Raw genomic sequence first — 221,157 nt, forward strand, 5'->3', positions numbered from 1 at the left:
CGGGTGATAGCTGGGATTCGATGCCGGCTCTGCCGGGCATTGCCACATGACAAACGCCGGCGCGTCGGCCCCGAAAAGTCTGAATCGGATTTTCGACGGCGCGATCGCGGCGGCTGTAACGGCAGCGCCGGTCTATTTCTGTGCGCCGCGTTTCAAGTGCTCGTCCAGGCGCGGCATGATCTCCACGAAGTTGCACGGTACGCTGCGATAATCGAGCTGTGCTTTCAGTATGCCGTCCCAGGCGTCCCGGCAGGCGCCGGGCGAGCCGGGCAGGGCGAAGATGAAGGTCGAGTTGGCAACGCCCGCAGTGGCGCGCGACTGGATCGTCGCCGTGCCGATCTTATCATAGGAAATACGGTGGAAGACGGCGGAAAAGCCGTCCATGCGCTTTTCGAACAGCGGTTCCAGCGCCTCGGGCGTCACGTCTCGGCCGGTAAAGCCAGTGCCGCCTGTGGTGATGACGACGTCGATCTCATCCCGCTCGGTCCAGGTCTTGACCTGGGCGGCGATTTTCTCCCGGTCGTCGGGCACGATCGCCCGCTCGACCAACCTGTGGCCAGCCTCGGCAATCCGCGCCGCCAGCGTATCGCCCGACTTGTCCGTCTCCGGGGTGCGCGTATCCGAAACGGTAAGAACCGCAATGCCGACGGCGATGAAGGGCCGTTTTTCGTCCAAGCCTGCCATCACATGCCTCCCGAAACCGTTTCCGTCGCCTGGAAATACCAGTCGGGCCGCGCCTCGTGAAGAGCCGCTGCCGCCTCTCGCGCGGCGGCCATGTCGGCAAAGATCCCGAAGCAGGTGGCGCCGGAGCCGGACATGCGGGTCAGCAAGGCGCCCTCAGCCTGCAGCATCGCCGAGATCGCCGTAATTTCGGGCACGGCTTGGCGCGCCGGCGGCTCCAGGTCGTTGCGGGCCGCGCCGATTGCCGCAAGCCAGCCGGCCGGCCGGGAGAGGTTCAGGGGTGAATTGTTCTTTGCCTCGAGCCGGCGGAAAACCTCCGGCGTCGAAACTCCCTTCAATGGGTTGGCAAGCACCATGGCGAAGGACGGCAGATCGGGCACGGCTTCGATCTCCTCGCCGATGCCGCGGGCAATCAGCGGCCGGCTCTCGAGGCACATGGGCACGTCGGCGCCAAGCTTCAGCGCCAGCGCAGCCAGCGTCTCTATCGGCAATCCAGTGCCCCAGAGGCGCATCAGCCCCCGCAGTGTCGCCGCCGCGTCGGCCGAGCCGCCGCCGATGCCGGAGGCAACAGGCAGGTTCTTCTGGAGGTGGATGTGAACGGGGAACGCAAGGGCGCCCACGACCTCGCGCAGGAGGTCGCGCGCTCTGATCGCCAGGTTGATGCCGCCGTCGTCGGCAAGCGTCTCGCCGAAGCGGCCAGACAGGGTGAAGGTGTCGGCCTGCGCCGGCAGGAAGCCCAGCCGGTCGCCGCAATCTGCGAAGGTCACCAGCATATCGAGCAGATGATAGCCGTCCGGCCGCTGGCCCGTTACATGCAGGGCGAGATTGATCTTCGCGCGCGCCTCTTCGGTGACGCCGAAAGCGTTGGCCAAGCCCTGCTCAGGCATCGGTGGCGCCCGTCAGGACTTCTTGTCGATCGGCGGCGGCGTGACAGGCGCCGGATCCGGCTGCTTCTTGTCGGCCGCCTTGGCATCGTCGTTGGCGGGCAGGCCGTTTGCGACCTTTTCCTTGATCTTCGGAATTTCGGCTGCTTCAGGCTCGGAGGCGAGCGCCCGGTTCCACTGGTAGACGGCTTCGAGCTTGCGCCCGACGCGCCAGTAGGCATCGCCGAGATGGTCGTTGATCGTCGCGTCACCGGCCTTGATCTGCGCCGCCCGCTCCAACTCGTCGACGGCGTCGTCGAAGCGGTTGAGGCGGAAATAGGCCCAGCCAAGCGAATCGATGATGTAACCGTCGTCAGGGCGAAGATCGACGGCCTTCTTGATCATGGCAAGGCCTTCGTCGAGGTTCCGGTTCATGTCGATCCAGGAATAGCCGAGATAGTTCAGTACCTGCGGCTGATCGGGATTGAGTTCCAGGGCCTTGCGGAAATTCGGTTCGGCCTGGTCCCACTTCTTCAGCCGCTCATAGGCGATGCCGCGCTGGAAGAAGACGCTCCAGTTGGCGCGGCCGGGGATCGGCCCGATCGCTTCGACCGCCTTGTCGTAATTGGCGGCCATCGCCTCGTAGTCTTTGGCGTCGGAGAGCACGCTGCCATAGGCGAGGTAGCTGCGGATGTCCTTCGGGTCGGAGGCGATCAGCGCCTGCAGGTGCTTGCGCGCCTCGTCGACCTTGCCGCCCTGGGCAAGGGCAAGGCCGAGCTGCAGCTCGGAAATGCGCCGCATCGGCGAATCTTCCGGCACCTTCTTATAGAGGGAGATGGCGCGATCCATCTGGTTCTGCTTTTCGGCGATGCCGCCGAGCAGCACCAGCGTATCGGCGCTGTTGGGGTCGAGCGCGTTGGCGGTCTGCAGGTAGAGCGAGACGATGTCTTCGGCACCGTCGCGGTTCAGCGCGCCGCCGACGGAGAAGAGCACGCCGGCGGCGCCTTCTTCGGCGGTCTTGACCTGCTGCTCCTGCTTCTCGCCCTTTTCGATGCTGTCGCGCAGCGCATTCAGCGGCGCATAGTTCGGCAGCAGGTTATCGCCGACCGAAACGGCGTCGAGCGCCTTCTGCTTGTTGCCCTGCATCGCCTCGAGGCGGGCAAGCGCCATCACAGCGCGCATGAAGGTGTCGGGCGCCGTCGCCCCGCCTTCCTTGTCGAGCACGGCGTCGTTGAGATGCTGGCGGGCCGACTTCACGTCGCCGGTAACGACGGCAATGGCGCCGGCATTGTAGTTCTGGAAGATGCGGAACCAGTCCGGCCCCTTCATCTTCTCGACCATGGCGAGCGCTTCCTTGCCGCGGCCGGCGCCCACCCGGGCCCAGGCGAGCAGCAGGTCGTTCATCATCCGGTCGAGATCGTTCGGCCCCTTATATTTCAGGATCGACTCGGCGGTCTTGTAGTCGTCGCGGCGCACGGCATCCATGCCGCGCACGATCGTGGTGATGCGCTCGACCGAGGGATCGCCCTTCAGATCATTGGCGTATTTGACGCCTTCCTTGATGTCGCCGTTGAGCAGCAGCGAGATCATCAGCCGCTGGCGAATCTCGGGATTGCCGGGCTCGATCTGCAGCGCCTTCTTGTAGAGCGCGATTGCGGTCTCGTAATCGTGATCGACATCGGCAGTGCGCGCGGCGAGGAAGGCGCCGGAGAAAGTGGTGACGCTATCGGCATCGAAGAAGCTCTCGGCCTTGCCGGCATCGCCCGCCTTGGCCACATCTTCGGCACTCGCGCCGGCGATGCCGCCGAGCGAAAGGACAGCCGTCAGCGCTGCGCTCGTAAGAAGACGGATGGCAATTCTCTGCCGCATTAGAAAACCTTTCTTCGAGAGCGTCCGGCCGCTGCCGGTCGCAAATCAGTCGTCATCACTGATTCATAACAGGATGGCTTTTTTGGAGCGGCGCTGCAAGAAAATCAGCCTCGATCGCGGCGTTCGATCAATTGACGCGTTCGATGCAGAAGTCGATCACTTCCATCAGGGCGGATTTCCATACCGTATCGGGAAGCGGCGCCAGCGCGTCCCGCGCGATCGTGCCGTAATGGACCGCCCGGCCGATCGTGTCGCTGAGTGTGCCGTATTTGGTGATCAGCCCGAGCGCTTTTTCCAGGTTGGCGTCGCTGCTGTTGCCGGCCTCGATCGCATCACGCCAGAAGGCGCGCTCCTCCGTGGTGCCGCGGCGATAGGCGAGGATGACGGGAAGGGTGATCTTGCCTTCGCGGAAATCGTCGCCGACATTCTTGCCGAGATCGGCGGCCTTGCCGCCGTAGTCAAGCGCATCGTCGACGAGCTGGAAGGCGAGCCCGAGATTCATACCGTAGGATTTCAGCGCGTTGCGGCCGGAGCGGCCGGCGTCGGCGACGATCGGCCCGACTTCGGCGGCAGCCGCAAAGAGGGCGGCCGTCTTGGCGCGGATGACGGAGAGGTAATCATCCTCCGTCGTCTCCATGTTCTTGGCGACGGAAAGCTGCAGCACTTCGCCTTCGGCGATCACGCAGGCGGCGGAAGACAGCACGTCGAGCGCGTCGAGCGAGCCGACATCGACCATCATGCGGAAGGCCTGGCCGAGCAGGAAGTCGCCAACCAGCACGCTTGCCTGGTTGCCCCAGATCATCCGCGCCGTCGACTTGCCGCGGCGCAGGTCGCTTTCGTCGACGACGTCGTCATGCAGCAGTGTCGCCGTATGCATGAATTCGACCGAAGTGGCGAGCTTGACGTGGTTTTCGCCGCGGTAGTCGAACAGCGAGGCCGCCGCCAGCGTCAGCATCGGGCGCAGCCGCTTGCCGCCGGACGAGATCAGATGGTTGGCCACTTCGGGGATCATCTGCACGTCGGAGCCGGCCTTGGACAGAATAAGCTGGTTCACCCGCTCCATATCGGCCCTGGTGAGATCGACCAGCGGCTTGATGGATGCCAGTTTGTTTTTGCTTTCTTCAAGCGGTATGACCACGCCCAACGACCCGGACTCCTGTTCATTCATTAGAGCTGACAATAGAAAGGGGCGATGGACGCGGCAAGAGGTGAATTGTCGCGCAAGGCGAAATTGGAAGGAAAATGACGGCAAATGCATGAACTTATCCGCGCCAACGATCCCGTTCTGCTCTCCTTTGCCGAGAGCCTGATGAAGGACGCCGGAATTCACTGCTTCATCGCCGATCAGGGCATGAGCGTGCTGGAAGGCTCGCTCGGCATGTTGCCGCGCCGCCTGCTGGTGGATGAGGACATGGCCGACCAGGCCCGCCGCATCCTGATCGACGCCGGCCTCGGCGGCGAGCTGCGCGACAGGACGTGAGCGGGCGATGACCGGCGGACCCGCTGAAACCATCGATGCCTTCCATCGCGGCGCCTTTCATGTGGTGCAGCCGAAGGGCAGGGGTCATCGCGCCGGCATGGATGCGATGCTGCTGGCCGCCCTCGTCGCCGACGATCGCCCGGTCAGGGTTGCCGATCTCGGCGCCGGCGCCGGTGCTGCCGGCCTTGCCGTCGCCTCGCGCCTTGCCAAGGCGCAAGTGGTGCTCTTCGAGCGTTCGGCCGAGATGGCCGATTATGCCCGCCGCAGCATTCTCCTGCCGGAAAACGCCCATCTTGCCGCCCGCGTCAGCGTCGTCGAGGCGGATGTGACGCTGACCGCCAAGGCGCGCAACGATGCCGGGCTTGCCGATGAGAGCTTCCACCACGTGATCATGAACCCACCCTTCAACGATGCCGGCGACCGGCGCACGCCCGATGCGCTGAAGGCCGAAGCCCATGCGATGACCGACGGCCTGTTCGAAAGCTGGATCCGCACGGCCGGCGCGATCATGATCCCCGGCGGGCAATTGTCGCTGATCGCCAGGCCCCAATCGATCGCCGAGATCATCGATGCCTGCGGCCGACGCTTCGGCGGCATTGAAATGACGGCCATCCATCCGCGCCCCGGTGAAAATGCCGTGCGCATTCTGGTGACCGCGATCAAGGGATCGCGGGCGCGGCTGTCGCTGCGCGCGGCCCTCATCATGCACGAAGAGGGGAGCCACAAGTTCTCCCCTCTCGTCGACGATTTCAACAATGGCCGGGCGGCCTATGCCAGGCTTCGCCTCTCAACGTCTAGCCGGTGATGAAGTCGAAGAGCAGCTTGACGTTGAGCCCGGCGATGACGACCGCGATCACATAGGCGATGCCGCTCAGCCAGCGCGGTGCGACGAGTTCGCCCATCTTGGCCTTGCTGGCGGTGAACATCACGAGCGGGAAGACGGCGAAGGAAAGCTGCAGGCTGAGGACCACCTGCGTGAGGATCAAAAGCTGCGCCGTGCCCTGGTCGCCGTACCAGATGGTGACGATTGCCGCCGGCACGATGGCGATCGCCCGGGTGATCAGTCGGCGCACCCATGGCTGCAGCCGGATCTTGAGGAAACCTTCCATGACGATCTGGCCGGCAAGCGTCGCCGTCACCGTCGAGTTGAGGCCGCAGCACAGAAGCGCGATGCCGAACAGCGTCGGCGCGATCGCCAGACCCAGCAGCGGCGACAGCAGCGAATGGGCCTCGCCGAGTTCGACGATGTCGGTCCTGCCATGCGCATTGAAGGCGGCCGCGGCCAGGATCAGGATCGAGGCGTTGATCAGCAGCGCGAAACAGAGAGCGACCGTCGAATCGATCGTCGCATAGGTCAGCGCCTCTTTCTTTTCCGGAACCGTATGGCCGTAGGCCCGCGTCTGCACGATGCCGGAGTGGAGGTAGAGATTGTGCGGCATGACGGTCGCGCCGAGAATGCCGAGCGCCAGATAAAGCATCTCAGGATTGGTGACGATCTCGGTGGTCGGGAAGAAGCCGGTGATGACGGAGCCCCATTGCGGGTCGGCAAGCAGTATCTGCACGCCGAAGCAGAGCGCGATGACGCCGAGCAGTGCGATGATGAAGGCTTCCACCCAGCGGAAGCCGAGCTTCTGCAGGAAAAGGATCACGAAAACGTCGAGCGCGGTGATGAGTACGCCGAGTTCGAGCGGAATGCCCATCAGCAGGTTGAGGCCGATCGCGGTGCCGATCACCTCGGCGATGTCGGTGGCGATGATGGCAATTTCGGCAAAGGCCCAGAGCGGCACCGAAACCCATTTCGGATAGGCGTCGCGGCAGGCCTGCGCAAGGTCGCGGCCCGAGGCGATCGCCAGACGCGCGCAGAGCGATTGCAGGACGATTGCCATCAGGTTGGAAAGCAGTGCGACGGTGAGCAGCGCATAGCCGAATTTCGAGCCGCCGGCGAGCGAGGTCGCCCAGTTGCCGGGGTCCATATAGCCGACGGCGACCATATAGCCCGGCCCGGCAAAGGCCGCCGCTCTGCGCCATCTCGAGCTGTGACGCCCGGTTCCGACCGTGCGGTAGACATCCGACAGCGACGCCTCTCCGCGTTCGTGCCGCCAGCCGCTTGTTGCATTGGGATTGAGGGCGTCCATGCCATTTCCACCTGTTTATCGTCTCTGCACTATGACGAATTAGAATGATAATGCAAGTCATTCGCAACAAGAAAAATCATCCTCGATGTTTTGCAAACGCGGCCATTGCGTTTGTCGTTCCAGCGCATACATGGATGCCGATCGCAGATGACGATCGGGCGAGCCGAAGCGAAGGATAGGAAATGGCCGGATTCTTGAGAAAATTGCTGCCAAAACGGTTCCGCAAGGATGGCGTCACCATCCCGGTCGTCAGATTGCAGGGCGCGATCATCAGCGGCGGCGGCCAGTTCCGGCCGACCCTCAATCTCGCCAATGTCGCCCCCGTTCTGGAAAAGGCCTTCGCCATGAAGGACGCGCCGGCGGTGGCCATTGCGATCAACTCGCCGGGCGGCTCGCCCGTCCAGTCCCGGCTGATCTTCACCCGCATTCGCGAGCTTGCGCGGGAGAAGAAGAAGAAGGTTCTGATCTTCGTCGAGGATGTCGCCGCCTCCGGCGGCTATATGATCGCACTTGCCGGCGACGAGATCATCGCCGACCCCACCTCGATCGTCGGCTCGATCGGCGTCGTCTCCGGCGGTTTCGGCTTTCCCGAACTCCTGAAGAAGATCGGCGTCGAGCGCCGCGTCTATACGGCCGGCGAAAACAAGGTGATCCTCGATCCGTTCCAGCCGGAAAAGGAAAAGGACATCGAGTACCTCAAGAGCCTGCAGCTCGAAATCCACCAGGTCTTCATCGCAATGGTGCGCGAGCGCCGCGCCGGCAAGCTGACGGATGATGCGGCGGTGTTTTCCGGCCTGTTCTGGAGCGGTACCCGCGGCCTCGAGCTTGGCCTCATCGACGGTCTCGGCGACATGCGCCAGGAATTGAAGCGGCGCTACGGGCAAAAGACCCGACTGGAACTCGTCACCGCCGGCCGCGGGCTCTTCGGCCGCCGCATTCCCGGCGTATCGCCTGTTACACTCGAGGGCGCGGGGGCAGGTCTCGCAACAGGACTTGTCGAAGCGGCGGAAGAGAGAGCATTGTGGAGCCGCTTCGGGCTTTGAGAGGAGCAAGAGAGGGGCATGGCACAGCTTATCACGATCCTGATCCTGGTGTTCTCAGCCTGGTGGTTCTACCGCCGCTTCGTCTCCGATGCCCGCAAGCTCGCCGAAAAATCGCGCCGCGCCGAAAAGGAACGCCAGACCGGCGCGATCGGCACCCTGGTCAAGGACCCGGTGACCGGGGAGTATCGGCTGAAGCGAGATGAGGAATAGACTTCAATTCTCCCTTCTCTCCAGCGGGGAGAAGGTGGCCCGAAGGGTCGGATGAGGGGGCCGCACGGCACGCCATTGATTGCCCTTCGCTTGCGCGCCGTGCATTCGCTCCTATCGCAGCTCACCCCCTCATCTGCCTGCCGGCATCTTCTCCCCCGTTGGGGAGAAGGGATATGCGGCACCGCCCAGCGAAATACAGGATGGGTAGGGCGGCGAAACTCCGCTTGCGTCACCACGGAGCGTCGCCGACCGCCGCAAAACCCTTGACCCCTGCCGCCCTCCATGGCACCTGTCGCGCCGATAATTCCCAAGCCAGCGGTGCCATCCCATGTCAGCTATCCCAGACCATATGAACCCGAAGCGCTCCTTCCAGGCGCTGATCCTGACCCTGCATAGCTACTGGGCGGACAAGGGTTGTGCGGTGCTGCAGCCCTACGACATGGAAGTCGGCGCCGGAACCTTCCACCCGGCCACCACCTTGCGCGCCCTCGGCCCCAAGCCCTGGAAGGCCGCTTACGTCCAGCCCTCGCGCCGCCCGTCGGACGGCCGCTATGGCGAGAACCCGAACCGGCTGCAGCATTATTACCAGTATCAGGTCATCCTGAAGCCGAACCCGCCTAACCTGCAGGAACTCTATCTCGGCTCGCTGGCGGCGATCGGTCTCGATCCGCTGCTGCACGACATCCGCTTCGTCGAGGATGATTGGGAAAGCCCGACGCTCGGCGCCTGGGGCCTCGGCTGGGAATGCTGGTGCGACGGCATGGAAGTCTCGCAATTCACCTATTTCCAGCAGGTCTGCGGCATCGAATGCGCGCCGGTCGCCGGCGAACTGACCTATGGTCTCGAGCGCCTCGCCATGTATGTCCAGGGCGTCGACAATGTCTACGATCTGAATTTCAACGGCCGCGAGGGCGACGAGAAGATCAGCTATGGCGACGTCTTCCTGCAGGCCGAGCAGGAATATTCGCGTCACAATTTCGAATTCGCCAATACCGAGATGCTGCATCGCCACTTCGTCGATGCCGAGAAGGAATGCCGGTCGCTGCTCGATGCCGGCGCGCCCGATGACAGCGCCAACCAGCGCCTGCACAAATGCGTCTTCCCGGCCTATGACCAGTGCATCAAGGCCAGCCATGTCTTCAACCTGCTCGACGCCCGCGGCGTCATCTCGGTCACCGAGCGCCAGAGCTACATCCTGCGGGTACGCACGCTCGCCAAGGCCTGCGGTGAAGCCTTTTTGCTGACCGACGCCGGCGGCGTCAACCTGTCGAAAGAGGCGGCATGACGCAAAAGCCTGCCAGCCGTATAGTCCATCTCAACGGCTGGCCAGGCACCGGGAAGCTGACGATCGGCCGATTGCTCGCGACAAGGCTCGGCGCGCGGCTCATCGACAATCACACGCTGCTTAATCCGGCCGAAGCTCTTTTCGCCCGCAGCAACCCTCTGCATGCATCACTGCGTGAGCAGATTCGGCGAGCGGTTTTCGACCACGCCGTGCACGCCGATCCGGCTGAAAGTTTCGTCTTTACCGATGCTCTTGCGGATGACGAGCAGGATAGGGCGATGTTCTCCTGGTATGTCGATCTGGCTGCCGCCAGAGGCGCGGATCTGGTCGCGGTTCTGCTCGATTGCGCGCCGGAGGAGAATGCCAGGCGCCTCATCTCTCCCGGCCGATCCGAGGCGCTCAAGCTGACGGATACGGCGAAGCTGCAACAGCTCCGGGCGACCTACAAACTGTTGTGCGGACTGGCTGAACAGACAGTCGAAATTGATACGACGAACCTTTCGCCGGAGCAGACGGCGGCCCGAATCCTCGCCGATATCGGCGTTTGACGGCAGCCGGCAAACCCGCGTAGTCTCCGCGCGAACATTACTTCGCCGCAGGGGATTCGCGATGTATATTGCACTTGCCGTCGTCGCTGTCATCGCACTCTACATCGTCTTCATCTACAACGGGCTGGTGCGTTCCCGCCAGATGGCGGAGGAAGCCTGGTCGGGCATTGACGTCCAGCTCAAGCGCCGCGCCGATCTGATTCCGAACCTGATCGAGACGGTCAAGGGTTATGCCGCCCATGAGAAGTCGACGCTCGAAGAGGTGGTTGCGCTCCGCAACAAGGCGCAGGCCGTGCCATCGGGCGATGTTGCGGGCAGGGCGCAGGCGGAAGGACTGCTCGGCCAGGCGCTCGGCCGGGTGATCGCGCTTGCCGAGGCCTATCCCGATCTCAAGGCCAACCAGAATTTCACCGAACTGCAGGCGTCGCTCGAAACCCTGGAAGGCGAGCTGCAGATGGCGCGGCGTTATTACAATGGTGCGGCCCGCGACCTGAACGTCAAGGTCGAAAGCTTCCCCTCCAATCTCGTCGCCGGCCAGTTCGGTTTTGCCAAGCGGGAGTATTTTGAGATCACCAATGAGGCCGATCGCGCCGTTCCCAGCGTCAAATTCTGACGATCCGGCATTTTGCCTTTGCAAGAAAGCGGTTAAGAGCAAGGGCAGACGGCGACGCGCTTTAGCCTCGCTCACGGACGGAAGACACAGCATGACACGCACAGCCAAACTCACGATCATCCCGCCGGGCAAGCCGCTTTCGGGCCGCGCCATGCCCCCGGGTTCGAAGTCGATCACCAATCGCGCCCTGCTGCTCGCCGGCCTTGCCAAGGGCACGAGCCGGCTGACCGGGGCGCTGAAGAGCGACGACACGCGTTATATGGCCGATGCGCTGCGCGCCATGGGCGTTGCGATCGACGAACCCGATGACACCACCTTCGTCGTCACCGGCAGCGGCAGGCTCGCGCCGCCGAAGGCGCCGCTCTTCCTCGGCAATGCCGGTACGGCCACACGCTTCCTGACGGCGGCTGCGGCTCTCGTCGACGGCACCGTCATCGTCGACGGCGACGAGCACATGCGCAAGCGACCGATCGGCCCGCTGGTCGAGGCGATGCGCACACTCGGCATCGATGTCAGCGCCGAGACCGGCTGCCCGCCGGTCACTGTCAGGGGCACCGGCCGCTTCGAGGCCGACCGCATCCTGATCGATGGCGGGCTGTCCAGCCAGTATGTCTCGGCCCTGCTGATGATGGCGGCCGGTGGCGACCGTCCTGTTGACATCGAACTCGTCGGCGAGGGTATCGGCGCGCTCGGCTATATCGATCTCACCACGGCGGCGATGCAGGCCTTCGGCGCCAGGGTCGAAAAGACCAGCCCCGTCACTTGGCGCGTCGAGCCGACCGGCTACCACGCCGCCGATTTCGTCATCGAGCCGGATGCATCCGCCGCGACCTATCTCTGGGCGGCCGAAGTGCTGAGCGATGGCAGGATCGATCTCGGCGTGCCGAACGATGCCTTCACCCAGCCGGATGCCAAAGCCTATGAGATGATCGCCAAGTTCCCGCGCCTGCCGGCTGAAATCGACGGCTCGCAGATGCAGGATGCCGTTCCGACGATCGCCGTGCTTGCCGCCTTCAACGAGACGCCGGTCCGCTTCGTCGGCATCGCCAATCTGCGCGTCAAGGAATGCGACCGCATCCGCGCCCTGTCCACGGGGCTCAACAATATCCGCGAAGGTCTCGCCGTCGAGGAGGGCGACGATCTGATCGTCCATTCCGATCCTGCTCTCGCCGGTCAAACGCTGTCGGCGGAGATCGACACCTTTGCCGATCACCGCATCGCCATGAGCTTTGCGCTCGCCGGCCTCAAGATCGATGGCATCACCATTCTCGACCCCGATTGTGTCGGCAAGACCTTCCCCGCCTATTGGCGGACGCTCGCCGCCCTCGGCGTGACCTATCGGGACAAGGATTGAAGCAAGGCGCAGCCGGGGCAGCCGGCGGGGAGACAGGATGGGGCGTCGGTTTTTCGGTTTTTGCTTGGCGCTGCTCCTGATGGTCGCCGCCCCGGCGGCCTTTGCCGCCGAGGTTGTCGATAGTTTCGCCTCCGACATCGCGCTCGAAAAGAGCGGTGAGATGACGGTAGCGGAAACGATCACGGTCAATGCCGAGGGCAACCGGATCAACCACGGCATCTTCCGCGACTTCCCGCTCTATTTCACCGACGGCGCAGGCCGTCGCCGCAGCGTCGATTTCGATATGGTGTCGGTCACGCGCGACGGTGCGGAGGAGCCCTGGCACACGGAATCGATATCGGGCGGCATCCGCATCTATGCCGGCTCCGCCGAGGTGACGGTGACGCCGGGCCGTCACCGCTACGTCTTCACCTACAGGACCAATCGCCAGATCCGCTATTTCGACGATCATGACGAGCTCTACTGGAATGTCACCGGCAATGGCTGGATCTTCCCGATCCGGTCAGTGACCGCAACCGTGAAGCTGCCGCCTGATGTCAGCGCGACTGAGACGACCTTCTTTACCGGCCCGCAGGGCGCCAGGGGAAAGGATGCCCGTGTCAGCGAAAGCGGCGCCGGCCTCGTGTTTTCCACCACCGCGCCTCTTGGGCCCAAGGAAGGCCTGACCTTTGCGATCCGCATGCCGAAGGGCTCGATCGATCCGCCGAGCGCGGACATGGAAAGCACCTGGTGGCTGAAGGATAACCGCAATTATTTCATCGGCTTCGGCGGCCTGATCCTGGTTTTCGCCTATTATCTCAGATCCTGGCTGAAGGTCGGCCGCGATCCCGCCCGTGGCGTCGTCGTGCCGCGCTGGGACGCGCCGGACGGCATCTCGCCGGCGCTGGTCAACTATATCGACAATAAGGGTTTCTCCGGCGGCGGCTGGACGGCGCTAGCTGCAACCGCCCTCAATCTGGCGGTGCGCGGCTATGTCAAGCTCGAAGACCTCAAGGATTCGATCATCATCCGCGGCACCGGCAAGCCGGTCGGCAAAGAGAAATTCCAGGCCGGCGAGGCCGAGCTGCTGAAGGTCGCCGGCGGCGAGGGCAGGACGCTAACGATCGACGAGGCCAATGGCGAGCGGGTGAAGACGGTCGGCCAAGCCTTCCGTTCGGCAATCGAGAGAGAGCATCGCGGCAAATATTACAATTCCAACATCGGCTATACCACAGGCGGCGTTGCGCTCAGTGCCGCCGCCCTGGTGGCGCTGTTCGTCTTCGGCTCGCTGGAGCCCGATACGATCGCGCTGATGCTGATCCCGATTGCCATCTCGGTTTTCATTGCCGTCTTCATCGCCGGTTTGGTCAAGTCGCTGCACCAAGGAAGATCGCTGTTCGCCAAGGTCATGGCCATCATTGCCGCGGCGGTCGGTGTTTTCGTGGGCGTCAGCATCCTGGGGATCTTGATGCTGACGTTTGCCTCGTCTCTGGTGGAACTGCACGAGACGCCGATGCTCTTTGCCATCGGCGGCATCGTGCTGCTCAACATCCTCTATGTCTTCATCATGGGCGCGCCGACTCCGCTCGGCGCCCGGATGATGGACGGCGTGGACGGCCTGCGGCAATACCTGACGCTGGCCGAGAAGGACCGCATGAACATGGCCGGCGCTCCCAAAATGTCGCCGCAGCATTTCGAGACGCTGCTGCCCTACGCGGTGGCTTTGGGTGTCGAAAAGCCCTGGTCGCGCACCTTCGAGACCTGGCTTGCGGCTGCCGCCGCCGGCACGGCCGCAGCCTATGCGCCCTCCTGGTATTCCGGCGATTTCAACAGCGGCAGCTTCTCCGACCGTATCGGCGGTTTCTCCTCGTCGATGGCCTCCACCATCGCGTCGACGATCCCCGCGCCGCCGTCGAGTTCATCCTCCGGTTTTTCCGGCGGCGGCTCCTCCGGCGGTGGCGGCGGAGGCGGGGGAGGCGGGGGCTGGTAAGCTTTCCCGCTTGACCTTTCGGCCCTTGGCCCTTAACCGCCTGACGGAACAGGAAAGGGGTCGCGCATGAAGGTTCTGTTGATCGGATCGGGCGGACGCGAGCACGCGCTCGCCTGGAAGCTGGCGCAATCGCCGTTGATGAGCGAATTCTACGCCGCACCCGGTAATCCCGGCATTGGCGAACATGCCATTGTGGTGCCCTTGAATGTCGAGGATCACGAAGCGGTCGCGGCTTTCTGCAAGGACAAGGCGATCGATTTCGTCGTCGTCGGGCCCGAGGCGCCGCTCGTCGCCGGCCTCGCCGACCGGCTGCGCGCCGACGGCCTGGCAGTCTTCGGGCCCTCCGCGGGTGCCGCCCAGCTCGAGGGCTCCAAGGGCTTCACCAAGGATATCTGCGCCCGCTACGGCATTCCCACCGGCGCCTACCAGCGCTTCAACAACGCGCCGAAAGCCAAAGCCTATATTCGCGCCCAGGGCGCACCGATCGTCGTCAAGGCCGATGGCCTTGCCGCCGGCAAGGGCGTGACCGTCGCGATGACGCTCGACGAGGCGCTTGCCGCGGTCGATGATTGCTTCGAGGGCGCCTATGGCGCCGCCGGCGCCGAAGTCGTCGTCGAAGCCTATCTCGATGGCGAGGAAGCGAGCTTCTTCTGTCTCTGCGATGGAAGACATGCGCTGCCGCTGGCGACCGCCCAGGATCACAAGCGAGTGGGCGAGGGCGATACCGGCGTCAATACCGGCGGCATGGGTGCCTATTCGCCGGCGCCGGTTATGACGGCCGAGATGGTCGAGCGGACGATGAAAGAGATCATCGAGCCGACGATCCGCGGTATGGCCGAGAGCGGTCATCCCTTCTCCGGCGTGTTTTTCGCCGGACTGATGATCACGAAGAAAGGGCCGGAGCTGATCGAATACAATGTCCGCTTCGGCGACCCGGAATGCCAGGTGCTGATGATGCGGCTGAAGAGCGATCTGCTGCCGCTGCTGCTTGCCACCGCCAATGGCACGCTCGATCAGGTAAGCGCCGAATGGAGCGAAGATCCGGCCCTGACAGTGGTCATGGCCTCGAAGGGCTATCCCGGCGCCTATGAGAAAAACACACCGATCCAGTCGCTGCCCGAGGCAGGCGAGGGAGAGAAGGTGTTTCATGCCGGCACGGGCATGAAGGACGGCGTGCTGGTCGCGACCGGCGGCCGCGTGCTCAACGTCACCGCGTCAGGCGGTACGGTTGCCGAAGCGAAGGGCCGCGCCTATGCCCTGTTGGACAGGGTTCGTTGGGAAAACGGCTTCTGCCGGCGCGACATCGGCTGGCGTGCGATCGAGCGCGAAAAAATCTCGGACAAAGCATAAATCGCCGCGTTCCTTAAATTTTTACTCTTTCCCCTGACGGGATGGAAACGAAGCTGCGCTATACCGTTGCCGTAGTGAGACGGAGGTGCGTTGATGCGTCAGATTTTCCTCGGTGCGGCAATCCTGCTGATGGCAGGCTCGGCGATGGCCTCCTCGATTGAGGTGATCGGCAAAACGGCAGCACGTGCCGAGGGCAGCATCGTAGCCGAAAGCTGCGCCGCTTGTCCGCCGCTGCAGGCCGGGCAGAACCGCAAGGACTATACGGTGCCGGAACTGAAGCCCGGCGTCCTCCAGGCAAGCGAAGTCCGCGACGTCGGCGGCGAAACGAAGATCTTCCGCACCGAAGCCTGGATGGGCGGTTCGCCCGTCGTCTTCGTCAGCAAGGCAACACCGGAAGCCTTGGCTGCCGCCGAACCTTCGATGCCGCCCGCCCAAGGCATCGACATGAACGCAACGACCGCAGCCGTCATCGGCGGCGATGCCAGGCCGGTCGCTGCCGGAATGGCTGAGCCGCCGGCGGCTCTCGACGTTTCCGAATTCAAGCTGCGTTTCTAAAAGCCACGGCATCTGAGGGCTGTGTACTAAGCCAATTTGAGCCGCTGCGACAGTTCCCTGCCCCTGCCCGATCAAGGTTTCGATCGCTTGGGGTTCCACCGCGGTGGAGCGAATGCACCCTCGAAGAGAAGCGGGGGTGCATTCCTGCTTTTGAGCGCCGGCAGATCTGCAGCGCGAAAACAAGTGATATTCAGTGAAAATCAGCGGTTGGTCTTGTAACTCCGCCCCCCGATTTTTAGGGAAATTCGCGTCGTTTTGAATAAAATTAAAGCTTTCTTATCGAGTCAGCTTCAATTCTTACTCGCCGGTCGCAGCATGTTGTTCAGCAGCGGTAGACGCGTCCCTCTCAGATGCGCTCGCACAGGCGGTAGAAGACCGCACCGGAATGTATTCCCTCATTCCCCTTTGCGAGGAATCATGAAAAATTTAAAGATATCGAAGCAGCTCATATTGCTGATCGTCGGCTTGATGGCAGCCTTTGCGATCGCCACGTCCCTGCAGATCCGCTCCTCGGTCGATGCGATTTACAAGGAGCGTTACGACATGCTCCGTGCCGAGGTTCAGTCGGCAATCTCGGTTTTCAAGCTTTATCAGGCTAAGGTCACCGCAGGCGAGATGACGCTGGAGGATGCCCAGAAGCAGGCTTACACCACCGTCAACGGCATGAAATACGATCCGGACGGCTATTTCTTCGGCTACAGCTACGATGTCCAGATGATGTTCCATTATGATGCCTCGAAGGTCGGACAGAACCTGAAGGGGCAGCCGGACAGCAAGGGCAAGCTCTATCGTGAAGAGCTGGTCAAGCTCGGCCAGCAGGGCGGCGGTCTGGTCGAATTTTATTCCACCAGCAAGCCGGGGCAGCCGGTCGGCGATTACCGCAAGACGGCCTATGGCCAGGCCTTCGACCCCTGGAAGGTCGTCGTCGTCACCGGCGTCTATATGGATGATCTCGATGCCCAGATTAACGGCACGATCCTGACCGCGCTCTCCGGCAGCATCGTTCTCTTCTTCCTTGCCATGACGGCCGCCTACTTCGTCATTCGCGGCATTTCCGGGCCTCTCAACAATGTCCATGCGGCCTTGAAGGCCGTTTCCGAGGAGGATGTTTCCATCGCCATCCCGCATACCGGCATGAACAACGAGGTCGGCATGATGGCGAAGGCGACGTTGTCGCTGCAGGAGAAAATCAGGGAGCGCCATCAGATGTCCGATCGCGAGGCGGCACAGCAGCTCGCGCTGGAAAGCGAGCGCGAAAACAACCTGCGCCAGCAGCAGGACGAGGCCGCACTCCAGGCCCGCGTCGTGACGACGATCGGCCAGGCGCTGGAGCTGATCGCCCGCGGCGACCTCACCGTCCGCTGCGCCGATCTCGGCCAGAAATACGCCGCCCTTCGCGACAACTTCAACGATGCGCTGTCGCATCTCGAAGCCGCCATGGCCAAGGTCAGCGCCAAGGGCAGTGACATCGGTACGAGCAAGGAAGAAATTCGCCGTGCCTCCAACGAGCTGTCGCAGCGCACCGAGCGCCAGGCCGCAAGCCTGGAGGAAACATCTGCCGCCCTCGATGAACTGACCGTCGCCGTCCGCCAGACCGCCGATGGCGCCCATGAGGCGAGCAAGCGCGTGCATGCCGTCAGTGCCGAGACCACCCATAGCGATGCGATCGTCAGCGAGGCGATCGAGGCGATGAGCGGCATCGAGAAATCGTCTTCGGAGATCTCGAAGATCATCGGCGTCATCGACGAGATCGCCTTCCAGACCAACCTCCTGGCTTTGAATGCCGGCGTCGAGGCGGCCCGTGCCGGCGAATCCGGCAAGGGCTTTGCCGTCGTCGCCCAGGAAGTGCGCGAACTCGCCCAGCGCTCCGCTGCCGCGGCAAAGGAGATCAAGGATCAGATCGCCCGCTCCTCCAGCCAGGTCGATCACGGCGTCCGATTGGTCGGCGAGGCAGGCGAGGCGCTGAAGCGCATCTCCGACCAGATCAAGGCCGCCAACGAGATCGTCGCCAAGATCGCCCACAGCGCCTCCGAACAGGACACCACGCTGCGCTCGATCTCCTCGTCGGTGAACCAGCTCGACGCCGCCACCCAGCAGAACGCCGCCATGGCCGAAGAGACCACGGCGTCGGCCGAGACGCTGGCTGCCGACACCGACGAACTGATCGATCTCATCCGCGGTTTCCGCGTCAACAGTGCCGCCGCTGCTCCCGTCGCGCATCAAGGTCGCCGCGCCGCCTAGCGCAATTCCAGGAAAAGTGTGAAACGGTTTTCCGTCAGGAACCGCGTAAAAACATAAACGGCGCGGGGACAATCAGAGTTTTCAGCACCAAAATCTTAGCGGCCGTCGGTTCTTCGGCGGCCGTGTCCTTTGGGGCCTATGGTGCCAGACGGCCGATCAATCGGTCGATTTCACCATGGGAAAATACTTCGACGCCGGCCGCTTTCAGCGCCGCCGCCGTGACGCCGTTGCCGGCTTGCCGGCGCCCGGAAAACGTGCCGTCATAGATGAACGCGGAGCCGCAGGACGGACTGCCGTCGATGAGCAGCGCATAGTGGCAGCCGGTCTGCCGTGCGAGCGCCACGGCATTCTCCGCCGCCTGCAGAAACTCTGCCGTCACATCGCCGCCCGTCAGCTCTATAACCCGAGCCGTGCCGGCCAGAACCTCCTCGCCGGTCGCTCCATCCGCGATCTCCGCCGGCGGCCGCGGCACCGCCATGCCCGCCGACATCTCCGGACAGATCGTCACCAGCCGGCCCTCGGCCCGCCACCTCTCGATCGCCGGATGAAGCAACGGCTTCGCCCGCCCGTTATAACGAACGGCATGCCCCATGAGACAGGCGCTGACGAGAATCTTGCTCTGCATCGCTGCTTGAGTCATCCCATGGGGCGGTGATGCTAGGGTTGGGTCATCGATTTATCGTGACCGACCAAAATAAATCACGCAAGCACAGCGTGGGCGTTAGCACTGGGAAGAGAACCCAGCCCAAGACCGCTCACCCCGAAATTTTCGAGAAATCCGCCACCGTTCCCGTTGCCTCGCGGATCAGTCTGAGCAGGGCGAGGCGGTTGGCGCGGATCGCGGCGTCCTCGTCGTTGACGAGCACGTCTTCGAAGAAGCGGTCGACCGGGCCGCGCAGCTTGGAAAGCGCTTCCATCGCGGAGCGGAAATCTTCGCCGGCAACGGAATTCGCCGCATCCTTCGAAGCGCTCGATATGGCGGCGAACAGCTCCTTCTCGGCATCGAGCCTGAAGAGCGCCGGCGAAACGCCGTCGGCGATGACGGTGCCCTTCTTTTCCTCGGCGGCGAGCAGCTGCGTCGCGCGCTTGGTGCCGGCGAGCAGGTTCTTGCCGTCTTCCGAGGTGATGAAGGCCGTCAGCGCCTCGACGCGGCGTGCCACCATCAACAGGTCGTCGGCCTCGGGCGTCAGCACGGCGTCGATCAGATCGTGCCGGGCGCCCTGGTCGCGCAGGTAGACCTTGAGACGATCATGGAAGAAGGAGAGCAGATCACCATCCTTGGTCGTCGCCAGCAGCGGCAGGCGGACCCTGCGTTCCAGCAGGATGCGAACGACGCCGAGGGCGGCACGCCGCAGCGCAAACGGGTCTTTCGAACCCGTCGGCTTCTCGTCGATCGCCCAGAAGCCCGTCAGCGTGTCGAGCTTGTCGGCAAGCGCCAGCGTAATCGCCACCTTGTCCTCCGGCACGCGGTCCGACGGACCCTGCGGCTTGTAATGATCCTCGATCGCCGCGGCGATGGAGAGGTTTTCGCCCTGCAGTACCGCATATTTGCGCCCCATCAGACCCTGCAGCTCCGGGAATTCGCCGACGGCCTCGGTGCGCAGATCCGCCTTGGCAAGCACGGCGGCGCGATCGACGAGAGCCGCATCCGCGCCAGTGATAGCGGTGAGCTCCTTTGCCAGCGCCCGGATGCGGGCGACCCGGTCACCCTGCGTGCCGAGCTTGGCATGGAAGGTCACGTCGAGCGCATCGAGCTTGGCCATGCGCTGGTCGAGCGGCTTCGTCAGGTCGAGACCGAATTTTGCTGCAGATGCTTTCAGCGTGTCGAGATCGGGCATGTCGCCCTGGTCGCGCTTCCAGAAATGCAGGGCATCCGAAAGCCGGGCCCGCACCACCTTGCCGTTGCCGTGGACGATCTCCTTGCCGCCGTCATGCGCCTGGATGTTGGAAACCAGGATGAACCTGTTCGACAGCGTCTCTTCGCCCTGCTTGCGCGTCACGAAGCACTTCTGGTTGGTCTTGATCGTCAGCCGGATGATCTCGGAGGGAATGGAAAGATAATCCTCCTCGAAGCTGCCCATCAGCACCTGCGGCCATTCGACGAGGCCGGAGACTTCCTCCAGCAGGCCTTCGTCTTCCACCAGCTCGAGCCCGTTGGCAAAGGCGATGTCGCGGGCATCATGCAGGATGATGTCCTTGCGCCGCTCGGCGTCGAGGATGACCTTCGCCTTTTCCAGGCTCGCCGCGTAATCGTCGAAGCGCCGCACGGTGATCACCTCGGGCGCATGGAAACGATGGCCGTAGGTGACGTTGGAGGCGGTGATGCCGTCGATCTCGAAGGGGATGACGACGGTTTCTTCATGCTCCGGGCCAAAGGTGCAGACAATCGACTGCAGCGGCCGCACCCAACGCAGCGCGCCCGGTTTGGAGGAAGCCTTGCCCCAGCGCATCGATTTCGGCCAGGGAAAATCGCGGATGATGCCGGGCATCACCTCGGCGACGATTTCCTCCGTCGCGCGGCCCGGCTTTGAAATCACCGCGACGTAGAAATCGCCCTTCTTCGGATCGCTCACCACCTGCGCCTCGGAGACCGAGGAAAGGCCGGCGCCGCGCAGGAAGCCCTCGATCGCCTTTTCGTTGGCGTCGGTGCGCGGCCCTTTGCGCTCCTCGCGCACATCGGCCGAGCGCGCCGTCAGGCCGTGGATGTCGAGCGCCAGCCGCCGGGGCGTCCAGTATTCGCGCGCGCCCTCATAGGACAGACCCGCTTCGACGAGCGCATCGGTGACGAGCTTCTTCAGGTCGCCGGCAGCCTTGCGCTGCATGCGGGCCGGAATCTCTTCGGAGCGAAGTTCGAGAAGAAGGTTTGGCATGTCACTCTTTTCCTTGCGCCCGCGGGCAGGGCGATCCAAAAACGTTGCTTCTGCTATCAAAGAATGCCGCATCTGCACAACCGCAAAAACGGAAGAGAGCGATGGGGTGGCTGGTTGGCAGCGTTGTGCCGTGTGGCCCCCCATCTGCCTGCCGGCATTGACCGGGGCGAGCGCCGGTCTCGCCCGTCCTTCGGACCCCCGAGGGGAGAAGGGACATGCCGCACTGCTTTCTTCCATCACAAACGGTAGCGGTCAGAATCGGCCGCTGCGGCAACTCCCCTTCTACCCATCGGGGAGAAGGTGCCCGTAGGGCGGATGAGGGGGCCACACGGCAAAACGCCCATCACCCCCAATCCACCAACTTCCGCTGTGGAAACCACGCTCGGGCATTGCCTTGCCGCTTTTCGCCGCTATGGTCCCGCAACTTTCGTCGACATAGGAAATCCCATGGCCGCTGATCTCCGTTTCCTCGCCGCCCGCATCTCGGCCGAAATCAATGCACGGCCCGACCAGGCCAAGGCCGCCATCGAGCTGCTCGACGAAGGCGCCACCGTGCCCTTCATCGCCCGCTACCGCAAGGAAGTGACGGGCGGGCTCGATGACACCCAGCTGCGCAACCTCGCCGAGCGGCTGGTCTATCTGCGCGAACTTGAAGCCCGGCGCGACGCGATCGTCGAATCGATCACCGGCCAGGGCAAGATGACCGACGAGCTGATGGCGAAGGTCGCGGGCGCCGAAACCAAGGCCGAGCTCGAGGATCTCTATCTGCCCTACAAGCCGAAGCGCCGCACCCGCGCCGAGATCGCCCGCGAACGCGGCCTCGGGCCGCTCGCCGAGGCGATCCTGGCCGATCGCGGCCGCGAACCGGCGGCGCTCGCCGAAGGCTTCGTCACGGCTGATGTGCCCGACGTGAAGACGGCGCTGGAAGGCGCGCGCGATATCATCGCCGAAGCCATTGCCGAAAATGCCGATCTGCTCGGCAAATTGCGCGCCCATCTGCGCCAGGCTGCGCTGCTGAAGGCCAGGGTCGTCGACGGCAAGCAGGCGGCCGGCGAGAAGTTCTCCGACTATTTCGATCATTCCGAGCGCTGGGCGACGGCGCCCGGCCACCGCGCGCTCGCCATGCTGCGCGGCTGGAACGAGGAGGTGCTGACGCTGACGATCGAGGCCGATGCCGAGATCGCTTCGCCGAACAAGCCGGTCGAACGCATGATCGCGGCGGCCTATGAGATCGGTGCAAGCCGTCCCGGCGACCGCTGGCTGATGGAGGTCGCCAGCTGGACCTGGCGCGTCAAGCTTTCCATGTCGCTGTCGCTCGACTTGATGCGCGAGCTGCGCGAAAGGGCCGAAGAGGAGGCGATCCATGTCTTCGCCCGCAACCTCAAGGACCTGCTATTGGCTGCCCCCGCCGGTTCGCGCGCGACGATGGGTCTCGATCCCGGCATCCGCACCGGCGTCAAAGTCGCCGTCGTCGACGGCACCGGCAAGGTGGTTGCGACCTCGACCGTCTATCCCTTCCAGCCGCGCAACGACGTGCGCGGCGCCCAGATCGAACTCGCCTCACTGATCCGCAAGCACAATGTCGAGCTGATCTCGATCGGCAACGGCACCGGCAGCCGCGAAACGGAAAAGCTGGTGGCCGACATGCTGGCCGAACTGCCAGCGCCGAAGCCGACCAAGGTCATCGTCTCGGAAGCGGGCGCCTCGGTCTATTCCGCCTCGGCGACCGGCGCGGCGGAGTTTCCCGATCTCGACGTGTCGCTGCGTGGCGCCGTCTCCATCGCGCGCCGCCTGCAGGATCCGCTCGCCGAGCTTGTCAAGATCGAACCGAAGTCGATCGGCGTCGGCCAGTATCAGCACGATGTCGACCAGCAGAAGCTGTCGCGTTCGCTCGATGCGGTCGTCGAAGACGCGGTGAACGCCGTCGGCGTCGATTTGAACACCGCGTCCGCGCCGCTGCTCTCCCGCGTCTCCGGCCTCGGGCCCTCGATCGCGGAGGCCATCGTCCGACATCGCGACAGCGAGGGCCGTTTCGAGACGCGGCGCGATCTGCTGAAGGTCGCAAGACTCGGCGGCCGCACCTTCGAGCAATGCGCCGGCTTCTTGCGCATTCCGAACGGCAAGGAGCCGCTCGATGCCTCCTCGGTCCACCCCGAAGCCTACGGCGTCGCCAAGAAGATCGTCGCTGCCTGCGGCCGCGATCTCCGGGCGCTGATGGGCGACAGTGCCGTCTTGAAATCGGTCGATCCGCGTCAGTTCATCGACGAGAAATTCGGCCTGCCGACGGTGAAAGACATCCTCTCGGAACTGGAAAAGCCTGGCCGCGACCCGCGTCCGAGCTTCAAGACTGCGACCTTCGCCGAGGGTGTCAACGAGATTTCCGACCTGACGCCCGGCATGGTGCTCGAAGGCACCGTCACCAATGTCGCCGCCTTCGGCGCCTTCGTCGATATCGGCGTGCATCAGGACGGTCTGGTGCATGTGTCGCAGCTTGCCGATCGTTTCGTCAAAGATCCACACGAGGTCGTCAAGGCGGGCGATGTCGTCAAGGTGCGGGTCGTGGAAGTCGATGCCAAGCGCAAGCGCATCGGTCTCTCCATGCGACGCGACGACGGTTCTTCGGCGTCTCAGCCGCGGGGTGATTCTCGCGCAAGTCAGGGCGGCCGGCCGCAGACCGAGCGCCGGCCTGCAGCTCCGAAACCGGAGAGTCAGGGGGCTTTCGGCGCGGCACTCGCCGAAGCCATGAAGAGAAAATAAGGGTTTAGCCGGTATTCTGGCAAAAATGCCACAGTTTGGCAGCGTTCTGCGCGGACTGCTAAATCCGGCGCTTGTAAGGCGAGGGAGAGTTATTAAGTTGATGTGACCATCCTGTCACATTTGCGAGGCGTCCATGGCGTCGGCTTTCTTATCGATCGTCCAGCAAATCATCCGCAAGGGTTCGTTGAAACTTACCCTTGCCAATGGCGAGACCCACATGATCGGCGACGGCACCGGAGACATGGTGGCCGCCCGCCTTGCCGATCAGGAGGCCGAGGACGCCATCCGCAGCGATCCGACCCTGAAACTCGGGGAAATGTACATGCAGGGCCGGTTCATTCTCGAACAGGGCAACATCTACGATTTCCTGTCGCTGGTGAAGCAGAACACCACCAACGAGATCTTCGATTTCAAGATGGCGGCGCTGCTCGTCGGCCGCATTGCCTGGCAGCAGCTGAAGAGCCGCGTGCCGGTCAACCGCAACAAGCACAATGTCGCCCACCATTACGACCTGTCGGCCAAGCTCTTCGATCTTTTCCTCGACGAGGACTGGCAATATTCCTGCGCCTATTTCGAGCCGCCGGGCATCGGACTCGACGAGGCGCAGCTTGCCAAGAAACGCCACATCGCCGCGAAGCTTCTGCTTCAGCCCAACCAGCGGATCCTGGAGATCGGCTCCGGCTGGGGCGGCATGGGCATGTATCTGACGGAGGCGACTGAAGGCGCCGAGTTCACCGGTATTACGCTGAGCGAAGAGCAGCTGAAGGTCTCCCGCGCCCGCGCCGAAAAACGCGGTCTGTCCGATCGCGTGCGTTTCGAGCTGCAGGACTATCGCAGCATGAACGGCCGGAAATTCGACCGCATCGTCTCGGTCGGCATGTTCGAACATGTCGGCATCGGCAATTACGGCAATTTCTTCCGCAAGGTGGCGGACCTGCTCGACCACAACGGTGTCATGGTGCTGCATTCGATCGGCCGCCCGAAACCGAGCTTCGCCACCAACGCCTTCATCGAGAAATATATCTTCCCCGGCGGCTATATCCCCTCGGTCGGCGAGGTGGTGGCGCCGCTCGAAAAGGCGGGGTTGCTGGTCAGGGATGTCGAAATCCTGCCGATGCACTATGCCTATACGCTGCGTCATTGGCGCGAGCGTTTCGTAGCGCGCAGGGCCGAAGCGGTGGCGCTCTACGACGAGCAGTTCTTCCGCATGTGGGAATTCTATCTCGCCGGTTCCGAAATGGGCTTCCGCTGGGACGAGCTGTTCATCCTGCAGATCCAGATCGCCAAGAACCAGTTCGCCGTTCCCGACAACCGCAACTACATCGCGGAGAATGAAGCCAAGCTGAAGGAATTCGAGGCGCGGCGCCCGCCGCTGGAAAAGGTGACCTTCTGAGCGACAGCGGTCGGACCTATGAGAGGACATGCCGATGAGCAGCGCGTTTCCTGAGATCTACCTCGTCCGCCACGGCGAGACCGAATGGAGCCGGTCGGGGCGCCACACCGGACGCAGCGACATTCCGCTGACTGACGTGGGCGAGGCCGCCGCCCGCAAGCTTGCCGAACGGCTGTCGGGCCTCTCCTTCGCTGCCGTCTGGTCAAGCCCCTCCGAGCGGGCCCGCAAGACCTGCGCGCTCGCCGGCTTCGGCTCGGGCGCGGTGATCCGTGAGGATCTCGCCGAGTGGGACTACGGCGCCTATGAAGGCATCACGACGAAGGAGATTCTGGGGAAGCGCCCCGGATGGCAGCTCTTTCGCGACGGCTGCCCAAATGGCGAAACGGCCGCCGATGTCGGCGCCCGTGCCGACGCCGTCGTCGAGGCGCTTCGCCAGGCGGGTGCTCCCGTCTTGATCTTCTCCAGTTCGCATTTCCTGCGCGTGCTTGCCGCCCGTTGGCTCGGCCTGCCGCCGCAGGGCGGCGCGCTTTTTTCCCTCGATACGACAAGCATCAGCGTGCTCGGTTACGAACACGATTTGGCCGAACCGGTCATTCGTGGGTGGAACCAGAGATAAAATTGCTGCGGGTGGGTTTGCGGTGATGTCTCTTCAGAACGATGAAATTGTCGTTGGCACGCCTTTCATGGGCGCCCTTTGCGCGCCGTGGTTAACATTGGGGTAACAACATCGGGATAAGTCTAGCCACCGCCGCCCTCCGCGGCTTTGTTTTTGCGTTTTCTGGAGTGCGGACGTGTTTCATCGATCAGTCGTATCGATCTCCCTGGCTATTGCCTTTTCATCCCCGGCCTTGGCGCTCGCGCAGGAAAGCGGCCAGCATTTCTGGTCCGGCGACTGGTATCTGAGCGTCGGTGTCGCCGGCTTCTCCGCGCCGAAATTCGAGGGCTCGCGGCGTTACGAATTCCGGTTCAGCCCGCTGATTTCGGCCGGCCGGCAGGGTTCGGCTCCGCGCTTTTCCTCGCGCAACGACAATCCGTCCTTCGCCCTCATGGATAATGGTGCTTTCCGCGCCGGCATCGTCGGCAAATTCGTGCCTTCGCGCGACGAGGGCGACGGTCATGAGCTGAAGGGCATGAAGAAGGTCAAATGGGGCGCGGAAGCCGGCGGCTTCGTCGAAGTTTATCCGACCGATTTCCTGCGCGCCCGCGCCGAAGTTCGCCAGGGCATCCGCTCCCATGACGGGGTCGTTGCCGATCTCGCCGTCGATGCCTTCACCGATATCGCCCCCGACCTGCAATTGTCAGGCGGTCCACGCGCGACATTCGCCACCAGCGGCTATTACGACGCCTATTACGGCGTCAACGCCAAACAGTCGGCGGCGAGCGGGCTTGATCAATACAAGCCGTCGTCGGGCATCCAGTCCTATGGCGCCGGCGCGGCTCTGACATGGAAGGCGACGGAGAACCTGTCGGCCAGCTCTTTCCTCGAATACAAGCGACTGGCGGGTCCGGCGGCCGACAGCAGTCTCGTGCGGCAGCGCGGCTCGAGGAACCAGGTGCTCATCGGTGTCTCAGCGACCTACAGGTTCAATTTCTCGCTGCAGTGATTTAATGCATGTCGCCCGGAAGTGTACCGCGGTTCCGGGGCAACGACATGCGTAAACTTAACGCATGTCGCCCGGAGGTGTGCCGCGGTTCCGGGGTAACGACATGCATAAACAAAGAGCCAAAGCGCGTCATACGAACCAAATTTAATGCGACTCGCTTTTAGCGCCGTCGCGATCACTTCTTGACCGGATCGCCAGCCCGCCGCTAGATGAATGGCATGCAAGATACCGGCGAGTTCAACGATCGCGTCTCCGACGCACCTTCCGATAACTGGGTCTACCGGATCCTGCCGCCATGGCTCTGGCCTTATGCGCAGCTGGCACGCTGGGATCGCCCGATCGGCTGGGAGCTCTTGATGTGGCCGTGCTTCTGGTCGGCCACGCTCGCCTCCAATGCGGCGATCGGTCAAGGGCTCTATTCCGGCAGCCTGCTGGTGTCCCATCTTTTCCTCTATTTCATCGGCGCCGTCGCCATGCGCGGCGCCGGCTGCACCTATAACGATCTCGTCGATCACGAGATCGATATGGAAGTGGCGCGCACCCGCTCGCGTCCGCTGCCCTCCGGCCGCGTAACCCGCGCCCGCGCGAAGATCTTCATCGGCATTCAGGCGCTGGTCGGCCTTTTCGTGCTCTTGCAGTTCAACTGGTTCACCGTCTTTCTCGGCCTGCTCTCGCTCGGCATCGTGGCGCTTTATCCCTATGCCAAACGCTTCACCGACTGGCCGCAATTCTACCTCGGCCTTGCCTTTTCCTGGGGCGCGCTGATGGGCTGGGCCGGCATTCTGGGCGGCCTCTCCCTTGCCGCCATCCTGCTCTACGCCGCCTCCGTCGCCTGGACGATCGGTTACGACACGATCTATGCGCATCAGGACAAGGAGGATGACGAGCTGATCGGCGTGCGCTCCACCGCCCGCCTTTTCGGTGATCAGACGAGGCAGTGGCTGATCGGCCTTTATGGGCTGACGCTGGTGCTGATGTTTGCGGCCTTCGCGCTCGCCGGCGCCAATCTCATCGCCTTTCTGGCCTTGTTCGGCGCGGCCGGCATGTTCGCCTGGCAGATCGTCCGGCTTGATATCAACGATCCCGCCCAATGCCTGGCGCTCTTCAAGTCGAACAACCGCGTCGGCCTGACCATCTTCCTAGGCCTGTTCTTTTCGCTGCTCTTCGCCCTTCCCTGAGGGCAACGACGCGTGAAACGAAAAACCCGGCACAAGCGCCGGGTTTCGAAATTTTCCGAGATCTTACCGCCGAAATGGCGCTGTCGCGATTTCGGTCAGTTGCGGGCGATGATTTCCTTGCCTTCGATCTTCATGGCGACGCCCAGCTGCCCGGTGGTGCGGCGCACGAGGAAGCGCGGACGGCGATTGGCGAAGTAGGAATGACGGCGGCGCGGCTTGAGGTCACTGGTGCGCAGCGCCCCGATATGGTCTTCGAGCGGCCGCGCGACGCCGTCGGCCTCGACCATCAGCATCGGAATGCGGAAGGCCTCAGACCAGCTGCGCCAGTCGGCGGCGATATCGCTGAGATCATGGGCGACCAGCAGCGGAATGCAGAGCTCCGGATCGGCATGGTGGAGTTCGAGCGTGACGGTCACCTCGCCGTCGCCATGGTCGATGGCGCGGGCGGCGACACCCTTGAAGACGCGCTTCGGCAGGGCAATCGAGAGCGGCAGGCCGCTGGAGGGGAGGACTTTGCGCAGCACCGCGCCGCGTTCGTCCAAGGTGATGCTGACGTCATCCGAACAATCATGGATGGCGTAGCTGACCTGCTGCGGGAAGCGGGACGGATCGAGACGCAGCGTCGTGCCAGCCCAAGCGGGCTTCAAAACGGGATTGTTCATTTCATTCTACCCTTGTCTTACCTGAGAGCCGGTTTGCGGTCTTCTCCTCGGGACTTTTCGTCCTCTATGGCCGACAATAGGCGGGCGCCCTTCCGTACAGCTTAAAAATTGCGGTTAAGAAAACTTTGCCTCCCCTGATGGTTATCAAAACCGAATCCGGCAGGGTTTCCGGAAGGTGAACGGCCCGCTGTCCTGAAATGGCGCAATCCAAAGGTAAGTCTCGGGTAAGTTTTGCGTGGCAAAATGTGCCTACCAGCAGTTCGTCGTTCTTTTAGAGATTTTGCCAAAAAGGGCGCTTTTCATGATCACGGCCTCCCTCGCGTACACGATCCTGTCGAAGGACATGACGTCGAGCCTCAACAAGGTTGCGGCGCAGGCGACGGTCAAGAAGGATGCCCAGTACTACGCCGACAACATCAACAAGGTCAAAGACGTCGACGACTTCCTCGGCGACTACAAGCTCTACAGCTACGCCATGAAGGCTTATGGCCTCGAGGACATGACCTATGCCAAGGCCTTCATGAAGAAGGTGCTCGAGAGCGATCTGACCGACCCGAACAGCTACGCCAACAAGCTCTCCGATACGCGCTACCGTGAATTCGCCGCCGCCTTCAATTTCAACGCGCCTGACAAGGACGTACAGACGGATGCCCAGGAGGACGATCTGATCGGCCTCTACAAGCAGTCCTTCGTCGATGCCGACAAGGCCGCGGCCGCCGAGAGCACCTATTACAGCAATAATATCGACAGCGTGCAGACCGTCGACGATCTGGTCAACAACACAAGGCTGCGCACCTATGTGCTGAAGACCTTCAAAATCGATCCCACCTATGCGTCGAAAGATTTTCTGCGGCAGGTGCTGACGAGCGATCTCAGCGACCCGACAAGCGTCGTCAACACGCAGGGCGGCGACAAGTACAAGGCGCTTGCCGCCCAGTTCAGCTTCAACGCCGACGGCACCGTCACCGGCACGGCCCAGACGGCGGCGCAGAAGGCCTCGGTCATCGAGACCTACACGCTGAATTCCCAATCCGTCATCATCGACAATGCGGTCGGTTCCGACGTTGTCTACGTCAGCAAGACGGCGGCCGACTACAACAAGGCCTATTATACCGCCAAGATCGGCACGATCACCAATGTCGACGATCTCGTCGCCGACGCCCGCCTGACCTCCTACATCAAGACCGCCTACAGCATGGGCGCCGACTTCACCGCGCCGGCGCTGCGCATGGTCCTGACCGATCCAAGCTATGCCCAGCTGATGGGCTTTACCAATGTCTATAACGCCTTCAACTTCAAGTCGGACGGTTCGACCTCGACCACGGCCCGCGCCCAGACGATCGACCAGGCGAACAAGCTGGCATCGGCCGCCTCGAGCACCGCCAACTATTATAGCGTGACCTCGCAATCGAGCGGCATCACCAATGTCGACGACCTGCTCGGCGACAGCGTCATGGCGCGCTACATCAAGGATGCCTATGGCCTCGGCGTGAATTTCAGCAATGCCGAGCTGAAGAACATCCTGACCGACTCGGCCTATGCCGCCGCCCAGGGGCAGGCCGGCCTCAATGCCGACTTCAACTTCAATGCGGATGGGTCGATCAATGGTTCGGTGATTCAGACCGCCGCGCAACGCAAGTCGACCACCGACAAATCGGCTGCGAACGCGGCCCACTTCAACGCGATGATCGGCAATGTCACCAATGTCGATGATATCATGTCCGATCCCGTCGCGGTCAGCTATCTCAGAACCAGCATGCAGATCGCCGACAGCGTCTCCGACGCGACGCTGCGGACCTTCCTCGTCGATCCCGCGGCAGCCAGCGCCCAGGGCTATAGCGACGTTCACGATCTCTTCAATTTCAAGACGGATGGGTCGGTCGCAACGCTTTATGCCACGCAGACCGCCGCACAAAGCGCCAACACGTCAAGCAAGGCCGACAGTGCGGCCGTCTATTACCAGTCGACCATCGCCGGGATCTCGAACGTCGATCAGTTGCTGGCGGACCAGAAGCTCAACAACTTCGTGCGCAATGCCTACGGCATCCCTGCTACCGTCAGCGACGTCGATCTTCGCGCCATCCTGACCGATCAGAGCGGCACCGGCACCTATGCGGATGTCGCCGCCGCCTTCAATTTCAAGGCCGACGGATCGCTCGAGGATGGCTTGGCGGCGCAGACCTCCAGCCAGATCACCAACACGAAAATCGCCGCCGGCGCGCGCACCGACGATTATTCCTCCCGCATGGCGACGATCGCCAATGTCGACGAGCTCATCGCCGATCCCGCCATCACCAATTTCCTGAAGAGCACCTACGATCTGGCGTTCGACATCACGGACGCCGAGCTGAAGAGCATCCTGACCGATGCGACGGCTGCCGCAGCCGCCGGCCATGCCGATCTCAACGCCGATTTCAATTTCGCCGCCGACGGATCGCTGCCGGCCGTCAGCTCGGTCCAGACCGCCGATCAGGCGCAGACCACCAATGACAACTACATGGCGCGCTATGACGACGAGCGCGACGAGGCGATCGAAGAGGTCGCCGACAATTACTCGAGCATGATGGCCGACAGCACCAGCCTGCTCGATACGGCCGAGATCAAGACCGTCAACGATTTCCTGCGCACCAATGCTTCGGCCGATTTCAAGAAGAGCAACGACAATCTGCCCGACCCCTATCACGTGGCGCTGCAGGCCTTCGGCCTGACGGACCAGGAAGTCCCGCGCTCGATGATGCGCAAGATCCTGACCAGCGATGCCTACGATCCGAACGGCTATATCGCCTCGCTGAAGGACGAGCGCATCACCAACCTTGCCCGCGCCTTCAACTTCGGCCCCGACGGCAAGGCGGCAGCACCTCTGCAGGCGCTGCCCGACGCGACCCTGGCCAAATACGCCACCGATTACAAGGCGCATGTCACCATGCTGCTGAAGGCCGGCCCGGTGAAGGACAAGGCATCGAAGGATGCGACGACCGAGGTGGATTATTTCGCCAAGGGCATGGCCAAGGTACAGTCGCTCGACGATTTCCTCGATGACAGCCGCCTGACCGATCTGGTGCTGAAGGCGAACAACCTCGACCCGAAGGATTATGACAAGGCGACACTGAAGAAGATCTTCACCTCCGATCCCGACGACAAGAAGAGCTATCTCAACACCAAGGCCGATGCGCGCTTCAAGGATATCGTCGCCGCCTTCAACTTCGACAAGGAGGGCAATCTGACCCGCGCCAAGATCGGCGCCATCCAGAACAAGGCGGCCGAGGCGCATACGCAGGACCTCTTCATCAAGCAGACGTTGGAAACCCAGCAGGGCGAAAGCAACGACGGTGTGCGCCTGGCGCTCTATTTCAGCCGCAAGGCCCCGAGCATCACCTCGATCTATTCGATCCTCGGCGACAAGGCGCTCTATCAGGTCATCACCACAGCCTACAGCCTGCCAGCTCAGATATCGAGCATGGACGTCGCCAAGCAGGCCGATCTCATTAATCGTTTCGTCAAGCTCGAGGACCTCCAGGATCCGAAGAAGGTCGACAAGCTGCTGCGGCGCTTTACCGCGATGTACGACGTCCAGAACAGCACCCAGCAGTCACCGGCCCTGCAGATCCTGACCGGCGGCGGCACTCAGCAGGCTTAAGGTGGTTCAGGCAGGAGCGCGCAGAGCGGCGCGGGTGGCGGCCCCTCACCGTAACCTTACCGGGGGGTGAGCCACTCGTCTCGCCCACGGCGGTGAAGCCGGCGCACCCGCTTCGTTTGGCGAAAAGCTAATCCCATACTCCGTCATCCCAGGCCTTGAGCCTGGGATCCATGTCGCCGCTACTGGTGGATGCGGTGTGGATGCTCGGCTCAAGGCCGAGCATGACGGAGTGTGAGGTCGACGGGAGAGCCAATCAGGGCGCTCGACAACGGTCCGTGCCCGCAGGCGGACGAGGGACAATTCCCTGACTGCCGCCGCTCACACCTCGAGACTGACGACCTTTCCTGGGTTCATGATATTGGCGGGGTCGAAGGCGCGCTTGATGCGGCGCATCAGCTCGATTTCGATCGCCGGGCGGATTGCCGCCAGTTCGTCGCGCTTCAGCTGGCCGATGCCGTGTTCGGCCGAGATCGAGCCGCCATGGGCGAGCACCAGCCCGTGGACGATATGGTTCATTTCGCGCCAGCGGGCGATGAAGGTGGCCTTGTCGGCGCCGATCGGCTGGGAAATATTGTAATGAATATTGCCGTCACCCATATGGCCGAAGGCGCAGATGCGGGCGCCCGGCATGGCCGCCATCACGGCTTTTTCCGCCTCGGCCATAAAATGCGGGATCTTCGACACCGGCACGGACACATCGTGCTTGATCGAACCGCCTTCCGGCTTCTGCGCATCCGACATGCTCTCGCGCATGTGCCAGATCGCCTTCTGCTGGGCGACCGAGGCGGCGATCGCGGCGTCTTGCACCAGCCCGGCCTCGAAGCCCTGTTCCAGCACGCCGTTCATCATCCGCTCCGCCGTCTCGGCCGAATCCGACGTCGAAATGTCGATCAGCACGTACCAGGGGTATGCCGCTTCCAGCGGATCGCGCACGCCGTCGATGTGGCGGGTGGTGATCTCGACGCCGAAGCGCGGCATCAGCTCGAAACCGGTCAGCGAGGTGCCGCACAGACTGGCGGCAAGGTTGAAGAGGGCGAGCGCATCCTCGACCGAATTGAGGCCGGCAAACGCCACCTGATGGCCGAGCGGCTGGGGAAACAGCTTCAGCACCGCCCCGGTGATGACGCCGAGCGTGCCTTCGGCGCCGATGAAGAGATCGCGCAGGTCATAACCGGTATTGTCCTTCTTCAGCCGGCGCAGGCCATCCCAGATCTCGCCGGTCGGCAGCACCACTTCGAGGCCGAGGCAGAGTTGGCGCATATTGCCATAGGCAAGCACGGCCGTGCCGCCGGCATTGGTGGAGAGATTGCCGCCGATGCGGCAGGAGCCCTCCGAGCCGAGCGACAGCGGAAAGAGCCGACCATGCGCCTCGGCCGCCTTCTGCACATCGGCCAGGATCGCGCCGCCATCGGCGACCAGCACGTTCGCCACCGGGTCGACGTCGCGGATCCTCGTCATGCGTTCGAGCGACAGGATGATATCGGCCTGGCCGGTGCGCGGCGTCTGGCCGCCGACGAGGCCGGTATTGCCGGTCTGCGGCACGATCGCCGTTTTAGTCTCGGTCGCAAGCTTCATGATCTTGGAGACTTCCTCGACCGAACCAGGCTTCAGCAGGAGAGGGGAAGAACCATGATAGAGCCCGCGGTTTTCGATCAGATGCGGCGCCAGATCGGCCTCGCCGCGAAGTGCATATTTCTCGCCGACGATGGCGGCGAAACGGTCGAGAAGATCGGTGGAAATGCCGGCGCTGCTCATCAGGTCGATCCTCTATCGCTTCTATCAGGTCAGGCAGTCGCGCGGGGCGCGGCCGCCCTTTGTAGCCGGTCGTTGATGGCTTCGCCGAGTCCCTCGTCCGGGATAGGCGAAAAGGCGATGCTCGACACCCCGCTGGCATCGGCCCGCTTCATATAGTCGAAAAGATTGGCCGCCGCTTCCGCCAGGTCGCCGGCCGGGCTGAGATCGAGAACGATGCGTGCCGCGCGTGCGCCTTCGACCGACGCACCGCCGAAGGCGATCAGCGCTTCGCCGGGTTCCACCGCCGTCGCATTGAGGCGCACGCTGGCGCTCGGCGCATAATGCGAGGCGAGCATTCCCGGCGCCTCGATGGCCGCCGATGCCTTTTTGGCGCGCAGCAGTGGCCGGCCGACAATGCGCTCGATCTCGCGCGCCGCAAGCCCGCCGGGCCGAAGCAGCCTCACCCGGTCGCCCTCCACCTTGACGATCGTCGATTCGACGCCGACGGCGCTCGGTCCCGCATCGAGAATCAACGGGATTCTCGCCCCGAGATCGGCTTCGACATGGGCCGCACTGGTCGCGCTGATGGCGCCTGAGGTGTTGGCGCTCGGCGCTGCGAGCGGCCGTCCGAAGGCGCCGATCAGGGTGCCGGCGAAGCCCTTGGGCACGCGCACGCCGACGCTGTCGAGACCGGCGGTCGCCAGCGCGTGGATCGGGCTTGCGGGCCTCAGCGGCAGCACGAGCGTCAGCGGGCCGGGCCAGAAGGCTTCGGCGAGCGCCCGCGATACGGGGTCGAACTCGGCATGGTGTCCGGCCATCTCGAGATCGGCCATATGGCAGATCAGCGGGTTGAAGCGCGGCCGTCCCTTGGTCTCATAGATGCGGGTGATGGCGGCCGGATTGGTGGCGTCGGCCGCAAGGCCGTAGACGGTCTCCGTCGGCATGGCGATGGCAAAGCCATCGGAAAGAGCGGCACAGGCCGCTTCGAGCGCCGCCTGCCTGTCTGCCCTGATGTCAATGATGCGTGCCATATGCTGCCCGTCTCTGGTTCCGGCAGTCATTAGGCTTTCCGCCGCCGGCGATCAATCGCCTTGTTCGCTCACAGTTGGCGGATGATTTCGCGCAGCTGTTCGTTGCGGGCGCCGAGCAGCAGGATGTTTCGAATCGCCGCCTGCGGATCGTGGGTGCGAAAGAGCAGCCCATTGCCGCGCACCGACCGGTCAATCGTCATCTTTTCGGCGGATTCCTCACCAGGCTTAATCGCGACGGCGAAATACATCCGGGAATAGCAGACATCGATCCGTTCGAAGAAGTTGTCGTTGTCGCCGATGTCGGAATAGAAGTTGGCGATGTAGAAGGCCCAGCTGACCTCTTCGTAGCGGGCGAATTTCGTGCGCGCCGCGGTGACGTGGCAATAACCGAGATGTGGGCTGTCCTGCAGCGTCCGATGGAAGATCATCTTCGGAAACTGAATCGAGTGGTGGAAGCCGTTGATGTGCTGATGCGTCTTCTCGCCGGCCGCCTGCAGCTTGCGGCCGGTCTTTTCGGCGACCTCGTCATGGGTGAGGTAGCGCCTTTCCTCGGCCAGCCAGTGGCGCCGGTCGCGGGGGATGCGGCCGGTGCGCAGGAATTCGGAATGCGCGGCAACCAGTTGCCGCTCCTGCGGCCGGATTACTTCTTTCGCGTCGAAATAGCGGAGTCTGGCCATGGTCTACATGCTTCGTCGGTCTGAGGTCGACAGCAGGATAAGTTTGTATGCTTAACGCAGCATTAAGACGCGACCGGGGCATCGGGCGGAAGCCGGCGATGTCGTAAATGCGACAATAGCCGATACCGGCGAGCCGCTCTCATTGCCGATACGGTCTTTACGCAATGTCGCAATTGACGATAATTACCTGCATAGTCGGACGATCTGGTCGACTGGCAGGAGCTCTTTGAAACCTCGGCGCATCCTGTCGTCAATTTCGAAGCCGATGTCGCATTACAACCAAGCGGCAGGAATGCCAGGTGATTAAATGGCGTCATGAACAATTCTCCCGCAGGAGAAGGAAGCAGGCGCGCTTCCATAGCCTTCCGCTGAAAGCGGCAGCCGGTGCACGAGGACATGAAGATGGATATTCGCAGCAACGTTTTACGTCAGCTCAAGAACCGCCGCGAGGGCTTCAGCCTCGAACAGCCGTTCTACACCGACGAGGATTATTTCAAGCTCGACATGGAGATGATCTACTATCGCGACTGGCTGTTCATGGGCCATGATTGCGAACTGCCGAAGCCGGGCGCCTATTTCACCGTCCAGATCGGCACGTATCCGGTCGTCATCGTCCGCGGCCGTGACAATGTCATCCGCGCCTTCCATAACAGCTGTCGCCATCGCGGCTCGCGCGTCTGCACGAAGGAGCATGGCTCTTCCGTGCGCCTCGTCTGCCCCTATCATCAGTGGACTTACGATCTCGACGGCAAGCTCGCCTTTGCCCGTCATATGGGCGACGATTTCGACAAAACCGGCTTCAACCTGAAGCCCGTCCACTGCGAGAGCGTCGCAGGCTATATTTTCATCTGCCTTGCCGACGTTGCCCCGGATTTCAAGCCGGTGCGCGACAAGATCGAGCCCTATATGGCGCCGCACCGGATCGGCGAGACCAAGGTCGCTTTCCAGAGCACGATCATCGAGAAGGGCAACTGGAAGCTCGTCTGGGAAAACAACCGCGAGTGCTACCACTGCGCCGCCAATCACCCGGAACTCTGCCGCACCTATCCCGAAGCGCCGAGCGTCACCGGCACGGACGGCGGCGCCGACGATCCGGAGATCGCCGGCCATTGGGCGCGCTGCGAGGCCGCCGGCCTGCCGAGCAAGTTCCAGATCTCGCCGGACGGCCAGTTCCGCACCGCCCGCATGCCGCTGATCGAGGACGCCGAAAGCTACACCATGTCGGGCAAGCCGGCGGTGCAGCGCCGGATCTCCGACGACATCTCGATCAATCGTATCGGCACGATGCTGCTCTTCCACTACCCGACGACGTGGAACCACCTGCTCGGCGACCACGCCATCTCCTTCCGGGTGCTGCCGCTCAGCGCCAACGAGACGGCGGTGACGACCAAGTGGCTCGTCCACAAGGACGCCGTCGAGGGCGTGGATTACAATCTCGAGGAACTGACGCACGTCTGGACCGAGACCAACGACCAGGACCGCCGCATCGTCGAGGAAAATGCCTTCGGCATCCACTCGCCCGCCTATGAGCCCGGCCCCTATTCCGCCTTGCACGAGGGCGGCGTCATGCAGTTCCTCGAATGGTATTCGAACTTCATGGTGAACCGCCTGCAGGGCGACCAGGCGAAAATTTCCGCCGTCGCTTGACCTCTGCCGGTTGAGCGTGTCAAGCTCTACTCATCCAGAAGCTGCTGGTTCCGGCGGCTTTTGGAACCATTCTCGCTCGCAAACGTTGCAGGCCCAAGCGGTGATCGCTGTTGAATGGGAGAGAGAAATGATCGGGCTGAGAAACAGGATGGCAACCGCGGTGATGGCCGCTGCTATCGTTTTAACGAGTTTCGTGCCGTCGCAGGCAATACAGATGCCGGCCGCGCCGCAGGTTGAAAAATCCTCGGCTGTCGAGAATGTCCAGTACTATTACCGACGCGACTACTACCGGCCCGGCTATCGCCCCGGCGCCTATTATCGTCCCGGCTGGTATGGCGGCTATCGCGGTTATACCTACTACCGTCCCGGCTATCGCCGCTATAATGGCTACTGGTATCCGCTCGCCGCCTTCGGCGGCGGCGCGGTGATCGGCGGCGCCATCGTCGCTCCGCCGCGGCGCTACGTGGTGCCCGCGCGGCGCATGGGTTCGGCTCACGTTGCCTGGTGCGAAAACCGCTACCGCTCCTATCGGGCTTACGACAACACCTTCCAGCCTTATAACGGCCCTCGCCAGCAGTGCTATTCGCCTTATTGACAGGCGCAGAATGCTACCCCTGACCCTCTCCCCATAAAAACGGGGGGAGGGGACATGTCGAACTTGGGGAGCAGTAACGAGAGGGCGGTGGCATGAAGAAGCCCGTGAACCCCTTTCATCCTCGGCTGCGATACTCAGTGAACGACGGTGATCACCGAAATGCCTGCCTCCTTGGCAGCACGAATCAGCGCTTCTCTCGCGTCCTCAGCCGGGAGGTCCCCATGGATCGCATCGCGGCATGCCATAACAGCCGTAAGATATTCTTCGCCGTCGTCGAATGGCCAGCAAGCCGTCAGCATCTGGGCCGCCTCCCAAAGGCTCGCGATAAGCTTGTATTTTTCCGGCCCGTTCACAACGAGCATCAGCGGGCTGAATTCTCCAGGTGTGTGCCACTTCATGACATAAGGCCTCCCCACGGTGAACATCATATTAGTAACCGTGCAAGAACCGTTCCGGGCGGGTAGTGGCATAAACCAGCTGATCACCCGGGCATCGAGCGCTTAGATTGCCTACCACCGCCGAGTCAAAAATCAGATGGATGAAGCATCGCAATGCTGACAGTGGCCGCGTCCCGCATGATGCGATAGGCGCAACGCCGCGCCATCCGCTGCGTCGGCGGCGAATTTGGCAAGAACGTTAACCCACCCTCCGTCATCCTCGGCCTTGAGCCACTGCTGTCCGGTTTAAATTCGTTACCATTGGAGGCTCATCTGGTGGAGATGGTGTGGCGGAGTGGCGGTGGGTTGCAGCAGGCGGTCGATCCTGCGGCGGTGCATGAGATTGGCGCGCACCAGGCGGGCGAAAGCGAGCGGGCTTGTGACGGTGGTCTGGTCAGCCTTGGCCATCTGCAGCAGCAGGTAGGCGATCAGGGCAACGGCGATCTGGATGCGCACGGCATTCTCGCTGTTGCCGAGGAAATGGCGGATCTTCAGCGTCTGCTTGACCCAACGGAAGAACAGCTCGATCGCCCAACGGCGCTTGTAGAGCGCGGCGATCTCCTCTGCCGGGGCATCGAGATCGTTGGACAGGATGCGCAATATCTTGCCGGTTTCGATCTGCACGCAGATCTCCCGCACCGGCCCGCTCATCGGATTCCTGCGGCTTTTCGCCATGCGCTGCGGCAGGAGGCCGACCCGATCCGACAGGATGGTTCCATCCGGGCTGACCGCTTTTTCCTCTGTGACGGCCAATCTGGTATGGGATTTGAGGCGCGTGACGATGCGGCAGCCGGCGGCATTGAGCTTCGCCCACCAGCCGAAATCGTAATAGCCGAGGTCGAAGACATAGGTGGCGCCCGCCTCGATCGGCATTACCTTGGCGGCGGTGATGTCGTTGACATTGGCCGGCGTCACCGCCGCATAGATCGGCCGTTCGGCATTGGCATCGTAGACGACGTGAACCTTGGCGCCGCAGGCCTGATCGGAAAAGCGTGCCCAGTCCGATCCCGCTCCGGAAAGGCGCAGACTGCTGCTGTCGATCAGATGGACCGCCTCGCCGACGGCCCGCTTGAGCCCACGCCCGGCGCGTGACACCATCTGCGCGAACAGCTCGGCGAAAACCGCACTCGAGCGCCGGCCATTGGCGTCGGCAAGGGTCGAGCGTGACACCGGTTGGGCGCCGAGATGGTAAAGACCGCTGCGGTGGCTTTGCAGGCCGCCGACGATTTCGCGCAGGCTGACAGCCCCGGAAAGCTGGCCGTAGAGCAGCGCGACCAATTGGCTCTTCGTCGACAGCCGCCGCACGTGCTTGTCGGCCTGATGCTCCTCCACAAGTCTTTCGAAGGCCGCCCACGGAATCCGCTTCAACAGATCATGAAAGACGCTATTCTGATGCCGCACGGTGTTGTTCCTCTTTCGTGTCCGGGATTGTCGCCAAACATCCGAATACGAGTAGAATCAACACCGTGCGCCATGTCCACCAAATTTAAACCGGACAGCCGTGGCCTTGAGCCGAGGATCCATGCCCGGTGCTGATGGAGGAGGCCTACGTGGATCCTCGGGGCAAGGATGACGGCGCGTGGGGTGAACTCTGTGGCAAGTACCGCGACGTTTGATGGTATAGAAGCGACTGCGCCTCCCAACAGTCATCCTCGAACTCTCACCCTCAAAGAATATCCACCCGCCGCAGCAGCCACCAGGCGAAGACGATCGAGGCGATGATCAGGATGACGGCGTATTCCGTGCCGTAATCGCCGACGGCGAAGGGCAGGTTGGCGGTGTTCATGCCGAAGAAACCCGTCACCAGCGTCGGCGGCAGCAGGAAGGCCGTCATGATTGACAGGAGGTAGAGATGGCGGTTGGTCTCGGAGGATTGTTTCGAATCGATTTCTTCGTGCAGCAGGCGCGCCCGGTCCTGCAAAGCGTAGACATCGTGGTCGACCGTTTCCAGCCGGCTCGTCAGCCGCCGCGCCACATCGTCGAAGCCGAAGGGCATTTCATCGTCATCGGCCGCCGCCGCGCGGCGCATCAGCGCCAGCACCGTGCGCAGATGCCGGTGCAGCCGGACCACGGTTCGCCGGACCGGCGCCAGCCGCCGGCGCTCGTCGCGCGGCGCATTGTCGTAGACGATATCCTCGATCTGGTTCAGCTCTTCGGTGAGTTCGATGACGATCGCAATCAGCGTCCGCTGGAACTCGATCACCAGCAGTTCGAAGAGATCGACCGGCCGCGAGAATTTGCCCGGGTTCTTCTCGATCAGCGTGCGTGCCCGCTCGACGCTGCGCAGCGGCTGCAGCCTTGTGGTGACGATGAAGCGGTCCGACATCGCGAAATGCAGCCAGCCGAGATTGTTGGTATCCTGGTCGAAATCGCGCTGGCAATCGACCAGCGTGCCGTAGAGCATCTGCTCGTCGACGGTCAGAGCCGCATGCGTGTCATGCGTCGTCAACGCCGATTTCGCGTCCTCCGTCAGTCCGTCGAGCGTTTCGAGCAGGGCCGGCACGCGGGCGTCGACGAGGTTGAGATGCAGCCAGTAGAAACAGTTCTCGGCGGTCAGATCCGCCACCGTCGCGGTGTTGGTCAGCCGCACCGCCGTCTTTTCATCCGGCGAGAAACGATAGGCCCAGACGAAACCGGGTATGTTGACGGGCAATGTATCCATGGGTCGCCGATCCTTTGCGAGGGCGATATATTGTCTACAGTTCTCCATGCCGTCCATGGGCGCAACTGTGCAAGAAGAAAGCGCCATGCCGGGTGGAATTATCGCGTCGTGGCCTATGAATCAAAATTGACGTTTACGTAAAAATCAACTAGCCCTTGCCGGGGAGGGCTTTGCATGAGGTGCAGGCACCCACGGAGGAGGAAGCATGTACAAGGCGCCCGTTGAGGAAATCGCGTTCACATTGAAGCATGTAGCCGACATGGGCGAGGCGATGTCGAACGGTCTTTTCGGCGATCTCGGCGAGGATCTCGTCGACGCCATCCTGGCCGAGGCGGGACGTTTTGCCACAGAGGAAGTGGCGCCACTTTCCGACATCGGCGACCGCCAGGGCGCCCGCCTCGTCGACGGCGAGGTCCGGTTGCCGGATGGCTGGCGCGATCTCTACCGCAACTGGATCGCCGGTGGCTGGAACGGCCTGACGGCGCCGCAGGCCTTCGGCGGCCAGGCCCTGCCTGACATGCTGAATGTCGCGGCGCTGGAAATGTGGAATTCCGGCTCCATGGCCTTCGCGCTCGCGCCGACGCTGACGATGGGCGCCATCGAGGCCGTCCACACCCATGGCAGCGCCGCGCTGAAGGAGACATATCTGGAAAAGATGGTGTCCGGCGAATGGACCGGCACCATGAACCTGACCGAGCCGCATGCCGGCTCGGATGTCGGCGCGCTGAGGGCCCGCGCCGAACGCCGGCCCGATGGCAGCTACCGCATCTTCGGCCAGAAGATCTTCATCACCTGGGGCGAGCACGACGCGGCCGACAACATCATTCATCTGGTGCTCGCCCGCCTGCCGGATGCGCCGGCCGGCACACGCGGCATCTCGCTCTTTCTCGTGCCGAAATTCCTGGTGAATGACGACGGTTCGCTCGGACCCCGCAACGATCTCTTCTGCCATTCGCTGGAGCACAAGCTCGGCATTCACGGTTCGCCGACCTGCACGATGATCTATGGCGACGGCCGGTTCGGCGGCGAAAAGGGGGCGATCGGCTGGCTGGTCGGCGAGGAGAACAAGGGGCTCGCCTGCATGTTCACGATGATGAACAATGCCCGTCTGGCCGTCGGCATGCAGGGCGTGGCGATCGCCGAGGCCGCCACCCAGAAGGCCCTTGCCTATGCCAGGGAGCGCACGCAGGGCAGGGCGCCAGGTTCGACCGGGCCCGGCATGAGCCCGATCGTCGACCATCCCGATGTCGCTCGCATGCTCCTGACCATGAGGGCGCTGACGCAAGGGGCGCGCGCCATCTCCTATGCCTGCGCCCATGCGATCGACATGTCGCGTCGGGCCGGCGACACCAGCCGCCACTGGCAGGAGCGCGCCGCGCTTCTGACGCCGATCGCCAAGTCGTTTTCGACCGATGCCGGCGTCGATGTCGCCTCGCTCGGCATTCAGGTGCATGGCGGCATGGGTTTCATCGAGGAGACGGGTGCGGCCCGTTATCTCCGCGACGCCCGCATTGCGCCGATCTATGAGGGCACCAACGGCATCCAGGCAATCGACCTCGTCACCCGCAAGCTGCCGCTCTCCGGCGGCGATCAGGTCATGGGCTTTATCGGCGAATTGAAGGCGATCGCCGAGGCTGTCGAGCGCTCCAATCTCGATGGTTTCGGCGAAACTGCCGCGAGACTCGCCGTCGCGATCGCCGATCTCGACGCGGCGACCGCCTGGCTTCTGGCAGTACTTGCCGATGACAAGGCCGCCGAGGCGCTTGCCGGCGCCACCCCCTATCAGCGCCTGTTCGGCCTCGTGCTCACCGGCTGTTACCTCGCCAAGGGGGCTCTGGCCGAAAGCGGCGACGGCAAGGGCGAGGGCCGTATCGCGCTCTGCCGCTTCGCCGCTGAAAACCTGCTCGCCGAGACCACGGCCTTGCGCGACCGGGTGGTCAACGGCGCGGCAAGCCTTGCCGCCGCCCGCATTCTGCTTGCCTGACGAGACCCCATAAGTTCCGAGGAGATCCAATGACCGATCACATCATCGTCGAGCAGCCTTCCGCCCATCCCGGCGTTCAGGTGATCCGCTTCAACCGGCCGGAAAAGAAAAACGCCTTCACACGGGCGATGTATCGCACCATGACCGATGCGCTCAGCGCCGCCAATGCGGACGCGAATATCAAAGTGACGGTCTTTCTCGGCACCGAAGGCAGCTTTTCGGCCGGCAACGACATCGGCGATTTTCTTGCCACTGCCATGGGCGGCAGCATGGGAGATGAGCTGATCGATTTCCTCTACGCGCTCGCCAGATCCGAAAAGCCGCTGGTGTCAGGGGTCGACGGGCTGGCGATCGGCATCGGCACCACCCTCAACCTGCATTGCGACCTGACGATCGCCTCCGATCGTAGTCAGTTCCGCACGCCCTTCGTCGACCTGGCGCTGGTGCCGGAAGCGGCTTCCAGCCTGATCGCGCCGCGCGTGATGGGTCACCAGCGCGCCTTTGCCATGCTGGCCGCCGGCGAGGCCTTCAGCGCCGAGGAAGCCCGCGAGGCCGGCCTCATCTGGAAGGTGACGACGCCGGACGAGGTGGAGAATGCGACGATTGCCGCGGCTGCGAAACTCGCCGCCAAGCCACCGGAAGCCTTGAAGATTGCCCGCGATCTCATTTGCGGCTCCCGGGAAGAAGTCATCGCCCGCATCGACGTCGAGGCCCGCCATTTCGCCGCGCGCCTGAAAAGCGCCGAAGCGCGCGCCGCCTTCGAAGCCTTCATGCGACGCTGAACGGCGGCCCGGCAGCAAACGGATACCGATTAGACCATCGGCACATTGAACACCTCACCGGCTCTGAGCGGCCGGAACCGGTCCGAGGCAATCTCATGCTCTCGCATCGCCTCTTGCAAGGCTCTTACTGGCGCATCGACCGCTTCATTCGTCAGTTGGAACGTGGCGAAGTGGTGCCCGGCCACATAGGCCGCATTTGCGAGCTTCATCCCCATCACCGCCTCCTCCGGATTCTGGTGCTGCCCTTTCATGAACCATCGCGGCTCATAGGCACCGAAGGGTAAAATCGCCAGGCGAAAACCGCCGTGTTTCCGCTGCGCCGCTTTGTAATTAATGCCGCGGTGAAAGCCGGTATCGCCGACGTGATAGATCTTGCCGGCTGGTGTCGACAAAACGAACGAGGCCCAGAGCGCCATCCGGCGATCGGCGCCGCCGCGGGCGGACCAATGATGGGCCGGCTCCGCATCGATGCTTATGCCGGCGTGCGAGATGCGCTCGCCCCAATCCATCGATGTCGTCTGTATGTCGGGCACGGCGCGGCGCATGATCGTGTCATTGCCGAGCGGCGTCACGACAAGCGGCCGATGCTTCGCATGCAACCGTTTCAGCGTTGCGATATCGAGATGGTCATAATGATTGTGCGAGACCAGCACGAGATCGATCGGCGGCAAATCATCGAAGGCGATGCCCGGCGGAACGACCCGTCTGGGGCCGGCAAAGGTGAAGGGGCTGACCCGCTCCGACCACACCGGATCGGTGAGAATATTGAGCCCGGCGACCTGCACCAGCATTGTTGCATGCCCGACCATGGTCACCCGCAACTCGTCGCCACCGACATGGGGATCCGGCTTGGCGGCCGGATATGGACTGGGGACCGACCGCGGCCACCGCTCACGGCCGCCGCCGAATTGCCACCGCAAGAGCGCGCGGAAACCAAGCGGCTCGATCCCTTCGGGATTGAAGAAAAGCGTGCCGTCGAAGTGATCGGACACCGGGCCCGCATAGTAGGGATTGCGTCTTTTGGTTTTGCGCATTCAGGTTCGGTTTCCTTGGCCTAAAGCGCGTCGCGATCTTTCAGATTCGCTCCTCGCGCTTTAGGTCTATGTTTTTACGCATGTCGTTAGCGCAAAACCGCTGCACACTTTTGCGCGACATGCTTTGGAACAGGATGACTTTAAGCCTGTCGGCTTGAATTCTGAATCCTGTCCCCGATTAACGCGTCAGGCTGAGGCAGGAAACTCATTGACCTTTCGCAGCAGGCTGTCGACTAGCCGCTCCGGCAGGTAGCGGCGAAGCGCGCGGACTTGGCGCGATTGCTTGCCGGCGGAATAGCGCAGCTTCGGCTTCTTTGCCGTTGCGGCCTTCACAACCATGTCGGCGACGACCTGGGGGGCATCGCCCGTCTCCACCCATTTGCGCATCATCGCTTCACTGCGGGCGCGCTCCGAGTCGTAAATCGGAAGGGGCTGATCTGCTCGTGTCAGATTTTCCTCGAAGGATGTTCTAGTGACGCCGGGTTGGACGAGAACGACGCGAATGCCGAAGTTGCGCACTTCATGATCGAGCGATTCCGAATAGCCTTCGAGCGCATGTTTGGTCGAAGCATAGAAGGCGTTGTACGGAGCCGGGATGAGGCCGAGGATCGAACTCATATTGATAATCCGGCCGCTCTTCTGCTTCCGCATGACCGGCAGTACCGCATTGGCGACGCGCGCCACGCCGAAGACGTTGACGTCGAAAAGCCGCTGGGCCTGAGCGATCGAGGATTCTTCCGCACCACCGATGAGGCCGATGCCGGCATTATTGACGACGAGGTCGAGCCGGCCGGTTTGCCGGACGACCTCCGCAACAGCCGCCTGCACCGAGGCTTCCTCGGCCACGTCACAGATCAGCATCGTTATCCCGGGCCTGTTGGCGGCCGGTTTGCGGCTGGTCCCGAACACGCGGTAGCCGGCCTTCACCAGAGACTCCGCCGTCGCAAGGCCGATGCCTGAGGACGCACCGGTGACCAGTGCAACGCTTCTGTTTTTGTCGGTCATATCGTCAGCTTCCAAAAGAGTGGATCATCGTTGGCCGATCTGTTACTATCTTTTCGATATCGTGTCACTATCGAAAAGATACTAAATGAAAAATAATCCGATTCCGCAATGCCCGGTCGCCCGCGGCCTTCAATCCGTCGGTGACGCGTGGAGCATTCTGGTCTTGCGCGACGCCCATACGGGCCTCACCCGCTTCGACCAGTTCAGGAAGAGCCTCGGCATCGTGCCGACCATGCTGACCAAGCGTCTCAAGGCGCTGACGGAGGACGGTCTGCTGGAGAAGCGGCTCTATTCCGAACGGCCGCCTCGCGAAGAATATGTCCTCACCGAAGCCGGGCGCGATTTTCTGCCTGTGCTGATGATGATCGGGGCTTGGGCGCACCGCCATTGCGATGGCGAACTCGCCCGCTATATCGACGTCGAGTCAGGATCGGAGATCGAGCCGATCGCAATCGATGCCGTTACCGGCGCAAAGCTCGGAACGCGGCCAATGCGCATGAGTTTGCCGCAGGGAAGCGAACCGGGCGATCGATAAGATGTTGCTGACGCTCCGGATATCGCGATCGCATTCACTGCGAAGCGTCAGGCAGCCGCCTATTTCGCCAGCGTCGCCACCACCTCGACATGCGAGGTCCAGAGGAACTGGTCGATCGGCGTTACCCCGGTAATGCGGTAGCCGCCTTCGACGAGGATCGCGAGATCGCGCGCCAGCGTCAGCGGGTTGCAGCTGACGGCCGCGATCTTCTTCACGGCTGAGCGGGCAAGCTCCCTGCACTGAAACTCCGCGCCAGCGCGCGGCGGATCGAAGACGACGGCGTCATACGGCTTGAACTCCTGCGTCATCAGCGGGCGGCGGAAGAGATCGCGCTTTTCGACGCTCACCGGCTTCAGCCCCTGGGTTTTGCGGGCGGCCTGGTCGAGGGCTGCGAGCGCCGTTGCCTCGGCCTCGACCGCATGCACCCGGCCGATCCGCGCCAGCCTGAGCGAAAACGTGCCGGCGCCGGCAAAGAGATCAGCGATCCGCTTGGCCTTGCCGACATGGGCGAGCACCAGCGCCGCCATCGCCTCTTCCGCCGGCTTGGTCGCCTGGGCGAAGCCGCCTGCCGGCGGTGAAACCTCGACGCCGTCAAAATCGATGATCGGCTTGGCCGGCTCGACGAGGATTTCGCCGTTCAGCGTCACGCGGGCGATGCCGCGCAGGCCGAGCACGGTTTCGATCGCCTTGCGCCGCTGCGGGTCGGAGAGTTTCTTGATCTCGTCGACCGCCAGGTCGAGGCCGGAGAGCGTTTCGAGCACGGCGATCCGGAAGGGTTCGGCGCTCGTCGCCAGCGACGCAGCGATCGCCTTGATCGCCGGCAGCCGGGCGACGATGCCCGGAGACGAGATCGGACATTCCTCAATGGCGACGATATGATGGCTTTCGGCCTGGTTGAAACCGATCAGCATATCCTTCTCGGTCCGGCGCGCCGCAAACACCACACGCCGGCGCTCGCCCGGGTGGGCCGGAACGATTTCGCCGACATCAGGCGTCAACCCCTTGGATTTCAACGCATCGACGACCAGCTGGCGCTTGAAGGCGCGGTAGGGGCCGTCGGCCAGATGCTGCAGCGTGCAGCCGCCGCAGGTGCCGTTGACGCCATCCGGGCCGAAATGCCGGCAGGGCGGTTCCTGCCGGTCGGGCGAGGGCGCTGCGATCGACATGATCGTGCCATGGCTTTTGACGCGGGCGATCGCCACCATTTCCCCCGGCAGGGAAAAGGGCACGTAGACAGGCCCGCCGGCGTTGCTTGCGATGCCGTCGCCCTGGGCGCCGAGTTTCTCGATCGTGACGGTTTCGGTGCTCACGGTTTCAATCCTGCCAGAAGGTATTCCCGATTGCCGTCGCCGCCTGATATCGGGGAGGGGATGAGGCCGAGGCTTTTCCAGCCCATGTCCTCGGTGAACCAACGCTCCAGCTCCGACGCGACGGCCGGAGCAGACGAGAGGTCCTTCAAAAGCCCGCCCTTGCCGATCGCCTCGCGCCCGGCCTCGAACTGCGGCTTGACCAGCAGCACGCCGACGGCACCCGCCACGGCAAGATCGAGCGCCGGAGCCAGCGCCAGCTTCAGCGAGATGAAGGAGACATCGGAGACGATGAAGGTGGCGGGCTCGCCGATATCGTCGGCGGTCAGATGGCGGGCGTTGAGGCCTTCGCGGTTCGTCACCCGCGGGTCGGCCGAGATCCGCGGATGCATCTGCCCATGGCCGACATCAATTGCGGTGACATGCGCAGCACCGCGCTGCAGCAGCACCTCGGTGAAGCCGCCGGTGGAAGCGCCGATATCGAGACAGTGATGGCCGGACGGATCGAGTCGGAAATGGTCGAGAGCGGCGGCAAGCTTCAGGGCGGCGCGCGAGACGTAAGCCTGTGCCGGATCGTCGATCTCGATATCGGCATCGTCGTCGAAGAGCGCGCCGGCCTTGGTTACGACCTGGCCGCCGATCCTGACCGTGCCGCGCTGCACGGCGTCGCGCGCCCGCGAGCGGCTGGCAAAGAGGCCGCGGGAAACGAGAAGCTGGTCGAGGCGTTGGCTGTTCTGATCGGACATCGGCTGTGAATGACCGGCAAATCAGTCGGTTGCAAGCATTTTATTCCCAGCCGAGTGCAGGGCAATTCCTGAGATGCACAATTTAAGCAAATTTAAAGTCTGCCCGCATAGGGTCGGCACGATTGCAGCGGTTGGTCCAAACCGCTTGGTGCCATGAAGGCGCAGGCGTCTTCCGCCGATCATGTTTCCGATTCCAAATCTCTGCGGTTGCGCCTAGCGCGCGACCGTCTCTCGCCGCGTCGATTGTCGTCAGGAGAATTTGACCATGTCTGCTAAAAACATATCCCTGAACGGGAAGCTTGCGGCCACGTTCGCAGCCCTCATTCTGATCTTCATCTCCGTTTCGGCTTTCGTCTATTCCAAGGCGACGGCCTCTGCGGCCGCCTCCGCCGAGCAGGAAAAATCGGAGCTGCTCGTCAATCAGATCGATGATGCGCTGCAGGCGATGCTCGAGCAGGCGGTCAACCTGCGCGGCTTCATCCTCTTCCGCAGTGACAGCACCTATGGCGACGTCTTCGCCAATCGCGAGCGCATGCTGAAGGCGATCGCCGCCGCCAAGCAGACGGCATCAGGCGAGCCGCAGCTGGTCGAGATGATCGATAGCATGCAGAAGGCCGCCGACCTCTATTTCCATGAACTTGCCGAACCGCAGACCAAGGCGCGCAAGGAAACCGACATGCCGATCGAAGATGTCGTCAAGATCGGCGTCAACGCCACTAAGGGCCAGCTCGACGGTTTCCGCCAGGCGTCCGCCAAGATCAAGGCCACCGCCCGCGAAAAGTCGAATGCGCTCGCCGCGATCCGGGCCGATGCCAACAGCGATCTGGCGACGACACTGCTTGCTGGTGGCATTGTCGCCTCGCTTGCCGCCGCCCTTCTCGCCTGGCTGATGTCGCGCACCATCGTCCGCCCGGTCGTCGGCATGACCGCGGCCATGGATCGCCTCGCCGGCGGCCAGAACGATATTGAGGTCCCGGCTGTCGAGCGCGGCGACGAAATCGGCCGTATGGCGCAGTCCGTCCTCGTGTTCAGGCAGGCGGCGATCGAGAAGCTGCGCCTTGCCGGCGAGACCGACCGCATGCGTGATGACGCCGAGCGCCAGCGCCAGGCAGGCGACGAGCAGAAGGCGCGCGAGGAAGGCGAGCTCCGCCATGCCGTCGACGCCTTGGCCGGCGGCCTTGCCGGCCTTGCCGTCGGCGATGTCGCCGCCCGCATCCAGACGCCGTTCGCGCCGCAATATGACAGCCTGCGCAACGACTTCAACAATGCCGTCGAAAAGCTGCAGGCAGCACTCCAGTCGGTCGGCCACAACGCCTCGGCGATCAATGCCGGCGCCGGCGAGATCCGCTCGGCCGCCGACGATCTTGCCCACCGCACCGAGCAGCAGGCCGCCGCTGTCGAACAGACCGCAGCAGCACTCGAAGAGGTGACGACGACGGTGCGCGACAGCGCCAAGCGCGCCGAGGATGTCGGCAATCTCGTCGAGCGCACCCGCCTCGGCGCCGAAAAGTCGGGCGACGTCGTCCGCCGCGCCGTCTCCGCCATGCAGCAGATCGAAAAATCCTCCGGCGAAATCTCCAACATCATCGGCGTCATCGACGACATCGCCTTCCAGACCAACCTTTTGGCGCTGAATGCCGGCGTCGAGGCGGCCCGCGCCGGTGAGGCCGGCAAGGGCTTTGCCGTCGTCGCCCAGGAGGTGCGCGAGCTCGCCCAGCGTTCGGCCAAGGCGGCCAAGGAGATCAAGGATCTGATCACCACGTCGGGCACGCATGTGCAGACCGGCGTGTCGCTGGTCGGCGAGACCGGCAAGGCGCTCGAAGCGATCGTCGCCGAGGTGCAGGAGATCAACCGCAACGTCAACGCGATCGTCACCGCCACGCGCGAACAGTCGATCGGGCTGCAGGAGATCAACACCGCCGTCAACAACATGGATCAGGGCACGCAGCAGAATGCGGCCATGGTCGAGCAGCAGACCGCCGCAAGCCATGCGCTCGCCCAGGAAGCCAGCGCCCTGGACGAATTGCTGCGTCAGTTCAAGCTCGGCACCCAGCTTGCCGCTCCGGCCCAGAAGACTTCAGCCGCAACGCCGACCTCCCGCCCGGTCGCCTCTCCGGCCCGCGCCCTTGCCAGCAAGGTCAGCAAAGCCTTCGGCGGAAGACAGGCAACGGCAGCAGCTGCGGTGCAGGAAGACTGGACGGAGTTCTGAGAGGGCGCTCCTTCTCGGAAAGAGACGTCAAATGAAAAAGGCGGCGCAGCGGATGCGCCACGGCGCAGCGGATGCGCCGCCTTTTTAAATTGCGAATAAGATTACTGCTGGACCGTGCGGCCCCCTCATCCGCCCTACGGGCACCTTCTCCCCGAGGGGAGAAGAGGGAGTCGAGACGTCGCCGCAAATCTCTTCTCCCCAGAGGGGAGAAGGTGCCGTAGGGCGGATGAGGGGGCCACACGGCACCCTCACCAATCATTATCCAGCAACCCCAACCGCAATACTGCGCCCCAGCGCCCGGAACACCGTCGAAACAATCCCGGCGCGATCAAGCCCGGCATGGGCGTTCATCGCTTCCGGTTTCGCCTGTTCCATCCAGATATCGGGCATGACGAGCGAGCGGATCTTCAGGCCGTTGTCGAGCAGGCCTTCGCTCGAGAGATATTGCATCACCTGGCTGCCGAAGCCGCCGACGGAGCCTTCTTCGACGGTGATCAGCATCTCGTGGTGGCGGGCGAGTTGGCGGATGAGGTCGTGATCGAGCGGCTTGGCGAAGCGCGCATCGGCGACCGTCGTCGACAGGCCGGCGGCCTCGAGATCTTCGGCGGCAAGCAGACAGTCGGCAAGCCGGGTGCCGAAGGAAAGCAGCGCCACCTTGGTGCCTTCCTTGACGATGCGGCCCTTGCCGATCTGCAGGATTTCGCCGCGTGCAGGCATGTCGACACCGACGCCTTCGCCGCGCGGATAACGGAACGAGATCGGCCCGGCGTCATAGGCGACGGCCGTGCGCACCATATGCTTGAGTTCGGCCTCGTCGGCCGCCGCCATCACCACGAAGCCGGGCAGGGTGGTCAGGAAGGCGGTGTCGAAGGAGCCGGCATGGGTCGGGCCGTCGGCGCCGACGAAGCCGGCGCGGTCGATCGGAAAACGCACCGGCAGTCCCTGGATCGCCACGTCGTGCACGACCTGGTCATAGGCGCGCTGCAGGAAGGTGGAATAGAGCGCGGCGAACGGCTTGTAGCCTTCCGCAGCCAGGCCGGCGGCGAAGGTCACGGCATGCTGCTCGGCGATGCCGACATCGAAGCAGCGCGACGGAAAGGCGTCGGCGAGCTTGTCGAGGCCGGTCCCGTTCGGCATGGCGGCGGTGATCCCGACGATCTTGTCGTCGAGGGCGGCTTCCTGCACCAGCGCCTCGGCAAAGACGCTGGTATAGCTCGGCGCATTCGGCTTCACCCGCGCCTGGGCGCCGGTAATGACGTCGAACTTGTTGACGCCGTGATATTTGTCGGCGGCGGCTTCGGCCGGCGGATAGCCCTTGCCCTTCTGGGTGACGACGTGGATCAGCACCGGGCCGCGCGCATTGTCGCGCACATTGCGCAGCACCGGCAGCAGGTGATCGAAGGAATGCCCGTCGATCGGCCCGATATGATAGAAGCCCATCTCCTCGAACATGGTGCCGCCGGTGACGTAGCCGCGGGCATGCTCGACGGCGCGGGTGATCGCCCGGTCGATATTCTTGCCGAGATAGGCCGTCAGCTTCTTGCCGAAATCGCGGAAGCCCATATAGGTGCGCCCGGAGGCGAGGCGGGCGAGATAGGCGCTCATTGCGCCGGTCGGCGGCGCGATCGACATGTCGTTGTCGTTGAGGATGACGATGAGGCGGGCATCGAGGGCACCGGCATTGTTCAGCGCTTCATAGGCCATGCCGGCCGACATCGCGCCGTCGCCGATGACGGCGATGACGCGGCGGTCGGTCTTCTCGAGATCGGCGGCGATCGCCATGCCGAGGCCGGCCGAGATCGAGGTCGAGGAATGCGCCGCCCCGAAGGGATCATATTCGCTTTCGGCCCGGCGGGTGAAGCCGGAAAGCCCGTTTTCCTGGCGCAGTGTGCGGATGCGGTCGCGCCGGCCGGTGAGGATCTTGTGCGGATAGCACTGGTGGCCGACATCGAAGATCAGCCGGTCATTGGGCGTATCGAAGACGCTGTGGATGGCGATTGTCAGCTCGACCACGCCGAGACCGGCGCCGAGATGACCGCCGGTGCGCGACACCGCATCGATCATTTCGTCCCGGACCTCGCGGGCAAGCTGCGGCAGCTCGCGATCCTCGAGCTTGCGCAGGTCGGCGGGATAGACGACCTGGTCGAGCAGGGGGGTCTTCGGCAGTTGTGTCACGGGCGGGCGCTCTTTCTTGCTTTTCCTCGTTTCGCTTTATTCGATTAGATCGGGGCAAAACAAGTGCATTTCAGGAACCGAAGGTTTTCACCTTAGAGCATGGCGGAAAAAAGTGTGAGCGGTTTCGGAAGATATCACTTTCTATTTCTGTGAGTTGCATTCGCCTGATTTGCCCAGCCGAGCGAACGCGCGGCAAACCGGCGAGCAGCTTGAATATGACACGGAATGGTAGCACTGTTGCCGCACTGGCTGGGGGACAGATCATGGGAACGATTGTTGCAGCGCATGCCTATGTCAACAACGAGGTCGCCTATGTGGCCTGGGACATCGATGCCAAGATCGAGGGATGCCTCGGGTTCGAAGTCGTCCGCGTTTATCTCGACGAGCAGGAAAACGTGGCGAAAAAGCTTGATGGCAGCGAGGACCGTGTGACCTGCGCCGCCTGGGTCGCCTTCAAGGGACAGCGCAATCCGCACTGGCTGCCGCAAACCACCTCGCTCTGGCCGGTGCAGAAGTTCTCCTGGCGCGATCTGACGTTGCGCAAGCGGCGCAACGAAATGAAACGGCGGCCGGACGAGGTCCGCGTGCGCTATGAAATCCGCCCGCTCGGCGACCTGAAACCGGGCATGCAGGCCGCGCCCGATCCAACGCCTCAGACGGTCGAGATCAACAAGCGGGACGACAAGGGCAAGCCGATCGAGAAGAACGGCAGCTTTGAGAAAATCGCGGTCAAGGCCTATGAAGGGCCGCCGCGGCCGCTCGGTTATCTCGGGCCGGCCGTCGCCTCCAATCCTGTGCACGTGACGCGCAAGCGCGGCCAGTTCGAATCCAGCTTCACCAACGGCATCCTTGCCGCCCAATGGTTGCGCAACGTTCTGCTGGAAGACGGTGTCAAGCAGCCGAACGAGCTGATCGACATGATCTCCAATCCGGAAAACGGCATCCGCAAATATCTTGCCGGCGATGTCATCCCGATGCTCAGGGACTTCATGAATGCGCCCGGCCGCTTCCTTGTCGCCCTCTATGAGCTGGAGGACCTGGAACTGCTCGACCTGCTGCTTGCCAACAAGGACAAGCTGCGTATCATCCTCGCCAATACGGGAAAGGTCGGAGACGATTGGGATGTGCGCAATGCCCACGCACGCACGGCGCTGATCGAGGCCGGCGTCGAGATTCACCACCGCATGTTCAACAATTCGAGCCAGATCGGCCACAACAAGTTCGTCGTCCATATTCCGCCGGCCGGCGGCGATCGCAGCGTGTTCACCGGCAGCACCAACTGGACGGCCACCGGTCTTGCCGGTCAGTCCAACAATGCGCTGATCGTCAGGAACGATGCCGTCGCCGCGGCCTATGTTTCCTATTGGGAGCGGATGCTGGAAGATAATGCGACGCTGGAAGCGCCGGTCGAATTCGACGACGGCATGCCCGACAACCAGCAGAGCAAAGCATTCCGCCACTCGAACGAAACGCCTTCGCTCATCCCGACCGGCAATGGCGCTTCGATCGAAGCATGGTTTTCGCCGAACATGCAGAGCCGCAAGAAGGGCAAGGCGACGCCGCCGGACCTGCGCGAGGTCTACCGGCTGATGCGCCGTGCCGAGCACGCCGTGCTGTTCCTCGCCTTCTATCCCGGCCAGTCGGGCAGGGATTGCATCGTTGGCGAGGCGATCGATATCGGCCTCAAGGATCAGAAGCTGATCGTCACCGGCGCCGTTTCCAGCCCGCAGGCCATGCCCAATTACGTCGCCGGCAAGAAGAACGACCCCGACGATGAGGACGACGATGTCGACGCCGTCTCGCCCCATACGTTCGACGAGGCCAATGTCTCGATCGTCCGCGCCTCGCGCATCGACGACCGCCAGCTTTTGGCGGATTTCGGTGCGGAGGAGCTGACGGCCAAGAAAGTCGGCGCCATCATTCACGACAAGGTGCTGGTGATCGATCCCTTGTCGGAGGACTGCGTCGTCGTCCTCGGCAGCCACAATCTCGGCTTCAAGGCCTCTTACGCCAATGACGAGAACATGTTGATCGTCAAAGGCGACCGGGCGCTTGCCGAAGCCTATGCGGTGCATATCCTCGATGTCTACGATCATTACCGCTTCCGTGCCGTCGAGGCGGAGCTGAAGCGGCAGGGCAAGAAAGGCTGGTCGGGCTTTCTGAACGTCGACGACAGCTGGCAGGACGGCTACATCAATCGCACGAAGGGTGCGCTGACGCGCTATTTCGCGGCGGGCTGATGTTCGCACGTTGCCGGCGGCGCTGCATCGCCGCCGTCACCCTTCCGGCAGAGGCACGAATTCCTCCTCGTCGCCGGGAACGATATCGAAGCGGCCGGTGCGCCATTCCTCCTTGGCCTTTTCGATTCGTTCCTTCGACGAGGAGACGAAATTCCACCAGATATAGCGTTTCGAGTTCAGCGCCGCGCCCCCGAAGAGCATCAGGTGACAGCCGTCGCCGCCGGCTTCGAGCGTGATCGCATCGCCCGGTCGGAAGACCAGCAGTTGGTCGGCGGCGAAGCGGTCGCCCGCGATCACCACCTCGCCCGACAGCACATAGACGGCACGTTCCTCGTGGCCCGCGCCAAAGGGAAAGCGGGCGCCGGGCTGCAGGTCGAGATCGACATAGAGCGTATCGGAGAGCGTGCCGACCGGCGATGTCATGCCTTCGAACGAACCGATGACGACCCGGCCGCGCACCCCGGATGTTTCGATCACCGGCATTTCCAACTTTTCCGTATGGGCGAAGGAGGGATCGATCTCCTCCTTGTCGTCGGGCAGCGCCAGCCAAGTCTGCAGCCCCGACATCAGCAGCGGATGGCCGCGCAGATTGTCGGGCGTGCGCTCCGAATGGACGATGCCGCGGCCCGCCGTCATCAGGTTGATATCGCCGGGACGGATGACCTTTTCGGTGCCGAGGCTGTCGCGATGACGGATCTCGCCGTCGAAGAGATAGGTGACCGTCGACAGGCCGATGTGCGGATGCGGCTTGACGTCGAGCGCCTCGTTGGGCTTCAGGATCGCCGGTCCCATGCGGTCGAAGAAGATGAACGGCCCGACCAGCCGCCGCTGCCGCGTCGGCAGCGCGCGCCGCACCTGGAAGCCGCCGATATCGCTAGTGCGGGGAATGATCAGGTTCTCGATCGCATCACAGGCAAAGGCATCGCCGGGCAGGGGGTCTTTACCGGGAAAGAAGGACATGACGGGTCTCCGCTTGTAAGGACGTCGGCCATAGATAGAGACTCACACCTCGCGCGTCCAATCGAGATGGGCTTGCGCTCAGATGGCGGTGAAGCCGTTGTCGACGAAGAGATGGGCGCCATTGACGAAGTTCGACTCGTCGCTGGCGAGATAAAGTGCGGCCCGCGCCACATCCTCCGGCTCGCCGATTCGCCCCTGCTGCGCGGCGATGGCGGCATCCGAGACATCGACGCCGAGCGCCTGCAGGTCGGCCACCTCGCGCAGACCGTGCGGCGTGCGGATGAAGCCGGGGCAGACGGCATTGCAGCGGATGTTGCGGTCGCGGAATTCCACCGCAATTGCCCGGGCAAACATGTGCACGGCGCCCTTGGTGGTGTCGTAAAGCACTTCCATCGGTGTGGCGGCGACCGCCGAGATCGACGATGTGCAGACGATCGAGCCGCCGCCCGCGGCAATCATCTTCGGCAGCACCGCCTTGGTCATCAGGAACATCGAGCGCACATTGACGGCGTGCAGCCAGTCCCATTCCTGCAGCGTCGTTTCCAGGAAGGGTTTGATGACGATCGTGCCGGCATGGTTGAAGAGCACGGTGACGGCGCCGTAGCGTTCCTCGACGCCGGCGACGGCTGTTTTGACAGCGGCTTCATCTGAGACATCGGCCGTCCAGCAATCGGCCTCGCCGCCGGCATCGCGGATCGCCTTGACCGTCTCGGCCGCCGCGTCGCCATTGCGGTCGACAATCGCAACGCGCGCGCCTTCGGCAGCAAACAGCTTCGAGGCAGCGCCGCCCATGCCGGTGGCGCCGCCCGAAATGATGGCGACCTTGCCCTTCAATCTGTCCGTCATTTGTCCGTCCCCTCATGGTTCTGGGGGATCATAGATCGGTCGCAAGCCGATCTACAAGCGCCTTCGAAAGGCTGCTTCGACCCGCTCAGGCGCCGTCCAGCGGCTCGACGCCCTGCGGCTTGCCGGCGCGGTCGAGCCGGATCTTCTCGATGCGGTTTTCGGCGGCCGAAAGCAGTGTCTCGCAATGTTTCTTCAGTGCTTCGCCGCGCTCGTAGATCTCGATCGATTCATCCAGCGCCACGTCGCCACGTTCCAGCCGGGCGACGATGCTTTCGAGTTCGGCGACCGCCTTTTCGAAGGAAAGGCCCGATACCTCAGGCTTGGCGCTGTCAGTCATTCTCAACCCTTCATCATTCGCAGAATATGCATGCCCGCCGATTCGGCGAGGCCTTCGAGATCATAGCCGCCTTCGAGCAGGCTGACGACCCGGTTCTTGGCGTGCCGGTCGGCCAGTTCCAGGACGCGGCCGGTCGCCCAGTCGAAATCCTCGCCCGTCAGGTTGATCTGCGCCAGCGGATCGCGGTGATGGGCGTCGAAGCCGGCCGAGATGATGATGAGATCCGGCCGGAAATCGTCGAGCGCCGGCAGCACGCGCGATTTGAACGCCTCGCGGAAATGGTCGCTGCCGACATTCGGCGAAAGCGGCGCGTTGACGATGGTATTGTGCTTGCCCTTCTCCTCCTTGGCGCCGCTGCCGGGATAGAGCGGCATCTGATGCGTCGAGCAGAACAGCACCGAGGGGTCGTCCCAGAAGATATCCTGGGTGCCGTTGCCGTGATGGACGTCCCAATCGACGATGGCGACGCGCTCGGCGCCATGCCGCTTCTGCGCATGGCGGGCGGCGATCGCGGCATTGTTGAAGAAGCAGAAGCCCATCGCCGTCGACTTTTCGGCATGGTGCCCGGGCGGCCGCGCGGCGACGAAGACATTGTCGGCGGCACCGGAAAAGACGTCGTCCACCGCCGCCATCGCCCCGCCGACGCCTGTCAGCGCCGCCTGCAGGCTTTTGACGCTCGCATAAGTATCGGCTTCGAGCTGGTTGATCCGGTCCTCTTCCTCGGGGATCTCCCGCATCACGGCGGTCAGATGCTCCTCCGGATGCGCGAGCAGCACCGCATCCTCGCTCGCCTCAGGCGCCTGCCGACGCTCCAGCCGTTCGAAATTCGGATGTTCCAGCGCGACATTGATGGCCCGGATCCGGTCCGATCGCTCAGGGTGTCCGGCGGGCGTCACATGTTCCAGGAAGATCGGGTGTTCATAAAGACGGGTGCTCATGGAGGCACTCTATCGGCCGCTTCTGTCATGATCCACAGCAGATGGGGCATTGCCCGCCGATTTCAACAAGTGCTCCCGCGGCACCATCTCGCCGCCGGTGGCATTATAAATTCCTGTCATCTCAGCCGTTTACTTCGAAAAACCCCGTGCTACTGTCGTTAACGGGGAATTTTGCAGGCAGAGTTGTTGATGAGTCAGTCGAAACGCCCGGGTGTGACGGAAATACATGTACCGTTTCGCGATGTCGATATGAACGGCCGGATGTTCCTGGCTTCCTATATTTCCTATGCCGAATCCGTCATTGCGAGCTTCTGGTCGGCTCGGCCCGAGGTCGAGGACGAACCGGTCTATAACGCCAGCAAGATTACCTGCGTTCTCCACCGCCCGCTGCATTACGACGAGCCGGCCCTTTTTACCGCCGCCGTCGACAAGATCGGCGTGCGTTCCATCGGCTTCCTCGTTTCGATCGACACCGGCGAGGAGCGCGCCGCCGAGGTGGAAATCATCTGGCAGGCCCGCAGCGGCGAGGATCAGCAGCCGGCCTCGCTGCCGGAGGAAACGCGCGATTGGCTTTATGGGTTTTTGGATTAGGTCACTCTATCTCGTCGCCATGCTTGCGACCAGATCGCTGAACCTCTCTCCCTGAATGCCGACATGCGTCCGCAGCAGGCGGCGGGCCTCGTCGCCGTCTCCTGTAAAGATCGCATCGACGATGGCGCAATGTTCTAAGAAGGAGGTCGACAGGCGGTTGCGCACGCGCAGCTGCAGACGCCGATAGGGCCGCAGGCGCCGATGCAACTGCGCGCATTGCTCCTGCAGGAAATCGCTGCGACTTGCGGCGTAGATGGCCTTATGGAATTCCTCATTGTCGTAATAATAGGCATCGCTGTCACCGGCGGCGGCGGATTGTTCGCAGCGGCTGTGGGTGGCGGTGATCGCTTCGCGGGAGGCCTTGTCCAGCCGGCGGGCGGCGAGCGAGCCCGCCAGGCCCTCGAGCTCGGCCATGACCTCGAACATCTCGTAGATCCGGTGCGGTCCCGGATCGATCACGACCGCACCCCGGCGCGGACGGATTTCGATCAGCCCGATGGCGTCAAGCTGCATCAGCGCTTCGCGCACCGGCGTTCGCGACACGCCGAACCGGTTGGCAAGCACGGTTTCGTCAAGCCGTTCGCCGGGGGCGAATTCGTAGGAAAGTATCGCATTTTCAATCTCATCCCGAAGCCACCGGCCGACATTCTCGGACATTTGTCTCACATCCTTCATACATAAACGCCATTCTTGTATACACAAATGTTGACCTCGTGTACGAAGGATGACAATCTACATACTACCGGCGAAGCCCGGCGTTGGGAAGCGATGTCCGATGGCTACATCGGGCGGCGTCTTCGAAAGAGAGGAGAATGGCATGCCCGAGGCGTCTTTCTTCACCGACATGCTGCAAAGCATCACGGATCACGGTCGCCAGCTTTTGTTTTCCGGCTCACGCAACACGCAGGCCGCCGCCAAAGCCGATCTTCAGACCCTCTGTGAAATGCTCCTGTCGAGCCGGGGTGAAGCATCTGGCATAGCCCTTGCTGCCGAAATACTCGATCGCTGGGGCGCGCTCGAGAGCGAGGATGCGCAGAAATTCTTTCATATGCTTGATAGGAAATTCGGGCCTGATGCAAGCAAGCTCGACCAAGCGATTGAAAATTACCGTACGGACAAGAGCTCCGCCGCGGTCATTGCGCTCCATCAGGCAGCCGAGCCGCGGCGCCAGGAGCTGCTGCGCCGGTTGAACCATGCGCCGAACGGCACCGCCAGGCTGGTGCGGATGCGTCAGCAGCTGCTGGCTTCCGAAAACCGATCCGAAGCCTATCACGCGCTGGACGCCGACTTCACGCACCTGTTCGGCTCCTGGTTCAATCGCGGCTTTCTGACGCTGCGACCCATCGATTGGTCGACGCCGGCGTATATCCTCGAAAAGATCATCGAATACGAGGCCGTGCACGAGATTGCCGGCTGGGAGGAGTTGCGCCGTCGCTTAGCGCCGGCCGACCGTCGATGCTTTGCCTTTTTCCACCCGCGGCTGGCCGACGAGCCGCTCGTCTTCGTTGAAGTGGCGCTCACCCGCTCCGTGCCGAAGGCGATCGCAGATGTTCTCGATGAGGGGCGGGAGCAGATCAACGCCGACGAGGCGACGACCGCTGTCTTCTATTCGATTTCCAACTGCCAGGACGGCCTGCGCGGCATCTCCTTCGGCAATTTCCTGATCAAGCAGGTGGTGGAAGATCTGCGCAAGGACCTGCCGGGCCTCAAGAACTTCGTCACGCTGTCGCCTGTCCCGGGCTTTGCCCGTTGGCTTGCCAAGCTGCGCGCCGCGACCGGCGATCGGTCTCTATCCGAAGCGGCGTTGAAAACGCTGACCTTGCTTGACGATCCGGACTGGCCCGACAACGAGAGCAGCGCGGCCGATGTGGAGCGCGTGCTACTGCCGCTTGCTGCGCGCTACTTCCTGACAGAACGCACGCCGGAGGGCCGCCCGGTCGATCCCGTCGCCCGCTTCCATCTCGGCAATGGCGCCCGGCTTGAAAGAGTGAATTTCCTCGGCGATCGCTCGCCGAAGGCGATGCAGCAGGCGCACGGTCTGATGGTCAACTATCTCTACAAGCTCGACGACATCGTGGCCAACCACGAGGCCTTGGCGCAGCGCGGCGAGGTGATCACCTCGCCTGCGGTCAAAAGCCTGCTCAACCAGAACGACGAAGGCCGCCGCGGCGGCAATGGCCAACAAGGCTCTCGAGCCTTCGCACAGATCATGAATTCAACGCTTGGAGGGCGAAAGTGAGCAACCATCTTTTCGACGCCATGCGGGCGGCTGCGCCCGCTGACGCACCGTTCATGCGGACCGGCAGCGGGCAGACATGGAGCTATGGCGACGCCTTCGCTCTTTCCGGCCGCATTGCCGGCGCGTTGGACACGCTCGGCATTCGCCCCGGCGACCGGGTTGCGGTGCAGGTCGAGAAAAGCGCCGAGGCATTGATCCTCTATCTCGCCTGTCTGCGCAGCGGCGCCGTCTATCTGCCGCTCAACACCGCCTATACGCTGGCCGAGCTCGATTATTTCATCGGCGATGCGGAGCCGCGTCTGGTCGTCGTTGCCTCGGCTGCTCGCGAAGGCGTCGCGACGATCGCCCAGCGTCACGGCGCAATCGTCGAAACGCTCGATGCCGACGGCAGCGGCTCGTTGCTCGATCTGGCGCGCGACGAGCCGGCCGATTTCGTCGACGCGTCGCGCTCCGCCGACGATCTGGCCGCGATCCTCTACACCTCGGGAACGACGGGACGCTCCAAGGGGGCGATGCTCACCCATGGCAACCTGCTGTCGAACGCCCTGACCTTGCGGGACTATTGGCGCGTCACCGCCGGCGACCGGCTGATCCACGCCTTGCCGATCTTCCATACGCATGGGCTGTTCGTCGCCACCAACGTCACGCTGCTTGCCGGCGCCTCGATGGTCCTGCTGTCGAAGTTCGACGCCGACGAGGTCGTTTCACTGATGCCTGAGGCAACGATGCTGATGGGCGTTCCGACTTTCTACGTGCGTCTCCTGCAAAGCCCGCGCTTCGGCAAGGAGGCGGCAGCCAACATCCGCCTGTTTATCTCAGGTTCGGCGCCGCTGCTTGCCGAAACGCATACCGAGTTCGAGGCCCGGACCGGCCACGCGATCCTCGAGCGCTACGGCATGACGGAAACCAATATGAACACCTCCAACCCTTACGACGGCAAACGCATTGCCGGAACGGTCGGCCTTCCGCTGCCTGGGGTGACGGTGCGCGTCACCGACCCCGCCACCGGGCTCGTGCTGCCGCCGGAACAAACCGGCATGATCGAGATCAAGGGGCCGAACGTCTTCAAGGGTTATTGGCGCATGCCGGAAAAGACCGCGGCCGAATTCACCGGCGACGGCTTCTTCATCAGCGGCGATCTCGGCAAGATCGACAGCGACGGCTATGTGCATATTGTCGGCCGCGGCAAGGACCTGGTGATCTCGGGTGGCTACAACATCTATCCGAAAGAGGTCGAGAGCGAGATCGACCGGATCGAGGGCGTGGTCGAGAGCGCCGTGATCGGCGTGCCGCATCCCGATTTCGGAGAAGGCGTGACGGCCGTCGTGGTGCGCAAGCCCGGCGCCGTACTGGACGAAAAGACCATTGTCGGCGCCCTGCAGGATCGTCTCGCCCGCTACAAACAGCCAAAACGCATCATCTTCACCGAGGACCTGCCGCGCAACACGATGGGCAAGGTTCAGAAGAACATCCTGCGGCAGCAATACGCCGATCTTTACACCAGGACGTAAGGCGACTGCCCTCTGGGAGGAGGGCGCGTCGGTATCCGCATCAACATCGCAAACAGCAACCACGGCGCTGGAGGCGTCGGAGGGAGGGGAATCATGGGTATTGAAATACTGGCCATAGGCCTGCTCATCGCTATGTTCATCGTTGCGACGATCCAGCCGATCAACATGGGCGCGCTCGCCTTTGCCGGCGCCTTCGTGCTCGGCTCCATGACCATCGGCATGAAAACCACCGATATTTTTGCCGGCTTTCCGAGCGATCTGTTCCTGACGCTCGTCGCCGTCACCTACCTCTTCGCCATCGCGCAGATCAACGGCACCATCGATTGGCTCGTCGAATGCGCCGTCCGCCTGGTGCGCGGACGCATCGGCTTGATCCCCTGGGTGATGTTCCTCGTCGCCGCCGTCATAACCGGTTTCGGGGCGCTTGGGCCTGCCGCCGTCGCCATTCTCGCGCCCGTCGCATTGAGCTTTGCCATCCAGTACCGCATTCACCCGGTCATGATGGGGCTGATGGTGATCCACGGCGCCCAGGCGGGCGGCTTTTCGCCGATCAGCATCTATGGCAGCATCACCAATCAGATCGTCGCCAAGGCCGGCCTGCCTTTCGCGCCGACCTCGCTGTTTCTCTCGAGCTTCTTCTTCAACTTCGCGATCGCGGTGCTGGTCTTTTTCGCCTTCGGCGGCGCAAAAGTCATGAAGCACGCGCCGGCAACATCACCTGGCCCCTTGCCCGAACTGCATCCCGAGGGCGTGTCGGCGTCGATCAGGGGCCACGGCGGCACGCCGGCAAAGCCGATCCGGGAGCATGCCTACGGCACTGCGGCCGATACCGCTGCGACACTGCGTCTGAACAATGAGAGAATTACGACCCTGATCGGCCTGACGGCGCTCGGCATCGGCGCCCTGGTTTTCAAGTTCAATGTCGGCCTCGTCGCCATGACCGTCGCCGTCGCCCTGGCGCTCTTGTCCCCGAAGACGCAGAAGGCGGCAATCGACAAGGTCAGCTGGTCGACCGTGCTGCTGATAGCAGGCATCATCACCTATGTCGGCGTCATGGAGAAGGCGGGTACCGTCGATTACGTGGCGAACGGCATATCCAGCCTCGGCATGCCGCTGCTGGTGGCGCTTCTGCTTTGCTTCACCGGTGCCATCGTTTCGGCTTTTGCGTCCTCGACCGCGCTGCTCGGCGCAATCATCCCGCTGGCCGTCCCGTTCCTCATGCAGGGCCATGTCAGCGCCATCGGCGTCGTCGCCGCCATCGCGATCTCGACGACGATCGTCGATACCAGCCCATTTTCCACCAACGGTGCGCTTGTGGTCGCCAATGCGCCGGATGAAAGGCGCGAGCAGGTCCTCAAGCAGTTGCTGGTCTACAGCGCGCTGATCGCCATCATCGGCCCGATCGTCGCCTGGCTTGTGTTCGTCGTGCCGGGGCTGGTGTGACGAGGAGCCTGTGAACCTCTCCCTTCGGCCGTGGGCCATCGCCCGCGGCCTTTCCTTAAGGGAAGTGGCGATGGCCGACGATATCAGCTACGAGACCCTCAGAACGCACCTGAGAAACATCTATGCCAAGCTCGGGGTCAATTCCCGGGTCCGCCTGGTGTCGCTGCTGATGCGGTGAATACTCGAGGCGCAATCCCGGTCTTCATCGGTGTGCGGGAGCCAGGCTCAATATTCCGAACCGCTGCTGTTGTTCAGATCGTGACGTTCCGTCCCCTTTAGCGGCGGATTGAAGATGCTGACCAGGATGAGATCCTCGTCCTTGCCACCCCGCAAATAATGGCGATCATGTTGGTCGAGAACGTAGATGTCGCCGACGCGGATGGGAAAGACATTGCCGTCCATATCCTCGACCTCGCCTTCTCCCTGAATGCAATAGCAGGCTTCCAGATGGTTGCGGTACTGCAGCAGCGCTTGCGTGTTGGCGCGAACGACAGTGTGGCAGACCGTAAACCCCATCCCGTCATCCCGCGTCAGCAGACGATGGCTCGTGCCATTGCCCCAATCGACGAAACGCTCGGTCAGCTCCACGTCTTTCAGGCTTCTCACAAACATGTTCTTCTCCTCGAAAATGACGGAGATGGCTCGATCTCCATGATCCATTAGGCCCTGAAATCCACGCTTGCTTCAAATGATCTAAATTGCGAAAACTGTTAGAATAATTTACATGTTTCTCCCGGACTTGAAGTGAGTGAAGGAGCCGATCCCGGCTCTCATGTGAGGAATTCGAACATATGCAGCTGCCGCCGCTCAACGCATTGAGGGCCTTCGAAGCGACAGCCCGGCTGATGAGCCTGTCAAAAGCCGGAGACGAGCTGCATGTGACCCACGCCGCGATCAGCCACCAAATCAAACATCTGGAGACGTGGCTGGGGCGCAAGCTGCTGCAGAAATCCGGACGCGGCGTTGCGCTAACGCCAGCGGGTGCCGAATATTATCTGGCCGTCTCCGGCTCATTGGCAGCCATCGCCCACGCAACGGGCAATATGCGCCGAGACCACAATATGCGCTCGATCACCGTCGGCTGCATTCCTTCAATCGCGTCGCGCTGGCTGGTTCCCGCGCTTCCGTCTTTCCGGGAGAGTGATCCCGATCTTGACGTCAGGATCGTCTATGCAAGAGCGGAAGAACGCTTCGATGACGAAAGCCTGGATGTTCTCATCACCATGGGGGAAGATCTGTCGGGAGGGCGGGAGAGCCGGCTGTTATTCTCCCGGCGCAACCAGCCGGTGGCGAGCGTCCATTATCTGGCAAAGCGGAATTGGACTATCGAGAACGTTCCCTTTGCCACGGCCGACCTCCTGCATGACGAATCCATGGACGGCTGGAGAGAATGGTTCCGCAAGGCCGAGATAAAGCCGGCCGCGCCGATCCGCGGGCCGATCTTTCAGGACTTCAACATTCTTGCCACGGCAGTGATCGCCGGTCATGGGATCGCTCTATGTCCTGTCGAGGTGTTTCGGCGAGAGATCGAACGCGGCGACCTCGTCGTGCTTTCGGATATCTCGACGGCCGAGACCCAGGGATATTACCTGATCACCAACTCCTCGGCGAAGAAGCCGGTGCGTCGTTTCGCGGAATGGTTCATGAAGGAATGCCAAGCCGTTGGACTGCGGTAGAACCGTGCGGAGATCGACGCTGAAGGGCGAAATGCTCGGGAGGAGCGATCGGCACAAACGCGGATCAAGGTGCGCGCTTGTTCGAAACGGCCGTTGATGTTAGGAAAAGTGCATGGACAATACCGTGATCAGCACTTTCGTGATGATGATGCCGCGCTCATAGCGTGGCGGGTTTCGTGCGTCCATAAAGCACCAGCGACCGCCCTCGAGGCGGTCTTTTCATGGGTCGATCCGTCTCGCCGGCAAAACTCCGGAAGGCCGAACGGCGGCCGCTGTCCGTCTTGGCGCCTGCCTGGCGGAACAGGTCTACGGCCTCGCCATCATTGCCCGTTGCCTCCTGCCGTTCCTGCCGGGCTCGGCCGCAGCGCTGCATGCCAGGCTCGGAATACCGTCTCCTCGCCTCTATCGGGATCCGCTGATCGTGGATGGGGTCAAAGCCGCCCCGCAAGCCGTCCTCTTTCCCCGAAGAACGGCCGCGTGACGGCCGCAGTCCAGACAAATTACTCTGCGCTGTAACTTCGGCAGCGCAGAGCGAGGGGCCTCAAGTGACAAGGAGAGGTTTTCCAGCATGTCATGAAACTTTCATATTGAGGCCATTGCGAAAACCGAAGAATAATCTACAATTTTGGTCGGGAAACACGATTTCCTGAAGCAAACGAAAGGAAACTGATTGGATTCTTATCTTCTGACGACCATGCTCGTCGCTGGTGTCCTGGCCTTTGCCCTCACGGCGGTAAGAGCGGGGACAACCACCCAGACCACCGCAAACACCAGGCGCAGTCCGGATTCAGGTGGCGATGGTGGAATTGGGATCGAGGTCTCTGATGACGGGGGCTGCGATGGCGGGGACGGAGGTGGCGGGGACGGAGGTGGCGGGGACTAGATCAAACGGAAATCGATAGAATGCCCGACCGCCTCAAGGCGGTTTTTTGTTGCCCGAACAACACTTCATACAAGCCCGGAATCTCAGACCCGCGCGGGGATTGCAGAACTGATCTGACGGGCTGATAGACGAGCGAATCCGGCACGCAATTCAATTTTGGGGTCGTCGCAGCAAACATGTGCCCTATCTCAGTCGGGTCGGCGCTGGGGCGAAGGTGTTGGAGACAATCAATATGGCAAAGTCTGCGGCTGGAAGCCCGTATATTTACGGGATCGACGCACTGCGATTTGTATGCGCGCTCATGGTGACCGTATTTCATCTCGGATTTGCTTCCTGGGCTTCGCCCTTATATCTCCGACCGTATCCAATGCCCGAGATCGAGAACATCGCCCAACCCGGCTGGGTTGGCGTCGAATTGTTCTTCGTCATATCGGGCTTCGTCATCGTCAACTCCGCCGCTTCCGCCAGCGCCATGTCCTTTCTCAAAGGGCGCATTCTGCGGCTCTATCCGGCGGTATGGATCTGTGCATCGCTGACGCTGATCATCATCGCGACGCAAGACGTCAACAGGCGCGTCCTCTGGAATTATCTGCGCTCGATCACGCTCTATCCCGGCGGGCCATGGATAGATGGCCAATATTGGACGCTGGCATGCGAGATCTGTTTCTATGCCATCGTCTTCATCATGTGCGCGACGCGGCAAAAGACGAGGATGCCTGCCCTGGCGCTCGGCCTGTCGTTGGCCAGCACGGCATTCATTGCGCTGTTATACGCCTTTCCCGATGCAGCCATCCCGGCCATATTCACCGAGACCGCCTGGCGGGCCATTCCCTTCTATTATGGCTGCCAATTCGCTGTTGGCATCTACATATGGCTGTTGTCTCAGGGTCGGATGAACCGAATTTCCTGGCTGGGTTTCCTCTGCGCCCTGGCGACGGGGACTGTTCAGATCTACATGGCAGGCGAGAACACCAGCGACCGTACGCTCGCCGCAGCGGGCCATTTCTTCTCGTCGTTTCCCGCAATCGCAATCTGGGCGGCGGGGCTGGCGTCGATCGTTGCAAGCGTCGGATACAGCAAGCGGATCAGTCACCTGCCGGCCTCCTTCCTTCAATCGGTGAAGACCCTCGGCTCGATGACCTATCCGCTCTATCTCCTGCATTTCTCCATCGGCGTCCAGCTTCTCGACTGGTTGACTGCTCTGGGATTGGCGCCGCTCCTGGCGCTGGTTTTCGCCGTCGCGCTCGTCTGCGCAATGTCGCTTGCGGTGTGCAAATGGGGAGAGCCGCCGATCCGCAGGATCTTGCGAGGGTTCCTCGACCGGCTTGGTCAGCGCGCTGCCGGATTTCAGGCGAAGGAGTCTCGGGCTTAGGGGGGAATCGAGGAGAAGGTAGGCCGGAGGCGTAATGACGTCCGATTTCCCCGTCTCGGTTCTTGCCTTGAAGTTTACCCCACTCTCCGTCCTGCTCGGGCACCCGAGCATCCATGTGGCCTCTTGCCGCACGGGGAGATTCCAGGCTCAAGGCCTGGAATGACCGAGGTTGAGGAGATCGAGCGGCAGGGGGACCCTCCACTCAAGGCCCCTGCCGCAGAGCTCACTCCACTCTTGCTCGTGCTCGGGCTTGGCACGCGCATCCACGCGACTTCCTTCAACGCAGAATGGCCGCCTTGGCGCGGAAGGCGGCCATTGTCGGTATGCTCAGCAAGTCGGCCGTTACGCGCTCAAGCGCGCGCCGGCAGCAGGGGATAGCCGACCATGACGGCGCGGCCGAGAAGGGCAGCGACGACGGCCTTGATCACATCGCCCGGAATGAAGGCCATCGAGCCGACGAAGGCTTTCGTGAAGCCGAGGCCTGCGACCGTTGCGAGATAGGTGATGCCGAAGGCGTAGAGCACGACGATGCCGCCGATCATTGCGGCGAGGAAGAAGCTCACCGTCTGCACCAGACCGGACTGCCCGTGGTTGACCAGCCGCTCGCTGAGATAGCCGGTGACGAAGGCGCCGAAGATCCAGCCGACGAGGAAGCCTGCTGTCGGCGAGGCGAAGATCGCCAGGCCGCCGCGGCCGCCGGAAAGCACCGGCAGGCCGATCGCGACCAAGAGCAGCACGATCAGCACGGCGATCGCGCCGCGCCGGGCGCCGAGCACGACGCCGGCCATCATGACGCCGAGCGACTGGGCGGTGATCGGCACCGGAATGAAGCCGAGCGAAATCGGCGGCAGCAGGCCGAGCGCCACGATGATCGCGGCAAAGAGGGCGGTAAGGACGAGGTCGCGAGTGCTCATCATGAACTCCGTATTAAGAAATCGTTAACTTCCATGCCGCCGAATGCGGCGCGCGTCAATCGCAGCGGCGACATTATCCGCGTCCTTCAGCGTCAGAATGATCAGCGGCGCAAGCAGGCTCGTCGGCCGGACCTTCAGCCCGCGAGCTTTGTGCGCCTCGCGGATCGCCTGATAGCGGTTGACGATCTCTGGAACGAAACGCAGCACCAGGCCGAGCGCGAGGCCGATATCGTCGGCCTGAACCCGGCCGGTGCGTTCGAGCGGGCGGGCGAGCGCCGTCACCTCGTCGATGAACTCGGTAATGGTCGTCGTCGCCGTCACGCTGGCGGCGAGAAGCATCAGCGCCGTCAGCCGCAGCACCGGCACGAGTGCCGCCTGCCAAGGGTTGAAGATGAGGTTGAAGAGGGCGACAACCGCAATCGTCAGGAAGATCGGCCGCAGCCGTAGCAACGCCTCGCCGATCGGCAGGCCGACCGTACCGTAGAGAACCGCCGCCACCAGCACGGCACCCGAGAGCAGAAGCAGATTGTGGCTGATAAACAGCAGGATGGCGAAGGCCGTCAGCGACAGGAGCTTTGCCCGCGGCGAGAGCCGGTGCATGCGGCTGTTGCCTTCGACGTAGAGCGATTGCATCAGGCGGCGATCTCCCTGTAGCGGGCGATGGCTTCGGCCGCCGGCTCATCGGCGGCGAGCCGACCCTCGTGAAACACGAGCACCCGCTCGAAACCGGCGATCAGCTCGAGGTCGTGGGTGATGACGATGGCGCTTTCCGGCAGTCCGGCGATGATCCTCTCGACCAGCGCCCGGTTTTTGAGGTCGAGCTGGTTGGTCGGCTCGTCGAGGATGAGAATGCCCGGGCCGGTCGCCAGCACCGAGCAGAGCGCGGCCACCTGCAGCTCCCCGCCGGAAAGCTCGTGCGCCCGGCGATCGGCCAGCGCCTCGGCGCCGAAGCGGGCGAGCACGCCCTCGACCCTTGCCTCGATCTCCGCCTTGCTGAGGCCGCGCCGCTTCAGCCCGAAGGCAATGTCGTCCTTGACGATCGGCAGGATGATCTGATTCTGCGGCGACTGAAAGATGAAGCCGACATCGGTGACAGCAGTCTTCTCGTCGGCCGTATCGCGGCCATTGACGATGACGCGGCCGGTGGTCGGCTTGGTCAGCCCGTTGATCAGCCGCGCAAAGGTGGTCTTGCCCGAGCCGTTCAGCCCGATGACGCCGATCCGTTTGCCGGTGATGGCGAGCGTCAGCGGCTCCAGCGCCACCCGCGCTCCGAAACTGACACCCGCACTTTCGAATTGAATGTTCAAACCAACTACCTTGCATTCGGTGACGTGACACAGGAGGTCAACATCATGCGACGCTTGAGCGCCTTATAGTGGGGAGATTTGCGAAACAGCCCCTCATCCGGCTGCCGCCACCTTCTCCCCGTAAACGGCGCGAAGGGGATATGCCGCGACCTCTCCGTCCCCAGTTGCCTCTCATGGGCACGTCCCCTTTCCCCGTCAGAACGGGGAGAGGGCTAGGGTGAGGGGCAGAAATCGGCGCCAACCTGACAGCGCTCCTTCTATACGGTCGACCCTCCTCGGTGAAAGAGCAAATCTCGCTGTCGATATCGGGTGGCTAGGAAGATTTTCCGGATTATGATGTGGCCATGACGAATCTGCTGTCCAATTCCGATGCGCGCCGCGTCTTTCTTGCCAAGCAGGGCCTCAGCGCCCCACCGAACCGCGCCTTGACCAGGGCCGGCCTGCTGCAGTTGATCCACGATCTCGGCTTCGTCCAGGTGGACAGTATCCAGACGGTGGAGCGGGCGCATCATCAGATCCTGTTTTCCCGCAACCAGACCTATCGGCGCGAGCATCTGAAGGCACTGCTCGAAAAGGAACGTGCGCTGTTCGAGCACTGGACGCACGACGCCTCGATCCTGCCCAGCGCCTTCTTCGTCTATTGGAAGCACAAGTTCCGCCACCAGGAAAAAGTCCTCGTCGAGCGCTGGCGCAAATGGCGCGGCGAGGGTTTCGAGGCGGCTTTCGAGGAGACCTATGAGCGTGTGCGGCGCGATGGCGCGATGCTGGCGCGCGACGTCAAGGCCGATGGTCATGTTTCCGGCGGCTGGTGGAACTGGCATCCGAACAAGACGGCGCTCGAATATTTCTGGCACACCGGCAAGTTCGCCATCGCCGGCCGCTCGAATTTCCAGAAGATCTATGATCTGACCGAGCGCGTCATCCCGGCCGAATTCCGCGAGCCGGAGGTCAGCCGCGAAGACTTTGTCGATTGGGCCTGCCGCAGCGCGCTTGCCCGCCTCGGTTTTGCCACCCACGGCGAGATCGCAGCCTTCTGGAACCTTGTGTCGCCCGACGAGGCCAAGGCCTGGGTATCAGCCCATCGCGACGAGCTGAGCGAAGTGCTGATCGAACCGGCGCTTGACGGCAAGGCACGGCCATCCTGGGCCTTTGCCGACTTTCTCTCGACGCTCGACAGCCATCCCGATGCTCCGCCGCGCATCCGCGTGCTCAGCCCCTTCGACCCGATGATCCGCGACCGCAACCGCACCGAACGCCTGTTCGGCTTCTTCTACCGCATCGAGGTCTTCGTGCCCGAAGCCAAGCGCGAATATGGCTATTACGTCTTCCCGCTGCTCGAAGGCGACCGCCTGATCGGCCGCATCGACATGAAGGCCGACCGGAAGAAATCGACGCTCGACGTCAGGCGGCTGTGGCTGGAACCGGGCGTCAAGCCGTCGGCAGGAAGGCTGGAGAAGCTGGAAGCGGAACTGGAGCGGGTGGCGCGGTTTGCCGGGGTGGAGAAGGTGGTGTTGCTGGAGGGGTGGAGAGGGTAAGCGAATTATCCGCTGCCCGTTACCGCGCTCTCGCAAGCGAGGCCGTAATAAGTGCCGGCCGAATGTAACGCCAGCAGCGGTATGTCTCTGTACGCGGCCGGCGAGATTGGCAAGAACGCCAACCACGCTCTCCCTCATCCCAGGCCTTGAGTCTGGGATCCATGCGGCTGCTGCTACGTATCGGGGGTTGATGCTCGGCTCAAGGCCCAGCATGACCGAGGGTGGGGCAGGCAGGAGAGGCCATCACCGCGCAGACGCGCGGTTCAGAAATGCTCTAGTGCCTGATTTTAAGTGGCGTGATGTTCAAGCCGGGGAAGCTGCGCCGAGCCGGAAATTGTCCCGAGCCCATGATGCAAATGTAGTCGGCATCTTGCCTGCTACCCTGTTCGCGAGCGCGATTTGATCGTCGTGTGAGCCCGGTCCAAGATAGGTGTAGGTCTCGTAGTAGGCCAGCGTGTCGCCTAACGCGTCAGCCCCGGGGAAGAAGCCTGCGTACACCTCCCGAGGAACCTGGGTGAACGAGACCTTGTGGCCCAACTGCTTCAACGTGTCTACGAGTTCATTGAAGCTCAGGAAGGCGCCGACCAGCGGAAGATATGCGCCGTTGCCAGTTTCTTCCGGATGTGCGAATGCACCAGCCACGATGTTGCCCAGTTCGTTGATGTCACCAGTGTGAAGGCAACGTACCGTCGGATCGATAGGCAGCGTCCAACCCAAGCTTCCATCCTGCTGCATTTGCGGACCGTATGGTCCCGCGAAGTTCTGATAGTAGGCGGGCGGTATGACAAAGGTGTGCCGTGGAAATCCGGCATTCTTCACAAACGACTCAACCTTAGCCTTCCCGGTGAATTGGGGAACGTCGAACTTTCCGCCGCTGATCGCCTCGACGTTTGGAAGGGTCGACCAGATGAGATGGTTGACGCCTGCAGCTTTCGCGGCCTGAATTGCCGCTGTTGCCTGCTTGATCTCGTCGATGCCGTCTTGCCAGAAGTTGGTGACGAGAAAGACGCCGTGCACGCCGTCGAGGGCCGCTGCAAGCGTCTCCGGCCGGTCCAGATCTGCCGCGACGACTTCGTCTGCGACGCCTTTGTACTTGCCCGGGTCGCGCGAGAGCGCGCGCACATTGAACTGGCCGTTCGTCTTCAGGGCCCGCACAACGCCGCCGCCCTGGTTTCCCGTCGCACCGAACACGGCGATCAGTTTCTTTCCGTTGGATACCATCTGTAGCTCTTTCACTTTCAGCTTGAGGCGCGCCGCGCTGACGCGAAACCGGCCCTCTCGATCATCTGCGGCACCATCTTGCGGCGGATCGAACTTCGTAACAATGCTTCAACAGTTGACATCATTTGCCAGGATTTGATCCATATGAGCGATCCCGTGGAAACCGCCGAACTCGTCGCCTTCACCAAGACGCTCGATGCCAAGTCCCTCTCTCGTGCCGCCGCCGAGCTGCGCGTTCCGCGCGCGACCGTGAGCCGCCGTCTTGCTCGCCTCGAGGAGCGTCTGGGCGCGCGGCTGCTGCGCCGCACCACGCGCAGCCTTGTCCTCACGGATATCGGAGAGGTGTTCTATCGGCAGGCCTGCATAGCGCTTGAGGCCGTGCGGCTCGCCGAACAGAGCGTGCGGATGACCGACGATGTCGTGCGCGGCGATCTACGCGTCTCAGTGCCGCCGATGATGAGCGTGAGCTTCCATGCGATGCTCTGCGAATTCGCGAGCCTCTACCCCGAGCTGCGCGTCCATGTTCACATCTCGAACCAGCTCGTTGATATCCTCCACGGCGGCTACGACGTCGCGCTTCGTGCCAGCAGCCAACTCCAGCCCGGCCTCATCGCGCGCACGCTTTTTCGCGACCCGATGATCGCTGTCGCGGCGCCCGCCTATCTGGCCGGTCGCGGCACGCCGCGTACGCAACGCGATCTGCGGACCCACCGCTGCCTTCTTGGCTTTGCGCGGGGCGAGCTGCCGGAGACCCACTGGCCACTGGCCGCTGGCGGTAAGCTCCACGTCGACGGCGCGTTCTTTTCGAACGACATCGCCCTGTTGTGCGACGCCGCCATAAGCGGGCTTGGCATCGCGCTCCTTCCGCGCGGTCTCGTGTCGCCGCACCTCGAAAGCGGCGCGCTCGTGCAGGTGCTTGCCGGCGTCCTCGGCGCCGAAATGCAGATCGCGCTAGTCTACCCCGAGCGCGCGTTCTTGCCGCCTCAAGTGCGCGCTTTTATCGACGCGGTCGCGGCCTGGGTGCCGCGCGAGCTTGTCGCAAACCAACATAACTCACAGCGCGAGCCGTCGGACGGCGTAACACGGGCGAAGGAGGCTGCGCCTCGCTCGAGTAAAAGAGCTCCCAGCTAGTTGTCCTTCGCTGGCGACGATCGGTGGGTCAGTTTCCACCGATCTCAGCCGCTCGCATTTATGGGGGGCACTGCCTGGACTAGCAGATCTCCGTCTTGCTGATCTTGATGCCGAACCCTTCCAGACCGACATAGTGGCGCTCGCGGCTGGTGAGCAGCTTGATCGAGCTGACGCCTAGGTCCTTGAGGATCTGGGCGCCGAGGCCGATTTCCAGCCATTCGCTCTCGCGCGTCTGCGCCTCGGTATGGGCTTCACGGCCCTGGTTGCGGGCCTTGCGGCCATTGTCGTAATGGCCGACGCCGACAGAGCCTTCGCGCAGATAGACGATGACGCCGCGGCCTTCCGCAGCGATCTTCTCCATGTAGAAATCGACCGGGCTCTTCCTGCCGAAAAGGTCCTCAGCAACGTTTTCCGGATGCAGGCGCACCGGAATGTCGACGCCGTCGCGGATGTCGCCGAAGACAACGGCAAGATGCTGCATCGGGTCCCAGGGCAGGGAATAGGTATGGGCCTTGGCCTTGCCGAACGGCGTGTCGATGTCGAAGCTGGTGCCGTGCTCGACCAGCGTTTCCTTGCGCTGGCGATAGGCGATGAGATCGGCGACGGAGACGAGCTTCAGCCCGTGCTGCTCGGCGAATTCGACCACCTGCGGACCGCGGGTGACGGTGCCGTCGTCATTGACCAGTTCGGAGATGACGCCGATCGGCGGCAGGCCGGCAAGCTTGCAGAGATCGACCGCGGCTTCCGTATGGCCGGAGCGCATCAGCACGCCGCCTTCACGGGAGACGAGCGGGAAGATGTGGCCGGGACGGACGAAATCGGCGGCCCCGACATTCGGATTGGCGAGGTTGCGCACCGTCAGCGTCCGGTCGTCGGCCGAGATGCCGGTCGTCGTGCCGTGCTTGAAATCGACCGAGACGGTGAAGGCGGTCGTGTGAGCCGAATCGTTCTCGGCCACCATGGCGTTGAGGTTGAGGCGCTTGGCCTCTTCCTTCGGCATCGGCGCACAGACAATGCCTGAGGTATGGCGCACGATGAAGGCCATCTTCTCCGGCGTGGTGTGCACGGCGGCGACGATCAGGTCGCCCTCGTTCTCGCGGTCATTGTCGTCCATGACGACGACGATTTCGCCGGCCTCGAAGGCCCTGATGGCGTCGACGACGCGTTTCTGATCGTAAGACATGGACGCTCCTATTTCAGACGGCCGGTCTGGCCGCGGTCGCGAAGATAATGATCGGCAATGGCGCAGGCGACCATCGCCTCGCCGATCGGCACGGCGCGGATGCCGACGCAGGGATCGTGCCGGCCCTTGGTGCGGACGTCGACATTCTTGCCGTCGGCATCGATCGATTGGCGTTCGGTCAGGATCGACGAGGTCGGCTTGACGGCGAAACGCGCGACGATCGGCTGTCCCGTCGAGATCCCGCCCAGAATACCGCCGGCATTGTTGGAAAGGAAGATCGGCGTGCCGTCATTGCCCATGCGCATTTCGTCGGCATTGTCTTCGCCTGAGGTTTCGGCGGCGGCAAAACCATTGCCGATCTCGACGCCCTTGACGGCATTGATCGACATTAGCAGCGAGGCGATATCCTGGTCGAGCTTCGAATAGATCGGTGCGCCGAGACCGGCGGGCACGCCTTCGGCAATCACTTCGACGACCGCGCCGATCGACGAGCCGGCCTTGCGGATACCGTCGAGATACTCCTCCCAGACAGGCACGATCGCCGCATCCGGAGAGAAGAATGGGTTCTGCCCGACCTGCTCCCAATCCCAGTTGCTGCGGTCGATCTTGTGCTTGCCGATCTGCACCAGCGCGCCGCGCACCGTAACACCCGGTACGACGAGGCGGGCGATGCCGCCGGCCGCAACCCGGGCGGCGGTCTCGCGCGCCGAGGAGCGGCCGCCGCCGCGATAGTCGCGAATCCCGTATTTCAGGTCATAGGTATAGTCGGCATGGCCGGGGCGGTATTGCCGGGCGATCTCGCCATAATCCTTGGAACGCTGGTCGGTGTTCTCGATCAGCATCGAGATCGGCGTGCCTGTGGTCGTCATCGTCTCGCCGTCGGCATCGAGCATGACGCCGGACAGCACCTTCACCAGATCGTCCTCGCGCCGCTGCGTGACGAAGCGGGATTGTCCGGGCTTGCGCTTGTCGAGCCAGACCTGGAGATCTTCGAGCTTGAAGCGCAGCCCCGGAGGGCAGCCGTCGACGACGCAGCCGAGCGCCGGACCATGGCTTTCGCCCCAGGTGGTTACGCGGAAGAGATGACCGAATGTATTGTGCGACATGTGTTCCCACGGCGGCGCCCTGGGCCGGTCGCCGCCGGCCGCGCCATTGCTTGAAAAGGCGCGACACTCATAGGCCAAAAAACCGCCGAGGCAAAAGCCTTTCTTTGCGTCAAACCGGCAGTGGCGGAAATGCTGGTTTCCGTCCTTGCAACGGAAGGGTCATCACGAAGCCCGAAACAAAAGGCGTGGTTAACGCAGCGTCTTGATTATGTTTAAAATGCGATTCATCAATTGGGCGGGAAAAGCCATCCTTACGGGCAATTTTCGCCATATTCAGGAGATTATCTGTGGCCAGTGTTCTCGTGCAGCGTTTCAAGAGGATTGTTGCCATGCGTTTCGTCGTCGCCACGCTTTTGGCCACAGCAAGTTTCCTGTCGCCGATGAGCGGTTTCGCCGAGAGCGCCGATGTCGAGGCGACGATCAAGAAGGTCGACACGGCCAATCTGGTGCTGACGCTCGACGACGGTAAGACTTATCAGGCGCCGGAGGAATTCAATTTCGACGGCCTCGAAGCCGGCGTGAAGGTCATCGTCTTCTATACCGAGGTCGACGGCAAGCGCGTCATCAACGATCTCGATATCGTCAAGTAGGCAGACTTCAAGAGATTGAGTGGATGAGGTTTGCGCCCAATGGCTGCCCCTCACCCTAACCCTCTCCCCGTAAAAACGGGGCGAGGGGACGTGCCCCACGAGAGCTTAACGGGGAACGGAGAGTTCGCGGCTTGTCCATTCTCCCCGCAGACGGTCTTAGGCGGGGAGAATGTGGCGGCAGGCGGATGAGGGGCAAGGCCAATCGTGCTTACAGCCAAACGATCGTCCGCTCGCTCGTATCGATCCTGACAATGCGGTCCTGTGGAATGCCGCCTTCGGCGGCGGTGCTCTTCGGCAGGTCGGCGATCGCCTGGAACAGCGTGCGGATGACGCCGCCATGGGTGACGCAGACGGTCGGGCGATCGACGGAGCGCAGCCATGCGCCGGTGCGCCAGGAGAGGATTTCGTAGCTCTCCGCATCGTCGCCGGGCGGGATGAAATCCCATTTCGAGGCATTGCGTTCGGCCACCCGCTCGGCCTGCGTCGCCTTCAGCTCCTTGAGTGTCGAGCCTTCCCAGTCGCCGAAGGAAATCTCCACCAGCCTCGGATCGGTGCGATAGGCAAGCGGCGGGAGGCCCATGGCGGCGCGCATGATCTCCATCGTGGCGCGTGTGCGTCCGAGCGGACTTGCGACGAAATCGAATTCGCCGACCGTCTCACCGAGAATCTCGGCCAGCGCAATGCCGTTCTGCCGGGCCTGTTCCAGGCCGATGGCATTCATCGGCACGTCTTTCTGGCCCTGCAGGCGACGCTCGGCATTCCAGTCGGTCTGACCGTGTCTGATCACGTAGATGAGCACGGTCTCGACTCCGGGGGACTTAGTCCTTGACGACCGAAATATCCGGCGCGTCGACCGCCTTCATGCCGATGACATGGTAGCCGCTGTCGGCATGATGCACTTCGCCGGTGACCGAGCGCGACAGGTCGGACAGCAGATAGAGGCCGACATCGCCGACTTCTTCGATGGTGACGGTGCGCCGCAGCGGGGCATTATATTCGTTCCACTTCAGAATGTAGCGGAAATCGCCGATGCCGGAGGCGGCGAGCGTCTTGATCGGCCCGGCCGAAACGGCGTTGACGCGGATGTTCTGCGGCCCGAGGTCGACGGCGAGATATTTGACGCTCGCTTCGAGGGCGGCCTTGGCGACGCCCATGACATTATAGTTCGGCATGACCTTTTCGGCGCCGTAATAGGTCAGCGTCAGCATCGAGCCGCCATCCGTCATCAGCTTCTCGGCGCGGCGGGCGACCGAGGTGAAGGAATAGACGGAGATATGCATCGTCTTGGTGAAATTGTCGGGCGAGGTGTCGATGTAGCGGCCGGTCAGCTCGTCCTTGTCGGAAAAGCCGATCGCATGCACGAGGAAGTCGATCTTGCCCCAGAGCTTTTCGACATTTTCGAAAACCGCGTCGATGGTAGATTCGTCGGCGACGTCGCAGTGGCCGACGAGCGTCGCATCGATTTCGGCTGCAAGCGGCTCGACACGCTTCTTCAGCGCATCGCCCTGATAGGTGAGCGCAACTTCTCCGCCCTGCGCATGAATGGCCTTGGCAATACCCCACGCAATCGAACGATTGTTGGCGACACCCATGATGACGCCGCGTTTGCCTGCCATGAGGCCGGATGCTTGAGCCATATTTCGCTCCCTAGGATTCTGATCGATCCTGCCTATGGCATAGGCCGTTAATCGGTTCAAGCTTGGCCTGGATCATCAACTGTTAGGGATCGTAACAAAGGGTGCGAATGTCATAAAAATTTCACAGGAACAGGCCTTCACGCATGCTCCGCATGAGATCGGTGATCTTGTCGTCGGGCTTTTCCCACAGGATGATGCGCAATTCGACGACGAGATCGCCTCTGCTGCCGTCTTCCCGCAGCAATCCCTGGCCGGGAATCGCGATCGTCTTGTCCGAGCCCGACCAGGCGGGAACGGTGATGCTCAAAGGCCCGGCCGGGCCGTCGATGTGTGCCTCGGTGCCGAGCACGGCATTTTCGATACTGATCGGCAGTACGGCATGCAGGTCGAAACCATCGACTGTGAAGCGTGGATCGGGGGCGATGCGGATATTGACGACGGCATCGCCGCGCTGCATGCCCGGCAGCTTGAAGCCTTGTCCCTTGAGCCTGATCTCGTGACCATCGGTCGTGCCCGCCGGCAGCGCGAAGCCGATTTCGCGGCCCTCCGGCAGCGACGCGGTGATCCAGCCGCTCTTCAGCACGTCGTCGATCGTGACCGTCGCCGTCGTCACCTCGTCGGGCGCTTTCTCCAGGCCGGTATCCTTGGCGCCGGTGAAACGGCGCACCAGCGATGTCAGGATGCTGAGCGGCAGCGACAGGTTGGCGCCGGCATTATTTGACGTCTCGCCGAGTTCCTCGTCGGCTTCGGCGGCCTCGCCATCCATGCGCTTGCCTGCTTCGGCCTGTGTCTGGCCCTGTGCTTGCTGAGAATGCGTCTGCTGATTCTGTGTTTGCTGATTCTGGGCCTGCTGGTTCGGGGCCTGCTGGGCGCGGCCTTGCGCCTGGCCGCCCGCCGCAGCGCGCGCCTGCGCGCCGAAAATGCGTTCCACCATCTCCTCGGCGCCTTCGCCGGCGCCGGTCTGCTGTCTCTGGCCGTCGGCCGCGGCCTTCTGGGCAGCCCGGGCAAGCTCTTCCATCACCCGCTCGGCATTGGCCTGGGCCGCCTTGGCGCGGGCTGCAGCCTCGCGCGCGGCCTGGCGCTGCTGCATGATCGTCTGTTCCTGCTTCTTGGCTTCCGCCATCCGCACGGCATTGTCGAACAGGCTGCGTTTGCGCGGGTCGCGCAGCGTTTCATAGGCGCGGCCGATCTCGGCGAATCGGGCCGTCGCCGTCGGATCACCCTGATTGTGATCGGGATGGGCTGCTTTGGCCATGTTGCGCCAGGCCGCCTTGATCTCGTCTGCCGCCGCGTCGCGCTTGACGCCCAGAATTTTGTAAGGATCGCGCATGTCAAAACCGCCGGTGTTGCGATGCGGGCGCCTGTCCTTGCCCGTCATCCCCGCCCAATATCGAAGTCCAATATCAACATGTGAGGCGCCACCGGCCGCAAAGGCAGGGAGAGCCACTCTCGACACCGATCGTGCGGCCGAGTTGCTAATCACTTCTTATTTCTGTGGAGGGATGGGGAGTGTTTTGCCGTAAATGGTTAGCTCTTTGCTAAGCATTCGCCACAAAGCCGGCGGCCGTTAACCTGTCGGCGCGCCGAATCGCAGATTGAATCCTGCCGGATCAGCTTTCCCGCCGGAAATTAACTTTCCCGCCGGAACTAGCTTTCCGGCTGGAAGCTCAGCAGCTGCCAATTGCCGCCGCCGACGAGGCAGGTCTTGCCGTAGAATTTGGCGATGCCGACATAGGAATGCCGCGTCGTGCGGAACTGCCTGCAGACCTGGCCCGATTCGTTGTTTTCGACGATCGTGTCGATGACGCCGGCGCTGCCGGTCGATGCATTCGCCCAGGGAAGCGGCTGGCCCTCGAGCTTGTGCACATCGGCCGAGGTCACGGCGTTGCGCACCGTCATTTCGTCCGAGAGCGTGTCGGTGCTCGGCGGCGTCTGCGGCACGGTGCCGGTGGCCACCGACCGATCGACCTTGGCTTCGCTCAAGAAATCCATCCCGCCCGCAAGGCAGCCGGAAAGCGACAGCATTGCGGCGCCGACAACCAGGAAGACGCTGCTGCGTTGCCGCAGGCCCTTTGTATGGCGATATGACTTTGCTATGACTTCCACCCTGCGTCCTGTCCAGTTATCAAAAGCTGGGCGAGTTTTGAATAATCCGGGGCATTTGAACCAATATGTCGGCAAACGAGTTAACAAGCGGTGACTTTACCGAAAGTGGCGAGCCCTTCAAGCTCTTTGCCGAATGGCTGAAGGAAGCGGAGGCCTCCGAACCGAACGATCCCAATGCCGTGGCGCTGGCAACGGTCGACGAGCATGGTCTTCCCAATGTCCGCATGGTGCTCCTGAAGGGATTCGACGATGACGGATTCGTCTTCTACACCAATTTCGAGAGCCAGAAAGGTCGCGAAATCTTGGGGCAGAAGAAAGCCGCCATGTGCTTCCACTGGAAAAGCCTGCGCCGCCAGGTGCGGTTGCGCGGACCTGTCGAGATCGTGAGCGACGCCGAAGCCGACGCCTATTTCAAGACGCGGGCGCGCGGCAGCCGCATCGGCGCCTGGGCCTCCAAACAATCGCGTCCGCTCGAAAGCCGATTCGCGCTGGAGAAGGCGGTGGCCGAATACACCGCCCGCTACGCGATTGGCGAGATACCCCGGCCTCCCTATTGGTCGGGCTTCCGCATCCGGCCGACCTCGATCGAATTCTGGAAAGATCAGAATTTCCGCCTGCATGACCGCATCGAATTCCGACGACCGTCGCCGGTCGGAGCATGGGAAAAGGTGCGGATGTATCCCTGACCGCTTACCGACCCATCAGCTTCAGCGGAATGCCGGAGGCAAGCGCCGAGACGTAGCGCCGCTTCTGGTAGAAGCCGTTCAGCGACATGCGCGGGAGATAGTTGTTCGTACCTGCTGCCGGCAGCCCCGGTTGCGTGGTGACGGCGACCGAAAAGCCCAGCTGGCCGGCAATCGCCGCCTCGCGGGCGGTCGCAGCTTCAGGCGTGCCGTAGGGATAGGCGATTGCGGCGGGACGGACGCCGGTCAGCGCCTCGACGTAATCGGCCGAAACCTCCATCTCGATCCGCGCTTCGGCCTCCGAGAGCCGGGCAAGGGCGCGATGGCTGATCGTATGGGCGCCGAGCGCTGCAAGCGGATGTCGGGCGAGCCGCTGCAATTGCGCCGGTCCCATCACCAGATCGCGCACGATATCGGTCGGCTCGATGCCGTTTTCCCTGGCCAGCATATCAAGGGTGGCAACGGCGCGCGCCTCGTCGAAGCGGTGGATATACCGGACGAAACGGTCGAAGGCCTCCCATTGCTGCCGCGGCCCGTCGAGCGCCAGCCGCTCGCTGCCGCGGCCGAAATTGAAGCGGATTTCTTTTGCCTGGCGCAACAGGACGGCGAGCGTTTCCCACCAGATGCTGTGGGAGCCTTCGGCAAAACCCTTGGTGACGAACACCGTGAAAGGCGCCCTATGTCGCTCGAATACCGGCAGCGCATGCTCCACGTTGTTGATGTAGCCGTCGTCGAGCGTAAAGGCCGCAAACGGCCTGCCGCCCTCGGGCTCGGCCAACAGCGCCGGCAACTGGTCGAGCCGCACGAAACGATAGCCGTCGCGGGTCAGCCGCCGCAGCGCGGCGTCGAGAAAGTGCGGGGTGATTTCGAGATGCGCGTTCGGCTCGAAGGCCTGGGCTACGTGCGGGCGGACATGATGCAGCGTGAAGATGACCCCGCGCCTGCGCGCCTGCCGCATCAGGCCGGCCGCCGCGATCAGCCAGGACGCCTCGAGCCCGGCGCCGATCGCCGCCCTTTTTGCCAGTCGCTTCAACTGCCCCGTCATGCGCCGCCCATTGCTTTTGCGCCAAACTAGCGATCCTAGCTTAAGCCTTGCTGTATACCGATTTCGCACAGCTTCTTTCGTTTTTTGTTAACCAAGACGATGAAAAGGCTAGAAAAATGGTAGGCGTTGCCGCAAAGTCGCGCCAAACTTGCGGCTTCTGTCACATTACGAGACATCGCCGGCCCATCGAGAGCCAGCGCATCAGGGGGAACTCCATGAGAAAGCTTTTGGCGGCTGTTTTGACCGTAACGCTGGCCGTTTCGGCGCCGCTTGCGGCTCTTGCCGGCAGCGCCTCGCTGATCCTCGATGCCCGGACCGGCAAGGTTCTCGCGTCCGAAAACGCCGATACGCTCAATCATCCTGCCTCACTGACGAAGATGATGACGCTCTATCTCACCTTCGAGGCGCTGAAACGCGGCAAGATCGCCTGGGATACGCCGATCGAAATGTCGAAATATGCCGCCTCCCGGCAGCCGACCAAGCTCGGCGTCAAGGCGGGCGGCACCATCACGGTGCGCGAGGCGGTCTATGGCATGATCGTCAAATCCGCCAATGACGCCGCCGCCGCCATGGCCGAGACGCTCGGCGGCTCGGAGAGCGGTTTTGCCCGGATGATGACGGCCAAGGCCCGCCAGCTCGGCATGAGCCGCACCGTCTTCGTCAATGCGTCGGGGCTACCGAACAGCCGTCAGGTGACGACGGCGCGCGACATGTCGACGCTCGCCGTGGCGCTGATGAAGAATTATCCCAACGAATATCGCCTGTTCTCGATGGCAAGCTTCAGTTTCCGCGGCAAGACCGTGCGCGGCCATAACAATCTCATGTACCGCTACCAGGGCATGGACGGCATCAAGACCGGCTATACCAACGCCTCCGGCTTCAACCTCGTCAGTGCCGTCAGGGACGGCAACCGCCGCGTCGTCGGCGTCGTGCTCGGCGGCCGCACCGCCCGCAGCCGCGATGCCAGGATGGAGGCACTGCTCGACCGCTATCTCGGCCGCGCCTCGTCATCCGGCGGCGCCAGGCTGATGGCGAGCGTCGGCGCCAGGGAGCCGGTCGAAGTCGCGTCCGCCGCCGAGGCTTCCGATGTTCCGGTGCCGGCGAACGCGCCGCGCCCTGACGAAGATCTCGCAGCGAAGAGCCTGGCTTATGCCGATGACGCCGTCGTGCCGCTGGAGCGTCCTGTCGCCATGGACGAGATCCTGAATGCCGGCAAGACCGGCAAGGCTTCGGCCGAGAAAGCCGACGGAACCTGGCAGATCCAGATTTCGGCGGCGCCGAGCGCCGATGCGGCGCGGGCGCTTCTTGCCCAGGCACAGTCGGAAGGCGGCGCGCCGCTGGTCTCCGCCTCACCGTATACCGAGGCTGTCGGGCAGGGGGCGAACAGGATCTATCGCGCCCGCTTCGTCGGTTTCGCCAGCAGGGACGCCGCCGCCTCCGCCTGCGATGCGCTGAAACAGCGTTCCTATGATTGCATGCTGCTGCCCGATCACAGCTAATCGCGGCCGCCATATTCCACTCTGGACAAGCAGCGGGAATCAGCGTCTCCTCCATAAACAAAAGGAGAACATTGATGCTGCGCCGTCTCGCCGACCAGTTCGAAGCCGCTTCCTCTGCCCATGTCGCCGCCAATGGCATCGAGCGAGATGCCGACTGGTTCTTGTTGAAACTGCAGGAGGAAATGGGAGAGCTCACCCAGGCCTGGAACCGGCTGACCGGTCGGGGCCGTGCGAAGGGCCGCTCTCCTGAGGATATCAGGCGCGAGCTGGCAGACGAGACTGCCGACCTGCTCGGTCACCTCATGCTGTTTGCTCGCCGTAACGACATCGACCTCGCCGCCGCGATCGAGCGGAAGTGGCGGTTTCAGCCGAGCAGGTAAGAAATCGGGAGCGACATCAGAAGATTTTGCTCAAGCCGGTCACCAGCCAAAAGGAAAGCGCCGATATTATCGCGGCGGCCGGCAGGGTGATGATCCATGCGATCACGATGTTGCCGGCAAGTCCCCACCTGACGGCGGACACGCGCCGGGCGGCGCCGACGCCGATGATGGCGCCCGTAATGGTATGGGTGGTCGAAACGGGGATGCCGAGCCAGGTGGCGCCGAACAGCGTCAAGGCACCGCCCGTTTCGGCGCAGAATCCTTGCATCGGGTTCAGCCGGGTGATCTTCGAGCCCATCGTATGGACGATACGCCAGCCGCCGAACAAGGTGCCGAGCGCCATCGCCGCCTGGCATGAAATCACCACCCAGAGCGGCACGTGGAAGCTGCCACCCAGATAGCCCTGCGAGTAAAGAAGCACGGCAATGATGCCCATGGTCTTCTGGGCGTCATTGCCGCCGTGACCGAGCGAATAGAGCGACGCCGACACGAATTGCAGGAAACGGAAGGACCGATCGACTGCAAAGGGTGTTTGCCGGATGAAGGTCCAGGTCACGGCGAGGATCAGGAACAGTGCCAGGAGAAAGCCGATCATCGGCGACATGACGATGGCGGCGGCAGTCTTGAGAAGCCCGCTCCAGACGATCGAGCTCAAGCCGGTTTTGGCAAGGCCCGCACCGACCAGCCCGCCGACGAGCGCATGGGATGAACTGGAGGGAATGCCGAAGATCCAGGTCACGACATTCCAGACGATAGCGCCGATCAAGGCCGCGAAAATCACCTGCGGTGTGACGATCGCCGGGTCGATGATGCCGGTCCCGAGCGTCTCTGCCACATGCAGGCCGAAGAACAGGAAGGCGATGAAATTGAAGAATGCCGCCCAGAAGACCGCATATTGCGGCCTCAGGACCCGTGTCGAGACGATTGTCGCGATCGAGTTGGCCGCATCATGCAGGCCATTGAGAAAATCGAACAGCAGCGCGATGCCGATCAGGCCGACAAGAAGCGGAAGTGCGAGGGCGGCATCCATCAGACATTCTCGATCACGATGCCGCTGATCTCGTTGGCGACGTCCTCGAAACGGTCGACCACCTTCTCCAGCTCGCCGTAGATCTCGCTGCCGATCATATAGGCCATTGCATTGCCGGCGCCGTGCCGGCGAAACAGATCCTTGAGCCCCTGCTCGTGCAGCTCGTCGGAGCGACCTTCCACCCGCGTGACCTGCTCGACGATGGCAGAAAGCCGCGGCGCATTGGCGCTTATGCGATCAAGCAAGGGAATGGCCTCGGCAATGAGATTGGCAGCCTCCACAACGGTCTTGCCCATCTCTTGCATCCGCGGGTCGAAGCTGGTCTGCTCGAAGAGCCGGATGGTTTTGACGGTCTTGTGCATCATGTCGATCGCATCATCCATGGATTGGATGAGATCCTTGATATCTCCGCGATCGAAAGGTGTGATGAAGCTCCGCCGGACGGCCTGCATGACTTCGCGCGTTATATCGTCGGCCTGATCTTCCAGCCGCACGATCGTTTCGCATTGATGCTCGATCTCTATGCCCGACAGCAACCTGTCCAGAGCCTGTGCGGCGTCGACGATCGTTCTGGAATGTTGTTCGAAAAGGACGAAGAACCGGTCTTCGCGCGGCATCAACTTTCGAAACCAACCCAGCATGGACACCTCGTGATCTTTGGTCTGCGCTATATGCACAAGCCGTCCTAAACCGTATCCCATTGAAGAGATAGGGGTGAATTTCAGTTTATGACAGATTTGTGACAGCGGCGCCCTTGAAGTAGAGATATAGTTGAGGAACATTGGCGGCGCCCCGAACCTTGTTCAGCGTCTCAAGCTTCCTTTTAACGATTGATCTATCGCTCAGGAGATTGCCATGGCTTCCGCCACCAATGATGGCCGGCCCGCGGCGGCTGAAGCCAATGCCGAAGAAAGCTAGATCCTATCTCGGCCGGCTGGCAGGCGCGACCGATCAGCTCTTGAGGGGGGAAGCAATCGAGCAGTTTGCGGCGATCTGTTATCGAAAAGTCGGCGACAACTTGGTTGATATCCTCCTGGTCACGTCGCGCGACAGCGGCCGCTGGATCATTCCCAAGGGCTGGCCTATTGCGAAGCTCGCACCCCACCAGGTTGCCGAGCGCGAGGCTTGGGAGGAGGCCGGGGTGAAGGGTAAGGCCAGGAAGCGCCCCTTTGGCTTCTACACCTATATCAAGACGCTGGCCAACGGGGAGCGCGTTCCTTCCGTCGTTCAGGTCCATCTCTTGCAAGCCGAAAGAATTGACGAGAAGTTTCCGGAGGAAAAACAACGAAACAGCCGATGGCTCCCGCCGCTCGAAGCCGCTGCTCTCGTCCGCGAGCCCGAACTGAAAAGCTTGCTCGGCAAGGTTGAAAGAGCGGTGGTGAAGCCGCCTAAGGCGTGATGCCGAATGTCGGGATGGCTCCAGCTCTTTCGTCAGCCGACCTTGTAGCGATAGAACTTGCTGTCCACCGCCATCAGCGGAAACGAGCGGGGCAGGGCGCCCTTGGCGATCTCGGTAAAGCCGTTCTTCTCGTAGAAGCGATGGGCGGCGACGAATTTGTCCGTCGTGCCGAGGAAGATATCGGTAAGGCCGGCATCTCTGGCGTGATCGAACAGACGCTCGAGAAGCCGCGCCGCCACGCCGTGTTCGCGGCCGCGAACCTCGGCGGCGACGAACATCTTGCGCAGTGCCGCCTGATTGTTGCCGATGTCCTTCAGCCCAAGCGTGCCGACAATCGCGCCGTCCTTGACGGCGACCCAGAACTCACCTTTGCCGGACTGATAGAAATCCGGGATGACCCTGAGATCCGGCTGGGCATCGGCTGTGATGTCGATGCCGAACTCCTCGCGCTGGATCGGCAGGATCACCGACAGCACGTCATCGGCATCGCCGGCGACAAAGGATCTGATTTCGATCTCTGCCATCATGAAATCCTCAGCCTCAGGTCTGCGTGCCGCCGACGGTGATCTGATCCATGCGCAGATGCGGCTGGCCGACGCCGACCGGAACCCATTGGCCGGCCTTGCCGCAATTGCCGATGCCGGTATCGAGCTTCATGTCGTTGCCGATCATCGACACCCGCTTCATCGCATCCGGGCCGTTGCCGATCAGCATGGCGCCCTTGATCGGTGCGCCGACTTTGCCGTTCTCGATCAGATAGGCCTCGGTGCAGCCGAAGACGAATTTGCCCGAGGTGATGTCGACCTGGCCACCGCCGAAGGAGACGGCATAGATGCCCTTCTTCACCGAGGCGATGATTTCATCCGGCGTCTTGTCGCCGCCGAGCATATAGGTATTGGTCATGCGCGGCATCGGCACATGGGCATAGCCCTGGCGGCGGCCGTTGCCGGTGGGCGCCATGCCCATCAACCGGGCATTCTGCCGGTCCTGCATGTAGCCGACGAGCTTGCCGTTTTCGATCAGCACATTGTAGCCGGACGGCGTGCCCTCGTCGTCGATGGTGATCGAGCCGCGGCGGTTGTCGATCGTACCATCGTCGACGACGGTAACGCCGTGAGCGGCGACGATCTGGCCGAGAAGCCCGGCAAAGGCCGACGTCTTCTTGCGGTTGAAATCGCCTTCCAGCCCGTGGCCGACGGCCTCGTGCAGCATAACCCCCGGCCAGCCGGAACCGAGAACGACATCCATGGTGCCGGCCGGCGCATCGATGGCTTCCAGATTGACGAGCGCCTGGCGCAGCGCCTCGTCGGCGCCGAGCTTCCAGCTTCCCGTTGCGATGAAATCGCCGAAGCCGATGCGGCCGCCCTGGCCATAGGAGCCGCTTTCCTGCCGGTCGCCATCGCCGACCACGACCGAGATGTTGATGCGCGTCATCGGGCGGATGTCCTGCACGCGATGACCGTCGGCGCGCAGGATGTCGACCATCTGCCAGCTTGCCGCGACCGACGCCGTCACCTGCCGCACCTTGTCGTTCTTGTTCCGGAGATAGGCGTCGATCTCGGTCAGCACCTTCACCTTTTCCTCGAAGCTCGGCGAGCCGATGGGATTTTCGTCGGTATAGAGCTTGCGGTTGGTCCGCTGGGGTGCGGCTGCATAGCTGCCGGCATAACCGCGCGTGACCGCACTGACGGCGTCGGCGGCCCGTTTCAGCGCCGTGACGGAAAGATCGCCCGCATGCGCATAACCCACAGCTTCGCCGGCAACGGCGCGAAGGCCGAAACCCTGCTCGGTATTGAAGCTGCCGCCCTTCAGCCGGCCGTTATCGAAGGTCAGCGCTTCGGCTTGTGCATGCTCGATGAAAAGCTCGCCGTCATCGGCGCCGGACAGAGCCTCGGCGACCAGGCCGCGCATCGCGGCTTCGTCGGCATCGAAAAGCGTCAGGAGATCGGTGGTCATGGTCTGGCTCCAATGGGCATGCGTTCGGGAATGCGCTTACGCATCTAGATAGGGCTCCTAATGGTAAGGAGTGAAGCCCTGCGGCGGAATTATTATTGCCGAGCAAGATGATCTCAGTGCGCGCGAACGAGATATAAGCGTTTTATCGGTTGGCGCTGCGGGGCGCTCCTGCCGAATGGATTCCCCCGCGCCAACATCAAATCTGGCTGGAACGTCACCCCATCCTCCGTCATCCCAGGCCTTGAGCCTGGGATCCATGCCCGCCACCGAGGGTGCCGCCTGGATGCTCGGGTCAAGCCCGAGCATGACGGAGAGTGAGGTGAGCCTTTGGCGCAAGTACAGCGACGGATGAGGGGCGGACCCGCGGCAGGCCGCCAGCTGCCCTTACGGCAGCGCGTCAAAACCCTCAGCAAAACCCTTGAGGTCGACGGGGATGCCGATGCCTTCTTCCGGGGTCTGGAAGACGATGAAGGTTGCCTGGGCGCCGCTGCGGAAGGTCTTCAGCAACTCGTCCTCGAGCACCACCTCGGCATAGCAGCCATCGGCGAAGCAGCGGACGAAATAGGCGCGGCCGATATCCTTGCCGTCGACATTGAGGCCGAGGCCGTTCGGCAGGAGCACGCCGAGCGGCGCCAGCACGCGCAGGATCTTCGATTTGCGGTCGGCCGTCTTCAGCACCACGACGGAAAGCCCGACCTCCGGCCGGTCCTCGGCGATGACGTTCTGCATCAGCGCGCATTGTTCCGTCGCCGCGCCGGCCGGCTTGTCGCAGACGACAGACCAGGCGCCGTGGTTGGATTTCACCGTGCCCGGCGCCTGCGGCTGGGTCTGGCCGGGCGTCACCTGGATATTCGGGGCGGCAGCCGGGGGCTGCTGCGCCGGGGCAGGGGCGGCCGGTGCTGGTGTGGTGGGTTGGGCCGGGGAAGGGGCGGGTTGCTGTGCGAAGACGGGCGTCGTCGCTGCGGCCGCGATGCTGGCAGTCACGAGAAGCGACCGCGCGAGGGAACGGAAACCCATGGAAACCTCTGGATATCGAATCATTGCGGCTATTGTTGAAGCTGCCCACCGGAAATGAAAAGCCCCACCCCGTGAAAACCGGGGGACTGCGGCAGAAATTGGACCTTTGTCAAATAATGTACGGGGGGCGGATCGGCCGGAAAGGGCATTTTTCATATGCCGATGAAAAACTTGGGATGTTTTGCCGTTCGGCCTGCCTGTGCTTTAAGCAAAAATGCCGCATAGACAATTGCTCCTGCCTGTTGCGGCAAATGCCAAACTGTGGTTTGAAGCGCTGAAGATGGCAAGGATTCTGCGTTCGATTTTGCAGGTCAAGCGCTCGAGGGAGATAATAAGGTGATGAAGAAGGCTTATGCAGCTCTGACCGCACTGGTCTGTCTGCTTTTTGCTTCCGGCACATATGCCGACCAGCCGACGCCGTGGCAGGCGACGCTGCAGCCGGCGGCGACGCCGATTATGCGGGAAATTCATTGGTTCGAACAATATACTCTGTGGTTTATCGTTCCGATCACGCTCTTCGTTCTGATCCTGCTCATCGTCGTCTGCTTCAAGTTCCGCGCCGGCGCCAATCCGGTTCCGTCGCGCACGAGCCATAATACGCTGATCGAGGTCATCTGGACCGTGGGGCCGGTCCTGGTGCTGCTCTTCCTCGCCATTCCCTCGTTCAACCTTCTGACGGCGCAGCTGACGCTGCCCGAAAATCCTGACGTGACGATCAAGGCGACCGCCACCCAGTGGCAGTGGAACTATGAATATGAAGGGTCGGGCGACAGCCCGCTCGCCTTCGATTCCTACCTCTTGAAGGATCAGGATCGCGCCGCCGCCGGCAAGGAAGACAAGTCGGTCTATCCGAGACTGCTCGCCGTCGACAACGAATTGGTGCTGCCGGTCAACAAGACGGTCCGCGTTCTCGTGACGTCTGCGCCGACCGACGTCATCCATGCTTTCGCCATGCCGTCCTTCGGCATCAAGATCGACGCCGTGCCGGGCCGCCTGAACGAGACCTGGTTCAGGGCCGAGCGCGAGGGCCTGTTTTATGGCCAGTGTTCCGAGCTCTGCGGCAAGGACCATGCGTTCATGCCGATCGCCATCCGCGTCGTCTCCGAGGACAAGTACAAGCAGTGGCTGACCACGGCCGCCAGCGACCTGCCCGGCGCCTACAAGACACTCATGGCCGCAACCGATGGTCCCGCAAAGACCGTCGACGTTGCCGAAGCACAGTAATTAAAGGGGATCGGGACAATGGCTGGACCTTCCGCTCACGACGATCATTCTCACGCCCACCACGACCATGCGCATGATGATCACGATCACCATGATCACGGGCACAAGCCGAGTTTTGTCAATCGCTGGCTGTTCTCGACCAACCACAAGGACATCGGCACGCTCTACCTGATCTTCGCGATCATCGCCGGCATCATCGGCGGCGCGTTGTCGGTGGCCATGCGCATGGAGCTGCAGGAGCCGGGCATCCAGATCTTCCACGGCCTGGCCTCGATGGTCTACGGCTATGAGGGCGATGCCGCCATCGACGGCGCCAAGCAGATGTTCAACATGTTCACGACGGCGCACGCGCTGATCATGATCTTCTTCATGGTCATGCCGGCGATGATCGGCGGTTTCGCCAACTGGATGGTGCCGATCATGATCGGCGCCCCCGACATGGCCTTCCCGCGCCTGAACAACATCTCTTTCTGGCTGATCGTTCCGGCCTTCGCGCTGCTCCTGCTGTCGATGTTCGTCGAAGGCCCGGCAGGCGCTTACGGCACCGGCGGCGGCTGGACGATGTATCCGCCGCTGGCAACGAGCGGCACGCCGGGACCGGCGGTCGATCTGGCGATCTTCGCGCTGCATATTGCCGGCGCCTCGTCGATCCTTGGCGCGATCAACTTCATCACCACGATACTCAACATGCGCGCCCCCGGCATGACGCTGCACAAGATGCCGCTGTTTGCCTGGTCGGTGCTGATCACCGCCTTCCTGCTCTTGCTGTCGCTGCCTGTTCTGGCAGGCGGCATCACCATGCTGCTGACCGACCGCAACTTCGGCACCTCCTTCTTCTCTCCGGAAGGCGGCGGTGACCCGATCCTCTACCAGCACCTGTTCTGGTTCTTCGGTCACCCCGAGGTCTACATTCTCATCCTGCCGGGCTTCGGCATGATCAGCCATATCATCTCGACCTTCTCGAAGAAGCCGATCTTCGGTTATCTCGGCATGGCCTACGCCATGGTCGCGATCGGCGCCGTCGGTTTCGTCGTCTGGGCCCACCATATGTATACGGTCGGTCTGTCGCTCGATGCGCAGCGCTACTTCGTCTTCGCCACGATGGTCATCGCCGTTCCCACCGGCGTGAAGATCTTCTCCTGGATCGCGACGATGTGGGGCGGCTCGATCTCGTTCCGCACCCCCATGATCTGGGCGATCGGCTTCATCTTCCTATTCACGGTCGGCGGCGTCACCGGCGTCCAGCTTGCCAATGCCGGTCTCGACCGCTCGCTGCATGACACCTATTACGTCGTGGCGCACTTCCACTACGTTCTGTCGCTCGGCGCCGTCTTCGCGATCTTCGCCGGCTGGTATTACTGGTTCCCGAAGATGACCGGCTACATGTACAACGAGTTCCTCGGCAAGCTGCATTTCTGGGTCATGTTCATCGGCGTCAACCTGGTGTTCTTCCCGCAGCACTTCCTTGGTCTCGCCGGCATGCCGCGCCGCTACATCGATTATCCGGATGCCTTTGCCGGCTGGAACTATGTTTCCTCGATCGGCTCCTACATCTCGGCCTTCGGCGTGCTGATCTTCCTCTTCTCGGTCTTCGAAGCCTTCGCCAGGAAGCGCATCGCCGGCGAGAATCCGTGGGGCGAGGGTGCGACGACGCTGGAATGGCAGCTGCCTTCGCCGCCGCCCTATCACCAGTGGGAACAGCTGCCGCGCATCAAGTAAAGCGCGCGGAAAACCGGACGCCGCACTCGATACGGCGTCCGGCGTAAGGAAATTCAGGACGGAATGATGACGGTTATCGACAATCACGAGGCGCTTGCAGAGGACGGCGAAATGTCGGAAGCGAGCGCGCGCGATTATTTCGAGCTCTTGAAGCCACGGGTGATGTCGCTCGTGGTCTTCACCGCCTTTGCCGGTCTCGTGCTGGCCCCGGGCCACATCAATCCCGTCCTCGGCCTGATCGCCATCCTTTGCATTGCCGTCGGCGCCGGCGCCTCGGGCGCGCTGAACATGTGGTACGACGCGGATATCGACGCCGTCATGAGCCGCACGGCCAAGCGCCCGATCCCGGCCGGCCGCGTCGCCCCATCGGAGGCGCTCGCCTTCGGTCTGGTGCTGTCGGGCTTTTCGGTTGTCATTCTCGGCCTCGCCGTCAACTGGCTCTCGGCCGGCATTCTTGCCTTCACCATCTTCTTCTACGCCGTCATCTACACCATGTGGCTGAAGCGCTCGACGCCGCAGAACATCGTCATCGGCGGTGCCGCCGGCGCCTTTCCGCCGATGATCGGCTGGGCCTGCGTGACGAATTCGGTGACGATCGAGAGCACCGTTCTCTTCCTGATCATCTTCCTGTGGACGCCGGCGCATTTCTGGGCGCTTGCCCTGTTCAAGATGCGCGATTACGAGGCCGTCGGCGTGCCGATGCTGCCGAACGTCGCCGGCGAGCGGGTGACCAAGCATCAGATCGTCGCCTATGCGGTGCTGACCGCCGTCTGCGCGGTGCTGCCGTCTTTCCTCGGTTTTGCGAGCTTCGGCTACGGCCTCATCGCCGCCGCCCTCGGTGCGATCTTCATCTACTGTTCCATCGCCGTCTGGCGCATGCCCGACGGCGATCTGAAGATGATCCCCGCAAAGAAGCTCTTTGCCTTCTCGATCTTCTATCTCTTCGCCGTATTTTCAGCCCTGATGATCGACCGGCTGGCTTCGGTCTTGGTTTCGCACGCTGGAGGTTGGTTCTGATGGATCTGGTCAAGCTCACCGAAAAGCAGATGAAGTCGCGCCGCAATCGCAATATCGCCCTCGGGCTGGTGTTGGCCGGCCTGGTCGTCCTCTTCTACGCGATCACGATCGTCAAGATCGGCGGGGGAATGGCCGGATGAGCGAAAAAGCCGCCGCACCCAGGAAGCAGGGCCGTAACAACGGCGCCGTCGTGTTGATGTGCCTGAGCTTCGTCTTCGGCATGGGCGCGATGAGCTATGCCGCCGTGCCGCTCTACCGCATCTTCTGCCAGGTGACCGGCTATAACGGCACGACACAGCGCGTCGAGCAGATGTCGAGCGTCGTTCTCGACCGCAAGATGCGCGTCACCTTCGACGCCAATGTCGCCCCTGGCCTGCAGTGGAATTTCAAACCGGTCGAGCGCGAGGTCAATCCGAAGATCGGCGAAACCATCCAGGTCAATTTCGTCGCTGAGAACCGGTCGAACGAGACCCAGCGCGGCCAGGCGGTGTTCAACGTCACGCCGGGCGAAGCGGGCGCCTATTTCAACAAGGTTCAGTGCTTCTGCTTTACCGAAACGGACCTGAAGCCGGGCGAGAAGCTGGAAATGCCGGTCGTATTCTATATCGACCCTGAAATCGTCAAGGCGGTGGAATCGAAGGATATCCACACGGTGACGCTGTCATATACGTTCTACCCGAAAGAGGGTCCGAAGCCTCTCGCTTCGAATGAGGGTGGAGCGGTGAAGATTGAAAAGAAACTTTGATCAAGGCTCGTTTCCGGCTATGCCGGGAGCGAAGTGAGGAAGACATCCGGGGATAGCCACATGGCCGATGCGCATCAGAAGAACCACGACTACCACATCATCGATCCGAGCCCGTGGCCGATTCTCGCCTCGCTCGGCGCCTTCATCATGGCGATCGGCGGCGTCTGCTATATGCGTTATCTGAACGGCGGCTCCTTCAAGCTCGCCGGCGCCGAACTCGCCAATCCCTGGCTCTTCTTTATCGGCCTCGTGCTGGTTCTCTATGTGATGTACGGATGGTGGGCCGATACGGTGAAGGAAGCCCATGAGGGCTCTCACACCCGCGTCGTCTCGCTGCACCTGCGTTACGGCATGATCATGTTCATCGCTTCGGAAGTGATGTTCTTCGTCGCCTGGTTCTGGGCCTATTTCGACGCCAGCCTGTTTCCGAACGAGGCGATCCAGGCCTCGCGCATGGCCTATACCGGCGGCGTCTGGCCGCCGAAGGGCATCGAAGTCCTCGATCCCTGGCACCTGCCGATCTACAACACCGTCATCCTGCTGCTGTCCGGCACGACGGTGACCTGGGCGCACCATGCGCTGCTGCACAATGACCGCAAGGGCCTCGTTCAGGGCCTGACGCTGACCGTGCTGCTCGGCATCCTGTTCTCCAGCGTGCAGGCCTACGAATATGCCCACGCTCCGTTCGACTTCAAGAATTCGATCTACGGCGCGACCTTCTTCATGGCGACCGGCTTCCACGGTTTCCACGTCCTCGTCGGCACGATCTTCCTGCTGGTCTGCCTGCTGCGCGCGCTGCGCGGCGATTTCACCCCGAAGCAGCATTTCGGCTTCGAGGCAGCCGCCTGGTACTGGCACTTCGTCGACGTCGTCTGGCTGTTCCTGTTCTTCTGCATCTACGTCTGGGGCGGCTGGGGCGCTCCGGTCGCCGCAGGCTGATCGGGACGGAATAAATGCAAAAGGCGGGCTCGGTGCCCGCCTTTTTTGTTGACGATTTCGCGCTTTGCCTCGCGAGCTTCCTCATACTCCGTCATTGACCCGAGCATCCACGCCGCGAGCATTTTGTTGGTTGCTGCAGGGACTAGGCAACGGGCCTCGACGAAAGAAGTATCTCTTGGAGTGCTGCGTATGGATGCTCGGCTCAAGGCCGAGCATGACGGAGGTTGAGGGGCACGCTTGGCAAGAGGCGTGAGGCAGCGTGCAAGGTGCGAGGTGCCCATCGGCGCTCAGCGACGGATAGAAGCACTACGGCGGCCGATACGCATTAGCGCATATCCGCAGACCCGAACCAGGAGGAATGGCAATGCAGGTCCCCGATCGATTCCTTGTTGCCGAGACGGATGGATGGCTGGTGAATCACCGGATCAATTCCGCTCTTCCCGGTTATCTCATGATCAGCTCCAAGACGGACACGAACCATCTGTCGGAGTTGCCCGAAGCAGCTTTAACGGAGCTCGGGCCACTGCTGGCGAGAGTTCAGGATGCGCTGAAACGGAAACTGAACGCGGGGCGCGTCTACATCGGCCGGTATGGCCATTCCCCCGGTTATCCGATCCATTTCCACGTGATCCCGATCTATGAGTGGGTGGAGGAGTTGTTCTGGAAAGACAGCCGATATCGCATCCTCCAGAGTTTTGCCGACGGACCGGGAGAGACCCCGACGGATGGCGCCGAACTGACCCTGTTCGTCTGGCGCGAATTCTGCGAGCGCGCGGAGCCGCCGCCGGTTCAAGGCCGGTCCGTCTCGGAGACTATTGAATTATTGCGAAGGGCGATGCGATGATACACTGACAGGTCGAGCATCGAGGAGGCTCCATGGTTTTTTGGGCAGCGAGCTTGTTTGGATTGGTGATCGGCTACCTCATCGGTTCCACGCCCACGGGCTATCTTGCCGGGAAACTGCTTATAGGCATCGATATTCGCGACCATGGCTCCGGATCCACCGGCGCAACGAACGTCTTGCGAACCCTGGGGAAATGGCCTGCGTCGGCGGTGCTTCTGGTGGATGTGCTGAAAGGCGCTGGAGCGATCCTGTTTGCCCGCTGGTTCTATCCGTGGATCCATAGATCGTTGTACGACATGCCGCCGGCAGCACTTGATCTGCAAGCCTGGCTGCACTGGGCCGTTTGCCTGGCCGGACTTGCCGCATTGCTCGGTCATAGCCGTTCGATCTGGCTGAATTTTAAAGGCGGCAAATCCGTCGCTACGGGGCTCGGCCTGTTGCTCGCAATATCCTGGCCGGTCGGTCTTGGCGCCCTTGCGGTTTTTGGCGTCGTGCTCGCCATCTTCAGGATTGTTTCCCTCGGGTCGATGCTGGCGGCTTTGACTGCAATCGCTCTCATCTGCAGCCTCGAGCAGCCCTTGCCCTATCGGTTGCTGGTGATTTCAGGCGGTGCTTATGTGATCATACGTCATCGCGCCAACATTCAGCGGCTGCTGTCAGGGATGGAGCCGCGCCTGGGGCAAAACAGCGCGGAATCGAAAACGGCGTCGCAAAGTTAGAGCGGCGGCGTAGGCCGTCTGCTGCGTCCGTTGCGCGGCCACAACCGACTGAGTGGAGGGACGGAACGGAAAGGTCGCGGCAAATCTCTTCTCCCCAGCGGGGAGAAGGTGCCGGCAGGCGGATGAGGAGGCTACACGGCACCGCGCCCGTAACCGCCTATCCCACTAAGCGACATGGGCGAGACAATGCTGGCGCGGTCGAACTTCCGCAACGTTTGGAAAGACCTGTTTCTGCGGCCCCCTCATCCGCCCTACGGGCACCTTCTCCCCGCTGGGGAGAAGGGGAGTCGACAAGCCGCGGCATGCCTTTGCCCATTTGGGCCGCGCCGCTTCTCTCACCGCCCGCCGGCAATCCGCTCAAAAGCCGAGGGTTCGGGGATGCCGAGATCGAGGCGCTGGCGGATCGCTTCGGCGCATTCGAGTGCAGTCAGCACCGAGGTATCGACCTCCATGTCGTAGATGCCGGGGCGATGAACCTCGTCCTGCCAGCGCTGCACCGGTTCGGGGACCGGCATCTCTTCGGAGGCTCTTGCATAGAGTGTCTCGCGCCCTTCTTGCTTGATCTCGCGCCGCTGCATGATCGTCTCGATCGGACAGCGCACGCCGACGAACAGCACGGAGAAACCCTGCAGGCGCCGGGCGCAATCGGGAAGAATGCCGAGCGGCTGCGAGTAGCTGTCGTGGTGGCCGAGATCTGCCACCACATTGAGCCCCAATCCGGCATGGATGGCGATCGATTCGTAAAGGGCTGCGTAGAGGAACGGCACGAGTTCCTCGAGATCCGGGCGCTCGCCGCCCGGCCTCAGGCCGATGCCGGGCAGGTAGCGTTTTGGTGTCATATCGTTATAGCCGTCGACGCCGAGGTTGATCCACGGCCCCTCGAATTCGTCCTGGATTGCACGCGCAATGCTGGATTTGCCGCTTCTCGGCGCGCCGTTCAGGATGATGATCTGTCCGGCATGGCTGTCATTGGTCATCAGTCTTCTTCTTCTGTTTGGCGCGAATCGCTCATCAGAACCGCGCAGGCATTTCCATTCGGGATGCGAATACTTTATGGGAGAGTTAAGGCAGCATCGAAAAGGCCGCGGCCGCAAGTGGCCGCGTAAAGGAACATCATGAGCGAGGACAGCGCGCAATTTCCACCCCTCGATCCGGTGAAAACCGGTTTCAAAGGCTGCTGCCCGCGCTGCGGCCAGGGCAAACTGTTCGATGGTCTGCTCGGCCTGAAGCCGCGCTGCGCCTCCTGCGGCCTGGATTATTCCTTCGCCGATTCCGGTGATGGCCCGGCCGTCTTCGTCATCCTCATCGTCGGCTTCATCGTCATCGGCATGGTGCTGTGGCTGCAGGTCAATTACGGGCCGCCGATCTGGGTGCATATCCTCATTTTCGGGCCGCTGACGATCATCCTGTCGCTTCTGACACTGCGCTGGTTCAAGGGCATCCTGATCGCCATGCAGTACCGCCATAATGCCCGCGAAGGACGTCTGAGTGACTGACGTCGATCATGCCGTGGCGCGCCGCCGGCTGCCTGTTATAACCGGCATTCTGGTGCTGATCGCCCTTGCCATCCTGGTTTCGCTCGGCACCTGGCAGCTGCAGCGCCTCCACTGGAAGCAGGGCCTGCTAGCCGATATAGCCGCGCGCCAGGCTGCCGCGCCGGTGCCGCTCGCCGATATCGAGGCAATGGCCGCGTCCGGCGGCGACATCGAATACCGCAAGGTCACCGCCACCGGCCGTTATATCAACAATAAGGAGCGGCATTTCTTCGCCACCTGGCACGGCCAGACCGGCTTTTATATTTACACCCCGCTCGAGCTTGCCGACGGGCGCATCCTCTTCGTCAATCGCGGCTTCGTTCCCTATGAGAACAAGGAGCCGGAAATGCGCATGCAGGGCCAGCTGACCGATCAGCAGACGGTCACCGGGCTCGCGCGCGCCAAACTTGCCGGCAAGCCGTCCTGGCTGGTGCCCGACAATGACGTCGCCAAGAACATCTTCTACTGGAAAGACCTCGACGTCATGGCCGAGAGCGTCGGCTTGGAGAAGGCGCGCGTCATCCCGTTTTTCGTCGATGCCGATTCCACCCCCAACCCGGCCGGCCTGCCGATCGGCGGCGTCACCCAGGTGGATCTGCCGAACGATCATCTGCAATATGCTCTGACCTGGTACGGGCTTGCCGCCGTGCTCGTCGTTGTGGTGGCGATCTCCTGGTTCCGAAAACCCGGCAAGGCGCCTCGGCAATAGTATCGCTTCAATTCCCGGCCATATTGGGCTAGAGGTCCCTTACTCCCACGCTGGACGGAATTTTGACGGAACGGACATGACTATTGCGGCGAAACCTCCCTTGACGATCAGGCTCTGCGGTCCGCGCGGTTTCTGCGCCGGCGTCGACCGCGCCATCCAGATCGTCGTGCTGGCGCTCAAATCCTATGGCGCGCCGGTCTATGTGCGCCACGAGATCGTCCACAATCGTTATGTCGTCGAAGGGCTGGAGGCCAAGGGCGCCGTCTTCGTCGAGGAACTGGACGAGATCCCCGCCGAGCATCGCGCCCAGCCGGTGGTCTTCTCCGCTCACGGCGTGCCGAAATCGGTGCCGGAGGATGCGGCAAGCCGCAACCTCTTCTATCTCGACGCCACCTGTCCGCTCGTGTCCAAGGTCCACAAGCAGGCGATGCGCCACAATCGCCTCGGCCGCCATGTCGTCCTCATCGGCCATGCCGGCCACCCGGAAGTGATCGGCACGATGGGGCAATTGCCGGAAGGTTCGGTTTCGCTGATCGAGACGATCGAGGATGCCGATGCCTACGTTCCCGCCGATCCCGACAATCTCGGTTATGTCACCCAGACGACGCTGTCGGTCGATGATACAGCCGGCGTCATCGCCCGCCTGCAGGAGCGATTTCCGAACCTGACCGCGCCGGCGGCGGATTCGATCTGTTATGCGACGACCAACCGCCAGGAAGTGGTGAAGCAGGCGGCCCCGGGCTGCGATCTCTTCATCATCGTCGGTGCGCCGAATTCGTCCAATTCCAAGCGTCTTGTCGAAGTGGCGCTGAGGGCAGGGGCGAAGAAATCGATCCTGGTGCAGCGCGCCGCCGAGCTCGACTGGGAGGAGATCGGCGCGATTTCGACGCTCGGCCTTTCCGCCGGCGCCTCGGCGCCGGAGGTGATCGTCAACGAGATCATCGAGGCTTTCCGCGCCCGCTTCGATGCCCGCGTCGAGCTGGCCGAGACGGTGCAGGAAACCGAAAACTTCCTGGTCAATCGCGAATTGCGCAGCATCGAGCTGACGACGGCCGACATGGCCTTTGTCAACGGCTAGGCCGCCACCGCGTCCCGGTCATCACCATCCACAATATAGAGACGAGACCTCACTTGGCAGTCTATACCGATATCGCCGAAGACGATCTGAAATGGTTCCTGACGGAATATGATGCAGGCACGTTGCTTTCCTATAAGGGCATCGCCGAAGGCGTCGAAAATTCGAATTTCCTGCTGCATACCTCGAAGGCGCCGCTGATCCTGACGCTTTATGAGAAGCGCGTGGAAAAGAGCGACCTGCCTTTCTTTCTCGGCCTGATGCAGCATCTTGCGGCTCGCGGCCTCTCCTGTCCGCTGCCGTTGCCGCGGCGCGATGGCGCGCTGCTCGGCTCGCTCTCCGGCCGGCCGGCGGCGCTGATTTCCTTCCTCGAAGGCATGTGGCTGAGAAAGCCGGAGGCGAAGCATTGCCGTGAGGTCGGCAAGGCGCTGGCCGAAATGCATGTGGCTGGCGAAGATTTCGAGCTGAAACGTCCGAACGCGCTGTCGCTCGACGGCTGGCGGGGGCTCTGGGAGAAATCCGAGGCGCGTGCCGATGAGGTCGAACCCGGCCTGCAGGGCGAGATCCGCAACGAACTCGATTTTCTCGCCGCCGCCTGGCCGAAGAGCCTGCCGTCCGGCGTCATCCATGCCGACCTTTTCCCCGACAACGTCTTCTTCCTGGGCGATCAGCTCTCTGGCCTGATCGATTTCTATTTCGCCTGCAACGATCTGCTTGCCTATGACGTCTCGATCTGCCTGAACGCCTGGTGCTTCGAGAAGGATGGCGCCTATAACATCACCAAGGGCATGGCGATGCTCGAGGGTTATCAGAGCGTCAGGCCGTTGAGCGAGACAGAGATCGCCGCCCTGCCGGTGCTCGCGCGCGGCTCGGCGCTGCGCTTCTTCCTGACCCGGCTCTATGATTGGCTGACGACGCCGGAAGGCGCGATGGTCACCAAGAAGGACCCGCTCGAATATCTGCGCAAGCTGCGCTTTCACCGCCAGATCGTCTCGGCCGCCGAATACGGATTGAGCCGATGAAACACGTCGATATCTTCACCGACGGCGCATGCTCCGGCAATCCCGGTCCGGGCGGCTGGGGCGCGGTGTTGCGGTATGGTGAGGTCGAAAAGGAGCTTTGCGGCGGCGAGGCGGAGACGACCAACAACCGCATGGAGTTGATGGCCGCGATCTCGGCGCTGCAGGCGCTGAAGAGCCCTTGCGAGGTCGACCTCTATACCGACAGCGCCTACGTCAAGGACGGTATATCCAAGTGGATCTTCGGCTGGAAAAAAAACGGCTGGAAGACATCGGACAAGAAGCCGGTGAAGAACGCCGAGCTCTGGCAGGCGCTGGAAGAAGCCCGCAACCGCCACAAGGTGACGCTGCACTGGGTCAAGGGCCACGCCGGCCACCCGGAAAACGAACGCGCCGATGAACTTGCGCGCCGGGGCATGGAGCCGTTCAAGAAGGGCAAGGCGGTTTCGTTTTAAAGGGGTGTGCGGTTTTGCCGTTGCGCACCTCTCTCTTTATTAAAGCGCTGGCGGCATGAATGTGCCCGTCGGTTCAACCCAATCTCCGTCATGCTCGGGCTTGACCCGAGCATCCACGCCGACACCTACCAGCAGGGGCATGGATCCTCGGCTCAAGGCCGAGGATGACGGAATATGTGGTGTCGTCCCGGCCAATTCGTCCCCGAAAGCCGACAACGGGCGGAGGCGGACTCATCCGATAACGAGCACGGGATGAGGATGGGAGAGGCTTTGCATCTCACTGCTGCGGCGCCGTCGCCCCGGCCTGGATCAGCCGGTGCAGATATTCGAGCTTGGCAACCACGGGCGACGACAGCACGAAGGGGTAGGAGTCGGGCTGGCCCATGCTGCGCTGGATGGCGTTGATCGCGATGCTGAGCGGCACCCAGGCGCTGACGAGCTGCTCGGCGCTCTTCGCCCTGTACGGGAGGAAATCCACCTCGCCAGCGATTTCCTCGTGGCCGCGCGGATCGATGGCGATGCCGAAGGCGCGGGCCGTCTCCAGTGTGTCGACGATATGGAGGTAATGCGCAAAGCATTCGGCGAAATCCTCCCAGGGGTGCGATGCGGCATAGGCGCTGATGAAATGATCCTGCCATCCCAAAGGCGGGCCGTCGGCATAGTGTTTTTGCAGTGCGGCCGCATAATCCTGCCGTTCGTCGCCGAAGACGGCGCGGAAATCGTCGAGGCCGTCGCGATCGCGCACCAGCTTGTTCCAGATAAAATGGCCGGTCTCGTGGCGGAAATGGCCGAGCAGCGTGCGATAGGGCTCGTTCATCGAGCTGCGCGCCCGTTCGCGCGTCGCGTCGTCGGCTTCGGCGGCGCGGATGGTGATCAGGCCTTCCTCATGGCCGGTCATAGCAGGCACGACATTGCCGTTGCCCTGCAGGGAATCTTCGAGGAAATCGAAGACCAGGCCGCCTTGCGGATCTTGGCCGCGATCGGGATGCGGCAGCTTCCAGCGCAACAGCGAATAGAACAGATGACGCTGCGCCTGGCCGATGCGCCGCCAGCGGTCGATGCCGTCCTGCGTGTCGGTATTCGGAACCAGCCGGTTGTGGCGGCAGGCGGTGCAGAATTCACTGTCGCTCTCGCCCTCCACCAGCCAATTGCAGATGTCGAGGCCTGAATTGGCGCAGAAGCGCACGTGCCGGTCGGGATCGGAAACGAGCTGCCAGACCATCTCGTCGCGCGGCTCCAGTGCGTGCATGGCGAGGTCGCCCGGGAGGAAACCGAGCCGGTGATTGCAACGCACGCAGTGACGATTGTCGAAGTGGACGACCTGGTCGCAATTGTCGCAGGCAAAGAGTTTCATCGTACTGATCTCTGCAAGGCAGGGGCGGATTAAAAATGCCCGCTGCGCGCGTGCGCAGCAGGCATGGTTCGGGAGGGCTGAGCTGGTGGTTCAGAGCCGGTCGACGGCGCCTTTGAGCTTGTCCTTGACCTTGCCTGTTGCGACCTGTCCCTTGCCCTTGGCTTCCTGGACGTCGCCCTCGGCCTGCATGTCGCGATTGCCCGTGGCCTTGCCGGCGGCCTGCTTGGTCTTGCCGGCAATTTCGTTTGCCTTGCCTGAAATCTTGTCGCTGGTGCTACCCATCTGTGATGTCTCCATGCTCGGCGTCGGACCTCTCGTCCGCGCGGGAAGGGAACGTCACTCGCGCCTATTCGTTCCCGCGACCGCCAGGCGAGCCGCGACGGTCAGGCGAGCAGCGGCCGTCAGGCGTGGCCGGCTTCGGCCGAGAGCATGGCGGCGTTGATGCCCATGCCGGCGAGCGCCCGCTCGTATTTGTCGTCGAGGCTGCGATCGAAGATCAGTTCCTCATTCGCCGGGCAGGTGAGCCAGCCATTGTTGGCGACCTCGTTTTCGAGCTGGCCGGCCGCCCAGGAGGAGTAGCCGAGCAGCATGGTCGCACGCTTCGGCCCGGCGCCTTTGGAGATGGCGCGCACGATGTCGAGCGTCGCCGTCAGGCAGATGTCGTCGCTGACCGGGATCGAGGAGTCGCTGGCATAATCGTCCGAATGCAGCACGAAGCCGCGGCCGCTTTCCACCGGACCGCCGGTCTGGATCGGGAAGTCACGCGCCCGCTGCGGCAGCACGATCGGTTCCTCCTGCTTGATCATGTCGAGATGCAGGAGCACGTCGGTGAAGGTGAGGCTCTGCGGCCGGTTGATGACGAAGCCCATGGCACCGGCATCCGAATGCGCGCAGATGTAAATCACCGTGCGCGCAAAATTGCGGTCTTCCATGCCCGGCATGGCGATGAGGAACTGGCCATCGAAGAAGCCACGTTCCCGTCTGTTCTTCAGCGTAGATAAGGACATCGTTCCTCCTGCTGCCAGACCGCATCAAGGCCCCGACAAGAGAAAGATGGGCCAATGTCACCAATCAATCAACTGAAAATGAGGATTATATGGCCGTCCGCTTCTGGCGGCCAAACCGGACTTTCGATAAACCTTTGTTCCATGATGATTATTTCTTTGGCACCGCGCCGGCTTTTGATGGCGGCCATTTCGCTGGCCGCAGCCTTCGCCCCCTTTTGTTCCGCTAGGGCGGAAATGAGCGCCTGGGCCGAGGCCGAGGGCGGCCGTATGCGCCTCGTGGCGCTGGCGCCCGAGGCTGGCGGCAAAATCCGCGCCGGCCTGCAGATCGAACCGAAACCCGGCTGGATCACCTATTGGCGCGAGCCCGGCAACAGCGGCATTCCGCCTCAACTCACCATCGCGGCCGGAAGCGGCGTCACGCTTGATAGCATCGCCTATCCGGTTCCCAAGCACTTCTTCAACGGCGCCATCGAGGATATCGCCTATGACGCGCCGGTGACGCTGCCGCTGTCGCTGACGGCGTCCGGCAAAGCCCCGGTTACGATCGATGCGACGGCCTTTATCGGCATCTGCAGGGATATCTGCGTTCCCTTCCAGGCAAATCTCTCGGTGACGCTCGGCCCTGCCATCCAGTCGCATCCGGAGGAGGAGGCGATCCTTGCCGCCGCCGATGCGGCGCTGCCGAAGCCGCCGTCGGACGATTTCAAGGTCACGGCGCACGCGATCGCGCCGGACAGGAAGACACTGTCGCTGACGCTCACCCTGCCGGGCGCGGGAAAGAGCGCGCCCGACATCATCGTCACCGGCCCGGGCGGCTATGCCTTCACCAAGCAGATCGGCGGCAAACGCGACGGCGCCACCTTCAAGACCGATATGGCAATCGGCAAGCTGCCTAAGGATTACGACATGTCAGGCAAGCGCTGGGGCGTGCTGGTGATCGATGGCGACAGGGCGATGGAGACCACGCTTGCCTTTGACTGACCGGCACTTATAGTCGCCTGCGATCTTCTCGCGGCGCCCGCCAAGCCGGCCCCTACATCTGCCGCAAAACCTGGACAAAGGAGAAAACCCATGACCATCGCGATCGGCGACCAGCTTCCGGCCGCCACCTTCAAGGAAAAGACCGCCGACGGCTCTGTCGAAATCAGCACCGATCAGCTCTTCGCCGGCAAGCGCGTCGTGCTCTTTGCCGTGCCCGGCGCCTTCACGCCCACCTGCTCGCTGAACCATCTGCCGGGTTATCTCGAAAACCGCGACACCATCCTCGGCAAGGGCGTTGACGACATCGCCGTTCTCGCCGTCAACGACTGGCACGTCATGGGCGCCTGGGCACAATCCTCCGGCGGTATGGGCAAGATCCACTTCCTCGCCGACTGGGACGCCGGCTTCACCAAGGCCGTCGGCCTCGAAACCGACCTCTCCGCCGGCGGCCTCGGCCTGCGCTCCAAGCGGTATTCGATGCTGGTGGAAGACGGCTTGGTCAAGGCCCTCAACGTCGAGGAAAGCCCCGGCCAGGCGACGGTTTCCGGCGCGGCGGCGATGCTGGAACTGCTTTGAGTTTTCGATAGGACGGCAGCGCCGGCTGGTCTGGCCAGCAACGTTGCCCCCAACCTCCGTCATCCCAGGCCTTGAGCCTGGGATCCACGGTCGCAGTCGGCGAGGCCGGCATGGGTCCTCGGGTCAAGCCCGAGGACGACGGAGGGTGGGGTAAGCTCTGTGGCAAATCCAGCGATGGTGACGCAATAGCCGCTGCGTTGCGCCTCCTGCCAATGGCCCTCCTCAATCTCCGTCATTCCAGGCCTTGAGCCTGGAATCCATGGCCACCGCCGACGAGGCCCGGGGTCGGATGAAGCTCCGTGGCAAATCCAGCGATGGTGATGCAATAGCAGCGGCGTTGCGCCTCTGGCCAATGCCTCTCCTCAAACTCCGTCATCCCAGGTCTTGAGCCTGGAACCCACCACCGATCATCCTGCGACACGAAAGCCGGTCCTCCCGCCTCAATCTCGCCGCAATCGTTATAACATAACCGTAATGTTATTACATTGTCAGGATGAGCCATGCACCCGAGCCCCGATCGCCCCTCCGTCAGCCTGCTGGGACAATCGGCCTTCTCAAGGGTGATCGGCATCTCGGTGATCATAGCCGGGCTGTGGCTTACCATTCACTGGGCGGTTCTGCTGCCATGACGCCGTTGATCCGTCTCGACGATCTCACCATCGCCTATGACCGTCACCCGGCCGTCCATCATGTTTCCGGCGTCTTTGCGCCGGGCAGCCTGACGGCGATTGCCGGGCCGAACGGGGCGGGCAAGTCGACGCTGCTGAAGGCGATCATGGGGGAGCTTCGCCCGGCCGAAGGCAGGGTCGAGCACCGGCTGGGACGGGCGGAATTCGGTTATCTCCCGCAGGCGGCAGAGATCGATCGGCGCTTTCCGATCTCGGTCATCGACACCGTCATGCTCGGCGCCTGGAAGGCGAGCGGAGCCTTCGGCCGCGTGGCACCCGCCGATGTCAAAAAGGCGGGCGAGGCGCTGGCCGCCGTCGGTCTCGACGGTTTCGGCAGGCGCCATGTCGGCTCGCTCTCGGCCGGCCAGTTCCAGCGCGTGCTCTTTGCCCGCCTGCTCCGGCAGGATGCCGGCGTCATCCTGCTCGATGAGCCGTTCACGGCAATCGATGCCCGCACGACCAAAGATCTCCTCGACATCGTCGCTCGCTGGCACGGCGAGGGCCGCACCGTCATTGCCGTGCTGCATGATTTCGAGCTCGTCCGGACGCATTTCCCTCAGACGCTGCTGCTCGCCCGCGAGCTGGTGGGCTGGGGGCCGACGGCCGACGTCATGTCGTCCGCCAATCTCTTGAAGGCGCGCGCCATGGCTGAGCGCTGGGACGAGGATGCCGCGGCTTGCACCTCGCAAGAGGCGCCGGCGGCATGACGGTTTACGATCTCTTCCTCGCGCCCTTTGCCGATTTCGGCTTCATGCGCCGCGCCCTTGTCGCCTGTCTCTGCCTCGGGCTCGGCTCGGGGCCGATCGGCGTCTTCCTGATGCTCCGGCGCATGAGCCTGATGGGCGATGCCATGAGCCATGCGGTGCTGCCTGGGGCGGCGATCGGTTATCTCGTCGCCGGCTCGCTGTCGCTGACGGCGATGGGCCTCGGCGGCCTTATCGCCGGCCTGTCGGTGGCGCTGCTGTCCGGCGCCGTCAGCCGCATGACAGTGCTGCGCGAGGATGCAAGCTTTGCCAGCTTCTATCTCGCCTCGCTGGCGCTCGGCGTGCTGATCGTCTCGCTGCGCGGCTCGAACATCGATCTCTTGCACGTGCTCTTCGGCACCATCCTGGCGATCGATGCGCCGGCGCTTTACCAGATCGGCGCCATCACCTCGCTGACGCTTGTCATCCTCGCCGCCATCTACCGGCCGCTGGTGGCCGAATGTTTCGACCCGGGTTTCTTGAGAGCCGTCGGCGGGCGCGGACCGGTCTATCACGTGCTCTTCCTGCTGCTCGTGGTGCTGAACCTCGTCGCCAGCTTCCAGGCGCTCGGCACGCTGATGGCGGTCGGCCTGATGATGCTGCCGGCGGCCGTCGCCCAGCTCTGGTCGCGCAGCCTGCCTGTCATGATGCTGATTGCGACCGCGAGCGCCGCCGCCTCCGGTTATCTCGGCCTGATTGCCTCCTACCACCTCGAACTTGCCTCCGGTCCGACGATCATCATGACGGCGGCCCTGTTTTACGCCTTCTCAATCCTTTTCGCGCCTTCCGGCATTGCCCGGCGCTTCTTTCCCCGCCCGCATCTGAAGGGCTGATCTCAAGGAGACTTCATGATATCGCGTAGACTGCTTCTCTCCGCCGCCGCACTTTCCGCGCTGACGGCGCTCTCGGCCGCGCCCGCTTCCGCCGAAACGCTGAAGGTGGTGGCGTCCTTCACCGTGCTTGCCGATGTCGTCAGGCAGGTCGGCGGCGACCATGTTCATGTCACGAGCCTCGTCGGCCCGAACGGCGATCCCCATGAATTCGAGCCGTCGCCGGCCGATGCGAAGAATTTGAAGGCGGCCGAAGTCACCCTCGTCAGCGGTGAAGGGCTGGAAGGCTGGATGGACCGGCTGATCACCGCCTCGGGCTACAAGGGCAAGCCGGTGGCCGTTTCCGAAGGCATCAGCACCCGCACCATGGAAGAGGACGGCAAGACCATCACCGATCCGCATGTCTGGAACAGCCCCGTCAACGTGAAGGTCTGGGTCGCCAATATCGAAAAGGCGCTGTCATCAGCCGATCCCACCGACGCCGCCGCCTTCAAGGCCAATGCCGAGAAATATACCCGGGAGCTGGACGAGTTGAACGCCTATGCCCATTCGAAATTCGACGCGATCGCCGACGACCGCCGCAAGGTGCTGACCAGCCACGACGCCTTCGGTTATTTCGGCCGCGAGTACAAAGTGAGCTTCCTGGCGCCGCTCGGCCTGTCCACCGAGAGCGAGGCCTCGGCCGCCGACGTCGCCAAGCTGATCGAACAGATCAAGGGCGAGCACGTGAAGGCCTATTTCTTCGAAAATTCCAACGATCCGCGCCTGGTCAAGCAGGTCGCCAAGGCAACGGGTGCGGAACCCGGCGGCGAGCTCTATGTCGAATCACTTTCCGACGCCAAGGGACCGGCGCCGACCTATGAGAAGATGTTCCGCTACAATGTCGACCAGCTCGCCGCCGCCATGGCGAAATCGAGCTGAGAGTCGATCCGATAGTGAAAAGCATGATGCCGATATCCGCTTCGGCGTCATGCGCCCCTGTCAAACAGGCTTGTGGCGTCGCTCGACGCCCTTGGCCGCCAGGACCTCATCCGCGGCTGCCGATACGAGAAATTCCGAAAGCTGCCTCGCGGCTTCCGCGTCGCTGGAATCGGCGCCGATGCCCACGTCAAAGTCGATGTAGCTTTGAAGCTCTGCCGGAAACCGGCCGACAAGCATGACGTCGGGCGCGGCAGCGAGAATTGAGGTCACGGGGACGACGGCCAACTCGGCCTCGCCACGGCCGACGGCTGATGCTGTCTGCCCTCCCGGCGCGGCCACGAGCCTGGGCTTTACCTCGTCTGCTATTCCCAGCCGATCCAGCAGGCTGGAAAAATAGCCGCCGCTGGTTCCGTCACTGGCATAGGCGATGGATCTCGCGCTCTTCAATGCCTCCTTGAATGCTTCTGTCGATCCGACATCGAGCGGCCGGCTGCCTGCCTTGGCCGCCACACCCATCCCGATTCTGCCGAAGGCCACCTTGCTCCCCGCCTCGACCTTTCCCGAGGCGGTCAGCGCCTCAACCATATCTGGGTTGATGATGACGAGATCGAAAGGCTCGCCGGCCTCGATCTGCTTCTTGACCGTGGGATTGACCTCCCACCTGGCGGCAACGGTCAAACCGGTGGCCATCTCGAACTGGGGGATGAGAGCGAGGACGGCGGGTCGGACCGCGATCGCGCCAAAAAGCCGGATTTCCTGTTTCATGGCCCAGCCGTCCCCCATGCGCCTCAAATATTGAGATCGAAGACCAGGATGCCGGCGAGGCCTCCGTCCGTTGAGGAGACGATGCGCTCGCCGACTGCCACATGTTCTGGATGGATGAGATAGGCATCCCGCGCTTCGGGGCTTTCGAAGGTGACGGCAAAGCCGTCGACGAAGCCGCCGTGCAGTCCCTCGGGAGAAACATTCGGCCCGCATTTGATATCAACGATGCCGGGAATGACCTGTTTCAGGGCGGCGATCGCGGCAAACAGCGCCTGCTTGTCGTCGGTCGTCAGCGCGGTCTTCAGCCGCAGAAACACGCAGTGCAGGATCATCAGTGTCCTCCCGATTGTCGTTACCGGCAGAATAGCGGCGAACGCCGGGAGGGCAATCAGATTTATCGCCGGCCTGATCTGGATGGCCGGAGAGCTTATATCTGGTCGCCTGCTACAGGCGCGCGATTGTAGAGCTTGCGGACGAGCTCGCCGGACAAGGCGCGGGCTTCGTCCTTCTGCGCCGGCGTCATCGGCTGGCAGCTGTTTCTGAGATTGGAGCGGTCGAGCACCGTCGCCGCACCCGAATCGGCGATGACGAGGTACCAGCTGCAGGACGCAACCCTGTCGATGGCGACGGCGCCGTGGCAGCCGGAATACAGGCAGAAGGCCACGGTCTGTTGGGCGACGTGATCGCCCTTCTGCGCCAGCGCCAGCGATCTCTTGAACTCCGCCGTCCATCGCTCGCAATGGGGCTTGCCGGGCACACAGGCCTTGGTGGCGGGATAGAGGTCGGTCGCCTGCGCCGGCGAGACGAACAGGGCGCCGACCGAAAGGGCGAGCAGAAATTTGAGCATCGAATTGTCCTTATGCGATAGGAAAGAGGCGCATATCGCCGGTCGTTGGTCAATCACCATTCATGGGGGAGAGGCGCGCCGCGCAGGCGGGAAAACCGGTCAGCTCGGTCGCCCCTCGTTCACGCCCGTTTCGTCAGCGGAAACCGGTCGCGAAGCAGCCGCAGCACCGAGTCCGATGGCATCGGCGGGCCGAACAGATAGCTCTGTCCGTAACTGCAGCCCATCTTGGCGAGCTCGATCGCATCCTCGTTGGATTCGATGCCTTCGGCCACCACCTTCATCTCGAGCTCGCGCGCCATCGATATCACCGATCGGAGCACGGTCGCCTTCTTGTCGCTGCTGTCGCGCACCAGCGCCTTGTCGAGCTTGATCGTGTCGAAGGGGAAGCGGGTGAGATAGGCGAGCGAGGAATAGCCGGTGCCGAAATCGTCGAGCGCCAGGCCGATGCCGGCTTCCTTGAGCTTCTGCAGCACGAGGCGGGCCTGTTCCGGGTTTTCCATCACCATGGATTCCGTCAGTTCCAGCTTCAGCCGCGAGGGCGTGCAATGGGTCTTGGCGAGAACCGAACGCACGTCGTCATAAAGCTCGTTGTTGAGCAGTTGCACGCTCGACAGGTTGATCGACACGAAGATCGGCAATTCGCCGGTCTGGGTCTGCCAGCTCATCAGATCGTTGGTTGCCTGTTCCAGCGCGAACATGCCGAGCGGGCCGATGAGATCCGAGGCCTCGGCGATCGGAATGAATTCCGACGGCGGGATATTGCCGCGTTTGGGATGCTCCCAGCGCATCAGCGCCTCGAAGCCGGCGATCTCGACATCCTCCAGCCGGGCGATCGGCTGGTAGACCATCGACAATTCGCGGCGCTCGATGGCGCGGCGCAGATCGGTTTCGAGCTGCAGCCGGTCGGTGCCGAAATCGCGGAAGGCCGGCTGGAACGGCTCGACGCGGTTGCCGCCGGCCCGTTTCGCCCGGTACATGGCAAGCTCGGCGTCGCTGAGCAGACCGCTGGCGCTCTCCTGCCGGTCCACCCAGGAAGCGAGCCCGATCGACGCGGTCAGAATGATCTCGCGATTGGAGAAGTTGATCGGCACCATGATCGCCTTGCTGACCGCATCGGCAAAATCGGCGACCTTGGCCGGATTATGCTCGGACACCAGGATGAGGCCGAACTGGTCGCCGGCAAGCCGCGCCAGCGTATCCTGCGGCTTCATCAGCCGGCGCAGGCGCCGGGTCAGCGCGATGAGGATGTTGTCGCCGGCCGCAACGCCGAGCGCATCATTGACCAGCTTGTAGCGGTCGATGTCGATGACCATGACCGTCGGGCGCAGCGTGTCGCCGCCCGGCGCTAAGGCCAGCACTGCCTGCAGCCGGTCGAGGAAGACCTGCCGGTTCGGCAGGCCGGTCAGATTATCGTGCAGCGCATCATGCAGCAGCCGCTCGACGGAATTCTTCTGCTCGGTCACGTCGACAATCGTGCCGACGCAGCGGATGATCTCGCCGTTGGAGCCGAGCACCGGCCGGGCGCGGATCAACAGCCAGTGGAAATGCCCGTCCTCGGCGCGGATGCGGAATTCGTGGTTCAGCCGGCCGCGCCGGTGTTCGAGCAGCACGTCGAGCGTGGCGCGGAAACGGTCGCGGTCATCAGGGTGCAGCCGCGGCAGCCAGTTGCGCGCCGCCCCATGCATGGTGCCGGGGGACAGGCCGAGCTTGACCGAGACGTCGGGGATGGTGACGACGCGGTCGCGCGCCACATCCCAGTCCCACACCATGTCGCCGGAGCCGGTCAGCGCCAGCGATTGCCGCTCGAGATCGGAAAACAGCCCCTGCTGGAAGGCGCCGCCGGCAAAGGCGTGCTGCATGACGGTAAAGCCGATCAGCAGCACGATCAGCACCAGGCCGCCGCCGAGCGCCGGCTGGATGATGTCGTTGTCGAGCCGCCCGGTGACCGTCAGCCACGCCCCGAACAGCCAGACGAGCGTCAGCGCCCAGGCGGGCACCAGCAGGATCGCGCGGTCATAGCGGTTGAAGCCGAGATAGATGATCAACAGCAGGCCGGTCGCCGCCGTCAGCGCGAAGGACAGCCTGGCGATGCCGGCGGCAATCGACGGATCGTAGATCGCCACGCCGAAGAGCAGGGCAAGGCCGAGCACCCAGGCGAGTGTGGCGTAACCGAGATGCGCATGCCAGCGGTTGAGGTTCAGATAGGTGAAGAGGAAGATGACGAAACTCGAGGCCAGCGCCACTTCCGCGCAGGCGCGCCATATTCGCTGGTCGGCCGAGGCGACGCTGATCAGCTTGCCGAGGAAGCCGAAGTCGACGCAGATATAGCCGAGCACCGCCCAGGCGAGTGCGGCGGTTGCCGGCAGCATCGAGGTGCCCTTGACGACGAAGAGGATCGTCAGAAACACGGCGAGCAGGCCGGCAATGCCGAGCACGATGCCGCGATAGAGCGTGAAGGCGTTGATCGTATCCTTGTAGGCGTTCGGCTCCCAGAGATAGATCTGCGGCAGCTCCGGCGTCGACAGTTCGGCGACGAAGGTGATGACGGCGCCGGGGTTCAGCGTGATGCGGAAGACATCGGCCTCGTCGCTCGGCTGCCGGTCGAGCGCAAAACCTTCGCTCGGCGTGATGGCGCTGATGCGCTGCGAGCCGAGATCCGGCCAGAACAGCTTGGAATTGACCAGACGGAAATGCGGGGCGACGATAACGCGTTCGAGCTGTTCCTCGGAAACGTTGGCAAGCGCAAACACCGCCCAGTCGCCCTGGTGGTTTTCCGAACTCGCCCGGACCTCGATGCGGCGGCGGATGCCGTCGGCCCCGGCCGCCGTCGACACCTGGAAGGCCTCGCCCTGGTTGGCGTAGATCTCGGTTGTCGCCGTCAGATCGAGCGCGGTATCGTCACGGGAAATCTTCACCGGCTCGGCCGCCCGGGCAAGACCCGCCGAAAGGGCGAAGACCGCCAGGAAAAGGGCTGCGATCACCGCGATCACTCGTCCGGACGGTGACTTGGGCAGCATGCTGTTTCTGGTCATCGGCTGTCGGTTTTCCTGCCTTTATCCGTATCGGTGGCGAGCCGTGAGAACATCACGTGGTCGTGCCACTGACCGTTGATCTTCAAATATCCGCGCAGATAGCCTTCCCGTTGAAACCCGGCCTTTTCAAGCAGACGCATGCTGCGCGCGTTATCTGGAATACAGGCTGCTTCAATACGGTGCAACTCAAGCCCGGAGAAGATGTAAGGAATAACCAACTGAAGCGCGGCATACATATGCCCCTGGCCGGCATGGCGTTCGCCCATCCAGTAGCCGATCATGCAGCTTTGTGCCGCACCCCGCCTGATATAGCCGATGGTGATGCCGCCGACGAGGGTACGGTTTTCCTTGAGGAAGATGAACAGCGGGATTGACTGTCCCGAGGCGTATTCCTGCTTGCCGCGGATAACGCGGGCGCGGTAGGCGCCCTCCGTCAGCTCGTCGCGCCGCCAGGTCGGCTCCCACGGTTCCAGGAAGTTGCGGCTTTCGGCGCGCAGCCGGTGCCACTGGTTGAAATCCTGGTAGCGCGGCAGGCGCAGGAGGTATTTCTCATTCTCCAGCTCCACCGCATCGGGCTGCCGCGACAGGAACCGAAACACCGATTTTGGCATCGATCACTCCCGGCAGACGGACGTCGGCTCAGCTGGCCTGCATCGTCTTCGGCGCCGGGACCGAAAGCGAGGCGATGATATCTTCCATCGGCGCGAGCTGTTCCAGCGGCCCGATCGCCGAAAGCGTCGGCACCGTGTCGAAGAACAAGCGGCCGGCGAGGTCGGTCAGCCGCTCGATGGTGATGCCTTCCAGCCGTTCCATCATCTCCGGATTGGAGATCGGCCGGCCGTAGAGCATCATCTGCCGTGCGATCTGGCCGGCGCGGGCGGCCGGGCTCTCCTGGCCCATCAGCAGCTGGGCGCGGATCTGGGCGCGGGCGCGTTCGATTTCCTTCTGGTGGATCTCATTGGCCGACTTGTGCAGCTCATCGATGATGACCGGCACCAGCTCCGGCAGGTTTTCGCCGCCGGTCGCGGCATGGATGCCGAAGATGCCGGTATCGGAAAAGCCCCAGTGGAAGGCATAGACGGAATAACAGAGACCGCGGAATTCGCGCACTTCCTGGAACAGCCTGGAGGACATGCCGCCGCCGAGGATATTGGCGAGGATCTGCGAGCAGTAGAAATCGCGGGCGTGGTAGGGCTTGCCCTCGAAGCCGAGCAGGATCTGCGCATCCATCAGGTCGCGCGGCTCGCGCACGCTGCCGCCGATATAACGGGCCGCTTCCATGACCGGCGGCGCCGATGGCGAAGTCGGCAGGCTGGCGAAACGATCCTCGACCATGCGCAGGAATTCTTCATGCTCGACGGCGCCGGTCGCCACCACGAACATGCGGTCGGTCGTATAGTTGCGGCCGAGATAGGTGCGGATCTGCTGCGGGGTGAAGGAAACGACGGTCTGCGGTGTGCCGAGGATGGCGCGTCCGAGCGTCTGGTCGCGATAGGCGGCCTCCGAGAACTTGTCGAACACCACGTCGTCGGGCGTGTCGTTGGCGGCGTTGATCTCCTGCAGGATCACCTGCTTCTCACGCTCCAGCTCCTCCTCCTCGAAGGCCGATTCCGTCAGGATGTCGGCGAGGATGTCGACGGCGAGCGGCACGTGATCCTTCAGCACGCGGGCGTAATAGGAGGTCGTCTCGGTCGAGGTGGCGGCGTTGACCTCGCCGCCCACATCCTCGATCTCTTCGGCGATCTGGCGGGCCGTACGCCGCGCCGTGCCCTTGAAGGCCATGTGTTCGAGCAGGTGGGCGATGCCGTGCTCGTCTTCCGTCTCGTTGCGCGATCCCGATTTGATCCAGACTCCGAGCGCAACGCTTTCCAGGTGCGGCATGGTTTCTGTGACTACTGTCAGCCCGGATTTGAGCCGGGTGCACTCAACTGTCATTGGCTATCTTTCTGCGCCTGCTGTCGTCTCGCTGCGGGCGTGCTGGCCGATAAAGGTTTCAACGGCTTTCAGCTCCGGTTTGATGATCTGGAAGCGCTCCTCCCTGTGCATCAGACCAGCAAGCCACGTCGGAAGCGCCGGGTCAATACCGCTGGCCGATTTTACGGCGACCGGGAATTTCGCCGGATGCGCGGTCGCAAGCGTCACCATCGGCGTATTCGGCTTTTCCTTCTTCTTCGCCACGAAGACGCCGATCGCCGAATGCGGATCGAGGAGATAACCGGTTTCGGCATGGGTCTTGCGGATCGTCTCGGCCACCTGCCGCTCGCTGGCGCGGCCGGCGCGGAAGTCGCGTCGGATCGCCTTCAGCGCTTGCGCGCCGATCTCGAAGCCGTTGGATTGCTTGAGGCTTTCCATTGCCGCGCGCACCTTCGAGGCGTCGCGACCACAGGCTTCGAACAGCAGCCGCTCGAAGTTCGACGAGATCTGAATATCCATCGACGGCGAGCTCGTCGCCTTGACCGCCTTCATGTCGTAGCGGCCGGTCTTCAGCGTCCGTGTCAGGATGTCGTTCTCGTTGGTGGCGATGACGAGCCGGTCGATCGGCAGGCCCATGCGCTTGGCGCAGTAGCCGGCGAAGATGTCGCCGAAATTGCCCGTTGGCACCGTGAACGAGACCTTGCGGTCCGGCCCGCCGAGCGCCACGGCGGTCGTGAAATAATAGACGATCTGGGCCATGATGCGCGCCCAGTTGATCGAGTTGACGCCGGAAAGCCGAACCTTGTCGCGGAAGGCCGCGTCGTTGAACATCGCCTTCACCAGGTTCTGGCAGTCGTCGAAATTGCCTTCGACGGCGAGCGCATGCACATTTGACGACGTCGAGGTGGTCATCTGCCGCTGCTGCACCGGCGAGACCTTGCCGTGCGGGAACAGAATGAAGATATCGGTGCGCTCGCGCCCGGCAAAGGCGTCGATCGCCGCCCCGCCGGTGTCGCCCGAGGTGGCGCCGACGATCGTCGCCCGCTCGCCGCGTTTTTCCAGCGCATAATCCATCAGCCGGGCGAGCAGTTGCATCGCCACGTCCTTGAAGGCAAGCGTCGTGCCGTGGAAGAGCTCCATGACGAAGCTGTTCGGGCCGGTCTGGACGAGCGGCGCGATCGCCGGATGGCGGAAGGTGCCGTAGGCCTCGTCGATCATCGCCCGGAAGGTTTCCTCGGGGATCTCGCCATTGGTGAAGGGCGACAGGATGGTGAAGGCGATTTCCTGATAGGTCTTGCCCCTCAGCGCGCGGATTTCTTTCTTCGAAAACTGGGGCCACTCGCGGGGAACATAGAGCCCGCCATCGCGCGCCAAACCCGTCAAAAGGGCGTCGCAAAAGCCGAGGGCAGGGGCCTCGCCGCGGGTCGAGATATAGTCCACGTTGGTCATCCTTGATCTATCGCTGGAAGAAATTTGGCCGGGCCCGGCCGTGGGCCGCTCCGCCGGAAACCGGCAGGGGCTGCGCTTGCGGCCATACCATCGCCGTTATCTTGTTGAAGTTGCCCGCATCCGGCGGCGAAAAGTGCATCAAAACGGCGCGTACCCAATCGATTTTTGTTTGCGCCGCTGATATAGACCATCGCAAACCGTCGTGAAAGGCCTCACGGAAAAGACTGGGGCATCCAAGAAACGCTTGTGCAAAGGGTGGAACATAGTGCTCGGCAAGGTCTCGCGTCTTATCATCTCCGCTTCTTTCGTTGCCCTGCTTGCCGGCTGCAACTCGCTCGGCATCGGCGGCGACAACAAGCCGGAGGCGGCGCCGGCGCAGCCGAACGGCAATGCCCAGATCATGCCGCTGGCGCCGGCCAACCCCTCCTCGAACAACCCCTCGATCGGCACGGCCAAGACGGCGCAGGGCACCATCGCCCCGGTTGTCCAGGGCGCCTGCCCGCAGATCTTCATGCGTGACCAGGATGCGATCTTCCGCACTTACGCCAAGGGCAAGAAGGACGATCCGCAGCAGATCGTCTTCCAGGCCTCCTTCGGCGACTATACCCGCCAGTGCACCTTGAACGACACGAACCTGACGATGACCGTCGTCGCCCAGCTGCGCCTGATCACCGGCCCGGCCGGTGCTCCCGGCCCGGTGACGCTGCCGATCCGCGTCAGCATCCTCGATGGCGAGAACGTGCTCTACTCCGAGGTCACCAAGTTTCCGACCGAAATCCCAGCGGGCTCACCGGGCACGCAGGTCATCTTCCGCAAGGAAGGCATCAAGATGCCGGTCGGCGCCGGCGCCCTGGTGCGCGTCAACGTCGGCTTCGACACTCAGCCGGCCAAGGGCAAGAAGAGCAGCTGATTATTTCGGCAACCTGCGGTCTGGCGCGCCGGCGCGATGCCTCCGCAACCGCGACGGAGCGATGGCAAAAAAGCGGCGGCGCTCAAGCTCTGCCGCCGGTGTGTTGGCGAGAACCCCAACCCCACACTCCGTCATCCCAGGGCTTGATCCTGGGATCCACAGCCAAGCCCGCCTTCCACTTCTCTTGCAGTGCGACGCCATTGCTGTTCAGTGCCAGCCGCATGGATCCCAGGGTCAAGCCCACTGCTGTCCGGTTTAAATTCGTTACCATTGGAGGCTCATCTGGTGGAGATGGTGTGGCGGAGTGGCGGTGGGTTGCAGCAGGCGGTCGATCCTGCGGCGGTGCATGAGATTGGCGCGCACCAGGCGGGCGAAAGCGAGCGGGCTTGTGACGGTGGTCTGGTCAGCCTTGGCCATCTGCAGCAGCAGGTAGGCGATCAGGGCAACGGCGATCTGGATGCGCACGGCATTCTCGCTGTTGCCGAGGAAATGGCGGATCTTCAGCGTCTGCTTGACCCAACGGAAGAACAGCTCGATCGCCCAACGGCGCTTGTAGAGCGCGGCGATCTCCTCTGCCGGGGCATCGAGATCGTTGGACAGGATGCGCAATATCTTGCCGGTTTCGATCTGCACGCAGATCTCCCGCACCGGCCCGCTCATCGGATTCCTGCGGCTTTTCGCCATGCGCTGCGGCAGGAGGCCGACCCGATCCGACATGATGGTTCCATCCGGGCTGACCGCTTTTTCCTCTGTGACGGCCAATCTGGTATGGGATTTGAGGCGCGTGACGATGCGGCAGCCGGCGGCATTGAGCTTCGCCCACCAGCCGAAATCGTAATAGCCGAGGTCGAAGACATAGGTGGCGCCCGCCTCGATCGGCATTACCTTGGCGGCGGTGATGTCGTTGACATTGGCCGGCGTCACCGCCGCATAGATCGGCCGTTCGGCATTGGCATCGTAGACGACGTGAACCTTGGCGCCGCAGGCCTGATCGGAAAAGCGTGCCCAGTCCGATCCCGCTCCGGAAAGGCGCAGACTGCTGCTGTCGATCAGATGGACCGCCTCGCCGACGGCCCGCTTGAGCCCACGCCCGGCGCGTGACACCATCTGCGCGAACAGCTCGGCGAAAACCGCACTCGAGCGCCGGCCATTGGCGTCGGCAAGGGTCGAGCGTGACACCGGTTGGGCGCCGAGATGGTAAAGACCGCTGCGGTGGCTTTGCAGGCCGCCGACGATTTCGCGCAGGCTGACAGCCCCGGAAAGCTGGCCGTAGAGCAGCGCGACCAATTGGCTCTTCGTCGACAGCCGCCGCACGTGCTTGTCGGCCTGATGCTCCTCCACAAGTCTTTCGAAGGCCGCCCACGGAATCCGCTTCAACAGATCATGAAAGACGCTATTCTGATGCCGCACGGTGTTGTTCCTCTTTCGTGTCCGGGATTGTCGCCAAACATCCGAATACGAGTAGAATCAACACCGTGCGCCATGTCCACCAAATTTAAACCGGACAGCCGTGGGTCAAGCCCTGGGATGACGGAGGAGAGGTGGGTGTCGCGGGCGCGGGCCCTAAAGCACGCCTTCCCATTCCGCCAGTGCGGCGACGACGCCCGGCAGGTCGGTCATGCGCGAGATCACCGTTTCGGCGCCGGCATCCGTCAGCTTGTCGGCATGGGCGGGGTAGCTGTGCGAGGCGCCGGTGAAGCCGATGACGCGCATGCCGGCGGCGCGGGCGGCGTGCACGCCGTGGACGGAATCCTCGACCACGACACTCTTGTCGGGAGAGATGCCCATGCGGCTTGCGCCGTGCAGGAAGATATCCGGCTTCGGCTTGACGCGGTCGGCGCCGAGATCCTTGGCCGAGAAGATGTTGGGTGCGAACAGCGACTTCAGGCCGACCTTGCCGAGCATCATGTCGAGCCGCTTCGTGCTCGAATTCGAGCAGATGCAGCGCTTCATCGGCAGCCTGGAGACGGCAAATTCGACGCCCGGGATCGCCTTGACGTCGTTCGCCAGCCTGATGTCGAGCAGCTTCTCGGACTTATCGAGCAGGGAAGCCGAAAGCGGGATGCTCGCCTCGCGCTCGACCTGCAGCAGGATGTTGTGCCAGGTCATGCCGGCGAAACGCTCGCCCATTTCCTCGACGCCGATCGGATATCCGGCATCCGTCAGCAGCGCGGATTCGACTTCGGCGGCGATGATTTCGGAATCGACGAGAACGCCGTCGCAATCGAAGATGATAAGGTCGAAGCCGTCCATATGTTCACGCCTTGCTGCAAGTCCGGATCTGATCAGGGAGTGCAGCGGCTTTACACGATGGGGGGCCAAAGCTCAACCGGATCGCAAGCATGGCAGCGATGCGGCAGACGACCGGCTCAGCAGCGGCTGCCGCTGATACGATCTCTGAAGGGCAGGGCCCGCCATCATGCATGCATGGCGAGCCCTGGTTGACTACTGTTGTTCCGGCAGGATGATCTTGTTGCGGGTCGTGCTCTTCACCGGCTTCTCGCCGGGCACATGCGACATGGTGCGGGTCGTGCTCTGCAGCGTGTCGCCGTCGGTGCTGGTCTTGGTGCGGGATTTGCTGAACGTTCCCTGATCGACGGCCTGGGCCTTGGTCTGGGCCTTGAGCTTGTCGCCATTGTTATCGTTGATATGCGTCTTGCTTTGCGCCCTGCCGTCGACGGTGGCCGCACTTCCCCCCGATCCGATCGAGGAGGTCGTGCCGCCGTCGGTGCGGCAGGCGCCCGCCGTTCCGACCGAGCTCGCCGAGGTGCCGCCGGCCGAAGCGCTGCCGCCCGTTCCGACCGTTCCGGCCGCGTTGCATTCCTCGGCAAGACCGACCGAAGTCGACGCGAGCAGCGCGATGGATGCGGCTGCGATGAGATTGATAGGTTTCATGGGCCGTCTCCTATTTCATGGGCTTGGTGACGGAACAGGTTCCGTCCGAACGTTTGGTGATCACGGTGCCGTCAGGCCGGGTGATGCTCGCCGTGGAAAAGCTGTCGGCGCTGCCGGATCCGGCCGAGGAGCCGGCCGAAGCGGATGACGAAGAGGAGCCGGGCGAGCCGCTCCCTGTTGTGGTCGATGACGACACCTGCCCGTTGCCCGCCGTCACGGTGGTGGATGTATTCCCCGCCTGCGACTGGACGATCGTGCATGTCGTTCCGTCGTCGAGCTTGATCTCCTCCGACATTGCCTGCCCGGCGATCAGGGCCAGAGAAGCGGTCAGTGCGATGGTGGAAAGTTGGGTCATTGTCTTATCTCCAGGGGTTTGGCCGGCGCCGTCGTGGCGCCGGCCGACGACGTCAGCAGCCCTTGGTGCCGGCGGCGTCCTTCTTGACCTGGCCGGGCGCACAGCCCTTCTTGCCCTTGTTGTCGTGCGAGGTACCGGCTGCACTGCTGCCGGTGCCGACGGTGCTGCCGGTCTTGTCTCCGTCAGCCGACGAGGCGCCTGTGCCGACACTCGAGGCCGAATTCGCATCGCCCGAGCCCGCGGCAGAACCGCCGGTGCCCACGCTGCTGCTGGAGGTGCCGCCGCCGGCCGACGAGCCACCCGTGCCAAGCGTAGAGGCGGAACCGGATCCAGAGCCCGAGCCCGCGGCCGAGCCGCCTGTACCGACCGAGCTGCTCGATGTGCCGCCGCCGGCAGACGAGCCGCCGGTGCCGATCGTCGAGGATGAGCCGGGCGTGCAGTTGGTGGCGCCGGCAGGGCAGGTGCCCCCGGCAGAGCTGCCACCAGTACCGACGGTGCTGCTCGCAGTTCCGCCGCCGGCCGACGAACCGCCGGTGCCGACCGTGCTGGACGATTGCGCAAAAGCGGAAACCGCAGTGCCGGCCAGAAGGGCCGCCGCCAATGCCAGATGTGTTACCTTCATCATGGTGTATTCCTCCATTTGTCGTTGAGTTGCTGTCGCATCCGGCGCGGATGGACAGCTGTTTGACAAACTTCGGTTACATCCCACTGTTCCTATCCTGGGCCCTCAGTCGGATCAGGGCCGGACCTTGGTCTGGTCGTCACACGCGAGCTGCAGAAGGCAAAACATGGATTCGATGCTTTATGCCTCGACCGGAAACAGGCCCAGGAATTGCCGGTCGCCTTCCGGCGAGAAGATGATCGAGCGGCTTTCGGCGGTGCGCCGGGCCCAGCCCTTGTCGAGGAAGCTTGACAGCAGCGCCTTGCCGAGGCTGCCGGCCAGATGGGCCCGCCTTTCGCTCCAGTCGAGGCAGGAGCGGCAGAGCGGGCGGCGCGAGGATCTGAGATTGCCGACGTCGATGCCGATGCGCTTAAGATCGCTTTCGCCCTTTTCGGTCAGCGACAGGCCGTCTCCGACCGCCTCGATCGCGCCTGAGGCGATCAGGCTGTCGAGCATGCGCACGCCGTAATCGCCGGCCAAGTGATCGTAGCAGATGCGCGCCTTGCGCAGCGCCGGCTCCTTCGGTCCCGGCCGGTGGCGCAGATGCCCGCGTCCGGCGGCAAAGCCCATCATGCTTTCGATCAGCCGGGCGGCGGCCTCGTCGGCGAGCGTAAAATAGCGGTGGCGCCCCTGTTTGCGCTGGGCCAGCAGGCCGCCGGCTTCGAGCTTGGCAAGATGGGTGCTTGCCGTCTGCACGGTGATGCCGCCGACGCCGGCAAGCTCGGTCGCCGTCAGCGCCCGCCCGCCGGTCAGCGCCGCCAGCATGTTGGCCCGCGCCGGATCGCCGATCAGCGCGCCGATCTGGGCAATGTCAGGACCTTCCTTCATAGTTCGATCGTAACCGAAGCATCGCCGTCAGGCAATGTGCGAAAACGGGCAGGCACAAAGGAGAAACACCGATGATTACCTGCTTCATCCGCTATCAGATCGACCCCTTCAAGAAGGAGGCCTTTGGCGAATATGCCCGCAACTGGGGCCAGGCCGTCCCGAAAAACGGCGCCGACCTGATCGGCTATTTCGGCCCGCACGAGGGATCGGCGACGACCGCCTACGGCGTCTACAACATCGAAAGCCTCGCCGCCTACGAGGCCTATCGCGCCAGGCTGGCCGCCGACCCGCTCGGCCGCGACAATTACGAATTCGCCAGGCGCGAAGCCTTCATCCTCAAGGAGGATCGCATCTTCCTGAAAAACGTCTCCGCTCCTCACGCCAGGCTGGTGCTGCCATGATCGCCGTCATCTTCGAAGTCGTGCCCTATATGGGCGAACGCCACAAATATCTCGATCTCGCCGGCGAGCTCAGATCAGAGCTCGAAAAAATCGACGGCTTCATTTCGATCGAGCGGTTCGAGAGCCTGACGAACCGCGGCAAGCTGCTGTCGCTCTCCTTCTTCCGCGACGAGGAAGCCGTCCGAAACTGGCGCAATCTCGAAGCCCATCGCGCCGCCCAGCAAGCCGGCCGCGGCGGCATCTTCGCCGATTACCGCCTGCGAATCGCCAGCGTCTTGCGCGACTACGGCATGTTCGAACGCGACGAGGCACCGGCGGATAGCCGCAGCGTTCACGATGTGGCGTGAGGTCGAGAGCGAGCTCATCCCGCGCGGTCGCCAGGCCGGCGCTGTGAAAACTGCAGTTGGCGCAACCCGTTCGAACTATACGCGTGACAATGAATTTATTTCATCTATCAAAATGCAGAAAATGCTATCTGCAGTTTAAATATCAAGCAATGCGGAAAAACCAGATCGTGTGGGTTTCGAAGATAACAAAATTTGCGTGGGCGGCTATATTTTCTTTTATCTACATTGTCTTCGTGCTCTTCGTAATTTCGACGGCTCTCATGTTCATCCAGAATCCTGATTTCATTGGTGTTACATTCCCAGAACGAGCGATCGCAGATGCCGCGCGGGTAACCCGCGGTAGTCAAAGCGAGATCGATGGAGAGTGCAGCATGAAAGGCAGTTATTTTGATAAGCAAGTTACCTGTGAGATGAGGAGAATGCAGGGTAATAAGATAACGGACACTGTGCTGTTGGAGTATAGGGTGATGTTTGACACGATCACGAGCTTTCATGATGTCCGGGAAAATTTTCAATAAAGAGATGTTTGACGTGTTTGCGGCCATCTTTGCCGGCCAGCTTGGCTGTCACCCGAATAAATTCCCGAAATCGGCCACCCCTTCAGGCTTTGGTAACTAAGTTGGGTAACCATAACGGAGAGTTAAGCGTAGAGCGTATGAGTGAGTATCAGAATGGCATCAGTTTTTCCGCTTGCCGACCTCAAGGCCTCCGTCAAGTCGGATTCCCGGCCGGGCTCCTGGGTTGACACGATCATCAAGGGTGACTGCGTCAGCGCCCTTGAAGCCTTGCCCACCCACTCGGTCGACGTCATCTTCGCCGACCCGCCGTACAATCTCCAGCTCGGCGGAACGCTGCATCGTCCCGATCAGTCGCTGGTCGATGCGGTCGATGACGAATGGGACCAGTTTGCTTCCTTCGAGGCCTATGATGCCTTCACCCGCGCCTGGCTGCTTGCCTGCCGCCGCGTGCTGAAGCCGACGGGCTCGATCTGGGTGATCGGCTCCTATCACAATATTTTCCGCGTCGGCGCCACGCTGCAGGATCTGAATTTCTGGATCCTCAACGACATCATCTGGCGCAAGACCAATCCGATGCCGAATTTCAAGGGCCGCCGCTTTCAGAACGCCCATGAGACGATGATCTGGGCAAGCCCCAATGCCAAGGCCAAGGGCTATACCTTCAATTACGATGCGATGAAGGCCGCCAATGACGACGTGCAGATGCGCTCCGACTGGCTGTTTCCGATCTGCAACGGCAATGAGCGGCTGAAGGGCGAGGACGGCAAGAAGGTGCATCCGACCCAGAAGCCGGAAGCGCTGCTTGCCCGCGTCATCATGGCTTCGACCAAGCCCGGCGATATCGTGCTCGATCCCTTCTTCGGTTCGGGAACGACGGGCGCCGTCGCCAAGCGTCTCGGCCGCCACTTCGTCGGCATCGAGCGCGAGCAGGATTATATCGATGCGGCATCCGCCCGCATCGCCGCCGTCGAGCCGCTGGGGAAGGCGGAACTGACCGTCATGACCGGCAAGAAGGCCGAGGTGCGCGTTGCCTTCAACGTGCTCGTCGAAAGCGGCCTGATCAAGCCCGGCCAGGTCTTGACCGACGCCAAGCGCCGCTACAGCGCGATCGTGCGCGCCGACGGCACGGTAGCCTCAGGCGGCGAGGCCGGCTCCATTCATCGTCTCGGCGCCAAGGTGCAGGGCCTCGATGCATGCAACGGATGGACCTTCTGGCATTTCGAAGACGGGCAATCCCTGCGCCCGATCGACGATCTGAGGTCCGTCATCCGCAGTGATCTGGCAAAGGTGGATTGAGCAGCGCCTTCGCGGGATCGAGATACCTTCTTCCGGTTTCCTCCAGTTGCGGAAGAAGGCCAAGGCGCCCGGGGCTCGAGCCTCGGGCGTCTTCTATTTGAGCGGGGAAGCGCGATGATCAGAACTGGTGATAGTCGGTGACTTCGACCCGCGTAATCCGGCCGTCTTCATTGAAGGTGATCGTCTCCTCGCCCTCGCGGATCAGCGGCTTGCCGGTCCGGCTGTGGGTGGCGCGGAGCGACCAGACCGCGCGGCCGGAGAGGGGCGTCAGCCGCTCCACCAGCGAATTCCCGGCCGCCTGATCGGGATAATCGTCGAAATAGCGCCGGAAGGCGGCCATGATCTCGCTCCGTCCGGCAAGGCTGCCGACGCCGTTCGAGACATAGGTCGCGTCCTCGGCAAAATGGGCTTCGATCGCGGGAAAATCGAGAGCGTTGATGGCGGCGTGGAAGCGCTCGATTTCCTCTGCCGGGTCGAAAGCCATGGTCTCAGACCCTCAATCCGTAAGCGGCGAGATCGCTGCGCAGCTTCTCGGCGCCCGAAAACAGCACCGCGTTCCAGCCGAAGGTCTTGGCGCCTTCGACATTAACAGGCGCGTCGTCGATGAAGATCGTCGCCTTCGGATCGAGGCCGAAGCTCTTCGTATGGCTGTCGTAGATCGCGGCATCCGGCTTGATCAGACCGACATCGCCGGAAACGGTCACGCCGCGCGGCAGCTTGAGGAAGGGAAAGCGCTCCTGCGCCTCGCGGAAGGTGTCGGAGGCGAAGTTGGTCAGCATCGTCACGTCGCGGCCTTCGGCGATCAGCCCTTCCATGATTGCGACGCTCTCGTCATAGGCGTGCGGCACCATCTCGTGCCAGTGTTTGCGGAAAGCGCGGATGTGCTCTTCGCGGGCCGGGTGCTCGGCAATCAACAGCGCCTCGGCCTCTTCCCAGGTGCGGCCGCGGTCCTGCTCGATGTTCCAGTCGTGGGTGCAGATATTGGCGAAGAACCAGTTGCGCTCGGTCTCGTCGGGGATGAGGCGGGCGAAGGGCAGATGCGGATCGTAATGAATAAGGACTTTGCCGATATCGAAAACGATATGTTTTATCTCAGTCGTCATGGTCATGCCTTGGCTGTTTTGAATGCGAGAGGAATAGCCGCTGCAATCGCTTTTTTCATGATGGTCGGTAACGCCTGGGCTTCAAGATTTGTAACCGGCTCCCACCATTCGTCATTCACGCCATCACTCGGCTTCGGCTTTGCGGGGATTGCCGCCCGCCAGATCGACAGCCGGAGCTCGAAATGGGTGAAGACATGGATCACGGTGCCGCAGGCCTGCCAGGCCGCCTCGAAGGGCGCGGCCGCAGAAGAGGTCTCGCCGTCGAGCCGCGCCGTCCAGGCGGTCGTCGGTACCTCGGTCATGCCGCCGAGCAGGCCGCTTTCGGCGCGCCGCCGCAGCAGGATCTCGCCATCGCCGCTCACCGCGACGAAAGCGGCGCCATGGCGCACCGGCTTTTCCTTCTTCGCCGCCTTGACCGGAAAGAGCTCGGGATCGGAAAGCTTCAGTGCCTGACAGGCATTGCGGAACGGACAGAGCGAACAGGCCGGCCGCTTCGGCGTGCAGATCGTCGCTCCGAGATCCATCATTGCCTGGGCGAAATCGCCGGGCCGGCCTGACGGCGTCAGCAGCGCCACCTTCGCCTTCATCGCCGGCTTGGCGGCCGGAAGGGGCGTTTCGATCGCATAAAGCCTGGAGATCACCCGCTCGACATTGCCATCCATCACGGCAGCCTGCCGGTTGAAGGCGATGGCCGCGACAGCTGCAGCGGTATAATCGCCGATGCCGGGCAGCGATTTGAGGCCCTCTTCGGTGTCGGGAAAAACGCCGCCATGCTCTTTCGCCACGGCCTCGGCGCATTTCTTCAAATTGCGGGCGCGGGCATAATAGCCGAGCCCCGCCCAGGCGGCCATGACAGCGTCGTTCTCGGCCGCGGCCAGATCGGTCACTTCGGGCCAGCGCTCAAGAAACTTCTCGAAATAGGGTTTGACCGCCTGCACGGTCGTCTGCTGCAGCATCACTTCGGACAGCCAGACACGATAGGGATCGGGTTTGACGCCGCGCGCCGCCATGCCGGGCGTCACCCGCCAGGGCAGGTCGCGGTGATGGCGGTCGTACCAGTCGAGCAGGGGCTTGGCGGAGGGCGTGTCGAGTGTCGTGATCGTCATGATTTGCCGGGATCGGGGGAAGTGCCTATACTTGGCGAAGCAATGCCGCGCGATCAAGTCGGTCCCGTCACTTCGCGGCAGCGCCCAAGGTTTTCGATGAGTTATCCACGCAAAGGTGCAAAGCAGATTTCCGAGCTGGCGAACGGGCTGATCGATCCTGTCCTGGCGCGCCGCGCCGGCATCAACACGGCGCTGCTCGGCTCCTGGAGCGAAATCGCCGGCGAGGATTTCGCCGATTGCACCCGCCCGGAAAAGATCGCCTGGGCCCGCGGCGGCGGCGATGACGGCAGCTTCCGCCCCGGCGTGCTGACGATCGCCTGCGAAGGTGCGCGCGCGCTTTTCCTCACCCATGCCCAGGGCGAACTGATCCAGCGCATCAACAGCTTCTTCGGCTTCGCCGCCGTCCACCAGATCCGCATCGTCCAGAAGCCGGTCTCAAACCTCGCCCGCCGCTCCCGCACCCCGCAGCCGCTGAAGGGCGAAGCCGCCCGCAAGCTGGAAGGCATGATGGAGGGGATCGAGGGCGACAAGCTGCGCCAGGCGATCCAGCGGCTGGGTACCGCGGTGATGGGCAAGCGGGGACGATGAACTGCGCCAAATGTCAAACTTCACTTGAAGTGCTCCACGGGTGTATTACACTGTAATCATCTGACGGAGGCACAGGATGCGCAGCAGCAAACCCATTACGGTCACGCTCGGCAGCCAGCAGAAAAGCTTGGACGCCCGGCTGCAATCGGGTGCCTATAGCTCTGCAAGCGAGGTTATCCGCGCTGCTTTGCGCGCGCTCGACCGGGAAGAAGATGCGATCGACGAAATCATGCGCCAGAAAATTCGCGAGGCTATCGACGATCCGGGTCCGGATATTGATGCCGATACGGTGTTTGAGCGGCTCGAACATCTCCATGCCGAACGCGTGAAGGCTGGGCGCGGTGGCGTTTAAGGTCGCGTTTCGCCCCAGGGCGGAGAAGGATCTGTTTGATATTTATGAATTCATTGCTGCCGATAATTTTCCGGCGGCGATCGAATTCATTGCCGGTTGAGACAATTCTGTCATCAGTTGGAAGACATGCCGGAAAGGGGATCACCGCGCGAGGATTTTGCTCCGGGCGTCCGCATTTTGGTATTCGAACGGCGTGTGACCATTGCTTACCGGATCACCAAGCATCGGGTACAAGTGCTGAGCTGTTCTACGCTGGCCGGAATACGCCTTCGGCCTTCCACCGAAACTGAGAATCACGCATTTCGGGCTCTCGGTCCCATCACGGTCACAATTCTTTGAAGGAAGTTGGTTCACCGTGGCTTGTGAGCGGCCGTCAGGCGTTATATCGCACAGTCACGCCGTCACTCATTACCTATGGGGAACCCATGCAGATGTCCGAAATGCAACTGACGAAACGCCGCCTCCTGGGTGGGATCGCCATCGCCGCAGCTGCCGCAGCGCTTGCCGCCTGCAACGACAGCAAGGACGCTGCCGATGCATCGTCTTCCGGCAAGACCATGGCCGACGGCACCAATGTCGACACCATGCAGACGGCGGCCACCTCGGGGACCGACATGCCTCAGTCCGACGGCGATGTCGATATGGCCGAGGTGCTGAAACCCGGCGCGCTGCCGGAGATGGCGCTGGGCAAGGCCGATGCCCCGGTCAAGATCGTCGAATATATGTCGATGACCTGCCCGCATTGCGCCCATTTCCACAACACCACCTTCGACGCCATCAAGCAGAAATATGTCGACAGCGGCAAGGTGCAGTTCATCATCCGCGAATTCCCCTTCGACCCGCGTGCCGCCGCCGCCTTCATGCTCGCCCGCTGCAGCGCGTCCAACCCGGAGCAGCTGAGCACGCCGGAACAGTATTTCCCGATGGTATCAATGCTGTTCAAGCAGCAGCAGGTCTGGGCCGCCGCCGATGACGGCCGCGCCGCACTGCTGCAGATGTCGAAGCTTGCCGGATTTACTGAGGATAGCTTCACGAAATGCTTGACGAACCAGAAGCTTCTGGATGAAGTGAACGCCACGCGGGAAAGGGGATCGAAGGATTTCGGCGTCAACGCCACGCCAACCTTCCTCATCAATGGCAAGCGCTACTCTGGAGACATGCCGGTTGACACCATGTCGAAGCTCATCGACAGCCTCATCTGAACCGGATCGTTCGACCACAACGGGCGACGGCGAAAGCTGTGCGCCCGTTTTTTTGTGGCTGCGTAGTGGCGGGGAACACCCCCCTCTGTCCTGCCGGACCCGGGGTCGAGCCACGGGTCTCGACCCGTCCTTCGGACCCCCACAAGGGGGGAGATCGGCTGGGGGGAACGTCTCATCCATCGTGACCCCTCTCACGACTGCGCTGCGTAAGCGTTCTATTGTTTGGGGAAGCCCTAGCCACTTGCCGATCTCCCCACCTGTGGCGGAGATGCCCGGCAGGGCAGAGCGGGGTTCCAAGCCCTCTGAGCGCCCCGGAGCTTCTGCATGAAGTTCAACAAGCTGCGCCTGGTCGGCTTCAAATCCTTCGTCGAGCCGACGGAATTCATCATCGAGCGGGGGCTGACCGGTGTCGTCGGCCCGAACGGCTGCGGCAAGTCCAACCTCGTCGAAGCGCTGCGCTGGGTGATGGGCGAGAATTCCTACAAGAACATGCGCGCCTCCGGCATGGACGACGTGATCTTCTCCGGTTCCGGCAACCGCCCGGCCCGCAACACCGCCGAAGTGGCGCTCTATCTCGACAATGGCGAGCGCACCGCGCCCGCTGCCTTCAACGACGCCGACGAGATCCAGGTCACCCGCCGCATCGAGCGCGAGCAGGGCTCGCTCTATCGCATCAACGGCAAGGAAAGCCGCGCCAAGGACGTGCAGCTGCTGTTTGCCGACGCCTCCACCGGCGCCCGCTCGCCGTCGATGGTCGGCCAGGGCCGCATCGGCGAGCTGATCCAGGCAAAGCCGCAGGCCCGCCGCCAGCTCCTCGAAGAGGCGGCCGGCATATCGGGCCTGCATTCGCGCCGCCACGAGGCCGAACTGCGGCTGCGCGCCGCCGAAACCAATCTCGAACGTCTCGACGACGTCACCTCGCAGCTCGAAAGCCAGATCGAGAGCCTGAAGCGCCAGGCCCGCCAGGCCAACCGCTTCAAGACGCTATCGGCCGATATCCGCGCCCGCGAGGCGATGCTGCTGCATATTCGCTGGGTGCAGGCCAAGGAAGCCGAGGCCGAGGCCGACAGCGCCCTCAACCAGGCAACCGTCATCGTCGCCGAAAAGGCGCAGATCCAGATGGAGGCCGCCAAGCAGCAGGGCATCGCCAGCCTGAAGCTGCCGGAACTGCGCGAGGGCGAGGCGCGTGCCGCCGCCGCCCTGCAGCGCTTGCAGATCGCCAGAAGCCAGCTGGAGGAGGATGCCGGCCGCATCCTGCGCCGCCGCGACGAGCTGACCCGCCGTCTCGCCCAGCTTGCCGAGGATATCCGCCGCGAGGAGCGGCTGGTGGCCGACAATGCCGTCATCCTCGCCAAGCTCGACGCCGAAGAGGTCGAGATTTCAGAGGTGCTGGCCGATTCCGGCCGCCATGCCGAGGAGAGCCGCGAAGCCTTCGAAGGGGCGGCGGCAAAACTTGCCGACAGCGAACGCGTCTTCACCCAACTGACGGCCGAGCGCGCGGAAGCCGCCGCCGGCCGCAACCAGCTGGAGCGTGCCATCCGCGATCTCGCCGACCGCCGCATGCGCCTCGAGCGGCAGATGAACGAGGCCAACCAGGAACTTGCGGCTATCGGCGAGAAGATTTCAGGCCTGCCGGATCCCGACGAGAAGCGGGCGATCGTCGAGGCCGGCGAAATCGCACTTGCCGATGCCGAAGCCGCCGTCCAGACGGTCGAACAGGCGCTGGCCGCCGCCCGCCAGGCCGAGGCATTGTCGCGGGCCCCGGTCGATCAGGCCCGCGCCGGCCTGAATGCGCTGGAAACCGAGGCCCGCACCATTTCCCGCATGCTCGCCGCCGGTGCGGCGTCCGGGAAATTTGCGCCGGTTGCCGAAGAACTGAAGGTCGACCGCGGCTTCGAAACGGCGCTGGGAGCAGCACTTGGCGACGATCTGGAATCGCCGCTCGATGCCGAGGCGCCGGCCCATTGGTCTGTCAATGGCGATGGCGCCGGCGATCCGGCGCTTCCGCCGGGCGTCACGCCGCTCATCGCCCATATCAGCGCGCCATCAGCTCTCACCCGCCGCCTGCGCCAGATCGGCCTCGTCGCCGATGGCGATGCGGGACGCCTGATGGCGGTCTTGAAACCCGGCCAGCGGCTGGTGACGAAGGAGGGTGCGGTCTATCGCTGGGATGGCCATGTCACCGGTGCCGACGCGCCGAGCGCAGCAGCGCTGCGCCTTGCCCAGAAAAACCGCCTGGCCGAACTCGAAAGCGAAGCGGCAATCGCCCGCGACGTGCTTGCCGAGGCCGAGGAGCGGCAGACAGCGGCGGCCGAAGCGATCCGCATCGAGGAGCGGCGGCTGGCCGAGGCCCGCGACATGAGCCGGCTGTCGGCGCGTCATCTGGCTGAAGCGCGCGAGGCGCTGGCTGCCGCCGAGCGTGCGTCCGGCGATCTGATCCGCCGCCGCGACGTCGTCAGCGAGGCCGCGAGCCAGCTTGGCGCGCAATTGGAAGAGATCGGCATCCAGGAGGAAAATGCCCGCATCGAGCTGGAGGATGCGCCCGATCTGACCGAGATCGATGAGCGGCTGCGCTTCCAGCAGGCGGAGGTCGCGACCGACCGCGGCACGCTCGCCGAGGCCCGCGCCCGTCATGAAAGCCTGGCAAGGGAAAACGAGGCCCGCCAGCGCCGCATCATCGCGATCGGCCAGGAGCGCGAGACCTGGCGCCAACGGGCGGAAAGCGGCGAGGATCACGTCGCCACGCTGCGCGAGCGCGAGGAAGAGGCGCGCGAAGAGGCGGCCGATCTGGAAATGGCGCCGGATGAATTCGACGACAAGCGCCGCGCCCTGCTCAGCGAATTGCAGAAGGCCGAGGAGGCGCGCCGCAACGCCGGCGATCTGCTGGCCGAAGCCGAACGTATCCAGCGCGAGGCCGACCACAAGGCGGCGACCGCGCTTTCCGAACTTGCCGAATATCGCGAACGCCGCGGCCGCGCCGAAGAGCGCCTGGTCTCGGCCCGCGAACGGCGGCACGAAAGCGAGGTCCGCATTCGCGAGGCGCTGAACGTGCCGCCGCATGAAGCACTGCGGCTCGCCGGGCTGCAGCCGATGCAGGCGCTGCCCGATCCGCGCGAGGTCGAGCGCGATCTCGAGCGGTTGAAGATGGAGCGCGAGCGGCTCGGCGCCGTCAACCTGCGCGCCGACGAGGAGCAGAAGGAGCTGAGCGAAAAGCTCGAAGCCCTGATCAAGGAGCGCGACGACGTCATCGACGCGATCCGCAAGCTGCGCGGCGCCATCCAGAGTCTGAACCGCGAGGGCCGCGAGCGCCTGGTCGCCGCCTTCGACGTCGTCAACGGCCAGTTCCAGAGGCTGTTCACCCATCTGTTCGGCGGTGGCACGGCCGAACTGCAGCTGATCGAATCCGACGATCCGCTCGAAGCCGGCCTCGAAATCCTGGCCCGCCCGCCCGGCAAGAAGCCGCAGACGATGACGCTGCTCTCGGGCGGCGAGCAGGCGCTGACGGCGATGGCGCTGATCTTTGCCGTCTTCCTCACCAATCCGGCGCCGATCTGCGTGCTCGACGAGGTGGACGCGCCGCTCGACGACCACAATGTCGAGCGCTATTGCAACCTGATGGACGAAATGGCGGCTTCGACCGAAACCCGCTTCGTCATCATCACCCACAATCCGATCACCATGGCCCGCATGAACCGCCTCTTCGGCGTCACCATGGCCGAACAGGGCGTCTCCACCCTGGTCTCCGTCGACCTGCAGACCGCCGAGCGCCTGCGCGAGATTGCGTGAGGTTTGCATGGGGCTGTGGATCCCAGGCTCAAGGCCTGGGATGACGGAGATTGAGGGGACGGAGCGGCAAGAGGCGCATACCGGTCGGATGCGTCGCCGCATTGGTCTCCGGCCATCCTGCGGCTTGAGCGGTGGCTCTTTGCTTCCGCAGGAGCGCGACTAAAGCTGATATCGGCTGCGCTCTTTCAGAAGGGCTTCGATCCGGCGACGCCGGGCAACGGCGATTGCGACCAAGAGTGTGACAAGCACCGCGAGCCCCAAGCTTGCGATCGAAAGCGTCAGCAGCCACCTTCCCAACCGCCGCACCAGCGACGGAAAATCGGTATTGAGCCAATGCATCGCATTCGCCGTGTAGCCATTGGCCGAGATCCAATCCCGCATCAGAGCCAAGCGCCCGCAATGAACATCGGCGTACAAAACCTTCACTTCCCTGATCTGGTTGAGGAAGGTCGATGCATCGACGACATTCCCCTCTAGATAGGCGATCTGTGCAAGCGTATAGGCCGCGAGCGAAGGGTCGATCTCCATGGGCGGAGGGGCGGAAGCGGACGTCTTGCCCACCGCGATCGAACCACGAAGATTGACGCCCAGGCCTCCGGATCCGTCGGTGACGGGCTGTGGCAGAGTTATGGGGCTGGGGTATGCCGCGCCGGCGGCGAGATAGAGCTCCGAACGAAGGCGCTGCGAGAATTGCTGGGGCAGGGCTTCACGACGCGAGTGCTGGGAAAATCGATAATCATCGAGTGCGAAGAACGCAACGAAAGCCATCGCGCTCACGGCGCCGAGATATCGCGATCGGCGCGTGGCAAGAACGATCGCGGCAAGGCATATCGGATATTTGAGCCAATTCAGCAATAGGGGCCCGACCGTCCAGTCGTCAGCGCCGGCGATGACGGCAACGCCGTTCCGCTGTGCATAATCGGCCGCACTTCCGGCAAGCGCCACGAAATGGAAGGCGGTGTTATCAGCCGCCTCAGGCAGCCAGACCCAATAAGCCGCGAAAGCTGATAGCGCGGCAAAAGCCAGAAGGCCAAGGACAAACAGAAGGTAGCCGCGTGCGCGGGAGGTGATTGCGTCGACCGCGCGCTCGCCATTGGCAATCGAAGACGGTTTGGGCAGTTTGTTTGCGATGCGGCTGCCGAACACGCCTGCCGCGCGTTTGACGGCGTCCGGCAGGTTGGCACGGCGCTCTTGCAGCTCGCGCTCGATCGACAAAACCCTTCGGCTTCGGCGCACGATCCACCAGCCGAGCCCATTCGTCAGCGGCGCGGCGATTGCAAAGAACAATGCGGCCGATAACAGCAGATAGGCCTTTTGCGATTGAGCGGCATTGCCGGCCAGGAACTTTTCGCGCGCCTGCGGCCCAAAACCGCCGGAGGCCAGCGCGAAGTTCCGGATCGCCTGAAAACGGCTTTGATCGAAATTATTCAGAAGGAAGCCGCTTCTTTCCAGCTTGTCGAGTGCGGCCGCGGCAGCAGCCACATTGCCGCGAAAGGCCTCCGCCTGCGCCAGAAAATACGGCATGATCCTCGCGTTTCCATCCGGTTGCGTCCGATGATCTCCGTTCGCATCAGCGGCAGCCTGGTAGATGCTTGCCGGTAAATCCGAGGGGCGGATGACCCTGTATTTCTCATAGGTCGGCCGAGCGCTGAAATCCCGCGAAAACTCGTACATCACTCCGCCGACAATAGGGGTGCCCGGGATGCCGAGGACAACAATGGCAATGATCGCGCGGCGGGAAAGCGGAGCATAAAATGCTAGGCCAATGAAGGCGAAAAAGGCGAATGCGAAGGGGGCGAGCACTTCTGCCCGTCCGAACAATGCCCAGCATATCAAAAAGAATGCGACTGCCAGGCCCGTGAAAAACCAACGCCCCCGGATGATCATTCCGGCGGTCGCAAGGGCGATGATGAAGGAGACATAATGCGCATGATAGGGCAGGTTCGCGAGCCCGGTCTCAACTGGGGCGTCCGTGGATTTGACGCCCGACAGGCCAAGGGCATTGGTGAAGCCGTCGAGCACGTAGATCGAGCCGCCCAACATCCTGAGATCGGTCGGATCTGACGGCCATGTATAGGCGGCTGCGAAGAGCAGCATGAAGCCGGCGAAAGCCGATCCCTGTGACAGCAGCGACAGCAGATTGGACCGGCGGCCCAGTCCGGCATGCTCTTCTTCACCGGTCTGATCGATCTTTTCCGGTATGGGAGTCGCCGCAGCCGAGGCCGGGCCGGCCATGCGCCTGCCGAAAGCCGAGGCGTCAGCCACCGTCAGCTCCGGCGGCCTTCACGCCGGACAGCATCTCGCCGCGAAGGCGTTCGAGCTCGCCGATCGCCTGACGGCGGTCCGTCGCTCCCTTCTCATGGGCATCGCGAACGTCGGTCAGCGTCAGCAGGATCTTATCGTGAACATGCTGCAGCGTTTCCACGTCGACGACCAAGCGCTGGTTGGATTTCGCCGTCGCCACGGAGTTCTGATGCAGGAGCTCGGCATTCCTGCGCATGATGTCATTGGTGGCGCTGTCTATGCTGTCGGCCAATGCGACGGCGCTTTTCTGCTCGTCGAGGGTCAGGGCCAGCATGAAGGCGCGTTTCCACGCCGGCAAGGTCAACTGGCGGATCGTCTGGAATTTGTCGACGAGCGCGAGATTGTTTGCCTGGATGATGCGAACCATCGGCAGGGTCTGCATGGCCGCATGCTGAAGCACGCGCATATCGTCCGCCCGCTTCGAAAGCTGCTGACGGTTTGCTTCGAGCACGGCCAGATATTCGCTCGAGGCGAGGTCGCCGGAGGCGCCGTTCTGGCGGCCGATTTCCGCCTCCATGTTGCGAAGCCGCAATTCGATTGCCTGGACGTGCTGGCCGAGCGCGACATATTCGGCGCGCACGCCCTCATACATCAGCTGGTAGTCTTGATTTCGCCGCGACAGCGTTTGGGCCGTTGTCTCGATTTGCGCCACGAGCTTGTCGACCTGGCCTTTGACGGTATCGAACCGGGCGACGGCGCGTTCCTTCGTGCGCGCGATCCGCTTCAGGAGGCCGCCGATAACAGGAATTCGTCCGACCGAACTGTCGAGTGACGACAGGTTGAACTGCTGCGCTGCGAGGACGATCTCGTTCAGTTGCGCCCCGGTGCCGTCGAGGTCGGTCGCCCGCGCCGTTTGCAGGATCTCATCGGCATATTGGGATGAGCGCTCGGCGACTTCCCGGCCGAACTGCTGGATCGACAGCGCCGACTGCAGGTCGATCGTCGCGGCCAGACGAGCGACTTCCGGATCGATCGAGTGGTCGCTGACGGCGGCACTTTGGCTGTTGTGCAATGGCAATGCTGCCTTGATCATTCTTGTCCAACCCTCTTCAGGAAGCCTATGAGATTGCTGTGGGCATCGAGAAACGCAGTTGCGGCGGAACTGCGCGGTCTTACGGCCTCGCCGTGAATGATCGCCAGCGCGTTTCGCTGCCAAAGAGGCAACAATAGCGTTTCGATGTCGGTGAACCTGTCGAGCAACGAATCAAGCACACTGGCCGAGAGCTCGATCTGCTGGATCGTCAGCGCGTTGGCTGCCTCCATCGCCATGATGTTGGCAAGCCGTCGTTCAAACCTGGCGACGAGAGAAAGATCCGAGCCGCTCGACTGCGAAAGCAGCCGCTGGCCATCCGAAATCACGCCGGCAAGACGCTCCTGCTCGCCGATGAGCTGCAACCGCGTTTCGTCAAGAATTCCCCGGATGCGTTTGCCGACCTGCGCCGCCCGGCTCAGCTGCCGGAAGAGGTCGGCGACCCTGTGGCTGGCAAGCTCGAACTTCAGGCGGGCTTCGACGGCTGCGCCGGTGAATCGGCCGATCGGTCCCTGCTTGCGCAGCATCTTCTGGAGGTCGATACCCTCCAGCATTTCAACGAGCTCATTGGCAAAACTGCGGATGTCGCGGGCCGGGGCCGAACTCAGAATATCATTGTCCATCTTCGGCGAGCGGGCCGCCATATCAAGGGCGGCGATCGCCTTGTCGTCGATCGCCTGCGGCAGAGAGGACTGCTCATCGCCCACGGTGGGCAAATTGTCCGCAGTGGAATTGAAATGCTTGGCGCCAGGGGCAATCACGATGGGGCTCACAGGATAAGGCTTTTGAACCGCAATCTCCGCGCGAAAATTGAAAATAGAATGAATCTGCTCGCACGCCTTTTACGGGCATGGCATTATTTGGCGGCTGTGCAGCCAAGCCTGGGATCACCGAGGAGAGGTCTGGTCGCTCCCTGCGCGATGAAGCTACGACGGGCGCGACGGAGCAAGCTGCATTGCCCGTGCGTCTGGCAACAAAGCCACTACACTCTCCGTCATCCGAGGGCTTGACCAGGCTTGACCCCGGGATCCACGGGCGATCCTGGGCGGACTGTTGGTGGAGGGATGGTGTGGGGTTGACGGAGCAGTAGTGGCGCGCCAAGGCCCACGAGCCGCATGGGCCCAGTGAAGCGAACTGCGAGGGCGGCGCCCCAAGCTGCATCGCCGGTGCGTTTGGCGAGAACGCCAGCCCCACCCTCCGTCATCCCAGGGCTTGACCCTGGGATCCACAACCAGGCACACGGCTTCTATTTCTCTGCGGTCAACGCCATCGCTGTTCACTCAGTGCCAGCCGCATGGACGGAGAGGCGAAAACGCCGGAATGCGAAGCAATCAATGACTCATCCCGATGGTCCTCCCGGCATGATCCCTGATCACCCGCCCGATGCGGCCTGGAACACTGCGAGCTGGGCGGCGAAGGCGCGTTGATAGGCCGGCCGCGCTTCGCCGCGGGCGACATAGGCGGCGAGGCTCGGATAATCGTCGAGGATATTGGCTGACTTCAGCCGCAGCAGCACCGACACCATCAGCAAGTCACCGGCGCTGAAGGTGCCATCGAGCCAGTCGGCATCGCCGAGATGAGCGGAAAGACTGTCCAGCCGTTTGCGGATGCTGCCCTCGAGGGCACGCAGGCGCTGCTCGTACCAGGGCTCGTCGCGCTCGAGGATCCTGGCGAGGCTGTGCTCGAAGATCGGCGTCTCCACCGTATTGAGCGCCGCAAACATCCAGGCGATCGCCCGCGCCCGGCCATTGGCATTCTCCGGCAACAGGCTGCCATGGCGCTCGGCGATATGCAGGACGATCGCGCCGGATTCGAACAGGGTAAGATCGCCTTCCTCATAGGTCGGGATCTGCCCGAAAGGCTGGCGCGCCAGATGCGCCGGCTGCTTCATCGTCTCGAATGAGACGAGGCGAACCTCATAGGGCTGGCCCGCTTCCTCGAGCGCCCAGCGAACCCGCATGTCGCGCGCCAGTCCCCGGCCGCGATCGGGCGAACGTTCAAAGGCGGTAATGGTGATCGTCATCGCTTTCTCCATCGCTAGTCTGCATTGAAGACGTGTGGCCCAACGGAATTCCGACACTCACCGCCGTCTCGTTTCGAGAGGGTCGCATCGACGACAAGGCGGTTGTTCATCGGCCGGTCGGGACTCGCTCGAGACGGACTCCGCACAAATCGCGCGCAATTTTCCCGCATTCGGCGATAAACACCAAAAAAGGTCGGCTGTCTTGGGGTCCGTACCCCATTTGGATGATGCTCTTTTCTCTGACTTGCATTAGAAGTTGTTTCAACGCAACCTGATGACTTTGCTGAAAAGCGGGCGGTCAGCGTTGCGTATTGTCGAATTTGCGATGCGCTTTCCGGGTAGAGGGCAAGGACCCGGAAGGTGTTTGAGCAATCCCGGGAAATCCTGAGGTATTGCACAAACGAAGATCAGGGCGGTTCCATGAACCGTCCTGGGTTGAGGGACCCCCCGTCCGGTTTTCCTGGCCGGACGGAAACAAGGCTTTGCGGGACATTGTTGCAGTCCCGCAAAGCTTTTTTTATGCCTTGTTCACATCAGGTGCGGTTCAGGCCTTCGACCGCTTGATTGCGAAAATTATTGTGCGCCGCAGCATTTTCGCCGCATTTGTGGATTTTCATTTCAACACCAAGGCATTAAGCTAATTCCTAAGTTTGTTGACGGACGTCGCTTTCTACTCGGCGTCATCCTCGGCCTTGTGCCGAGGATCTGCTGCCCTATCAAGCGGATGCAGATGCTCGGCACAAGGCCGAGGATGACGAAAGAGAAGTTGGCGGCGTTGTCGACAGCTGAGGGATCACGCTGATCCTTCCGTGGTGTTGGGGGGAAGATGACCAAGTGGGTCTACAGGTTCGGCGACGGGCAGGCTGAGGGTGGCGCGCGCGACCATGAGATGCTCGGCGGCAAGGGCGCCAATCTTGCTGAAATGTGCGCTCTTGGCCTTCCCGTTCCGCCGGGACTGACGATCGTCAGCGATGCCTGCGACACCTATTATAAAAATGGCGGCCATATCGACGAGCGGCTGAAGGCCGAGGTGCGCGACGGCATAGCGGCGATCGAGGCGATCACCGGCCGCCATTTCGGCTCCACCAGCCAGCCGCTCCTGCTTTCGGTGCGCTCCGGCGCCCGCGTCTCGATGCCCGGCATGATGGACACGGTGCTCAATCTCGGCCTCAATGACGAGACCGTACAGGCGCTCGGCCACGATGCCGGCGACGCGCGTTTTGCCTGGGACAGCTACCGCCGCTTCATCCAGATGTATGCCGACGTCGTCATGGGCCTCGGCAACGACGCCTTCGAGGAGATCCTCGAAGACGAAAAGGCCAAGCTCGGCCATGAATTAGATACCGAACTCAGCGCCACCGAATGGCAGCATATCGTCTCCCTATACAAAAGGCTGATCGAGGAGGAACTGGGACAGCACTTCCCGCAGGATCCGGAAGTCCAGCTCTGGGGCGCGGTCGGCGCGGTCTTTTCCAGCTGGAAGAGCGCGCGCGCCGTCACCTATCGCCAGCTGCACAATATTCCGGAAGGCTGGGGCACGGCCGTCAATATTCAGGCGATGGTCTTCGGCAATCTCGGCAATTCGTCGGCGACCGGCGTTGCCTTCACCCGCAACCCTTCGACCGGCGAAAAGGCGCTCTACGGCGAATTCCTCGTCAATGCGCAAGGGGAGGATGTCGTTGCCGGCATCCGCACGCCGCACAGCATCACCGAGGAGGGGCGGCTTTCCTCCGGCTCCGACAAGCCCTCGATGGAAAAGCTGATGCCGGAGGCCTTCCACGAGCTCAGCCGCATCTGTTCCGAGCTCGAGATCCATTACCGCGACATGCAGGATATCGAGTTCACCATCGAGCGCGGCAAGCTGTGGATGCTGCAGACCCGCGCCGGCAAACGCTCGACCCGGGCGGCCATGAAGATTGCCGTCGATATGGTCGATGAGAAAGTGATCACCGAGGAGGAGGCGGTGCTGCGCATCGAACCTTCGAGCCTCGATCAGCTCTTACATCCGACGATCGATCCGCGCGTCAACCGCCAGGTGATCGGCACCGGCCTGCCGGCCTCACCGGGGGCTGCGACCGGCGCCATCGTCTTCACCGCCGAAGAGGCGGTCGAGGCGGAGGCCGAGGGCCGCAAGGTCATTCTGCTGAGGGTCGAGACCAGCCCGGAGGATATTCACGGCATGCATGCCGCCGAAGGCATCCTGACGACGCGCGGCGGCATGACCAGCCATGCGGCGGTCGTCGCCCGCGGCATGGGCATCCCCTGCGTCGTCGGTGCCGGCACCATGCGCATCGATAGCCGCAACGAGCGGCTGCTCGGCATCGGCGTGACGCTGAAGAAGGGCGATGTCATCACCATCGACGGCTCCGCCGGCCAGGTGCTGAAGGGCGAGGTGCCGATGATCCAGCCGGAACTATCAGGCGATTTCGGCCGCATCATGGGCTGGGCCGACCGTGTCCGGCGCATGACGGTCCGCACCAATGCCGATACGCCGGCCGATGCCCGCGCCGCCCGCTCTTTCGGCGCCGAAGGCATCGGCCTTTGCCGCACCGAGCACATGTTCTTCGAGGGCGAGCGCATCCATGTCATGCGCGAGATGATCCTTGCCGAGGATGAGAAGGGCAGGCGGCTGGCGCTCGACAAGCTCCTGCCGATGCAGCGCCTGGATTTCACCGGCCTCTTCACCGTCATGCACGGCCTGCCGGTAACGATCCGACTGCTCGATCCGCCGCTGCACGAATTCCTGCCGAAGACCGATGACGAGGTGGCCGAAGTCGCCTTTGCCATGGGCATGGAGCCCTTGGCGCTGCGCCAGCGCGTCGACGCGCTGCACGAGTTCAACCCGATGCTCGGCCATCGCGGCTGCCGGCTGGCGATCTCCTATCCCGAGATCGTCGAAATGCAGGCCCGCGCCATCTTCGAGGCGGCGGTGGCGGCCGCCCAGGAGACCGGAGCGGCCGTCGTGCCCGAGATCATGGTGCCGCTCGTCGGCCTGCGCTCCGAGCTCGATTACGTCAAGGCCTGCATCGATGCCATCGCCGGCGATGTGATGCGCGAGGCCGGCATGAAGATCGATTATCTCGTCGGCACGATGATCGAGCTGCCGCGTGCCGCCCTTCGCGCCCATGTAATCGCCGAGGCGGCCGAATTCTTCTCCTTCGGCACCAACGACCTGACGCAGACCACTTTCGGCATCTCGCGCGACGATGCGTCGGCCTTCATCCCCACCTACCAGCGCAAGGGCATCATCGAGCACGACCCGTTCATCTCGCTCGATTTCGACGGTGTCGGCGAATTGATCAGCATCGCTGCCGAACGCGGCCGGCGCACCCGCAACGACATGAAGCTCGGCATCTGCGGCGAACATGGCGGCGACCCGGCCTCGATCCGCTTCTGCGAAACGATCGGCCTCGATTACGTCTCCTGCTCGCCGTTTCGCGTGCCGATCGCCAGATTGGCGGCGGCGCAGGCGGTCATTGCAGCGAGCAGGTAAGCCGGGCTCGTCAGTGACGATAGCGCCAGCGGTCGCGGTAGACATAGGGCCCGTTCAGATCCCAGGCCATGCGGTCCATCATCTCCGCGCTCGCAGCCCGCGATTCCGCCCGCCGGTCGAGATCGATGCGCTGCAGGCAGGTGGCAAACCCATCCGTGCCGCGGCGGAAACCATAGCTTAGGCACCGCTGCTCATCCGCCGCCCGCCGCTCCTCCGGCGTCATCGTCTGGCAGGCGGAAAGGCTGGCGGCGAGGGCGAGGAGGGTGAAGATAAGAGGGACGCGCATCGGGGTATTCCTTGCTTTTCCAGAAGGAAATGCCATTCGGGTGTTGGCGTCAAGTTGCGACTGCCGCCCCGGGAGAAGCGCCCGTTTTTCGCGAGGCGCCGGCCACCTGCCGATCTCGCTCCTTGTGGGGGAGATGCCCGGCAGGGCAGAGGGGGGTTCAAAGCCCTCAGTGCGTCGCAGTCGGACGGCTTTCATACTATCAATTATGGTGATCGTGCCCTTTGTTTTGGTTCGCGTAGCGGCAGGGGCACCCCCTCTGTCCTGCCGGACATCTCCCCCACAAGGGGGGAGATCGGCTGAGGGCACTCTCCTCATTCTCCCTCATTCCTGTGACATCCCTCGGGCAAAGTCCTGAGGACAGGAAGGAGGGAGCGTGAGTATGCGCTCTCATCAGGCTTTCACGCCGCCCCAGCCGGATCCCCGATCGGCAGCAGCGCCGGATCGAGCGGCGGGTCTTGCGGGTTTTTCGTATCGCCGGGGTCCTGTGCCGGTGTCAGCGGTGGTTTTTCCTGGGTTCGGTCGGGAATGCCGGGTGTCGGCGTCGGGCCGCGTGGGGTATCGGCATTCGGTATCGGGTCTCTGTTGGGCATGATCGCCTCCTTTTGAAAAAAGGAACGGCAGCCCAGGCAGATGGTTCCACTTTCGCCGCCGGCGATTCCTCTGTATGAGGGGCTTGCAAATATTGGAACGAGCATGGCCATCCGCGATCGATTTTCGAAGAAACTGAACTGCCCGCAATGCGGCAATGCGGGTTTTGCCGAGGCCTCGGAGATCGACGATCCCAAGCGCAAGCACCCGGATTTCAAGGTCGATCAGCTGCCGCGCGGCTTTGGCGTGCAGCGCGCCGCCAATCACCAGGAAAGCTTCATGATCAAGTGCGAGTGCGGCCGCAAGTTTCCCTTCCGCAGCCTGGCGGAAGCCGCGGCCGAGCGGCGTTGAATCTCAACAATGACGCTCAGATCCGCTCCAGCACCTCGATGAAGGCATCGGCGAAACGCACGAGATGCGCGGTGTCCTCGTCGGGCGCCTGCATGCGGATCTCGGTGCCGTTCTGATCGAGCAGCGCCAGCACGACGCGCATGTTCTCGCCATCGGGAATGCGCAGCACGGCGATGCGCCGGCAATCCTCGATCAGGCCGGCGGCCGGCAGGTCGAACAGCAATTCGCCGCCGGAACGGCCGGCTGCCTGGCGCACCGCCTCGCAGAAGCCGGCATCGCCGCCGGCATAACCTTCGAGTGAAAGTTCGAGCTCGACGAGCTCCATCGGCAGCGCCGGTTCGGTGTGATCGATCCCGCCAAGCGCAGACGCCTGCGGCCTTGCTGTTATCTCGGGTGAAATCATCCCGTCTCTCCTGTACATGACCCCGGAGATGAAACCGCGGCAGAATGGCCTTTTTTTTACATATCAGCAAGGGCTTATGAAGGTGGGCGGCCGATTGCCCGGCGGTCTCCGCTGAATTCCATCTGATATTCCGAGACAACAGTTTCAATTCAGCCGAATCTTGCACTAAACAGGGACATGGCGATTTGCGTGGTTGAGGACGCGGCGCTGACGAGCAACCGGTAAGTTTGATGGCCATCCGCTACGACCGCCCCGTTTCCAGCGCCGCCCGCTTTTCGCGGCTGCTCGGGGCATTTTCGCTGGTTCTGGCGCTGGCCGTGCTGATCGCCCATCGCTTCGGCGGGCTCGCCACGCCCTATCTCGTGCTGCTGCTGTTCACCGCCGCCGGCTTCGCGCTGCTTGCCGCCCTGCTTGCCGCAATCGGCCTGCGCAGCCTCTGGATGACCGGGGCCGAAGGCGGGCTTGCCGCCCTCGCGGCGCTGATCTACGCCGCCTTTCCGCTCGGCATCGGCGCCTTTGCCGCCGAGCGTTACCTGACGCTGCCTGACATCTATGACGTCTCCACCGATCCGGTCTCGGAACCGGACTGGCTGTCGCCGCCGAAGGCCGACCAGATCTGGCTGAAGCGCAATCTCGTGACGCCCGAGGATCGCGAAAAGCAGATTTCAGCCTATCCCGAACTGACCGGCCGGCGTTACGAAGGCGCGCTCGACCGCGTGCTGGAAGCGGTGCGCAAGGTCGCCAAGCAGAGCGGCTTTACGATCGTCAAGAGCACCGGCACGACCGAGCCGGACCGCGATCTCGAGGACAGGCCGGCAAAGCCCGCCCCCGGCGACGATGCCGTGACCGACGCGCCCGGCATCATTCCCGTGCCGACGCCGCGCCCCTATGACGACGACGTTGCCAAGCTGATCCGTGGCGCCAACGGCGTGACGCTGCAGGCGACCACCCGCACGCTGATCCTCGGCCTGCGCTTCGATATGATCATTCGCCTCCGCGAAGAGGCCGAAACCACCTTCGTCGACATCCGCGTCGCCTCCCGCTACGGCCAGCACGACCTCGGCTTCAGCGCCGAAATCGCGGGGGATTATCTGAAGGCGCTCGACGCCGAACTCCTGGGGATTTCAGGTGGGTGAGCAACGGTGGCGCAAAGCGCCAGCAATCGATCCGGCGAATCCATTGCAGCGGCGAACGCACTGAGCCCAAGCGAAGGGCCGGGATACGGCGCGGCAGACTCGACCCGCTTCCGGTGCCGCAAACTCGACGTCTATTTCGTATTACCAAAGTCCACCACCCTCATCCGCCTGCCGGGCCACCGACCGGGGTTGAGCCACGGGTCTCAACCCGTCCTTCGGACCCCCTCGGGGAGAAGAGGACACGCCGCGAACTCTCTATTCCCCGCACGGTCTCGCATGGCTCGATCGCCGAAAACGATGCGGGTCAGCGTGCAAGATCACCCACGGCGGCGATGATCTCCGCGGCCGTCGGGAAGATGCAAAGGCAGTTAGGTCCGTCCAGCGCCTCGATCTGTGCCCAGGCGATGGTGCCGCTCGCATCGACCAGGAAGTGTCCGACGAGCTGGGTGGCGTGCTTGGCGAAGATCGCATGATCGGCTTCATCAAGCTCGAAGCGGTCCTTGGCGTTGAGGATTGTATTGGCTTCCATCGGCTGGAGCGGTTCCGGTAACTCGCCCGTGGGATTGATGCGCGCCGCCTGAAACTGCGCCATGGTCGCGGTGTAAGGCCATTCCGGCGGCTCGCTGCTGCCATCGGGCTGGAACTCGGCATGGGGCACGCCAAAGGCGCGATGCGTGCGGCAGTCTGGATCGCAGAGCAGCGTCACCGGCGTCGGACGGTGGCGGAAATACAGGCGAGCGCGTTCCACCGGCGTGTTGATAACGGCCACGGTCTTCACCCCGGCGGCGTTGAGGGTGGGCTCGATGCCGGCAAGCTGTTCGAGCTGGCGTCGGCAGAAGGGGCAGTGCAGCCCGCGAAAGAATCCGATCAGGAACGGCCGGCCGCTCAAGTCGGCCAAGGAGACCGTTCCGTCGAAGTTGGCTGTGGCGAGCTCGAACGCGGGCGCGGTGTTTCCAGGCTGCAGCGGGCGCTTCTGGTCTCCCATGGAATAATTCCTTTCCCGGAGCGTCTCAGGTGAAACGACCGAAATGGAACTATAGCACTTGCTTAGAGAAGGCCCATCGCCCGATGGAGTGATGGGTGAGCAACGGTGGCGCAATGCGCCAGCAATCGATCCGGTGAATCGATTGCAGTTACGAACGCTCTGAGGGGGCGGCCAGGCGCGTCGGCTCAGTCAAGCACCACCTCTCACTCCAACACTAGCCACCCCGAATACCGCACCACCAGCCCCGTCAGCCGCCCGCCGATCTCGACGTGAAAGTGGAAGCGCCCATCGCGCTCCTCCTCGTAAGTATCCCCACCCGGCGCCAGGAACAGCGGCAGCGGAATGCCGCAAAATCGCCAGCCGCGCACCATGAGCCTGAGCTTCTGCCCCTCCGGCACCAGCGCCAGCAGCACCCGGAACGGCCCGAACACCTCGGCGAGCAGGTGGCGCTCGCGGCCCGTGCCGGCGGCCTGCCAGCTGCGGAAGGTCTTGCCCCCGAAAGACCGCGTCCAGATCTCCTTGTCGCCATCCGCGACAAAGCGCACCGCGACCGGCACATCCTCGCCGGCGGCGGGAAAGCCGATGATGCCGGCGATCAGCCGGGCGAGGAGCCCGCGGCCGCGCTCGATCCGCGCCCGGCCGGAGGCAAGACGGGTGCCGCCGCCATGGATCGCCGCAAGCGCCGGCGGCAGGCTCTCCCAGGCGTCGCCGAGGATGCGCCGGTAGAGCGGTTCGGCCTCTTCCGCGTGCTCCAGCCGGATGCCGGAGGTGATCGAGAAACGCTGGAAGGCGGCCTCGAAATCGGCCAGCGGCAATTCCCCCGCCGCCGGCCGGGCGCCGCTTTGCGGCCGCTGGCCATCGAGCAGCCGGCGCACCAGCGCCTCGACGCCGAGGACCGGGATGAATGGCCCGTCATCACCTTCGGCAATCAGCGACCAGTCCGCCGTCAGCCGCCGCCCATCGCGATCAAGGCCGCCCAGGCGCACGAACATGCCGCCGCGATGGGCGCCGACGGCGAAGCGATGGCTGGCGGCCTGCAGCAGCCGCGCAAACGGCGTGAGCGAGGGTAAGAGCCCGACCTCCACCAGCCGGGCGGCAAAGCTCAGCAGCCGCTGCAGCGCCTGCGGCTCGGTGCCGACGCCGGTGAAGGTGGATTGCAGGCCGGCAATGTGCCGCGGCAGCAGCGCCAGATCGGGTGCATCGACCAGCAGGAAAGTCCGGCTGGCGAGCGGCGCCACACCGGGCGGCGCGATCGCCACCCGCATCTCGTCGATCAGCCCGCGCCCCTCGGCCGGCTGCCCCTCGCGCAACAGCGCCACCGGCTTGCCGGCATAACTTGCGATGGCTCTCACGACATTGAGCCCGATCTTCACATGCGCCGATGGGGCAATGCCGGCCGCCATGCTGTCGACGCGGGCAAAATGCGGCGCCATCGCCTCCAGCGCCGCAAAGGAGAGCGCCGGCAGGCTGCTGAGCCCCGAGAGCACGAAGGTGCCCTTCGCCTTCGCCTCGGCATCGAGCCCGCCGATGCCGGCGACAAAGCCGCTGCTGTCGGCGAGATCGGCATAATCGATGCCGAGGTCGATGCAGGCCCGCACCACCTTATAGCCATCGCCGGTGAAGCTCTGGAACGGCCCGGAGGCATCGACGACGAGATCGGGCCTGAGCCGTGTCAGCTGCTCCCCGAGATCGCCGTCGCGATCGAAGACCACCGCCTGCAGCCAGGCGCCGAGATCGTTGCTGCCGAGCCGCCCGGCGCCGCCTTTCGGCGACCGGAGATCGAAGACGAAATCATCGGCCTTTTCGAGCGAGCGGCCGGCAATCAGCAGCCTGAGCCTGGGCTCCTCGCCGAGCAGCCGGGCGAGCCGGCCGCCGAAGGCGCCGTAGCCGCCGATGATCAGCAGGGAAAAGGTGCCGCCGCTCATGCGATGAAGCGGCTGCGCTGCTCCGGTGTCGGCACCATGCAGCTCTGCCGTCCGGCAATCTTCAGCCGGTTGCGGGCGATGAATTCATAAAGCGCATCGGCCGCGCGCCGCGGCAGGAGCCGAAAGAGCTTCGCCAGCGAATAGGGAAAGCCGAGGCTCGCCACCATGCGGATCGTGCCGTCGGATTTGAAAAAGGCGCGGCCGCCTTCGATCAGGATATTGGTTTCGTAGTCGCGCGTATCGAGGCCGTAATGCCGGTAAAGCGCCTCGCCGACCGGCGTCTGCGCCGCGAGGAACCGGTATCGCCGCCGCCTGTCATGCTTCAGCACGAATTTCACCCAGCCGGAGCAGAAGACGCATTCGCCATCGAAGACGATCAGCGGCCGGTCATCGGCAAAGGCGGGAACGGCGGGATCGTTGCGATAGCTGTAATCGGCGCGGCCCATGCAGATCTCCCTCCGCCTCTCTTTACGCCGGCCGGTAGCGCGCGGAAAGCGAAGGCGGCCCATCCGCGACAATCGCGCCGCGCTCCATGAGATGCTCGATATGGGCGAGCACGGAAAGGGCCGCCGCCCCATGCAGTTTCGGATCGGTATCACGATAGATCGCCTTCACCATCTCCGCTATCCCTTGGTCGCCGGCCGCAACCCGCGCCAGCACCGCCTGCTCGCGCCCCCGCCGATGCGCCTTCAGCGCCGGCAGGAAGCTCCTCGGCTCGCGCACCGGCCCGCCATGGCCGGGCAGCAGCAGGCCGTCCTGGCGCTCCATCAGCCTGTCGAGCGATGCCATATAATCCGCCATCGAACCATCCGGGGGTGCGACGATCGAGGTCGACCAGGCCATGACATGATCGCCGGAGAACAGGATCTCCCGGCCTTCGAGCGCGAAGGCGGCATGATTGGCCGTATGCCCCGGCGTCAGCACCGCTGTCAGCGCCCAGCCATCCCCCGTAATCGTCTCGCCGTCGCCGAGTGTCAGATCCGGCACGAACTCCATATCCGAGCTTTCGGCAAAGGGATTGACCTCACCGGCCCTCAGCGGCCGCGCCGGCCGATGCGGCCCTTGCCCCACCGTCACCGCCCCGGTTTCCGCCTGCAGCCGGCGGGCAAGCGGCGAGTGGTCGCGATGCGTATGGCTGACGAAGATATGCGTCACCGCCCGCCCGGCAATCGCCGCCATCAGCGCTAGATAATGCGCCTCGTCCTCCGGCCCGGGATCGATGACCGCGACCGAGGAAGCGCCGACGATATAGCTGTTGGTGCCGTAAAAGGTGAAAGGCCCGGGATTCTCCGCCGTGATCCGCTCGACCCCTGAAACCACCGGCACGGCGCGCCCATAGGCCGGCTCGAAAGCAAGGTCGAATGCGGGGCTTTCCATGCGGAACGATGCTCTCGAGGCCGATGACACCGCCCATTCCTAGCATGGGCCGCTGCACTCTGCAGCGCATAAATCTGCGGCAAGCGCAACTTAGTCATTGTGACAGACGGAGAGCTTTGCTAATCAGGCGTCGATTTGAGCTGGCGCCTAGCGCCGAAAGCTCTGGTGGGGCGTAGCCAAGCGGTAAGGCAGCGGTTTTTGGTACCGCCATCCCCTGGTTCGAATCCAGGCGCCCCAGCCACATCTCCCCTTTAGTTGCACGGCCGCTTCTTTCCCTCATCGTGACACTTCGACTGACTTGTAGTTGCAAAGTGGAGCATAACAATATTCATATGATGCGAGTGGGGAGAGGATTCACAAAAATAGATGGACAAGCGCTCGTTAACTGAACGCGACATCTGCACGAAGTTCATCTTGCCGGCGGTCAAGCAGGCAGGCTGGGATACGATGTTGCAAGTACGCGAAGAGGTGTTCTTCACGAAAGGGCGCATCACCGTCCGTGGCAAGTTGGTGGCCAGAGGGTCGGCCAAGAAGGCCGACTTCGTTCTCTACTACAAGCCGAACATTCCTATCGCTCTCATAGAGGCCAAGGACAACAATCATTCCGTTGGTGACGGGCTTCAGCAGGGTTTGGACTACGCGGAAACGCTGAACATTCCGTTTGTATTTTCCTCGAACGGCGACGGCTTCGTTTTTCACGACCGTACAGGGCTAAGCCCGACAAAGGAACAAAATCTCCATCTCGAGCAGTTTCCCTCACCTGAGGATCTCTGGCGGCTCTATTGTCAGTCGAAGGGTTTGGATCGTTCTGCAGAGGAATTGGTCCTCCAAGACTACTATGATGACGGCAGCGGGAAGGCTCCGCGCTACTATCAGGTCAACGCCGTCAACACCGCGGTAGAGGCAATTGCCAAAGGGCAGGACCGGGTACTGCTTGTAATGGCCACCGGCACAGGCAAGACTTACACCGCGTTTCAGATCATCTGGCGTCTTTGGAAAGCGGGACGGAAAAAGCGCATCCTTTTCCTCGCCGACCGGAACGTTCTGATTGACCAGACCATGGTCAATGACTTTCGGCCCTTCGGCGGTGCGATGGCCAAGCTGTCGACCAAGTCGAAGACGATCGAACGCGCAGATGGAGCTGATGTTGACCTGGCGCTCGCGTTGGACAGAAAGCGCCGGATCGACACATCGTTTGAAATCTACCTTGGTCTTTACCAGGCTATCACCGGACCCGAAGAGCGTCAGAAGCTGTTCCGCGAGTTTTCTGCCGACTTCTTTGATCTCATCGTTATCGACGAGTGCCATCGCGGCAGTGCAGCTGATGATTCCGCGTGGCGGGAAATCCTCGAGTACTTCTCGGCCGCGAGCCAGATCGGTCTCACCGCGACGCCAAAGGAAACCGAATATGTCTCGAACATCGCCTATTTCGGCAAGCCGGCATTCACCTATTCCCTGAAGCAGGGTATCAGCGACGGCTTCCTCGCTCCGTACAAGGTCATCAAAGTTCACATCGATCGAGACGTTGAGGGCTACCGCCCCGAGAAGGGGCAGTTGGATCGCGATGGCGAGGAAGTCGAGGATCGCATCTACAATGCCAAGGATTTCGACCGAAACCTTGTTCTCGATGACCGCACCAAACTGGTCGCCTCCAAAGTCACAGCGTTCCTGAAGGAGAGCGGTGATCGGTACCAGAAGACCATCGCTTTCTGTGTCGATGAAGAACATGCCGCTCGCATGCGGCAGGCGCTGATCAACGAGAACAAGGACCTCTGCGACGAGAATGCGCGCTATGTGATGCGCATCACCGGCAGCGACGCGATCGGCCAGGCGCAGATCGGCAATTTCATCGATCCCGAATCGAAATATCCGGTCATAGTCACGACGTCCCGACTGCTTTCGACTGGAGTGGACGCGCAAACCTGCCGGCTTATCGTGCTGGACCGTCCTGTCGGCTCGATGACCGAGTTCAAGCAGATCGTCGGTCGTGGCACGCGCGTGCATGAGGATACCAAGAAATTCTACTTCACTCTTATGGATTTTCGGGGCGCGACAAATCACTTCGCTGATCCTCATTTCGACGGCGAGCCGGTGCAGATTTATGAACCGGGCGAGAACGACCCGATTACGCCGCCGGATACGGATACTCCCGGGTTCGAAGACGAGAAACAGGACGAATATAAAGACGATTTTCCAGCCACGGTTGGCGAGGGCGTCGCTCTGCCGTCGAGTGGTGGAGAGTCACAGAGGAAGGTCTACGTCGATGGTGTGAGCGTTCGAGTCCTGGCGGAGCGCGTCGAATATCTCGACGCCAACGGCAAGCTCGTGACAGAAAGTCTTCGAGATTTCACGAAGTCAGCTCTCCTCAAGCACTTCGCAAGCCTCGATGATTTCCTGCGCCGCTGGAAGGGCGAAGAGCGCAAGGAAGCCATCGTCAAGGAGTTGGCCGGCGAGGGTTTGTCGCTTGATATGATTGCCCGAGAGCTCGGCATTGACCTCGATCCTTTCGATCTCGTCTGCCATATCGCGTTTGATCGGAAACCGCTGACGCGACGAGAGCGAGCGGAAAACGTCAAGAAGCGTGACGTATTCTCTCGCTATGAAGGCAAGGCCCGGGCGGTGTTGGACGTGCTGCTAGATAAGTATGCAGATGGAGGAATTCTGGATCTTGGTGATACCAACGTCCTTCGTGTTCCTCCCATGAACAAGTTAGGTACACCTGTTGAACTCGTCCGGGCTTTCGGAAGTCGAGAGGCTTTCAAGTCGGCTGCTCGCACGATTGAAAGCGCTCTCTATGAGGGGGCTATATAGGGATGGAAACGATCGCCGAGGAGAGCCTATATAGCTATGCCGATAACAGGCAAATGCGAAAAATGCGTTGCTTGTCGATTAGACGGAGCAAGGGTTGCTTCGTTGATAGTTACATCGATCTGGCAACAAAGATCGCAAGCCTGCAATTCAAGAACCCAAACTATGTGATGCTCTTCCGAGGGCAGAAAGCTGATTATCGAAGACCCAATAGGGACCATGATATATCGACGCTCAAACCAACTATATTTCGTGGAGTGCCGAGCCCTTCTGAAAAGACGCTCACGCGTCGGTTTGAAAAGCTAAGAAGGGCCGAAACTTTACTCATCACCGCGTACGAGCAGTCGGGGTTTCCAGATTTGGAACGCCTCCAAAGGCACCGCATTCTGCGATGGTCAATCTTGCAGCATTACGAAGTTTGCGACACCCCCCTTCTGGATGTGACGCACTCACTGAGAATTGCTGCGTCGTTTGCCAGCGCCAATGCTGATGGCGAGGCGTTTGTCTTCGCTTTGGGTGTTCCCAATGTCAGCGGAGCTATTACAGCAAGCGCTGAAGCAGGACTTCAAGTAATCAGGTTGTCTAGTGTTTGTCCGCCAGCAGCGGTTCGGCCTCACATCCAAGAAGGATATCTCTTGGGCGAGTATCCTGAGATGGCCGAGATGGGTCAAAAGGAACTCTACCCGCACTACGAGATCGACTTCGCCCGGAGAGTGGCAGCGAAGTTTCGGTTTGATCCCAGGTCTTTTTGGGAAAACTCGGATTTCCCTCAAGTGGGACAGCTTGCGCTTTACCCAAATACGAATGATCCGCTATTCGAACTTACAGAAGCGATTAAGCTACGATTGAAGCGTTGAGGCAGAATAATCAATATGTCAGTGCGTAATACCGTCAAATCCATCCAGGACATCATGCGTCAAGATGCCGGTGTCGATGGCGATGCCCAGCGCATCAGCCAGCTCTGCTGGATGTTCTTCCTCAAGATCATGGACGATCAGGACCAGGAGCTAGAACTGACGCGCGACGACTACGTCTCGCCGATCCCGGAGAAATTCCAGTGGCGCAGGTGGGCGGCCGATCCCGAAGGGATCACCGGCGATGCATTGTTAAGCTTCGTCAATGGCGAACTCTTTCCGGCGCTCAAAGCGCTGCAGGTTTCGTCGCAGCCAGGCGATCGCCGCCGCGTCGTGCGCGACTTGTTCGAAGATGCCTATAATTACATGAAATCCGGTCAGTTGATTCGTCAGGTCGTCAACAAGATCAGCGAAGTAGATTTCAACAGCCTGACCGAGCGCCAGCACTTTGGCGAAATCTACGAACAGATTTTGAACGACCTGCAATCAGCCGGCAACGCGGGAGAATATTATACTCCTCGCGCGCTCACCTCCTTCATGGTGGACCGTATCGACCCCACACCTAGCGAAACCATGTTCGACCCCGCCTGCGGCACAGGCGGCTTTTTGACCTGCGCCATCCGCCACATGGAAAAGAACCATGTGCGCACGCCCGAGCAGCGGGAGAGGATGCAGGCCAGCTTGCGAGCGGTGGAAAAAAAGCCGCTGCCGCATATGCTCTGCATTACCAACATGCTGCTGCACGGCATCGAAGATCCAAGCTTTGTACGCCATGACAACACACTTGCCCGCCCGCTGATCTCCTGGGGCAAGGACGAGCGCGTCGACATCATCCTTACCAACCCGCCCTTCGGCGGGCGCGAGGAAGATGGCATCGAAAACAACTTTCCGACCTTCCGTACAAAGGAAACCGCAGACCTGTTTCTGGCGCTGATCGTGCGGCTGCTGAGGCCTGGCGGCCGCGCTGCTATTGTCCTGCCGGATGGCTCGCTGTTCGGCGAAGGCATAAAAACGCGATTGAAGGAACATCTGCTGGAGGAGTGCAACCTCCACACCATCGTCCGCCTACCCAATTCGGTCTTCAAGCCCTATGCCTCGATTGGCACCAACTTGCTGTTCTTCGAAAAAGGCATGCCAACCAGGGACATTTGGTATTGGGAACACCGGGTGCCGGATGGCCAGAAGGCCTATTCCATGACCAGACCCATCCGCCAGGAGCATCTGCAGGATTGCGTCGACTGGTGGGGCGGCAAGGCGCGTGAGGGCCGTGAAGAAGGCCCGCAGGCCTGGCGCGTAAGCCTTAAGGAGGTCAAGGCGCGCGGCTACAATCTTGATTTCAAAAATCCGCACACAGTGGCCGATGACCATGGCGATCCTGAAGCGCTGTTCACCGAACTCGTTGCAGCGGATACGGAAGCCGCACGGCTGCGCGACCAGTTAAAAGCGATCCTGGCGGAGGCGCTGGCCCGATGAACGCCGAGCGCCTGTTGCAGCACTATGAAATGATTGCCGATGCACCGGATGCGATTGCCCGGCTGCGGCGGTTTATTCTCGATCTGGCCGTGCGCGGCAAGCTTGTGCCGCAAGGCCCGGCGGATGAGCCTGCGTCGGAGCTGCTGAAGCGGATTGCGAAGGCGAAGTCACTGTCGGATAGGAAAGAGCGAGCTAAGAAGCAGTCAGAGGACCCGACGAAGGATGGGAAGGGAGTTCCCCTTCCTGCTGGCTGGACATTCGCTCCGCTTGCTGACCTGGTCGCGGTAATAAATGGACGTGCGTACAAACAGCAGGAACTCCTCAGCGCAGGCACGCCTGTCCTCAGAGTTGGAAACCTTTTCACCTCAGATAAGTGGTACTACTCAGACTTGCAGCTTCCCGAAGATAAGTATTGTGAAAGGGGAGATTTGATTTTCGCGTGGTCTGCCTCGTTCGGCCCTTTCATTTGGGACGGTGAGAAGGTGATTTACCACTATCATATTTGGAAGCTGATGCTTCACAGCGAGGCCGACCTCAACAAGCTCTACTTATACAATTTTCTCCTGCAAAAGACGCGTGAGATCAAAGAAGCCGGCCACGGCATCTCGATGATCCACATGACTAAGGAGAAGATGGACCGACTTTCAGTTCCACTCCCGCCGCTGGCCGAACAACACCGCATCGTCGCCAAGGTCGATGAACTCATGGCGCTGTGCAACGATCTGGAAGCGGCGCGGACGGAGCGGGAGGCGACGCGAGAGCGGCTGACGGCGGCAAGCCTCGCCCGCCTCAACAGCTCCGATCCCGAGACATTCCCCGACGATGCCCGCTTTGCGATGGAGGTCCTGCCGGCCCTGACGGCGCGGCCGGACCAGATCAAGCAACTGCGCCGAACCATTCTCAATCTCGCTGTCCGCGGCAAGCTCGTGCCGCAGGACCCTGATGACGATCCTGTCAAACCGCACTTGAGTAAAGCAGAGCATCGCCATGACGCTATCCCGGAACACTGGGCTCATACGCCTCTGACCGATCTGTTGGCTGAGGACACGAGGAATGGCTACGCGCGCCGGCCAGACGATGCGCCCAATGGGACCGCTATCCTCCGCATAAGTGCCGGAACAGTTCGGCAAGACGGAGTAGTTGCAGAAGAGGAACACAAACTGATCAGTGGAATCGATGCCAAGACGCGACTTCAGTACGAATTGAGAAGCGGCGATCTGTTGGCCTGTCGATTCAACGGCAACAAATCTTTCGTCGGACGGTTGACGATTTTCCGTGACTATCTTGGCTTGCATCCAATTTATCCTGACAAGCTGATTAGAATACGTGCCGATCGGAACTTAGCCCTACCAGAATTCCTCAGATTGGCAGCCGAGTCTGACCTCGTGAGGGCGGAAATTGAGAGCATTTGTGCTACTACCGTCGGAAACTGGGGCGTGAGCGCTTCTAATTTGAAAGAGGTCCGCTTCCCCCTCCCGCCGCTTGCCGAACAGCACCGCATCGTCACCAAGGTCGATGAACTCGTGGCCCTCTGCGACCAGCTGGAAACGAGCCTGAGTAGTGCCGATGACACCCGCGGCAAGTTGCTCGACGCGTTGCTGGTCGAGGCACTTGCGCCTGTGAACGCCGAGGACCTTCAGGAGGCGGCAGAATGAGTGGCCTGCCAAGCAAGCCCCGTTCCATCCGCCTGCGCTCTTTCTACGGCTTCAGCCCTGAGGAGGACGGTTATCTCGGCTGGAGCGAGGAAAGTGCGCGCGACCGAATGCTCGAGCTAATCGAGGATGGCGATCTCTTCCTCATATATGGTGCAGCCTCCGCCGAAACCAGCAAGACCGAGCGTCACCGTGTACTTGGTTTTCTGCAGATCGAGCGGCGCGCCATCCGCGATGTCGACAAGGCCTCCTCCAGTGGCCTAAAGCGCAAGCGCGATCATGGCTGGGCGGACAAATGGAGCCATGCAATTCCGGTCGTTCGGGCCTGGCGCGTCGACGAGCCGATGCTTCTCGAAACCGTTGCCCCCGTCACCTATCGCCCCGAGGCCGGCCAAGCCATTGCCGTCTGGAGCCCCGAGCTGACGCAATCGGAAATCGATCTCGCGCTGAAGGTGAAGGTGATAGAGGTCAATGTCTTCGGTGAGCCGCCGATCGCGGAAACAGCGATGAATAAAGCCCCACTCGCGGAAGCCTTCCGCCCCTCCCGCGCCTTTCCGGGCAGCTTTGGTGAACGAACCTCGGTTTACGAGGATGGCCCGGCCCATCTTTATCTCGCTCGCTTTGAGGGTGACGGCTTTGCCATGATGGGCTTGTCAAAGCCGCAATTCGACAAGTCCGCCCTCATCAAGATCGGCGTGTCAAACGACCTGCAGCGGCGATTGACGGAGCTAAATTGCGGCTTTCCGCCCGCCGCCAAAGGCCGGTGGAAGATTGAGCTGAAGTCGGAGCCCTATGAAGACAAGGCCGCTGCCGAGGCCGCCGAGCAGTGCTTCAAGGACGCCGCCGCCAAACGTCTGCAAAGCTTGGGCGGCGAGTTCTTCCGCGGCGACTGGGCTGCTGCCATGAGTTTGTTCGCGTCGATCCCAGGCGTTTCGCGATTTGGGAGTGCGGGGCGATAGGCTCGTCAGGGAACCAAACGCGCTTCAGTATGGGCTCCGGCTGATCGCTGCAAACCGCCACTGAGCCGACGAGTGAACAAAGGGAAAATGCATGAGTAAAGTTCTGCGCACGGCGATCATTTACGATTTCGACGGCACATTGGCTAAGGGGAATCTTCAGGAGACCAGCTTCATTCCCAAGGTCGGAATGACGGCAGAGGACTTCTGGGGGGAGGTCAAGTCGAGGACGCGTCAGCACGACGCAGATGAAATTCTAGTCTACATGCACCTGATGCTGCAAAAGTCGCGCGAGATGAATGCCCCAATCACCGTGGAAGACCTGCGCAAGCACGGCAAGGATGCCCCACTATTTTCCGGCCTGGCTGACGGTTCCTGGTTTAAGCGGATCAATTCGTTTGCCTCTGAGAATGGATTGGAACTCGAACACTACATCGTTTCGTCAGGTATCCACGAGATGATAGAAGGATGCGCCATTCGCCATTACTTTCATCGCATCTTCGCGTCGAAATTCATCTACGAGAACGACGTAGCCGCTTGGCCGGGCGTGGGTATCAATTATACGACCAAGACCCAGTATCTGTTCCGCATAAACAAGGGCATCGACAATCATTGGAACAACGAAGCGGTCAATCAGTACATGCCAGAGCAGGATCGACCGATCCCCTTCGATCGCATGATCTTCCTCGGAGACGGAGACACTGATATCCCTACGATGAAAATGCTGACCTACCAGGGTGGGCATTCGGTCGCCGTGTACGATCAAGACCGGTCGGAGCGGGACCTTTCAAAAATACACCGCCTCATCTCGGATGGTCGTGCCGACTTTGTCGCGCCCGCCAGCTACGAGGAAAAGTCCCAACTCGATATTATCATTAAGGGCATTCTCGGACGCATTGCTCGCAAGCACGGGCAGATCCTCAAGGAGTAGTAGGCAACAACGAAATGGTGGTCCATCGGGCCCTCGTGCGACCGAAACCGTGTTCGCCTCGGCGCATTTGGAGCCCTAAGGATGCTCCGCAAACAACCGAACACCCGTCAACTCCGCCAGCCTCCCCACCAGCGCATCCTGAAACCCGGCATCACCAACCTCCGCCGCCGCCTCCCGCTGCTGCCGGTGATACCAGTACCCGCCGCTGACCTTGGCCGCGGCATCATCGCTCGTCGCCAGCCACGTCTGCGTGAGGTGCCCCATCTCCAGATCATCCGGGGCGCCGGCGCCGCCCATTTTGGTCGGCACCCAGCCGGGGTCGACGGCGTTGCTGAACACGTCAGGCCAGTGGCGGGCGAGGGCGGCGGAAAGGGTGGCGATGTAGAGCTTGCTTTCCGAATAGGCCTGGCTGGCGTTCCAGGGCCGCCGCTTCCAATCGATATCGTCGAGGGTGCTGGCGCCGCTGCGGTGCATACCGCTGGTGAGATAGATCAGCCGGTCGGGGCGGGTGATCCAGGCGGTGAGGAGATAGGGGGCGAGCAGGTTGACCGCCAGCGTCTTGGCGTGACCCTCCGGCGTTTCGCCGCGGCTGCGTTCGAGGTAGATGCCGGCATTGTGGATGACGGCATCCATGCGGCCGATGGCGTTGACCTGTTCGGCGATGGAGCGCGTCTCGGCGGCGCTGGCGAGATCGCCGATGACGAGGCCGAGGGCGGCGGCTGATGTCTCCCCGATGGCGGCGGCGCGCTCGCGGGAGCGGGCGTGGAGGACGACGTCATGGCCTTGGCTGATGAGGGTGCGGGCGGCGGCAAGCCCGAGGCCATCGGTGGAACCGGTGATGAAGATGCGGCTCATGGGGTTTCCTTTCGCGGTGGGTGGCGCGTTTGCTCGTTCCCTTTGGCAGCTTTGGTGCGAGCTTTCGGATGGAGCACAAGGAAGAGCACCATAGAGTTGGCTCTCAAAAAAACAGTAATTTCAGACCTCAAGCCGGGTTGACTCTCACGAGGCACACTCAAAACGGTTTGTCTTTCAATATCTGCGTTTTTTGATAGACAAGCCTCGTTGAGTTGATAATGATGCAGACAAGGCTGTTTGCCTGGCAAATTTCCTGAAATCTGAAAGTCAAGCATGGCCAAACATCCGAACCTCGACCTATCAGATGCTGTAGAATATCATTACGACCAGTTTCCTCCAGAGAGGATTGACGCCAACCAGCTTATAATGCCCATTGCTTCGGCATCAGCGGCGCTTGCGCGCTACGATCAGATGCTCAAAGGCATGCACAATAGCGAAATCCTGCTTGCGCCACTGCGCAATCAGGAAGCTGTCGTCTCATCCCGAATGGAAGGAACCGTAAGTACTCTCGACGAAGTCCTGCGGTATGAGGCAGATCAGGAGGAAGGCGGTAATGAGCCGGAAGGCCGTTATCGAAATGAAGCGATCGAAGTCTTCCTCTATAGCCGAGCCCTGACCGCGGCGCAGCGCAGTATCGAGCAAGGCGCGCCCCTTTCAAGCTTCCTTATCAAGAGCGCTCACAAGGTTCTGCTCGGCTTTGGCCGAGGTGCACATCTTTCTCCCGGTGAATTCAAGGTTGAGCAAAATTACCTGGCCGACCGCATGCGCCGCAAAGTGCATTTTGTCCCGATGCGTCCGGAGCAGCTCAATGATGGTATGGAGAGACTTTTCTCATTCGTCGAAGATAGGAATTGGCAGATACTGATCAAGACAGCCGTCGCCCACCTTGAGTTTGAGGCATTGCATCCGTTCAAGGACGGCAATGGCCGGATCGGGCGGATGCTCATCACCCTGATGCTATGGAAATATGGAGCAATATCCGCTCCTCACTTCTACATTAGTAGCTACTTCGAGGATCGACGCGACGAATATATTGACAGGATGCGCGAGGTTTCGAAGTCCGGTGCGTGGACCGAATGGGTTGTGTTCTTTCTAGAGGCGCTTGAAACCCAGGCTAATAAGAACCTTGCTACCGCAGAACGGATTCGCGACCTTTATGACGAGCTTAAGCGGGAGTTTCCGCAGATCCTCACATCTCAATGGAGCACCTCGGCTCTGGATTTTTTGTTCTCGCGTCCCGTCTTCCGGAACAATGTATTTACAAGCAAGTCGGGGATTCCGGAAGCAACTGCGCACCGGTTCACGCGCATACTAGTCGAGAAGGAGCTCATTAGAACATTGGAGCCCTCCGCAGGCAGGCGTCCGGCTCTGTACAGCTTTGAGCCACTGCTGCGGATTGTGCGCGAGTAGCTGGCGCCGGCCCAGGGAAATTTACCGCTCGGGATACCTTGGCGATATGGAATGGGTTGAGGCCGCGAAATTTCCCGGTCGGTAAAATCGTTGGCGGTTTTGTTGGGCGGGCATGGATCCTCGGCTCCAGGCCGAGGAAGACGGAGTGTGTGGGAGCGTTTCTGCCAAGCTCCAACCTCACCAACCCGCAGCCGCACCAACCTCCACCAATTACCGTCTCCGCTCCGCCCCGGCCGCAATCGTCTGCACCAGCTCGTCCACCTCGCGCGCCAGCCGTTCCAGCGGCAATCCGACGAAGCGGCCTTCCAGGCTGATGCTGACGACCCCGTGGACGGCGCTGAAGAGGGTGCGGGCGCGGATGGCGCGGTCTTCAGGCGGCATGTCGGGCTGCAGTTCGGCGAGCGGTTCGGCGATCACGTCCATCAGGAAGAGGTGTTCGTCGAGGTGCCATTGCGGCGTCGGGCTGGTGTCGGGGGGGAAGTGGTCGAACAGTGCCTTCCAGAGGTTGCGGTGTTCGACGGCGAAGGCGAGGTAGCCCTGGGCGAGGTTGCGGAGGCGGTCGGTCGGGCTTTTGTCGCGGGCCTCGGGCAGCGTCAGCTTCGCCTCCAAGGCCTTCAGCGTCGAGGAATTGACGTGGATGACGAGCTCGGCGAGGTCGGTAAAGACGGTGTAGAGGCCGCCGAGCGCGCAGCCCGCACCCTGGGTGATGTCGCGGGCGCGCAGATTGGTCAGCCCGTCGCGGGCGATGCGCTCGCGCGCCGCCTCGATCAGCCGCGCCTTCAAATCCTCGCGTTTTTCTTCTCGCCTGCCGGCCATTCACCATTCCACTTCGATTTTTGAACGGCGTTCAAAATTTATCTTGAACGCCGTTCATGATTCTGCCATAACAGCACTCGTGAACAACGTTCATAAACCGGAGGCAAGAAATGTTCAAACTGATTTCCATTCTCTTGCGGGGCAGGGCGCATGATGCCGAGCAGGCCTTTGCCGATCGCAACGCCGTGCCGCTGCTTGCCCAGCAGATCCGCGATGCGGCGCAATCGATCCAGTCGGCGCGCCGCAGCGTCGCCGTCGCCATCGCCCAGAACGAGCAGGAGAGGGCGCAGCATCAGACGATCGTCGGCCGCATCGCCGATCTCGAGAGCCGCGCCATCGCGGCGCTCGGCAAGGGCAATGACGGGCTGGCGCGGGAAGCGGCCGAGGCGATCGCCTTTCTCGAAGCCGAGCGCGATGCGTCGGAAAAGGCGCAAGCGCAGTTCACCACTGCTATCGCCAAGCTGAAGGGCATCGTCCGCGCCGCCGAGGCGCGGCTGCAGGAGTTGCAGCGCGGCGAGCGGCTGGCGCGGGCGACTGAAGAGGCGCAGAAGCTCGATGTCGCGGTCGCCGGCTCCGGCCTGGCGACACTCGACGATGCCGAGGAGACGCTTGCCCGCCTTCGTCTGCGCCAGAGCCAGAACGAACTGACGGCCGCCGCTCTGAAGGACATGGAAAGCGCCACGCGGCCGGCCGGCATCATCGAAAAGCTTGCCAAGGCCGGCTGCGGCGCTCCGCTCACTTCGTCTGCCGATGACGTGCTCGCCCGGCTGAAGAGCCGCATCACGCCGGCCGCCTGAATTCATCCATTCAACCATTCACCCCTAAAAATTGAAGGGCCACTGCAATGAACGACAGTTTCCAGAAACACTCCGCCAGCTGGGTCAGCTTCTCTTACATCTCCTTCGGCGCCGCCGCCTTCATGCTGGCGCTCGGCCTTTACATGATGCCGCTCGATCTCTGGGGCAAAGGCTATCTCGCCATGGGCATATTGATGCTGGTGCAGACGACGGTGAATATCACCAAGACGCTGCGCGACAACGCCGAATCCGAGAAGCTGATCCGCAAGGTCGAAGATGCCCGCACCGAAAAGCTGCTGGTCAAATTCAATCGTAGCGATGAAGATTGATCTTCCTTAACCACAGCGCAGAGTTGTTGCCGCATTCAACTTTTGCGTAACAACTCTGTGGCCTTCTCTGCCAATCGAAAGAGGGTCCCGCCGTGCAACACAAGCTGATGACATCGAGGAAATTCGCGCCGCTGTTCTGGACGCAGTTCCTGACCGCCTTCAACGACAATTTCCTCAAGAATACGCTGGTCTTCCTCATCCTCTTCAAGATGTCGGCGAGCGAGGGTGCGGCTTTGGTGACGCTTGCCGGCGTCATCCTCATCGTGCCCTTCCTGCTGCTTTCGGCGCTCGGCGGCGAAATCGCCGACAAGCACGACAAGGCCAAGGTGGCCGAACTGCTGAAACGCTGCGAGATCGGCATTGCCGCCCTTGCCGTCGTCGGCCTCGGCTTCTCCTCGATTTTTGTGCTGATGGCGGCGCTCTTCGGCTTCGGCGTCATCTCGGCGCTGTTCGGGCCGATCAAATACGGCATCCTGCCCGATCATCTCGAACGGCGCGACCTGCCGAAGGCCAATGCCTGGATCGAGGGCGGCACCTTCATCGCCATCCTCGGCGGCACGATCATCGCCGCGCTCGCCTTTTCCAGCGGCGACAATGTGCTGCTGTTCGGCTCGATGATGATGGGCCTGTCCGTGCTCTGCTGGCTCGCCAGCCGGATGATCCCGCCGACCGGCTCGAAGGCGCCGGATCTTCAGATCGACCGCAATGTCATCCGCTCCAGCTACACGCTCGTCCGCGAAATCCGCGAGGACAAGCGGCTGTGGCGTTCGGCGCTGATGAATTGCTGGTTCTGGCTGGTCGGCGCCTTCGTGCTGTCGATCCTGCCGACCATGGTGACCGAGCTGCTCGGCGGCTCCGAGCTCGTCGTGCCCGCCTATCTCACCGTCTTCGCCATCGCCGTCGCGGTCGGCTCCGGCATCGCCGCCTGGATGTCGTCGGGTCGCATCGTGCTGCTGCCGGCCCCTGTCGGCACGGCGCTGCTCGGCCTCTTCAGCCTCGATCTCGCCTGGAACCTCTGGGGCCTGGCCTCGACCGCCCATGCGACGACGATCCTCGATTTCTTCGCTGGGCAGAATACCATCCGCGTCGCCATCGATCTCGCCGGCATGGCCATATCAGGCGCCTTCATCGCCGTGCCGACTTTCGCCGCGCTGCAGACCTGGGCGCATGAGGATCGCCGCGCCCGCGTCATCGGTGCCGCCAATGTGCTGTCGGCGCTGTTCATCACCGTCGGCCTCGGCCTTGTCGCCGTCATCCAGGCGCTCGGCGCCTCGATTCCGCAGATTCTGATCGGCCTCGGCATCCTCAATTTCGCGGTCGCCTGGCTGATGCTGAAGACGCTGCCGACCAATGCCTTCCGCGATTTCATCTCGATCCTGTTCCGCGCCTTCATGCGCCTCGAGGTCGAGGGGCTGGAGAATATCAAGAAGGCCGGCCGCGCGCCGATCATTGCGCTCAACCATGTCAGCCTGCTCGACGGGGCCTTGGCGCTCGCCATCACCGAGGAGGAGCCGACCTTTGCCGTCGATTACAAGATCGCCCAAGCCTGGTGGGTGCGGCCCTTCCTGAAAATGTGCAAATTCCTGCCGCTTGACCCCACAAAGCCGATGGCGACCCGCTCGCTGATCAAGGTGGTGCAGGAGGGCAGCCCGATCGGCATCTTCCCCGAGGGCCGCCTGACGGTGACGGGAACGCTGATGAAGGTCTATGACGGTGCAGCCATGGTCGCCGACAAGACCGGCTCGATGGTCGTGCCTGTGAAAATCGACGGGCTGGAGAAGAGCTATCTCTCCTATCTCGGCGACGGCAAGATCCGCCGCCGGCTGTTCCCCAAGGTCAAGGTCACCATTCTCGAGCCGGTGAAGCTGGAAGTGTCGCCGGAGCTGAAGGGCCGCAAGCGCCGCACGGCGGCAGGCGCTGCGCTCTATCAGGTGATGTCGAACCTGTTGTTCGAAACCGCCGATACCTCGTCGACCGTGCTCGGCCGCGTCATTCAGGCGGCCCAGGAATTCGGCATGAAAAAGCTCGCCGTCGAGGATCCGGTCACCGGCAGCCTTACCTATGGCAAGCTGTTGACCGGTGCCGCCGTGCTCGGCGCCAAGTTCCGCGACCGTTTCCCGGAGGCAAACCTCGGCGTCATGCTGCCGAATGCCAATGGCGCCGCCGCCACCATTCTCGGCGTCATGAGCGCGGGCAAGGTGCCGGCCATGCTGAACTTCACCGCAGGCGCCGCCAATATCCTCTCCGCCTGTAGGGCTGCCGAGGTGAAACATGTGCTGACCTCGCGCGCCTTCGTCGCCCAGGCCAAGCTCGGCCCTGTCGTCGAGGAGCTGCAAAAGCAGGTGACGATCGTCTGGCTCGATGATGTGAGGGCCGAGATCGGCGCGCTCGACAAGATCCGCGGACTGCTGCGCAAGGGCCGGCCGCTGGTGAAACGCTTGGCCGATGATCCCGCCGTCATCCTCTTCACCTCGGGCTCGGAAGGCACGCCGAAGGGCGTGGTGCTGACCCACCGCAACATCCTGTCGAACGCCGCCCAGGCCGCCGCCCGCATCGATTTCCACAGCGGCGACAAGGTGTTCAACATCCTGCCGGTCTTCCATTCCTTCGGGCTGACGGCCGGCACGGTGCTGCCGCTGATCTCCGGCGTGCCGGTCTATTTCTATCCGTCGCCGCTGCATTACCGCATCGTGCCGGAGCTGATCTATGTCTCCAACGCCACGATCATCTTCGGCACCGATACCTTCCTCAACGGTTATGCCAGGACGGCGCATCCTTATGATTTCCGCTCGATCCGCTACATCTTCTCCGGCGCCGAGCCGGTGAAGGCCTCGACCCGCAACACCTATATGGAAAAATTCGGCCTGCGCATCTTGGAAGGCTACGGCGTCACCGAGACCGCGCCTGTTATTTCCATCAACACGCCGATGTACAACCGCTCCGGCACGGTCGGCAAAATCCTGCCGGGCATGGAATGGAAGCTCGAACCGGTGCCCGGCATCGATGAGGGCGGCAGGCTGCATGTGCGCGGCGCCAATGTCATGGCCGGTTATCTGCGCGCCGAAAAGCCCGGCGTGCTCGAGCCGCTCGCCGATGGCTGGCACGACACCGGCGACATCGTCACCATCGACGAGGACGGCTTCGTCAAGATCCGCGGCCGCGCCAAGCGCTTCGCCAAGATCGGCGGCGAAATGATCTCGCTCGCCGCCGTCGAAACGCTGGCCGCCGAACTCTGGCCCGGCGCGCTTTCGGTCGTCTCGTCCCTCCCCGACCCCAAGAAGGGCGAGCGCCTGGTGCTGCTCACCGAAGCCCAAACCGCCACCCGCACCGAATTCCTCGCCTTCGCCAAATCGAAGGGCGCGATGGACATGATGGTCCCGGCCGAGGTCACCATCGGCAAGGTGCCGGTGCTCGGCTCCGGCAAGGTCGATTTCGTCGCGGCGCGGAAACTGGCGGAGGGTGCGGTGCAGGCGGGGGAGGCGGCGTAGGCGGGCATTGGATTCAGGGGAAGGCACTCGGGCGCGTGCTTGGTTCTGGATCCCAGGGTCAAGCCCTGGGATGACGGAGAGTGTGGTTGGCGTTCTCGCCAAACGCACCGGCGATGCGCTTCGGGTGCCGCGCTCGCGGTTCGCTTCCTCGCGCCCGGCACGGCTTGTGAGCCCCGGCACCACCTCGCCGCCGTCGGCCCGGTAGCTTCTCTCTTCCTCCGCCACCCTCCACGGTCATCCCGGCACACGGCTCCTCCACCATCCGGGCACCACCTCTCCTCCGTCATCCCAGGGCTTGACCCTGGGATCCATGCGGCTGGCACTGAGCAGACGGCGATGGCGTCGGGGGAACGATTGAGGGCCGCGTGCTTGGTTGTGGATCCCAGGGTCAAGCCCTGGGATGACGGAGAGTGTGGTTGGCGTTCTCGCCAAACGCACCGGCGATGCGCTTCGGGTGCCGCGCTCGCGGTTCGCTTCCTCGCGCCCGGCACGGCTTGTGAGCCCCGGCACCACCTCGCCGCCGTGGGCCTGGTAGCTTCTCTCCTCCTCCGCCACCCTCCACGGTCATCCCGGCACACGGCTCCTCCACCATCCGGGCACCACCTCTCCTCCGTCATCCCAGGGCTTGACCCTGGGATCCATGGCCGCACCCGCCACGGTCGCATCACCACAGCGTAAGATAGAGATCATCCCACTCGGGGTTCATCGCTTCGACCAGATCGATCTTCCATTGCCGATTCCACCGTTTCAATGACTTCTCGCGCTGGATGGCGCTGCCGATGTCCCAATGTTCCTCGTACCAGACGAGGCGGGTGCAGCCATATTTCCAGGCAAAGCCCGGCGTCAGGCCCTCGCGATGCTCATAGATGCGGCGCTCCAGATCGGATGTCACGCCGATATAGAGGGTGCCGTTTTTCTGGTTCGTGACGATATAAACATATCCTGCCATGCCGGCAGAGTGCTTGGTTGTGGATCCCAGGGTCAAGCCCTGGGATGACGGAGCGTGTGGCTGGCTTTGTCGCTATACGCGCCGGAAGATCGGGAGCAGATCCCGTATCGACACCGCCTCGGCCTGCCGAGCAGCCTCAGCCCGCAACCCGCTCCGCCGTCTTCAGCCGCAACCCGAGCACCAGCGGCACGGTGAGCGCGTAGACGGCGACGACCGAGAGCCAGATGGCGCCCGGCCATTCCGCCCTGAAGAGGAAATAGAGGCTGGAAAAGCCGAGCGGCGCGACGATCGAGGCGAGGCTGACGGCCGAGGCCAGCACGCCCTGGAACTGGCCCTGGCTGTTCTCGTCGACCTGCCGGGTGGCGAGCGATTGCAGCGCCGGCACGCCGATGCCGCCGAGGGTGAAGATCGGCATGATGGCGAAGATCATCCAGCCCTGGCCGGCAAAGGCCATGACCGTGAGCGCGAGTGAGACGCCGGCAACACCGGTGAGGATCGCGCCGCGTTCGCCGAGCAGTTTGACGGCCGGCCCCGGCAGCAGGGCCTGGGCAAGCGTCTGGCAGATGCCGAAGGCGCCGAGGGAAAGGCCGATAGCAAGACCGTTCCAGTGGAAGGCATCGCTGCCCCACAGCGCCCAGCAAGTGCCGTAGGCCTCGCCGGTGGCGCTGAAGATGAAGAAGAGGATGACGATCGGCAGCAGGCTTTTGACCTCCAGCACCGAGCGCAGCGGCTTCAGCGGATTGAGCGCCGCCAGATCGATCGTCTCGCGGCTGCCGGGACGCGATTCCGGCAGGACGAAGATGGCGAGCAGCAGGTTGGCGCCGTTGAGCGCGGCCGCCGCGATGAAGGGCAGCCGCAGCCAGTGATCGCCGAGCACGCCGCCGGCGACCGGGCCGATGATGAAGCCGAGGCCGAACATGGCGTTGAACAGGCCAAAGCGGCGGGCGCGTTTCTCCTCCGGCGAGATATCGGTGATATAGGCGGTGGCGACCGAGATATTGGCGCTGGTCAGCCCGGCGATCGCCCGGCCGATGAACAGCAGGGTCAGATTGGGCGCCAAGGCGAGGAACAGGTAGTTGACGGCGGCGCCCGCCAGCGAAATCAGCAGCACCGGCCGGCGGCCGAGCCGGTCGCTCAGCGCTCCGAGCACGGGGGCGAAGATGAACTGCATGAGCGCGTAGAGCGCCGTCATCGCGCCGATAAAGGGCGCGACGTTTGCCGCATGGGTGATGTCCTGCAGCAGCGACGGCAGGATCGGAAAAATCAGCCCGATGCCGACGGCATCGAGAACAATGGCGGTGAAGATGACGATGAAGGATCTGGTCATGGGTGCGTTCCGGGTCGACGCGAGCGCACAAGCGCCGACAGAGTGCGCCGATGGCTCACGATGAGGCCTGATCTGGTCAGGCACTGGTTTCAGGGAGGTGCTGGCCGCACCATGGCCGAGGCGCATGGAGGGCGTGTGCTCGACCGCCTGGACGACCCATTCGTCCACCTGTTTACTCCGCCACTGAGCGGATCAAGGGAGGCAGTCGCTTTTCGCGACGGGCAAGAGATACGCCGAATGGTTGCGCGCGACAAGCCCGTTTTTGTGTTGGGGGGGGTGGTTGCGGATGTGACACTTTGTGACGCCGCACTCGCGGTTCGCTCATCGCGCCCGGCGCGCTTTTGGTCCCGGCACTACCTCTCCTCCTCCATCCCGGGCACCATTTCTCCTCCGTCATCCCAGGGCTTGACCCTGGGATCCATGCGGCTGGCACTGGGCGAACAGCGAAGGCGGCCCACTGCAGAGAAATAGAAGTCCGCGTGCTTGGTTGTGGATCCCAGGGTCAAGCCCTGGGATGACGGAGAGTGTGGGTTGGCTTTGTTGCCAGACGCACCGGCGATCCAGCTCGCGGCACCACCTCTGCCCCTCCATCCCAGCACCACTTCTCCTCAGTCATCCCAGTACCGCCGATCTGCAGACTGGAAAGCGGATCGCGCCCCGCCGCCCATCGCGCCATCATCAACGATACGGCCACCAATGACGCGTTTCGCCTGTCGTTCGGCGCATATGAGGTTGTCTCGCCGGAACAGTGGCTTCACCATGAAGGCAACTTCAGCTCCGGACAGAGACAGGCAGGCCATGACAGATATCGCGCAGATGCAGGAACAGCGATTGAACGCCCTTCGACAGACCGCGTCGGGCGCGCCGAAGCTGCCGTCCAACCCGTTCTTCGGCGTCGGGCCGATCACCGATGCGACGACCGACGAGGTGGACAGCCGCCTCAGGCGCATCGCTTTCGACGCCTGGATCGAGAAGACCTATCGCAAGTTCGACGACCAGGGCAACGATATCGGCGGCTTCACCACGGCCGAGATTTCCCGCAGCATGCATCGCGGCTATCCGGCCGATAAGATCCTGACCGACATGATGCGGGCGATCCATCGCTATTTCGGTTTTCCCAAGACCAACCGCATGGCGGTCGGGCTCGGCGGCGGCCATAGCGGCTTCACCGTCTGCATCCAGCACCTGATGAATGCCAACGACGCCGGCCAGCGCGTCTATGTCGATACGCCGCGGCCGGAGAGCGATCCGTCCAAGGCCGCCGGCTTCTTCCGCCAGTCCTGGGCGACCCAGCTGATCGAGATGCAGCGTTTCGCCGAAAAGGGCTGCGAGAGCCGCATTCATTTCGCCGCCTCCGAAGGCGTGATCCCGACGGCGGCCGAACTGTCCAGCCTCGGCGTGTCGATCTTCGTCGGCGTCGGCCACGAGACGACAGGGGCCAATGCCTATACCAGCGCCGAGATCCGCGAGCTGCTGAGCTGGCTCGACGGCGATCCGGCCAACCGCCATGCGGTGTTCGACGCCACCTCGATGCTCGGCGCCATGCCCTGGGAGCCCGAGCTCGTCAGCGCCGTGATGGCGAAGTGCTGCCTGTTCATGCCGTTCCAGAAGGCGATCGGCGGCATCTCAGGCTATTTCGTTGCCTCCTTCACGCCGCATGCGCTGGCGCTGATCGAAGAGAATCAGCAGGACCCCGCCTGGGCGATCCCGCGCCAGCTGAAGATCGCGCCGCCGATTGATCCGCGGCAGCCGTTTTCCGCCAAGCGCTCGGTCGATGCCGGCCCGTTCTACGATCCGGCCGAAGACCGCATGCTCGGCGGCGTCATCAACACCTACAGCGCGCTCGCCTTTGCCGAGACCACCTTCGGCCTGCTGCAGTCGGAAGCCCGGGTCGGCACCATCGTCGAGCTCAACCGCCGCTCGGCCGCCAACCGCGCGGTGATCGACGAATGGGTCAAGTCGCATCCGCTGCTGTCGCTGACCGTCACCGATGCCGAGCGCCGCGGTGCCGCCGTGACGCTGCTGAAGGTCGAGGACGCTGATATCACCGATGCCGGCATCCACGCCCGCATCATCGCCCGCTCGAAGCAGCTGCTCGGTTATGAGGGCATCACCCATCCGAACGGCGAATATGAGCCCGGCCTCGATTCGGCCCGCTATGTCAATGCCTTCCCCGGCACCCCCGGCGATTACCGCGCCTGGGTCGGCGGCATCCGCGAGCCCGAGGATGTCGTCGCGCTGCTGGAAAACCTGCAATATGCCTATCTCCGCGCCAAGATCGTCGTACTCGAGGAGGAGCTCGCCAAACACGGCGTCACCTTCGAGGCCCCCGCCAAGGCCGACGGCGCCGTGCGCAAGGACGATCCGAACCGCGCCTATACGGTGCTGATCGCCGATCTGGTGGGCCTGCGCTTCGGTGCCGATGGCGAGCCTGACTACAGCGAGGTCAAGGCCTATATCGAGGAAAAGGGCGGCAGCTTCCATCTCGGCCCGCTCAGCGATCGTTCGGCGCTCGAAAAGGGCCGCATCCACTTCTTCTACCAGCCGAACCTCAGCACCGAGGCGGAGATCCTGCCGCAGACCGACAAGGGCCAGTACGACGCGCTGATCGCCGCTGCGACCTTCATCCCGAAGGCCTCGGTCTTTCCGCTCGGCGGCGTGCGCATCGGCGCCGGCACCGGCAATATGGGCTCGGCCTCCTGGGGCGGTGGCAATGGCGAGGGCGGCGATGCGCCACTGATGAACACGCCCGGCATCAACAGCCGGGCGACCGCCCAGATGGCTTTCAAGGCGATCCTGAAGGTCATGCCCGACCTGCCGGTCGACCGGCTGCACCGCATGGTCGCCGGCGGCGATTTCGATACCGGCCGCCAGCTCAAGGATTTTCCGACGGCAAAGCTCGAGGGCCGCAAGCTTGCCGTTCTCGGCTACGGCAATATCGGCCGCGAAGTCGCCAAGCTCGCTAGGGCTTTCGGCATGAAGGTGGCGATCTATGCCCGCGAGCACCACCGGCGCTGGATCGAGGCGGAGGGCTTCGATTATGCCGCAAGCCCGGTCGAAGCGGCAGCCGGCGCCGACGTGCTCTCCGTCCATATCGGCCTCGGCCGCCTCGATGCATCGACCGGCACCTATTCCAATGCCGGCACCGTCGATGCCAAGGTGCTCTCCGCGATGAAGGACGGCGCGGTGCTGGTCAATTACGACCGCGGCGAAGTCGTTGATCCCTATGCCCTCGATGCAGCCCTTGCCTCCGGCAAGATCGCCCATGCGGCGATCGACGCCGACCTCTTCCGGGATGCCGCGACCGGCGCACTCAGCGGCCCGATGCTGCCCTACCTGCCGCTCGAGGAGCGCCACAAGGGCAAGCTCGAGCTCTTGCCGCATGCCGCCGCCGACACCGACCATCCCTCGCGGGTGACCGGCGCCAAGCAGGCGGTCGACCAGATCTTCGACGTCATCCGCTTCAAGTCGGTCGTCAATCTCAAGGGCGACCTGCCGGAGGGTTACGTCTCCGCCGGCAGCCGCACGCCGGCCGGCATCGGCAAGGTGACGAAGCAGGTCGTCGCGGAGGCCGGCGGCAAGGCGGAGTTGCTGGAAGAGCTGCGCCGGACCTCGGAAAAGATCGCCGCCATCACCGGCGCGCTGTCGGCCGTTTCCGATCCGGATCACCGCGACCGGATCGTCGAGCGCTACACCGGGCTGCTGGTCGAAAATGCCAACCGGCAGCGGGCGCTTCTCGACCAGCTCGGCCTGTACGGGCCGGCGGAGGGGTAGGGCTATCGACGGCACGGCGAGTGGCGATGGTTTTCTGTCGCTGACGCCGTGCCGTGCAGCCCCCTCATCCGACCCCGGTGGGTGGCCCGCAGGGCCGGATGAGGGGGCCGCACGGCACAACCTCACATCATCATTCGTTCCGTGATCCGCGTCCGAGGCCGCTAGCCTGTAACGATCCGCAGCAGCCCAAAACAAAACAGGCGGCACATCGGCCGCCTGTTTTCGTCTCTTCCGGTTGCCCGTTACTTCTGTTCAGGCGCCAGGAACTCGGCGCAATAGGACGGGCCGTTGACGCCGGGAATGTCGGCGACGGTGCGGATGTCGCGGATCGTGTAATCGGAATTGGTGGTGATTTCGGCCTGGCAGCGCAGATAGGCGGTGCGGGCGGCGGCGATCTGCTTGCCGCGCTTGCCATCGGCGCCTTCGGCATATTTCGCCGGAATGCGCACGGTCTTGTAGCCGCCGCGCCACGTATAGATGGTGCTCGCACCTTCCTCGCGGTCGCTGATCGGCGGCCCGTAGGCGGCAAAGAAGATGCCCGCCGATTTGCCGACCCAGCGGGCCTCGATCGGATTGCCAGCGGAAGGAATAGTCGTGCATCCGGCAAGCGCAATTGCAAGCCCGGCCGCGGTAATGGTGCGGAGTTTCATCGTGTCGTCCCTGATCTCTAGCGCAATGGCTGCGAAGCCGCCGTCGCGGCGGTTTCGCCTGTCCCGCCGAGCCCTTTAGCGCGGAACCCGGCAAAAGAAAATTGCCCCTTTTGCACTTCCGTTCGATTTGCTTGCGGTGTGTCTTTTTGCTGCAGCGGCCCATTCCGGCCGCTGTCATCAACGTCAAAAAATCCCTCGGTTTTTTGAAATTTGGTGCTTGTGCAACCAGATAGGCTGTTCTATAGAAGCGCCGCTGGTCACGGAGTGTAGCGCAGTCTGGTAGCGCACCACGTTCGGGACGTGGGGGTCGAGTGTTCGAATCACTCCACTCCGACCAGCTAGAACCCTTGCAGTGTAAGGGTTTTCACTCCCGAACCGACTTCCTCGCGAAAGCCCTTTTCAAATCAACGGACCGATTGCGGACCGATTGATGTCCCGGACCGCTTAGAAAGCGTTCGCGGCCTGCTGCTGGAAGTCCGGACTTGCGTGCGCATAGGTCCGCTCAAATTCTTCCGCCGTCATTCCAAGAGATGCAGCTGCCTGTTCGATTTCGACGCCGGCCTGGGCGAGCCAGGTGGCGCGGGTGTGGCGCAGGACATGCGGCGTCACGTCGTCGCCGAAGCCGGCGAGCGATCGGACCGAGCGGAACGCCTTATGCGGCTTGACGATCTTTTCCCCGAAATAATGCACGGCATAGCGAAGGGTCACGTCTCGGCCCTGCGCATCTTTCGTGGTGTCGGCCTTTCGCCAGTAACGCAGGAAGGTCAGAAGGCGAGGCGGGATCTTGACCGGCGTCTTGCGCTTGTTGTGCATCGTGCGCTCGCCCTGAGCCTTGCGGTAGATGACGCCGCGATCGAGGTCGATATGGCCCCCTGTCGTGTTCGGCATCCACTGCAGGTTCAGGATCGCCGAAAGCCGCGTGCCGGTATAGAGGCCGATGAGGATGATCCTCACGAGATGCGGGTAGCGCCAGCCGCTTCTTTCCCACCTGATCGGCTCGCGCGTGTCGACGTCGAATGCGATCGGAATCCACCCCATCGCCACCAGCAGGAGCTTGGCAATCTCGCGCCGCGTCAGCCATGACTGGCGCGGCTCGCCCTTCTCCGGAAGGGTGATCTTCGGCACCATGTCGAGGGTTTCCTCGGCGTGGTAATGGTTGATCGCGGCTCGCAACATTTCCAGGTCTCGGCGCGCGCCGCCCGGGTTGCCGCGGTCGATGGCATAATCGCGGCAGGATTGCCCCCTGACCTCGGTCAGGACCATGTCGCCGAAGAAATCGGTAATCCTCTCCAGCATCGCCAGCGTCTCCTTCGGCCGCGCCGTAGAGGGCGCCTTTTCCTCGGAATAGACGATGACGACGTCGGCTACCGTGACTTCAGCGGCACGACTGCTGCGCTGCGGCCGGTATTGGCTGTCGATGTATTCGGCAAGCTTTCTCTGAGCTGCCTCAACCTCAGCTTCGCCGCACTCCGTGGGGACGCGCTTGTCTCCGTCCTTGATGAACCAGGTGCCTGTGTCTGGTCTGAGCCAGAGCCTTGCCGGTTTTCGCTTTTGCGACATTTTTCAATCATCCCTTTTATCCCGTTCTTGGTGACGAAGTCCTTGTTGGCGACCTGGATGATTTCCAGATTGCCCTTCCTGGCTTCGGTGCGCAGGGAGGATTTCGTCAGAGCGCCACGAAACAACAGCTTCGCGGCCTTCGCAAGCGGGATCAGATCGTCGGGGCCGTAGTCATCGACATCAATCACGGGGCGTCCTCCCGACCTTCGGCATGACAAAAAGTGTGACGCGACCCGCCTCTGCAGCGTCGGCAAGCGCGCGCAGGCCCGCCGGCGTAACGTAAGCAAAGCTTCCGTCCCGATCGCTCGATTGCATCAGGCCGAGTTCGCAGAGGCGGCGGCTGACCGGATTCGAAACGACGAGGGCGCTCGTGGTGCCTATGGTTCGGAGTAGTTCGAGCTGACGGATTCCCAATCTCATTGCCCGCGTCTCCATTGCTCGAAGGCGGCGCGGAAATCTTTCCAGCGGCCGGCGGCTGCTTCGTCGGTGTCGAGATCGTTCAGGGATTCGATGCGAAGGATGAAGCGGATCTTCGTCTTGATGCGCTCGAAGTCGGTAGCGTCGAGCAGGCCGTGGCGCTCGATCAGGAACTGGCGGAAGGCCTGGTCGTTTCGGCACTTCATGGCGCACTCGGCGGCATAGCGCTTCGGCTTCGGCTGCTTTTCGAGCAGCTTGCGATAGGCGCGGCTGCAGCGATCAAGCATGTCCAGCAGGAACTGCTGGCGCTCGCCGGCGCGGATCAGGAAATCCTGGAAGGTGAAGGGCGCGTCGGCCGCGATCGCGGCGATCGTGCGCGGGCCACCGTCGACCGGATCGCGCACGACGAGGGCGAGGCTCGCGCCATCGGCCTCGATCGCCCAGTCGGCGCCGACCGTGGCGAGGTCCTGCCGGATCTGCTCGAGCTTGCGCTTTTCCGCCTCGGTTGCCATCAGGGAGCCGTCCCCTCCGGTCCAGGTGCCGGGGCCTGACGCTTGAGCCTTTCTTCCATCATCGCGTCGGCCAGCGCATATGCCTGCTGGGCAGTCACTCTGAGCGCCAAGGCGTAGGAGACATCCTTCCGACCTGCCGTGACCTTGTCGTTGATGGCGACGAACTGCGGTAGTGCCTGGCCAGCAAACCAGTCACGAAGGTCCCTAGCGGTGACGAACTGGCCCGCCATCTGCTTTCGGTATTCGTCAATGACGAGGCCGAGACGATGGTTTTCCTGAAGCGCGGCGTGCCTCTGATTGTCGATCTTCTCAAGGCGCTCCCTGAGCATAGCGATCTCGTATGCTTGGTCGGTCATCCATTGCCCTCAGTTGCGGTAGCGCGATCAAGTCGTTCGATCTCGGCGATGATGAGAGCGCCGGCGCGCACGAGATCTTCGCGGGGCGACTTCGGCTTCCACCAGTCGCGGCTCCATGATTGCGGCCATAGCTTGGGGACGGCGAAAGCCGAGCCCGGCTTCTTGGCAAGGATTGTCGGCCGTGCTGCGCTCTCGCAATAGCTGCCGGCTGCAAGTGCCATGGAAGCATCGGTATGCTGATCGTCGTGCGCCGGCGTCCAGCCTTCCGCCTCGACCTGGCGAAGGCGCTCGGCGGCAACGTCTATCATGGCCTGAGACTCCACCGCATAAGGCGCGGGAGCTTGGCGCGACGCGACCATCAGGTTGTGGCAACCATTTATGATTGCCCCGCGATCCTCGGGGCTGACCAACGAAGAGACACCGTCCGAATGGCGATTGCCGGTCAGTCGAGACAGCGCTTTGATGAGGTCGGTGGTCCCCGCCACCTGCGGCGAAGGATTGCTGCCTAGCGCCTCGCAAGCGATCTCTTGCGCTTTGTTGAAATCCTCTTCCACGACGATTTCGCATAGAGCCTGCATGTAGTGGCGGGCCAGAAGCCGGAAGTGTTCGGCCTCGTCGGACCTATTTCCGGCCGTGATGATGCACTCGACATCCTGGATGACATCGACCGCGAAGTTGCCGCCGCCTTCGTTCGCGAGCTTCACATAAAGCTGCCGCATGGGTCCGTTTACATCGGTTGTCATCTTGCGATCTCCCTTGCGTTCTGAAACATGATCGGCTGCTGGTCGCGCGGGATGCGATGCTGGCCGCGGGCCATCGGGTGTTTTGGAAAACCGTCCTTCGTCAGGCCGAGGCAGACGAGATCGACGAGCTGCTGGCGGGCGCGGGCCTTGAACCACTGGTCGCGGCCGAGATAATCGCCGCCGGCGCCCCAGGCGGCGAGCACGGGCGTATCCTGATGGCGGGCGATGATGAAGGCGCGATCGATAAAATCGTTGCAGCGCGGGCCGATCGAGTCCGCCGCACGCATCATCTCCCTTGGCGACGACGAGCGCCAGGCGTGCAGGTTGACGATCAGCAGGCCGCCATAACCCCAGAGCTTGGCAAACCAGATCAGCGCGAGGACGGTCGGATCGTTGCGCTGATGATCGGCGTCCGATGGATTGAGCATGCAGACGACAAGGATCGGCTTGCCCGCATCCCAGACGCGGCGCAGCTCGTCGCGGTAGCGGGCGCAGTCGGATATGACCGCGCTCATGTGCATGGCGGGGAACAGGTCGATGGTCATTTGCGCAGCTTTGTGATCGGGCATCAGTTCGACCTCGCCTTCCGATAAGCGGCGAGCTCGGCGGTGTGGAACGCGACCTGCCTCGGCAATTTCTCGATGACGATATCAAGCGCTTCGGCGTGGTTCGCCTGCGGGATCATGGTTGCGATAATGGCGGCGCAGGCGTCCGAACAGGCGGCCATGGCCTCGACTTGGGTCAGCACACCCATGCGGACGGCGTCGGCAAGTGCCGTGACCATCGTGTCGCGGAGGTTGACTTGCGCTTCCTTGCTCATAGCAGCGTCCCCTTGTCTCTCGATCGGCGGCAGGTCGGGCAGAAATGCTGCCAGGTGCCTGCCTTTTTCTCGATCAGCCAGCGGGCGACCTTGGCGATGCGGACGGCGGTTTCGCGGGCGGCGCGCTGGTCGGCGTCCAGCACCGAGTCCAGCGAGGCCGGACAGCTGTCGCAGAAGATTTTTGCCGTGCCGGCGGATGCGTCGGTCTTCAGCAAGGGCCGCTCCAGTTCCAGAGGCCCTGCAGCCCGCGGGCCGGGACGGGCGGTTCCAGCGGCTGGATATCGAGCATCGGCCAGCCCCAGTTGAAGGTGCTGTCCCGATCGCTGTCATTGCCGGCGTTGTCGCCGAAATCGCTGGCGCATTCATCGCTCGGCTTCGGTTCGCCGACGATTGCCGTGCAGAGCACGTGCGACAGCGGCAGGAAGGTCGGCACGGCGCCCTTCTCCTGCTCGAGGATCCTGTCGAGCAGCGGGATGGCAAGATCGGGATGCAGACAGGCTGTCGGGTTGCGCAGCGTTTTCGTCAGGGCGATGCGCAAGGCCAGCACCTCGCTGCGCCGCATCGGCCGGGCCGCGGCGTGGATCGCCAGGCGTTGGCCGACCAGCCGCTCCGGCGGCCGCCAGCCACGGAATTCATAGGGCTTGGCGCCGATCGCGATCAGCGACGTCCATGGCTGAAAGACGGTGAGGGCTTTCATCATCATCGCGAGACGATTTCCTGAAGCGGGGCGTTGGCGACCTCGAGGAGGATATCGGCGTGACAGGGCTCGCCCTGTTTGCACCAGCAGGCGAGGTTGAAGCCGCGCAGCGCCTTGGCGATATCGGCCGGGGTCGGGACGGGGTCGATCAGGCGGTGATTGTGCGGGCCGGGATTGCAGATATCGGCGCGATAGCAGGCGATCGCATATTCAATCGCCTCCTGCCGCGACGCGCAGCTCTTGACGACGGTGCGGCGGTTAAAGACATCCCAGACCGCCGGCTTTTCGAACGGATCCTTGCTGAAGGCATAATGGTTGCCGAAGGGCGAGGTGCGATCGACCTTTATTGCTTCGAGGCCATTGGTCGCGCGCGAGACGGCTTGCAGGTTGAAGCCTTTCCGGCGCGAGAGCTGGAGACGGACGGGCGTGGTCACTGGATATCCCCCTTGTGCGGGATATTCGGATGCAGGACGCCATTAGTTTCCCATTGGGTCCTGATGACCGAGCCCTCGCGCACACGTCTGGCAAGGGCACCCGGCAGCCCCTCGATGACAGCTTCCAGCAGGACCTGGTGCCGCTCGATCGGCACGGCGCTGATTGCATAGGCGGCGAGGCGCACTGCCATCTCGCCGCAAAAGACGTCATCATAGGGCAGGCATTCGTTAAAGACGACTTCCATGCAGGTGCGCAGCGCGTTCTGCGCGGCGATAATTTTGTCGATGTCGCCGTGTGTCTTCGTGCCGGTCCTGGCGACCTTCTCGGCGACGAGCCGATCGGTGTCCTGGCGGATCTTGACGAAGAGGCGGCGGATGTTCGCGCGGTCCTGATTGGTGACGCTCATCGGCCGATCCTCGCTTCGCTGCGCTGCAGGCGCGCGGCGGCGAACATGCTGATCGGCGGCAGACTGATCGCCATGCGGACAGTTCGGGCGGCGCCGCTCCTGTCGGTCGCGGAGGCAGTGACGCCGATGACGATCTTGTCTTCGCGAATTTCGAGATCCGGGATTTCAGGAATGAGCCCGTGGCTGCGGCAGTAGACCCATGCGCAACCGGCTGCCCGGCCGTAGTGGCGGTCAATATCGGAATAGCTCATGCCGCTGCGCAGGAATTCCGTGACCTCCTCGAGCGAGAACGGCTTGCGCTGGGACGGCTCCGAAGCCACGACATTGATCAGGCCGAGCTCCGTCAGCTTTTCGCGCAGCGTCGTGCGGTGCACCTGGTAGCGCTTGACAATCTCCGAGCGCGTCACGCCCTCGGCGACCAGCCGGCGCAGGGTTTCGTCATCGGGAAGCTTTTTAGGTTTCGTCATACTGCAGCCTCCTTGGTAAAATGAGCGGGAAGGGGCGGATAGCCATTGTGCTCGACGCCGGCTAGCAAGCGGCCGGCGCGCGATTTGGTGACGCGGAACATGCCTATCGGCTCGCGCATGCCGTCGCAGCTCGGTTTGGCCTGGCGGCCGTCGACGTCGAGCCAGATGGCGTCGTTTGTTGCCATGGCGCTGTCGGTGTGGCCGTTCTCTTCGCTGGCGATGATCCAGTTGCCCCACTGCTTGAAGAGGAAGGGGACGTCGGCGTCGTAGCACTGGTCGCGAAGCGCATAAGCCCAATGCGGATGCATCGGCCTTGCGCTCGGGCCGCTCTCGCCGCCGGCGATCACCTGGTCGAGGCGCGGAAGGCCGCAATCATAGGCGCTGGCGCTCTGGCTGTTTTCGACCCACGCTTCGCCGGTCAAGACGTCGTAGCGGATCTCGGCGTCGCCATCCGTGAAGCAGATGTTATTCAGGTCGATCGACCCCAGCATCGGCTCGGCGCTGATCCAGCGGATTGCCGCCGGCGTGTCGAGCAGGATGGGAATGCGCTCGTTCGCTCGCTTCTGATCTTCGACCGAGACGCCGAGCCACACGTGCGGAAGCGGATACTCCCGGTCCTCGATCGCCCCGGCGGCGCAGGGTGACTCCGACACCTCGGCGGCCGCCGTGCCCCATCGACGACTGAATTCGCGCTCGTCACTATCGAAGCACCGCTGCATCTCCTGCAGATATCCCCGCATCCGCTCGGGCCGCTTGGTCAGCACCTGGAAAATGTGCTGGGGTGCGAGCGCCATGACGGCGAAGACCTTGTCGATCCACTCGTTCGGCACGCCTTCGGCGAAGAGATCGCCATGGGCGCAGACGAAGATCATGCGCGGGCGCTTCCAGGAGAGCGGCTGGGTCAGCCATTCCTCATTGAAGCGCACCTCGCCGGTCCAGACCGGGCCGGCCTTGCTGTCGCGCGTCAGGCCGGCGCGGCTCGGGTGATGCTGCAGGCGCGTTCCGGCGAGCTTCATGGCGTAGCAGTTGGTGCAGCCGGGGGAGACGATCGCGCAGCCGGTGATCGGGTTCCAGGTGGCGTCGGTCCATTCGATCTTGGTACCGTCAGACATGGGCGCCCCCCTCGGTGTTGCCGGCAGGCGAGGCGATATCGCCATAGCGGTACGTGTCGATCTTGCCAGCCGTCGGCTCGCCGGTTTCGAGATCGACCGTCGGCGAACCTTCCAGGCAGGCGGCGTGGCAGATGCCGAGTTCGATATCGGTGGAGCAGATATCGTCGGCGTGGATCGGCTTGGCGCAGATGTCGCAATGACCGTGCCCGGCATCCTCCTCGAGCATAGCCTGCCAGCGGCGGAAGCCGGCGAGCTTACGATCAAAGCGCGCCTGGTCGAACTCGTCACCGATCAAATCGCGCAGCCACTGGGTGGCGGCCAGCACGTCGGCGATCTCATCGAACAGCGACTTGCGAGTCGGTTTGCCGGAAACCGACTCGCTGGCGTCAAGGCCCTGAATGGTGCAGCGGAAGAGGATGGTGGCGAGCTCGCCGGCTTCCTCTCCAGCCTTGCCGAGCGCCTGGTGAATGAGGATATCGGGCTCTGGTTTCCAGAGGGTGATGTCAGACATGGGTAGGCTCCGCGTCGGTTCGTGCGAGCTTGAGTTTCTGATATCGCTGCGCCGAGATCTCGCGGTGGCGGTCGCCGTAGAGTTCGTTGTAAGCGATGTTCCGCGCCAGGCGGACCTTCTCGGGGATCGGCTCTTTGCGCTTCAGCAGCGAGTGGTAGATGTTCAGTGCGCGCTTGAGGCCGCAGCGCCGATCGCGCTCGTCGCAGTCCGGCAGGGCGCAGAAAAAGCAGGGATGGTGCTGGTCTATCACTTCGCACCTTCCGCGTTTCCGTTGGCTGGAACCGAGCGAAGGCTAAAGAAGCCCTCGGCGGCGACGGTCGCGCCGCCCAAGCATCGGGCGAGAGTTTCGATGTTTTCCGCCATCGGGCGTGGCGAGTATTGCGACTGCAGATGAACGGCAGCAGTCAGCAACATCATGATGCCATCCGCCGGGTCTGTTCCCGCTGAATCGCAGATGGAGCGCGTGACGGCCTCTATGGCCAGCACGCGCTGACGAGGATCGTCTATTTTGCCCGTGATTTTGATTTCCATCGCTCAAATCTCCGGCGTGTCGGCATCGACGAGCGCGGCGAGTGCGTCGATCTCGTCTGCTGCAGCGCGCAGGCGCGTGGCAAGCGGCGTGTAGCCCCGCTTGCCACATTCGCTTAAAGCCTTTGCCGCGCGGCCGAGGGCGGCGTGGTGAACGCCCCAGTTGGCGAGGCTGCCCGGGCCGAAGGCTGCCTCGAAGGCTTCAAAATTCTTCGCCTTGTCATTGAGGCTGGCCGTGCGCCGTTCGGCAGCCTCCTGGATCTCGCGCTCGCGGGTCTGGCGGTGCTTTTCGATCTCTTCCGAAACTCTGTCGCGCGCCTCGCGGGTCGCCTCGTTGATCATCAGGCGCATCATGTCGTCAGCGCGGCGCAGCAGGGCGGCGAGGAAGGATCGGGTGATGGGCTCCGGCTCATTCTTGGCGGCCTCGCGGACCGTCCGCCACGCGCGCCCGTCGAATTCGCGAAGTCCCCATGCCGGCGGCAGATCGGAGAGATCGTCGACGACGCCGGGCGCGGTGTGCACGTACCAGCGGTCACAGAAGCGGGCGATGGCCTCGGCCTTGGCAGGATCCGCAGCCTCGCGTTTCCAGTCCGCACGGCTGATCTTGATCTCGACGCCGTGCAGCTCCAGCCCGCGCGAGGGCCAGAGTGACATGATGACGGCATCGGCATAGCGGTTCCGGCCTCCGCCCGTGGCGTTCGACACTTCCCACATGATCGCGTACTCGGGCGCCGCCCAGCGCTTCGACATGCCGAGGCGGATATCGGCGGCAGTCAGCTTGAGTAGCTTGGGGTTTGGAGAGAGGAGGTCAGCCATTGAGCGTCTCCAAGGCGGCGGCTTCCTCGGCTGTGGCGACTTCGAAGCGCGGATGACATTCGCCGTCACCATCGACCACCTCAAGTTTGTGAAGCCGAAGCAAGCCGCCCAGCGTCCAATTGCATGGCTGATCGTCGGGCGCCCGGCGAGGGGAACCCGCATTGGTGAAGCGGCCGACGCAAGAGAAGCCGAGGAACTTCTCGACCTGCTCGAAGTTCTCGCCAGCTCCCGCCTTCATAAGGCTGGCGGCTGACTGGACCGTGGCGCACATCGGGCAACGAAAAGCCAGATGCTGCTTTCCCGATGCGCCTTGGGCGCGAAGCTCGGCGTGAAACTCCTCGATTGAGATTTTGCGGATATCAGCCATAGATGCGCGCCTCCGCACGTTGTCTCGATTTCCACTTCAACCAATCGCCAAACGACAGGCTCGAATCCGCGTCGAGATAATCAAGATAACGCTGCTGTCCGGCAGAGAGCTTCGGCGGCGCTGGGCTGGCGTCGATGACCGCGCGCTTGCCGACTTCGGTGACATGGAAGAGATCGTCGCCGCCATAAATCTGAACGTTGGCGCGGCGCGTCATGTAGCCGAGCGCAACCAGCGCCATGCATGCGGCGTGATCGTCGCTCCCTGCGCCGGTAACGAAATGATTTCGGTGCATCTGACCTCGGCCGTACTGGTCAAGGCCGAGAGAGTGCTGGAGGATGTGCAGTTGGTTCTCCTCCATCAGCCATTTCCCTTCACGCGTTTGACCTTGCGAATGATGCCGTCGTGCTGGTCGCTGGCGGCCTTGGTGGCTGCGGTGCTGCTGGCGGCCGTCACGTCGAGCTTGGTGCCGTCCTCGAAATGGACGCGGAAGAGTGTGTCAGCCGGCATGGCGCACCTCGGGCAAGAAACCGGCGTGGACGTTGACTGCGAGCAGCACGAGCTCGGCGATCGCGACGGCCTCGGTATCGGGGCGCTCGCCGTGCATGTCGGCGACGCAGACCATCTTGCCGTCGGCGTCGATGATCGTGCCGGGGTAACTAGGATCATGGCTGAGCGGCAGGCGGATGCCGAGCGCTGCCAGGGCGGCTTCGTAGCGGCTGACGGCCGGGGTGGTTTTCAGGGAAAGCATTTCAGCCACGGTGACCTCCATTGCGCTCAAGCCAGTGGCGGATGGAGCGGCGCAGCGCCGCGTCCTCGGCCATGCCGCGCAGGTTCAAAAGATGCATGATACCGGTCAGCGCCGATTGCAGCGTCTCGCCGGAACAGATGGCACTGGTCTCGTCCAGGGCATTGCCGTCATTGGTGAACCGCAGGCTGCCGCAGGTTTCTGCGAGCGCGGCGGCGAAGGCCTCGCTCGCATAGATCAGCTGGTTGCGGTTGTAAGCCGCCGTGCTCTGCGGCACGGCGCGCAGCTGCGGCTGGGCGGCCGGGCGGCGTTCGGGGAAGGCGAGGATGTCGGCCATATCAGGATCTCCGCCGGCGCTTGAAGGGTACGCTGCTGCAGCCCCCGCGCGTGATGGCGACAGCGCAGGCAGCGAAGCTCGTGGCGATGAAGACGCCGAAGAAGATGGTCATCAGCCAGGCGGTGCTCATGCTGGCACCTGCAGGGCAAAAGTGAATGCGAGCGTGAATCCGAGGGCCAGCAGCATCGCGGCCTCGGCGCGGCGCTGGATCTTCTCCCGCATGCGCATGGTTTCGAGCGCGCGTTCTTCGAGATCGCGGCCGCTGTTGTCGGAAATCAGGACCTCGGCGAGGCTGATGCGCGCCGGCACGAATGGCGTGAAGTGGTTCATTGGCCGGCCCTCAATTGAAGTCATCGTCATCGCCCGACGACGCCAGCGATGGCTGCGGACGGTAATCGACTGGGCGGATCGGGCGCGGATCGACCCCGTAGCTTCGGTAGGCCATGTCGCGCACGACCTCCTCGGTCGCGGGGCGGATCGCGTAGATGGCTGGCGTACCGTAGAACTCGGTGACGCTCTCGCCGTCCGACACCGGGATATCGATACGCAGCATTTTACCGCCCGCGATTTCCACCTCTTTGGCGTGGCCGGGGCGCTTGCGGTGGCCCATCAGCTCGACGATCGCCCAGCTTTCAAATACTTCGGATGTCATGAAACCCTCCGTTCATCCGTTTGGGCATCCGCTCCGTTCCTGGTCGGAGCGGGAGCCGAACCGGATCTCAGGCGGCAACCTGCTCGCTGAGACGGATGCGCTCGGCGACGGCGGCGGCGTTGCGGGCCTGGCTCTCCCTGCTGATGCCGGCGCGCTCCAGGTCGACGTCCGTCATCGGGCCGCGCTCCTGGTAAAGCTTGAACATTGCGTCCTGGTCGGCCGCATCGGGATCGACGACGGGCGCCGAAACGGGTTTCTTCTTTTCAGTTTTGATCATCGCCATCTCCTTGAGCCTCCGCTCTCCAGGCGAGCCGCCGCCGGCCGCGAGAGTGCGGACCGGCGGCGTTCTGCGCGCCGTCCGGCGTGGGGAGGAGCATCGCCGGAACAAGATGGAAATTAAATCTACATTCGAACGGCGTCAAGTGAGAGATAGAAATAAAATCTATATCGCTGATTCGACTCGACTCTGGCCGGGTTCTTGGGATTAATAAGAACCAAAGGAGAACGGCATGCAACTTTTGATCAGTGAAGCCTCACGGCAATTTGAATTGCAGATCAGATGCGAGAACTGCATGCGCGAGAGCGCCAGGCTCATTTCAGTGCCGAGGATCGATGGCGCGCCGAGCGATGTCGAGGAATTGCTGGAGAGTGGTTTTCTGAGGAGCTTGCGCTTCTCGTGCGCAAAATGTGACAGCGCAATAGGCATTCTCGTAGCCGTCTCGCTATGTAGCGAGGTCCTTGCTGACGTTGCCTAGAATGGGAGGTCGTTTACGACCCTCCTCACAAGGCCGATGATTTCGACCATTGTGCCTGTGTCGGCCGCGTGGTCGCGTGGCACCATGATGGGTCTGTGCTTTGGGTTCGTCGAGCGCGGGTGGTATTCCGTTCTATCCTGGTAGAGCTCGATCTGTTTCACGGACCATTCGCGCGTCTGGCCGCCATCGCGGGTTCTTTCAACGACAACGACCATCCCATCCCGCAAAGGTGCCTCGTGGGCAACGTCCTCGTAGGAAACACAGATGACGCGATCGCCTGGTAGGATCGGGCGCGGGCGCAGATCATTCATAGAATCGCCGGAGACGTCGAAGGCCATCAGCCGAGCGCTTGGGAAGCGATCATCCGCAGGCAGGGACAGAAGCTCTCTTTCCGATTGGTCCATGTCGTCAACTTCGCGGAATGTGCCCGCTTCGACCTTTCCGACAACGGCAACCGGCAGAAGTCTGCCCTCGATGGGTGCTGCCTCGACGTCGCTGAGTTCCAGACCGTCGCGCAGCCAAAGGGCCGATTTACCGATTGCGGAGGCGAGTTTTTGCATTTCCTCGCCGCGGGGCTGCTCAATCTTGCCGTTCAGATATTTGTTTATGTTCGCATAAGGAATACCCGCGCGCCGTGCAAGTTCCGCACCGCTCCATCCAAGCTCGATCCTACGAGAGTCCAGTCGCTTCCACCAAGTCATAAAGCGCATAATAAATCCGGAATTTTTTTCTGGTGTAGATTTCCCATGGCTTGAAGGTAGATTTAAAATCTAGTACAGCTTCGTGCATGGATGCGGAAATCACAGTTACGAAAATCATCAAAGAGGCGGGTGGGGTCGCCGCAATCGAGCGCGCGTGCATCGACGCCGGCGTGGCGATTACCCGCGACGCTATCTACAAGTGGCGGCACACGGGTATTCCTGATCGCCATTGGCGCGTCCTTATTCCGCTGACAGCCTTTGGTCCTGAGGAGTTCTATCGCGCGAATTGCATTGCGCGGGACATTCCCTATCCGGAAACCTCGGAGGCCGCCGAATGACCCTCTCCCTGAAGCGTGGCATCCCCAATCCATGCCGCGCCACCTCGCGCCGGACGGGCGGACCCCAAGCGTCCGGCGCGATTTTCTTTTGCTGGAGCGGTCCTGCTGTTCTTCGCTTCGGCATCCGCCCAGCGGCTTTGCGGCCACCGGGTGCGCCCCTGTTTGCATTTGCTTTGTCATGCGGTCCTCCGTGATCTCTTGATGAGCTGAGTTCTCACATTTCCGCATCGTTCCCGCCACGGGAAAAACCCACCGGAATTCCCGGCGCGGGAAGGCTTTTGTTTTGTCTGGAGTGACTGACATGGACGCATTTCTCTACCGCGTGAAGGCGGCGCAAAGGGACCTCATCGAACGCTGCGGCGGCATCATGCGCGTCGTCGAGAAATCGGGCTATTCCAAGAGCGAGGTCGGACGCTGGAACAACGGTTCCGAACCCGACCTGATGCCGGTCGGCGCGATCGCCGTGCTGGAGCGCGATTGCGGCCAGGCGCTGGTGACCGCGGTGCTCGCTGAAACCAACGGCCGGCGACTGACCGATCCGGACGAAGCCCGCAAGGCCGAAATCAGCGTTCTCACCAGCCATGCCGAGCTGATGCGGCATTCGGCCGAGGTGGCAAACGCCATCGCCGTGGCGATCAGCGACGGCCAGGTGACGCCTTCGGAAGCGACGACGATTGACCGGTTGGCGGGCGGACTTGAGCGCGCGGCCTCTGACATGCGTGCAGCGCTCGCCGTCATCAAGGCGGCCGGCGGCGTCAAGGCAGGCCTCAAGGTCGTGAGCGGGGAGTGACCATGGTGACCGAGCCCGGCCTCAACCGCGACGGACGGCTGCTGCTCTACCGAGCGGCGCAATTCATTGACCGCCATGGACGCGCCTATCCGCTGTCGCTCGAAAGCGACAAGCGCGGCGCCGAGGTGGCTGTTGCCGGCGGCTATGCCGAGCGCCTGGCCGACGACCCGCATTTCGTGACCGTGACCGAGAAGGGGCGCGGCTACATCGACGCGCTGATGAGGGCTGACTGATGAATGCATCTGCTGCTGTTTCCGCCGACGTCGCGCTGCGCACGATCACGCCGCTCGATTTTCCCGATTTGCCCCGCGCCGCCGTGCCGGACTGGATGCCCGAGGTACGCCTGGTCAAGCCAGCCGAGCTCGTCGTCGACGAAGGTTATCAGCGTGGCCTTTCCGATCGCTCTATCCGGCTGATTCGCAAGATCGTCGCTGAATGGAGCTGGCTTGCCTTCAAGCCGCCGATCGTCGTCGAGGTCGACGCCCGGCTGCACGTGATCGACGGGCAGCATACGGCGATCGGAGCCGTCACTCATGGCGGCATCCCGCTGATACCGGTGCTGGTCGTGCGGGCCGAGGCGGTGGCCGAGCGCGCGTCGGCCTTCGTGCGCCACAACCGCGACCGCATCCAGGTGACGGCGACGCAGCTGCACGCGGCCCTCGTTGCTGCCGGCGATGAAGACGCGCTGACCATGGCGCAAGTTTGCGATCGCGCCGGCGTGACACTGCTGAAAAACCCGCCGCCCTTCGCAAAGTTCAAGCCGGGCGACAGCATGGCAGTTTCGACGATTGCCTCGGTGATCTCGCGACGGCACGCCAGGGGCGCGCGCGAGATCCTTGAAATTTGCGTCAAGGGCAGGGCGGCGCCGGTTAGCGCCATCCTGATCCGCGCCGTCGAGCATCTGCTGTTTGCTACCGAATACAAGGGGCAGATCGAGCCCGACCGGATCTCGGCGCTGCTGCAGGCAATGCCCGCGCAGCTGGAGACGGAAGCCAAGCGCTTCGCTGCCGAGCGCAAGGTGCCGCTCTGGCGGGCGACGGCCTCGGTCATCTTCATGAACCGGAGAAAAGCGCGTGGATGATCTACTCGATATTCTCCGGACCGAGAACGAAACGCTGCGCGAACGCGTGCGGCAACTCGAAGCTCTGCTTTTGCCGAAAGATATCGAGATCCCGATGGAGTGGCGGCTGGTCAATGCCGAGCGCCGGATCTTCGCAGCGCTGACCCGGCGTGAGATCGTCACCAAGGACATGCTTTACGAGGCGCTCTATGGTGACCGGCTCGACCTCGACAAGGAAATCGAGATCAATTGCGTCGAAAGCCATGTCAGCAAGCTCAAGCGCAAGGTGAAGCCGTTCGGCGTCGTCATCATCAGCCGACGCTTCGTCGGCTACAGCCTGCTCAACCGCGAGAAATACGCCCATACCCCCCCCCGTTCCGGTAACGACGGTGGCGCGGCATGGATGATCTCGTCGACCTCCAGCGCGACCGCATCGAATTCCTCGAAGAGCGAATCCGCCAGCTCGAGGAGGCGCTGATGCCGTCGAGCATCGTGGTGCCTGTCGAATATCAGCTGACCTCGAATGAAGCGCGTGTCTTTGCACATCTCGCCAGCCGCGATTTCGGAACGAAGCAATCCATCATGATGGCGCTCTACAGCGACCGGGCGGAAGAGCCTGAAATCAAGATTGTCGACGTGTTCGTGTGCAAGATGCGCCGGAAGCTCAAGCCGTTCGGTGTGCGGATCGAAACCATCTGGGGGCAGGGATATCGGCTGGCGCGGCCTGGCATGGCGGAGGTGGCGGCGTGAGCGACGATACCCCGATCACCATTTCTGGTCCCGGCGGTCTTTCAGTCGAAACGACGCTCGGCGCCATCAAGGCTGCCGGTGACGCAGCCGCCAAAGGCGTCATTTCATCGCGCGCCGATGCTTCCGATCTAGCCGCGACAATCGAGCGAGCGCGGGCGCTGCTCGACGATGGCGATTATCAGGCGGCGCTGCTGCTTTCCGCCGGCGCCTATGAGCAGGCGAAGGCAGCGGCCGGCTATGCCGAGAAGGTGAAGGCGAGCCGCCAGCTGATCGACAAGGCGCGGCGCATGCAGGCGGACGCTCTGAAGATCGAAAGCGTCTGCTACGTGGCGATGGCGAACGCTGTCGACGAGGCGCAGGCGAAGGGGCAGGTGGCGAAGCCGGGACAGAAGGTAAATGTCCCAGGCTCGGACATTTTCACGCTCGACGATGTCGGCGTGGATCGCCGGCGGCTGCTCGAAGCGCGCAAGCTGCGCGACGCCGAGGTGAAGGATCCTGGCATCGTCGAGCGCGCGATCGAGGCGCGGCTTTCGCAGGGGCTGGAGCCGAGCCGCGCGAACCTGCGCGCCGCTGTCGGCACTGCCTCTGCCAGCAAGGAAGATCGGGGCGAAAACTTTTACCAGACGCCCGCCTGCGCCACGCGCACGCTGCTCGCCTTCGAAAGCTTCTCGCCGACGATTTGGGAATCATCCTGCGGCCTCGGCGCGATTTCGCGCGTGCTGGAGGAGGCCGGTTACGAAGTTGTCCTCACCGATCTCGTCGATCGGCAGACAGTGACTCAGCATGGCGAGCTGCAGGGCGTCGGCGATTTCCTCGCCAGCCAGCCGGAAGCGCCGGGCGAGGGGCACGATATCTGCACCAATCCGCCCTATGGCGAGGTGCTGAACGATTACGTCGCGCACGCGCTGCGCGTCCACAAGCCGCGCAAGATGGCGCTGCTGCTCAATCTCAATTTCCTCTGCGGCTTCGACGACGACGCCCGCAATTTTGTTATGGACGAAAACCCGCCGGCGCGCGTCTACGTCTTCAAGCGCCGCCTGCCGATGATGCATCGCGAGGGTTACGAGGGGCCGAAGGCATCGAGCCGCATGAACACCGCCTGGTTCGTCTGGGAACGGCAGGACGATGGCAGCTATGGCGACACGACTGTCGTCAAGCGCGTCGACTGGAAGGATTACGAGGATGCGGACGCGATGGAGCCCGGCGAGGGCGGCAATGCCAGCGGCGTTCGCTTCGAAGAGTTCAAGCGCGAGACGCCGAGGAAGACACTCGACGAGCGGGTCGAGGAAGTCTCTTCCAGGGCTCTGCTTTGGTGCGCGGGCAAGGATGATTTTGACGCCGTCGAACTGCGCCGGGCGATCGGCGTGCGCCCGACGACTGCGGAAGGCGCCATTCACTGGATGCTGGAGAAGCGGCTCATAAACCGCGCCGGCGAAGGTCGATTCAAGGTGGCGAGCGACGGCTGGACTGCCCTCAAGGCCACGGCGGCTGTCATCAACGATCCCAAGCTGATCAGTCTCATCGAGCAGATCCAGGCGGTGCCTGCATGAGTGATCACCAAACGCCCACGCCCGATTTTTCGCCTGCCATGCTGAAGGGCTTCCTGCGCGCCCGGGTGAAGATGCAATTCTACATGGCGGCCTACCCGAATTCACCCCTGAAGGCCACGCCTGATCAAGAGCATCGCGAGGCGCGCCTGCGGGGCGAGCTGCGCAAACTATCGGGCGTTTCCGCCAAGGATTTCAATCGTGCATGGGCGGGCCTCGGCATCGAGGTCGACGCCCGGCTGAAACTGTGGCGGGCGCTCGGAATCAGTCCAACGGCGCATGGCGTGCGCCTGATCGGGACCGATCAGCAGGAATGGATGGCGCATAGGAGGGCGGACGATGCAGCCTGAGATCGACCGCGCGCGCTTTGCCCGCGACGTCCGCAAGTGGCTTGCCGACAACAAGCTTTCGACGCGCGACGCCCAGCAGGCCCATCCCGGCCTCAACCCGGCGATGATCTCGCGCGCTTGCAGAGAGGACGTGCTTTCGGCGGCGAGCATGCTGGCGCTCTGCGCGGCGATGAAGCGCGATCCAACGGCCTATCTGACCTTTCTGGATAAGCGAAATCAAACTGTTACAGCAAATGTTCGCCGTGAAACGCGAGGTGCAGCATGAGCTTTCACGTGGTCTTAGGCAACTGGACCTTGCCGCTGGTGATGACGATCGTCGCCTTTGGCTTCGCCATCCCGATGATGCGCGCCAGCGCGCCGGAATATTCGCGGCTGGTCAACCGGATTTTCAACCTGCTGATCCTTGCGCTGGCGATCATTGCATCGCTGTTTTCCTGGCTTGCCTGGGCGCTGGTGATCCGATGAACGTGCTGCCGATCATCGAAGGGCTGACAGACAGCAACGCACCGTCCGACTGGGCGCTGTGGCTGATGCGCTGCCCGCTCGGCATCATCCATCGCGAGCAGATGACGATCCGGAGGATCTTGCAACAGCGCGGCTTTGCCGCCGGCGTCGCCTATCTCGATGCCCTGCTTGCCTATTCGAACGCAACGAGACTGCCGGACGGGACATTCCCCGCGAGGGTCGTGATGCCCGTGCACATGGCGGCCGGGGCAATGAGGGAAGCGGCGCGGGCCGCAGAGGGGGCGGAATGAATTCCATGGCAATGCCGAAGAGCTTCGGGCTCGACAACCGCATGACCGTCGTCCTGTTCGCCGGCATGGGCGGGGGCTGCGACGGGTTGGAGGACGCCGGGTTTCATGTGCACCTAGCCGTCAACCACGATCCGCTGGCGATCGCCATGCACGAAAAGCGCCATCCGCATACGCGGCATCTGCGCTGTGATGTCTTCGAGGTCGACCCAATCGAGGCGACGCGCGGTCGCGGCGTCCGCATCTTGCATGCATCGCCGGACTGCACGCATTTCTCGGTCGCCAAAGGTTCGAAGCCGGTCAGCAAGCGGCGGCGCTCGCTCGCGTGGGTGATTCCGCGCTGGGCGGGACAGGTGCGCCCTGAAGTGATCACCATGGAAAACGTCCAGGAGATCAAGACCTGGGGTCCGCTGATCTGCAAGCGCGACAAGAAGACGGGCAGAGCGATGCGTCGCGATGGCTCGATCGCTGCCAAGGGCGAGCGCATCCCGCTCGACGAGCAGTGGCTGATCCCGGATCCGCGCCACAAGGGGCGGATCTGGCGCGCCTGGCTGCGGCACATGGAAGGCCTTGGCTATAGCTTCGATCACCGCGTTCTCGTCTGCGCCGATTACGGCATTCCGACGATCCGCAAGCGCTTCTTCGGCGTGGCGAGGGCAGACGGTGGCCCGATCTACTGGCCGGAGCGCACACATGCTCCGCGCGACAAGGCAAAGGCTCTCGGCCTCAAGCCGTGGGTGGGCGCACATACGATCATCGACTGGTCGCTGCCCGTGAAATCAATCTTCGGCCGCAAGAAGCCACTGGCCGACGCGACGCTGCGCCGGATCGCCCGCGGCGTCATCCGCTATGTCGTCAATGCCAACAAGCCGTTCATCATACCGATCACCCACGCCGGTGGCGATAGGGTGCATGCGGTCGACGAGCCGCTGCGCACGCTGACCACCGCCCATCGCGGCGAGCTGATGCTGGTAGCGCCGACTATCGTCGATACTGCACACGGCGAAGGGCAGGGGCGCGGGGTCTCGGAGTGGTCGGCAGAGGAGCCGCTACGCACGGTGGCGGCCAGCCCGGGTAAATCCGTTATCTCTGCGCATCTGACTAAATTCCGTACCGGCTCGACCGGCGCGGATCTGGAAGATTCTTTGCCGACCTTTACGGCGAACAATTTCGAGAAGCGCCCGGGAGGCGCACCGCCGCTCGGTGTTGCGGCGGTGCACATGTCGACGATGCGCAATTCGCAAAAGCCGTTCGGCGCCGCCGATGAGCCGCTTCATACGGTGACAGCCGGCGGAGCCGGTATTTCGCTGGTCGTCGCCAGCATGATCCAGGCGGGCAACGGAGAGCATGCCGGCCAGGTGGCGCGCTGCCTCGATGTCGAAAACCCGGTCGGGACGCAGACAGCGGGCGGTCAGCGGCAGGCAGTTGTCGCGGCTTACCTCGCGCAGCACAACAGTGACCCGCGCGCCGACGGCTCCGTCGAGTTTCGCTCGGGGCGAGAGATCGCCGATCCGCTGGCAACTGTTACGGTCAGTCACCAGCAGGCCGTCGTCGCGGCTTTCCTTGCGCAGCACAACACTGGCGTCGTCGGCCATTCGGCTGAAGAGCCGCTGTCGACGATGACGACGGGTGGCGATCGCGGACAGACGCAGCAGGGCGTGGTGACGGCGGCGCTCGGCAGTCTTCGCGGAACCAATCGACATGGTCAGGATATCCGTGATCCTCTGCCGACGCAGACTTGCGGGGGCGGACGCGGTGGTCATGAGATGCTGATCCTGCCGTTCCTGCAAACCTATTATGGTTCCGGCGAAAACAGCCACGACGTGCGCGACCCACTGCATACGTTGACGGTCAACGATCGGCACGGGCTGGTCACCGTCGTGGTCAACGGTCAGACGATGGTCATCACCGATATCTGCATGCGCATGCTCGACCCGCTGGAAGGTGCTGCGGCGCACGGCTTTGACCCGAAGAGTTTCGACCATGTGATCGAATTCATCAATGAACAGGGCAAGCACGTGAAACGTAAGCCGAATAAGACCGAGCTCGGCCACCTCGTCGGCAACAGCGTTCCGAAGAAGATGATCCAGCTGCTGGCCGAGTGCAACGGCCGCTATGAATTCGTCGAGGCGGCCGAGTGATGCAACCAAACCGTCCTGTTCTTCGCTGGCATGGCAGTAAGTGGCGTATCGCCGAATGGGTGATTGCACATTTCCCGCCGCACAAGGTCTATGTCGAGCCGTTCGGCGGCTCCGGCGCGGTCATCCTGCAGAAGCCGCGCGCCATTACCGAGGTCTACAACGATCTCGATCGGGATCTGGTGAATATGTTCAAGGTCCTGCGCGATCGCCCTGCCGATCTTGCGCTGGCGCTGGCGCTGACACCATACGCTCGCGATGAATATAGGTCGCTCTGTGGCGAACCGGCCGACGATCTCGATCGGGCACGGTCGTTTATTGCCCGGTCATTCATGGGGATGAGTTCGAAAGGGGCAGTTCAGAAGAGCGGCTTCGACGCGCGCACCAATCCAGACGGCTACACCGGCCGCCTTCGCTCGCTGGCGAGCCTGCCGGACGAAGTCCTGGCTGTGGCTGGACGTTTCACGCATGTTCTTATTGAGAACGTGCCAGCGGTCGATTGCCTAAAGCGGTACTCTCGGACCCATGCGCTGATCTACATGGACCCGCCATACGTCGCCAGCACTCGATCGGCCGGCAAGCTTTATCGCCACGAGATGAGCGATGACGATCATCGCGAGCTGCTGGAACGGGCTCGCACGAGCGAAGCGATGATCCTGATTTCCGGATACCGCTCCGAGCTTTACGACGCCATCCTCGGCGACTGGCGCAGGGTGCAGACCGTGTCCTATGCTGACGGCGGGCGCGAACGGCTCGAGGTGCTATGGATCAACCCTGCCGCAGCAGACGCTTTGCAGGGCGTGACAGAGGCGCATAGCGCAGGGCACGGCACCCCGCTGTTCTCGATCGCGGGAGGGGCGGCATGAGGCGTCTCTCTCTAAGCAGCTTCCAGCCCGATCACCAGGCGCTTGCCCATAGCGGCCAACGCGCTGACCAGCAGCGGCATCTTCGTGCTTGTGTCAGGATCCAGCAGCCGGCGCACTTCCTTCTCGTTCTTTCCCATACGGCGGGCGAGCTCGGTTCGCGGAATGCCGGCCTCCTGGAAGGTCTCGATGACGGCGATCTTGGCGGCGACCTCGGGGTCGGGCGTGATCATCACGCCGTCTGCCGTAGGCGCCGGCAGGGGCTTGCCGATCTCCAGATAAGTGAGCAAGGCGATGCCGAGCGCATCGGCCGCCATTTCACGGGCCTGCGCCATATCATCCCCCTCGGTGATCGCCTCGGGGACATCGGCGAAGGTGACGGTAAAGCCGCCCTCGCGTTCCGTAGGCTCGAAGGTCGCCGCATAAGCGTATGTCTTCATGGTCTTCTCTCCTTGGCCACAGCTGGCCTTTGGGGACATGGGCAAGCGGTACTCAAGCGAAAGTCCGGGGCTCAGGTGAGCCCCAGACCTTTCCTTATCTTCGCTGCCGTCTTCGGGTCTATCTCCCGGCTCGGGAGGGTCGTGAAGCGGTCTCCTATCCAGACCGTTGCATGCCCGCCCTTGCCCTTCGATTTGCTGACCCGGAAGGAAAGGCCGCGTTCTTTTGCTTCGTCCCTGAGTTCAGCGATGAAGCGATCCCGCTTGTCCATGTCCATCTCCGTTTCAATGAAAACATATTCGGACATTTTTGTCCGAGCGTCAAGTGAATTCGGACATTTTTGTCCGAATTTTGCAGGGCGTAAGCTGGCGAGGGGATGGTCTTGAGCAGCCCGCGTTTCTCCATCATCCCGGCGTGGATCGTCACCGACAGCCGCCTCAAGGGCAGCGATCTAAAGGTGTTGTGCCTGCTCGGGACCTATACGAACAAGGAAGGCTGGTGCCGACGCAGCCAGGTCAAGATGGCCGAGCAGCTCGGCTGCGGCCGCTCGACGGTGCAGGATTCGCTCAATCGGCTGGCCGAGATCGGCGCCGTCGAGAAGCAGAAGGTGGCGAGCGCCGACGGCCGCGACAGCGCGCACTGGTATCGTGTCCTGCTCGATCGCGCACCGATCAGCGATGCATTCGGCGCATGGGACGGCGAGGACGAGCAGGAATTTGGTCCTATCAAGGGTGAAAATTCCGCCGCACCCCCTGCCGGTATACCGGCACCCCCTGCCGGTCCTAGACCGGCACCCCCTGCCGGTTCTGGACCGGCACCTATTAACGACAGTAATTTAACTCCCCCAGATGAACGAAGGGAGAGAGAGCGCGATCGCGACGAGGAAGGGGAAGAAAATCCCAAGGCGCTGGAACGGCGGTTCCGGGCATGGTTTGCCCGCATGCCTGGGTACCTCGACGATAGCGAGCCGAATGCTCGGCGCGAGTGGAACGCGCTCACCTCGGCCGAGCGGGCCGAATGCGAGCGCCTGACCCCGATCTGGCTGGAAGAGCGCAAGAAGATCGGACGCACAAAGGCGGTGGCCGCCTCGACCTATCTCTCCGAAAAACGCTGGGAGCGCATCCCTGATGAGGCGAAGGCCGCTCATCAGCGGGCAAAGGCGCAGGAAGAGCAGGTCCTGGTAAAGCCGTTCGGGCCGATCTGGGCGGGGTTGCGCAGCCTCGCTCTGCTCGACGGGCCGGCGCACGTCGAGGTTCCCGACGACATCTTCCAATCGACGACGCGGGTTTACGAGGTCTACCGCCGCACCAGCGCCAGCAAGGCTGCCGCCTTCCTGGAAGAGCGCGGCATCACGGTGGAAGGCAGCAATCTCGTCTTTCCTCCTGATTTCCACGAGCAGGAATACCGCCGGCGCGTGCTCCAGGAAGGCTATCCCGAAGTCACCCGCCTGCACAGATTGGCGGCAGAACGCGCTCGCGAACCGATCGACAAGCGCTTCCTGGCGCTGGTGCAGCTCTGCGAGGCGGTGCCTGTCGGCTCGCCACTCTACGAGCGCTGGCGCGAATACCACTCGCTGATGAACTGGCAGTTCGTGCCGGATCCCGGCCAGATGCCGGTGGTGTTTTTCCCAAGAGGCGGGCCGGACGGCCTGCGCGATTTCGAAATAGCCGCACGGGCGGCGCTGGGCATGGAGCGGGGCGATGACGATGCAGCGTGATAAGTTTGAGGGAATTCCGATTGGCGTCGCCCGTAGCGAGAGCTTCGAATATCGCATGCGGCGAATCAGAGCGGAAATGCTGCCGGCGGCATCGCTCAGAACCGGGGCTGATTCGCCTTGGTTTGCAGTTCGTGTGATGTCGGGACGCGAAATTGCTGTGTATGAGGCTCTTGACGAGGCTGGTATTGAGGCGGTGGTTCCGATGCGCATGGGGCCTGAATACCGACGCCGCGGACGGAAGATTCCAGCCTCGAAGATCCCCGTTATGACCGGCTATGTGCTCGTTCGCTTCTTCGCATCAGACCAAGCTTTCCTTGCAATTCGGGGTTTTGAGCACGTCATCGACGTGGTCGGCGGGTGCATGTCGCCGCATCGTATTCCGGACAGTGAAGTCAAGAGATTCAAGGCATTGGCCGATGGCGGTGATCTCAATTGGGAGCGTCCTGTCACGGTATTTAAGAGGGGCGAGAAGGTGCGCGTTAGCGATGGTCCGTTCGCTTCGTTCTCCGGTGAAATCATCTCCTGCCGCAACGACGGAAAGGGCGATGCGGTCGTCGAGATGCATCTTTTCAGCGGCACGGTGCCCGTGCTGATGCCTCTTGCAATTCTCGAAAAGATATGAGTAGAAATCTCACCACGGATGAGCTGATGATCCTGCAGTGAGCCTCTGAAAACGCACGAGAGTGCGGGGCAATAGCCCGAGGTCGGTACACCGGTCAGCCCCAGCCCTAAGCCTCCCAGAGGCATCGATTCAAGGGCAGTGCGACAGCTATGACAATTCGGCGGACTTGAGCGAGGCGACCTTCGGGTCGCCTTTTCGCGTCATAGAGTATGGCCGCAGAAATTCATTTCGACGCAAGCGAGATCGAGCAGCTCTCCCGCGCGATCGCCGGTCTGCCAGGGGCCATCAAGGCGAAGGCCATGGGCAGGGCGATGCGACGCATGACGCAGATGGCGAGAACGCGGGTTGTTCGCCGCAGCGCCGAACGTCTCAGTGTTTCGCAGTCGAAGATCCGCAAGATCACGACGGCGCACTTCAATGCCGGCAGCAACTCGATCGAGGTCATCGAAAAGTCGGGATGGATTTCCCTCTACGAACTCGGTGCGACGCAGATCAGCCGAGGGGTCAGGGTCAGAGCCCGCGGTTCTTACAAGTCGGCCTTTATCGCCGAGATGAAAAGCGGACACCGCGGCGTGATGAAGCGTGTCGGCAAAGGTCGTCTGCCGATTCGCGAACTGTACGGACCCAACCCTGCTCACGACGTGACCAACAACCCCGATGAGTTCCTGCCGGCGCTCGCCGAAGTGATCGAACAGTTCCTGCTGCCCCGCGTCCTTCACGAGATCGACCAGCTCCTCCCGAGGTGACCCACCCCCAATGCCCTCGACCCTCGGGGGCACCCCCCCCGGTCAAGGGACCGTATAAACCGATCCCCCGCCCGCGGGCCGGGACGACCCCGAAATCTGGTCAGTCTGAGAGTAAAACTGAAGCCTAAAACTTCTAAAACTGGCTAAAGGATTAAAGGTCGAGCTTTAGGGCGATGGAAGTTTCGAAGAGCGAGTTCGCGGCGATGATCAATGTCTCGCCCGGACGGGTTTCCCAGTTCATCGCGGCAGGGCAGATCAGTGCAGCGGCCATCATCGGATCGGGCCAGCGCGCGAAGATCGACGTTGAGCGTGCCAAGGCAGACCTCAGGCTGGCGCTGGACGTCTCGCAGCGGCTCGGCAATGGGATCGACACCAGGCTGGAAGCTGGAGAGCCTATCTCGGTTCCTTCGCAGCCGGCCGGCAATGCGACACTGCCGCTTTCCGCTCCGACTGGCCTTGATCATGAGATCAAGCAGCAGAAGCTGGAGCAGATCCGGCGCGTCAATCGCAACGCTGCCATCGCCGACGCGCAGTCGCGGGGCCAGCTGATCGAGACCGACCAGGCTCGCGCCGAAATGACCCGCATTGCCGCCGGCATGTTGCAGGTTTTCGAGGGCGGTCTGACCGACCTGGCCGCGGCTGTTGCCGCCGAGTTCAAGGTGCCGCAGCGCGACGTCCTGCATCTGTTGCGAAAGCAGTTCCGGCAGATCCGTGCGACGGCCGCCCGCCAAATGCAGACGATGGCGGTGGAACTGCCGGGGACGACGCCAGTCGAGATCGCCGCCGAGGACATCGAAAGCTTGAACTGACATGACCTCAGTCATCGTCGACACCGCTAATGCGCAGCGCGTCGGCTACGACGTCATGGCGCAGGTCCTGACGCCCCCGCCCGAGGTCGACTATCTCGGCTGGGCCGAGCGGAACATCGTCTTCTCCGAGCGTGAGAGCCCTTACCCGGGGCCGTACAATCGGAACCTGTTTGCATATTTCGACGAGGTGCTCCGGGCGCTGTCGCCGGATGATCCCTGCCGGGTCGTGACGATTGCAAAGTCGGCGCAGATCGGCGGGACCGTCGTCGCCAACATCTTCACCGGCGGCTCAATCGAAATGGACCCGGGGGATTTCCTCTACGTCCATCCGACTGAGAACAACGCACAACGCTGGAGCAAGATGAAGCTTGCTCCGATGCTTCGCAACACGACGTCGCTCGCCAAGCTGTTCCCGATGAAGAACAGGGACGGCCTGGACTCGGTGCTCTATAAGGAGCGCATCGACGGGCGCGGTGCCATCCAGATCTCCGGCGCGAATTCGCCGGCGTCGCTGTCGCAGGTGACGATGAAGCGGCAGGTCCAGGATGACCTGTCGAAGTGGGAGAACAATTCCGGCGGCGACCCGGAAACGCAAGCAGACAGCCGGTCTCGCGCGCACGAGTTCGCGAAGATCCTCAAGATCTCGACGCCGCTGGTCATGCCTGGCTGCCGGATCACGCGGAATTTCGAGGACGGCAGCCAGGAATACCCCTATGTGCCGTGCCCGCACTGCGAACATTTCCAGGTGCTGGAGTGGCAGAACATGCTGGCGGACCTCGACGAGGACAAGCCGGAGAATGCCCATTTCACCTGCACCGAATGCGGCTGCGAGATCGAGGAGCATCACCGGCCGCAGATGATGCGGCGGCTGGAGTTCCGGTCTCATAACCCAAAAGCGAAGCGGCAGCACCGGTCGTTCTACATCTGGTCGGCCTATTCGGTCCTGCAGAGCTGGGAACGGATTGCTCGTGAATGGTTGAGCGCCAGAGGCGATCCTGCCTCCGAGCAGACTTTCCTCAACGACACCGTCGGCGTCGCCTATGTGACTGCCGGCGAGGCGCCGCCCTGGGAGATGCTGAGAGACCGCGGGGCGAGGTCGGAAGAGGCGAGGGGTCGCATCCCGACAGGCGGGCTGATTTTGACCCTGGGTATCGACTGCCAGCAGGACCGCGTCGAATGGCAGCTCGTCGCCTTCGGCAGGGAATTTAGGCGCTGGGTCGTCGACTGCGGCGTCATCCCGGGTCATATCTCGGACAAGGTCTGCCAGGAGCGGCTCGACGCGCTGACTGTTCAGACTTGGCCGAACCGCTACGGGCAGAAGATTGCACCCGACAAGGTCGCGATCGACGGCAATGCCTATACCGAGGAAGTCTGGGAGTGGGCAAAACGGCACCCTGCCTCTCGCGTAGTCATGGTCCGCGGCAGCAACACCGAGAGCGCGCCGCTGACGGCGAGGGTCAAGAAGGAACGGAACAACCGGACGGGCAAGCTGCTCAAATATTCCCGGCGGTTCTATAACTTCAACGCCAGCATCCTGAAGATGGCGCTCTATCGCAACGTCTCGAAGGAAGATCCTCTCGACCGCGGCTATGTCGGTTTTCCGATCGGCCTCGAGGACGAGTATTACCGCCAGCTCACGGCCGAGCGGCGTGTTCCGAAGAAGCGGAAGGACGGCTTCACGGAATACAAATGGGAGAAGGATCCGGCGCAGGCAAACGAAATGCTGGATACCATGAACCAGGCCGAAGTCGCAGCGATCCTCTATGGCGTCCGCGGACTGCCCGACCGTATTTGGGACCGCCTCGAGTTCGAGCGGGAAACGCACCCGCCAGACGCTCAACTCGATTTTGAAGACGGCCTTTTCGGGGTCGCGAGAACGGTCGCAGTAGCTTCCACTGACACGGTTGAAAACGCACCAACGCCGGCAGCGAAGAAGACGGAAAACGAGAACCGATGGAAGAAACGACGGTAAAGCCCCGCGTCCGTGTCAAGGCCGGCACCAGCGCTGGCTATCTGCGCGATACGCCGTCGGGCGTCATCGCCTCGCGGCCGGCTTCGCTTCGCGAACATCGAGACGAGGTGCGGCGCATCTGGTGGAGGGCGGCGGGCCTCGCCATGGATCTGCTGCACAATAGCGGGCGGCTGCGCGGTGCGGTCGACCAGATCATTGCCGATACGGTCGGTGTCGAGCTCACGCTCAACCCGCAACCCGATCTCCTTCGGTTCGGCTACGATCAGACCGAAGCTTCGGAATGGGTGAAGCTGGTCAAGGCGCGATTCAAAGCCTGGGCCTGGAATGCGGCGGAGTGTGATTTCCGGGGCAAGTTTACGCTGCCGCAGATGACCGATATCGGTATCCGCAACTGGCTTGGCTTCGGCGAAAGCCTAGGCATCGTGAGCTTCATGACACGGGCTGAAAGACGACGCTACGGCATCACCTCTGGCACGAAATTCCTGCTGGTATCGCCGTCGAAGCTGGTGCAGGACACCAACGAGATGGAAGGGCTGTACCAGGGCATCATCCACGATGCGAACGGTCGGCCAACCCACTACCGGTTCATCGAGCGCCGTACAGGCATCGACGTGAAGCGGGACTATGCCGCGCGGGATGCGGATGGCCGGCAGCTGGTGATGCATGCGTTCGATCCGTTCTCGGCCGAAGACGTGCGCGGCGTGACGCCGATGGCGCCGACGTTCCGAAAATATCTGATGGCGGAGAATACGGACGACGCCACCGCACAGACGAACTTCATGCAGACGATTTACGCCGCGACGCTGACCAGCGACAGGCCTGCGGCCGAAGCATTCGAAGCGCTGGAAACGTTGAAGGACGCCGGCGGCCAGGGCGCCGAGGATATCGCGTCCGACTTCGTTAATTATTTCAAGGCGCAGCTCGATCGCGCGGCGGAATCCGAGATCCGCCTCGGAGCTGGCGCCGGCATTTCGCATCTGGCGCCTGGCGAGCGGCTTGAATTCAAAACGCCCACCACGCCAGGTCGTGACTATCAGCCGTTCCTCGCTTCGCTTCATCGCGAGACAGCCAGGGCGCTCGGCATGAGCTACGGCGGTTATACCCTCGACTACACGAACGCGACTTACGCCTCGACAATGATGGAAAACGCCTCGATCCATCCTGTCGCCACGCGCCGGACTGACCGCATTGCCGCTCCGCATTTGCTCGTGCCTTATGCGAGCTGGCTGGACGAAATGATCGGCGAGGGAAAAATTCCGTTCAAGGGCGGCGCCGAAGTATTTCAGACTAATCGCGACGCGATCTTGTGGGCGCTCGGACTTGGGCCGTCGAAACCGACGGCCGATGACGAAAAGGCAGCGAAGGCCGCCAGTGAGCGCCTGTCGAACGGAACGAGTTCGCTCGAGGCCGAGGCCTCGGCCAATGGTCAGGACGCCGAAGAGATCTTCGAGTCGAATGCTCGCTGGCACAAGCGATATGTCGATGCAGGCATGCCGTCGCCCTTCGCGCGTAAGACCGGGAGCGAGCCGGCGAACAAGAGCGTCCAGTCCGCCAAGGAAAATGCCTGATGCCGAACATGGTGAAGATCGACGGCGTTTTGGTCGATATCGACGATCCCTGCGCGCTGGCGACGGCACTCAGGGCCGTTCGCTACAAGCGCATCACAGGCGGGCAGATCGAGGAAAGCGAGATCCGCTCGCCCGTCATGCAACAGCGCATCAAGGTCGCATCATCGACGGTGGCGCAGCTAGACGCGGAAATACAGCGTCTGGACGATCTCTGCCGGCAGAAGAACGGGCAATGCCGCGTCTCCCGTCGTTGGCGCTTCCGATATTGAGGATCAGGACATGAGCTTTGCATATGGCCACATCGCCCAACGGCTGTTTGGCACGCCGCTGATGTACGACGAGCGGAAGGCCGAAGCCTTCCTCTACGGCCTCGGATCGCGGATAGCGGGCGACACTGTCGTCATTACCAATCCTGGCGGCGCCATCGATCACGTGGCCGGCGACAACGGCCGTCCGCTCGCCGGCAAGGTCGGCAATCGGATCGAGCGGGCATTCACGCAAGTCAACCGACTGCCCTTCGATGTGGTCGATAATGTCGCCATTATCCCGATCGAGGGCTCTCTGGTGCACAAGGGCGGATGGATTGGATCGAATTCGGGGGAAACATCCTATCAGGGCCTTCAAGCGCAGATCGCGATGGCGCGGCGTGCATCATCCGTTCGCGGGGTGGTATTCGAGGTCGACAGTTATGGCGGCGAAGTGAACGGCGGTTTCGAGACGGCGGCCGCGATCGCGCAGCTGTCGAAGGAAAAGCCGACGTTGTCGATCCTGACGGATTTCGGCTACTCGGCGGGATACCTGCTGCCGTCGCAGACGCGTGGCATCGTTATGCCGGAGTTCGGCGGCGCGGGCTCCATCGGAGTCATCATGATCCACGCGGACTATTCCGGCTGGCTTGAGAAACAAGGCGTCGCGCTGACCATCATCCGGGCCGGCAAGAAGAAGGCAGACGGTAATCCCTATGAGAGCCTGAACCCTGACTTGGCTGCCCGGTGGCAGAAACAGGCCGAAGTCATGCGCGAGGCCTTTGCCGAAACGGTCGCGAAGGGCCGTCGCGGCAGGATCACCAAGGCCAAAGCCATAGGGACCGAGGCCGAGGCCTTCGATGCCAAGGAAGCACTGGCGAGAGGCCTCGTCGATGCGATCGGCGATCCCCTCGAGGCCTTTGACGCTTTCGTCAAGGAAGTGAACCGGGGTTGATCCCCGCAGGAGAAGACCATGACCAGCCTGATTTCGAGCATCCGGGCGGCGATCCGCTCCGGAGCGCTTCCCTCTGATCTCGAAGATGTCGAGATCGACCCGGATGCCTCGGCATCCAATTCCCAGCCGCCTCACACAGGGGCAACCACCACAGGAGGTAACATGTCTGAAAATCAGACTGTGGCCGGCGCAGCAGGTGCTGCGGCCGCGGCCATTGCCGCCGCTGCCACCTCCACCGGTGGCGCCGACGGCTTCAAGACTGCCATGGACCGCATCAGCGCGGTCCTGGGCGCCGAAGGTATAAAGGGCGACGGCAAGCGCATGGCGGCAGCCCTGGACCTCGCTGTTCAATCTCCCGACATGGCGGCTGACGCCGTCGTGGCGTTCGTCACCGCGAATGTTTCGGCTGCATCGACCGCATCTGTTCCGACCGGAGGGCAGCAGCAGGCGGCGAGCTATGAACAGCAACGCGTGGCAGCCGCGGCCCTCGCGCAGCCGCAGGCCGGTGCGGTCCCGCCCGCAGAGCAGGCCAAGGCCGGCTGGGGCAAGATCAGCAACAAGATCAACAGCCGGATCGCCTGAGCGGCGCCCGCGAACCTCAAGAAGGATCAGAGACCATGACGACGCTTTCTGAAGGCCGCCACCCGGGCGAGTTTCTGCTGTCGGAAGCCAATTTTCATCGCTCGCGCGACAACATCGAGATCGCCGCCTCCCAGACCATTACGCCGGGCCAACTGCTTGGCGCTGTCGTCGTTCCCGGCGATGTCACTGCAACGGTTGTCCCGACGTCGGGCAACACCGGCAACGGTGTGCTCACGATGGCCAATCCCGCGGTCACCTCGAAGGTGCGCAACGGCGATTACCTGTTGACCTGCACGGCCGCCGCGGCAAATGCCGGCACGTTCTCGGTGCAGACGCCCGATGGCCGCGAAATCGGCCCAGCAACCGTGGCGGTGGCGTTCAACAAGGAAATCAAGTTCACCATCGCCGACGGCCCCGCGGACTTTGTTGTCGGTGACAGCATCATCGTCCGCATCGGCGTTGAGCCGGTCGACAGGGAATATGTCGCCTTCAACCCGGCGGGAACCGATGGTTCCGAGACGGTAGCGGCCATTGCTCTTTACGACGCGGTCACTGGTGCTGGCGTTACGACCAAGATCGCCGCTATCACTCGTGATGCTGAGGTGAACGGCCATTGCCTGACACTCCCGGCCGGTATCACCGCAGCGCAGACCGCCAAGGCCTACGCGGACCTCGCATCCCAGGGCATCATCGTTCGCAACTGATCTACCTGGCCCGGCCGGTTTCGCCGGCCGGGTCAGAGCGGCCGCGCCGCATGTCGTTTCAACATCCTGCGTGACGCAGGCCTCAAAGGATTTCATCCATGCTTGATATCTTCAAGAATGACGCCTTCAGCGTCACCTCGCTTACCGACTTCGTCAGAGACATCAAATACCGCCCGGGCCGTATCGGTCAGATGGGCTTGTTCTCGACCACTCCCGTCGCGACCACGTCGATCGCTATCGAACGCATCGGCGATATCCTCCAGCTGGTGAAGCCGACCCCGCGCGGCGGTCCCGGAGAGACGCGCGACATGCCGAAGCGCAAATTGACCAACCTGTCGGTACCTCACTTCCAGCGCGACTGGTCCGTGATGGCCGATGAAGTCCAGGGTGTTCGCGCCAAGGGTTCCGAGACCGAGCTTGAAACGGTGCAGAACATCGTGGGCGAGAAGATCCAGGCGCAGATGAGCGACATGGATATTACGGAAGAGCAGGCACGGCTCGGCGCCGTTTCCGGCATCATCACCTATGCCGATGGCTCGACCCTCAACCTCTTCACCGAATTCGGGGTCACCGAGGAGACGGAAGTCGACTTCGACCTCGACAACGCAAACCCGGCCGATGGAATTTTGCGCCAGAAGGCAACGAAAGTTATTCGCGCAATGAAGAAGCGGCTCGGCAATGTACCGTTCATGTCGGTCCATGCCTTCGTCGGCGACACCTTCTTCGACCAGCTGCTGCAGCACAAGGAAGTGCGGGCGACATATACCGGCTGGAACGAGGCTCAGATCCTGCGGGATTCCTATGTCGGTCTCAATCGCGCTTCCAATCCGATCTTCGAATTTGGTGGCATCGTCTGGGAAAACTACGGCGAAATCGATGGCGAAGGCGTCGGCATCGACACTCTCAAGGCGCGGTTCTTCCCGGTCGGCGTTGCCAATCTTTTCAAGACCTACACCGCGCCGGCCGATTACATCGAGACCGTCAACACGCTCGGCGAGCGCCTCTATGCCAAGCAGTGGCCGATGCCCAATGACAAGGGCATCAACGGCGAACTTCAGATGAACGAGTTGAACATCTGCACGCGCCCAGGCGCTCTGATGGGCGGCCGGAACACCTGATCTAACGCTCTCGGAGCAGCATCATGGTCGACTGGGAAGCGGCGCGGGCATTCACGCAAGAAGTCTGCGCCGAGATTTTCGACTATACGCCGCTCCGCCTGCAGCCGCGGGCGGGGGGCGTGTCGGTCAACCACAAGACCGCCGATGATCCAGATCGTCTGCCGTTCGATTTCCTCGGCACGATCGACCTTGAGCCGCCGGCTGACAGGATTCCTCGGCATCTGCCGGCGGATCCGGGCGTGAAGAACGGGACGGTCGCCTACGATGCGGTGCTGTCGGCGCTGACGACGGGGTGGCCGTATCAGCCGAGGCGGGGCGACCTGGTGATCGAGACTGCGGCCGGCGGGGTGACCTGGCGGATCGAGGCCAGTGAGAAAGACGGGTCGGCGCGGCCGGCGTGGTATCTCGTGAGGAACAAGTGATGCTTGCTGCCGAGGCGCTGCGCCTTGCTGCCGTCGAAGTGCTTTGTCCGACGGCGGCGAGCCTTGCGGGATCGGGGTTTCCGACGCTTGCGGGGCGGCTCGTCTATGACAGCAGGGCTGCCGCGGTCGAAGACCTCGATCGGACGAAGCCTTATACGCCGACGCTGACGCTCCACACTGCAGAGAGTGGTGTCGCGCTGCGGGGAGCAATGGCGGCCGCTGATGACACCGAGGCCGATGCGGTGCTCGATGTCATCGCGCAGCTCGCGGTCGTGGCAGACGATGACGACGGCGAGTTCGTCGATGCGATGGCGGAGACGGATTCGGATGCGCGCCTGGTGCTGGCAGCACTTTGCGCGCAGGTCCGGCTTCACCTCGAGCGCAGCCAGGATGGCGGTTTATGGCGGACGCTGGTGCGGCGGATCGTCAAGATCGAAGCGCAGACCTTCGCCGTGCCGAACCTCGGGCTTCGCTGGCAGCGCGTGACGATGCGGTTCCATTGCGAGATCCGTGACGACGATTTCGACATGACCGGCGGCGGGCTGCCGCAGCCGATGCGGCGGCTCTATGACGCGCTGCCTGACCAATCCTATGCCAAGGCCAAGCTCGCGGCGCTGGCCTCGTATTTCCCAGCCGAGGTCCTGCCGCCCTTTGAGGGCGGGGACGCATACGGTCCCGAGACCTGAAGCCGTCGTTACGACCGGAGATCACGACCCATGTCTGAAGACACATACATCCCCGCCAGGAAGGGGGAGCGCATTCCCATGCCCGGCAACCAGCCGGACTGGCCGGCCGATGGGCGGATGGTGAATTTTGCCAGCCCCTACGAGGCCCGCCTCGTCGCCGACGGCACGCTCAAGCTGAAACCGGCCTCGGCCGATCCCGAACAGAAACCCACAGCCAGAAGGACGAAGTAAATGGCTTCGAACATTCCAGCCAACCTGACCGCGCCGATCTTCGCCTTCGATACACAGTCGGGCGGCCAGTTCCAGAGCGAAACCCGGATGATCATCCTGGCGCATGGCCTGGCGGCCGGCAAGCTTGCCGAGGGTCAGATCGCGATCTGCAACACCCGCACCGATGCGCGGTCGCTCGCTGGCGCCGGCTCGATGCTGGAAGCGATGTTCATTGCAGCCAGGCGCACTGCGCCGGCGCAGGAAATCTGGATCGGCCGCGTCGCCGACAGCGGGACCGCCGAGATCCGCACGATCACCGTCGGCGCGCCGCCGGCCGCCGGCGGGCAGGGCATCCTGCAGATCGCCGGGGAGTCTATCTCGCTGGAGCTTGCTGCGGGCATGACCGCAAACGCCGTCGCGACCGCGCTCGCCGCCGCCATCAACGGCTATTACAACCGGCTGACGGGCATGTCGCTGCCTTTCACCGCGACCGCCGCGACCAATGTCGTGACGCTGACGGCGCGGCATAAGGGAACCTATGCCAGCGGGCTCGATATCTTCGTGCCGGTGCTGGATACGGTGAATGCCTTCGTCGGCCTCTTTACTTTCGCGACCACGACGGCCGGCGCCGGCACGCCGTCGCTTGCCAATATCCTGGCGGCGATGAACGACGATCCCTTCGAGATCATCGTTTCGGCCTTCGACGACGGCACCAACCTCGACCTGCTGAACAGCTTCCTCGGCGAGGTCTCCGGCCGCTGGTCCTATATCCAGCAGCTCTACGGCCACGCCTTCTATCCGAAGACGGACACGTCGACGAACCTTGTCACCTTCGCTCTGGCGCGCGACACGTGGCACCTGACGATGATCCCGCGGTTTACCGACGGCGGCAATGCCGAGCCGGGCTATATCTGGGTCGCGGCCGTGGTGGGCCGCATTGCCGCATGGCTCGGCGGCGGCGCGAACGGCGACGTTTCGCGCAACCAGTCGGGCTTGATCGTCGAAGGCATCTCGGCTCCTCGCGATCGCGCCTACTGGATGGATTATGCGACGCGTGACGCGATGCTGAAGAACAGCGTCAGCACCTGGAACGTCAACCGCAGCGGCCAGGTGACGATCGACAAGATCATCACCCAGCAACAGACGACGAACGGCGCGCCGGATACGACCTTCCGGGATATCCAGACGGTCTACCAGCTGACCTACGCGCTGAAGAAATTCCGCGCGGCTCTCGCCTACGAGCATTCCAACAAGGCGATCGCCGACAGCAACCCGCAGAACCTCGATGCGCTGACCACCGTGAAGGACATCAAGGCGACGCTGTTCCACACCTATCGCGAGATGTCCGGCGTGCTGGAGAATTCCGAGGAGGCGCTGCTCAGCATGGTGGTCGAGCGGGACACGGATAACCCCAACCGCGTCAACATGCGGCTGCCGCTCGATGTGGTCAATCCGCTCGACATCCTCGCCGGTCTCGCGGTCGTCTACAGCCAGTTCCGCGACGCGGCCTAAACCCTCTCAAGCTGAAGGATCAATCATATGGGCAAGGATTTCGGCGGGCGCATGCTGGTGCGCCTCTCTGACGGCACTGTCATGTCGATGCGCGGCACGTTCAGCGTCAATACGGCCGGCCAGTCGAACGAGGCGGTCACCAACCAGGATGGCAGCAGCGATCGCATCGGCACGCCGATGCCCTATCGCGCCTCGGCCACCTTCCGCGACGACAATGCCGATCTCGGCGCGCTGATGCGGGCGCCGCGGCTGAACGTGACGATCTTCGAGGAGTTTTCCGGGGTCACGCACTATTTCACCAATGCGTTTTTCACCGGGGACCCGGAGTCCAATCGTCTGAACGGCGAGTTGACCAACCTGACGGTCAATTCGGAGCAGTATAACCGGAGCACCGGCTAATGGATCCCGTCAAGCTTTCGAAGAGCTATACCGAGAACGGCATCACCTTCGACAGCGTCGAGCTCCGGGAGCCGACCTACAAGGAAATCTTCCGGTCCGGTCTCGGCCGGCCGAACGACTGGCAGCCGACGCAGCACGGTCCGATGCTGGTGCGATATCCCGAAGTGGTCGATGCCTATCTCGAGCGCATCTGCATCAACCCGGGCTACGAGCATATCGGTTGCCTGAACGCCGTCGACTCTCTGAAGTTGGAAGAGGCGGTGGTCGGTTTTTTTCGGGAATTGCCGCCGCCGAAGACATCGCAGACGGATTGATTTTCGCCTTGGGATGGACGGTCGAACGGGTCGAAGCCATGACGCCGTCCGACATTTTCTATTGGGGCGATCGCTTCCTGAGGTTCAAGGAAAGACGTAAGGGCTGATGCGCGAAGTCGAAGCAAGGCTGAAGATCTCGGCCGTCGATCGCACCGGGCAGGTCTTCAAGTCGGTCGCCGGCAAGATGGACCAGGTCAACCGGCGGGCGGGAGAGTTCAACAAGAACCAGGCGGCGCTGGCGCGCACACAGGAGCGGATGGCGGCCGTCGGCCGTATCGGCGCCGTCGCCGGCGTGGCTCTTGCCGCCGGCGCCCGCGCAGCTGTGATCGATTTCGCCGCCGTGGAACGGCAGATGGAGCGGATCGGCATCACCGCCGATGCCAGCGCCGAGCAGACGAAAGCCGCCTTCCAGAACCTGCAGCAGGTGACGAAGCAATTCGCCATCCCGCTTGACGACGGCATCAGTGCGCTCGACACGCTTGTTTCCTCCGGTCTCAGCCTGCAGGAGGCAATGTCCTTCCTGCCTTCCGTGCTCGCCACGGCGCAGGCTTCGGGCGCGGCGACCGAAGATATCGCCAATACTGCGATCAAGGCTTCTTCGGCGCTGAAGATCCAGGCGAGCGACATGCAGCGCGCCTTCGACGTCATGGTCGCCGGCGGCAAGGCGGGCCAGTTCGAACTGAAGGACATGGCGGCCTATATTCCCGAGCTCGCCAATTCCTTCTCCTCGCTTGGCTATAGCGGCCAGGATGGCCTGAAGCAGCTGATCGCCCTCTTGCAGACGCTGCGTGAGGACACCGGCACGGCAGAGGCAGCCGCGACACAGGCGCAGAACATCTTCGGCAAGATGTATTCGTCTGACACGGCGAAGAAGTTTTCCGATTTCGGCATCGATCTGCGCAAGCAGATGGAGGCGGCCAAAAAGAACGGTGAAGATGCCGTCTCGGCCTTCGTGCGGCTGTCGAAGGAGGCGGTGAAGGGCGATCTCAGCAAGCTGCCGCTGCTATTCACCGACCAGGAATTCCGCCTCGGCATGCAGTCGCTGATGACCAGCGCCGACAGCTACAAGAAGTTCATCGACGCGGTGAACAGTTCGAAGGTCGACGGGACGGTCTTTCGCGACGTCGATCGCGTGCTCGAGGGGACGCAGTCCAAGATCGACCAGCTTTCGAGCGATTGGGAGAAGCTCAAGCTTTCCTTTGGCGAGACGATCGCGCCGGCGGCGTCGACCGTCATGCAGAGCATTTCGCGCGGGCTGGATTACGACAATGCCAAGCAGGAAGGCGCCAAGAAGCGCGGCTATTCCTGGCTGCGCCGAAACCTCGGCTTTACCACAGAAGCCGATGCCGACGATCTTGCCTATGAGGGCGGATATCGCAATGAGGAGTGGCTGAAGACCTACCAGCAGAACAAGTATCTGCGCGGCGCGGTGCGCCCTTCGACCGGCCGGCAGAGCGCGCCCGTTGTCACGCCGGAATTTCCGGGCGGTGGGAGGAACTTCGGGCCGAAGAACATGCCCGGGGCCGATGCGCCCGTTCCGATGGCGCGACCGGCAGGTGCTTCGCCGATTGCCGACTTGCAGAGGCAGTATCAGGAATATGGGCGCGGCCGCCAGATCGCGGAATCGTTCACCTCGCAAGTGGGAACCGATGTTCTCGGCCCGATGGAGCGCAGGCTGGAGACCGCCGCCAAGTCGGTGGCGGATGGCGGCAGGGAAGGCGCAGATGCGATCACCGGTTCGGCCGACAAGATAAGATCGGCCGGAACCGACGCGGGATCCTCGATCTCGACAGCTGCGGCAAAGCTCGAGGCGGCGGCGCAGGCCTTGGCCAGTGCCCTGTCAAAGGGTGTGTCGCTCGTGCGTTCGTCGACCGCTGCTGCGGTCAACGCCAATACCGGCCGCAGCATGGCCCCGGCGCCTCCGAATGGACCCGCCGGCGGCGGTGGCGGCGGAGGGTTCTGAGATGAGAGACTGGAAAAAGACGCTGCGCCCGGCCAGTTTCAGCGGCGTTTCCTTCTTCGTCGACTACGACGAGCTGACGGCGGGCAAGCGCCTGGCGCTGCATGAGGTGGCAGGCGGGCGGCAGACCGTCGTCGAGGAGCTGGGCCTTTCGACGTCGGTCTACGACGTCACGCTCTATCTTCTTGGCGATGCGTCCGATGCTCAGGCCCAGGCGCTGAAGGACGTCATACTGGCATCGGGTCCCGGCTTCCTTATGCTGCCGATGGACGGCGCGATGATGGCGACGGCGCAGGGCTTTCGGCGCTCGCGCGCCAAGGATCGGTTCGGCTACGTCGCTTTCGACGCGACGTTTATTCCGGCCGTCAATGATAGTGGCGCCGTGCTCTCGCTCGGTGATGTCACCGCGACTGTCGCGGCCGACATTGCAGCGGCGGCTACCCAGTTCGCACGGTTTTTCTGAGAGGTTTCATGGCAGCGGACAGGCAGACGGTGCTGGCATGGCTGGCGGATCTGTCGGCGACGATCGTCAGCGATGTCGACGATCTCGCTGACGTCACTGCACGGATTGCGGCTGCGCCTGGTCTCGATGCGGCGGCATTCGCGGCCGAAGCGCTGGCGCTGACGCGGATCATCGCCGAGAGCGTGACGGCGCCGGCAGATTTCGACCGGTTTTCGATACCGGCGACGGCGACAGGCGAGACGGCGCAGGCCTTCGCGATTTTGGTTGCGATGGGTTCGGCGATTGCCGGGTGTCGGGCGGAATGGCCTTCGCGGCCGGCGGCACGGCGGGCGCGATCGCAGGTTTCATCCGCCGGCGACGCAGGGGCAGCGGGCGCCAGCACTCTCGGCGGCGATGGCGCCGATCTCTACGCCTGGCTGACGGCAGTGACCGCCATTTCATGCCGGCTGATTTCCGAGATCGCCGCCGATGCGGCGCCGGTCATCCGGATTGAGACCGGCATTTCCCTGCCGTCGACCGTGCTGGCATACCAGCTCTATGGCGATGCGGCACGTGCCGGCGCTTTGATCGATCTGGCGGGCTCGGCGACGCCGATGGTGATGCCGACGCTGTTCGATGCGCTCGCCTCATAGGCTTGGCCGATGCTGGAACAACTGACGATATCGGGCCTGCCGCCCTACAAATCCATCTCGATCACCTCCTCGGCAGAGGAGGCGGTGCGCAACGCCACGATCGACCTGGTGCCGGCAGGCAGTGGCGTTCCGGTGCGGCCGGGGCAGGCTGTGACGATCAAGGCGGGTGGCGACCTGCTGCTGACGGGTTATGTCAGAGACGTGCAGCCGAGCCACGACGCGAACGATCGGAAGCTGTCGGTCACTGTTGTCTCGCGGACGGTCGACGCGACAGAATGTTCGGTCGATCACCCGACGGGCGAAGTCCTGAAACAGGACCTCGCAGGCATTGCCAAGGCCTTCGATACGCTCGGCGTCGGGGTCGAGAGCGATGGGAGCTTGCCCGTTGAGCCGCGGCATAAGCTCCGGACGGGCGAGACGCTGTTTGAGACGATCGAGCGGCGCTCGCGCGGACGGGGCATCCTGATCTACGACACGCCGAAGGGAAAGCTGAAGCTCGCCACGAAGCCGGAAGGAACCCATTCCGGCGGGTTGATCTGGGGCAAGAATATCGAGCAGGCTTCGTCGTCGATCACCGAATATGGGCGGCATAGCGAAGTCCGCGTGCGCGGCCAGTCGACCGACGGCACGGACAAGCAGCAACTGCGGCCTGAGGCGGTGGCACGGGATACCGGCGTTTCGCGCAAGCGACCGCTGATCATCCCCCACGAAGGCGAAGCGACGATCGACCGGATCATGAAGCGGGCCGACTGGCAGGTGAAGCGCGGCGCCGGCTACGCGGCCACGGCCTCGGTTACGACAATTGGTTGGCGAGACGGCGGTGGCCTGATCTGGCAGCGCAACTGGCTTGTCTATGTCGAGGATCCTTGGATCGGCATCGAGGGGATGATGGTGATCAAGAGCGTGACGCTCACACAGGACAGTTCCGACGGCGGCAGCGGAACGACGGCGACATTGTCGCTTGCCGATCCGCGCGCGCTCGGCGGCGAAAACCCGCGCGGCAAGACGGCCGGCGCCTATGCCGCACCTGGTGCGATCACGCCGGAGTACGAGGACCAATGAGCGGCCGGCGGATCGAGCTCGACGGCGAGAATGTCGAGAAGGGCGGGCAGCAGTTCGTTTCGGGGCGCGGGCTCTTCAACGACGGCTATACGCGCATCCACCGGATCGAGCCGCACGGCTTCGCCTCGATGCCGGTCAAAGGCGCGAAGGCGCTGCTGCTGGCCCCGAACGGCGACGCCGACCAGGCCTTCATCGTCGGTGGCGAGCATCCGACGCACCGGCCGGCCGACCTGCCCGGCGGCGGGACGGCGATCTACGACGCAGCGGGCAACATCATCAAGTTCGTCGGCAGCGGGATCGTCATCGACGCCGCCAGCCGCACGGTGACCGTGACGGCCGGGACCTGGACGCTGAACGGCGATTTCGTGCTGAACGGCGACCTTGAGGTCAACGGCAACATCCACGCATCAGGCTCGATCATCGACGACGGCGGGAACACGCCGCATCACACGCATTGAAGAATGTCGCAGCAACCGCGGCTGGAGGCGTCGGCTTCCATCCGTAAAGCAGTGCTGCCGAAACGGCGCCACGGCCATCCTCCGACAGGTTGGCGGCGCCGTCGAGATCCGCGCCCCGGCGGTTCCGGGCAGATCAAAGGAGAAGACGCATGAGCGCACCAACCGTAAGAGCAAAGTTTTTCGTCGCCGATATCAACCATTCGGAAACGCCCGGCAGTGATCCCTATGCAATGATCACGATGATGCCGGTGTTCGGCACCTATGGCGACGGCAAGGACAACGAAAGCTGGTCGAAGTACACGCCATCCGGAAAGATCGAAATGTCGATCACCAATCCCGGCGCGATAGATGCCTTCGAGAAGGGCAAGGCCTACTTCGTCGACTTCACGCCGGCCGACTAAGCCATGCTGAAAATCATTCCAGCCGATGACGCCGAAGAGCCTTACCGCGCGCCGGATCTCGGCTGGAATGGCATTTCCGGCGACCTGATCCTCAATCCGCTGACGCACCCGACCGCGCCCGGCGATTTCCGCGCCGAGCAGGGCCTGGCGACGCAGGTGCTGATTTCGTTGATGACCGACCGGCGAGTCGAGGCTAGCGAGCTGCCGTCCGGGGTGGAAAACCGGGGTTGGATCGGCGACAGTTTCGACACGGCCGAGGGCGAGACGCCGCTCGGCTCGAAACTCTGGCTGCTGCGCCGCTCGGCGCTTTACGATGGCATCGAAGTCAAGGCGCAGGATTATGCCCGCGAGGCGCTGCAGCCGTTGCTCAGCCAGGGCGTCGTAGCCCGCATCGATGTGACGGCGACGGCCAACCGGCCGCTGAAGCGGCTCGATCTCGCCGTCTCGATCTATGGCCGCGACGGCACCAAGCTTTACGACAACAAATTCGAACTCCTCTGGAGACAAATCGATGGCGTGGCAGATCCGCTCGCTTTCTGAGGCTTCCGCTCGGGTACGCGGCGCCTTCCGGCAATATCTGCCTGGCACCGACACGGCGCTGAAGAATAATTTCGTGACGGTGACGGCCAAGGTTCTGGCGGCGCTGGCGCATGAATTCGAACTGCGCATGGCCTACCTGTCGAAGCAGCTCTTCGCCAGGACGGCCGAAAAGCAGTTCCTCGTCCAGCACGCGGCCGAGTTCGGGATTTACCGGAAGTCGGCTTCGGCAGCGCAAGGCGTCATTATCGGCTCGGGTACGGCCAACGTCACCTATCCCTCGGGCATACGTTTCGTGTCCGGCTCGATCTCCTATGTCTCCAGCGCGCCGGCGTCGGCCGATCCGTTGGGTGCGCTCAGCCTGAATGTCGTGGCAGAGTCAACTGGAGCAGCGACCAACCGCGACGCTGACGGCACGATGGCGCTGGCAGATCCGGTGCTCTGGCCTGATCTTTCCACCGCGTGGCTGGTCGGCCCGGCGGGGATCGGCGGCGGAGCCGACACTGAGAGCGATGACAGCCTGCGGGCGCGCACGCTCTACCGAAAGGCCAACCCGCCGGGCGGCGGCAAGCTCACCGACTATGAGGCGATTGCCCTCGATGTGCCCGGCGTCGTCAAGGCGTGGGCCTTTCGCCAGCCGCTGGCGCCGGGCTTCATTGCGGTCTACTTCCTGTTCGAAGGCCGCCCGAACTTGATCCCGACCGAGGGCGACGTCCTGATCGTCCAAGCGGCAATCGACGCGAAGCGGCTGATCCGGATCGACGACAGCGTCGCCGTCGCGCCGACGCCGGCGCCGCTCGCGCTGACGATCGATGGACTTGCGACGGACAGCCAGACGGTGCGCGACGCGATCGCCGCGGCGGTGACCGAAATGCTGGTAGAGCGGTCGCGGCCTGGTATCCCCGGCGACACCTTCACGCTATCGCGCTCGTGGATCTCGGAAGCCATTTCAGGTGTGACGGGCGAGGACCGGCACGTGCTGGCATGGCCGCTCGACGACGTGACCTACACCAACGGGCAATACCCAGTTCTGGGGACGATCACCTATGGCGCGTAGTTCCGCGTTCAACACGATCACGCGGGACCCCGCCGCCGCCTTCGGCACTGTGAGCGTGGCGGCCCCGTTCGATGCGCTGGCGGCCCCCGTCAATGACGACCTCATCTCCTCGGCGCTGACCATGCTGCCGCAGGGCGCGGCGTGGGGAACGCCTGACGGCGAGGCGATGCCGCTCACCCATATGCTGGCGCGCTTCGTGCGCGTGCTGATCGACGGCTTCGTATGGCTCTATTCGCGCGCCTTCAGGCTGACGCGCGAAGCGATCTCTCAGGGTGCATCGGAGCTGCTGCCGGAATGGGAGGCGGATTATGGTCTGCCGGAAGCCTGTTTCACCGGCGAGATGACAACGGCGCAGCGCCTCGTTGCCTTGGGACGGAAGGTGCGGGCCGACGCGGTCAATACGCCCGGCGACTTCATCCGCCTGGCGCTCGACTATGGCTTCGAGATCGAAATCGAAGAACCGGCGCTGTTCGAATGCGGCTTCTCCGAATGCGGCGGCAAGCACACGGTCGGCTCCTACATCGAGGAGACCTATTGGATCGTCCGCGTTCGGGATGCCGGTATCAGCTATTTCGAGTGCGGCGCCAGCGAGTGCGGATACGACCCGCTGTTTTCGCTGGGCGCGGCCGAAGAGATCCTCTGCATGCTGCGGAAGATGGCGCCGGCGTGGACGCTGCCGGTGCTTGAGCCCTGGATCAATTACGCGCGCCTCGTGATCGAGGGCGGGCGGCCGATCGTCACCGAATACGGCAACCACATCACCGTTGCCTTGCCTTAACCCGACGAGGAAGAAATGGAATATAACGCCCCTTACGGAAGCGCAGATCCGAATGCCGCCTATGTCGACCGCAACACCGCGGCCGCGACGAAGGGGTCGGTTCCGCCGGCCGCTGCGATCGAGTATCCGCAGCGCGAGATCATGGCCGTTATCGCAGCGGCCGGCATTTCAGGCTCCAATGCCGACCTGACGCAATTGCTGCAGGCTATTCAATACCTGATTGACGCAGCGACGGGTGCCGGCGACACGAGCAATTACGTGCTGATGCCGGCGGCGCGTGCGCGTTTGCCGATCTTTCCCGAGGTCCTGACCTCGGACGGCCGAATTCCGGTCACCTCGCCGTCGACTGGGACGGTTCGCGTACCCGCCGGCTATGATTTCATGCATCGCGGCATCTTCACGATAACGACCGTGCAGACGGATTTTGCGACCGTCGCCAACAAGACCTATCATCTTCGCTGGAACCCAACGAACGGCTTTCAGCTGAAGGACCTGGCGGATGCCGCCTATAATCCGGGCGCGCTCGCTGAAACCGATGTGAGCTTCGACAGCGCCTACGACAACATGCTGGTGGCGCGCGTCGTCACCAGCGCCGGCAATGTTGCGACGATCACCAATCTGGCGAACCTGAACAAGATCATCGGTTCGATTTTCGACAGCGGCAATTGCCAGACGAATTCTGGTGCGAACGTCGCGACGCGCACGACGAGCGTGACGCGCAACTTGGCTCGCACACCTCTTACCGTCGTCGACGTGGTCCGCGTCGACGCGAACGAGAACGGCGCCGATAGCGACTATGTCCTCTCCAATGTTTCGACCCGCTACGGCTCGTCGATCATCATCGTTCGGGACATGGCGACTTTAATCGCAATCAACGTGCTGCATTTTGCGTGAGGAGCCGACATGCCTGCTGATATCCTCATCGAGGACCTACCTCTTGGCGCGCCATCACGCTTAGCCTGGGTGCCAATTTCGAACGCCGGGGTTTCGGGAAAGCTCACGGTTGGGCAGATCCTCGACCTCGTGATCAATGCCGCGCCAGGCGCCTTGGATACTCTCAAGGAGCTCGCGGACGCTCTAGGTGATGATCCAAACTACGCGACTACTGTTACAAACGCCTTGGCCGCAAAAGCAAATTCAGCTGATGTTGCCGCGTCATTCGCCGCTCTTGTAATTCCAAGCGTCACTGAAGGCGGCCTCCTGTCGAATAATGGAGCCAACCCGAACACGCACGTCGATTTTGCTGCGATGTCTGTCCGGTCAGGCTCTGTCTTCGCTTCCAGCGGCAGCAGCATCACCAAGCGCATCAATGCCACTTGGGCGGCGGGAACCGGGAGCGGCGGCCTGGACGCGGGAGCCGTCGCTGCTGGAGCTACCTATTTCGCTTATGCGCTGCGCAAGACAGCCGATGCATCGCTTGACGTTGTTCTCTCGACCTCGCCAACGATTGGCGGCGTCACCACGACGCTGCTCGCGGGCTACACCATCGTCAAATGTATTGGCGTGGTGCTGACAGATGGAAGTTCGAATATTCGCCCGTTCACGATGTACCCGCGTGACGAATACACCTTCACCACGCCGGTCAAGGACGCTGTCAACCTAGCCTCATCGACTGCATCGGCGCTCCTGGCGCTGACAGTTCCGAATGGCGTGAAGGCAAAAGCGAAGCTGCGGTTCCAGTTCCAGTCATCCTCGACGACCAATGCCGTTCTTATTCACGATCCGGCCCAAGGGGTTCTAGTCGCCGGCGTTACCAGTGATGGCGGCAATGCCGGTGCTATTCAGGTGGCGAGCAGTTACGCCATCGGCTCCGGTGAGATCTGGACGAACACAAACAAGCAGGTGAGGCACGTCGCTGGCGGTGCCGGCAACATCTGGGTATGGACTGATGGCTTCCACTTTCCTTGCGGGAGAATTTCATGAACAGCATCGATTTCACCAATGTCCCTGAATTCCGGCTATCGGGCTTCGACCTTGTCGGCTCAGGTCCACTTTATTTGGGATATGGCGATGACGAGAACCCGGTGGATGGCCCGTCCTTCGGCACCAAGGTCAAGCAGTCAAAGGCCTTCTCCATCGTCGACCCAATCATCAAACAGGTTGCGAACGGCATCGATGTCTCGCAAACGCCCTCATGGCAGGATGGGGGATCAATCCGTGGCGGCCGGGTTTCCCACTGTTTCCGTGGCATTTGGCTGCATGACGCAGGGGAAGGCGTCTTCGTCAGCGAGGCAAACGTATCTGATTGTGTCTTCGGCGTTGTCGTCGACAGTGGCAACAGCAACCTCGTGAATGGCCAGACCACGCGCTGCTCAGTTGGCTTGCTGATTGGAGCCAACCCGGCAGGCCCGAACAATGCCCATGGCTCGGTCGTTGGCTGGAATTCGCGGCACAACAAATACAATCTGTCCTGTCAGAATGTGACGCTTGGACATTACCTCGGCGGCTGCAACTTTATTGGTGGCCAGGCTGGCGCGGATCAGGGCGGTATCCAGATCTATAATTCGAAAGGCATCATGATCGACGGCGGGCAAATCGCCTATGCCAACATCACCGTTGACGCGACAAGTCAGCTTGTTCTTCGGGATGTGACTTTCCGTGGGCCGGTCAATATCACGGTGGCGACGGGCGGCTCTTTTGATGCCAAGGGATGCTTTGCGATGGCGGGGGCTACTCTGACGTACAATGGCGCGCCGTTCAGCGGCAATACCCCCTAGATGACGCGATCCATGGCCTCCTCGGCCGTTTCCGGATCCTGCCGGTATTCCCACTTGCCGCTAGCGTTTCGCCGCCGCCACATCTGACCGTTACGTGACCAAGTGCCGTCGACCAAGCGTACCTTGGGCTGTCCGAAGATCGGGTCGTATTTCGACCAGTAATAATCCTCTGGCTTCGGGGTCTCTGGAAACAGGACGCCGATCAGCCGTCTCGGGATGGCGTCGAACAAATATGCGGCTCGGTTGAGAAGCTCAAAAATCATTGAATGTAACGCCCGGTTGTCAGGTGCATACGCTATCACTTCGGGCGGTCAATTCCAACCTCAGTCGAAATCGCTATACTTCCCATGCGGAAGGGTTTCGTAGTAGGAGCTTCGACGGGGAGCTGCCATGAAGACCGACAAAGCATCATACCGAAACCGCGGCGGGATAATCCAGCGGATCACGACCGCCTATAAGCGCTTTCGCTATTTCACAGAGGCCGGTGACGACCTCGTGGTAAAGCGTAGCGCAGAGTTCCGCATGGTGAGGCATGCGGTCCTAAAAGTCGGTTCTGGGGTGACAATCCAGGACGAGGCTTTTTTTCAGCTGACGATGCCGGAACCGAAGGTCTTCATAGGCAACAACACGGTTATCGGCCGACGCAACATCATCACCGCGAAAAATCGGATTTCAATAGGCAGTGATGTTTTGATCGGTTCCGATGTCCAGATCATTGATCACAGTCACGGCATGCGGCGTGACCAGCCGATCCGTCTTCAGAAAGCTGATATCGGCTTCGTTGAGATAGGCAACGATGTCTGGATCGGTGCCGGTGCCAAGATCCTCATGAACGTCAAGATTGGCAACGGAGCCGTGATCGGTGCGAACTCTGTCGTTCTCACCGACATCCCTGAATATGCGATAGCGGTTGGATCACCGGCAAAGGTCGTAAAGTACCGGGAATAAACTTCAGATTGGCTCGTGGTGGCTGAAGTCTTCCGACGCGTCATAGCGAACAGGTCGACTATCATAAGCTGCCTTGTCTGCAGCTTCTGCCTCCTCAACGCAATCTTGCCATGTGCCTTTCCATCCGGGCTCCCGCTTTGCCCGGGCTTCATGGATGGCGCGTGCCATTGCTGTAATTTTCGATGAAGGCATCCGTTTACACTTTCAATGGTCTAGGCAACATCAAACGTCCGAGACAATTAGCGCCGTTCATGCGGCAAGCAAAGCAGAATTTTGCATAGCGGCGCTGCCGCAAAAACAGGATCATCCATGGAAATCGGATTTAGCGTCTCCTCCGGAGCGGGCGCCAACGGCGTGCCCGGGGTCATGACCATGCTCAAGCCTTTGACGCTGAGCGCCTTCCCGTTCGACACGAATGACGAGCCAGGCGTGATCATCGGCACGATCGGGAACCGTACCGACAGATCCACCCTGACCATCGTGCCCAACGACGGCAGGTTCCTGATCGATGGCGACAACCTCGTCGTGGGGCCATCCGCGTCTTCTGCCGGCAATATCACCATCTTCGTGCGGGAAACGCTGCCCGAGGCCATTAATAGCCCGCGGGAAACACGGTTTACCCTGGTGAAGGAAGATGCGGCGCCGGCTGTTGATCCGGACCGCTACATGTTCTTCGCAACGCGCGCTCGCATGCCCTCTGGCGCCATCGTGACGGCCGCGGCCGGGACGAACTATTTCTGCTCGAAGATCGTCATCAGCTCGCCGCAATACGTCACCCGATCGTTCAAGTTCCATCTTCCGGGCTTCGCCTCGACGGAAGGCGGCAACTCACCGCAGGAGACGGTCGTTACCGGTACCGTCGGCACCCCGGGGAATTCCGTCATCGTCGACGCCATGTATGCCCGAATTGCCGGCGTCTTCTACCAGTGTAAATTCGGCGGCAACAATGGCGTGACCGTCGCGGACCAGACAAACGGGCAATGGACGGACGAGTTGATGACCGCGAAAGTAGCGGCCGAAAGCGACATCGAGCTTTGGACGTTCTATCACACCGCCGTCGGCGAAAAGATATGGCCGATCTACCGCGTTCAAAAGCATCGCGGCGAAAGGATCTGGGGTGCGAACGACAATGCTTCGCTCCTGGGCTTCATGGCCGATCCTCTGGCGGACAGTACGCCGGCGCTCGATACCGGCTACGGCACGCAGGCGCAGCCGCAATATTACGGACCTGACGGCTTCATGCTCGCCAAGGGCGACTGGGATGGTCGGCCGGTCGTGCTTGGCTTCGTCGACAGCATCGGCGAAGCGCGGCAGGAGTTCAGCGCTGCAGCCGACGCGCGTGGCAATCTCGGCTGGACGCGCCGTTGGCTCGACAAAGACGGAGGCATCGGCCGCATTCCTCATTGCTTTCTCGGTATGCCGGGCGCCGGCTCTGTTCGCGAATATACCGGAAGCGGATCCTCGATCGCGACCAGGCGCAGGGACATCATCCGCGAGATCATTGGCTTCAACGGCAACAAATGGCCCTTTACCGTCGTTGCAAACCAGATGGGGCAGAATGAC

The 221,157-nt window shown here is 62.7% G+C and carries 234 protein-coding genes, 2 tRNA genes and 3 pseudogenes (2 of these 239 cut by a window edge); 129 read left to right on the forward strand and 110 right to left on the reverse strand.

Annotated features, from left to right (window positions below; all coding sequences use genetic code 11):
- A protein-coding gene (locus Tal182_RS04530) for a hypothetical protein (RefSeq protein WP_064800850.1) crosses the window boundary here: on the forward strand, positions 1 to 50 show its end. The gene continues 286 nt to the left of window position 1, outside the view; only the last 50 of its 336 coding nucleotides appear in the window; the start codon falls outside the window, past its left edge; it ends in the stop codon at positions 48 to 50.
- 82 nt (positions 51 to 132) lie between these two features.
- Here the strand turns inward: Tal182_RS04530 and moaB are convergent, their stop codons facing one another.
- The 4 genes from moaB to Tal182_RS04550 form a co-directional block, all read right to left on the reverse strand.
- The gene (gene moaB, locus Tal182_RS04535) at positions 133 to 684 is read right to left on the reverse strand and encodes a molybdenum cofactor biosynthesis protein B (protein WP_064800851.1); all 552 of its coding nucleotides are present in this window, start codon (positions 682 to 684) and stop codon (positions 133 to 135) included.
- A complete protein-coding gene (locus Tal182_RS04540) occupies positions 684 to 1,568 on the reverse strand; it encodes a 4-(cytidine 5'-diphospho)-2-C-methyl-D-erythritol kinase (RefSeq protein ID WP_064809697.1) in 885 nt (294 codons plus the stop codon). The genes moaB and Tal182_RS04540 overlap by 1 nt, the downstream gene beginning before the upstream one ends.
- A 12-nt stretch (positions 1,569 to 1,580) precedes the next feature.
- Positions 1,581 to 3,413, reverse strand: a complete 1,833-nt coding sequence (locus Tal182_RS04545) for a tetratricopeptide repeat protein (protein ID WP_064809698.1) — start codon at positions 3,411 to 3,413, stop codon at positions 1,581 to 1,583.
- A gap of 127 nt (positions 3,414 to 3,540) precedes the next feature.
- Entirely contained in the window at positions 3,541 to 4,557 is a 1,017-nt protein-coding gene (locus Tal182_RS04550; RefSeq protein WP_064800854.1) for a polyprenyl synthetase family protein, read from the reverse strand.
- Between the two features lie 108 nt (positions 4,558 to 4,665).
- On the opposite strand from Tal182_RS04550, the gene Tal182_RS04555 reads away from it, so the two are divergent.
- Together Tal182_RS04555 and Tal182_RS04560 are read left to right on the forward strand one after the other, a co-directional pair.
- Positions 4,666 to 4,893, forward strand: coding sequence for a DUF2007 domain-containing protein (locus tag Tal182_RS04555; protein WP_064800855.1), 228 nt, complete (start codon positions 4,666 to 4,668; stop codon positions 4,891 to 4,893).
- Positions 4,894 to 4,900: 7 nt separating this feature from the next.
- Entirely contained in the window at positions 4,901 to 5,698 is a 798-nt protein-coding gene (locus Tal182_RS04560; protein WP_064809699.1) for a methyltransferase, read from the forward strand.
- Here the strand turns inward: Tal182_RS04560 and Tal182_RS04565 are convergent.
- A complete protein-coding gene (locus Tal182_RS04565) occupies positions 5,688 to 7,028 on the reverse strand; it encodes an Nramp family divalent metal transporter (protein ID WP_064809700.1) in 1,341 nt (446 codons plus the stop codon). The genes Tal182_RS04560 and Tal182_RS04565 overlap by 11 nt on opposite strands.
- Positions 7,029 to 7,210: 182 nt before the next feature.
- Here Tal182_RS04565 and Tal182_RS04570 point away from each other — a divergent pair, with 182 nt between their 5' ends.
- The 10 genes from Tal182_RS04570 to Tal182_RS04615 all read left to right on the forward strand — a co-directional run bounded on the left by Tal182_RS04570 (position 7,211) and on the right by Tal182_RS04615 (position 18,196).
- Positions 7,211 to 8,071, forward strand: coding sequence for a S49 family peptidase (locus tag Tal182_RS04570; protein WP_064809701.1), 861 nt, complete (start codon positions 7,211 to 7,213; stop codon positions 8,069 to 8,071).
- 18 nt (positions 8,072 to 8,089) lie between these two features.
- Positions 8,090 to 8,281 (forward strand): hypothetical protein, encoded by a 192-nt coding sequence (locus Tal182_RS04575; protein WP_064809702.1) that lies wholly within the window; start codon positions 8,090 to 8,092, stop codon positions 8,279 to 8,281.
- 328 nt (positions 8,282 to 8,609) lie between these two features.
- The gene (locus Tal182_RS04580) at positions 8,610 to 9,566 is read left to right on the forward strand and encodes a glycine--tRNA ligase subunit alpha (protein ID WP_011424229.1); all 957 of its coding nucleotides are present in this window, start codon (positions 8,610 to 8,612) and stop codon (positions 9,564 to 9,566) included.
- Entirely contained in the window at positions 9,563 to 10,114 is a 552-nt protein-coding gene (locus tag Tal182_RS04585; RefSeq protein WP_064809703.1) for an AAA family ATPase, read from the forward strand. The genes Tal182_RS04580 and Tal182_RS04585 overlap by 4 nt, the downstream gene beginning before the upstream one ends.
- 61 nt (positions 10,115 to 10,175) lie before the next feature.
- Entirely contained in the window at positions 10,176 to 10,727 is a 552-nt protein-coding gene (locus tag Tal182_RS04590) for a LemA family protein (RefSeq protein WP_064809704.1), read from the forward strand.
- Between the two features lie 91 nt (positions 10,728 to 10,818).
- A complete protein-coding gene (locus Tal182_RS04595) occupies positions 10,819 to 12,081 on the forward strand; it encodes a 3-phosphoshikimate 1-carboxyvinyltransferase (protein ID WP_064809705.1) in 1,263 nt (420 codons plus the stop codon).
- Positions 12,082 to 12,118: 37 nt separating this feature from the next.
- Positions 12,119 to 14,050 carry a DUF2207 domain-containing protein gene (locus tag Tal182_RS04600; RefSeq protein WP_064809706.1) on the forward strand — a complete coding sequence of 644 codons (1,932 nt, stop codon included), beginning with the start codon at positions 12,119 to 12,121 and terminating at the stop codon, positions 14,048 to 14,050.
- 66 nt (positions 14,051 to 14,116) lie between these two features.
- Positions 14,117 to 15,400 (forward strand): phosphoribosylamine--glycine ligase, encoded by a 1,284-nt coding sequence (gene purD, locus Tal182_RS04605; RefSeq protein WP_064809707.1) that lies wholly within the window; start codon positions 14,117 to 14,119, stop codon positions 15,398 to 15,400.
- Between the two features lie 93 nt (positions 15,401 to 15,493).
- The gene (locus tag Tal182_RS04610; protein ID WP_064809708.1) at positions 15,494 to 15,955 is read left to right on the forward strand and encodes a plant virulence effector HPE1-like domain-containing protein; all 462 of its coding nucleotides are present in this window, start codon (positions 15,494 to 15,496) and stop codon (positions 15,953 to 15,955) included.
- Between the two features lie 417 nt (positions 15,956 to 16,372).
- A complete protein-coding gene (locus Tal182_RS04615) occupies positions 16,373 to 18,196 on the forward strand; it encodes a methyl-accepting chemotaxis protein (protein WP_085858227.1) in 1,824 nt (607 codons plus the stop codon).
- A 136-nt stretch (positions 18,197 to 18,332) separates the two neighbouring features.
- On the opposite strand, the gene Tal182_RS04620 is transcribed toward Tal182_RS04615, so the two are convergent.
- Both Tal182_RS04620 and glyS read right to left on the reverse strand, forming a co-directional pair.
- On the reverse strand, positions 18,333 to 18,821 hold the full coding sequence (locus Tal182_RS04620; protein WP_085858229.1) for a DUF523 domain-containing protein: 489 nt from the start codon (positions 18,819 to 18,821) through the stop codon (positions 18,333 to 18,335).
- Positions 18,822 to 18,951: 130 nt separating this feature from the next.
- Positions 18,952 to 21,066 (reverse strand): glycine--tRNA ligase subunit beta, encoded by a 2,115-nt coding sequence (glyS, locus tag Tal182_RS04625; RefSeq protein ID WP_085858231.1) that lies wholly within the window; start codon positions 21,064 to 21,066, stop codon positions 18,952 to 18,954.
- A 447-nt stretch (positions 21,067 to 21,513) separates the two neighbouring features.
- Here glyS and Tal182_RS04630 point away from each other — a divergent pair, with 447 nt between their 5' ends.
- The 5 genes from Tal182_RS04630 (at position 21,514) to ubiA (ending at position 27,998) form a co-directional block, all read left to right on the forward strand.
- Positions 21,514 to 23,823 carry a Tex family protein gene (locus tag Tal182_RS04630; RefSeq protein WP_085858233.1) on the forward strand — a complete coding sequence of 770 codons (2,310 nt, stop codon included), beginning with the start codon at positions 21,514 to 21,516 and terminating at the stop codon, positions 23,821 to 23,823.
- A 133-nt stretch (positions 23,824 to 23,956) separates the two neighbouring features.
- Positions 23,957 to 25,216, forward strand: a complete 1,260-nt coding sequence (locus tag Tal182_RS04635; protein ID WP_064800870.1) for a cyclopropane-fatty-acyl-phospholipid synthase family protein — start codon at positions 23,957 to 23,959, stop codon at positions 25,214 to 25,216.
- Positions 25,217 to 25,250: 34 nt separating this feature from the next.
- Positions 25,251 to 25,832: a histidine phosphatase family protein gene (locus Tal182_RS04640; protein ID WP_064805922.1), complete on the forward strand. Its 582-nt coding sequence runs from the start codon at positions 25,251 to 25,253 to the stop codon at positions 25,830 to 25,832.
- Between the two features lie 175 nt (positions 25,833 to 26,007).
- The gene (locus tag Tal182_RS04645) at positions 26,008 to 26,820 is read left to right on the forward strand and encodes a MipA/OmpV family protein (RefSeq protein ID WP_064809713.1); all 813 of its coding nucleotides are present in this window, start codon (positions 26,008 to 26,010) and stop codon (positions 26,818 to 26,820) included.
- Positions 26,821 to 27,038: 218 nt separating this feature from the next.
- Positions 27,039 to 27,998 carry a 4-hydroxybenzoate octaprenyltransferase gene (gene ubiA, locus Tal182_RS04650; protein ID WP_085858235.1) on the forward strand — a complete coding sequence of 320 codons (960 nt, stop codon included), beginning with the start codon at positions 27,039 to 27,041 and terminating at the stop codon, positions 27,996 to 27,998.
- A 95-nt stretch (positions 27,999 to 28,093) separates the two neighbouring features.
- On the opposite strand, the gene Tal182_RS04655 is transcribed toward ubiA, so the two are convergent.
- Entirely contained in the window at positions 28,094 to 28,660 is a 567-nt protein-coding gene (locus Tal182_RS04655; protein WP_085858237.1) for a DUF6101 family protein, read from the reverse strand.
- A gap of 301 nt (positions 28,661 to 28,961) precedes the next feature.
- Here Tal182_RS04655 and Tal182_RS04660 point away from each other — a divergent pair, with 301 nt between their 5' ends.
- Positions 28,962 to 32,297 carry a DUF1217 domain-containing protein gene (locus Tal182_RS04660; protein ID WP_085858239.1) on the forward strand — a complete coding sequence of 1,112 codons (3,336 nt, stop codon included), beginning with the start codon at positions 28,962 to 28,964 and terminating at the stop codon, positions 32,295 to 32,297.
- Positions 32,298 to 32,615: 318 nt separating this feature from the next.
- On the opposite strand, the gene Tal182_RS04665 is transcribed toward Tal182_RS04660, so the two are convergent.
- The 3 genes from Tal182_RS04665 to Tal182_RS04675 all read right to left on the reverse strand — a co-directional run bounded on the left by Tal182_RS04665 (position 32,616) and on the right by Tal182_RS04675 (position 35,739).
- Complete coding sequence (locus Tal182_RS04665) at positions 32,616 to 34,052, reverse strand: FAD-binding oxidoreductase (RefSeq protein WP_085858240.1); 1,437 nt, start codon at positions 34,050 to 34,052, stop codon at positions 32,616 to 32,618.
- Positions 34,053 to 34,081: 29 nt separating this feature from the next.
- Positions 34,082 to 35,062, reverse strand: coding sequence for an L-threonylcarbamoyladenylate synthase (locus Tal182_RS04670; protein ID WP_085860819.1), 981 nt, complete (start codon positions 35,060 to 35,062; stop codon positions 34,082 to 34,084).
- Between the two features lie 68 nt (positions 35,063 to 35,130).
- Complete coding sequence (locus tag Tal182_RS04675; protein WP_085858242.1) at positions 35,131 to 35,739, reverse strand: DUF6656 family protein; 609 nt, start codon at positions 35,737 to 35,739, stop codon at positions 35,131 to 35,133.
- A gap of 402 nt (positions 35,740 to 36,141) precedes the next feature.
- Here Tal182_RS04675 and Tal182_RS04685 point away from each other — a divergent pair, with 402 nt between their 5' ends.
- A complete protein-coding gene (locus Tal182_RS04685; protein WP_064805926.1) occupies positions 36,142 to 37,386 on the forward strand; it encodes an aromatic ring-hydroxylating dioxygenase subunit alpha in 1,245 nt (414 codons plus the stop codon).
- A gap of 127 nt (positions 37,387 to 37,513) precedes the next feature.
- Entirely contained in the window at positions 37,514 to 37,981 is a 468-nt protein-coding gene (locus tag Tal182_RS04690; protein ID WP_085858244.1) for a BA14K family protein, read from the forward strand.
- A 134-nt stretch (positions 37,982 to 38,115) separates the two neighbouring features.
- On the opposite strand, the gene Tal182_RS04695 is transcribed toward Tal182_RS04690, so the two are convergent.
- The 3 genes from Tal182_RS04695 to Tal182_RS04705 all read right to left on the reverse strand — a co-directional run bounded on the left by Tal182_RS04695 (position 38,116) and on the right by Tal182_RS04705 (position 41,080).
- A complete protein-coding gene (locus tag Tal182_RS04695; protein WP_064805928.1) occupies positions 38,116 to 38,379 on the reverse strand; it encodes a DUF982 domain-containing protein in 264 nt (87 codons plus the stop codon).
- Between the two features lie 294 nt (positions 38,380 to 38,673).
- Positions 38,674 to 39,819, reverse strand: coding sequence for an IS4 family transposase (locus tag Tal182_RS04700; RefSeq protein ID WP_085858246.1), 1,146 nt, complete (start codon positions 39,817 to 39,819; stop codon positions 38,674 to 38,676).
- A gap of 265 nt (positions 39,820 to 40,084) precedes the next feature.
- Positions 40,085 to 41,080, reverse strand: a complete 996-nt coding sequence (locus tag Tal182_RS04705) for a transporter (protein WP_064809720.1) — start codon at positions 41,078 to 41,080, stop codon at positions 40,085 to 40,087.
- 205 nt (positions 41,081 to 41,285) lie between these two features.
- On the opposite strand from Tal182_RS04705, the gene Tal182_RS04710 reads away from it, so the two are divergent.
- Both Tal182_RS04710 and Tal182_RS04715 read left to right on the forward strand, forming a co-directional pair.
- The gene (locus tag Tal182_RS04710; protein WP_085858248.1) at positions 41,286 to 43,064 is read left to right on the forward strand and encodes an acyl-CoA dehydrogenase; all 1,779 of its coding nucleotides are present in this window, start codon (positions 41,286 to 41,288) and stop codon (positions 43,062 to 43,064) included.
- Between the two features lie 29 nt (positions 43,065 to 43,093).
- A complete protein-coding gene (locus tag Tal182_RS04715) occupies positions 43,094 to 43,846 on the forward strand; it encodes a crotonase/enoyl-CoA hydratase family protein (protein ID WP_085858250.1) in 753 nt (250 codons plus the stop codon).
- 29 nt (positions 43,847 to 43,875) lie between these two features.
- On the opposite strand, the gene Tal182_RS04720 is transcribed toward Tal182_RS04715, so the two are convergent.
- Positions 43,876 to 44,880 (reverse strand): MBL fold metallo-hydrolase, encoded by a 1,005-nt coding sequence (locus Tal182_RS04720; protein WP_085858252.1) that lies wholly within the window; start codon positions 44,878 to 44,880, stop codon positions 43,876 to 43,878.
- Between the two features lie 186 nt (positions 44,881 to 45,066).
- Positions 45,067 to 45,885 carry an oxidoreductase gene (locus tag Tal182_RS04725; protein ID WP_085858254.1) on the reverse strand — a complete coding sequence of 273 codons (819 nt, stop codon included), beginning with the start codon at positions 45,883 to 45,885 and terminating at the stop codon, positions 45,067 to 45,069.
- 85 nt (positions 45,886 to 45,970) lie between these two features.
- Here Tal182_RS04725 and Tal182_RS04730 point away from each other — a divergent pair, with 85 nt between their 5' ends.
- Positions 45,971 to 46,420, forward strand: a complete 450-nt coding sequence (locus Tal182_RS04730) for a helix-turn-helix domain-containing protein (RefSeq protein ID WP_064800885.1) — start codon at positions 45,971 to 45,973, stop codon at positions 46,418 to 46,420.
- 59 nt (positions 46,421 to 46,479) lie between these two features.
- Here Tal182_RS04730 and Tal182_RS04735 read toward each other — a convergent pair whose 3' ends face one another.
- Together Tal182_RS04735 and Tal182_RS04740 are read right to left on the reverse strand one after the other, a co-directional pair.
- Positions 46,480 to 47,730 carry a class I SAM-dependent RNA methyltransferase gene (locus tag Tal182_RS04735; RefSeq protein WP_085858256.1) on the reverse strand — a complete coding sequence of 417 codons (1,251 nt, stop codon included), beginning with the start codon at positions 47,728 to 47,730 and terminating at the stop codon, positions 46,480 to 46,482.
- Positions 47,727 to 48,473, reverse strand: coding sequence for a TlyA family RNA methyltransferase (locus Tal182_RS04740; RefSeq protein ID WP_064809722.1), 747 nt, complete (start codon positions 48,471 to 48,473; stop codon positions 47,727 to 47,729). Before Tal182_RS04740 ends, Tal182_RS04735 begins: the two co-directional genes overlap by 4 nt.
- A gap of 265 nt (positions 48,474 to 48,738) precedes the next feature.
- On the opposite strand from Tal182_RS04740, the gene Tal182_RS04745 reads away from it, so the two are divergent.
- Complete coding sequence (locus Tal182_RS04745) at positions 48,739 to 50,682, forward strand: methyl-accepting chemotaxis protein (RefSeq protein WP_085858258.1); 1,944 nt, start codon at positions 48,739 to 48,741, stop codon at positions 50,680 to 50,682.
- A 258-nt stretch (positions 50,683 to 50,940) separates the two neighbouring features.
- Here Tal182_RS04745 and dxs read toward each other — a convergent pair whose 3' ends face one another.
- Positions 50,941 to 52,857 carry a 1-deoxy-D-xylulose-5-phosphate synthase gene (gene dxs / locus Tal182_RS04750; protein ID WP_085858260.1) on the reverse strand — a complete coding sequence of 639 codons (1,917 nt, stop codon included), beginning with the start codon at positions 52,855 to 52,857 and terminating at the stop codon, positions 50,941 to 50,943.
- A 263-nt stretch (positions 52,858 to 53,120) separates the two neighbouring features.
- Between dxs and Tal182_RS04755 the strand changes: the two genes are divergently transcribed.
- Positions 53,121 to 55,097, forward strand: coding sequence for a phospholipase D-like domain-containing protein (locus Tal182_RS04755; protein WP_085858262.1), 1,977 nt, complete (start codon positions 53,121 to 53,123; stop codon positions 55,095 to 55,097).
- 36 nt (positions 55,098 to 55,133) lie between these two features.
- Here Tal182_RS04755 and Tal182_RS04760 read toward each other — a convergent pair whose 3' ends face one another.
- The 4 genes from Tal182_RS04760 to Tal182_RS04775 form a co-directional block, all read right to left on the reverse strand.
- Entirely contained in the window at positions 55,134 to 56,057 is a 924-nt protein-coding gene (locus tag Tal182_RS04760) for a pirin family protein (protein WP_085858264.1), read from the reverse strand.
- Positions 56,058 to 56,135: 78 nt separating this feature from the next.
- Positions 56,136 to 56,903, reverse strand: coding sequence for an SDR family oxidoreductase (locus tag Tal182_RS04765; protein WP_085858266.1), 768 nt, complete (start codon positions 56,901 to 56,903; stop codon positions 56,136 to 56,138).
- Positions 56,904 to 56,988: 85 nt separating this feature from the next.
- Positions 56,989 to 57,240 carry an exodeoxyribonuclease VII small subunit gene (locus Tal182_RS04770; protein WP_003545921.1) on the reverse strand — a complete coding sequence of 84 codons (252 nt, stop codon included), beginning with the start codon at positions 57,238 to 57,240 and terminating at the stop codon, positions 56,989 to 56,991.
- Between the two features lie 2 nt (positions 57,241 to 57,242).
- Positions 57,243 to 58,178, reverse strand: coding sequence for a histone deacetylase family protein (locus tag Tal182_RS04775; protein WP_064809727.1), 936 nt, complete (start codon positions 58,176 to 58,178; stop codon positions 57,243 to 57,245).
- Between the two features lie 189 nt (positions 58,179 to 58,367).
- Here Tal182_RS04775 and Tal182_RS04780 point away from each other — a divergent pair, with 189 nt between their 5' ends.
- Positions 58,368 to 58,769 carry a hypothetical protein gene (locus tag Tal182_RS04780; RefSeq protein ID WP_064800894.1) on the forward strand — a complete coding sequence of 134 codons (402 nt, stop codon included), beginning with the start codon at positions 58,368 to 58,370 and terminating at the stop codon, positions 58,767 to 58,769.
- Positions 58,770 to 58,775: 6 nt separating this feature from the next.
- Here Tal182_RS04780 and Tal182_RS04785 read toward each other — a convergent pair whose 3' ends face one another.
- Positions 58,776 to 59,426, reverse strand: coding sequence for a GntR family transcriptional regulator (locus tag Tal182_RS04785; RefSeq protein ID WP_064827068.1), 651 nt, complete (start codon positions 59,424 to 59,426; stop codon positions 58,776 to 58,778).
- Positions 59,427 to 59,586: 160 nt separating this feature from the next.
- Between Tal182_RS04785 and Tal182_RS04790 the strand changes: the two genes are divergently transcribed.
- The 4 genes and pseudogenes from Tal182_RS04790 to Tal182_RS04805 all read left to right on the forward strand — a co-directional run.
- The gene (locus tag Tal182_RS04790; protein WP_085860821.1) at positions 59,587 to 61,008 is read left to right on the forward strand and encodes a malonyl-CoA decarboxylase; all 1,422 of its coding nucleotides are present in this window, start codon (positions 59,587 to 59,589) and stop codon (positions 61,006 to 61,008) included.
- A complete protein-coding gene (locus Tal182_RS04795) occupies positions 61,005 to 62,519 on the forward strand; it encodes a malonyl-CoA synthase (protein WP_085858268.1) in 1,515 nt (504 codons plus the stop codon). The genes Tal182_RS04790 and Tal182_RS04795 overlap by 4 nt, the downstream gene beginning before the upstream one ends.
- Positions 62,520 to 62,612: 93 nt before the next feature.
- Positions 62,613 to 63,962 (forward strand): SLC13 family permease, encoded by a 1,350-nt coding sequence (locus tag Tal182_RS04800; protein WP_085858270.1) that lies wholly within the window; start codon positions 62,613 to 62,615, stop codon positions 63,960 to 63,962.
- Between the two features lie 37 nt (positions 63,963 to 63,999).
- Positions 64,000 to 64,140 (forward strand): annotated as a pseudogene (locus tag Tal182_RS04805) (LuxR C-terminal-related transcriptional regulator); the annotation flags it as partial.
- Between the two features lie 47 nt (positions 64,141 to 64,187).
- Here Tal182_RS04805 and Tal182_RS04810 read toward each other — a convergent pair.
- Positions 64,188 to 64,574, reverse strand: coding sequence for an ectoine synthase (locus Tal182_RS04810; RefSeq protein WP_085860822.1), 387 nt, complete (start codon positions 64,572 to 64,574; stop codon positions 64,188 to 64,190).
- Positions 64,575 to 64,753: 179 nt separating this feature from the next.
- Between Tal182_RS04810 and Tal182_RS04815 the strand changes: the two genes are divergently transcribed.
- From Tal182_RS04815 to Tal182_RS04830, 3 genes and pseudogenes are all read left to right on the forward strand, one after another.
- Positions 64,754 to 65,638 carry a LysR substrate-binding domain-containing protein gene (locus Tal182_RS04815; protein WP_064800898.1) on the forward strand — a complete coding sequence of 295 codons (885 nt, stop codon included), beginning with the start codon at positions 64,754 to 64,756 and terminating at the stop codon, positions 65,636 to 65,638.
- A gap of 235 nt (positions 65,639 to 65,873) precedes the next feature.
- A pseudogene (locus Tal182_RS32610) lies at positions 65,874 to 66,119 on the forward strand (methionine--tRNA ligase); the annotation flags it as partial.
- 634 nt (positions 66,120 to 66,753) lie between these two features.
- A complete protein-coding gene (locus tag Tal182_RS04830; protein ID WP_085858272.1) occupies positions 66,754 to 67,893 on the forward strand; it encodes an acyltransferase in 1,140 nt (379 codons plus the stop codon).
- Positions 67,894 to 68,243: 350 nt separating this feature from the next.
- Here the strand turns inward: Tal182_RS04830 and Tal182_RS04835 are convergent, their stop codons facing one another.
- The 3 genes from Tal182_RS04835 to Tal182_RS04845 are packed head-to-tail and all read right to left on the reverse strand — an operon-like array spanning position 68,244 to position 70,114.
- Positions 68,244 to 68,807: a biotin transporter BioY gene (locus tag Tal182_RS04835; RefSeq protein WP_011424275.1), complete on the reverse strand. Its 564-nt coding sequence runs from the start codon at positions 68,805 to 68,807 to the stop codon at positions 68,244 to 68,246.
- A gap of 24 nt (positions 68,808 to 68,831) precedes the next feature.
- Entirely contained in the window at positions 68,832 to 69,440 is a 609-nt protein-coding gene (locus Tal182_RS04840) for an energy-coupling factor transporter transmembrane protein EcfT (RefSeq protein WP_011424276.1), read from the reverse strand.
- Positions 69,440 to 70,114 (reverse strand): ABC transporter ATP-binding protein, encoded by a 675-nt coding sequence (locus tag Tal182_RS04845; RefSeq protein ID WP_064800903.1) that lies wholly within the window; start codon positions 70,112 to 70,114, stop codon positions 69,440 to 69,442. Before Tal182_RS04845 ends, Tal182_RS04840 begins: the two co-directional genes overlap by 1 nt.
- 344 nt (positions 70,115 to 70,458) lie before the next feature.
- On the opposite strand from Tal182_RS04845, the gene Tal182_RS04850 reads away from it, so the two are divergent.
- The gene (locus Tal182_RS04850) at positions 70,459 to 71,649 is read left to right on the forward strand and encodes a winged helix-turn-helix domain-containing protein (RefSeq protein WP_085858274.1); all 1,191 of its coding nucleotides are present in this window, start codon (positions 70,459 to 70,461) and stop codon (positions 71,647 to 71,649) included.
- A 303-nt stretch (positions 71,650 to 71,952) separates the two neighbouring features.
- On the opposite strand, the gene Tal182_RS04855 is transcribed toward Tal182_RS04850, so the two are convergent.
- A complete protein-coding gene (locus tag Tal182_RS04855; RefSeq protein ID WP_085858276.1) occupies positions 71,953 to 72,870 on the reverse strand; it encodes an NmrA/HSCARG family protein in 918 nt (305 codons plus the stop codon).
- Positions 72,871 to 73,014: 144 nt separating this feature from the next.
- Between Tal182_RS04855 and Tal182_RS04860 the strand changes: the two genes are divergently transcribed.
- On the forward strand, positions 73,015 to 74,001 hold the full coding sequence (locus Tal182_RS04860; protein WP_085858277.1) for a LysR family transcriptional regulator: 987 nt from the start codon (positions 73,015 to 73,017) through the stop codon (positions 73,999 to 74,001).
- A gap of 79 nt (positions 74,002 to 74,080) precedes the next feature.
- Here Tal182_RS04860 and ribB read toward each other — a convergent pair whose 3' ends face one another.
- From ribB to Tal182_RS31605, 3 genes are all read right to left on the reverse strand, one after another.
- Positions 74,081 to 75,184: a 3,4-dihydroxy-2-butanone-4-phosphate synthase gene (gene ribB / locus Tal182_RS04865; RefSeq protein WP_085858279.1), complete on the reverse strand. Its 1,104-nt coding sequence runs from the start codon at positions 75,182 to 75,184 to the stop codon at positions 74,081 to 74,083.
- 8 nt (positions 75,185 to 75,192) lie between these two features.
- Entirely contained in the window at positions 75,193 to 76,290 is a 1,098-nt protein-coding gene (gene aroC, locus Tal182_RS04870) for a chorismate synthase (RefSeq protein WP_085858281.1), read from the reverse strand.
- Positions 76,291 to 76,399: 109 nt separating this feature from the next.
- Positions 76,400 to 76,621, reverse strand: a complete 222-nt coding sequence (locus Tal182_RS31605) for a hypothetical protein (RefSeq protein WP_125461454.1) — start codon at positions 76,619 to 76,621, stop codon at positions 76,400 to 76,402.
- Between Tal182_RS31605 and Tal182_RS04875 the strand changes: the two genes are divergently transcribed.
- Positions 76,620 to 76,880 (forward strand): DUF1344 domain-containing protein, encoded by a 261-nt coding sequence (locus Tal182_RS04875; RefSeq protein ID WP_003569889.1) that lies wholly within the window; start codon positions 76,620 to 76,622, stop codon positions 76,878 to 76,880. The two genes, Tal182_RS31605 and Tal182_RS04875, sit on opposite strands and share 2 nt — an antisense overlap.
- 208 nt (positions 76,881 to 77,088) lie before the next feature.
- Here Tal182_RS04875 and Tal182_RS04880 read toward each other — a convergent pair whose 3' ends face one another.
- From Tal182_RS04880 to Tal182_RS04895, 4 genes are all read right to left on the reverse strand, one after another.
- Entirely contained in the window at positions 77,089 to 77,679 is a 591-nt protein-coding gene (locus Tal182_RS04880; protein WP_085858283.1) for a histidine phosphatase family protein, read from the reverse strand.
- 19 nt (positions 77,680 to 77,698) lie between these two features.
- Positions 77,699 to 78,517 carry an enoyl-ACP reductase FabI gene (gene fabI / locus Tal182_RS04885; RefSeq protein ID WP_085858285.1) on the reverse strand — a complete coding sequence of 273 codons (819 nt, stop codon included), beginning with the start codon at positions 78,515 to 78,517 and terminating at the stop codon, positions 77,699 to 77,701.
- 121 nt (positions 78,518 to 78,638) lie between these two features.
- The gene (locus Tal182_RS04890) at positions 78,639 to 79,847 is read right to left on the reverse strand and encodes a DnaJ C-terminal domain-containing protein (protein WP_085860825.1); all 1,209 of its coding nucleotides are present in this window, start codon (positions 79,845 to 79,847) and stop codon (positions 78,639 to 78,641) included.
- A 317-nt stretch (positions 79,848 to 80,164) separates the two neighbouring features.
- Complete coding sequence (locus tag Tal182_RS04895) at positions 80,165 to 80,623, reverse strand: RT0821/Lpp0805 family surface protein (RefSeq protein ID WP_064800911.1); 459 nt, start codon at positions 80,621 to 80,623, stop codon at positions 80,165 to 80,167.
- Positions 80,624 to 80,688: 65 nt separating this feature from the next.
- Between Tal182_RS04895 and pdxH the strand changes: the two genes are divergently transcribed.
- Positions 80,689 to 81,309: a pyridoxamine 5'-phosphate oxidase gene (gene pdxH / locus Tal182_RS04900; RefSeq protein WP_064800912.1), complete on the forward strand. Its 621-nt coding sequence runs from the start codon at positions 80,689 to 80,691 to the stop codon at positions 81,307 to 81,309.
- A 4-nt stretch (positions 81,310 to 81,313) separates the two neighbouring features.
- Here the strand turns inward: pdxH and Tal182_RS04905 are convergent, their stop codons facing one another.
- Positions 81,314 to 82,351, reverse strand: coding sequence for a polysaccharide deacetylase family protein (locus Tal182_RS04905; protein ID WP_085858287.1), 1,038 nt, complete (start codon positions 82,349 to 82,351; stop codon positions 81,314 to 81,316).
- A 215-nt stretch (positions 82,352 to 82,566) separates the two neighbouring features.
- Here Tal182_RS04905 and Tal182_RS04910 point away from each other — a divergent pair, with 215 nt between their 5' ends.
- Entirely contained in the window at positions 82,567 to 83,850 is a 1,284-nt protein-coding gene (locus Tal182_RS04910) for a D-alanyl-D-alanine carboxypeptidase family protein (protein ID WP_085858289.1), read from the forward strand.
- Positions 83,851 to 83,924: 74 nt separating this feature from the next.
- A complete protein-coding gene (locus Tal182_RS04915; RefSeq protein WP_064800915.1) occupies positions 83,925 to 84,230 on the forward strand; it encodes a pyrophosphatase in 306 nt (101 codons plus the stop codon).
- A 16-nt stretch (positions 84,231 to 84,246) separates the two neighbouring features.
- Here Tal182_RS04915 and Tal182_RS04920 read toward each other — a convergent pair whose 3' ends face one another.
- Positions 84,247 to 85,260 (reverse strand): inorganic phosphate transporter, encoded by a 1,014-nt coding sequence (locus Tal182_RS04920; RefSeq protein ID WP_064800916.1) that lies wholly within the window; start codon positions 85,258 to 85,260, stop codon positions 84,247 to 84,249.
- Positions 85,260 to 85,901 (reverse strand): DUF47 family protein, encoded by a 642-nt coding sequence (locus Tal182_RS04925; RefSeq protein ID WP_085858291.1) that lies wholly within the window; start codon positions 85,899 to 85,901, stop codon positions 85,260 to 85,262. Before Tal182_RS04925 ends, Tal182_RS04920 begins: the two co-directional genes overlap by 1 nt.
- Before the next feature lie 140 nt (positions 85,902 to 86,041).
- Between Tal182_RS04925 and Tal182_RS04930 the strand changes: the two genes are divergently transcribed.
- Positions 86,042 to 86,659, forward strand: coding sequence for an NUDIX hydrolase (locus tag Tal182_RS04930; protein WP_348628985.1), 618 nt, complete (start codon positions 86,042 to 86,044; stop codon positions 86,657 to 86,659).
- Positions 86,660 to 86,691: 32 nt separating this feature from the next.
- Here the strand turns inward: Tal182_RS04930 and Tal182_RS04935 are convergent, their stop codons facing one another.
- The 3 genes from Tal182_RS04935 to Tal182_RS04945 form a co-directional block, all read right to left on the reverse strand.
- Positions 86,692 to 87,183 carry a GNAT family N-acetyltransferase gene (locus Tal182_RS04935; RefSeq protein ID WP_085860828.1) on the reverse strand — a complete coding sequence of 164 codons (492 nt, stop codon included), beginning with the start codon at positions 87,181 to 87,183 and terminating at the stop codon, positions 86,692 to 86,694.
- Positions 87,184 to 87,199: 16 nt separating this feature from the next.
- The gene (tldD, locus tag Tal182_RS04940; protein ID WP_085858293.1) at positions 87,200 to 88,615 is read right to left on the reverse strand and encodes a metalloprotease TldD; all 1,416 of its coding nucleotides are present in this window, start codon (positions 88,613 to 88,615) and stop codon (positions 87,200 to 87,202) included.
- A gap of 384 nt (positions 88,616 to 88,999) precedes the next feature.
- Positions 89,000 to 89,656, reverse strand: coding sequence for an invasion associated locus B family protein (locus tag Tal182_RS04945; protein WP_082929644.1), 657 nt, complete (start codon positions 89,654 to 89,656; stop codon positions 89,000 to 89,002).
- Positions 89,657 to 89,971: 315 nt separating this feature from the next.
- On the opposite strand from Tal182_RS04945, the gene coxB reads away from it, so the two are divergent.
- The 8 genes from coxB (at position 89,972) to plsY (ending at position 96,839) form a co-directional block, all read left to right on the forward strand.
- Positions 89,972 to 90,856: a cytochrome c oxidase subunit II gene (coxB, locus tag Tal182_RS04950; RefSeq protein WP_064800920.1), complete on the forward strand. Its 885-nt coding sequence runs from the start codon at positions 89,972 to 89,974 to the stop codon at positions 90,854 to 90,856.
- Between the two features lie 18 nt (positions 90,857 to 90,874).
- Positions 90,875 to 92,575: a cytochrome c oxidase subunit I gene (gene ctaD, locus Tal182_RS04955; protein WP_085858295.1), complete on the forward strand. Its 1,701-nt coding sequence runs from the start codon at positions 90,875 to 90,877 to the stop codon at positions 92,573 to 92,575.
- 66 nt (positions 92,576 to 92,641) lie between these two features.
- Entirely contained in the window at positions 92,642 to 93,592 is a 951-nt protein-coding gene (locus tag Tal182_RS04960) for a heme o synthase (protein ID WP_064805937.1), read from the forward strand.
- Positions 93,592 to 93,732 carry a hypothetical protein gene (locus tag Tal182_RS32110; protein WP_004672998.1) on the forward strand — a complete coding sequence of 47 codons (141 nt, stop codon included), beginning with the start codon at positions 93,592 to 93,594 and terminating at the stop codon, positions 93,730 to 93,732. The genes Tal182_RS04960 and Tal182_RS32110 overlap by 1 nt, the downstream gene beginning before the upstream one ends.
- A complete protein-coding gene (locus Tal182_RS04965) occupies positions 93,729 to 94,337 on the forward strand; it encodes a cytochrome c oxidase assembly protein (protein WP_064800922.1) in 609 nt (202 codons plus the stop codon). The genes Tal182_RS32110 and Tal182_RS04965 overlap by 4 nt, the downstream gene beginning before the upstream one ends.
- 60 nt (positions 94,338 to 94,397) lie before the next feature.
- Positions 94,398 to 95,276, forward strand: coding sequence for a cytochrome c oxidase subunit 3 (locus tag Tal182_RS04970; RefSeq protein ID WP_064800923.1), 879 nt, complete (start codon positions 94,398 to 94,400; stop codon positions 95,274 to 95,276).
- Positions 95,277 to 95,640: 364 nt separating this feature from the next.
- Entirely contained in the window at positions 95,641 to 96,120 is a 480-nt protein-coding gene (locus Tal182_RS04975) for an HIT family protein (protein ID WP_085858297.1), read from the forward strand.
- Positions 96,121 to 96,152: 32 nt separating this feature from the next.
- Positions 96,153 to 96,839 (forward strand): glycerol-3-phosphate 1-O-acyltransferase PlsY, encoded by a 687-nt coding sequence (plsY, locus tag Tal182_RS04980; protein ID WP_085858299.1) that lies wholly within the window; start codon positions 96,153 to 96,155, stop codon positions 96,837 to 96,839.
- 335 nt (positions 96,840 to 97,174) lie between these two features.
- Here plsY and Tal182_RS04985 read toward each other — a convergent pair whose 3' ends face one another.
- Complete coding sequence (locus Tal182_RS04985; protein ID WP_085858301.1) at positions 97,175 to 97,816, reverse strand: chloramphenicol phosphotransferase; 642 nt, start codon at positions 97,814 to 97,816, stop codon at positions 97,175 to 97,177.
- A gap of 138 nt (positions 97,817 to 97,954) precedes the next feature.
- On the opposite strand from Tal182_RS04985, the gene Tal182_RS04990 reads away from it, so the two are divergent.
- The 5 genes from Tal182_RS04990 (at position 97,955) to rnhA (ending at position 101,632) form a co-directional block, all read left to right on the forward strand.
- Complete coding sequence (locus Tal182_RS04990) at positions 97,955 to 98,335, forward strand: DUF983 domain-containing protein (RefSeq protein ID WP_064800926.1); 381 nt, start codon at positions 97,955 to 97,957, stop codon at positions 98,333 to 98,335.
- Positions 98,328 to 99,083 (forward strand): SURF1 family protein, encoded by a 756-nt coding sequence (locus Tal182_RS04995; RefSeq protein ID WP_064809748.1) that lies wholly within the window; start codon positions 98,328 to 98,330, stop codon positions 99,081 to 99,083. The genes Tal182_RS04990 and Tal182_RS04995 overlap by 8 nt, the downstream gene beginning before the upstream one ends.
- A gap of 76 nt (positions 99,084 to 99,159) precedes the next feature.
- Complete coding sequence (ispH, locus tag Tal182_RS05000; RefSeq protein ID WP_085858303.1) at positions 99,160 to 100,161, forward strand: 4-hydroxy-3-methylbut-2-enyl diphosphate reductase; 1,002 nt, start codon at positions 99,160 to 99,162, stop codon at positions 100,159 to 100,161.
- A 53-nt stretch (positions 100,162 to 100,214) separates the two neighbouring features.
- Positions 100,215 to 101,180: a homoserine kinase gene (locus Tal182_RS05005; RefSeq protein WP_085858305.1), complete on the forward strand. Its 966-nt coding sequence runs from the start codon at positions 100,215 to 100,217 to the stop codon at positions 101,178 to 101,180.
- Positions 101,177 to 101,632, forward strand: a complete 456-nt coding sequence (gene rnhA, locus Tal182_RS05010; RefSeq protein WP_011424310.1) for a ribonuclease HI — start codon at positions 101,177 to 101,179, stop codon at positions 101,630 to 101,632. Before Tal182_RS05005 ends, rnhA begins: the two co-directional genes overlap by 4 nt.
- 277 nt (positions 101,633 to 101,909) lie before the next feature.
- Here the strand turns inward: rnhA and Tal182_RS05015 are convergent, their stop codons facing one another.
- The 3 genes from Tal182_RS05015 to Tal182_RS05025 all read right to left on the reverse strand — a co-directional run bounded on the left by Tal182_RS05015 (position 101,910) and on the right by Tal182_RS05025 (position 103,993).
- Positions 101,910 to 102,986 (reverse strand): putative zinc-binding metallopeptidase, encoded by a 1,077-nt coding sequence (locus tag Tal182_RS05015; protein ID WP_085858307.1) that lies wholly within the window; start codon positions 102,984 to 102,986, stop codon positions 101,910 to 101,912.
- A 90-nt stretch (positions 102,987 to 103,076) separates the two neighbouring features.
- Entirely contained in the window at positions 103,077 to 103,268 is a 192-nt protein-coding gene (locus Tal182_RS05020) for a CsbD family protein (protein WP_064800933.1), read from the reverse strand.
- 119 nt (positions 103,269 to 103,387) lie between these two features.
- Complete coding sequence (locus tag Tal182_RS05025) at positions 103,388 to 103,993, reverse strand: YqgE/AlgH family protein (protein ID WP_064800934.1); 606 nt, start codon at positions 103,991 to 103,993, stop codon at positions 103,388 to 103,390.
- Between the two features lie 141 nt (positions 103,994 to 104,134).
- Here Tal182_RS05025 and Tal182_RS05030 point away from each other — a divergent pair, with 141 nt between their 5' ends.
- The 6 genes from Tal182_RS05030 to Tal182_RS05050 all read left to right on the forward strand — a co-directional run bounded on the left by Tal182_RS05030 (position 104,135) and on the right by Tal182_RS05050 (position 108,712).
- Positions 104,135 to 104,974, forward strand: coding sequence for a protein-disulfide reductase DsbD domain-containing protein (locus tag Tal182_RS05030; protein WP_170965921.1), 840 nt, complete (start codon positions 104,135 to 104,137; stop codon positions 104,972 to 104,974).
- 90 nt (positions 104,975 to 105,064) lie between these two features.
- Positions 105,065 to 105,550, forward strand: coding sequence for a peroxiredoxin (locus Tal182_RS05035; RefSeq protein WP_085858309.1), 486 nt, complete (start codon positions 105,065 to 105,067; stop codon positions 105,548 to 105,550).
- A 500-nt stretch (positions 105,551 to 106,050) separates the two neighbouring features.
- The gene (locus Tal182_RS33080) at positions 106,051 to 106,179 is read left to right on the forward strand and encodes a hypothetical protein (RefSeq protein WP_257784647.1); all 129 of its coding nucleotides are present in this window, start codon (positions 106,051 to 106,053) and stop codon (positions 106,177 to 106,179) included.
- Positions 106,176 to 106,925: a metal ABC transporter ATP-binding protein gene (locus Tal182_RS05040; RefSeq protein ID WP_085858311.1), complete on the forward strand. Its 750-nt coding sequence runs from the start codon at positions 106,176 to 106,178 to the stop codon at positions 106,923 to 106,925. Before Tal182_RS33080 ends, Tal182_RS05040 begins: the two co-directional genes overlap by 4 nt.
- Entirely contained in the window at positions 106,922 to 107,794 is an 873-nt protein-coding gene (locus Tal182_RS05045) for a metal ABC transporter permease (RefSeq protein WP_085860831.1), read from the forward strand. Before Tal182_RS05040 ends, Tal182_RS05045 begins: the two co-directional genes overlap by 4 nt.
- A gap of 15 nt (positions 107,795 to 107,809) precedes the next feature.
- Positions 107,810 to 108,712 (forward strand): metal ABC transporter substrate-binding protein, encoded by a 903-nt coding sequence (locus Tal182_RS05050; protein WP_085858313.1) that lies wholly within the window; start codon positions 107,810 to 107,812, stop codon positions 108,710 to 108,712.
- 60 nt (positions 108,713 to 108,772) lie between these two features.
- Here the strand turns inward: Tal182_RS05050 and modA are convergent, their stop codons facing one another.
- From modA to thrC, 7 genes are all read right to left on the reverse strand, one after another.
- A complete protein-coding gene (gene modA / locus Tal182_RS05055) occupies positions 108,773 to 109,477 on the reverse strand; it encodes a molybdate ABC transporter substrate-binding protein (RefSeq protein ID WP_085860833.1) in 705 nt (234 codons plus the stop codon).
- A gap of 23 nt (positions 109,478 to 109,500) precedes the next feature.
- Positions 109,501 to 109,809 (reverse strand): Dabb family protein, encoded by a 309-nt coding sequence (locus tag Tal182_RS05060; RefSeq protein WP_085858315.1) that lies wholly within the window; start codon positions 109,807 to 109,809, stop codon positions 109,501 to 109,503.
- Positions 109,810 to 109,904: 95 nt separating this feature from the next.
- Positions 109,905 to 110,324 carry a hypothetical protein gene (locus Tal182_RS05065; RefSeq protein WP_085858317.1) on the reverse strand — a complete coding sequence of 140 codons (420 nt, stop codon included), beginning with the start codon at positions 110,322 to 110,324 and terminating at the stop codon, positions 109,905 to 109,907.
- Between the two features lie 119 nt (positions 110,325 to 110,443).
- Positions 110,444 to 113,356, reverse strand: a complete 2,913-nt coding sequence (locus Tal182_RS05070) for a sensor domain-containing phosphodiesterase (RefSeq protein ID WP_085858319.1) — start codon at positions 113,354 to 113,356, stop codon at positions 110,444 to 110,446.
- Positions 113,353 to 113,967, reverse strand: a complete 615-nt coding sequence (locus Tal182_RS05075; protein WP_011424324.1) for a GNAT family protein — start codon at positions 113,965 to 113,967, stop codon at positions 113,353 to 113,355. Before Tal182_RS05075 ends, Tal182_RS05070 begins: the two co-directional genes overlap by 4 nt.
- A 28-nt stretch (positions 113,968 to 113,995) precedes the next feature.
- Complete coding sequence (locus Tal182_RS05080) at positions 113,996 to 115,291, reverse strand: pitrilysin family protein (RefSeq protein WP_085858321.1); 1,296 nt, start codon at positions 115,289 to 115,291, stop codon at positions 113,996 to 113,998.
- Between the two features lie 3 nt (positions 115,292 to 115,294).
- Complete coding sequence (gene thrC, locus Tal182_RS05085) at positions 115,295 to 116,719, reverse strand: threonine synthase (protein WP_085858323.1); 1,425 nt, start codon at positions 116,717 to 116,719, stop codon at positions 115,295 to 115,297.
- Positions 116,720 to 116,981: 262 nt separating this feature from the next.
- Here thrC and Tal182_RS05090 point away from each other — a divergent pair, with 262 nt between their 5' ends.
- Positions 116,982 to 117,629, forward strand: a complete 648-nt coding sequence (locus tag Tal182_RS05090; RefSeq protein ID WP_170965922.1) for a hypothetical protein — start codon at positions 116,982 to 116,984, stop codon at positions 117,627 to 117,629.
- Positions 117,630 to 117,893: 264 nt separating this feature from the next.
- Here Tal182_RS05090 and Tal182_RS05095 read toward each other — a convergent pair whose 3' ends face one another.
- The 6 genes from Tal182_RS05095 to Tal182_RS05120 all read right to left on the reverse strand — a co-directional run bounded on the left by Tal182_RS05095 (position 117,894) and on the right by Tal182_RS05120 (position 122,368).
- Positions 117,894 to 119,039 carry an IS4 family transposase gene (locus Tal182_RS05095; RefSeq protein ID WP_085858327.1) on the reverse strand — a complete coding sequence of 382 codons (1,146 nt, stop codon included), beginning with the start codon at positions 119,037 to 119,039 and terminating at the stop codon, positions 117,894 to 117,896.
- A gap of 153 nt (positions 119,040 to 119,192) precedes the next feature.
- Positions 119,193 to 119,882 (reverse strand): HAD family hydrolase, encoded by a 690-nt coding sequence (locus Tal182_RS05100; RefSeq protein WP_085858329.1) that lies wholly within the window; start codon positions 119,880 to 119,882, stop codon positions 119,193 to 119,195.
- A 192-nt stretch (positions 119,883 to 120,074) separates the two neighbouring features.
- Positions 120,075 to 120,524: a hypothetical protein gene (locus Tal182_RS05105; protein ID WP_085858330.1), complete on the reverse strand. Its 450-nt coding sequence runs from the start codon at positions 120,522 to 120,524 to the stop codon at positions 120,075 to 120,077.
- 10 nt (positions 120,525 to 120,534) lie between these two features.
- The gene (locus Tal182_RS05110; RefSeq protein WP_085858332.1) at positions 120,535 to 120,879 is read right to left on the reverse strand and encodes a hypothetical protein; all 345 of its coding nucleotides are present in this window, start codon (positions 120,877 to 120,879) and stop codon (positions 120,535 to 120,537) included.
- 52 nt (positions 120,880 to 120,931) lie between these two features.
- Positions 120,932 to 121,504 (reverse strand): hypothetical protein, encoded by a 573-nt coding sequence (locus Tal182_RS05115; protein ID WP_085858334.1) that lies wholly within the window; start codon positions 121,502 to 121,504, stop codon positions 120,932 to 120,934.
- A 177-nt stretch (positions 121,505 to 121,681) separates the two neighbouring features.
- On the reverse strand, positions 121,682 to 122,368 hold the full coding sequence (locus Tal182_RS05120; RefSeq protein ID WP_085858336.1) for a metalloregulator ArsR/SmtB family transcription factor: 687 nt from the start codon (positions 122,366 to 122,368) through the stop codon (positions 121,682 to 121,684).
- A gap of 71 nt (positions 122,369 to 122,439) precedes the next feature.
- Between Tal182_RS05120 and Tal182_RS05125 the strand changes: the two genes are divergently transcribed.
- Together Tal182_RS05125 and Tal182_RS05130 are read left to right on the forward strand one after the other, a co-directional pair.
- Positions 122,440 to 122,769, forward strand: a complete 330-nt coding sequence (locus tag Tal182_RS05125; protein WP_085858338.1) for an NIPSNAP family protein — start codon at positions 122,440 to 122,442, stop codon at positions 122,767 to 122,769.
- A complete protein-coding gene (locus Tal182_RS05130; RefSeq protein ID WP_085858340.1) occupies positions 122,766 to 123,116 on the forward strand; it encodes an antibiotic biosynthesis monooxygenase in 351 nt (116 codons plus the stop codon). Before Tal182_RS05125 ends, Tal182_RS05130 begins: the two co-directional genes overlap by 4 nt.
- 107 nt (positions 123,117 to 123,223) lie before the next feature.
- Here Tal182_RS05130 and Tal182_RS32115 read toward each other — a convergent pair whose 3' ends face one another.
- Positions 123,224 to 123,661 carry a hypothetical protein gene (locus Tal182_RS32115; RefSeq protein WP_164517757.1) on the reverse strand — a complete coding sequence of 146 codons (438 nt, stop codon included), beginning with the start codon at positions 123,659 to 123,661 and terminating at the stop codon, positions 123,224 to 123,226.
- Positions 123,662 to 123,787: 126 nt separating this feature from the next.
- Here Tal182_RS32115 and Tal182_RS05140 point away from each other — a divergent pair, with 126 nt between their 5' ends.
- Positions 123,788 to 124,930: a site-specific DNA-methyltransferase gene (locus Tal182_RS05140; protein WP_085858342.1), complete on the forward strand. Its 1,143-nt coding sequence runs from the start codon at positions 123,788 to 123,790 to the stop codon at positions 124,928 to 124,930.
- Positions 124,931 to 125,048: 118 nt separating this feature from the next.
- Here Tal182_RS05140 and Tal182_RS05145 read toward each other — a convergent pair whose 3' ends face one another.
- The 3 genes from Tal182_RS05145 to mutY are packed head-to-tail and all read right to left on the reverse strand — an operon-like array spanning position 125,049 to position 127,139.
- Positions 125,049 to 125,414, reverse strand: coding sequence for a nuclear transport factor 2 family protein (locus Tal182_RS05145; protein ID WP_085858344.1), 366 nt, complete (start codon positions 125,412 to 125,414; stop codon positions 125,049 to 125,051).
- A 4-nt stretch (positions 125,415 to 125,418) separates the two neighbouring features.
- Entirely contained in the window at positions 125,419 to 126,033 is a 615-nt protein-coding gene (locus Tal182_RS05150) for an HAD family phosphatase (protein WP_085858346.1), read from the reverse strand.
- Between the two features lie 2 nt (positions 126,034 to 126,035).
- The gene (mutY, locus tag Tal182_RS05155) at positions 126,036 to 127,139 is read right to left on the reverse strand and encodes an A/G-specific adenine glycosylase (RefSeq protein ID WP_085858348.1); all 1,104 of its coding nucleotides are present in this window, start codon (positions 127,137 to 127,139) and stop codon (positions 126,036 to 126,038) included.
- 96 nt (positions 127,140 to 127,235) lie between these two features.
- On the opposite strand from mutY, the gene Tal182_RS05160 reads away from it, so the two are divergent.
- From Tal182_RS05160 to Tal182_RS05180, 4 genes are all read left to right on the forward strand, one after another.
- Positions 127,236 to 127,727: a DUF721 domain-containing protein gene (locus Tal182_RS05160; protein WP_064805944.1), complete on the forward strand. Its 492-nt coding sequence runs from the start codon at positions 127,236 to 127,238 to the stop codon at positions 127,725 to 127,727.
- Between the two features lie 76 nt (positions 127,728 to 127,803).
- Positions 127,804 to 128,079, forward strand: a complete 276-nt coding sequence (locus Tal182_RS05165) for a type II toxin-antitoxin system ParD family antitoxin (protein WP_085858350.1) — start codon at positions 127,804 to 127,806, stop codon at positions 128,077 to 128,079.
- A gap of 425 nt (positions 128,080 to 128,504) precedes the next feature.
- Positions 128,505 to 129,281 (forward strand): DsbA family protein, encoded by a 777-nt coding sequence (locus Tal182_RS05175; RefSeq protein ID WP_064800960.1) that lies wholly within the window; start codon positions 128,505 to 128,507, stop codon positions 129,279 to 129,281.
- A 324-nt stretch (positions 129,282 to 129,605) separates the two neighbouring features.
- Entirely contained in the window at positions 129,606 to 133,067 is a 3,462-nt protein-coding gene (locus tag Tal182_RS05180) for a chromosome segregation SMC family protein (protein ID WP_085858352.1), read from the forward strand.
- A 159-nt stretch (positions 133,068 to 133,226) separates the two neighbouring features.
- Here the strand turns inward: Tal182_RS05180 and Tal182_RS05185 are convergent, their stop codons facing one another.
- The 4 genes from Tal182_RS05185 to Tal182_RS05200 form a co-directional block, all read right to left on the reverse strand.
- Positions 133,227 to 135,332 carry a hypothetical protein gene (locus Tal182_RS05185; RefSeq protein ID WP_245344811.1) on the reverse strand — a complete coding sequence of 702 codons (2,106 nt, stop codon included), beginning with the start codon at positions 135,330 to 135,332 and terminating at the stop codon, positions 133,227 to 133,229.
- Entirely contained in the window at positions 135,325 to 136,404 is a 1,080-nt protein-coding gene (locus Tal182_RS05190; protein ID WP_085858354.1) for a toxic anion resistance protein, read from the reverse strand. Before Tal182_RS05190 ends, Tal182_RS05185 begins: the two co-directional genes overlap by 8 nt.
- Entirely contained in the window at positions 136,401 to 137,174 is a 774-nt protein-coding gene (locus Tal182_RS05195; protein WP_085858356.1) for a hypothetical protein, read from the reverse strand. Before Tal182_RS05195 ends, Tal182_RS05190 begins: the two co-directional genes overlap by 4 nt.
- Positions 137,175 to 137,773: 599 nt before the next feature.
- Positions 137,774 to 138,424 carry a glutathione S-transferase family protein gene (locus Tal182_RS05200; protein WP_085858358.1) on the reverse strand — a complete coding sequence of 217 codons (651 nt, stop codon included), beginning with the start codon at positions 138,422 to 138,424 and terminating at the stop codon, positions 137,774 to 137,776.
- 482 nt (positions 138,425 to 138,906) lie between these two features.
- Between Tal182_RS05200 and Tal182_RS32120 the strand changes: the two genes are divergently transcribed.
- On the forward strand, positions 138,907 to 139,065 hold the full coding sequence (locus Tal182_RS32120; RefSeq protein ID WP_164517758.1) for a hypothetical protein: 159 nt from the start codon (positions 138,907 to 138,909) through the stop codon (positions 139,063 to 139,065).
- 185 nt (positions 139,066 to 139,250) lie between these two features.
- A complete protein-coding gene (gene ppdK, locus Tal182_RS05210; RefSeq protein WP_085858362.1) occupies positions 139,251 to 141,917 on the forward strand; it encodes a pyruvate, phosphate dikinase in 2,667 nt (888 codons plus the stop codon).
- 10 nt (positions 141,918 to 141,927) lie between these two features.
- Here the strand turns inward: ppdK and Tal182_RS05215 are convergent, their stop codons facing one another.
- Entirely contained in the window at positions 141,928 to 142,203 is a 276-nt protein-coding gene (locus Tal182_RS05215) for a hypothetical protein (RefSeq protein ID WP_064800964.1), read from the reverse strand.
- A 398-nt stretch (positions 142,204 to 142,601) separates the two neighbouring features.
- A complete protein-coding gene (locus tag Tal182_RS05220) occupies positions 142,602 to 142,793 on the reverse strand; it encodes a hypothetical protein (protein ID WP_041678836.1) in 192 nt (63 codons plus the stop codon).
- A 103-nt stretch (positions 142,794 to 142,896) separates the two neighbouring features.
- Between Tal182_RS05220 and Tal182_RS05225 the strand changes: the two genes are divergently transcribed.
- Positions 142,897 to 143,142 carry a hypothetical protein gene (locus tag Tal182_RS05225; protein WP_064800965.1) on the forward strand — a complete coding sequence of 82 codons (246 nt, stop codon included), beginning with the start codon at positions 142,897 to 142,899 and terminating at the stop codon, positions 143,140 to 143,142.
- Between the two features lie 16 nt (positions 143,143 to 143,158).
- Here the strand turns inward: Tal182_RS05225 and Tal182_RS05230 are convergent, their stop codons facing one another.
- The gene (locus Tal182_RS05230) at positions 143,159 to 143,545 is read right to left on the reverse strand and encodes a hypothetical protein (RefSeq protein WP_064800966.1); all 387 of its coding nucleotides are present in this window, start codon (positions 143,543 to 143,545) and stop codon (positions 143,159 to 143,161) included.
- 230 nt (positions 143,546 to 143,775) lie between these two features.
- On the opposite strand from Tal182_RS05230, the gene Tal182_RS05235 reads away from it, so the two are divergent.
- Positions 143,776 to 144,681 carry a DUF1499 domain-containing protein gene (locus tag Tal182_RS05235; protein WP_085858364.1) on the forward strand — a complete coding sequence of 302 codons (906 nt, stop codon included), beginning with the start codon at positions 143,776 to 143,778 and terminating at the stop codon, positions 144,679 to 144,681.
- Positions 144,682 to 144,985: 304 nt separating this feature from the next.
- On the opposite strand, the gene Tal182_RS05240 is transcribed toward Tal182_RS05235, so the two are convergent.
- From Tal182_RS05240 to Tal182_RS05255, 4 genes are all read right to left on the reverse strand, one after another.
- Positions 144,986 to 145,666, reverse strand: a complete 681-nt coding sequence (locus Tal182_RS05240; protein ID WP_085858366.1) for a peroxiredoxin-like family protein — start codon at positions 145,664 to 145,666, stop codon at positions 144,986 to 144,988.
- Between the two features lie 203 nt (positions 145,667 to 145,869).
- Positions 145,870 to 147,591: a DUF4166 domain-containing protein gene (locus tag Tal182_RS05245; RefSeq protein ID WP_085858368.1), complete on the reverse strand. Its 1,722-nt coding sequence runs from the start codon at positions 147,589 to 147,591 to the stop codon at positions 145,870 to 145,872.
- Positions 147,588 to 148,037, reverse strand: a complete 450-nt coding sequence (locus Tal182_RS05250; RefSeq protein ID WP_085858370.1) for a DCC1-like thiol-disulfide oxidoreductase family protein — start codon at positions 148,035 to 148,037, stop codon at positions 147,588 to 147,590. The genes Tal182_RS05245 and Tal182_RS05250 overlap by 4 nt, the downstream gene beginning before the upstream one ends.
- Positions 148,038 to 148,059: 22 nt before the next feature.
- The gene (locus Tal182_RS05255; RefSeq protein WP_085858372.1) at positions 148,060 to 148,968 is read right to left on the reverse strand and encodes an MBL fold metallo-hydrolase; all 909 of its coding nucleotides are present in this window, start codon (positions 148,966 to 148,968) and stop codon (positions 148,060 to 148,062) included.
- Between the two features lie 166 nt (positions 148,969 to 149,134).
- On the opposite strand from Tal182_RS05255, the gene Tal182_RS05260 reads away from it, so the two are divergent.
- The 7 genes from Tal182_RS05260 (at position 149,135) to Tal182_RS05290 (ending at position 157,642) form a co-directional block, all read left to right on the forward strand.
- A tRNA-Gln gene (locus tag Tal182_RS05260) sits at positions 149,135 to 149,209 on the forward strand.
- Positions 149,210 to 149,334: 125 nt separating this feature from the next.
- Positions 149,335 to 151,779: a DEAD/DEAH box helicase family protein gene (locus tag Tal182_RS05265; RefSeq protein ID WP_085858373.1), complete on the forward strand. Its 2,445-nt coding sequence runs from the start codon at positions 149,335 to 149,337 to the stop codon at positions 151,777 to 151,779.
- Between the two features lie 2 nt (positions 151,780 to 151,781).
- A complete protein-coding gene (locus tag Tal182_RS05270; RefSeq protein ID WP_085858375.1) occupies positions 151,782 to 152,633 on the forward strand; it encodes an FRG domain-containing protein in 852 nt (283 codons plus the stop codon).
- 15 nt (positions 152,634 to 152,648) lie between these two features.
- Positions 152,649 to 154,103, forward strand: a complete 1,455-nt coding sequence (locus tag Tal182_RS05275) for a class I SAM-dependent DNA methyltransferase (RefSeq protein ID WP_085858377.1) — start codon at positions 152,649 to 152,651, stop codon at positions 154,101 to 154,103.
- Complete coding sequence (locus tag Tal182_RS05280; RefSeq protein WP_085858379.1) at positions 154,100 to 155,758, forward strand: restriction endonuclease subunit S; 1,659 nt, start codon at positions 154,100 to 154,102, stop codon at positions 155,756 to 155,758. The genes Tal182_RS05275 and Tal182_RS05280 overlap by 4 nt, the downstream gene beginning before the upstream one ends.
- Positions 155,755 to 156,714 carry a GIY-YIG nuclease family protein gene (locus Tal182_RS05285; protein WP_085858381.1) on the forward strand — a complete coding sequence of 320 codons (960 nt, stop codon included), beginning with the start codon at positions 155,755 to 155,757 and terminating at the stop codon, positions 156,712 to 156,714. Before Tal182_RS05280 ends, Tal182_RS05285 begins: the two co-directional genes overlap by 4 nt.
- 91 nt (positions 156,715 to 156,805) lie before the next feature.
- Positions 156,806 to 157,642, forward strand: a complete 837-nt coding sequence (locus tag Tal182_RS05290) for an HAD family hydrolase (protein ID WP_085858383.1) — start codon at positions 156,806 to 156,808, stop codon at positions 157,640 to 157,642.
- A gap of 75 nt (positions 157,643 to 157,717) precedes the next feature.
- Here Tal182_RS05290 and Tal182_RS05295 read toward each other — a convergent pair whose 3' ends face one another.
- On the reverse strand, positions 157,718 to 158,497 hold the full coding sequence (locus Tal182_RS05295) for an SDR family NAD(P)-dependent oxidoreductase (protein ID WP_085858385.1): 780 nt from the start codon (positions 158,495 to 158,497) through the stop codon (positions 157,718 to 157,720).
- Positions 158,494 to 158,772: a hypothetical protein gene (locus Tal182_RS31610; protein WP_125461455.1), complete on the reverse strand. Its 279-nt coding sequence runs from the start codon at positions 158,770 to 158,772 to the stop codon at positions 158,494 to 158,496. Before Tal182_RS31610 ends, Tal182_RS05295 begins: the two co-directional genes overlap by 4 nt.
- Between Tal182_RS31610 and Tal182_RS05300 the strand changes: the two genes are divergently transcribed.
- Positions 158,771 to 159,907, forward strand: coding sequence for a Fic/DOC family N-terminal domain-containing protein (locus Tal182_RS05300; protein WP_085858387.1), 1,137 nt, complete (start codon positions 158,771 to 158,773; stop codon positions 159,905 to 159,907). The genes Tal182_RS31610 and Tal182_RS05300 overlap by 2 nt on opposite strands.
- A 210-nt stretch (positions 159,908 to 160,117) precedes the next feature.
- Here the strand turns inward: Tal182_RS05300 and Tal182_RS05305 are convergent, their stop codons facing one another.
- Positions 160,118 to 160,723: a TetR/AcrR family transcriptional regulator gene (locus tag Tal182_RS05305; protein WP_085858389.1), complete on the reverse strand. Its 606-nt coding sequence runs from the start codon at positions 160,721 to 160,723 to the stop codon at positions 160,118 to 160,120.
- A gap of 110 nt (positions 160,724 to 160,833) precedes the next feature.
- Between Tal182_RS05305 and Tal182_RS05310 the strand changes: the two genes are divergently transcribed.
- From Tal182_RS05310 to Tal182_RS05320, 3 genes are all read left to right on the forward strand, one after another.
- Complete coding sequence (locus Tal182_RS05310) at positions 160,834 to 161,520, forward strand: PspA/IM30 family protein (RefSeq protein ID WP_085858391.1); 687 nt, start codon at positions 160,834 to 160,836, stop codon at positions 161,518 to 161,520.
- 47 nt (positions 161,521 to 161,567) lie between these two features.
- On the forward strand, positions 161,568 to 161,849 hold the full coding sequence (locus Tal182_RS05315) for a YiaA/YiaB family inner membrane protein (protein ID WP_011424367.1): 282 nt from the start codon (positions 161,568 to 161,570) through the stop codon (positions 161,847 to 161,849).
- Positions 161,850 to 161,941: 92 nt separating this feature from the next.
- A complete protein-coding gene (locus tag Tal182_RS05320) occupies positions 161,942 to 165,337 on the forward strand; it encodes an acyl-[ACP]--phospholipid O-acyltransferase (RefSeq protein WP_085858393.1) in 3,396 nt (1,131 codons plus the stop codon).
- Positions 165,338 to 166,001: 664 nt separating this feature from the next.
- Here the strand turns inward: Tal182_RS05320 and Tal182_RS05325 are convergent.
- A complete protein-coding gene (locus tag Tal182_RS05325) occupies positions 166,002 to 166,286 on the reverse strand; it encodes a GIY-YIG nuclease family protein (RefSeq protein WP_020920629.1) in 285 nt (94 codons plus the stop codon).
- Between the two features lie 136 nt (positions 166,287 to 166,422).
- The gene (locus Tal182_RS05330) at positions 166,423 to 167,613 is read right to left on the reverse strand and encodes a TCR/Tet family MFS transporter (protein WP_085858395.1); all 1,191 of its coding nucleotides are present in this window, start codon (positions 167,611 to 167,613) and stop codon (positions 166,423 to 166,425) included.
- A 798-nt stretch (positions 167,614 to 168,411) separates the two neighbouring features.
- Between Tal182_RS05330 and Tal182_RS05335 the strand changes: the two genes are divergently transcribed.
- Positions 168,412 to 171,387, forward strand: coding sequence for an NAD(P)-dependent oxidoreductase (locus Tal182_RS05335; RefSeq protein WP_085858397.1), 2,976 nt, complete (start codon positions 168,412 to 168,414; stop codon positions 171,385 to 171,387).
- A gap of 242 nt (positions 171,388 to 171,629) precedes the next feature.
- On the opposite strand, the gene Tal182_RS05340 is transcribed toward Tal182_RS05335, so the two are convergent.
- The gene (locus Tal182_RS05340) at positions 171,630 to 172,037 is read right to left on the reverse strand and encodes a hypothetical protein (RefSeq protein ID WP_010055906.1); all 408 of its coding nucleotides are present in this window, start codon (positions 172,035 to 172,037) and stop codon (positions 171,630 to 171,632) included.
- A 260-nt stretch (positions 172,038 to 172,297) separates the two neighbouring features.
- Between Tal182_RS05340 and Tal182_RS05345 the strand changes: the two genes are divergently transcribed.
- Positions 172,298 to 172,374, forward strand: a tRNA-Pro gene (locus Tal182_RS05345).
- A 107-nt stretch (positions 172,375 to 172,481) separates the two neighbouring features.
- Here the strand turns inward: Tal182_RS05345 and Tal182_RS05350 are convergent.
- The 27 genes from Tal182_RS05350 to Tal182_RS05480 form a co-directional block, all read right to left on the reverse strand.
- Positions 172,482 to 173,597, reverse strand: coding sequence for a site-specific integrase (locus tag Tal182_RS05350; protein WP_245344813.1), 1,116 nt, complete (start codon positions 173,595 to 173,597; stop codon positions 172,482 to 172,484).
- A 180-nt stretch (positions 173,598 to 173,777) separates the two neighbouring features.
- The gene (locus Tal182_RS05360) at positions 173,778 to 174,017 is read right to left on the reverse strand and encodes a hypothetical protein (protein ID WP_085858402.1); all 240 of its coding nucleotides are present in this window, start codon (positions 174,015 to 174,017) and stop codon (positions 173,778 to 173,780) included.
- Entirely contained in the window at positions 174,014 to 174,526 is a 513-nt protein-coding gene (locus Tal182_RS05365; RefSeq protein WP_085858404.1) for a hypothetical protein, read from the reverse strand. The genes Tal182_RS05360 and Tal182_RS05365 overlap by 4 nt, the downstream gene beginning before the upstream one ends.
- Positions 174,526 to 174,882 (reverse strand): hypothetical protein, encoded by a 357-nt coding sequence (locus tag Tal182_RS05370; RefSeq protein WP_085858406.1) that lies wholly within the window; start codon positions 174,880 to 174,882, stop codon positions 174,526 to 174,528. The genes Tal182_RS05365 and Tal182_RS05370 overlap by 1 nt, the downstream gene beginning before the upstream one ends.
- Complete coding sequence (locus tag Tal182_RS05375; protein WP_085858408.1) at positions 174,879 to 175,625, reverse strand: hypothetical protein; 747 nt, start codon at positions 175,623 to 175,625, stop codon at positions 174,879 to 174,881. Before Tal182_RS05375 ends, Tal182_RS05370 begins: the two co-directional genes overlap by 4 nt.
- Positions 175,622 to 176,194, reverse strand: coding sequence for a DUF1643 domain-containing protein (locus Tal182_RS05380; protein ID WP_245344815.1), 573 nt, complete (start codon positions 176,192 to 176,194; stop codon positions 175,622 to 175,624). The genes Tal182_RS05375 and Tal182_RS05380 overlap by 4 nt, the downstream gene beginning before the upstream one ends.
- On the reverse strand, positions 176,194 to 176,445 hold the full coding sequence (locus Tal182_RS05385; protein ID WP_085858410.1) for a hypothetical protein: 252 nt from the start codon (positions 176,443 to 176,445) through the stop codon (positions 176,194 to 176,196). The genes Tal182_RS05380 and Tal182_RS05385 overlap by 1 nt, the downstream gene beginning before the upstream one ends.
- Complete coding sequence (locus tag Tal182_RS05390; protein ID WP_085858412.1) at positions 176,442 to 176,660, reverse strand: hypothetical protein; 219 nt, start codon at positions 176,658 to 176,660, stop codon at positions 176,442 to 176,444. The genes Tal182_RS05385 and Tal182_RS05390 overlap by 4 nt, the downstream gene beginning before the upstream one ends.
- Complete coding sequence (locus tag Tal182_RS05395; RefSeq protein ID WP_085858413.1) at positions 176,654 to 177,148, reverse strand: hypothetical protein; 495 nt, start codon at positions 177,146 to 177,148, stop codon at positions 176,654 to 176,656. Before Tal182_RS05395 ends, Tal182_RS05390 begins: the two co-directional genes overlap by 7 nt.
- Complete coding sequence (locus Tal182_RS05400; RefSeq protein WP_085858415.1) at positions 177,145 to 177,576, reverse strand: DUF4326 domain-containing protein; 432 nt, start codon at positions 177,574 to 177,576, stop codon at positions 177,145 to 177,147. The genes Tal182_RS05395 and Tal182_RS05400 overlap by 4 nt, the downstream gene beginning before the upstream one ends.
- Positions 177,573 to 177,983, reverse strand: coding sequence for a hypothetical protein (locus Tal182_RS05405; protein WP_085858417.1), 411 nt, complete (start codon positions 177,981 to 177,983; stop codon positions 177,573 to 177,575). The genes Tal182_RS05400 and Tal182_RS05405 overlap by 4 nt, the downstream gene beginning before the upstream one ends.
- On the reverse strand, positions 177,980 to 178,450 hold the full coding sequence (locus Tal182_RS05410; RefSeq protein WP_085858419.1) for a hypothetical protein: 471 nt from the start codon (positions 178,448 to 178,450) through the stop codon (positions 177,980 to 177,982). Before Tal182_RS05410 ends, Tal182_RS05405 begins: the two co-directional genes overlap by 4 nt.
- Entirely contained in the window at positions 178,447 to 179,562 is a 1,116-nt protein-coding gene (locus Tal182_RS05415; protein WP_085858421.1) for a phage Gp37/Gp68 family protein, read from the reverse strand. The genes Tal182_RS05410 and Tal182_RS05415 overlap by 4 nt, the downstream gene beginning before the upstream one ends.
- Positions 179,555 to 180,073: a hypothetical protein gene (locus tag Tal182_RS32615; RefSeq protein ID WP_245344816.1), complete on the reverse strand. Its 519-nt coding sequence runs from the start codon at positions 180,071 to 180,073 to the stop codon at positions 179,555 to 179,557. Before Tal182_RS32615 ends, Tal182_RS05415 begins: the two co-directional genes overlap by 8 nt.
- Complete coding sequence (locus Tal182_RS05425) at positions 180,066 to 180,323, reverse strand: hypothetical protein (protein ID WP_085858423.1); 258 nt, start codon at positions 180,321 to 180,323, stop codon at positions 180,066 to 180,068. Before Tal182_RS05425 ends, Tal182_RS32615 begins: the two co-directional genes overlap by 8 nt.
- Complete coding sequence (locus Tal182_RS05430; RefSeq protein WP_085858425.1) at positions 180,320 to 180,604, reverse strand: hypothetical protein; 285 nt, start codon at positions 180,602 to 180,604, stop codon at positions 180,320 to 180,322. The genes Tal182_RS05425 and Tal182_RS05430 overlap by 4 nt, the downstream gene beginning before the upstream one ends.
- Before the next feature lie 3 nt (positions 180,605 to 180,607).
- The gene (locus tag Tal182_RS05435) at positions 180,608 to 181,417 is read right to left on the reverse strand and encodes a hypothetical protein (RefSeq protein WP_085858427.1); all 810 of its coding nucleotides are present in this window, start codon (positions 181,415 to 181,417) and stop codon (positions 180,608 to 180,610) included.
- A complete protein-coding gene (locus Tal182_RS05440; protein WP_085858429.1) occupies positions 181,410 to 181,784 on the reverse strand; it encodes a VVA0879 family protein in 375 nt (124 codons plus the stop codon). Before Tal182_RS05440 ends, Tal182_RS05435 begins: the two co-directional genes overlap by 8 nt.
- Complete coding sequence (locus Tal182_RS05445; protein WP_085858431.1) at positions 181,777 to 182,142, reverse strand: hypothetical protein; 366 nt, start codon at positions 182,140 to 182,142, stop codon at positions 181,777 to 181,779. Before Tal182_RS05445 ends, Tal182_RS05440 begins: the two co-directional genes overlap by 8 nt.
- Complete coding sequence (locus Tal182_RS32125) at positions 182,142 to 182,291, reverse strand: hypothetical protein (protein WP_164517759.1); 150 nt, start codon at positions 182,289 to 182,291, stop codon at positions 182,142 to 182,144. The genes Tal182_RS05445 and Tal182_RS32125 overlap by 1 nt, the downstream gene beginning before the upstream one ends.
- Entirely contained in the window at positions 182,281 to 182,541 is a 261-nt protein-coding gene (locus Tal182_RS05450; protein ID WP_125461456.1) for a hypothetical protein, read from the reverse strand. Before Tal182_RS05450 ends, Tal182_RS32125 begins: the two co-directional genes overlap by 11 nt.
- Positions 182,534 to 182,866 (reverse strand): hypothetical protein, encoded by a 333-nt coding sequence (locus Tal182_RS05455; protein WP_085858435.1) that lies wholly within the window; start codon positions 182,864 to 182,866, stop codon positions 182,534 to 182,536. Before Tal182_RS05455 ends, Tal182_RS05450 begins: the two co-directional genes overlap by 8 nt.
- Position 182,867: 1 nt before the next feature.
- Positions 182,868 to 182,996, reverse strand: coding sequence for a hypothetical protein (locus tag Tal182_RS33085; protein ID WP_281063640.1), 129 nt, complete (start codon positions 182,994 to 182,996; stop codon positions 182,868 to 182,870).
- Positions 182,993 to 183,196, reverse strand: a complete 204-nt coding sequence (locus Tal182_RS05460) for a hypothetical protein (RefSeq protein ID WP_085858437.1) — start codon at positions 183,194 to 183,196, stop codon at positions 182,993 to 182,995. The genes Tal182_RS33085 and Tal182_RS05460 overlap by 4 nt, the downstream gene beginning before the upstream one ends.
- Positions 183,197 to 183,206: 10 nt before the next feature.
- Entirely contained in the window at positions 183,207 to 183,518 is a 312-nt protein-coding gene (locus Tal182_RS05465; protein WP_085858439.1) for a hypothetical protein, read from the reverse strand.
- 67 nt (positions 183,519 to 183,585) lie between these two features.
- Positions 183,586 to 183,795, reverse strand: coding sequence for a hypothetical protein (locus tag Tal182_RS05470; protein WP_245344817.1), 210 nt, complete (start codon positions 183,793 to 183,795; stop codon positions 183,586 to 183,588).
- A 474-nt stretch (positions 183,796 to 184,269) separates the two neighbouring features.
- Positions 184,270 to 184,983 (reverse strand): XRE family transcriptional regulator, encoded by a 714-nt coding sequence (locus Tal182_RS05480; protein ID WP_245344818.1) that lies wholly within the window; start codon positions 184,981 to 184,983, stop codon positions 184,270 to 184,272.
- Positions 184,984 to 185,060: 77 nt separating this feature from the next.
- On the opposite strand from Tal182_RS05480, the gene Tal182_RS05485 reads away from it, so the two are divergent.
- The 13 genes from Tal182_RS05485 to Tal182_RS05545 all read left to right on the forward strand — a co-directional run bounded on the left by Tal182_RS05485 (position 185,061) and on the right by Tal182_RS05545 (position 193,565).
- The gene (locus tag Tal182_RS05485; protein ID WP_085860844.1) at positions 185,061 to 185,312 is read left to right on the forward strand and encodes a hypothetical protein; all 252 of its coding nucleotides are present in this window, start codon (positions 185,061 to 185,063) and stop codon (positions 185,310 to 185,312) included.
- Between the two features lie 301 nt (positions 185,313 to 185,613).
- Entirely contained in the window at positions 185,614 to 186,102 is a 489-nt protein-coding gene (locus Tal182_RS05490; protein ID WP_089152653.1) for a hypothetical protein, read from the forward strand.
- A gap of 2 nt (positions 186,103 to 186,104) precedes the next feature.
- Complete coding sequence (locus Tal182_RS05495; protein ID WP_085858441.1) at positions 186,105 to 186,335, forward strand: hypothetical protein; 231 nt, start codon at positions 186,105 to 186,107, stop codon at positions 186,333 to 186,335.
- A complete protein-coding gene (locus Tal182_RS05500; RefSeq protein ID WP_245344819.1) occupies positions 186,335 to 187,183 on the forward strand; it encodes a DUF6551 family protein in 849 nt (282 codons plus the stop codon). The genes Tal182_RS05495 and Tal182_RS05500 overlap by 1 nt, the downstream gene beginning before the upstream one ends.
- Positions 187,176 to 187,640, forward strand: a complete 465-nt coding sequence (locus tag Tal182_RS05505; protein WP_085858443.1) for a helix-turn-helix domain-containing protein — start codon at positions 187,176 to 187,178, stop codon at positions 187,638 to 187,640. The genes Tal182_RS05500 and Tal182_RS05505 overlap by 8 nt, the downstream gene beginning before the upstream one ends.
- Complete coding sequence (locus tag Tal182_RS05510; RefSeq protein WP_225881736.1) at positions 187,640 to 187,912, forward strand: helix-turn-helix domain-containing protein; 273 nt, start codon at positions 187,640 to 187,642, stop codon at positions 187,910 to 187,912. The genes Tal182_RS05505 and Tal182_RS05510 overlap by 1 nt, the downstream gene beginning before the upstream one ends.
- Complete coding sequence (locus Tal182_RS05515; RefSeq protein WP_085858445.1) at positions 187,909 to 189,462, forward strand: hypothetical protein; 1,554 nt, start codon at positions 187,909 to 187,911, stop codon at positions 189,460 to 189,462. Before Tal182_RS05510 ends, Tal182_RS05515 begins: the two co-directional genes overlap by 4 nt.
- Positions 189,459 to 189,809: a hypothetical protein gene (locus Tal182_RS05520; RefSeq protein ID WP_085858447.1), complete on the forward strand. Its 351-nt coding sequence runs from the start codon at positions 189,459 to 189,461 to the stop codon at positions 189,807 to 189,809. Before Tal182_RS05515 ends, Tal182_RS05520 begins: the two co-directional genes overlap by 4 nt.
- Positions 189,799 to 190,074: a hypothetical protein gene (locus Tal182_RS05525; RefSeq protein ID WP_085858449.1), complete on the forward strand. Its 276-nt coding sequence runs from the start codon at positions 189,799 to 189,801 to the stop codon at positions 190,072 to 190,074. The genes Tal182_RS05520 and Tal182_RS05525 overlap by 11 nt, the downstream gene beginning before the upstream one ends.
- On the forward strand, positions 190,071 to 190,274 hold the full coding sequence (locus Tal182_RS05530; protein ID WP_085858451.1) for a hypothetical protein: 204 nt from the start codon (positions 190,071 to 190,073) through the stop codon (positions 190,272 to 190,274). Before Tal182_RS05525 ends, Tal182_RS05530 begins: the two co-directional genes overlap by 4 nt.
- Positions 190,271 to 190,564, forward strand: coding sequence for a hypothetical protein (locus tag Tal182_RS05535; RefSeq protein WP_085858453.1), 294 nt, complete (start codon positions 190,271 to 190,273; stop codon positions 190,562 to 190,564). The genes Tal182_RS05530 and Tal182_RS05535 overlap by 4 nt, the downstream gene beginning before the upstream one ends.
- Entirely contained in the window at positions 190,561 to 192,702 is a 2,142-nt protein-coding gene (locus tag Tal182_RS05540) for a DNA cytosine methyltransferase (protein WP_085858455.1), read from the forward strand. Before Tal182_RS05535 ends, Tal182_RS05540 begins: the two co-directional genes overlap by 4 nt.
- Entirely contained in the window at positions 192,702 to 193,565 is an 864-nt protein-coding gene (locus Tal182_RS05545; RefSeq protein ID WP_085858457.1) for a DNA adenine methylase, read from the forward strand. The genes Tal182_RS05540 and Tal182_RS05545 overlap by 1 nt, the downstream gene beginning before the upstream one ends.
- 11 nt (positions 193,566 to 193,576) lie before the next feature.
- On the opposite strand, the gene Tal182_RS05550 is transcribed toward Tal182_RS05545, so the two are convergent.
- Complete coding sequence (locus Tal182_RS05550; protein ID WP_085858459.1) at positions 193,577 to 194,002, reverse strand: HicB family protein; 426 nt, start codon at positions 194,000 to 194,002, stop codon at positions 193,577 to 193,579.
- A 71-nt stretch (positions 194,003 to 194,073) separates the two neighbouring features.
- On the reverse strand, positions 194,074 to 194,271 hold the full coding sequence (locus Tal182_RS05555) for a hypothetical protein (protein WP_125461457.1): 198 nt from the start codon (positions 194,269 to 194,271) through the stop codon (positions 194,074 to 194,076).
- 111 nt (positions 194,272 to 194,382) lie between these two features.
- Between Tal182_RS05555 and Tal182_RS05560 the strand changes: the two genes are divergently transcribed.
- The 29 genes and pseudogenes from Tal182_RS05560 (at position 194,383) to Tal182_RS05695 (ending at position 218,646) form a co-directional block, all read left to right on the forward strand.
- The gene (locus tag Tal182_RS05560; protein WP_164517760.1) at positions 194,383 to 195,717 is read left to right on the forward strand and encodes a helix-turn-helix domain-containing protein; all 1,335 of its coding nucleotides are present in this window, start codon (positions 194,383 to 194,385) and stop codon (positions 195,715 to 195,717) included.
- Positions 195,701 to 196,339 carry a transcription termination/antitermination NusG family protein gene (locus tag Tal182_RS05565; RefSeq protein ID WP_085858465.1) on the forward strand — a complete coding sequence of 213 codons (639 nt, stop codon included), beginning with the start codon at positions 195,701 to 195,703 and terminating at the stop codon, positions 196,337 to 196,339. The genes Tal182_RS05560 and Tal182_RS05565 overlap by 17 nt, the downstream gene beginning before the upstream one ends.
- A gap of 209 nt (positions 196,340 to 196,548) precedes the next feature.
- On the forward strand, positions 196,549 to 197,085 hold the full coding sequence (locus Tal182_RS05570; RefSeq protein ID WP_085858467.1) for a hypothetical protein: 537 nt from the start codon (positions 196,549 to 196,551) through the stop codon (positions 197,083 to 197,085).
- Positions 197,086 to 197,258: 173 nt separating this feature from the next.
- Positions 197,259 to 197,894 carry a hypothetical protein gene (locus tag Tal182_RS05575; RefSeq protein WP_085858469.1) on the forward strand — a complete coding sequence of 212 codons (636 nt, stop codon included), beginning with the start codon at positions 197,259 to 197,261 and terminating at the stop codon, positions 197,892 to 197,894.
- 1 nt (position 197,895) lies between these two features.
- Positions 197,896 to 199,866: a terminase gpA endonuclease subunit gene (locus tag Tal182_RS05580; protein ID WP_085858471.1), complete on the forward strand. Its 1,971-nt coding sequence runs from the start codon at positions 197,896 to 197,898 to the stop codon at positions 199,864 to 199,866.
- A complete protein-coding gene (locus Tal182_RS05585; protein WP_085858473.1) occupies positions 199,848 to 201,434 on the forward strand; it encodes a phage portal protein in 1,587 nt (528 codons plus the stop codon). The genes Tal182_RS05580 and Tal182_RS05585 overlap by 19 nt, the downstream gene beginning before the upstream one ends.
- The gene (locus Tal182_RS05590) at positions 201,434 to 201,703 is read left to right on the forward strand and encodes a hypothetical protein (protein ID WP_085858475.1); all 270 of its coding nucleotides are present in this window, start codon (positions 201,434 to 201,436) and stop codon (positions 201,701 to 201,703) included. The genes Tal182_RS05585 and Tal182_RS05590 overlap by 1 nt, the downstream gene beginning before the upstream one ends.
- Positions 201,704 to 201,713: 10 nt before the next feature.
- Positions 201,714 to 202,634, forward strand: a complete 921-nt coding sequence (locus Tal182_RS05595; RefSeq protein WP_085858477.1) for a S49 family peptidase — start codon at positions 201,714 to 201,716, stop codon at positions 202,632 to 202,634.
- 18 nt (positions 202,635 to 202,652) lie between these two features.
- A complete protein-coding gene (locus Tal182_RS05600) occupies positions 202,653 to 203,216 on the forward strand; it encodes a hypothetical protein (protein ID WP_085858479.1) in 564 nt (187 codons plus the stop codon).
- Between the two features lie 35 nt (positions 203,217 to 203,251).
- On the forward strand, positions 203,252 to 203,920 hold the full coding sequence (locus tag Tal182_RS05605; RefSeq protein WP_085858481.1) for a head decoration protein: 669 nt from the start codon (positions 203,252 to 203,254) through the stop codon (positions 203,918 to 203,920).
- Between the two features lie 98 nt (positions 203,921 to 204,018).
- A complete protein-coding gene (locus Tal182_RS05610; protein WP_085858483.1) occupies positions 204,019 to 205,038 on the forward strand; it encodes a major capsid protein in 1,020 nt (339 codons plus the stop codon).
- A gap of 23 nt (positions 205,039 to 205,061) precedes the next feature.
- Positions 205,062 to 205,460 (forward strand): hypothetical protein, encoded by a 399-nt coding sequence (locus tag Tal182_RS05615; RefSeq protein WP_085858484.1) that lies wholly within the window; start codon positions 205,062 to 205,064, stop codon positions 205,458 to 205,460.
- Positions 205,460 to 206,146, forward strand: coding sequence for a hypothetical protein (locus tag Tal182_RS05620; RefSeq protein ID WP_085858487.1), 687 nt, complete (start codon positions 205,460 to 205,462; stop codon positions 206,144 to 206,146). The genes Tal182_RS05615 and Tal182_RS05620 overlap by 1 nt, the downstream gene beginning before the upstream one ends.
- Before the next feature lie 30 nt (positions 206,147 to 206,176).
- Positions 206,177 to 206,377, forward strand: coding sequence for a hypothetical protein (locus tag Tal182_RS31615; RefSeq protein ID WP_125461458.1), 201 nt, complete (start codon positions 206,177 to 206,179; stop codon positions 206,375 to 206,377).
- Entirely contained in the window at positions 206,378 to 207,868 is a 1,491-nt protein-coding gene (locus tag Tal182_RS05625) for a hypothetical protein (protein ID WP_085858489.1), read from the forward strand.
- 27 nt (positions 207,869 to 207,895) lie between these two features.
- A complete protein-coding gene (locus Tal182_RS05630; RefSeq protein WP_085858491.1) occupies positions 207,896 to 208,267 on the forward strand; it encodes a phage tail tube protein in 372 nt (123 codons plus the stop codon).
- Positions 208,267 to 208,581, forward strand: coding sequence for a phage tail assembly protein (locus Tal182_RS05635; protein WP_085858493.1), 315 nt, complete (start codon positions 208,267 to 208,269; stop codon positions 208,579 to 208,581). Before Tal182_RS05630 ends, Tal182_RS05635 begins: the two co-directional genes overlap by 1 nt.
- A gap of 106 nt (positions 208,582 to 208,687) precedes the next feature.
- Positions 208,688 to 210,544 carry a phage tail tape measure protein gene (locus tag Tal182_RS05640; protein ID WP_085858495.1) on the forward strand — a complete coding sequence of 619 codons (1,857 nt, stop codon included), beginning with the start codon at positions 208,688 to 208,690 and terminating at the stop codon, positions 210,542 to 210,544.
- 1 nt (position 210,545) lies between these two features.
- Complete coding sequence (locus Tal182_RS05645; RefSeq protein WP_164517761.1) at positions 210,546 to 211,004, forward strand: DNA circularization N-terminal domain-containing protein; 459 nt, start codon at positions 210,546 to 210,548, stop codon at positions 211,002 to 211,004.
- Between the two features lie 8 nt (positions 211,005 to 211,012).
- Positions 211,013 to 211,636: a hypothetical protein gene (locus Tal182_RS05650; protein ID WP_085858498.1), complete on the forward strand. Its 624-nt coding sequence runs from the start codon at positions 211,013 to 211,015 to the stop codon at positions 211,634 to 211,636.
- A 9-nt stretch (positions 211,637 to 211,645) separates the two neighbouring features.
- Entirely contained in the window at positions 211,646 to 212,698 is a 1,053-nt protein-coding gene (locus Tal182_RS05655; protein ID WP_085858500.1) for a phage baseplate assembly protein, read from the forward strand.
- Positions 212,695 to 213,156: a phage baseplate assembly protein gene (locus Tal182_RS05660; RefSeq protein ID WP_085858502.1), complete on the forward strand. Its 462-nt coding sequence runs from the start codon at positions 212,695 to 212,697 to the stop codon at positions 213,154 to 213,156. Before Tal182_RS05655 ends, Tal182_RS05660 begins: the two co-directional genes overlap by 4 nt.
- Before the next feature lie 149 nt (positions 213,157 to 213,305).
- The gene (locus tag Tal182_RS05665; protein ID WP_085858505.1) at positions 213,306 to 213,557 is read left to right on the forward strand and encodes a hypothetical protein; all 252 of its coding nucleotides are present in this window, start codon (positions 213,306 to 213,308) and stop codon (positions 213,555 to 213,557) included.
- 3 nt (positions 213,558 to 213,560) lie between these two features.
- Positions 213,561 to 214,097, forward strand: coding sequence for a phage GP46 family protein (locus Tal182_RS05670; protein WP_094299089.1), 537 nt, complete (start codon positions 213,561 to 213,563; stop codon positions 214,095 to 214,097).
- Positions 214,069 to 215,151, forward strand: coding sequence for a baseplate J/gp47 family protein (locus tag Tal182_RS05675; RefSeq protein WP_164517762.1), 1,083 nt, complete (start codon positions 214,069 to 214,071; stop codon positions 215,149 to 215,151). The genes Tal182_RS05670 and Tal182_RS05675 overlap by 29 nt, the downstream gene beginning before the upstream one ends.
- Positions 215,141 to 215,929, forward strand: a complete 789-nt coding sequence (locus tag Tal182_RS05680) for a putative phage tail protein (protein WP_085858509.1) — start codon at positions 215,141 to 215,143, stop codon at positions 215,927 to 215,929. Before Tal182_RS05675 ends, Tal182_RS05680 begins: the two co-directional genes overlap by 11 nt.
- Before the next feature lie 15 nt (positions 215,930 to 215,944).
- Complete coding sequence (locus tag Tal182_RS05685; protein WP_085858511.1) at positions 215,945 to 216,823, forward strand: hypothetical protein; 879 nt, start codon at positions 215,945 to 215,947, stop codon at positions 216,821 to 216,823.
- Between the two features lie 297 nt (positions 216,824 to 217,120).
- Positions 217,121 to 217,852, forward strand: a pseudogene (locus tag Tal182_RS05690) (hypothetical protein); the annotation flags it as partial.
- Complete coding sequence (locus Tal182_RS05695; protein WP_085858513.1) at positions 217,849 to 218,646, forward strand: hypothetical protein; 798 nt, start codon at positions 217,849 to 217,851, stop codon at positions 218,644 to 218,646. The pseudogene Tal182_RS05690 and the gene Tal182_RS05695, both read left to right, overlap by 4 nt.
- Here Tal182_RS05695 and Tal182_RS05700 read toward each other — a convergent pair.
- Positions 218,643 to 218,876 carry a hypothetical protein gene (locus Tal182_RS05700; protein WP_125461459.1) on the reverse strand — a complete coding sequence of 78 codons (234 nt, stop codon included), beginning with the start codon at positions 218,874 to 218,876 and terminating at the stop codon, positions 218,643 to 218,645. The genes Tal182_RS05695 and Tal182_RS05700 overlap by 4 nt on opposite strands.
- Positions 218,877 to 219,036: 160 nt before the next feature.
- Between Tal182_RS05700 and Tal182_RS05705 the strand changes: the two genes are divergently transcribed.
- Together Tal182_RS05705 and Tal182_RS05710 are read left to right on the forward strand one after the other, a co-directional pair.
- A complete protein-coding gene (locus Tal182_RS05705; RefSeq protein WP_085858518.1) occupies positions 219,037 to 219,594 on the forward strand; it encodes an acyltransferase in 558 nt (185 codons plus the stop codon).
- Positions 219,595 to 219,903: 309 nt separating this feature from the next.
- Positions 219,904 to 221,157, forward strand: the 5' portion of a protein-coding gene (locus Tal182_RS05710; protein ID WP_245344820.1) for a hypothetical protein. Its footprint extends 888 nt past the window's final position; 1,254 of the gene's 2,142 nt are visible here — the first part of the coding sequence; it begins with the start codon at positions 219,904 to 219,906; its stop codon lies beyond the right edge, outside the window.

The sequence above is a fragment of the Rhizobium sp. TAL182 genome (genome assembly GCF_002117725.1).
GTDB lineage: Bacteria > Pseudomonadota > Alphaproteobacteria > Rhizobiales > Rhizobiaceae > Rhizobium > Rhizobium esperanzae.

Bases quoted from the DNA above. Each gene is read 5' to 3' on its own strand.
- Tal182_RS32615 (WP_245344816.1), bottom strand. From the start codon at position 180,073: ATGTCTGACATCACCCTCTGGAAACCAGAGCCCGATATCCTCATTCAC.
- Tal182_RS05115 (WP_085858334.1), bottom strand. From the start codon at position 121,504: ATGATGAAGGTAACACATCTGGCATTGGCGGCGGCCCTTCTGGCCGGC.
- Tal182_RS05340 (WP_010055906.1), bottom strand. From the start codon at position 172,037: ATGAAACTCCGCACCATTACCGCGGCCGGGCTTGCAATTGCGCTTGCC.
- Tal182_RS05625 (WP_085858489.1), top strand. From the start codon at position 206,378: ATGGCTTCGAACATTCCAGCCAACCTGACCGCGCCGATCTTCGCCTTC.
- Tal182_RS05215 (WP_064800964.1), bottom strand. From the start codon at position 142,203: ATGCGCGTCCCTCTTATCTTCACCCTCCTCGCCCTCGCCGCCAGCCTT.
- Tal182_RS05020 (WP_064800933.1), bottom strand. From the start codon at position 103,268: ATGGGTAGCACCAGCGACAAGATTTCAGGCAAGGCAAACGAAATTGCC.
- glyS (WP_085858231.1), bottom strand. From the start codon at position 21,066: ATGCCAAACCTTCTTCTCGAACTTCGCTCCGAAGAGATTCCGGCCCGC.
- Tal182_RS04615 (WP_085858227.1), top strand. From the start codon at position 16,373: ATGAAAAATTTAAAGATATCGAAGCAGCTCATATTGCTGATCGTCGGC.
- Tal182_RS05660 (WP_085858502.1), top strand. From the start codon at position 212,695: ATGAGCGGCCGGCGGATCGAGCTCGACGGCGAGAATGTCGAGAAGGGC.
- Tal182_RS05075 (WP_011424324.1), bottom strand. From the start codon at position 113,967: ATGCCAAAATCGGTGTTTCGGTTCCTGTCGCGGCAGCCCGATGCGGTG.
- Tal182_RS05305 (WP_085858389.1), bottom strand. From the start codon at position 160,723: ATGGCCGGCAGGCGAGAAGAAAAACGCGAGGATTTGAAGGCGCGGCTG.
- Tal182_RS05165 (WP_085858350.1), top strand. From the start codon at position 127,804: ATGCGCAGCAGCAAACCCATTACGGTCACGCTCGGCAGCCAGCAGAAA.
- Tal182_RS05645 (WP_164517761.1), top strand. From the start codon at position 210,546: ATGAGAGACTGGAAAAAGACGCTGCGCCCGGCCAGTTTCAGCGGCGTT.
- Tal182_RS04920 (WP_064800916.1), bottom strand. From the start codon at position 85,260: ATGGATGCCGCCCTCGCACTTCCGCTTCTTGTCGGCCTGATCGGCATC.
- Tal182_RS05445 (WP_085858431.1), bottom strand. From the start codon at position 182,142: ATGGAGGAGAACCAACTGCACATCCTCCAGCACTCTCTCGGCCTTGAC.
- Tal182_RS05145 (WP_085858344.1), bottom strand. From the start codon at position 125,414: ATGGCTTTCGACCCGGCAGAGGAAATCGAGCGCTTCCACGCCGCCATC.
- Tal182_RS05605 (WP_085858481.1), top strand. From the start codon at position 203,252: ATGACGACGCTTTCTGAAGGCCGCCACCCGGGCGAGTTTCTGCTGTCG.
- Tal182_RS04610 (WP_064809708.1), top strand. From the start codon at position 15,494: ATGCGTCAGATTTTCCTCGGTGCGGCAATCCTGCTGATGGCAGGCTCG.
- Tal182_RS05245 (WP_085858368.1), bottom strand. From the start codon at position 147,591: ATGAGCGGCGGCACCTTTTCCCTGCTGATCATCGGCGGCTACGGCGCC.
- Tal182_RS05555 (WP_125461457.1), bottom strand. From the start codon at position 194,271: ATGGACAAGCGGGATCGCTTCATCGCTGAACTCAGGGACGAAGCAAAA.
- Tal182_RS05270 (WP_085858375.1), top strand. From the start codon at position 151,782: ATGGAAACGATCGCCGAGGAGAGCCTATATAGCTATGCCGATAACAGG.
- Tal182_RS05615 (WP_085858484.1), top strand. From the start codon at position 205,062: ATGGTCGACTGGGAAGCGGCGCGGGCATTCACGCAAGAAGTCTGCGCC.
- Tal182_RS05565 (WP_085858465.1), top strand. From the start codon at position 195,701: ATGACGATGCAGCGTGATAAGTTTGAGGGAATTCCGATTGGCGTCGCC.
- Tal182_RS04720 (WP_085858252.1), bottom strand. From the start codon at position 44,880: ATGCGCAAAACCAAAAGACGCAATCCCTACTATGCGGGCCCGGTGTCC.
- Tal182_RS04775 (WP_064809727.1), bottom strand. From the start codon at position 58,178: ATGAGCACCCGTCTTTATGAACACCCGATCTTCCTGGAACATGTGACG.
- Tal182_RS05530 (WP_085858451.1), top strand. From the start codon at position 190,071: ATGAGCTTTCACGTGGTCTTAGGCAACTGGACCTTGCCGCTGGTGATG.
- Tal182_RS04760 (WP_085858264.1), bottom strand. From the start codon at position 56,057: ATGTCCTTCTTTCCCGGTAAAGACCCCCTGCCCGGCGATGCCTTTGCC.
- Tal182_RS05150 (WP_085858346.1), bottom strand. From the start codon at position 126,033: ATGACGACTGAGATAAAACATATCGTTTTCGATATCGGCAAAGTCCTT.
- Tal182_RS05680 (WP_085858509.1), top strand. From the start codon at position 215,141: ATGGCGCGTAGTTCCGCGTTCAACACGATCACGCGGGACCCCGCCGCC.
- Tal182_RS05335 (WP_085858397.1), top strand. From the start codon at position 168,412: ATGACAGATATCGCGCAGATGCAGGAACAGCGATTGAACGCCCTTCGA.
- Tal182_RS04810 (WP_085860822.1), bottom strand. From the start codon at position 64,574: ATGTTTGTGAGAAGCCTGAAAGACGTGGAGCTGACCGAGCGTTTCGTC.
- Tal182_RS05265 (WP_085858373.1), top strand. From the start codon at position 149,335: ATGGACAAGCGCTCGTTAACTGAACGCGACATCTGCACGAAGTTCATC.
- Tal182_RS04790 (WP_085860821.1), top strand. From the start codon at position 59,587: ATGCCCGAGGCGTCTTTCTTCACCGACATGCTGCAAAGCATCACGGAT.
- Tal182_RS05250 (WP_085858370.1), bottom strand. From the start codon at position 148,037: ATGGGCCGCGCCGATTACAGCTATCGCAACGATCCCGCCGTTCCCGCC.
- Tal182_RS04630 (WP_085858233.1), top strand. From the start codon at position 21,514: ATGGCCGCTGATCTCCGTTTCCTCGCCGCCCGCATCTCGGCCGAAATC.
- Tal182_RS05190 (WP_085858354.1), bottom strand. From the start codon at position 136,404: ATGATCAAGGCAGCATTGCCATTGCACAACAGCCAAAGTGCCGCCGTC.
- Tal182_RS05125 (WP_085858338.1), top strand. From the start codon at position 122,440: ATGATTACCTGCTTCATCCGCTATCAGATCGACCCCTTCAAGAAGGAG.
- Tal182_RS04690 (WP_085858244.1), top strand. From the start codon at position 37,514: ATGATCGGGCTGAGAAACAGGATGGCAACCGCGGTGATGGCCGCTGCT.
- Tal182_RS04945 (WP_082929644.1), bottom strand. From the start codon at position 89,656: ATGATTCGATATCCAGAGGTTTCCATGGGTTTCCGTTCCCTCGCGCGG.
- Tal182_RS04835 (WP_011424275.1), bottom strand. From the start codon at position 68,807: ATGAGCACTCGCGACCTCGTCCTTACCGCCCTCTTTGCCGCGATCATC.
- Tal182_RS05695 (WP_085858513.1), top strand. From the start codon at position 217,849: ATGAACAGCATCGATTTCACCAATGTCCCTGAATTCCGGCTATCGGGC.
- Tal182_RS05410 (WP_085858419.1), bottom strand. From the start codon at position 178,450: ATGACGAAACCTAAAAAGCTTCCCGATGACGAAACCCTGCGCCGGCTG.
- Tal182_RS05480 (WP_245344818.1), bottom strand. From the start codon at position 184,983: ATGCGCTTTATGACTTGGTGGAAGCGACTGGACTCTCGTAGGATCGAG.
- Tal182_RS05495 (WP_085858441.1), top strand. From the start codon at position 186,105: ATGGTGACCGAGCCCGGCCTCAACCGCGACGGACGGCTGCTGCTCTAC.
- Tal182_RS05595 (WP_085858477.1), top strand. From the start codon at position 201,714: ATGAGCTTTGCATATGGCCACATCGCCCAACGGCTGTTTGGCACGCCG.
- Tal182_RS05630 (WP_085858491.1), top strand. From the start codon at position 207,896: ATGGGCAAGGATTTCGGCGGGCGCATGCTGGTGCGCCTCTCTGACGGC.
- Tal182_RS04545 (WP_064809698.1), bottom strand. From the start codon at position 3,413: ATGCGGCAGAGAATTGCCATCCGTCTTCTTACGAGCGCAGCGCTGACG.
- coxB (WP_064800920.1), top strand. From the start codon at position 89,972: ATGAAGAAGGCTTATGCAGCTCTGACCGCACTGGTCTGTCTGCTTTTT.
- Tal182_RS04840 (WP_011424276.1), bottom strand. From the start codon at position 69,440: ATGCAATCGCTCTACGTCGAAGGCAACAGCCGCATGCACCGGCTCTCG.
- Tal182_RS05415 (WP_085858421.1), bottom strand. From the start codon at position 179,562: ATGTCTGACGGTACCAAGATCGAATGGACCGACGCCACCTGGAACCCG.
- Tal182_RS05635 (WP_085858493.1), top strand. From the start codon at position 208,267: ATGGATCCCGTCAAGCTTTCGAAGAGCTATACCGAGAACGGCATCACC.
- Tal182_RS05065 (WP_085858317.1), bottom strand. From the start codon at position 110,324: ATGCTCAAATTTCTGCTCGCCCTTTCGGTCGGCGCCCTGTTCGTCTCG.
- fabI (WP_085858285.1), bottom strand. From the start codon at position 78,517: ATGGCTCAAGCATCCGGCCTCATGGCAGGCAAACGCGGCGTCATCATG.
- pdxH (WP_064800912.1), top strand. From the start codon at position 80,689: ATGTCGGCAAACGAGTTAACAAGCGGTGACTTTACCGAAAGTGGCGAG.
- Tal182_RS05600 (WP_085858479.1), top strand. From the start codon at position 202,653: ATGACCAGCCTGATTTCGAGCATCCGGGCGGCGATCCGCTCCGGAGCG.
- Tal182_RS04765 (WP_085858266.1), bottom strand. From the start codon at position 56,903: ATGACGGACAGATTGAAGGGCAAGGTCGCCATCATTTCGGGCGGCGCC.
- Tal182_RS04850 (WP_085858274.1), top strand. From the start codon at position 70,459: ATGACGAATCTGCTGTCCAATTCCGATGCGCGCCGCGTCTTTCTTGCC.
- Tal182_RS04785 (WP_064827068.1), bottom strand. From the start codon at position 59,426: ATGTCCGAGAATGTCGGCCGGTGGCTTCGGGATGAGATTGAAAATGCG.
- Tal182_RS05520 (WP_085858447.1), top strand. From the start codon at position 189,459: ATGAGTGATCACCAAACGCCCACGCCCGATTTTTCGCCTGCCATGCTG.
- Tal182_RS05430 (WP_085858425.1), bottom strand. From the start codon at position 180,604: ATGGAAATCAAAATCACGGGCAAAATAGACGATCCTCGTCAGCGCGTG.
- moaB (WP_064800851.1), bottom strand. From the start codon at position 684: ATGGCAGGCTTGGACGAAAAACGGCCCTTCATCGCCGTCGGCATTGCG.
- Tal182_RS05585 (WP_085858473.1), top strand. From the start codon at position 199,848: ATGGAAGAAACGACGGTAAAGCCCCGCGTCCGTGTCAAGGCCGGCACC.
- Tal182_RS05655 (WP_085858500.1), top strand. From the start codon at position 211,646: ATGCTGGAACAACTGACGATATCGGGCCTGCCGCCCTACAAATCCATC.
- Tal182_RS04730 (WP_064800885.1), top strand. From the start codon at position 45,971: ATGAAAAATAATCCGATTCCGCAATGCCCGGTCGCCCGCGGCCTTCAA.
- Tal182_RS04640 (WP_064805922.1), top strand. From the start codon at position 25,251: ATGAGCAGCGCGTTTCCTGAGATCTACCTCGTCCGCCACGGCGAGACC.
- Tal182_RS05395 (WP_085858413.1), bottom strand. From the start codon at position 177,148: ATGATGATGAAAGCCCTCACCGTCTTTCAGCCATGGACGTCGCTGATC.
- Tal182_RS05060 (WP_085858315.1), bottom strand. From the start codon at position 109,809: ATGATCCTGCACTGCGTGTTTCTGCGGCTGAAGACCGCGCTGACGACC.
- Tal182_RS05025 (WP_064800934.1), bottom strand. From the start codon at position 103,993: ATGTCCTTATCTACGCTGAAGAACAGACGGGAACGTGGCTTCTTCGAT.
- Tal182_RS04685 (WP_064805926.1), top strand. From the start codon at position 36,142: ATGGATATTCGCAGCAACGTTTTACGTCAGCTCAAGAACCGCCGCGAG.
- Tal182_RS05570 (WP_085858467.1), top strand. From the start codon at position 196,549: ATGGCCGCAGAAATTCATTTCGACGCAAGCGAGATCGAGCAGCTCTCC.
- Tal182_RS05310 (WP_085858391.1), top strand. From the start codon at position 160,834: ATGTTCAAACTGATTTCCATTCTCTTGCGGGGCAGGGCGCATGATGCC.
- Tal182_RS04990 (WP_064800926.1), top strand. From the start codon at position 97,955: ATGAGCGAGGACAGCGCGCAATTTCCACCCCTCGATCCGGTGAAAACC.
- Tal182_RS05455 (WP_085858435.1), bottom strand. From the start codon at position 182,866: ATGGCCGACATCCTCGCCTTCCCCGAACGCCGCCCGGCCGCCCAGCCG.
- Tal182_RS04580 (WP_011424229.1), top strand. From the start codon at position 8,610: ATGTCAGCTATCCCAGACCATATGAACCCGAAGCGCTCCTTCCAGGCG.
- Tal182_RS32110 (WP_004672998.1), top strand. From the start codon at position 93,592: ATGGATCTGGTCAAGCTCACCGAAAAGCAGATGAAGTCGCGCCGCAAT.
- Tal182_RS05650 (WP_085858498.1), top strand. From the start codon at position 211,013: ATGGCAGCGGACAGGCAGACGGTGCTGGCATGGCTGGCGGATCTGTCG.
- Tal182_RS04540 (WP_064809697.1), bottom strand. From the start codon at position 1,568: ATGCCTGAGCAGGGCTTGGCCAACGCTTTCGGCGTCACCGAAGAGGCG.
- Tal182_RS05485 (WP_085860844.1), top strand. From the start codon at position 185,061: ATGGATGCGGAAATCACAGTTACGAAAATCATCAAAGAGGCGGGTGGG.
- Tal182_RS04860 (WP_085858277.1), top strand. From the start codon at position 73,015: ATGAGCGATCCCGTGGAAACCGCCGAACTCGTCGCCTTCACCAAGACG.
- Tal182_RS04600 (WP_064809706.1), top strand. From the start codon at position 12,119: ATGGGGCGTCGGTTTTTCGGTTTTTGCTTGGCGCTGCTCCTGATGGTC.
- Tal182_RS05140 (WP_085858342.1), top strand. From the start codon at position 123,788: ATGGCATCAGTTTTTCCGCTTGCCGACCTCAAGGCCTCCGTCAAGTCG.
- Tal182_RS04935 (WP_085860828.1), bottom strand. From the start codon at position 87,183: ATGGCAGAGATCGAAATCAGATCCTTTGTCGCCGGCGATGCCGATGAC.
- Tal182_RS04975 (WP_085858297.1), top strand. From the start codon at position 95,641: ATGCAGGTCCCCGATCGATTCCTTGTTGCCGAGACGGATGGATGGCTG.
- Tal182_RS05300 (WP_085858387.1), top strand. From the start codon at position 158,771: ATGGCCAAACATCCGAACCTCGACCTATCAGATGCTGTAGAATATCAT.
- Tal182_RS05325 (WP_020920629.1), bottom strand. From the start codon at position 166,286: ATGGCAGGATATGTTTATATCGTCACGAACCAGAAAAACGGCACCCTC.
- Tal182_RS04665 (WP_085858240.1), bottom strand. From the start codon at position 34,052: ATGAGCAGCGCCGGCATTTCCACCGATCTTCTCGACCGTTTCGCCGCC.
- Tal182_RS05040 (WP_085858311.1), top strand. From the start codon at position 106,176: ATGACGCCGTTGATCCGTCTCGACGATCTCACCATCGCCTATGACCGT.
- Tal182_RS05070 (WP_085858319.1), bottom strand. From the start codon at position 113,356: ATGACCAGAAACAGCATGCTGCCCAAGTCACCGTCCGGACGAGTGATC.
- thrC (WP_085858323.1), bottom strand. From the start codon at position 116,719: ATGACCAACGTGGACTATATCTCGACCCGCGGCGAGGCCCCTGCCCTC.
- Tal182_RS04660 (WP_085858239.1), top strand. From the start codon at position 28,962: ATGATCACGGCCTCCCTCGCGTACACGATCCTGTCGAAGGACATGACG.
- modA (WP_085860833.1), bottom strand. From the start codon at position 109,477: ATGAAACAGGAAATCCGGCTTTTTGGCGCGATCGCGGTCCGACCCGCC.
- Tal182_RS04755 (WP_085858262.1), top strand. From the start codon at position 53,121: ATGGGAACGATTGTTGCAGCGCATGCCTATGTCAACAACGAGGTCGCC.
- aroC (WP_085858281.1), bottom strand. From the start codon at position 76,290: ATGTCGCACAATACATTCGGTCATCTCTTCCGCGTAACCACCTGGGGC.
- Tal182_RS04830 (WP_085858272.1), top strand. From the start codon at position 66,754: ATGGCAAAGTCTGCGGCTGGAAGCCCGTATATTTACGGGATCGACGCA.
- Tal182_RS05510 (WP_225881736.1), top strand. From the start codon at position 187,640: ATGCCGTCGAGCATCGTGGTGCCTGTCGAATATCAGCTGACCTCGAAT.
- Tal182_RS05235 (WP_085858364.1), top strand. From the start codon at position 143,776: ATGGCCATCCGCTACGACCGCCCCGTTTCCAGCGCCGCCCGCTTTTCG.
- Tal182_RS05435 (WP_085858427.1), bottom strand. From the start codon at position 181,417: ATGGCTGACCTCCTCTCTCCAAACCCCAAGCTACTCAAGCTGACTGCC.
- Tal182_RS05225 (WP_064800965.1), top strand. From the start codon at position 142,897: ATGGCCATCCGCGATCGATTTTCGAAGAAACTGAACTGCCCGCAATGC.
- Tal182_RS04590 (WP_064809704.1), top strand. From the start codon at position 10,176: ATGTATATTGCACTTGCCGTCGTCGCTGTCATCGCACTCTACATCGTC.
- Tal182_RS04595 (WP_064809705.1), top strand. From the start codon at position 10,819: ATGACACGCACAGCCAAACTCACGATCATCCCGCCGGGCAAGCCGCTT.
- Tal182_RS05080 (WP_085858321.1), bottom strand. From the start codon at position 115,291: ATGACAGTTGAGTGCACCCGGCTCAAATCCGGGCTGACAGTAGTCACA.
- Tal182_RS04780 (WP_064800894.1), top strand. From the start codon at position 58,368: ATGAGTCAGTCGAAACGCCCGGGTGTGACGGAAATACATGTACCGTTT.
- Tal182_RS05255 (WP_085858372.1), bottom strand. From the start codon at position 148,968: ATGGAAAGCCCCGCATTCGACCTTGCTTTCGAGCCGGCCTATGGGCGC.
- Tal182_RS04620 (WP_085858229.1), bottom strand. From the start codon at position 18,821: ATGCAGAGCAAGATTCTCGTCAGCGCCTGTCTCATGGGGCATGCCGTT.
- Tal182_RS05295 (WP_085858385.1), bottom strand. From the start codon at position 158,497: ATGAGCCGCATCTTCATCACCGGTTCCACCGATGGCCTCGGGCTTGCC.
- ppdK (WP_085858362.1), top strand. From the start codon at position 139,251: ATGACCAAGTGGGTCTACAGGTTCGGCGACGGGCAGGCTGAGGGTGGC.
- Tal182_RS04905 (WP_085858287.1), bottom strand. From the start codon at position 82,351: ATGACGGGGCAGTTGAAGCGACTGGCAAAAAGGGCGGCGATCGGCGCC.
- Tal182_RS05035 (WP_085858309.1), top strand. From the start codon at position 105,065: ATGACCATCGCGATCGGCGACCAGCTTCCGGCCGCCACCTTCAAGGAA.
- Tal182_RS05180 (WP_085858352.1), top strand. From the start codon at position 129,606: ATGAAGTTCAACAAGCTGCGCCTGGTCGGCTTCAAATCCTTCGTCGAG.
- Tal182_RS32125 (WP_164517759.1), bottom strand. From the start codon at position 182,291: ATGCCGGCTGACACACTCTTCCGCGTCCATTTCGAGGACGGCACCAAG.
- Tal182_RS31610 (WP_125461455.1), bottom strand. From the start codon at position 158,772: ATGCTTGACTTTCAGATTTCAGGAAATTTGCCAGGCAAACAGCCTTGT.
- Tal182_RS04770 (WP_003545921.1), bottom strand. From the start codon at position 57,240: ATGACTGACAGCGCCAAGCCTGAGGTATCGGGCCTTTCCTTCGAAAAG.
- Tal182_RS04740 (WP_064809722.1), bottom strand. From the start codon at position 48,473: ATGTCCGATCAGAACAGCCAACGCCTCGACCAGCTTCTCGTTTCCCGC.
- Tal182_RS04815 (WP_064800898.1), top strand. From the start codon at position 64,754: ATGCAGCTGCCGCCGCTCAACGCATTGAGGGCCTTCGAAGCGACAGCC.
- Tal182_RS05280 (WP_085858379.1), top strand. From the start codon at position 154,100: ATGAACGCCGAGCGCCTGTTGCAGCACTATGAAATGATTGCCGATGCA.
- Tal182_RS05545 (WP_085858457.1), top strand. From the start codon at position 192,702: ATGCAACCAAACCGTCCTGTTCTTCGCTGGCATGGCAGTAAGTGGCGT.
- Tal182_RS05465 (WP_085858439.1), bottom strand. From the start codon at position 183,518: ATGACATCCGAAGTATTTGAAAGCTGGGCGATCGTCGAGCTGATGGGC.
- Tal182_RS05370 (WP_085858406.1), bottom strand. From the start codon at position 174,882: ATGACCGACCAAGCATACGAGATCGCTATGCTCAGGGAGCGCCTTGAG.
- Tal182_RS04695 (WP_064805928.1), bottom strand. From the start codon at position 38,379: ATGAAGTGGCACACACCTGGAGAATTCAGCCCGCTGATGCTCGTTGTG.
- Tal182_RS05045 (WP_085860831.1), top strand. From the start codon at position 106,922: ATGACGGTTTACGATCTCTTCCTCGCGCCCTTTGCCGATTTCGGCTTC.
- Tal182_RS04910 (WP_085858289.1), top strand. From the start codon at position 82,567: ATGAGAAAGCTTTTGGCGGCTGTTTTGACCGTAACGCTGGCCGTTTCG.
- Tal182_RS05490 (WP_089152653.1), top strand. From the start codon at position 185,614: ATGGACGCATTTCTCTACCGCGTGAAGGCGGCGCAAAGGGACCTCATC.
- Tal182_RS05050 (WP_085858313.1), top strand. From the start codon at position 107,810: ATGATATCGCGTAGACTGCTTCTCTCCGCCGCCGCACTTTCCGCGCTG.
- Tal182_RS05220 (WP_041678836.1), bottom strand. From the start codon at position 142,793: ATGCCCAACAGAGACCCGATACCGAATGCCGATACCCCACGCGGCCCG.
- Tal182_RS05620 (WP_085858487.1), top strand. From the start codon at position 205,460: ATGCTTGCTGCCGAGGCGCTGCGCCTTGCTGCCGTCGAAGTGCTTTGT.
- Tal182_RS04655 (WP_085858237.1), bottom strand. From the start codon at position 28,660: ATGAACAATCCCGTTTTGAAGCCCGCTTGGGCTGGCACGACGCTGCGT.
- Tal182_RS04635 (WP_064800870.1), top strand. From the start codon at position 23,957: ATGGCGTCGGCTTTCTTATCGATCGTCCAGCAAATCATCCGCAAGGGT.
- Tal182_RS05535 (WP_085858453.1), top strand. From the start codon at position 190,271: ATGAACGTGCTGCCGATCATCGAAGGGCTGACAGACAGCAACGCACCG.
- Tal182_RS05470 (WP_245344817.1), bottom strand. From the start codon at position 183,795: ATGATCAAAACTGAAAAGAAGAAACCCGTTTCGGCGCCCGTCGTCGAT.
- Tal182_RS32115 (WP_164517757.1), bottom strand. From the start codon at position 123,661: ATGGCCGCAAACACGTCAAACATCTCTTTATTGAAAATTTTCCCGGAC.
- Tal182_RS33085 (WP_281063640.1), bottom strand. From the start codon at position 182,996: ATGAGCACCGCCTGGCTGATGACCATCTTCTTCGGCGTCTTCATCGCC.
- Tal182_RS05460 (WP_085858437.1), bottom strand. From the start codon at position 183,196: ATGAACCACTTCACGCCATTCGTGCCGGCGCGCATCAGCCTCGCCGAG.
- Tal182_RS05350 (WP_245344813.1), bottom strand. From the start codon at position 173,597: ATGTCGCAAAAGCGAAAACCGGCAAGGCTCTGGCTCAGACCAGACACA.
- Tal182_RS04915 (WP_064800915.1), top strand. From the start codon at position 83,925: ATGCTGCGCCGTCTCGCCGACCAGTTCGAAGCCGCTTCCTCTGCCCAT.
- Tal182_RS05290 (WP_085858383.1), top strand. From the start codon at position 156,806: ATGAGTAAAGTTCTGCGCACGGCGATCATTTACGATTTCGACGGCACA.
- Tal182_RS05575 (WP_085858469.1), top strand. From the start codon at position 197,259: ATGGAAGTTTCGAAGAGCGAGTTCGCGGCGATGATCAATGTCTCGCCC.
- Tal182_RS04565 (WP_064809700.1), bottom strand. From the start codon at position 7,028: ATGGACGCCCTCAATCCCAATGCAACAAGCGGCTGGCGGCACGAACGC.
- purD (WP_064809707.1), top strand. From the start codon at position 14,117: ATGAAGGTTCTGTTGATCGGATCGGGCGGACGCGAGCACGCGCTCGCC.
- Tal182_RS05240 (WP_085858366.1), bottom strand. From the start codon at position 145,666: ATGGGAGACCAGAAGCGCCCGCTGCAGCCTGGAAACACCGCGCCCGCG.
- Tal182_RS04985 (WP_085858301.1), bottom strand. From the start codon at position 97,816: ATGACCAATGACAGCCATGCCGGACAGATCATCATCCTGAACGGCGCG.
- Tal182_RS04855 (WP_085858276.1), bottom strand. From the start codon at position 72,870: ATGGTATCCAACGGAAAGAAACTGATCGCCGTGTTCGGTGCGACGGGA.
- Tal182_RS04965 (WP_064800922.1), top strand. From the start codon at position 93,729: ATGAGCGAAAAAGCCGCCGCACCCAGGAAGCAGGGCCGTAACAACGGC.
- Tal182_RS05375 (WP_085858408.1), bottom strand. From the start codon at position 175,625: ATGACAACCGATGTAAACGGACCCATGCGGCAGCTTTATGTGAAGCTC.
- Tal182_RS04570 (WP_064809701.1), top strand. From the start codon at position 7,211: ATGGCCGGATTCTTGAGAAAATTGCTGCCAAAACGGTTCCGCAAGGAT.
- mutY (WP_085858348.1), bottom strand. From the start codon at position 127,139: ATGACGATCACGACACTCGACACGCCCTCCGCCAAGCCCCTGCTCGAC.
- Tal182_RS05275 (WP_085858377.1), top strand. From the start codon at position 152,649: ATGTCAGTGCGTAATACCGTCAAATCCATCCAGGACATCATGCGTCAA.
- ispH (WP_085858303.1), top strand. From the start codon at position 99,160: ATGACTATTGCGGCGAAACCTCCCTTGACGATCAGGCTCTGCGGTCCG.
- Tal182_RS33080 (WP_257784647.1), top strand. From the start codon at position 106,051: ATGCACCCGAGCCCCGATCGCCCCTCCGTCAGCCTGCTGGGACAATCG.
- Tal182_RS05110 (WP_085858332.1), bottom strand. From the start codon at position 120,879: ATGACCCAACTTTCCACCATCGCACTGACCGCTTCTCTGGCCCTGATC.
- Tal182_RS05590 (WP_085858475.1), top strand. From the start codon at position 201,434: ATGCCGAACATGGTGAAGATCGACGGCGTTTTGGTCGATATCGACGAT.
- Tal182_RS04800 (WP_085858270.1), top strand. From the start codon at position 62,613: ATGGGTATTGAAATACTGGCCATAGGCCTGCTCATCGCTATGTTCATC.
- Tal182_RS05160 (WP_064805944.1), top strand. From the start codon at position 127,236: ATGAGTTATCCACGCAAAGGTGCAAAGCAGATTTCCGAGCTGGCGAAC.
- Tal182_RS05610 (WP_085858483.1), top strand. From the start codon at position 204,019: ATGCTTGATATCTTCAAGAATGACGCCTTCAGCGTCACCTCGCTTACC.
- Tal182_RS04675 (WP_085858242.1), bottom strand. From the start codon at position 35,739: ATGGCCAGACTCCGCTATTTCGACGCGAAAGAAGTAATCCGGCCGCAG.
- Tal182_RS04575 (WP_064809702.1), top strand. From the start codon at position 8,090: ATGGCACAGCTTATCACGATCCTGATCCTGGTGTTCTCAGCCTGGTGG.
- Tal182_RS05230 (WP_064800966.1), bottom strand. From the start codon at position 143,545: ATGATTTCACCCGAGATAACAGCAAGGCCGCAGGCGTCTGCGCTTGGC.
- Tal182_RS05315 (WP_011424367.1), top strand. From the start codon at position 161,568: ATGAACGACAGTTTCCAGAAACACTCCGCCAGCTGGGTCAGCTTCTCT.
- Tal182_RS05685 (WP_085858511.1), top strand. From the start codon at position 215,945: ATGGAATATAACGCCCCTTACGGAAGCGCAGATCCGAATGCCGCCTAT.
- Tal182_RS05440 (WP_085858429.1), bottom strand. From the start codon at position 181,784: ATGGCTGATATCCGCAAAATCTCAATCGAGGAGTTTCACGCCGAGCTT.
- Tal182_RS31605 (WP_125461454.1), bottom strand. From the start codon at position 76,621: ATGGCAACAATCCTCTTGAAACGCTGCACGAGAACACTGGCCACAGAT.
- Tal182_RS05360 (WP_085858402.1), bottom strand. From the start codon at position 174,017: ATGAGATTGGGAATCCGTCAGCTCGAACTACTCCGAACCATAGGCACC.
- Tal182_RS05525 (WP_085858449.1), top strand. From the start codon at position 189,799: ATGCAGCCTGAGATCGACCGCGCGCGCTTTGCCCGCGACGTCCGCAAG.
- Tal182_RS04745 (WP_085858258.1), top strand. From the start codon at position 48,739: ATGTCTGCTAAAAACATATCCCTGAACGGGAAGCTTGCGGCCACGTTC.
- Tal182_RS05175 (WP_064800960.1), top strand. From the start codon at position 128,505: ATGCAGATGTCCGAAATGCAACTGACGAAACGCCGCCTCCTGGGTGGG.
- Tal182_RS05330 (WP_085858395.1), bottom strand. From the start codon at position 167,613: ATGACCAGATCCTTCATCGTCATCTTCACCGCCATTGTTCTCGATGCC.
- plsY (WP_085858299.1), top strand. From the start codon at position 96,153: ATGGTTTTTTGGGCAGCGAGCTTGTTTGGATTGGTGATCGGCTACCTC.
- rnhA (WP_011424310.1), top strand. From the start codon at position 101,177: ATGAAACACGTCGATATCTTCACCGACGGCGCATGCTCCGGCAATCCC.
- Tal182_RS04970 (WP_064800923.1), top strand. From the start codon at position 94,398: ATGGCCGATGCGCATCAGAAGAACCACGACTACCACATCATCGATCCG.
- Tal182_RS05365 (WP_085858404.1), bottom strand. From the start codon at position 174,526: ATGGCAACCGAGGCGGAAAAGCGCAAGCTCGAGCAGATCCGGCAGGAC.
- Tal182_RS05540 (WP_085858455.1), top strand. From the start codon at position 190,561: ATGAATTCCATGGCAATGCCGAAGAGCTTCGGGCTCGACAACCGCATG.
- Tal182_RS05130 (WP_085858340.1), top strand. From the start codon at position 122,766: ATGATCGCCGTCATCTTCGAAGTCGTGCCCTATATGGGCGAACGCCAC.
- Tal182_RS31615 (WP_125461458.1), top strand. From the start codon at position 206,177: ATGTCTGAAGACACATACATCCCCGCCAGGAAGGGGGAGCGCATTCCC.
- Tal182_RS04710 (WP_085858248.1), top strand. From the start codon at position 41,286: ATGTACAAGGCGCCCGTTGAGGAAATCGCGTTCACATTGAAGCATGTA.
- Tal182_RS04560 (WP_064809699.1), top strand. From the start codon at position 4,901: ATGACCGGCGGACCCGCTGAAACCATCGATGCCTTCCATCGCGGCGCC.
- ribB (WP_085858279.1), bottom strand. From the start codon at position 75,184: ATGTCTTACGATCAGAAACGCGTCGTCGACGCCATCAGGGCCTTCGAG.
- Tal182_RS04555 (WP_064800855.1), top strand. From the start codon at position 4,666: ATGCATGAACTTATCCGCGCCAACGATCCCGTTCTGCTCTCCTTTGCC.
- Tal182_RS05500 (WP_245344819.1), top strand. From the start codon at position 186,335: ATGAATGCATCTGCTGCTGTTTCCGCCGACGTCGCGCTGCGCACGATC.
- Tal182_RS05550 (WP_085858459.1), bottom strand. From the start codon at position 194,002: ATGAAGACATACGCTTATGCGGCGACCTTCGAGCCTACGGAACGCGAG.
- Tal182_RS04890 (WP_085860825.1), bottom strand. From the start codon at position 79,847: ATGCGCGATCCTTACAAAATTCTGGGCGTCAAGCGCGACGCGGCGGCA.
- Tal182_RS05105 (WP_085858330.1), bottom strand. From the start codon at position 120,524: ATGAAACCTATCAATCTCATCGCAGCCGCATCCATCGCGCTGCTCGCG.
- Tal182_RS04925 (WP_085858291.1), bottom strand. From the start codon at position 85,901: ATGCTGGGTTGGTTTCGAAAGTTGATGCCGCGCGAAGACCGGTTCTTC.
- Tal182_RS05015 (WP_085858307.1), bottom strand. From the start codon at position 102,986: ATGAAACTCTTTGCCTGCGACAATTGCGACCAGGTCGTCCACTTCGAC.
- Tal182_RS04960 (WP_064805937.1), top strand. From the start codon at position 92,642: ATGACGGTTATCGACAATCACGAGGCGCTTGCAGAGGACGGCGAAATG.
- Tal182_RS05030 (WP_170965921.1), top strand. From the start codon at position 104,135: ATGATGATTATTTCTTTGGCACCGCGCCGGCTTTTGATGGCGGCCATT.
- Tal182_RS05705 (WP_085858518.1), top strand. From the start codon at position 219,037: ATGAAGACCGACAAAGCATCATACCGAAACCGCGGCGGGATAATCCAG.
- Tal182_RS05670 (WP_094299089.1), top strand. From the start codon at position 213,561: ATGCTGAAAATCATTCCAGCCGATGACGCCGAAGAGCCTTACCGCGCG.
- Tal182_RS05285 (WP_085858381.1), top strand. From the start codon at position 155,755: ATGAGTGGCCTGCCAAGCAAGCCCCGTTCCATCCGCCTGCGCTCTTTC.
- Tal182_RS04705 (WP_064809720.1), bottom strand. From the start codon at position 41,080: ATGGATACATTGCCCGTCAACATACCCGGTTTCGTCTGGGCCTATCGT.
- tldD (WP_085858293.1), bottom strand. From the start codon at position 88,615: ATGACCACCGATCTCCTGACGCTTTTCGATGCCGACGAAGCCGCGATG.
- Tal182_RS04875 (WP_003569889.1), top strand. From the start codon at position 76,620: ATGCGTTTCGTCGTCGCCACGCTTTTGGCCACAGCAAGTTTCCTGTCG.
- Tal182_RS04670 (WP_085860819.1), bottom strand. From the start codon at position 35,062: ATGGCACGCATCATTGACATCAGGGCAGACAGGCAGGCGGCGCTCGAA.
- ubiA (WP_085858235.1), top strand. From the start codon at position 27,039: ATGCAAGATACCGGCGAGTTCAACGATCGCGTCTCCGACGCACCTTCC.
- Tal182_RS05405 (WP_085858417.1), bottom strand. From the start codon at position 177,983: ATGAGCGTCACCAATCAGGACCGCGCGAACATCCGCCGCCTCTTCGTC.
- Tal182_RS05675 (WP_164517762.1), top strand. From the start codon at position 214,069: ATGGCGTGGCAGATCCGCTCGCTTTCTGAGGCTTCCGCTCGGGTACGC.
- Tal182_RS05580 (WP_085858471.1), top strand. From the start codon at position 197,896: ATGACCTCAGTCATCGTCGACACCGCTAATGCGCAGCGCGTCGGCTAC.
- Tal182_RS05380 (WP_245344815.1), bottom strand. From the start codon at position 176,194: ATGCCCGATCACAAAGCTGCGCAAATGACCATCGACCTGTTCCCCGCC.
- Tal182_RS05120 (WP_085858336.1), bottom strand. From the start codon at position 122,368: ATGAAGGAAGGTCCTGACATTGCCCAGATCGGCGCGCTGATCGGCGAT.
- ctaD (WP_085858295.1), top strand. From the start codon at position 90,875: ATGGCTGGACCTTCCGCTCACGACGATCATTCTCACGCCCACCACGAC.
- Tal182_RS05100 (WP_085858329.1), bottom strand. From the start codon at position 119,882: ATGGACGGCTTCGACCTTATCATCTTCGATTGCGACGGCGTTCTCGTC.
- Tal182_RS05385 (WP_085858410.1), bottom strand. From the start codon at position 176,445: ATGAGCAAGGAAGCGCAAGTCAACCTCCGCGACACGATGGTCACGGCA.
- Tal182_RS04725 (WP_085858254.1), bottom strand. From the start codon at position 45,885: ATGACCGACAAAAACAGAAGCGTTGCACTGGTCACCGGTGCGTCCTCA.
- Tal182_RS04715 (WP_085858250.1), top strand. From the start codon at position 43,094: ATGACCGATCACATCATCGTCGAGCAGCCTTCCGCCCATCCCGGCGTT.
- Tal182_RS05640 (WP_085858495.1), top strand. From the start codon at position 208,688: ATGCGCGAAGTCGAAGCAAGGCTGAAGATCTCGGCCGTCGATCGCACC.
- Tal182_RS04585 (WP_064809703.1), top strand. From the start codon at position 9,563: ATGACGCAAAAGCCTGCCAGCCGTATAGTCCATCTCAACGGCTGGCCA.
- Tal182_RS05200 (WP_085858358.1), bottom strand. From the start codon at position 138,424: ATGACGATCACCATTACCGCCTTTGAACGTTCGCCCGATCGCGGCCGG.
- Tal182_RS05665 (WP_085858505.1), top strand. From the start codon at position 213,306: ATGAGCGCACCAACCGTAAGAGCAAAGTTTTTCGTCGCCGATATCAAC.